General features: G+C 72.2%; 186 protein-coding genes and 1 tRNA gene (1 of these 187 running past the window's edge). 105 read left to right on the plus strand and 82 right to left on the minus strand.

From position 1 onward, the window contains the following. The first annotated feature begins 213 nt into the window (after positions 1–213). Both ACLQ2N_RS03830 and ACLQ2N_RS03835 read left to right on the plus strand, forming a co-directional pair. A complete protein-coding gene (locus tag ACLQ2N_RS03830) occupies positions 214–792 on the plus strand; it encodes a TetR/AcrR family transcriptional regulator (protein WP_425809005.1) in 579 nt (192 codons plus the stop codon). Positions 793–829: 37 nt separating this feature from the next. After that, complete coding sequence (locus ACLQ2N_RS03835; RefSeq protein ID WP_425809007.1) at positions 830–2,017, plus strand: GDSL-type esterase/lipase family protein; 1,188 nt, start codon at positions 830–832, stop codon at positions 2,015–2,017. Between the two features lie 49 nt (positions 2,018–2,066). Here ACLQ2N_RS03835 and ACLQ2N_RS03840 read toward each other — a convergent pair whose 3' ends face one another. The 3 genes from ACLQ2N_RS03840 to xylB form a co-directional block, all read right to left on the minus strand. Next, positions 2,067–2,900 (minus strand): hypothetical protein, encoded by an 834-nt coding sequence (locus ACLQ2N_RS03840; protein WP_425809009.1) that lies wholly within the window; start codon positions 2,898–2,900, stop codon positions 2,067–2,069. Continuing rightward, positions 2,900–4,168, minus strand: coding sequence for a VWA domain-containing protein (locus tag ACLQ2N_RS03845; RefSeq protein ID WP_425809011.1), 1,269 nt, complete (start codon positions 4,166–4,168; stop codon positions 2,900–2,902). Before ACLQ2N_RS03845 ends, ACLQ2N_RS03840 begins: the two co-directional genes overlap by 1 nt. A gap of 84 nt (positions 4,169–4,252) precedes the next feature. Next, complete coding sequence (gene xylB / locus ACLQ2N_RS03850) at positions 4,253–5,743, minus strand: xylulokinase (protein WP_425809013.1); 1,491 nt, start codon at positions 5,741–5,743, stop codon at positions 4,253–4,255. A gap of 229 nt (positions 5,744–5,972) precedes the next feature. On the opposite strand from xylB, the gene xylA reads away from it, so the two are divergent. Further along, positions 5,973–7,142 (plus strand): xylose isomerase, encoded by a 1,170-nt coding sequence (gene xylA / locus ACLQ2N_RS03855; RefSeq protein ID WP_164398374.1) that lies wholly within the window; start codon positions 5,973–5,975, stop codon positions 7,140–7,142. Between the two features lie 81 nt (positions 7,143–7,223). Here the strand turns inward: xylA and ACLQ2N_RS03860 are convergent, their stop codons facing one another. From ACLQ2N_RS03860 to ACLQ2N_RS03875, 4 genes are all read right to left on the minus strand, one after another. Continuing rightward, positions 7,224–8,465: an ROK family protein gene (locus ACLQ2N_RS03860; protein WP_425809015.1), complete on the minus strand. Its 1,242-nt coding sequence runs from the start codon at positions 8,463–8,465 to the stop codon at positions 7,224–7,226. Between the two features lie 89 nt (positions 8,466–8,554). Continuing rightward, complete coding sequence (locus tag ACLQ2N_RS03865; protein WP_425809017.1) at positions 8,555–9,205, minus strand: DUF305 domain-containing protein; 651 nt, start codon at positions 9,203–9,205, stop codon at positions 8,555–8,557. Beyond that, a complete protein-coding gene (locus ACLQ2N_RS03870) occupies positions 9,202–9,882 on the minus strand; it encodes a DUF3105 domain-containing protein (RefSeq protein ID WP_425809019.1) in 681 nt (226 codons plus the stop codon). Before ACLQ2N_RS03870 ends, ACLQ2N_RS03865 begins: the two co-directional genes overlap by 4 nt. 92 nt (positions 9,883–9,974) lie before the next feature. Continuing rightward, positions 9,975–10,394, minus strand: a complete 420-nt coding sequence (locus tag ACLQ2N_RS03875; protein WP_425809021.1) for a hypothetical protein — start codon at positions 10,392–10,394, stop codon at positions 9,975–9,977. A 116-nt stretch (positions 10,395–10,510) separates the two neighbouring features. Here ACLQ2N_RS03875 and ACLQ2N_RS03880 point away from each other — a divergent pair, with 116 nt between their 5' ends. After that, entirely contained in the window at positions 10,511–11,353 is an 843-nt protein-coding gene (locus ACLQ2N_RS03880) for a phospholipid scramblase-related protein (protein ID WP_425809023.1), read from the plus strand. 69 nt (positions 11,354–11,422) lie between these two features. On the opposite strand, the gene ACLQ2N_RS03885 is transcribed toward ACLQ2N_RS03880, so the two are convergent. Beyond that, on the minus strand, positions 11,423–12,187 hold the full coding sequence (locus ACLQ2N_RS03885; protein ID WP_425809025.1) for a VOC family protein: 765 nt from the start codon (positions 12,185–12,187) through the stop codon (positions 11,423–11,425). A 106-nt stretch (positions 12,188–12,293) separates the two neighbouring features. Here ACLQ2N_RS03885 and ACLQ2N_RS03890 point away from each other — a divergent pair, with 106 nt between their 5' ends. The 8 genes from ACLQ2N_RS03890 (at position 12,294) to ACLQ2N_RS03925 (ending at position 20,924) form a co-directional block, all read left to right on the plus strand. Then, positions 12,294–13,973 (plus strand): FUSC family protein, encoded by a 1,680-nt coding sequence (locus tag ACLQ2N_RS03890; protein WP_425809027.1) that lies wholly within the window; start codon positions 12,294–12,296, stop codon positions 13,971–13,973. Next, entirely contained in the window at positions 13,970–14,476 is a 507-nt protein-coding gene (locus ACLQ2N_RS03895; protein ID WP_425809029.1) for a MarR family winged helix-turn-helix transcriptional regulator, read from the plus strand. The genes ACLQ2N_RS03890 and ACLQ2N_RS03895 overlap by 4 nt, the downstream gene beginning before the upstream one ends. 344 nt (positions 14,477–14,820) lie before the next feature. After that, complete coding sequence (locus ACLQ2N_RS03900; protein WP_425809031.1) at positions 14,821–16,440, plus strand: sensor histidine kinase; 1,620 nt, start codon at positions 14,821–14,823, stop codon at positions 16,438–16,440. Then, entirely contained in the window at positions 16,437–16,844 is a 408-nt protein-coding gene (locus ACLQ2N_RS03905) for a roadblock/LC7 domain-containing protein (protein ID WP_018100234.1), read from the plus strand. Before ACLQ2N_RS03900 ends, ACLQ2N_RS03905 begins: the two co-directional genes overlap by 4 nt. Then, positions 16,841–17,212 carry a DUF742 domain-containing protein gene (locus ACLQ2N_RS03910; RefSeq protein ID WP_018100233.1) on the plus strand — a complete coding sequence of 124 codons (372 nt, stop codon included), beginning with the start codon at positions 16,841–16,843 and terminating at the stop codon, positions 17,210–17,212. The genes ACLQ2N_RS03905 and ACLQ2N_RS03910 overlap by 4 nt, the downstream gene beginning before the upstream one ends. After that, the gene (locus ACLQ2N_RS03915; RefSeq protein ID WP_425809034.1) at positions 17,193–17,807 is read left to right on the plus strand and encodes a GTP-binding protein; all 615 of its coding nucleotides are present in this window, start codon (positions 17,193–17,195) and stop codon (positions 17,805–17,807) included. Before ACLQ2N_RS03910 ends, ACLQ2N_RS03915 begins: the two co-directional genes overlap by 20 nt. 86 nt (positions 17,808–17,893) lie before the next feature. Next, positions 17,894–19,435, plus strand: coding sequence for a cytochrome P450 (locus ACLQ2N_RS03920; protein ID WP_425809036.1), 1,542 nt, complete (start codon positions 17,894–17,896; stop codon positions 19,433–19,435). Positions 19,436–19,571: 136 nt separating this feature from the next. Further along, positions 19,572–20,924: a 6-phospho-beta-glucosidase gene (locus tag ACLQ2N_RS03925; RefSeq protein ID WP_425809038.1), complete on the plus strand. Its 1,353-nt coding sequence runs from the start codon at positions 19,572–19,574 to the stop codon at positions 20,922–20,924. Here the strand turns inward: ACLQ2N_RS03925 and ACLQ2N_RS03930 are convergent. The 3 genes from ACLQ2N_RS03930 to ACLQ2N_RS03940 all read right to left on the minus strand — a co-directional run bounded on the left by ACLQ2N_RS03930 (position 20,919) and on the right by ACLQ2N_RS03940 (position 25,320). Beyond that, positions 20,919–24,299 (minus strand): DUF4132 domain-containing protein, encoded by a 3,381-nt coding sequence (locus ACLQ2N_RS03930; RefSeq protein WP_425809040.1) that lies wholly within the window; start codon positions 24,297–24,299, stop codon positions 20,919–20,921. The genes ACLQ2N_RS03925 and ACLQ2N_RS03930 overlap by 6 nt on opposite strands. Positions 24,300–24,424: 125 nt before the next feature. Further along, positions 24,425–24,868 carry a hypothetical protein gene (locus tag ACLQ2N_RS03935; RefSeq protein ID WP_425809042.1) on the minus strand — a complete coding sequence of 148 codons (444 nt, stop codon included), beginning with the start codon at positions 24,866–24,868 and terminating at the stop codon, positions 24,425–24,427. Beyond that, a complete protein-coding gene (locus tag ACLQ2N_RS03940) occupies positions 24,862–25,320 on the minus strand; it encodes an ATP-binding protein (RefSeq protein WP_425809044.1) in 459 nt (152 codons plus the stop codon). The genes ACLQ2N_RS03935 and ACLQ2N_RS03940 overlap by 7 nt, the downstream gene beginning before the upstream one ends. 205 nt (positions 25,321–25,525) lie before the next feature. Between ACLQ2N_RS03940 and ACLQ2N_RS03945 the strand changes: the two genes are divergently transcribed. Genes ACLQ2N_RS03945 through ACLQ2N_RS03955 form a run of 3 tightly spaced genes read left to right on the plus strand, consistent with a single transcriptional unit; the run spans position 25,526 to position 27,122 of the window. After that, positions 25,526–26,386 carry a helix-turn-helix domain-containing protein gene (locus ACLQ2N_RS03945; RefSeq protein ID WP_425809046.1) on the plus strand — a complete coding sequence of 287 codons (861 nt, stop codon included), beginning with the start codon at positions 25,526–25,528 and terminating at the stop codon, positions 26,384–26,386. Continuing rightward, positions 26,386–26,622: a DUF397 domain-containing protein gene (locus ACLQ2N_RS03950; RefSeq protein WP_425809048.1), complete on the plus strand. Its 237-nt coding sequence runs from the start codon at positions 26,386–26,388 to the stop codon at positions 26,620–26,622. The genes ACLQ2N_RS03945 and ACLQ2N_RS03950 overlap by 1 nt, the downstream gene beginning before the upstream one ends. 44 nt (positions 26,623–26,666) lie before the next feature. Continuing rightward, positions 26,667–27,122, plus strand: coding sequence for a YchJ family protein (locus ACLQ2N_RS03955; RefSeq protein ID WP_425809050.1), 456 nt, complete (start codon positions 26,667–26,669; stop codon positions 27,120–27,122). 20 nt (positions 27,123–27,142) lie between these two features. Here the strand turns inward: ACLQ2N_RS03955 and ACLQ2N_RS03960 are convergent, their stop codons facing one another. From ACLQ2N_RS03960 to ACLQ2N_RS03985, 6 genes are all read right to left on the minus strand, one after another. Further along, positions 27,143–29,215 (minus strand): MDR family MFS transporter, encoded by a 2,073-nt coding sequence (locus ACLQ2N_RS03960; RefSeq protein WP_425809052.1) that lies wholly within the window; start codon positions 29,213–29,215, stop codon positions 27,143–27,145. A 111-nt stretch (positions 29,216–29,326) separates the two neighbouring features. Continuing rightward, positions 29,327–30,154 (minus strand): hypothetical protein, encoded by an 828-nt coding sequence (locus tag ACLQ2N_RS03965; protein WP_425809054.1) that lies wholly within the window; start codon positions 30,152–30,154, stop codon positions 29,327–29,329. A gap of 82 nt (positions 30,155–30,236) precedes the next feature. Continuing rightward, the gene (locus ACLQ2N_RS03970; RefSeq protein ID WP_425809056.1) at positions 30,237–31,451 is read right to left on the minus strand and encodes an acyl-CoA dehydrogenase family protein; all 1,215 of its coding nucleotides are present in this window, start codon (positions 31,449–31,451) and stop codon (positions 30,237–30,239) included. Positions 31,452–31,455: 4 nt separating this feature from the next. Continuing rightward, positions 31,456–31,929 carry an SCP2 sterol-binding domain-containing protein gene (locus ACLQ2N_RS03975; RefSeq protein ID WP_425809058.1) on the minus strand — a complete coding sequence of 158 codons (474 nt, stop codon included), beginning with the start codon at positions 31,927–31,929 and terminating at the stop codon, positions 31,456–31,458. Positions 31,930–32,021: 92 nt separating this feature from the next. Next, positions 32,022–32,285: a hypothetical protein gene (locus ACLQ2N_RS03980; protein WP_132901570.1), complete on the minus strand. Its 264-nt coding sequence runs from the start codon at positions 32,283–32,285 to the stop codon at positions 32,022–32,024. Positions 32,286–32,502: 217 nt separating this feature from the next. Then, on the minus strand, positions 32,503–33,717 hold the full coding sequence (locus ACLQ2N_RS03985) for a helix-turn-helix domain-containing protein (RefSeq protein ID WP_073965746.1): 1,215 nt from the start codon (positions 33,715–33,717) through the stop codon (positions 32,503–32,505). A 765-nt stretch (positions 33,718–34,482) separates the two neighbouring features. Here ACLQ2N_RS03985 and ACLQ2N_RS03990 point away from each other — a divergent pair. The 3 genes from ACLQ2N_RS03990 (at position 34,483) to ACLQ2N_RS04000 (ending at position 37,411) form a co-directional block, all read left to right on the plus strand. After that, positions 34,483–35,100, plus strand: coding sequence for a hypothetical protein (locus ACLQ2N_RS03990; protein WP_425809061.1), 618 nt, complete (start codon positions 34,483–34,485; stop codon positions 35,098–35,100). Between the two features lie 112 nt (positions 35,101–35,212). Continuing rightward, positions 35,213–35,827 (plus strand): hypothetical protein, encoded by a 615-nt coding sequence (locus tag ACLQ2N_RS03995; protein ID WP_425809063.1) that lies wholly within the window; start codon positions 35,213–35,215, stop codon positions 35,825–35,827. Between the two features lie 117 nt (positions 35,828–35,944). After that, a complete protein-coding gene (locus tag ACLQ2N_RS04000) occupies positions 35,945–37,411 on the plus strand; it encodes a DUF6801 domain-containing protein (protein ID WP_425809065.1) in 1,467 nt (488 codons plus the stop codon). 81 nt (positions 37,412–37,492) lie between these two features. Here ACLQ2N_RS04000 and ACLQ2N_RS04005 read toward each other — a convergent pair whose 3' ends face one another. Next, positions 37,493–38,425 (minus strand): hypothetical protein, encoded by a 933-nt coding sequence (locus tag ACLQ2N_RS04005; protein WP_425809067.1) that lies wholly within the window; start codon positions 38,423–38,425, stop codon positions 37,493–37,495. A gap of 769 nt (positions 38,426–39,194) precedes the next feature. Between ACLQ2N_RS04005 and ACLQ2N_RS04010 the strand changes: the two genes are divergently transcribed. From ACLQ2N_RS04010 to ACLQ2N_RS04075, 14 genes are all read left to right on the plus strand, one after another. Next, complete coding sequence (locus tag ACLQ2N_RS04010) at positions 39,195–40,190, plus strand: ABC transporter ATP-binding protein (RefSeq protein WP_425809069.1); 996 nt, start codon at positions 39,195–39,197, stop codon at positions 40,188–40,190. Further along, entirely contained in the window at positions 40,187–41,047 is an 861-nt protein-coding gene (locus ACLQ2N_RS04015; RefSeq protein ID WP_425809071.1) for an ABC transporter permease, read from the plus strand. Before ACLQ2N_RS04010 ends, ACLQ2N_RS04015 begins: the two co-directional genes overlap by 4 nt. A gap of 3 nt (positions 41,048–41,050) precedes the next feature. Next, entirely contained in the window at positions 41,051–41,854 is an 804-nt protein-coding gene (locus tag ACLQ2N_RS04020; RefSeq protein WP_026171148.1) for an MlaE family ABC transporter permease, read from the plus strand. Next, on the plus strand, positions 41,854–43,158 hold the full coding sequence (locus tag ACLQ2N_RS04025) for an MCE family protein (protein ID WP_425809074.1): 1,305 nt from the start codon (positions 41,854–41,856) through the stop codon (positions 43,156–43,158). Before ACLQ2N_RS04020 ends, ACLQ2N_RS04025 begins: the two co-directional genes overlap by 1 nt. Beyond that, positions 43,155–44,186, plus strand: coding sequence for an MCE family protein (locus ACLQ2N_RS04030; protein WP_425809076.1), 1,032 nt, complete (start codon positions 43,155–43,157; stop codon positions 44,184–44,186). Before ACLQ2N_RS04025 ends, ACLQ2N_RS04030 begins: the two co-directional genes overlap by 4 nt. Then, positions 44,183–45,199, plus strand: a complete 1,017-nt coding sequence (locus ACLQ2N_RS04035) for an MCE family protein (RefSeq protein WP_425809078.1) — start codon at positions 44,183–44,185, stop codon at positions 45,197–45,199. Before ACLQ2N_RS04030 ends, ACLQ2N_RS04035 begins: the two co-directional genes overlap by 4 nt. A gap of 1 nt (position 45,200) precedes the next feature. Then, positions 45,201–46,340, plus strand: coding sequence for an MCE family protein (locus ACLQ2N_RS04040; RefSeq protein WP_425809080.1), 1,140 nt, complete (start codon positions 45,201–45,203; stop codon positions 46,338–46,340). Then, positions 46,337–47,509 carry an MCE family protein gene (locus ACLQ2N_RS04045; protein ID WP_425809082.1) on the plus strand — a complete coding sequence of 391 codons (1,173 nt, stop codon included), beginning with the start codon at positions 46,337–46,339 and terminating at the stop codon, positions 47,507–47,509. The genes ACLQ2N_RS04040 and ACLQ2N_RS04045 overlap by 4 nt, the downstream gene beginning before the upstream one ends. Continuing rightward, a complete protein-coding gene (locus ACLQ2N_RS04050) occupies positions 47,506–48,768 on the plus strand; it encodes an MCE family protein (RefSeq protein WP_425809084.1) in 1,263 nt (420 codons plus the stop codon). The genes ACLQ2N_RS04045 and ACLQ2N_RS04050 overlap by 4 nt, the downstream gene beginning before the upstream one ends. Continuing rightward, positions 48,765–49,286, plus strand: a complete 522-nt coding sequence (locus ACLQ2N_RS04055; protein WP_425809086.1) for a hypothetical protein — start codon at positions 48,765–48,767, stop codon at positions 49,284–49,286. The genes ACLQ2N_RS04050 and ACLQ2N_RS04055 overlap by 4 nt, the downstream gene beginning before the upstream one ends. Further along, positions 49,283–49,861: a hypothetical protein gene (locus ACLQ2N_RS04060; RefSeq protein WP_425809088.1), complete on the plus strand. Its 579-nt coding sequence runs from the start codon at positions 49,283–49,285 to the stop codon at positions 49,859–49,861. Before ACLQ2N_RS04055 ends, ACLQ2N_RS04060 begins: the two co-directional genes overlap by 4 nt. 74 nt (positions 49,862–49,935) lie before the next feature. Beyond that, on the plus strand, positions 49,936–50,466 hold the full coding sequence (locus ACLQ2N_RS04065) for a hypothetical protein (RefSeq protein ID WP_425809090.1): 531 nt from the start codon (positions 49,936–49,938) through the stop codon (positions 50,464–50,466). Positions 50,467–50,499: 33 nt separating this feature from the next. Continuing rightward, positions 50,500–51,228, plus strand: coding sequence for a hypothetical protein (locus ACLQ2N_RS04070; protein WP_425809092.1), 729 nt, complete (start codon positions 50,500–50,502; stop codon positions 51,226–51,228). A gap of 20 nt (positions 51,229–51,248) precedes the next feature. Beyond that, positions 51,249–52,454: a lytic murein transglycosylase gene (locus ACLQ2N_RS04075; protein ID WP_425809094.1), complete on the plus strand. Its 1,206-nt coding sequence runs from the start codon at positions 51,249–51,251 to the stop codon at positions 52,452–52,454. A gap of 214 nt (positions 52,455–52,668) precedes the next feature. Here the strand turns inward: ACLQ2N_RS04075 and ACLQ2N_RS04080 are convergent, their stop codons facing one another. Further along, positions 52,669–53,733: an ATP-dependent DNA ligase gene (locus ACLQ2N_RS04080; RefSeq protein ID WP_425809096.1), complete on the minus strand. Its 1,065-nt coding sequence runs from the start codon at positions 53,731–53,733 to the stop codon at positions 52,669–52,671. Between the two features lie 97 nt (positions 53,734–53,830). On the opposite strand from ACLQ2N_RS04080, the gene ligD reads away from it, so the two are divergent. The 3 genes from ligD (at position 53,831) to ACLQ2N_RS04095 (ending at position 57,008) form a co-directional block, all read left to right on the plus strand. Next, positions 53,831–54,841: a non-homologous end-joining DNA ligase gene (gene ligD / locus ACLQ2N_RS04085; protein ID WP_425810187.1), complete on the plus strand. Its 1,011-nt coding sequence runs from the start codon at positions 53,831–53,833 to the stop codon at positions 54,839–54,841. After that, positions 54,838–55,911: an ABC transporter permease gene (locus ACLQ2N_RS04090; RefSeq protein ID WP_425809098.1), complete on the plus strand. Its 1,074-nt coding sequence runs from the start codon at positions 54,838–54,840 to the stop codon at positions 55,909–55,911. The genes ligD and ACLQ2N_RS04090 overlap by 4 nt, the downstream gene beginning before the upstream one ends. A 146-nt stretch (positions 55,912–56,057) precedes the next feature. Beyond that, the gene (locus ACLQ2N_RS04095) at positions 56,058–57,008 is read left to right on the plus strand and encodes a multicopper oxidase domain-containing protein (RefSeq protein WP_425809100.1); all 951 of its coding nucleotides are present in this window, start codon (positions 56,058–56,060) and stop codon (positions 57,006–57,008) included. A 5-nt stretch (positions 57,009–57,013) separates the two neighbouring features. On the opposite strand, the gene ACLQ2N_RS04100 is transcribed toward ACLQ2N_RS04095, so the two are convergent. Beyond that, positions 57,014–59,188: a DEAD/DEAH box helicase gene (locus tag ACLQ2N_RS04100; RefSeq protein WP_425809102.1), complete on the minus strand. Its 2,175-nt coding sequence runs from the start codon at positions 59,186–59,188 to the stop codon at positions 57,014–57,016. A gap of 146 nt (positions 59,189–59,334) precedes the next feature. Between ACLQ2N_RS04100 and ACLQ2N_RS04105 the strand changes: the two genes are divergently transcribed. Beyond that, on the plus strand, positions 59,335–59,589 hold the full coding sequence (locus ACLQ2N_RS04105) for a WhiB family transcriptional regulator (RefSeq protein ID WP_018100193.1): 255 nt from the start codon (positions 59,335–59,337) through the stop codon (positions 59,587–59,589). Positions 59,590–59,686: 97 nt separating this feature from the next. Continuing rightward, the gene (locus ACLQ2N_RS04110) at positions 59,687–61,273 is read left to right on the plus strand and encodes a GMC family oxidoreductase (RefSeq protein WP_425809104.1); all 1,587 of its coding nucleotides are present in this window, start codon (positions 59,687–59,689) and stop codon (positions 61,271–61,273) included. A gap of 26 nt (positions 61,274–61,299) precedes the next feature. Here ACLQ2N_RS04110 and ACLQ2N_RS04115 read toward each other — a convergent pair whose 3' ends face one another. After that, on the minus strand, positions 61,300–62,217 hold the full coding sequence (locus tag ACLQ2N_RS04115; protein WP_425810189.1) for a chitosanase: 918 nt from the start codon (positions 62,215–62,217) through the stop codon (positions 61,300–61,302). A gap of 72 nt (positions 62,218–62,289) precedes the next feature. Between ACLQ2N_RS04115 and ACLQ2N_RS04120 the strand changes: the two genes are divergently transcribed. After that, the gene (locus ACLQ2N_RS04120; RefSeq protein WP_425809106.1) at positions 62,290–65,664 is read left to right on the plus strand and encodes a hypothetical protein; all 3,375 of its coding nucleotides are present in this window, start codon (positions 62,290–62,292) and stop codon (positions 65,662–65,664) included. Between the two features lie 37 nt (positions 65,665–65,701). On the opposite strand, the gene ACLQ2N_RS04125 is transcribed toward ACLQ2N_RS04120, so the two are convergent. From ACLQ2N_RS04125 to ACLQ2N_RS04140, 4 genes are all read right to left on the minus strand, one after another. Further along, positions 65,702–66,670: an acyl-ACP desaturase gene (locus ACLQ2N_RS04125; protein WP_425809108.1), complete on the minus strand. Its 969-nt coding sequence runs from the start codon at positions 66,668–66,670 to the stop codon at positions 65,702–65,704. A gap of 176 nt (positions 66,671–66,846) precedes the next feature. After that, complete coding sequence (locus ACLQ2N_RS04130; protein ID WP_425809110.1) at positions 66,847–68,478, minus strand: ABC-F family ATP-binding cassette domain-containing protein; 1,632 nt, start codon at positions 68,476–68,478, stop codon at positions 66,847–66,849. A gap of 314 nt (positions 68,479–68,792) precedes the next feature. After that, positions 68,793–69,206 (minus strand): SsgA family sporulation/cell division regulator, encoded by a 414-nt coding sequence (locus ACLQ2N_RS04135; protein WP_425809112.1) that lies wholly within the window; start codon positions 69,204–69,206, stop codon positions 68,793–68,795. 161 nt (positions 69,207–69,367) lie between these two features. Beyond that, entirely contained in the window at positions 69,368–69,661 is a 294-nt protein-coding gene (locus ACLQ2N_RS04140; protein ID WP_425809114.1) for a YciI family protein, read from the minus strand. A gap of 60 nt (positions 69,662–69,721) precedes the next feature. Between ACLQ2N_RS04140 and ACLQ2N_RS04145 the strand changes: the two genes are divergently transcribed. Then, a complete protein-coding gene (locus tag ACLQ2N_RS04145) occupies positions 69,722–70,399 on the plus strand; it encodes an endonuclease V (RefSeq protein ID WP_425810191.1) in 678 nt (225 codons plus the stop codon). An 18-nt stretch (positions 70,400–70,417) separates the two neighbouring features. On the opposite strand, the gene ACLQ2N_RS04150 is transcribed toward ACLQ2N_RS04145, so the two are convergent. Further along, on the minus strand, positions 70,418–71,608 hold the full coding sequence (locus ACLQ2N_RS04150) for a saccharopine dehydrogenase family protein (RefSeq protein WP_425809116.1): 1,191 nt from the start codon (positions 71,606–71,608) through the stop codon (positions 70,418–70,420). 213 nt (positions 71,609–71,821) lie between these two features. On the opposite strand from ACLQ2N_RS04150, the gene ACLQ2N_RS04155 reads away from it, so the two are divergent. The 4 genes from ACLQ2N_RS04155 to ACLQ2N_RS04170 are packed head-to-tail and all read left to right on the plus strand — an operon-like array spanning position 71,822 to position 77,618. Then, positions 71,822–72,973 (plus strand): CaiB/BaiF CoA transferase family protein, encoded by a 1,152-nt coding sequence (locus ACLQ2N_RS04155; RefSeq protein WP_425809118.1) that lies wholly within the window; start codon positions 71,822–71,824, stop codon positions 72,971–72,973. Beyond that, a complete protein-coding gene (locus ACLQ2N_RS04160; protein ID WP_425809120.1) occupies positions 72,973–74,115 on the plus strand; it encodes an acyl-CoA dehydrogenase family protein in 1,143 nt (380 codons plus the stop codon). The genes ACLQ2N_RS04155 and ACLQ2N_RS04160 overlap by 1 nt, the downstream gene beginning before the upstream one ends. 50 nt (positions 74,116–74,165) lie before the next feature. Next, positions 74,166–75,380 (plus strand): acetyl-CoA C-acetyltransferase, encoded by a 1,215-nt coding sequence (locus ACLQ2N_RS04165; RefSeq protein ID WP_425809122.1) that lies wholly within the window; start codon positions 74,166–74,168, stop codon positions 75,378–75,380. Positions 75,381–75,410: 30 nt separating this feature from the next. Beyond that, complete coding sequence (locus ACLQ2N_RS04170; protein ID WP_425809124.1) at positions 75,411–77,618, plus strand: 3-hydroxyacyl-CoA dehydrogenase NAD-binding domain-containing protein; 2,208 nt, start codon at positions 75,411–75,413, stop codon at positions 77,616–77,618. Between the two features lie 55 nt (positions 77,619–77,673). Here ACLQ2N_RS04170 and ACLQ2N_RS04175 read toward each other — a convergent pair whose 3' ends face one another. Next, positions 77,674–78,405, minus strand: coding sequence for a MerR family transcriptional regulator (locus ACLQ2N_RS04175; protein WP_425809126.1), 732 nt, complete (start codon positions 78,403–78,405; stop codon positions 77,674–77,676). 156 nt (positions 78,406–78,561) lie between these two features. Here ACLQ2N_RS04175 and ACLQ2N_RS04180 point away from each other — a divergent pair, with 156 nt between their 5' ends. Next, positions 78,562–79,374 carry a tetratricopeptide repeat protein gene (locus ACLQ2N_RS04180; RefSeq protein ID WP_425809128.1) on the plus strand — a complete coding sequence of 271 codons (813 nt, stop codon included), beginning with the start codon at positions 78,562–78,564 and terminating at the stop codon, positions 79,372–79,374. 128 nt (positions 79,375–79,502) lie between these two features. Further along, the gene (locus ACLQ2N_RS04185; RefSeq protein WP_425809130.1) at positions 79,503–80,399 is read left to right on the plus strand and encodes an oxygenase MpaB family protein; all 897 of its coding nucleotides are present in this window, start codon (positions 79,503–79,505) and stop codon (positions 80,397–80,399) included. Here the strand turns inward: ACLQ2N_RS04185 and ACLQ2N_RS04190 are convergent. Beyond that, positions 80,362–81,402, minus strand: coding sequence for a LacI family DNA-binding transcriptional regulator (locus tag ACLQ2N_RS04190; RefSeq protein ID WP_425809132.1), 1,041 nt, complete (start codon positions 81,400–81,402; stop codon positions 80,362–80,364). The genes ACLQ2N_RS04185 and ACLQ2N_RS04190 overlap by 38 nt on opposite strands. 179 nt (positions 81,403–81,581) lie before the next feature. On the opposite strand from ACLQ2N_RS04190, the gene ACLQ2N_RS04195 reads away from it, so the two are divergent. Together ACLQ2N_RS04195 and ACLQ2N_RS04200 are read left to right on the plus strand one after the other, a co-directional pair. After that, entirely contained in the window at positions 81,582–82,907 is a 1,326-nt protein-coding gene (locus ACLQ2N_RS04195) for a M14 family metallopeptidase (RefSeq protein ID WP_425809134.1), read from the plus strand. A gap of 74 nt (positions 82,908–82,981) precedes the next feature. Further along, on the plus strand, positions 82,982–84,727 hold the full coding sequence (locus ACLQ2N_RS04200; RefSeq protein ID WP_425809136.1) for a BCCT family transporter: 1,746 nt from the start codon (positions 82,982–82,984) through the stop codon (positions 84,725–84,727). Positions 84,728–84,763: 36 nt separating this feature from the next. Here ACLQ2N_RS04200 and ACLQ2N_RS04205 read toward each other — a convergent pair whose 3' ends face one another. Further along, on the minus strand, positions 84,764–85,687 hold the full coding sequence (locus tag ACLQ2N_RS04205; protein WP_425810193.1) for an FAD-dependent oxidoreductase: 924 nt from the start codon (positions 85,685–85,687) through the stop codon (positions 84,764–84,766). 96 nt (positions 85,688–85,783) lie between these two features. Between ACLQ2N_RS04205 and ACLQ2N_RS04210 the strand changes: the two genes are divergently transcribed. From ACLQ2N_RS04210 to ACLQ2N_RS04220, 3 genes are all read left to right on the plus strand, one after another. Beyond that, positions 85,784–87,421 (plus strand): ABC-F family ATP-binding cassette domain-containing protein, encoded by a 1,638-nt coding sequence (locus tag ACLQ2N_RS04210; RefSeq protein WP_425809138.1) that lies wholly within the window; start codon positions 85,784–85,786, stop codon positions 87,419–87,421. 111 nt (positions 87,422–87,532) lie between these two features. Continuing rightward, positions 87,533–88,204 carry a GntR family transcriptional regulator gene (locus ACLQ2N_RS04215; protein ID WP_425809140.1) on the plus strand — a complete coding sequence of 224 codons (672 nt, stop codon included), beginning with the start codon at positions 87,533–87,535 and terminating at the stop codon, positions 88,202–88,204. Between the two features lie 48 nt (positions 88,205–88,252). After that, entirely contained in the window at positions 88,253–89,470 is a 1,218-nt protein-coding gene (locus ACLQ2N_RS04220; protein ID WP_425809142.1) for an amidohydrolase, read from the plus strand. Positions 89,471–89,832: 362 nt separating this feature from the next. On the opposite strand, the gene ACLQ2N_RS04225 is transcribed toward ACLQ2N_RS04220, so the two are convergent. Both ACLQ2N_RS04225 and ACLQ2N_RS04230 read right to left on the minus strand, forming a co-directional pair. Beyond that, positions 89,833–92,214 (minus strand): Tex family protein, encoded by a 2,382-nt coding sequence (locus ACLQ2N_RS04225; RefSeq protein WP_425809144.1) that lies wholly within the window; start codon positions 92,212–92,214, stop codon positions 89,833–89,835. A 153-nt stretch (positions 92,215–92,367) separates the two neighbouring features. Beyond that, positions 92,368–93,225: an SCO6745 family protein gene (locus ACLQ2N_RS04230; protein ID WP_425809146.1), complete on the minus strand. Its 858-nt coding sequence runs from the start codon at positions 93,223–93,225 to the stop codon at positions 92,368–92,370. Between the two features lie 134 nt (positions 93,226–93,359). Here ACLQ2N_RS04230 and ACLQ2N_RS04235 point away from each other — a divergent pair, with 134 nt between their 5' ends. Continuing rightward, positions 93,360–94,319 carry a GlxA family transcriptional regulator gene (locus ACLQ2N_RS04235; protein WP_425809148.1) on the plus strand — a complete coding sequence of 320 codons (960 nt, stop codon included), beginning with the start codon at positions 93,360–93,362 and terminating at the stop codon, positions 94,317–94,319. 26 nt (positions 94,320–94,345) lie between these two features. Further along, a complete protein-coding gene (locus tag ACLQ2N_RS04240; protein WP_425809150.1) occupies positions 94,346–94,981 on the plus strand; it encodes a DJ-1/PfpI family protein in 636 nt (211 codons plus the stop codon). Here the strand turns inward: ACLQ2N_RS04240 and ACLQ2N_RS04245 are convergent. Then, on the minus strand, positions 94,968–95,729 hold the full coding sequence (locus tag ACLQ2N_RS04245; protein ID WP_425809152.1) for an enoyl-CoA hydratase/isomerase family protein: 762 nt from the start codon (positions 95,727–95,729) through the stop codon (positions 94,968–94,970). The two genes, ACLQ2N_RS04240 and ACLQ2N_RS04245, sit on opposite strands and share 14 nt — an antisense overlap. Before the next feature lie 78 nt (positions 95,730–95,807). Between ACLQ2N_RS04245 and ACLQ2N_RS04250 the strand changes: the two genes are divergently transcribed. Beyond that, positions 95,808–96,443 (plus strand): HdeD family acid-resistance protein, encoded by a 636-nt coding sequence (locus tag ACLQ2N_RS04250; protein WP_425809154.1) that lies wholly within the window; start codon positions 95,808–95,810, stop codon positions 96,441–96,443. Positions 96,444–96,576: 133 nt separating this feature from the next. Beyond that, complete coding sequence (locus ACLQ2N_RS04255) at positions 96,577–97,032, plus strand: ATP-binding protein (RefSeq protein ID WP_425809156.1); 456 nt, start codon at positions 96,577–96,579, stop codon at positions 97,030–97,032. A gap of 13 nt (positions 97,033–97,045) precedes the next feature. Here ACLQ2N_RS04255 and idi read toward each other — a convergent pair whose 3' ends face one another. Together idi and ACLQ2N_RS04265 are read right to left on the minus strand one after the other, a co-directional pair. Beyond that, on the minus strand, positions 97,046–97,639 hold the full coding sequence (gene idi, locus ACLQ2N_RS04260; protein WP_425809158.1) for an isopentenyl-diphosphate Delta-isomerase: 594 nt from the start codon (positions 97,637–97,639) through the stop codon (positions 97,046–97,048). A gap of 157 nt (positions 97,640–97,796) precedes the next feature. Next, positions 97,797–98,735, minus strand: coding sequence for a cation diffusion facilitator family transporter (locus ACLQ2N_RS04265; RefSeq protein WP_425809160.1), 939 nt, complete (start codon positions 98,733–98,735; stop codon positions 97,797–97,799). Positions 98,736–99,144: 409 nt separating this feature from the next. On the opposite strand from ACLQ2N_RS04265, the gene ACLQ2N_RS04270 reads away from it, so the two are divergent. From ACLQ2N_RS04270 to ACLQ2N_RS04320, 11 genes are all read left to right on the plus strand, one after another. Next, positions 99,145–100,923 carry a DUF5941 domain-containing protein gene (locus tag ACLQ2N_RS04270; RefSeq protein WP_425810195.1) on the plus strand — a complete coding sequence of 593 codons (1,779 nt, stop codon included), beginning with the start codon at positions 99,145–99,147 and terminating at the stop codon, positions 100,921–100,923. Then, entirely contained in the window at positions 100,920–101,657 is a 738-nt protein-coding gene (locus ACLQ2N_RS04275; RefSeq protein ID WP_425809162.1) for a sugar phosphate nucleotidyltransferase, read from the plus strand. Before ACLQ2N_RS04270 ends, ACLQ2N_RS04275 begins: the two co-directional genes overlap by 4 nt. Further along, entirely contained in the window at positions 101,645–102,706 is a 1,062-nt protein-coding gene (locus ACLQ2N_RS04280; protein ID WP_425809164.1) for an iron-containing alcohol dehydrogenase family protein, read from the plus strand. The genes ACLQ2N_RS04275 and ACLQ2N_RS04280 overlap by 13 nt, the downstream gene beginning before the upstream one ends. Next, positions 102,684–103,463, plus strand: coding sequence for a CDP-alcohol phosphatidyltransferase family protein (locus ACLQ2N_RS04285; RefSeq protein ID WP_073965688.1), 780 nt, complete (start codon positions 102,684–102,686; stop codon positions 103,461–103,463). The genes ACLQ2N_RS04280 and ACLQ2N_RS04285 overlap by 23 nt, the downstream gene beginning before the upstream one ends. Before the next feature lie 8 nt (positions 103,464–103,471). After that, the gene (locus tag ACLQ2N_RS04290) at positions 103,472–104,344 is read left to right on the plus strand and encodes a glycosyltransferase family 2 protein (RefSeq protein ID WP_018520227.1); all 873 of its coding nucleotides are present in this window, start codon (positions 103,472–103,474) and stop codon (positions 104,342–104,344) included. 106 nt (positions 104,345–104,450) lie between these two features. Further along, on the plus strand, positions 104,451–105,380 hold the full coding sequence (locus ACLQ2N_RS04295) for an ABC transporter permease (RefSeq protein WP_425809166.1): 930 nt from the start codon (positions 104,451–104,453) through the stop codon (positions 105,378–105,380). Further along, positions 105,373–106,158 carry an ABC transporter ATP-binding protein gene (locus ACLQ2N_RS04300; RefSeq protein WP_425809168.1) on the plus strand — a complete coding sequence of 262 codons (786 nt, stop codon included), beginning with the start codon at positions 105,373–105,375 and terminating at the stop codon, positions 106,156–106,158. The genes ACLQ2N_RS04295 and ACLQ2N_RS04300 overlap by 8 nt, the downstream gene beginning before the upstream one ends. 440 nt (positions 106,159–106,598) lie before the next feature. Then, positions 106,599–107,519, plus strand: a complete 921-nt coding sequence (gene hpnC, locus ACLQ2N_RS04305) for a squalene synthase HpnC (RefSeq protein ID WP_425809170.1) — start codon at positions 106,599–106,601, stop codon at positions 107,517–107,519. Positions 107,520–107,548: 29 nt separating this feature from the next. Continuing rightward, complete coding sequence (gene hpnD / locus ACLQ2N_RS04310) at positions 107,549–108,469, plus strand: presqualene diphosphate synthase HpnD (protein ID WP_425810197.1); 921 nt, start codon at positions 107,549–107,551, stop codon at positions 108,467–108,469. 119 nt (positions 108,470–108,588) lie between these two features. Further along, the gene (gene hpnE, locus ACLQ2N_RS04315; protein WP_425809172.1) at positions 108,589–110,007 is read left to right on the plus strand and encodes a hydroxysqualene dehydroxylase HpnE; all 1,419 of its coding nucleotides are present in this window, start codon (positions 108,589–108,591) and stop codon (positions 110,005–110,007) included. Continuing rightward, entirely contained in the window at positions 110,004–111,107 is a 1,104-nt protein-coding gene (locus ACLQ2N_RS04320; protein WP_425809174.1) for a polyprenyl synthetase family protein, read from the plus strand. Before hpnE ends, ACLQ2N_RS04320 begins: the two co-directional genes overlap by 4 nt. 94 nt (positions 111,108–111,201) lie before the next feature. Here the strand turns inward: ACLQ2N_RS04320 and yicI are convergent, their stop codons facing one another. After that, positions 111,202–113,481, minus strand: a complete 2,280-nt coding sequence (gene yicI / locus ACLQ2N_RS04325; RefSeq protein WP_425809176.1) for an alpha-xylosidase — start codon at positions 113,479–113,481, stop codon at positions 111,202–111,204. A gap of 52 nt (positions 113,482–113,533) precedes the next feature. Then, positions 113,534–116,398 carry a glycoside hydrolase family 3 C-terminal domain-containing protein gene (locus tag ACLQ2N_RS04330; protein WP_425809177.1) on the minus strand — a complete coding sequence of 955 codons (2,865 nt, stop codon included), beginning with the start codon at positions 116,396–116,398 and terminating at the stop codon, positions 113,534–113,536. A 523-nt stretch (positions 116,399–116,921) separates the two neighbouring features. Between ACLQ2N_RS04330 and ACLQ2N_RS04335 the strand changes: the two genes are divergently transcribed. The 6 genes from ACLQ2N_RS04335 (at position 116,922) to ACLQ2N_RS04360 (ending at position 125,650) form a co-directional block, all read left to right on the plus strand. After that, entirely contained in the window at positions 116,922–118,529 is a 1,608-nt protein-coding gene (locus ACLQ2N_RS04335) for an extracellular solute-binding protein (RefSeq protein ID WP_425810198.1), read from the plus strand. 82 nt (positions 118,530–118,611) lie between these two features. After that, entirely contained in the window at positions 118,612–119,688 is a 1,077-nt protein-coding gene (locus ACLQ2N_RS04340; RefSeq protein ID WP_425809179.1) for an ABC transporter permease, read from the plus strand. Next, positions 119,685–120,647 carry a carbohydrate ABC transporter permease gene (locus ACLQ2N_RS04345; protein ID WP_425809181.1) on the plus strand — a complete coding sequence of 321 codons (963 nt, stop codon included), beginning with the start codon at positions 119,685–119,687 and terminating at the stop codon, positions 120,645–120,647. Before ACLQ2N_RS04340 ends, ACLQ2N_RS04345 begins: the two co-directional genes overlap by 4 nt. Positions 120,648–120,699: 52 nt before the next feature. Then, entirely contained in the window at positions 120,700–122,676 is a 1,977-nt protein-coding gene (locus tag ACLQ2N_RS04350) for a beta-galactosidase (protein ID WP_425809184.1), read from the plus strand. Next, on the plus strand, positions 122,673–124,910 hold the full coding sequence (locus ACLQ2N_RS04355; RefSeq protein WP_425809186.1) for a glycosyl hydrolase family 95 catalytic domain-containing protein: 2,238 nt from the start codon (positions 122,673–122,675) through the stop codon (positions 124,908–124,910). Before ACLQ2N_RS04350 ends, ACLQ2N_RS04355 begins: the two co-directional genes overlap by 4 nt. Before the next feature lie 32 nt (positions 124,911–124,942). After that, positions 124,943–125,650, plus strand: a complete 708-nt coding sequence (locus ACLQ2N_RS04360) for a glycoside hydrolase family 12 protein (RefSeq protein WP_425809188.1) — start codon at positions 124,943–124,945, stop codon at positions 125,648–125,650. A 47-nt stretch (positions 125,651–125,697) separates the two neighbouring features. Here the strand turns inward: ACLQ2N_RS04360 and ACLQ2N_RS04365 are convergent, their stop codons facing one another. The 3 genes from ACLQ2N_RS04365 to ACLQ2N_RS04375 all read right to left on the minus strand — a co-directional run bounded on the left by ACLQ2N_RS04365 (position 125,698) and on the right by ACLQ2N_RS04375 (position 132,380). Then, on the minus strand, positions 125,698–126,705 hold the full coding sequence (locus ACLQ2N_RS04365) for a LacI family DNA-binding transcriptional regulator (protein ID WP_425809190.1): 1,008 nt from the start codon (positions 126,703–126,705) through the stop codon (positions 125,698–125,700). Between the two features lie 296 nt (positions 126,706–127,001). Next, positions 127,002–129,068 carry a phosphocholine-specific phospholipase C gene (locus ACLQ2N_RS04370; protein WP_425809192.1) on the minus strand — a complete coding sequence of 689 codons (2,067 nt, stop codon included), beginning with the start codon at positions 129,066–129,068 and terminating at the stop codon, positions 127,002–127,004. Positions 129,069–129,224: 156 nt separating this feature from the next. Then, a complete protein-coding gene (locus ACLQ2N_RS04375; protein WP_425809194.1) occupies positions 129,225–132,380 on the minus strand; it encodes an Eco57I restriction-modification methylase domain-containing protein in 3,156 nt (1,051 codons plus the stop codon). A 174-nt stretch (positions 132,381–132,554) separates the two neighbouring features. Here ACLQ2N_RS04375 and ACLQ2N_RS04380 point away from each other — a divergent pair, with 174 nt between their 5' ends. The 5 genes from ACLQ2N_RS04380 to ACLQ2N_RS04400 all read left to right on the plus strand — a co-directional run bounded on the left by ACLQ2N_RS04380 (position 132,555) and on the right by ACLQ2N_RS04400 (position 138,252). Then, on the plus strand, positions 132,555–134,291 hold the full coding sequence (locus ACLQ2N_RS04380; protein ID WP_425809196.1) for an AAA family ATPase: 1,737 nt from the start codon (positions 132,555–132,557) through the stop codon (positions 134,289–134,291). Positions 134,292–134,312: 21 nt separating this feature from the next. Then, the gene (locus ACLQ2N_RS04385; protein WP_425809198.1) at positions 134,313–135,041 is read left to right on the plus strand and encodes a response regulator transcription factor; all 729 of its coding nucleotides are present in this window, start codon (positions 134,313–134,315) and stop codon (positions 135,039–135,041) included. Further along, on the plus strand, positions 135,025–137,088 hold the full coding sequence (locus ACLQ2N_RS04390; protein WP_425809200.1) for an ATP-binding protein: 2,064 nt from the start codon (positions 135,025–135,027) through the stop codon (positions 137,086–137,088). The genes ACLQ2N_RS04385 and ACLQ2N_RS04390 overlap by 17 nt, the downstream gene beginning before the upstream one ends. A gap of 104 nt (positions 137,089–137,192) precedes the next feature. After that, positions 137,193–137,561, plus strand: coding sequence for a sortase-dependent protein (locus tag ACLQ2N_RS04395; RefSeq protein WP_425809202.1), 369 nt, complete (start codon positions 137,193–137,195; stop codon positions 137,559–137,561). An 88-nt stretch (positions 137,562–137,649) separates the two neighbouring features. Then, a complete protein-coding gene (locus ACLQ2N_RS04400; RefSeq protein ID WP_425809204.1) occupies positions 137,650–138,252 on the plus strand; it encodes a class F sortase in 603 nt (200 codons plus the stop codon). Positions 138,253–138,265: 13 nt separating this feature from the next. On the opposite strand, the gene ACLQ2N_RS04405 is transcribed toward ACLQ2N_RS04400, so the two are convergent. Both ACLQ2N_RS04405 and ACLQ2N_RS04410 read right to left on the minus strand, forming a co-directional pair. Continuing rightward, a complete protein-coding gene (locus tag ACLQ2N_RS04405; protein WP_425809206.1) occupies positions 138,266–138,847 on the minus strand; it encodes a hypothetical protein in 582 nt (193 codons plus the stop codon). 83 nt (positions 138,848–138,930) lie between these two features. Next, entirely contained in the window at positions 138,931–140,157 is a 1,227-nt protein-coding gene (locus tag ACLQ2N_RS04410; protein ID WP_425809208.1) for a DNA sulfur modification protein DndB, read from the minus strand. A 164-nt stretch (positions 140,158–140,321) separates the two neighbouring features. Between ACLQ2N_RS04410 and ACLQ2N_RS04415 the strand changes: the two genes are divergently transcribed. The 4 genes from ACLQ2N_RS04415 to ACLQ2N_RS04430 all read left to right on the plus strand — a co-directional run bounded on the left by ACLQ2N_RS04415 (position 140,322) and on the right by ACLQ2N_RS04430 (position 149,173). Continuing rightward, positions 140,322–142,478 carry an N-6 DNA methylase gene (locus tag ACLQ2N_RS04415; protein ID WP_425809210.1) on the plus strand — a complete coding sequence of 719 codons (2,157 nt, stop codon included), beginning with the start codon at positions 140,322–140,324 and terminating at the stop codon, positions 142,476–142,478. An 85-nt stretch (positions 142,479–142,563) separates the two neighbouring features. After that, the gene (locus tag ACLQ2N_RS04420) at positions 142,564–144,681 is read left to right on the plus strand and encodes a type I restriction-modification system subunit M (RefSeq protein ID WP_425809212.1); all 2,118 of its coding nucleotides are present in this window, start codon (positions 142,564–142,566) and stop codon (positions 144,679–144,681) included. Further along, positions 144,678–145,991, plus strand: a complete 1,314-nt coding sequence (locus ACLQ2N_RS04425) for a restriction endonuclease subunit S (protein WP_425809214.1) — start codon at positions 144,678–144,680, stop codon at positions 145,989–145,991. The genes ACLQ2N_RS04420 and ACLQ2N_RS04425 overlap by 4 nt, the downstream gene beginning before the upstream one ends. Continuing rightward, positions 145,988–149,173, plus strand: a complete 3,186-nt coding sequence (locus tag ACLQ2N_RS04430) for a type I restriction endonuclease subunit R (RefSeq protein ID WP_425809216.1) — start codon at positions 145,988–145,990, stop codon at positions 149,171–149,173. Before ACLQ2N_RS04425 ends, ACLQ2N_RS04430 begins: the two co-directional genes overlap by 4 nt. A 76-nt stretch (positions 149,174–149,249) precedes the next feature. Here the strand turns inward: ACLQ2N_RS04430 and ACLQ2N_RS04435 are convergent, their stop codons facing one another. Further along, positions 149,250–149,453 carry a DUF397 domain-containing protein gene (locus ACLQ2N_RS04435; RefSeq protein ID WP_425809218.1) on the minus strand — a complete coding sequence of 68 codons (204 nt, stop codon included), beginning with the start codon at positions 149,451–149,453 and terminating at the stop codon, positions 149,250–149,252. Continuing rightward, positions 149,450–150,328: a helix-turn-helix domain-containing protein gene (locus ACLQ2N_RS04440; RefSeq protein WP_425809220.1), complete on the minus strand. Its 879-nt coding sequence runs from the start codon at positions 150,326–150,328 to the stop codon at positions 149,450–149,452. The genes ACLQ2N_RS04435 and ACLQ2N_RS04440 overlap by 4 nt, the downstream gene beginning before the upstream one ends. Before the next feature lie 434 nt (positions 150,329–150,762). Here ACLQ2N_RS04440 and ACLQ2N_RS04445 point away from each other — a divergent pair, with 434 nt between their 5' ends. Further along, positions 150,763–151,137, plus strand: coding sequence for a hypothetical protein (locus tag ACLQ2N_RS04445; RefSeq protein WP_425809222.1), 375 nt, complete (start codon positions 150,763–150,765; stop codon positions 151,135–151,137). Positions 151,138–151,409: 272 nt separating this feature from the next. Here the strand turns inward: ACLQ2N_RS04445 and ACLQ2N_RS04450 are convergent, their stop codons facing one another. Next, entirely contained in the window at positions 151,410–153,548 is a 2,139-nt protein-coding gene (locus ACLQ2N_RS04450; RefSeq protein ID WP_425809224.1) for an AIPR family protein, read from the minus strand. A 744-nt stretch (positions 153,549–154,292) separates the two neighbouring features. Between ACLQ2N_RS04450 and ACLQ2N_RS04455 the strand changes: the two genes are divergently transcribed. The 3 genes from ACLQ2N_RS04455 (at position 154,293) to ACLQ2N_RS04465 (ending at position 158,750) form a co-directional block, all read left to right on the plus strand. After that, entirely contained in the window at positions 154,293–154,448 is a 156-nt protein-coding gene (locus ACLQ2N_RS04455; protein WP_425809226.1) for a hypothetical protein, read from the plus strand. Positions 154,449–155,024: 576 nt separating this feature from the next. Then, on the plus strand, positions 155,025–156,548 hold the full coding sequence (locus tag ACLQ2N_RS04460) for a serine/threonine-protein kinase (protein WP_425810199.1): 1,524 nt from the start codon (positions 155,025–155,027) through the stop codon (positions 156,546–156,548). Between the two features lie 54 nt (positions 156,549–156,602). Beyond that, positions 156,603–158,750 carry a UvrD-helicase domain-containing protein gene (locus tag ACLQ2N_RS04465; protein WP_425809228.1) on the plus strand — a complete coding sequence of 716 codons (2,148 nt, stop codon included), beginning with the start codon at positions 156,603–156,605 and terminating at the stop codon, positions 158,748–158,750. A 34-nt stretch (positions 158,751–158,784) separates the two neighbouring features. Here ACLQ2N_RS04465 and ACLQ2N_RS04470 read toward each other — a convergent pair whose 3' ends face one another. After that, on the minus strand, positions 158,785–159,606 hold the full coding sequence (locus ACLQ2N_RS04470; RefSeq protein WP_425810200.1) for an RNA methyltransferase: 822 nt from the start codon (positions 159,604–159,606) through the stop codon (positions 158,785–158,787). Positions 159,607–159,716: 110 nt separating this feature from the next. Continuing rightward, positions 159,717–159,801, minus strand: a tRNA-Leu gene (locus ACLQ2N_RS04475). A gap of 257 nt (positions 159,802–160,058) precedes the next feature. Here ACLQ2N_RS04475 and ACLQ2N_RS04480 point away from each other — a divergent pair. Beyond that, entirely contained in the window at positions 160,059–161,363 is a 1,305-nt protein-coding gene (locus tag ACLQ2N_RS04480; RefSeq protein ID WP_425809230.1) for a DUF2254 domain-containing protein, read from the plus strand. Between the two features lie 25 nt (positions 161,364–161,388). Here ACLQ2N_RS04480 and ACLQ2N_RS04485 read toward each other — a convergent pair whose 3' ends face one another. The 7 genes from ACLQ2N_RS04485 to ACLQ2N_RS04515 form a co-directional block, all read right to left on the minus strand. After that, on the minus strand, positions 161,389–162,393 hold the full coding sequence (locus ACLQ2N_RS04485) for a sugar phosphate isomerase/epimerase family protein (protein WP_425809232.1): 1,005 nt from the start codon (positions 162,391–162,393) through the stop codon (positions 161,389–161,391). Between the two features lie 14 nt (positions 162,394–162,407). Then, positions 162,408–163,622, minus strand: coding sequence for a Gfo/Idh/MocA family protein (locus ACLQ2N_RS04490; RefSeq protein ID WP_425809234.1), 1,215 nt, complete (start codon positions 163,620–163,622; stop codon positions 162,408–162,410). Between the two features lie 49 nt (positions 163,623–163,671). Next, positions 163,672–164,712 carry a substrate-binding domain-containing protein gene (locus tag ACLQ2N_RS04495; RefSeq protein WP_425809236.1) on the minus strand — a complete coding sequence of 347 codons (1,041 nt, stop codon included), beginning with the start codon at positions 164,710–164,712 and terminating at the stop codon, positions 163,672–163,674. A 52-nt stretch (positions 164,713–164,764) separates the two neighbouring features. Beyond that, complete coding sequence (locus ACLQ2N_RS04500; RefSeq protein ID WP_425809238.1) at positions 164,765–165,799, minus strand: ABC transporter permease; 1,035 nt, start codon at positions 165,797–165,799, stop codon at positions 164,765–164,767. Next, positions 165,796–167,322 (minus strand): sugar ABC transporter ATP-binding protein, encoded by a 1,527-nt coding sequence (locus ACLQ2N_RS04505; protein WP_425809240.1) that lies wholly within the window; start codon positions 167,320–167,322, stop codon positions 165,796–165,798. The genes ACLQ2N_RS04500 and ACLQ2N_RS04505 overlap by 4 nt, the downstream gene beginning before the upstream one ends. A 65-nt stretch (positions 167,323–167,387) precedes the next feature. Next, on the minus strand, positions 167,388–168,569 hold the full coding sequence (locus ACLQ2N_RS04510) for an ROK family protein (RefSeq protein WP_425809242.1): 1,182 nt from the start codon (positions 168,567–168,569) through the stop codon (positions 167,388–167,390). A gap of 147 nt (positions 168,570–168,716) precedes the next feature. Continuing rightward, entirely contained in the window at positions 168,717–169,667 is a 951-nt protein-coding gene (locus ACLQ2N_RS04515) for a beta-ketoacyl-ACP synthase III (protein ID WP_425809244.1), read from the minus strand. 248 nt (positions 169,668–169,915) lie between these two features. Between ACLQ2N_RS04515 and fdhD the strand changes: the two genes are divergently transcribed. Next, positions 169,916–170,752 (plus strand): formate dehydrogenase accessory sulfurtransferase FdhD, encoded by an 837-nt coding sequence (gene fdhD / locus ACLQ2N_RS04520; protein WP_425809246.1) that lies wholly within the window; start codon positions 169,916–169,918, stop codon positions 170,750–170,752. A gap of 162 nt (positions 170,753–170,914) precedes the next feature. Here the strand turns inward: fdhD and ACLQ2N_RS04525 are convergent, their stop codons facing one another. Next, positions 170,915–171,928, minus strand: coding sequence for a bile acid:sodium symporter family protein (locus ACLQ2N_RS04525; protein WP_425810201.1), 1,014 nt, complete (start codon positions 171,926–171,928; stop codon positions 170,915–170,917). A 457-nt stretch (positions 171,929–172,385) separates the two neighbouring features. Between ACLQ2N_RS04525 and ACLQ2N_RS04530 the strand changes: the two genes are divergently transcribed. Continuing rightward, entirely contained in the window at positions 172,386–174,185 is a 1,800-nt protein-coding gene (locus ACLQ2N_RS04530) for an AMP-dependent synthetase/ligase (RefSeq protein ID WP_425809248.1), read from the plus strand. A 91-nt stretch (positions 174,186–174,276) separates the two neighbouring features. Then, positions 174,277–175,113, plus strand: coding sequence for an aldo/keto reductase (locus ACLQ2N_RS04535; protein ID WP_425809250.1), 837 nt, complete (start codon positions 174,277–174,279; stop codon positions 175,111–175,113). 75 nt (positions 175,114–175,188) lie between these two features. Here ACLQ2N_RS04535 and ACLQ2N_RS04540 read toward each other — a convergent pair whose 3' ends face one another. Further along, entirely contained in the window at positions 175,189–176,121 is a 933-nt protein-coding gene (locus ACLQ2N_RS04540; protein WP_425809252.1) for a class I SAM-dependent methyltransferase, read from the minus strand. Between the two features lie 78 nt (positions 176,122–176,199). Beyond that, complete coding sequence (locus ACLQ2N_RS04545; protein ID WP_425809254.1) at positions 176,200–176,940, minus strand: class I SAM-dependent methyltransferase; 741 nt, start codon at positions 176,938–176,940, stop codon at positions 176,200–176,202. Between the two features lie 94 nt (positions 176,941–177,034). Between ACLQ2N_RS04545 and ACLQ2N_RS04550 the strand changes: the two genes are divergently transcribed. Beyond that, entirely contained in the window at positions 177,035–177,997 is a 963-nt protein-coding gene (locus tag ACLQ2N_RS04550) for a LysR substrate-binding domain-containing protein (protein ID WP_425809256.1), read from the plus strand. A 4-nt stretch (positions 177,998–178,001) separates the two neighbouring features. On the opposite strand, the gene ACLQ2N_RS04555 is transcribed toward ACLQ2N_RS04550, so the two are convergent. Further along, positions 178,002–178,307, minus strand: a complete 306-nt coding sequence (locus tag ACLQ2N_RS04555) for a 4a-hydroxytetrahydrobiopterin dehydratase (RefSeq protein WP_425809258.1) — start codon at positions 178,305–178,307, stop codon at positions 178,002–178,004. A 63-nt stretch (positions 178,308–178,370) separates the two neighbouring features. Between ACLQ2N_RS04555 and ACLQ2N_RS04560 the strand changes: the two genes are divergently transcribed. Then, complete coding sequence (locus ACLQ2N_RS04560; RefSeq protein ID WP_425809260.1) at positions 178,371–179,180, plus strand: helix-turn-helix domain-containing protein; 810 nt, start codon at positions 178,371–178,373, stop codon at positions 179,178–179,180. A gap of 51 nt (positions 179,181–179,231) precedes the next feature. Here the strand turns inward: ACLQ2N_RS04560 and secD are convergent, their stop codons facing one another. From secD to ligA, 3 genes are all read right to left on the minus strand, one after another. Further along, on the minus strand, positions 179,232–181,523 hold the full coding sequence (gene secD / locus ACLQ2N_RS04565; protein ID WP_425809262.1) for a protein translocase subunit SecD: 2,292 nt from the start codon (positions 181,521–181,523) through the stop codon (positions 179,232–179,234). Between the two features lie 613 nt (positions 181,524–182,136). Continuing rightward, entirely contained in the window at positions 182,137–182,949 is an 813-nt protein-coding gene (locus ACLQ2N_RS04570; RefSeq protein WP_425809264.1) for a rod shape-determining protein, read from the minus strand. A 163-nt stretch (positions 182,950–183,112) separates the two neighbouring features. After that, the gene (ligA, locus tag ACLQ2N_RS04575; protein ID WP_425809266.1) at positions 183,113–185,212 is read right to left on the minus strand and encodes an NAD-dependent DNA ligase LigA; all 2,100 of its coding nucleotides are present in this window, start codon (positions 185,210–185,212) and stop codon (positions 183,113–183,115) included. Between the two features lie 291 nt (positions 185,213–185,503). Between ligA and ACLQ2N_RS04580 the strand changes: the two genes are divergently transcribed. From ACLQ2N_RS04580 to ACLQ2N_RS04590, 3 genes are all read left to right on the plus strand, one after another. After that, positions 185,504–186,439, plus strand: coding sequence for a DUF1996 domain-containing protein (locus ACLQ2N_RS04580; RefSeq protein ID WP_425809268.1), 936 nt, complete (start codon positions 185,504–185,506; stop codon positions 186,437–186,439). A gap of 69 nt (positions 186,440–186,508) precedes the next feature. After that, entirely contained in the window at positions 186,509–187,084 is a 576-nt protein-coding gene (locus ACLQ2N_RS04585; protein ID WP_425809270.1) for a DUF305 domain-containing protein, read from the plus strand. A 74-nt stretch (positions 187,085–187,158) separates the two neighbouring features. After that, the gene (locus ACLQ2N_RS04590) at positions 187,159–188,211 is read left to right on the plus strand and encodes a LacI family DNA-binding transcriptional regulator (protein WP_425809272.1); all 1,053 of its coding nucleotides are present in this window, start codon (positions 187,159–187,161) and stop codon (positions 188,209–188,211) included. Here the strand turns inward: ACLQ2N_RS04590 and ACLQ2N_RS04595 are convergent, their stop codons facing one another. Continuing rightward, a complete protein-coding gene (locus ACLQ2N_RS04595) occupies positions 188,212–190,302 on the minus strand; it encodes an alkaline phosphatase family protein (protein WP_425809274.1) in 2,091 nt (696 codons plus the stop codon). It lies immediately after the preceding gene. 83 nt (positions 190,303–190,385) lie between these two features. Next, positions 190,386–190,790 (minus strand): hypothetical protein, encoded by a 405-nt coding sequence (locus ACLQ2N_RS04600; protein ID WP_425809276.1) that lies wholly within the window; start codon positions 190,788–190,790, stop codon positions 190,386–190,388. 226 nt (positions 190,791–191,016) lie between these two features. Here ACLQ2N_RS04600 and ACLQ2N_RS04605 point away from each other — a divergent pair, with 226 nt between their 5' ends. Both ACLQ2N_RS04605 and ACLQ2N_RS04610 read left to right on the plus strand, forming a co-directional pair. Beyond that, the gene (locus ACLQ2N_RS04605; RefSeq protein ID WP_425809278.1) at positions 191,017–191,799 is read left to right on the plus strand and encodes an MBL fold metallo-hydrolase; all 783 of its coding nucleotides are present in this window, start codon (positions 191,017–191,019) and stop codon (positions 191,797–191,799) included. Continuing rightward, positions 191,796–192,422 carry a DedA family protein gene (locus ACLQ2N_RS04610; protein WP_425809280.1) on the plus strand — a complete coding sequence of 209 codons (627 nt, stop codon included), beginning with the start codon at positions 191,796–191,798 and terminating at the stop codon, positions 192,420–192,422. Before ACLQ2N_RS04605 ends, ACLQ2N_RS04610 begins: the two co-directional genes overlap by 4 nt. Here ACLQ2N_RS04610 and ACLQ2N_RS04615 read toward each other — a convergent pair. The 3 genes from ACLQ2N_RS04615 to ACLQ2N_RS04625 form a co-directional block, all read right to left on the minus strand. Then, positions 192,370–193,461, minus strand: a complete 1,092-nt coding sequence (locus ACLQ2N_RS04615) for an MBL fold metallo-hydrolase (protein WP_425809282.1) — start codon at positions 193,459–193,461, stop codon at positions 192,370–192,372. The two genes, ACLQ2N_RS04610 and ACLQ2N_RS04615, sit on opposite strands and share 53 nt — an antisense overlap. A 36-nt stretch (positions 193,462–193,497) precedes the next feature. Further along, positions 193,498–194,748: an aminotransferase class I/II-fold pyridoxal phosphate-dependent enzyme gene (locus ACLQ2N_RS04620; protein ID WP_425809284.1), complete on the minus strand. Its 1,251-nt coding sequence runs from the start codon at positions 194,746–194,748 to the stop codon at positions 193,498–193,500. 99 nt (positions 194,749–194,847) lie between these two features. After that, a complete protein-coding gene (locus ACLQ2N_RS04625) occupies positions 194,848–195,621 on the minus strand; it encodes an IclR family transcriptional regulator (RefSeq protein WP_425810203.1) in 774 nt (257 codons plus the stop codon). A gap of 115 nt (positions 195,622–195,736) precedes the next feature. Here ACLQ2N_RS04625 and ACLQ2N_RS04630 point away from each other — a divergent pair, with 115 nt between their 5' ends. The 3 genes from ACLQ2N_RS04630 to ACLQ2N_RS04640 all read left to right on the plus strand — a co-directional run bounded on the left by ACLQ2N_RS04630 (position 195,737) and on the right by ACLQ2N_RS04640 (position 198,628). Next, the gene (locus ACLQ2N_RS04630) at positions 195,737–197,233 is read left to right on the plus strand and encodes a bifunctional phosphatase PAP2/diacylglycerol kinase family protein (RefSeq protein WP_425809286.1); all 1,497 of its coding nucleotides are present in this window, start codon (positions 195,737–195,739) and stop codon (positions 197,231–197,233) included. Between the two features lie 174 nt (positions 197,234–197,407). Further along, on the plus strand, positions 197,408–198,217 hold the full coding sequence (locus tag ACLQ2N_RS04635; protein ID WP_425809288.1) for a methyltransferase domain-containing protein: 810 nt from the start codon (positions 197,408–197,410) through the stop codon (positions 198,215–198,217). Between the two features lie 57 nt (positions 198,218–198,274). After that, positions 198,275–198,628, plus strand: a complete 354-nt coding sequence (locus tag ACLQ2N_RS04640) for a VOC family protein (protein ID WP_425809290.1) — start codon at positions 198,275–198,277, stop codon at positions 198,626–198,628. Here the strand turns inward: ACLQ2N_RS04640 and ACLQ2N_RS04645 are convergent. Next, a complete protein-coding gene (locus ACLQ2N_RS04645) occupies positions 198,625–199,161 on the minus strand; it encodes an AAA family ATPase (protein ID WP_425809292.1) in 537 nt (178 codons plus the stop codon). The two genes, ACLQ2N_RS04640 and ACLQ2N_RS04645, sit on opposite strands and share 4 nt — an antisense overlap. After that, on the minus strand, positions 199,158–201,146 hold the full coding sequence (locus ACLQ2N_RS04650) for a DUF5107 domain-containing protein (RefSeq protein WP_425809294.1): 1,989 nt from the start codon (positions 201,144–201,146) through the stop codon (positions 199,158–199,160). The genes ACLQ2N_RS04645 and ACLQ2N_RS04650 overlap by 4 nt, the downstream gene beginning before the upstream one ends. Before the next feature lie 206 nt (positions 201,147–201,352). On the opposite strand from ACLQ2N_RS04650, the gene ACLQ2N_RS04655 reads away from it, so the two are divergent. Further along, positions 201,353–201,688 (plus strand): DUF6204 family protein, encoded by a 336-nt coding sequence (locus ACLQ2N_RS04655; RefSeq protein WP_425809296.1) that lies wholly within the window; start codon positions 201,353–201,355, stop codon positions 201,686–201,688. A gap of 46 nt (positions 201,689–201,734) precedes the next feature. Here ACLQ2N_RS04655 and ACLQ2N_RS04660 read toward each other — a convergent pair whose 3' ends face one another. Together ACLQ2N_RS04660 and ACLQ2N_RS04665 are read right to left on the minus strand one after the other, a co-directional pair. Further along, positions 201,735–202,760, minus strand: coding sequence for a LacI family DNA-binding transcriptional regulator (locus tag ACLQ2N_RS04660; protein WP_425809298.1), 1,026 nt, complete (start codon positions 202,758–202,760; stop codon positions 201,735–201,737). Then, positions 202,757–205,156 (minus strand): glycoside hydrolase family 2 protein, encoded by a 2,400-nt coding sequence (locus ACLQ2N_RS04665; RefSeq protein ID WP_425809300.1) that lies wholly within the window; start codon positions 205,154–205,156, stop codon positions 202,757–202,759. Before ACLQ2N_RS04665 ends, ACLQ2N_RS04660 begins: the two co-directional genes overlap by 4 nt. 269 nt (positions 205,157–205,425) lie before the next feature. Between ACLQ2N_RS04665 and ACLQ2N_RS04670 the strand changes: the two genes are divergently transcribed. The 3 genes from ACLQ2N_RS04670 to ACLQ2N_RS04680 all read left to right on the plus strand — a co-directional run bounded on the left by ACLQ2N_RS04670 (position 205,426) and on the right by ACLQ2N_RS04680 (position 208,705). Continuing rightward, the gene (locus tag ACLQ2N_RS04670) at positions 205,426–206,748 is read left to right on the plus strand and encodes an ABC transporter substrate-binding protein (protein ID WP_425809302.1); all 1,323 of its coding nucleotides are present in this window, start codon (positions 205,426–205,428) and stop codon (positions 206,746–206,748) included. Positions 206,749–206,834: 86 nt separating this feature from the next. Beyond that, on the plus strand, positions 206,835–207,806 hold the full coding sequence (locus ACLQ2N_RS04675) for a carbohydrate ABC transporter permease (RefSeq protein WP_425809304.1): 972 nt from the start codon (positions 206,835–206,837) through the stop codon (positions 207,804–207,806). Continuing rightward, entirely contained in the window at positions 207,803–208,705 is a 903-nt protein-coding gene (locus ACLQ2N_RS04680) for a carbohydrate ABC transporter permease (RefSeq protein WP_425809306.1), read from the plus strand. The genes ACLQ2N_RS04675 and ACLQ2N_RS04680 overlap by 4 nt, the downstream gene beginning before the upstream one ends. A 285-nt stretch (positions 208,706–208,990) precedes the next feature. Here the strand turns inward: ACLQ2N_RS04680 and manA are convergent, their stop codons facing one another. Together manA and ACLQ2N_RS04690 are read right to left on the minus strand one after the other, a co-directional pair. Continuing rightward, positions 208,991–210,226 (minus strand): mannose-6-phosphate isomerase, class I, encoded by a 1,236-nt coding sequence (manA, locus tag ACLQ2N_RS04685; protein WP_425809308.1) that lies wholly within the window; start codon positions 210,224–210,226, stop codon positions 208,991–208,993. 52 nt (positions 210,227–210,278) lie between these two features. Continuing rightward, positions 210,279–211,238 carry an ROK family protein gene (locus ACLQ2N_RS04690; RefSeq protein WP_425809310.1) on the minus strand — a complete coding sequence of 320 codons (960 nt, stop codon included), beginning with the start codon at positions 211,236–211,238 and terminating at the stop codon, positions 210,279–210,281. A gap of 499 nt (positions 211,239–211,737) precedes the next feature. On the opposite strand from ACLQ2N_RS04690, the gene ACLQ2N_RS04695 reads away from it, so the two are divergent. Together ACLQ2N_RS04695 and ACLQ2N_RS04700 are read left to right on the plus strand one after the other, a co-directional pair. Further along, a complete protein-coding gene (locus ACLQ2N_RS04695) occupies positions 211,738–213,027 on the plus strand; it encodes a cellulase family glycosylhydrolase (protein WP_425809312.1) in 1,290 nt (429 codons plus the stop codon). 145 nt (positions 213,028–213,172) lie between these two features. After that, positions 213,173–215,041: a transketolase gene (locus tag ACLQ2N_RS04700; protein WP_425809314.1), complete on the plus strand. Its 1,869-nt coding sequence runs from the start codon at positions 213,173–213,175 to the stop codon at positions 215,039–215,041. Between the two features lie 25 nt (positions 215,042–215,066). On the opposite strand, the gene ACLQ2N_RS04705 is transcribed toward ACLQ2N_RS04700, so the two are convergent. The 7 genes from ACLQ2N_RS04705 to ACLQ2N_RS04735 form a co-directional block, all read right to left on the minus strand. After that, entirely contained in the window at positions 215,067–215,624 is a 558-nt protein-coding gene (locus tag ACLQ2N_RS04705; RefSeq protein ID WP_425809316.1) for a GNAT family N-acetyltransferase, read from the minus strand. A 68-nt stretch (positions 215,625–215,692) separates the two neighbouring features. Continuing rightward, positions 215,693–215,932, minus strand: a complete 240-nt coding sequence (locus ACLQ2N_RS04710) for a DUF1049 domain-containing protein (protein WP_425809318.1) — start codon at positions 215,930–215,932, stop codon at positions 215,693–215,695. Between the two features lie 119 nt (positions 215,933–216,051). Continuing rightward, positions 216,052–216,996, minus strand: coding sequence for a S66 peptidase family protein (locus ACLQ2N_RS04715; RefSeq protein WP_425809319.1), 945 nt, complete (start codon positions 216,994–216,996; stop codon positions 216,052–216,054). Then, the gene (locus tag ACLQ2N_RS04720) at positions 216,993–218,981 is read right to left on the minus strand and encodes a prolyl oligopeptidase family serine peptidase (RefSeq protein ID WP_425809321.1); all 1,989 of its coding nucleotides are present in this window, start codon (positions 218,979–218,981) and stop codon (positions 216,993–216,995) included. Before ACLQ2N_RS04720 ends, ACLQ2N_RS04715 begins: the two co-directional genes overlap by 4 nt. A 24-nt stretch (positions 218,982–219,005) precedes the next feature. Beyond that, a complete protein-coding gene (locus ACLQ2N_RS04725; RefSeq protein ID WP_425809323.1) occupies positions 219,006–220,349 on the minus strand; it encodes a M20/M25/M40 family metallo-hydrolase in 1,344 nt (447 codons plus the stop codon). Next, positions 220,342–221,175 (minus strand): M55 family metallopeptidase, encoded by an 834-nt coding sequence (locus tag ACLQ2N_RS04730; protein ID WP_425809325.1) that lies wholly within the window; start codon positions 221,173–221,175, stop codon positions 220,342–220,344. Before ACLQ2N_RS04730 ends, ACLQ2N_RS04725 begins: the two co-directional genes overlap by 8 nt. 170 nt (positions 221,176–221,345) lie before the next feature. After that, entirely contained in the window at positions 221,346–222,347 is a 1,002-nt protein-coding gene (locus tag ACLQ2N_RS04735) for an aldo/keto reductase (protein ID WP_361022204.1), read from the minus strand. 120 nt (positions 222,348–222,467) lie between these two features. Between ACLQ2N_RS04735 and ACLQ2N_RS04740 the strand changes: the two genes are divergently transcribed. Next, positions 222,468–223,358 carry a LysR family transcriptional regulator gene (locus ACLQ2N_RS04740; RefSeq protein WP_425809327.1) on the plus strand — a complete coding sequence of 297 codons (891 nt, stop codon included), beginning with the start codon at positions 222,468–222,470 and terminating at the stop codon, positions 223,356–223,358. Positions 223,359–223,390: 32 nt separating this feature from the next. Here the strand turns inward: ACLQ2N_RS04740 and ACLQ2N_RS04745 are convergent, their stop codons facing one another. The 4 genes from ACLQ2N_RS04745 to ACLQ2N_RS04760 all read right to left on the minus strand — a co-directional run. After that, positions 223,391–224,110 carry a class I SAM-dependent methyltransferase gene (locus ACLQ2N_RS04745; RefSeq protein WP_425809329.1) on the minus strand — a complete coding sequence of 240 codons (720 nt, stop codon included), beginning with the start codon at positions 224,108–224,110 and terminating at the stop codon, positions 223,391–223,393. A gap of 97 nt (positions 224,111–224,207) precedes the next feature. Then, entirely contained in the window at positions 224,208–226,649 is a 2,442-nt protein-coding gene (locus ACLQ2N_RS04750; protein ID WP_425809331.1) for a SpoIIE family protein phosphatase, read from the minus strand. 163 nt (positions 226,650–226,812) lie between these two features. Then, on the minus strand, positions 226,813–229,275 hold the full coding sequence (locus ACLQ2N_RS04755) for an MFS transporter (RefSeq protein WP_425809333.1): 2,463 nt from the start codon (positions 229,273–229,275) through the stop codon (positions 226,813–226,815). A gap of 185 nt (positions 229,276–229,460) precedes the next feature. After that, positions 229,461–229,799, minus strand: partial view of an SRPBCC family protein gene (locus tag ACLQ2N_RS04760; RefSeq protein WP_018100341.1) — the 3' portion only. It continues 105 nt past the right edge of the window; the window shows 339 of its 444 coding nt (coding positions 106–444); its start codon lies beyond the right edge, outside the window — the gene reads right to left on this strand; its stop codon occupies positions 229,461–229,463.

Raw genomic sequence — 229,799 nt, forward strand, 5'->3', positions numbered from 1 at the left:
GGGGGGCGGGGGGGGGGGGGGGGGGGGGGGGGGGGCGCGCGGGGGGGGGGGGGGGGGGCCCCCCCCCCCCCCCCGGGGGGGGGGGGGGGGGGGGGGGGGGGGGGGGGGGGGGCCCCCCCCCCCCCCCGCTCCACGTCTGCCTTGCACCCCTCCCCGTTTGCCTAAAACCATTAGGTACGCGCATGATGGCCGTCCCCGGACGAGGAGGCGACCATGGTGCGCGCGGGTCTGACCGCCGAACGCCTGACCAGGGCGGGCGCCGAGCTGGCGGACGAGGCCGGCTTCGACCGGGTGACCGTCTCGGCGCTCGCCCGGCGGTTCGACGTCAAGGTCGCGAGCCTGTACTCGCACCTGAAGAACTCCCACGATCTGAAGACCCGGATCGCCCTCCTCGCCATCGAGGAGATGGCCGACCGGGGCGCCGCCGCGCTCGCCGGACGGGCCGGCAAGGACGCGCTGAGCGCCTTCGGCGGTGTGTACCGGGACTACGCCCGCGAGCACCCCGGCCGTTACGCGGCGGCCCAGATGAAGCTGGACCCCGAAGCGGCGGCCGCGAGTGCCGGCCGGCGGCACTCGGTGATGACCCGGGCCATCCTGCGCGGCTACGACCTGACCGAGCCGGACCAGACGCACGCCGTACGGCTCCTGGGCAGCGTGTTCCACGGGTTCGTCAGCCTGGAGGCCCAGGGCGGGTTCAGCCACAGCGCCCCGGACTCGCAGGAGTCCTGGTCCCGCACCCTGGACGCGCTGGACGCCCTCCTGCGCAACTGGCCCCCGCCGGGGCAGGCGTAACACCGCCCGACCGCACCCCGCGACCTCAGGTGGAGCCATGAGCACCGACACGCCCGCACCCCTCCCGTTCACCACCCCCGTCACCCCGGCCCTGCTGCGCGGCGCGCTCGACGTGGAGCGCACCGACGCCGGGCTGCTCCCGCACCGGCTGCCCGCCGCCGCCCGCGCCCAGGCCCCGGACGGCCAGATCGCCCTGGCGGAGGCCCAGTCCTCCGGCGTACGGCTGGTCTTCCGGACCCGGGCCACGGTGGTCGAGCTGGAGGCGCGGCGCACGCGCACCGTCTACCAGGGCGTCCCGCCGAGGCCCGGCGGGCTGTACGACCTGCTGGTGGACGGCGTCCTCGCGGGGCAGGGCCGGGCGAGCGGCGGCAACGCCCTCGATGTCGACATGGCGACCGGGGTGACGCGCTTTCGGGCCGGACCGGTCGGGTGCGTACGGTTCGACGGGCTCGCGGACCGCGAGAAGGACGTCGAGGTCTGGCTGCCATACAGCGAGCGCACCGAGGTCGTCGCCCTGCGCACCGACGCGCCCGTCACAGCCGCCCCGGCCTCCGGCCGCAAGGTGTGGCTGCACCACGGGAGTTCGATCAGCCACGGCTCCGACGCCGCGAGCCCCACCACGACCTGGCCCGCGCGTGCGGCGCTGCTCGGTGGCGTCGAGCTGGTCAATCTGGGCCTGGGCGGCGGCGCTCTGCTCGACCCGTTCACGGCCCGCGCGATGCGGGACACCCCCGCGGACCTGATCAGCGTCAAGATCGGCATCAACCTCGTCAACGCCGACGTGATGCGCGTACGCGCCTTCGCCCCGGCGGTGCACGGCTTCCTCGACACCGTCCGCGAGGGCCACCCGGACATCCCGCTCCTGGTGGTCTCACCCCTGCTGTGTCCCATCCACGAGGACACTCCGGGCCCCAGCGTCCCCGATGTCGGCCGCCTCGGCGAGGGCCGGGTCCGCTTCGCGGCGATGGGCGACCCGGAGGGCCGCGCCACCGGCAAGCTGACGCTCCGCGTCATCCGCGACGAACTGGCCCGCCTGGTGGAGCAGCGGTGCGCGGACGACCCGCACCTGCACTACCTGGACGGCCGCGAGCTGTACGGCGAGGCGGACGCGGACGAGCTTCCCCTCCCCGACGCCCTCCACCCGGACGCCGCCACCCACCTCCGTATGGGGGACCGTTTCGCCGCGATGGCCTTCGGGGCGGAGGGGGCGTTCGCTGCCCTGTGAACGCGCCGGGGCCGGGAGGGCCCGCGCCCGCCCGGCCCCGGCACTCCCGTCAGGCGCCCGGCGGCACGTGGGACGGGCGGCCCCGGCCCCGGGTCACGGTGTAACCGAAGACGCCCGCCAGCGCGGCGAGCACGCCGCCGCCGGCTGTCCAGAGCCAGCGGCTGGTCCACCAGCCGGAGGACCAGCCGTCCTCGGGCTCACCGGCGAGCGCGGCCGGTTCGGCGGAGGCGTCCGTGCCGTCGTCCGACGCCTGCTCGGCCGAGGAGACCCCCGGGACCAGCGGCTTCGACAGGCTGCCGTCCACGTCGGCGGACCCGCCCTGGTCCTTCGAGTTCACCTCGACCTCGGTGCGTACCGGAAGCCCGAGGTCGGCCTGGGCCAGGTCCACGACCGTGAGGCGCACGTAGTAGCTGCCCGGCAGCGGGTCGTTGGCCCACGGCTCCGCGCCGGCCCGGACGGTACGCAGCACGCAGGTCAGCTCGACCGTGGCGGCGTCGGCCGCGGCGGTGCCGGTCTGTTTGCCGTACATGCACGCCTGGCGGCGGCGCAGCCCGTCGTACACGTCGACCTGCCAGGTCTGCGCCCCGTGCCGGGCGGCGCTCTCGGGCAGGGTGACCTTCGCCGTCACCGTGGCGCGCTGCCCGGCGTCGGCCGGGAAGACCCAGTACAGGTAGTCGCCGGTGGCGGCTCCGGCGGTGGCGGTCTCGCCCTGCTGGATCGCCGTGGCGGTACGGAAGGTGGTGCCGGCCTCCGTGGGACCGGAGGCGTCACCGGAAGCGCTCGGGCTCGGCGACGCGTCGTCGGCCGCGGCGGCCGACGCCCCGGTGAGCAGGGTCAGGCCGGTCAGCAGCGCGCCCGCGAGCACACGTCTCGTACGGGACATCAGCGGGTCCTCCAGACAGCGATGCGCCAGCGCGAGATCCAGCCGAAGAGCAGACCCACGATCAGGCCGGTCAGGGTGAGCAGGCCCAGCAGCCACCAGCCGTGGCCCAGGCCGAACGCGGCGACGTCCGCCGCCTCGTCGGGCCCGTCCACCACGTCGACGGTCAGCTCGAGCGGCATGCCGGGGGCGGTCTTCACCGAGGCCGGGGCCGAGAACGAGTTGCTGACCTGGAGGCACACGGTCTCCGCGGCCGGCTTGTTGTCGTCCTCCTGTCCGGCCTTGGGGTAGCGCAGCCCGGACGAGATGGCGTCGGTGCGCCCCGTCCCGGACTCGGAGCCCCGGACGATCTCGCGGCCGTGCGTGGTCAGCGCGCGCAGCAGCATCCCGTAGTCGTTGTTGACGGCGCGGTCGGCGAACACGCTGACGGAGGCGCGCAGTTCCTGACCCGGCAGCAGCTCGACCTTGTACCAGCGGTGCTCGGCGAACTTCTCGCGGTCGGTGTAGAGGCCCGGCTTGAGCACGGGCGCGTCCGTGCAGCTGTCGGCGCCCTTCGTAACGACCGGGGTGACCACGGGCTCCGCCGCGCGGTCCACCAACTGCTTCACGCGGCCCGACAGTTCGTCGGTGTGCTGGACGGCCGTGTACGTGCCGCCGGTGGCCTCCGCGATGCAGGTCAGCTGCTGGCGGATCTTCGCGTTGGGCACCAGGCCCAGCGTGTCGATGACCAGGTGGATGCCGCGCGCCGCGATGTCGCGGGCGACCTCGCACGGGTCGAGCGGGCCGCAGGTGTCCTCGCCGTCGCTGATCAGCACGATCCGGCGGGTGGAGTCGCCGCCCTCCAGGTCGTCGGCGGCGCCCAGTAGCGCGGGACCGATCGGGGTCCAGCCGGTGGGGGCGAGCGTGGCGACGGCGGTCTTCGCCTCGGTGCGGTCCAGCGGCCCGACCGGGTACAGCTGCGTGGTGTCCTTGCAGCCCACCTTGCGGTCGTCGCCCGGATAGTCGGCGCCGAGGGTGCGGATGCCGAGCTGCACCTGCTCCGGCACGGCGTCCAGGACCTCGTTGAACGCCTGCTTCGCCGCGCTCATCCGGGACTGGCCGTCGATGTCGCGGGTCCGCATGGAACCGCTGACGTCGAGGACCAGCTCGACCTTGGGGGAGGCTTGCGTGGGGGTTTCGTCGGCCGACGCGGGCAGCGCCGAGCCGAGCCCGGCGGTCAGGGTGGCGAGCAGGATGCCCACCCCGACCGTCAGCCTTCTTCTTATGATCATCGCCGGATACTAGTGAACATCAGTTCGCTATCCAAAACGGCTGGTTGCCGCTGTGCGCCCGCACGGCGGCAACCTGATGGCCAGTCAGGCGGGGCGGTCTCCGCCGAGCAGCGGACCCGCCGCCCGCTCCAATACGGAGCTGACCCGCTCCCACGCCGTCAGATCCCGCTCCACCGCCTCCAGGAGCAGGTCGTCACCGGTCTCCCAGCCGGCGGCGACCGCGACCGGGTCCGCCCCCGTCGCCGCCGAAGCGGCGAGTGCCGCCGCCCCGAGGGCCACCAGCTCACCGGCGCCCGGCACGATCACCGGCCGCCCGGACAGCCGCCGTACGGTCTCCACCCACACCCGCCCCTGCGCGCCCCCGCCGATCAGGCGCAGCGGCCGGCCCGCCACCTCGGGGTCCGCCGGGTCGAGACCGCAGGCCCGCGACAGCTCGTCGAGCGCCCGCAGCACGGTCACCACCGCGCCCTCGTAGGCGGCGCCGAGCAGTTGCTGCGGGGTCGTGTCGTGGCGCAGTCCGGTGAGGAGGCCGGCGGCCGTGGGCAGGTCCGGGGTGCGCTCGCCGTCCAGGTAGGGCAGCAGGACCGCCTCGCCGCCGGGCACCGCGTCATTGCGGTCCAGGCCGAGCAGGGCCGCCACCTTGTCCACGGCGAGCGTGCAGTTGAGGGTGCAGGCCAGCGGCAGATACGTACCGTCCGCCGCCGCGAACCCGGAGAGCGCGGCCGACGCGGGCCTGGTCCGGGACGCCGCGAAGACCGTGCCCGAGGTGCCCAGGCTCAGCACCGGGTGGTCCAGGAGTCCGCCGCCGCCCAGGCCGAGCCCGACGGCGGCGCTCATGTTGTCCCCGGTGCCCGCCGCGACGGCGATCCCGGCGGGCAGGCCCAGCGCTTCGGCGGCGGTGTCCGTCAGCGAACCGATCCGGGCCCCGCCGCTCGGCGCCACCTCCGGGAGCAGCGCCGGGTCGAGGCCGATGAGCGCGAGGAGCTCGGGGTCGTAGGCGCCGGTCGCGGTGGAGTACCAGCAGGTGCCCGAGGCGTCGCCCGGGTCGGTGACGGCCCGCCCGGACAGCCGCTCGGTCAGGAAGTCGTGGGGCAGGCGCACCGCGGCGGCGGCCTCGGCGGTCTCCGGTTCGTTCTCCCGCAGCCACTGCCACTTGGACGCGGTCATCGCGGCCACCGGAACGGAGCCGGTGCGCGCGGTCCAGGCGTCCGGGCCGCCGAGCGCGGCGGTGAGGGCTGCGGCCTGCGGGGCGGACCGGGTGTCGTTCCACAGCAGGGCCGGGCGCAGCGGGCGGCCCTCGGCGTCCAGGACGACCAGGCCGTGCTGCTGGCCGGCGACCGCGATGCCCACCACGTCCGTCGCGGCGATCCCGGACTCCTTCAGTCCGGCGGCGACCGCGTCGCGCAGGGCCTGCCACCAGACCTCGGGGTCGCTCTCGCGCGCACCGGCCTCGCCGGTGACCACGTGCGGGGCGCGGCCGACGGCGAGCAGCCGGCCGGTGGCGGTGTCGGTGAACGCCGCCTTGGTGGACTGGGTGGAGCTGTCCACACCGATGACGACGGTATGCGGCGGCATGGCTGACCTCATTCGCTGATGTATTTGATCGTACGCAAAACAAATTACGTGATCGAACCCGTCCGGAACAGGCCCCGTCGCGGGTTCGCGGCAGTGGCGCGGGAACGTCTCCGCTCCCGGGGCTTTACGTCGCACGGGCTGTCCGTGCATGATTAGTCATGACAGTGAACAAATTGAGGTTCGGCCGCCCGACCGGCTGCGGACCCACGGCCCCGAAGGCGGCACCACCATGACGGAACGCTTCGCACCGACCCCCGAGGACAAGTTCACCTTCGGCCTGTGGACCGTGGGCTGGCAGGGCCGCGACCCCTTCGGTGACGCGACGCGCACCGCGATCGACCCGGTCGACTCCGTCCAGCGCCTGGCCGAGCTGGGCGCGTACGGCGTGACCTTCCACGACGACGACCTGATCCCCTTCGGCTCCTCGGACACCGAGCGCGAGGGCATCGTCAAGCGCTTCCGCCAGGCGCTCGACGCGGCCGGCCTCGTCGTCCCGATGGCCACGACGAACCTCTTCACGCACCCCGTCTTCAAGGACGGCGCCTTCACCGCCAACGACCGGGACGTCCGTCGCTACGCCCTGCGCAAGACCATGCGCAACATCGACCTGGCCGTCGAGCTGGGCGCCACCACCTACGTCGCCTGGGGCGGCCGGGAGGGCTCCGAGTCCGGCGCGGCCAAGGACATCCGCGTCGCGCTCGACCGCATGAAGGAAGCCTTCGACCTCCTGGGCGACTACGTCACCGAGCAGGGCTACGACCTCAAGTTCGCCATCGAGCCCAAGCCGAACGAGCCGCGCGGCGACATCCTCCTCCCCACCATCGGCCACGCCCTCGCCTTCATCGAGCGCCTGGAGCGCCCCGAGATGGTCGGCGTCAACCCCGAGGTCGGCCACGAGCAGATGGCCGGGCTGAACTTCCCGCACGGCATCGCGCAGGCCCTGTGGGCGGGCAAGCTCTTCCACATCGACCTCAATGGCCAGTCCGGCATCAAGTACGACCAGGACCTCCGCTTCGGCGCCGGCGACCTGCGCCAGGCGTTCTGGCTGGTCGACCTCCTGGAGAACTCCGACTACGCCGGCCCGCGCCACTTCGACTTCAAGCCGCCGCGCACCGAGGACTACGACGGCGTCTGGGCCTCCGCCGCCGGCTGCATGCGCAACTACCTCATCCTCAAGGAGCGCGCCGCCGCCTTCCGCGCCGACCCGGCCGTCCAGGACGCCCTGCGCGCCTCCCGCCTGGACGAGCTGGCCCAGCGCACCGCCGAGGACGGCGTGGCCGGCCTGCTCGCCGACCGCTCCGCGTTCGAGGAGTTCGACGTGGACGCGGCGGCCGAGCGCGGCATGGCGTTCGAGGCCCTGGACCAGCTGGCGATGGACCACCTGCTCGGCGTCCGCTGACACGACGGGTGAAGGGAGAGGGGCGGACGCGCGACGCGTCCGCCCCTCTGCCTTGCCTCTGTACGTCTGCTTCTGTACGTCTCAGGCCATCGCCGGACGCGCGTACGCCACCGGGTCGGCCAGCACATCGGTCATCACCAGCGCCGCCGCGCCCCGCGCCGCGTCGCCCGCGACCGACGACGCGCGCAGCCGGCCCCCGCCGGGCGCCCAGAGCCCGGACACCACCCGGCCCGTCAGCTCCTCGTCGGCCGGTGCCGCCAGCCACGGCATCAGGTTCCGGTAGATCCCGCCGAGGACCACCGCGTCCGGGTCCAGCAGATTGACCGCGCCCGACAGCACCCGCCCCAGCATCCGCCCGGCCTCCGCGACCGCGCCGACCGCCCGCTCGTCGCCCGCCCGCACCCGCTTCTCCAGCTCGGCGACCCCGAGCCCGCCGCCCGTGTCGACCCCGGCCGCCCGCAGCAGCGCCGCCTGTCCCGCGTACTGCTCCAGGCAGCCGCGCGAACCGCACCGGCACTGCGGACCGCTCGGGTCCACCACCACATGGCCGATCTCCCCGGCGAAGCCGTTCGCCCCGCGCAGCAGCTCGCCGTCGATGACCAGCGCACCGCCCACGCCGATCTCGCCGGTCAGGTAGAGGAAGCTGCGGATGCGCTCCAGGCCGCCGAACCACAGCTCGGCCAGGGCCGCCAGATTCGCCTCGTTCTCCGAGCGGACCGGGAGCTCCTGGTGGCCCGGGTGCTCGGCGGTCAGCGCGGCGGCGAACAGCTCCTCGGCCGGGACCTGGTTCCAGCCCAGGTTCGGCGCCTGGCGCACCGCGCCGCCCGAGACCAGGCCCGGCAGCGCCAGGGCCACGCCGACCGGGTACAGCTCCTGCTCCCGCGCCGAGTCCAGGGTGCGCGCGGCGATCCGGGCCGCCCGCGCCAGCACCTCGGCGGGCGGGGTGCCCCGGTTGTCCAGGTGCTCGGTGAGGCGGACCCGGCCGGTGCCGGCCAGGTCGACCACGCACACCGACACGTAGTCGATGTTGACCTCGACCCCGAGCCCGGCCGGACCCGTGCGGGCCGTCTTGAGGGCGGTGCCGGGGCGGCCGGCCTGCCCGCTGAACGTCTTGCCGGACTCGGTCAGGAACCCGGTTTCGAGCAGCTGCTCGACCAGCGAGGACACGGCGGCCCGGGTCAGCCCCACGCGCGCGGCGACACCGGCCCGGGTCGCCTCGCCCTCGCCCTCGTCGCGGACGGCCCGCAGGACGAGGCTCAGGTTGCTGCGCCGGACGGTGTCCTTGTCGGCCTTGGGCCCCAGCGGCGTGAGGTTGCTCTTCATGTCGGACCCGAGCCTATGCGATTCCGTACGCCAGTACGGTCGCGATCCGGGCAAACCGGGCCCCGCGCGACGGCGGGACCCGGTTCGTCTCAGGAGGTGGACGCCCCGCGCTCCTTGAGCATGTCCGCCATGAGCGCGATCTCCGACTTCTGGGCCAGTGCCATGCCCGACGCCAGGTTCTTGATCTCCTTCGTACCCGCTGCCGAGGCCGCCGCCTGCGCCATCTCCGCGCCGGCCTTGTGGTGCGCGGTCATCAGCTTCAGGAACAGGATCTCGGCGTCCCTGCCCTTGGCCGCCCGCAGCTTGTCGAGTTCGGCGTCGGTGGCCATGCCGGGCATCAGCGCGCCGTCACCACGCGGGGTGAAGGTGTGCCCCATCCACGCCATGGGCGGCCCGGGGGAGCTCTTCGCCCGGCCCCACATCTCCAGCCAGCCGAGCAGCATGCCGCGCTGGTTGGCCTGGGTGTTGATGATGTCGAACGCCAGCCGCCGCACCGCCTCGTCCGAGGTGCGGTCCCGGACGATGAACGCCATCTCGACCGCCTGCTGGTGGTGGACCGCCATATCGCGTGCGAACCCCACATCGGCCGAGGACTCGGCCGGAGCGGAGGCGGAAGCCGCAGCCGCGGGCGCCGACGTCGAAGGGCGTACGAAGGTCAGCGCGATCAGGGCGAGCGCCAGCAGCAGCACCGCCCCGCCGGCCAGCACCAGGGGCCGCGAGGTGCGCGGGGCGGCCGTCACTTGGCGATCCCGCCGGTGCAGGCGGCACCCGGCTCAGGCGTCTGCGGCCCCTGCACGTACTTGGTGAAGAACTGCGCGACACGGGCGTCGGTGGCGCTCTTGACCGTGAGCTGCTTCCCCCAGGCGCTGAGCATCAGCGGCGCCGCCTGGTCCTCGACCGGGCTCATCAGCGAGTACGGCGTGGACGCCACCCGCTCGTTCAGCTTCTCGATGTCGGCGGGCTTCGCCTTGCTGGTGTACGTGACCCACACCGCGCCGTGCTCCAGCGAGTGGACGGCGTTCTCCTTCGGTATCGACTGGGTGTACACGTCACCGTCGCAGTTCATCCACACCGGGTTGTGGTCACCGCCCACCGGCGGGTTCATCGGGTAGTCGACCGTCTTCTCCACATGGTTCTGCGTGAGCTTGTCCCAGCTCTTCTCGCCCGTGACGGGCGAGGTCTTGGCCTGGGCCTCGGCCTTGTCCTGCTCATCGGCCGCGTTCATCAGATAACCGCCCCCGACGACGAGGCCGGCGACCACCAGTACGCCGACGGAGAGCGTGATGATCCGGGAGCGGCGCTCACGGGCCCGCTCCTGACGGCGGGCCTCCTCCAGCTTGGCGCGGCGGGCGGTGGCGGGGTTGTTCTGTCTGCCGGTGTTCTGCTTGACGGTGTTCTGCTTGTCGGCGGAAGCCATGACGGGTCCTTCGGTTCATAGGGTCGTAAGACGGACTGCGTACGGCAGGGGGAGCCGCCGCACCCGGGGGGTGCGGGGCGTCCCCGGCCGTCCTAGGTCCGCTGAACCTGAAGGCGCAGGGGGTCGACCTCGCCGACCGCGTCGTCGGAGGGGCCCCGGATCGTCTCGCCGCCGGTCAGGGCGCGGTGCGGGAGAAGCGCCACGGCCGTCGAGGGGACCGCCGCCGGGCCCGGCTGGGCGGGCAGCACGACGGGCGCCGAATGCTGCGAGGCGTCGTGGCAGGAATCACCCACGCCCCGGTCGCCGGGGGCGTCGGCCACCACGACCCGGACCACCGTGAGGTCGGTCAGCGTCGCGAGGGCCGAGGCGGGGGCGAACTCGGGGGAGGAGTGGGGGCGTACGGACTGGGGCGCGCAGCACGAGACGAGCGCGACCAGGACGAACAGCCAGGCGAGCGCAACCGGCGCACCGGTGCCGCGCAGCCGCTCCGCCCCCTCGCTCACCCTGCTCATCCCGCACATCGTACGCGGCGCGTTGAAGATTCAAGCAAGGTGCGGGAGGAAGCGGTGAACCTGTGGATCCGCGGGCGAGAGGATCGATTTCGGCCATGGCGAGATAGTGTGCCCCGGTGACCACGCACTCGAACGTATCTGCGGGCTGGTATCCCGATCCGCACGGCGCCCCTCAGCTGCTGCGCTACTGGGACGGTTCCCAGTGGACGGAGCACACCCACCCGGCGGGCGACCAGGCCCAGGCCCCCGCGCAGCCGCAGCAGCAGGCCCAGGTGCCGCAGCCGCAGGCGGCGCCGCAGCAGCCCGCGGCCGTCCCCCAGCAGGCAGGCCCGCAGCACCCGCAGGGCGGCGCCCCCGGTGGCTCGCTCTTCACCCAGCAGGTGCTGGTCGTGAACCAGAAGGCCAAGCTGATCGAGCTGACGAACGAGTACAGCGTCTTCGACCAGCACGGTAACACCGTCGGCTCGGTCGTCCAGGTCGGCCAGGGCGCCCTGCGCAAGGTGCTGCGGTTCCTGACCAGCATCGACCAGTACCTGACCCATCGCCTCGAGATCCGCGACGCGTACGGCCGGCCGCAGCTGCTGCTGACCCGCCCCGCGAAGTTCATCAAGTCCCGGGTCGTCGTGGAGCGCCCCGACGGTCAGCCGGTCGGCGAGATCGTCCAGCAGAACGCCATCGGCAAGATCAACTTCGCGATCATGGCCGGCGGACAGCAGATCGGCGCGATCAAGGCCGAGAACTGGCGCGCCTGGAACTTCGCGATCGTCGACCACAACGACCAGGAGATCGCCCGGATCACCAAGACCTGGGAAGGGCTCGCGAAGACGCTGTTCACGACGGCGGACAACTACGTCCTCCAGATCCACTACCAGCTGCCCGAGCCGCTGCTGAGCCTCGTGGTCGCGACGGCCCTGACCGTGGACACCGCCCTCAAGCAGGACGCCCGCGGCCTGGGCTGAGCCCCGGAACCGCCCGCGCTCCCCGTACGGCTCGTGCGGGGAGCGCAGCCGGTTCCGCGTGTCGCCGCCCTACTCCACGTCGGGGGCCCGGTAGACGCCGAACGCGGCGCCCTGCGGGTCCCGGACGACGGCCACCCTCGGCCCGTAGGGGATGTCCGTGGGCGGCAGCAGCAGCTCACCGCCCGCGTCCCGCGCGGCGGCGGCCGTCGCGTCGACGTCCTTGGACGAGAAGTACGGCAGCCAGTGCGGCGGCACCTCCGGCGGGAACGTCCCGTCCATCGTCAGCAGACCGCCGAAGTCCTCCCCGCCGACGCCCCACTGCGGGTACGACTCCGAGGCGCGCACGGACCAGCCGAACACCTCGGCGTAGAAGGCGAGGGCCTCTTCCCGCTCCCGGGTGAGCAGCTCCGCCCAGCCGAGCGCGCCGGGCGCGTTGAACAGGTCGGCCCCGGCGAACCCGCGCCCCTGCCAGAGTGAGAACACCGCACCCGCCGGGTCCGCCACCACGGCGAACCTGCCCTGGTCGAAGATGTCCATCGGGCCGGTCAGCAGCGAGCCGCCCGCCGCCGTCACCCTCGCGACCGCCGCGTCCGCGTCGTCGGCGGCGAACGAGACCGTCCAGGCCGGCGGCCGGCCGGGCTGGTAGAGCGGGCTCAGCGCGGCGACCCGGGACTCCCCGAGACGGGCGAGCGTGTAGCCGCCCGCCTCCTCGCGCGGATCGGTCGCGCAGCGCCATCCGAACACGGCCGCGTAGAACGTCTTGGCCGCCGGTACGTCGAGGGTGCTCAGCTCGATCCAGCAGGGACCGCCGGGCACCGGTGCGGTGAGCTTCATGCGGGAAACGCTAGGGCCGCGCGCCCCGCCCAGCCATCCGAGCGGCCGCACGGCAGCGGTTTCGATCGAGGTGTTTTACTTGTGTAATACCTGTTAAAGTATCTGGGTGAGTGATACAACCATCGAGTCCCGTCGGCCCGCCGTCCGCAAGCTCCCGCTGACCGGTCCGCTGCGCCTGGCGCGGCCGTCCGACATGTGGTTCAAGCCCGCCACCAGCGTCGTCGTGGCCACCGCGATACCCAACCTGGTGCTCCTCGCCCTCGGCCGCCTCGACCTGGTGATGTACACGATGGCCGGCTCGCTCTGCGCGCTGTACGGCCACAACCTCCCGTACGCCCGGCGCGCCCGCACCGTCGCCGGGGTCGTCCTCGGCATGACCGCCGGCCTCGGCGCCGCCCTCGTCGTCGCCTCGCTCACCGGATCGGCCGCCGTCCTCATCGCCGTGGGCGCGCTCCTGGCCGCCGGGCAGAAGCTGCTCTGCGACGCGACCCGGATCGGGCCGCCGGGGCCGGTGATCTTCACGTTCGTGAGCTCCGCCGCCCTGTTCGTCCCGCAGACGCTCGCCCAGGTCCCCGGCCACCTCGCCCTGACTCTCGGCGCGGGTGCCGTCGCCTGGCTCGTCGCCGTCGTCGCCCCCGCGCTCGTCCGCCGCGACGGCCCCGAACGGCGCGCCACCGCCCGGGCCCTGAGCGCCGCCGCCGCGCACGCCGCCGACCCCGGCCACACCACCCGCCGCGCCGCCGTCGCCGCCGTGCACGCCGCCTGGCAGACCCTCCTCGCCGCCGGCCGCCCCACCCCGGTGCGCCGCGCCCTCGAACGCCTCGTCGTCCACGCCGAGACCTCGGTCCTCGCGGGCACCCCCGACCCCGCCGACGCCGGCCGGCTCCGCGAGTGGGCCCGGCTCACCCGCGCCCGGGGCCCCGTGCCCGCCCCGCCCCCCGCCCCCGGCACCGGCGCCGAACTCTTCGGCCTCGACGCCGAACGCACCGCCCTGGCCGGCCGCCCGTTCCACGCGCTGCTGCGCCGTATCGCCCCCGGCTCCCCGCTGCTCCCGGTCGCCGCCCGCACGCTCGTCGGCTGCGCCCTGGCCGGGTACGTCTGCTCGGCCGTGGGCGTCGGCCGCCCCTACTGGGCGATCGTCACCGCCGCCTCCCTCTACCAGGCCAACGTCACGCTCTCCTGGAACCGCACGCTCCAGCGCACCCTCGGCAACCTCATCGGCGTCCTGGTCTTCGCCGCTGTCCTCCCGGCCGCCCGGACCGCCCCGCTCGCCCTCATCGGCTTCTGCCTCCTCTTCGCCTTCTCGGCCGAGGCGCTGATCACCCGCAACTACTGGCTCGGCTCCGTCGCCGTGACCCCGATGGCCCTCCTCGTCCTGGAGTACGCGGGCAGCCATCCGGCCGGTGAGCTGATCGGCGACCGGCTCCTGGACACCGTGATCGGCGCCGCCGTCGGCTTCCTCGCGGCCGTCCTGGTCACCAACCGCCGCGCCACCGGCCGCGTCGAGCGCGCGCTGGCCGACGCCGAACGCGCCCGTGCCCACGCCGTGCAGGCCCTCGCCGCGCCCGGAACCGCGCCCGCCGCCCTGGACGCCGCCCGCCGCCGGCTCACCGGCACCCTGGTCGAACTGCGCGAGGCGGACGACACCGCGGCCGGCGAGTGGTGGCAGCCGGCCCTGCCCCGGGAGGCGGTGCTCGCCGCCGAGCAGGCCGGACACCGTACGCTCGCGGCGACAGCGAAACGGCAGGGGCTGTTCGTCCCCGCCCAGGAGAACGGAGCGGTGTGACCGACGACATCGTCGCCTCGGTGGTCCGGCAGTGGCAGGCCGTGAACCCGGAACTGGACACCGGGCCCATGGAGCTCATCGGCCGGATCAACCGCTGCTCCGCACTGCTCCAGCAGGCCGAGGACGCCCCGCTGCGGGGGGCCGGCCTGACCCGCGCGGAGTTCGACCTGCTCGGAGCCGTACGCCGGACCGACCGCGAGCTGACCCCCGGTGAACTGGCCCGGGAGACCTTCTCCTCCGGGGCCGCCGTCACCAAGCGGCTGCGGGTTCTCCAGGAGCGCGGCCTGATCGCCCGGCGCGGCGACGAGCGCGACCGCAGAGTCGCCTACGTCCGGCTCACCGACGAGGGCCGTGACCTGGTCGACGGGCTGCTGCCCCGGCAGCTGGCGTACGAACGCGCGGTGCTCTCCGGTCTCGACGCCGAGTCCCGTGACCGGCTCAGCGCTCAGCTCAGCGAGCTCCTGGTGCAACTGGAGGGGCGCATCGGCGGCGCCCGCCGCTGACCCCACGCGGGCGCGCGGCACCGGCGTGCCCGGCCCGGCACCACTCGTACGGGCACCTTCGTTCATATGTGCCCATCTCTCGCCCTGTGGGCCGATTCTTCCTTATTCCTCCGCCCCGTGACTCCCCGCACACGCTCGGAGGCGGTGCGTGCGAAAACTCGTGAGCGTACTACCGCGGGAGCGCTCGCGCAGGGGGTTGGAGGAATGTGCGAAAGCGCTGATTCGATCTGACTAAGCTCACGCGCAGTGAAGCCGAGTTGAGGTGAATTCGCGCGCTTGTTCTCTTCGTTCACGCAAGCGCCGAATCTCCGGAATACATCCCGAATCAACCGCCAGAGGTTCAGATGGCCCGTGTTGAATCACCGCCGGCCGGCCGGGAAGCCCCCGTCGCCCGCGCCCTGTTGCTTCCCGTCGTCGTGATGGCGGGGGCAACCACCGCCGCGGCGGCGCTGGTTGCCGAGCCCGCGCGGATACCAGTCGTCTGGTGCGGAGCGTTCGCCACCGTCGTGGTCGCCGCGCTCGCCGTGGAGATCGCCCGGCGCGGCCGGACGATCCGCCGCCGAAGCACCGAGTACCAACAGCGCGTCTCCGCCCTCGAACGGCGCATCGCCGAGCACGACGAAGAGACCGTCCGCATCAGCAAGGAGCTGCTGCCCTCCGCCATCCACCGCCTGCGCGTGGGCAATTCGCCCGACGAGGTGCTGCGCGACGTGGTGGACTCCGACCCGGTCTACCGCCACCTGCCCGACTCCCTGCGCTCCCTCGTCTACACGGTGCTCGACATCGTCGACAACGAGGAGGCGACCCGGGACTCCGCGCAGCGCGCCTTCGTCAACGTCGCCCGCCGCGTCCAGGCGATCGTCCACCGGCAGGCCAGTGAGCTGCGGGAGATGGAGGAGCACCACGGGCGCAACCCCGATGTCTTCGACGACCTGCTCCGCATCGACCACGGCACCGCGCTGATCGGCCGCCTCGCCGACTCCATCGCGGTCCTCGGCGGCGCCCGGCCCAGCCGCCAGTGGCCCAAGCCCGTCCCGCTGTTCAGCGTGTTGCGCGGCGCCATGTCGCGGATCCTGGAGTACCCGCGCGTCGACCTGCACTCGATCGCCAAGGTCGCCATCATCGGCACCGCGGTCGAACCGCTCATCCACGCCTGCGCCGAACTCCTCGACAACGCCACCCGCTACTCGCCCCCGCAGACCCGGGTGCACGTCACCGCGGTCGAGGTGCAGACCGGCATCGCCATCGAGATCGAGGACGGCGGCGTCAGCCTCAGCGAGGAGGCCCGCGCCCGTGCCGAGAACATGCTCGCCAGGGCGCAGGCCGGGTCCAGCATGAACGACCTCGGCGAGTCCCCGCGCCTCGGCATGGCCGTCGTCGGCCGCCTCGCCCGGATGTACGACCTCCAGGTCTCGCTGCGCCAGTCCGCGTACGGCGGCGTACGCGCCGTGCTCATCGTGCCCCGCGCCATGATCACCACCGGCCCGGCCCCCGGCATCGCCCACGGCATCGGCGCCACCTCCCGGCCCACCAGCGACATCGACCTCGACGACATGAAGCACGTCGTGCCGCCCCGCGGCAAGCGCCGCAAGCCCAGCCCCGTCGCCGCGCGCCCCGCGACCGGCCCCGTGGTCTCCGACCCCCGCCCGGCCGCCCCGGTCATCCCGGCCGCCGCCATGCAGGACGACGCGCCCGTCGTGACCGAGTGGACCGCCGGCGGACTCCCGCAGCGCCGCAGCCGCGGCCGCGCCCCGCTCGGCTCGCACAACCTCCCCGCACAGGCCGCCGACCCCACCGCCGGCCGCACCAACGGCCACGGCTACGGCCCCGGACAGGGCAACAGCAAGGAACCGCCCCCCGGCATCTGGCTGGAGGCGTTCACCAAGGCCGCCAACGGCGTGCCACAGGAACCCAGGGCCGGCGAAGACTCTGACGACGCGTGGGACAAGGGAGATCAGCGGTGATCCAGCAACGGGGCAACATGGACTGGATGCTCAAGGAACTCGCCGACGACGTCCCGGACATCCACCAGATCGTCGTGCTCTCCGCCGACGGACTGCGCATCGCCCAGCACGGCGGCGACCCCGACGTCGCCGACCGGCTCGCGGCGGCCTGCGCCGGCCTCCAGAGCCTGGCGGCGGCCGTCGCCTCCGAGATCCCGTACAGCGACGGCCGGATGAGGCTCGTCGTCATCGAGGTCACCGGCGGTTTCTTCTACCTGATGGCCGCGGGGGCCGGCGCCTACCTCGCGGTGCTCGCGGGTGAGACGGTGGACGCCGGGCACGTCGGGGCGCGGATGCGCGACATGGTCGTCCGCATCGGCGGACATCTCACGAGCCCGCCCCGCCACGACGGGCAGGCCGGATGAACTCTCCCCGACGAGAACGCCGCAAGGCCGACCCGGCGCTGAGCGATCCGGAGAGGCTCTACGTCATCACCGGCGATCCCGACGGCAGCGAGCGGGCAGCGCTCGACCTGGTCACGATGATTGTCTCGAAGTCGGAGCCGTCACCGACGGTCCAGCCCGAGCAGGCCGTGATCCTCCGGCTCTGCCAGGCACCGTTATCCGTCGCCGAACTCTCCGCCTACCTCAGCCTGCCGTTCAGCGTGGTGACCTCACTCCTCACCGAACTCCTCGCCACCGGTCTGATCGAATCGCGCGCGCCGATCGTGCGCGCGACCCTCCCGGACCGTTCCCTCCTCGAAGCGGTGATGCATGGACTTCAGAAACTCTGACACGATCACGGGCCCCCGCAGCGAGGACGTCCTGCCCACCACGGCCACCGCCGCGGTGAAGGTCGTGATCGTCGGAGGGTTCGGGGTCGGCAAGACGACCATGGTCGGCTCGGTCAGCGAGATCCGGCCGCTGACCACCGAAGAGACGATGACGCAGGCCGGCGTCGGCGTGGACGACAACTTCGGCGTGGAGAGCAAGACCGCCACCACCGTCGCCATGGACTTCGGCCGGATCAGCATCAGCGAGGAGCTGATCCTCTACCTCTTCGGCACCCCCGGCCAGGAACGCTTCTGGTTCCTCTGGAACGGCCTGTTCGAGGGCGCCCTCGGCGCCGTGGTCCTCATCGACACCCGCCGGCTCGAAACCAGCTTCGACGTCATCGGGCGCCTGGAGGAGCGCGGGGTGCCGTTCGTCGTCGCCATCAACACCTTCCCCGACGCTCCGAAGTACCCCGTCGAGGCGCTGCGCGGCGCCCTGGACCTCTCGGAAGAGGTCCCGATAATCGACTGCGACGCCCGGCTGCGCGGCTCCAGCCGCGATGTGCTGATGACCCTGATGCGCTATCTGCACCGCATCGCCCTCCCGCTCGGCTGACCCGCGCACCCTTCCCGAACCCGTTCCGCGCGTCCCCACCGCGCCCCCGACCGTCCGGCCCCCGAGGCCGGACCCCTGGAGCGATCGTGACAACCCCCTTCCCCTACGAGCACGGCCCGGTCCCGCCCCCCGAGTGCCCGGCCCACGGCCTGGGCGTCGGGCCCGGCGGTCTGCGCCGGCTCTACGGACCCGAGGCCGAACAGGACCCGCAGGGCCTGTACGAGAAACTGCGCGCCGAACACGGCACGGTGGCCCCCGTCCTGCTGCACGGCGACGTGCCTGCCTGGCTCGTCCTCGGCCACAGCGAGAACCTGCACATGACCCGTACGCCCTCGCAGTTCTCCCGCGACTCGCGCCGCTGGCGGGCCCTTCAGGACGGCAGCGTCGCCCCCGACCACCCGCTGGCGCCGATCTTCACGTGGCAGCCGATCTGCGTCTTCGCCGACGGTGCCACCCACGAACGCCAGCGCGGCGCCGTCACCGACTCCATGGCCCGCATCGACACGCGCGGCGTGCGGCGCCACGTCAACCGGTACAGCAACCGGCTGGTCAACGGCTTCTGCCGGGAAGGCCGCACCGACCTGGTCGCCGAGTTCGCCGAACGGCTGCCCATGATGGTCATGTGCGCCATCCTCGGCATGCCGGAGGAGTACAACGACCGCATGGTCGAGGCGGCCCGCGACATGATCAAGGGCACCGCGACCGCCGTCCAGAGCAACGCCTACGTGGTCGGCGTGCTCACCCGCCTGGTCGAGCGCCGCCGCCGCGAACCGGCCGACGACTTCGCGACCTGGCTGGTCGAGCACCCCGCGAACATGAACGACCAGGAGGTCGCCGAGCATCTGCGGCTCATCCTGATCGCGTCCTACGAGGCCACCGCCAACCTGATCGCCAACGTCCTGCGCATGGTGCTCACCGACCCGCGCTTCCGGGCCCGGCTCAGCGGCGGCCACATGACGGTCCCCGAGGCGGTCGAGCAGACCCTGTGGGACGAGCCGCCGTTCACCGCGGTCTTCGGCCGCTGGGCCGTCGGCGACACCGAACTGGGCGGGAAGCACATCAAGGCCGGCGACGCCCTGATCGTCGGCATCGCGCCGGCCAACACCGACCCCGTGGTCCGCCCCGACCTGACCGCCAACATGGAGGGCAACCGCTCCCACCTGGCGTTCAGCGGCGGCCCCCACGAGTGCCCCGGACAGGACATCGGCCGCGCCATCGCGGACGTCGGCGTGGACGCCCTCCTCATGCGGCTGCCCGACCTCGAACTCGCGGTGGACGAGAAGGAGCTGAGCTGGGTCGGCAACTTCATGAGCCGTCATCTGGTCGAGCTCCCCGCCGAATTCGCCCCCCGCTCCCCGCAGGACGACCGGGAGCCGCCGTCCATGGGCCGGCCCAACGCGGCCCGCCAGGACTGGGAGGTCCAGTCCGCCGTACGCCACACCGCCCCGACCCCCGTCCGCGCCCCCCTGGACGGGGCCCACGCGCCGTCGTCCGCCGCCCCGGCCGGCGCGACCGCGACGGTCGACGGATCGGCGGAGGCGCTGTCCGGCCGGGTCCCGCGCCAGCGCAAGCCCGGCGGACCCGCCCGGCTCTGGCGCGTCGTGACCCGCTGGTGGAGCGGCGACTGAGGTCCGCGCGACGACACGGCGGCCCGGTGGCGGGCGGGCGGATCCGACGCCCCCGCCACCGGGCCGCCCCGCGCCGGGCCCGGCGGGCCCGGAGATCCGCCGGACGCCCCGTGGGCGCCACGTACCATGCGGAAGCGTGAAGCTGACAATTCTGGGCGGCGGCGGATTCCGGGTTCCACTGGTGTACGGGGCGCTGCTCGCCGACCACGCCGAGGGCCGGGTCACGGCCGTCACCCTCTACGACACGGACGGCGACCGGCTCACCGCGGTGGCCCGGGTCCTCGCCGAGCAGGCCGGATCCATCCCGGACGCGCCCGCCGTCCGCGCCACGACCGACCTGGACGAGGCCCTGCGCGGCGCCGACTTCGTCTTCTCGGCGATCCGGGTCGGCGGCCTCGCGGGCCGGGCCGCCGATGAACGCGTCGCGCTCGACGAGGGCGTCCTCGGCCAGGAGACGGTCGGCGCGGGCGGCATCGCGTACGGGTTGCGCACCGTCCCGGTCGCCGTCGACCTGGCGCGGCGCATCGCCCGGCTCGCCCCGGACGCCTGGGTCATCAACTTCACCAACCCCGCCGGGCTCGTGACCGAGGCGATGTCCCGACACCTGGGCGACCGCGTCATCGGCATCTGCGACTCGCCGGTGGGCCTCGGCCGCCGCATCGCCCGTGTCCTCGGCGCCGACCCGGACCTGGCCCGGGTGGACTACGTCGGCCTCAACCACCTGGGCTGGGTGCGCGGGCTGTACGTCGACGGCCGTGACGAACTCCCGCGCCTGCTGGCCGACCCCGGGCTACTGGGCTCCTTCGAGGAGGGCCGGCTGTTCGGCGCCGGCTGGCTGCGCTCGCTGGGCGCGATCCCCAACGAGTACCTGCACTACTACTACTTCAACCGGGAGGCCGTCCGCGCCTACCAGGAGGCCGTGCAGACCCGTGGCGCCTTCCTGCGCGAGCAGCAGGAGGGCTTCTACGGCCGGATGAAGGACCCGGCGACCCCCGCCCTGGCCACCTGGGACCGCACCCGCGCGGAGCGGGAGGCGACCTACATGTCGGAGAACCGGGACGTCGCCGGGGCCGGGGAGCGCGAGGAGAGCGACCTGGAATCCGGCGGCTACGAGCAGGTCGCCCTCGCGCTCATGCGGGCGATCGCCCGTGACGAGCGGACCACCCTGATCCTCAACGTCCGCAACAGGTCCACCCTTGCGGTCCTGGACGCGGACGCCGTGATCGAGGTCCCCTGCCTGGTCGACGCCAACGGCGCCCGCCCCGTCTCCGTCGACCCCCTGCCGTACCACGCGGTCGGCCTGGTCACCTCCGTGAAGGCCGTGGAGCGCGCGGTCCTGGAGGCCGCGGCGAGCGGATCGCGCGCGGACGCGGTCCGGGCCTTCGCCCTGCACCCCCTGGTCGACTCGGTCTCCGTGGCCCACCGCCTGGTGGACGGCTATGTGAAGGCGCACCCGGGGCTGGCGTATCTCGGTGCCGTGCGGTCATGACACCGCGTCCTCGGTGAGCGCGGTCAGGTCAGCCAGCAGCTCGGAGGCGGTCACCGTGTCCAGTCCGCCGAACCGCAGGTCGTGGGCGCGGCTGTGCCAGTAGTCGTCCGGTTCGACGTCGAGCCAGACGGTCTCCAGGGTCTGCTCCGGGTAGGTGTCGACCGCGCCGATCGCGATACCCCCGTCCAGGGCGATCACCAGGTGGCAATCGTCTCCCAGCCGCTTGGAGATCCAGCGCTCCACGCCGTTGTCCTCCGGATTCCCGCGCTGCCAGCCGTCCCGCTCCAGACCGAGGACCTTGCCCGTGGGCACCTTGAACCCCTCGAAGCGCCCCAGACGGTGGCCGGCGGCCTCCTCCTCGGTCAGGGCGTACACCGGGCGCCCGAGCTGCGGGAACGGCTGCACGATCCCGTGGTCCGCGAACACCTCCGACCAGGCGGTCACCGCCTCGCCCAGCCGCAACGGGTGGGGCAGCCGCACGACAGCCCCCTCGGCCAGGTCGAACGCGTCGCCCCCGACGCCGGCGAAGGTGCGGTCCTCCGCCACCCGGAACGCCGTGGTCACCCCGTCCGCCTCGCTCAGCCACACCAGCCGGCGAGCCAGGTGCCCCACCAGGGGATGGCCGACGAACAGCTCGGTGAACTCCCGCGCCGTCCACGAGCGGTCCGCCAGCATGGCCGCCTCCAGCCGGCGGACCTGGTCGGAGGCGAGCGCCCGGACCTCCTTCTTCAGGGCCATGAAGCGCTTGCGCTCGGCCGGGGCGAGCTCCGGGTCGTCCTTCGCCCCGGGCTTCGGCAGGTCCTTGCGGAACGTGCCGTCGCCGTCCTGGACGTAGGGCCGCAACTGCTCGTCGAAGCCCACGGTGAACGTCCGGCCGCCGTAGTCCACGACCGTGGAGCCGTCCGAGTCGAGACCGAGGTCGGGCACCAGCCGGTCCGAGAGCTGTTCGCCCGTCAGGCCGAGCCCTGCCGCCACCTCGGCGATCTTCTCCGTGGCCCGCATCTTCAGGGCCTTGAACTTCACGCGCTGCGCGATGCCGTGCAGCTGGAGCAGCGCCACGTCGCTGCCGATCGCCGCCAGGACGTCCAGCCCCTCCACCGCCCGGTGATGGGCGTTCTCGCCGGGCCAGGCGCGGATCACCGGGGTCAGCCGGCGCACCGTCCCGTCGTCGCCCAGCAGACCGAGGGCGTGCAGCGCCCACGCCTCCTTGGCGGGCAGCAGCGCGGCGCGCCACTGCTCGAAGAGCGCCCAGGCGAAGTCCGCCGCCGAGGCCGCGTCCACGATTTCGAGCGCGTCGGCGAGCCCCGGGTACGGCTCGCCCGGCCTGGACAGGGCGAGCATGGTCAGCAGATGGCGGACGGACGCCTCCGGCAGCGCCCGGCCCGAGGCGACCGCGATCTGCGGCAGCAGCGCGGGGTCCGCCCACTGCGGCAGCTCCGGCATGACGGCGGGCAGCGCCCGCTCCAGCGGATCGGCGGCCAGCAGCCCGGCCACCGCGTCCGCCGCCTTCTCGCCGTACCCCTCGGCGGCCTCGCGCACCACCGCGTCGCCGTGCAGTCCGGCGATCAGCAGCAGTGCCTGCTCGGCGGCGCGCCGGGCGGCCCCGGCCCTGCCGAGCGCGTCCGGCACGAGCAGCGGCGCCGCCCGCACGCCGTGCCGCTCGAACCACGCGTGGGCCACGGCTGCCGTGGACTTGAGGCGCACCGCCCAGTCGGCCATGAGCCGGGCGACCCGCGCGTCGACGTACGGCATCAGCAGCGGGGCGAGTGAGCTGGGCCGGCGCGGCACGACGCGCAGCAGCAGGGGCAGGGCCCCGAGGCCGAAGCGGGCGGCGACCGGCTTCAGCGTGTCCGCGGCCTCCCACACATCGGTCGGGTCCCAGGTGTCGAGCAGGGGCGCGACCCGGTCCTTCGGCCCGTGGACGTAGACCCAGGCGGGGCGCAGGTCCGTCGAGCCGAGCCCGTAGCGCAGCGAGTCGAGCGTCTGCTCCCAGTCCTCCACCGCCTCGCGCCGGGTGTACCGGCTGCTGGTGGCCGCCCACTTCTCCCGCTCACCGGCCTGCCACAGCGCGGCCTTCCCCGCGTCCGGCGTAAGGCCGGTGACGGTCCGGGGCCGCGCCGCCGTCCGCCGCCGGGTCCACGGCGGTGCGGTGAGCACGGTCGGCAGGGCGTCGGAGGGCGCGTCCGCGATGCGGCCGCTCGGATTCAGCAAGGGCTCCACGATTGCCGCGAGGCCGTCGTCCAGTGTCGGCAGCATGCGCTCCACGAGGGTGCGGTGCTGGGCGAGGTGCGTGCGCAGCAGGACGGACGGGGAAGCCGCGGGGAACTCCGCCCGGTCCCGGGCGTCCGCGGCGAGCAGCCGCAGCGCACGGGCCGGGTAGCGGTCCATGGCGTCCAGGAAGGCCGGGCGGACCTGCTTGTTGTCGGAGTGGGCGAGCAGGGCGCCGAAGGCGTCGTCGGTGGGGAACTCGACAAGCGCTTCGGCCAGCTTCTTCATCCCGTCCGCGGAGAAGTGCCCCCGCTCCAGCTCCTTGGTGAGCATGGGCACGATGGCCGTTCCGATGCCCTCGGCGGCTGTGGCGATCACGGCGGGGGTCCGGTCGAATCCGAAGGTGTGCGTGTAGAGCGCCGCCTGCTCCGGTGCGTCGAGCGTGCAGAAGACCAGGGAGAGGAGCCCGGCGTCGAGCTCGCCGGTCGTCTCGGGGTCGGCGCACAGGTCCGCGACCCAGTCGGACTCGCTCGGTGCCAGATAGGCCGTGATGATCTTCCGCCGCGGGTCGGTGCGGCGCGTGGCGAGCGCGTCGACGGTGGCCCGGTACGTCTCGTCGTCCGCGGCGGCGAGCAGGGCCCGTACCCGGTCGGCGGCGATCCGGCCGTAGTGTCCTGATCTGATCTCCTGAGCCTCGGACGCCGCCTCCAGCCAGGCGCCGTAGCGGCGCGTCCCGCTCTGCATGTAGTGCGGCCGGATCATGAACAGCTCCACCGCGGCGCGGGCGGCGAACGGCAGCCCGTGCCGCCGCACCCAGCTGTCCGCCCACGCGCTTCCCGGAGGCGCGTACATTCCCACCATGTGCGCCACCGCCGCCGCTCCGACGGGCGAGGGCTCCCCGTTCAGATGCCGGCGGACCTCGGCGACCAGGAAGGCGTCGCTGCGCGGCGCGTCCAGATACTCCTGGATCCACGCCCGTTCCTCGGCCGTCCGCTCGTCGACCGCGCGCAGCAGCTTGCGGTCCGCCGGAACCGGCGCGGGGACGACACCCCCGCGCCGGGGATGGACCAGGCCCCGCCAGCTGTCCGGAAGGACGAACGTGTCCTCGTCCGTCCCGGTCTCCTCGAACTGCGACGCACCGCCCTCGAAAGGCTCCACAGCACGCACCGGCCCGCCCCCTCACACCCGTTGACCCCGTTTCGCACGGGTCCCGATCAGTGGTTCCACCGTAGGGCCGACCACTGACAACGCAGGGTGACCGGGGCGGGGAGAGGCCGGGGGAGCGGTCCGGATCAGGGAGCGGAGACGGCCGGGGGGCCGTACGCCTGGGTCCACGACGGTGTCACGCCCGTCACCTGGCAGACCATCAGGAACAGCGGGATGGGCGGGGTGTAGGGCGTGCGGCTGTCGGGCTGATGGATGAGCCGGGGCCGTACCGCGGGCACACACGCCCCGCGCGCGTACGCCACCTGCTCGGGCCAGTCGAGGTCGAGGTCGGAGCCGGCCGGGACGATCCACCACCAGCGCTCGGCGTCCGCGAAGACGCAGCCGGTGCGCGGCAGGTGGGACATCAGGCGGAAGCCGTGGCGTGCGGGCACCCCGACCGCGTCGCAGCCGAGGCTCGCCGAGAGGGTCGTGGGCAGCGGCAGCTGGATCCGGCCGCTGTTGCCGGGGGAGCCGACGGGCTCGCGGGAACGGCGGTGTGCGAGGAAGTGGTTCATGGCGTTCTTCAGCATGAGTGCTCCGAGCCGTGCGGCAGTTCCGCCCAGACGATGCGGCCCGAGCCGTCCCCGGCGTCGCGCGAGCCCCAGGCGCGGGCCAGCGAGTCGACGAGCAGCAGGCCGCGTCCGTGCTCGTCGTCCGCGCCTCTGCCGAGGCGTGGTCCGTCCGGCTGGTGCCCCTGGTCCTGCACGGAGAGGCGCAGCCGGCCGTCGAGGCACCGCAGTTCGCACAGGACCCGCGCGCTGCCGGTGTGCACCACCGCGTTGGTGACCAGTTCGGAGACGATCAGGACCGCGGAGTCGAGGGTGTCGCCGCCCGTGCGCCACTCGCCGAGCCGGGTCTTCGTCAGGCGCCGGGCGACGGCGACCGATTCGGGACGCGCGCGCAGCGCGAAGCAGTATCGGAGCGCTTCGGTCCCCGGGCCGGTCTCCGCGAGCCGAGGGATGAGCGCACTGCCAGGTGCCACGACCGAATCCTCACAGTGGGGGCTGCGTCACGCTTCGCGATCTTCGAAAAGGCCGCGGGCGCGACAGGTCAACTGGTTTCGTCCCCCAACTCTCCCCCTGTCGTGAACACTTGGCAAGGGGCACTCTGGAAATTCCAGAGTGGCTGTGTCCATGGCGGCGACCACATGGCACACTGCACGCATACAGCGCAGGGGGAGGTCTGAAGTGAGCGAACCGCGGTCCGCCCCGACCGTGGGCCAGGTCGTTCTCGGCAAGCGGCTGCAGGATCTGCGGGAGCGTGCCGGTATGAGCCGGGACCAGGCCGCCAAGGTGCTGCACGTCGCCCCGGCGACCGTTCGCAGGATGGAGACCGCCGAGGTCGCCCTCAAGATCCTCTACGTGCAGGCGCTCCTCAGGGCGTACGGGATCTCGGACGCCGAGACGGACGCCTTCGTGGAGCTCGCGGAGGAGGCCAACCGACCCGGCTGGTGGCAGCGGTTCCACGACGTCCTGCCGGACTGGTTCTCCATGTACGTCAGCCTGGAGGGCGCCGCGAGCCTGCTGCGCGTCTACGAGCCCCACTTCGTGTCCGGACTCCTCCAGACCGAGGACTACGCGCGCAGCGTGATGCGCACCGGGGCCGTGGGCCGGGTCAGGACCGAGGACATCGAGCGCCATGTGGCGCTGCGGATGGAGCGGCAGGCCCTGCTGACCAAGCCGGACGCCCCGCGCCTGTGGGTGGTGATGGACGAGACCGTCCTGCGCCGCCCGGTCGGCAGCGCCGACATCATGCGCGCGCAGGTGGACAAGCTCCTCGAAGCGACGTCGATGCCCAACGTGACGTTGCAGATCGCGGAGTTCTCCACCGGTCACCACCCGGGGACGTACGGGCCGTTCGTGCTGTTCCGTTTCGCCGTGCCCGAACTGCCCGACATGGTCTACAGCGAATATCTGACCGGGGCCGTCTACTTCGACGCGCGCCCGGAGGTGGCCTCCTATCTCGAGGTCATGGACCGCATGGCGGCCCAGGCCGCGACGGCACAACGCACGAAGGAACTCCTCCGGGACTTCCGCAAGGAGCTGTGATGACACCCATATACAACGGCATGCCGGCCGCTGACCTCGGCTCCGAAGGCTGGACCAAGCCATGGAGCGGCGGCAACGGCGGTACCTGCGTCGAGGCCATGAAACTGGCCGACGGGAGAATCGCCATGCGCCAGTCCGCGGATCCCGACGGTCCGGCCCTCATCTACACCCCCCACGAGATCGCCGCGTTCATCCAGGGCGCCAAGGCCGGTCAGGCAGACTTCCTGCTGACCTGAGCCGCACGTCGGGGCCGCGCGCCCGCGCACGCCACAATGGACCCATGTCCCGACGCACCTCCCGCTCCCGGCGCCCGTCCGCCGCGAGCCCTCGTACCGCCCCCGCTCCCGAGACCAGCGCGGCTTCGCCGTGCCCCTGCGGGCTGCCCGCCGCCTACGCCCAGTGCTGCGGCCGGCTGCACGCGGGGGCCCCGGCCGCCACCTGCGAGGCGCTGATGCGGTCGCGGTACGCCGCCTTCGTCGTCCGGGACGCCGGGTATCTGCTGCGCACCTGGCACCCGGACCACCGCCCCGACGTCCTCGACCTCGACCGCGGGCAGCGCTGGCAGGGCCTGGAGGTCCTGGAGACCACCGAGGGCAGCGCCTTCCACGCCACCGGGACCGTCACCTTCCGCGCCCACTACACGGTGGGCGGGCGGCCCGATTCCCTGCACGAGAAGAGCCGCTTCGTACGGCACGGCGGCGCCTGGGTCTACGAGACCGCCGTCTTCGCGGACTGAGGCGCCGGGGGTGCACGGGCTCAGACCGGCGCGCCCGCCGGGGCGACCGGCGCCAGCTCCTGCGTCAGGTCCTCCGCGAGCAGCCGCTTCGCGATCACGTCGACCGCGGCGCGCAGCCGGGCGTCGTCCGGGCGGCCGCCGTCCTCGCCCAGCTGGTCGTTGAGCCAGCGGGCCCAGGCGTCCGTGAGGGTCCGCGCCTCGCGGGCGCCGGCCGCGGTGTGCTGGAAGAGGTGGCCGTCCCCGGTGAGGAAGCCCTCCTCGATCATGCGGTCGAACACCGGCACCAGGACCTCCGGCGGGATCCGGTGCCGGGACGCGATCAGCCGGAGCCCCGCGTGGCCGACCATCCGGGTGAACAGCTCGACCTGCATCACCGCCCAGGCGCCCGCCATGTCCAGCCGGGTGTCCGACTCCGCGACGATCCGCCGCGCCGTCTCCGGGTCCACCCGCCGCAGCACCTTGGCCACCGAGAACTCGAGCAGTTGGGCCGAGTCCTGGGTGTTCGGCGAGGCGAAGCCCTCACCCATGTCCGTCGAGCCCGCCCGCACGGTGTCGCGCAGCTTCACCTGCTTGAGGAACAGCGCGACGACGAACCCGAGCAGCGCCACGGGCACCGTCCACAGGAACACCGTGTGCAGGGTGTCCGCGTACGCCTGGGCCAGGGGCTCCGACTGGGCGGCGGGCAGCGCGTGCAGCCCCTCCGGGCTCTGCGACGCCTTCGCCAGCACGGCCGGGTCGCCGCCCGCCCGGGCGGCCTCGGTGATCCCGTCCTTGAGGTGCGGGCCGAGGGCGTTCGCGTAGATGGTCCCGAAGACGGCGGTGCCGAAGGAGCTGCCCAGCGTACGGAAGAAGGTGACGCCCGACGTCGCCGTGCCCAGGTCCGCGTAGTCCACGGTGTTCTGCACGGCGATCGTCAGGACCTGCATGGAGAGCCCGATGCCGATGCCGAGCACCAGCATGTACAGCGACTCGAGCCAGACCCCGCTGTCCGGGCCCATCCGGGAGAGCAGGAACAGACCGGCCGCCATGACCAGCGAGCCGATGATGGGGAAGATCCGGTAGCGGCCGGTCTTGCTGACCACGTTGCCGCTGAAGATGGACGCGGCGAGCAGGCCGACGACCATCGGCAGCGTCCGCACGCCCGACAGGGTCGCCGAGTCGCCGTCCACGTACTGGAGGTACGTCGGCAGGAAGATCATCGCGCCGAGCATGGCGAACCCGACGATGAAGCTGAGGATCGAGCAGACCGTGAAGACCGGGTTGCCGAAGAGCCGCATCGGCAGCATCGGTTCCTTCGCCCGGAACTCGACCAGGCAGAACAGCGCGAGCGCCGCGATCCCGAGGACGAACAGGCCGATGATGACGCCGGAGCCCCAGGCGTACTCGTTGCCGCCCCAGCTGGTGGCCAGGATCAGGGCGCTGGCCCCGACGGTGACCATCGCGATGCCCAGGTAGTCGATGACCGGCCGCCCGGCCGCCTTCACGGACGGGATCGTACGGGCGGCCGCGATGACCACCACGATCGCGATCGGCACATTGACGTAGAACGCCCAGCGCCACGTCAGATGGTCGGTGAACAGCCCCCCGAGCAGCGGTCCGATCACCGTCGACACGCCGAAGACGGCACCGATCGCGCCCTGGTACTTGCCCCGGTCCCGCAACGGGATGACGTCGGCGATGAGCGCCATGGAGGTGACCATCAGACCGCCGGCGCCGATGCCCTGGAGGCCGCGCCAGACGATGAGCAGCGTCATGTTCGTCGCGAGTCCGCAGAGGAACGAACCGGTGATGAAGATGACGGCGGACAGCTGGAAGACGATCTTCCGCCCGAACAGGTCGCCGAACTTGCCGACCAGCACCGTCGCCACCGTCTCCGCGAGGAGATAGGCGGTGACCACCCACGACATGTGCGCGGCGCCCCCGAGGTCCGAGACGATCGTCGGCAGCGCGGTGCCCACGATCGTCTGGTCCAGGGCGGCCAGCAGGATGCCCAGCACGATCGTGGCGAAGACGATGTTGCGGCGGCGTGGGTCGAGCACGGGCGGCGCGGCTGCACTCTGCGCGGCGGGGGCGGTCTCGCTGGCAGTGGTCACCTTTGCACCCTCACATCGCGTCGTGTCACCCGCATGCGGGGAACGCCCGGACGTGTGGGGCCTCTCGTTCGGATCAGCCCGCGAGCCCGGCGTGGTCCGAACGAGAGGCCCCTAAGCGAGCAGATCCCGCAGCGAGACCGTCATGCGGGCGGCGAATGCCTCCCGTACGGGAGCGGCTACCCGGTCCAGCGAGAGATACGGGTTGAGGTCTTCCAGTTCTACGAGGAGCAGGCCGCCGTCCGCCGTCCGGCAGGCGTCGACCCGCTGGATGCCGTGGTCCAGCGTGTTCCACTCCACGAAGGACCGGGCGAACGCCAGGTCCGCCGCGCTCGGCTCGTACGGCTCAAGGACCCACCGCCGCTCCGGGTCCGGGGCGTGCAGCGCGTACTGGAAGTCGTGGTCCACGTAAGAGAAGGACACCTCGTAGCGGAAGTCGATCCGGGGCTGGACGAGCAGCGTGCCGTCGGCGCCCGGATCGAGCTCGGGCGTCGTCACGAAGCGCAGGCCCACCGAGTCCGCGCCCAGCTTCGGCTTGACGACATAGCCCTCGGCGTCCGGCAGCAGCCCGAGGTCCGCCGCCCGGTCAACGGTGGGTATGACCGGGTATCCGGCCCGGCTCAGGTCCACGAGGTACTGCTTGCCCGCCATGTCACCGCGCCCGGTCAGCGGGTTGTAGACCCGGGTGCCCAGCTCCGAGGCCCGCGCCCGGAACGCGTCGTACGCCTCCTGGTAGTGCAGGACCGGGCCGCTGTTGCGCACGACGACGGCGTCGAAGCCGTCCAGCAGGGCGGCGGCGTCGCGCGGGTGGCAGAGCGCGAGGTCGAAGTCCTCGCGGAGACGCGCCGTCAGGCGGATGTCCTCGTCGCAGTAGCGCCGGCCGCGCGCCTCGTAGGCGAGGTCGGTGACGAAGAGGACGGACGGGCGCGGGACGGCGGGCATGACGTTTCCCCCGGGGGCGGCGGTGGTACGGACCCGCCCATCCTCGCTGGCCCGGTCCCGGACCCGCCCGCCGCCCCCGTCCTCAGCGGATGTGCCGTCCCGAGATCGCCCGTGCGATGACCAGGCGCTGGATCTCGCTGGTCCCCTCGAAGATCGTGTAGATCTTGGCGTCCCGGTACATCCGCTCCACCGGGTGCTCCCGGCTGTAGCCGGCGCCGCCCAGGATCTGGACGGCCTTCTCCGTGGCGGCCACCGCGAGTTCGCCCGCGCGCAGCTTGGACATCGAGCCCTGACCGGCGTCGAAGGCGCGGTCGTTGCGGGCCATCCACGCGGCCTGCCAGATCAGCAGCCGTACGGCCTCGATCTCGGTACGCAGGTCGGCCAGCGCGAACGCGATCGACTGGTTCTCGATGACCGGCCGCCCGAACGCCTCGCGCTCACCGGCGTACTCCAGCGCGTACTCGTACGCGGCCCGCGCGATGCCCAGCGCCTGGGCGCCGACCGTGGGCCGGCTGACCTCGAAGGTGGCCATCGCGGCCTGCCCCTTGGCGGTGGAGCCCTCGCGGGCGCGGGCCAGGCGGGCGTCCAGCTTCTCCTTGCCGCCGAGCAGGCAGTGCCCCGGCACCCGTACGTCGTCCAGGAAGACGTCCGCCGTGTGCGAGGCGCGCAGCCCCAGCTTCTTGATGGTGCGGCCCGCCGCCAGGCCCTTCGTGCCGGGCGGCACGATGAACGCGGCCTGCCCGCGCGCCCCGAGCGCCGGGTCCACCGAAGCGACGACGACATGGACCTCGGCGATGCCGCCGTTGGTGATCCACGCCTTCTGGCCGGAGATCACCCACTCGTCCTTCGCCTCGTCGTACCGGGCCCTCGTGGTCATCGCGGAGACGTCGGAGCCGGCCTGCGGTTCGGACACGCAGAACGCCGCGACCTTCGGGTCGTCCTCGTCGCCGTAGCACTGCGGGACCCACTCGGCGAGCTGGTCCGGGGTGCCGGAGGCGAAGATCCCGGCGACGGCGAGCGAGGTGCCGAACAGGGCCATGCCGATGCCGGCGTCGCCCCAGAACAGCTCCTCGTTGGCTATCTGGAGGGAGAGCCCCGACGGGTCGCCGTACATGTCGGCCAGCGACTCGAACCCGTAGAGGCCGATCCGGGCGGCCTCCTGGATGACCGGCCAGGGCGTCTCCTCGCGGGCGTCCCACTCGGCCGCCGCCGGACGCACCACCTGGGCGGCGAAGCCGTGCACCCAGTTCCGCAGGTCCTGCTGCTCCTCGGTGAGGGCGAGGGAGAAGTAGCTCATCGGCTCACGCCTTCGGGATGTCGAAGTAGTGCGTGAGGCCCGAGGCCAGACCGACGTCACCCGCCACCTTCAGCTTGCGCATCATGAACATGGTGATCGGGTTGCCGTTGCCGGAGACCAGCTTCAGGAACTCCGCGTCCGCCATGACCAGCGTCGTACGCGGCTCCGCGTCCGAGCGGCCCTCGCTGACGGTGCAGGTGCCGTCCGCGATCGAGGTCTCGTAGACCACCTCGGGGTCACCGGTGATCTTCCAGCGGATCAGCGCCGTGAGTGCCCCGGCCGCCTCCGGGCGGAACTGCTGCTTCATCCGGCCGAAGACCTCGCCGAGCACGCGGGTCCGCAGCTCCCCGTGCATGATCTCGGCGAGCTGCTTGGCGGACAGTCCTTTCACGATCCGCGCGAACTCCTCGGGGGAGACGGCCGCGAAGTCGAGGGCGGCCAGTTCGTCGGTGACCTTGCCGCTGCTGTTGTCGGCCACGCCAGTTCCTTACTCTGGAGTAAACTTACTTTTGAGTAAGGTAAGGGTGCAGCGGTCTCTCCGCAAGGTGCGGTGCGGGGCGTTTTGCGGGGTCACCAGGCGGAACCGGGGCGCACCACCAGGCGGGGGTGATGAGCGGCGAGCACCTTGTTGGCGCGGGCCAGCTCGGACAGGGCCAGTTCGCGGTCGGCCTGGTCCTCGATGCCCAGCCGGGGCCCGCGGAACCTGCGGACCTCGCGCGCGGCGCAGTCGGCGTCGAACTCGGCCTGGAGGATGTGCGCGGGGGTGCAGGCGCCGATGAGCGCGGCGATGCGGTCCGGGATCGGGACGGGGACGAGCAGGTGTGAGGCGGTCATGGGGGGTTCCCTCTCGATGGTGGCCAGGAGGTCGGGCGTCGGACCGCCGGGTGGGCGGACCGACTCCACTCCATATAACGAGACGCAGTTCCTGGTTTCTCGTTGAGTACGTCTCCGTGTGGCAACCGTTTGGGAATGACCGGCTATTTCCCCTTACCAGCAAGTAGGTTGACTTCGCGTGAAGTGCTCGTCGGGCCGAAGGTGCGTCGCGCGCTGTTCAGATGGGTGTGTCGTTGCTGCGGGCGCGCAGCTGCATGGCGCGGAGCACGGTCTCCGTCGAGAACCGCGCCTCCGGATCGACCAGTTGATCGCCGAAGATCGATTCCAGATTGCGCATCCGGTAGCGGACGGTCTGGGGGTGTACGTCGAGCAGCTCGCCCATCTGGGCCGCCGTGCCCCGGGTGTCGAGCCAGATCCGCAGTGTCTCGATGAGCCGTTCGCGCCGGTTGGCGCTGATGTTGGCCATCGGGGCGAGTTCGCGGCGCGCGAGCTGGTCGAGGAGGACCGGGTCGGAGAGCAGCCACAGGGTGATGAGGTGGTCGTCGCAGAGGATGGCCGGCGCGTCGTCGATGACGCCCGCGTCCACGAGCTCCAGGACCCGTCGGGCCCAGCGGATCGAGTCGGAGGCCAGTGACGAGGGGACGGTCAGGCCGATGGCGGCCCGGACGCCCGGCAGCGCGTGTTCCAGCATGCGTCTTCGCATGTCGTCGAAGGGCCCCGGGATCAGTAAGTGCGGCTGCGGGTCGGTGAAGTCGACGAGTACGTCGCGGTCGATCGCCAGCCGGTCCAGATCGGGGGACGGGCGCACGGCCACGAGCGTCACCTCGTCCGGCAGCGTCCAGCCGGTCTGCTCGCACAGCTCCGCGATGGCCACCCGCGGCACCGGCCGCCCGGCGAGGATCAGGTGGAGGAGCCGGCGCCGCAGGGTGTCCGTGTGGTCGTCGGAGGCCGACCTCACCTCCAAGTACCCCTCGCGCGACAGGGCTTCCAGCTCGTCCACGTAACTGAACAGCGCGTCCGCGAACGTCAGCATCATGGTGGGGGAGAGGTTGTAGCGCCTGCCGATCTTCTTGGCCCGGCGCAGGGCCACGCGGGCGCCCAGCCGGTACGCCCCCTGCAACTGGTCCAGGCTGCGCCCCTCGTACGCCTCGAACCGGCCGAACCTGCGGCACATCTCGTCGCGCAGGGCGGAGGGCGCGGCCGGTTCGGCGACCTGGTCCACGAACACGGAGATGCTCTGCTCGACGCCGACCCGGATGCCCTGGCCGTACGGCCCGTCGAGGAGCCGCGCGTACTCGGGGTAGGCGCGGGTGACCTCAAGGCCGATCTCCTTGATGAGGCTGGGCAGTTCGGGCCGCACGATCGTGGCGAACTCCTGCGGCAGCGGACCCAGCGGCTCGCCCAGCTCCGAGGGTTGCGCGACTCCCGGCATACCGTGACCCCTTCTTGCTCTTCGGCGCCCGATGGGGGGTGGCGGACGGGAGAGCGCTCCCATCCGTCCTCAGGTGCGTACCAACGTCGGCTGCCGAAGATAGTCCACGTATGTGGCTCTGAACACAGGCAGGACAAGACGAAATGTATGGGCCATGTATCGGCTGTTTTCGGCCACCGCTTCGGGGGTGCCCGCACTCGGGGCCGGCTCGCGGATCGCTCGTCCGGTGCTGATGCGGGAGCCCGTATTCCGAAAATGCGACGGTGGTTCCTACGTGTGATCCCGCCTCCGCGGGCCATTTCCCTCTCGCTATTGGCGGTGCATTCCACTGGGGTGGCGGGGGGAAGTCAAGTGGGTGGCGCGGCACCCGGCGCGCCGGGTGCCGCTGGTGAGGAGGGTCTTGAAGCAGGACTGTGACGTGGGGCGTTGAGCGGCAGAGGAGGGCGGACCGTCACCGGATGAGCAGGATCGGACGGACCGTATCCAAGGGAATTGCTCACTTCTCGATAAAAAATCGGCGGACCGTACTCGTCCCGCAAGTAAATTATGAGAGAGAGCGATGATTGTGGAGATTATTTGTTCCAGCGTGTTGCGGAGTGACATTACTCGCCCGTAGCGTCATCGCCGAACGCAAGAGGTCGAGCAGTCCGTCAGGCCGGACTGTCACATTCCTGTCTCGTGACCCCCCGCTCCGGGAGCGCCGCTCACCCGGCCGGAAGTGGCCCCCCGGTGTAGGTCACACACCCTCGAAGGGAACCGGATTCCGTGAACACCCTTGCACGTAGAGCCGCCATCATCGCCACCGCCGCCGGCGCCGCCCTCGGTATGGCTGCCACCTCGGCGTCCGCCGGCGCCACGGCCTCGTGGTCGGCGACCCCGAACGGGGCGTACACCGCCAGCGCGACCAGCCCCACGCTGACCGTCCCCGCCGCGACCCTGTCGTGTGCCTCCTCCAGCGTGACCGCGGGCAACGTCGCCGCGACCAGCGCCACGGGAGCCAACATGGCGACCATCGGCACGATCGGCTTCACCAGCTGCTCGGTCGGTGGCATCACCTTCACCGTCTCCATGACCGCGACGCCGTGGACGATCAACGTCACCGGGGTGGACCCCTCCAACGCCAACCGGGTCAAGGGCAACGTCACCGGTATCTCGGCCCACATCACCGGCTTCGGCTGCGTCGCCGACTTCAAGGGCAAGGCCTACGGGTACTACGACAACAGCACCGGCAGGCTGGTCATCGACGGCTCGGGCACGGAGCTGAAGGCGTCCAACGCCAACTGCCTCGGCCTGATCAACAACGGCGACGTGGCCTCCTTCAAGGCCTCGTACCTCGTCAAGGTGACCTCGACGGGCACCTCGCCGAAGATCACGACGCCGTAAGGACCCAGTAGTGCACGGGTACGGGCCGGCCGCGAAGCCTCTTCGCGGCCGGCCCGGCCTTCTCGTTGGGGGCGTCGCGGACGCGGCGCCATGACCTTGAGGACGTGAGTTCGTGAACACTCCGGCACGACGATTCGCCGTGGTGGCCGCCGTTTTCGCTGCTGCCTTCGGGCCGGTGGCCTCCTCGGCCTCGGCCGCCACGACGGGCTCGTGGAGCGTGACGCCCGCGGGGGCGTATACGGCCCATGCTGTCTATCCGACATGGACCATTCCAGCTGCGACCATTGCGTGCGATTCATTGGACGTGACTGCTGGAAAACTCGAAGCGACCGTCGTGACCGGCGGCAGGATGGGCACGATCGATGCCATCACCACCCACAACTGTCAGTTCGGCTTCGGTGAGGTTGTGACGACGAGCGCCACGCCGTGGGCCATCAACCTCGTGGGGCAGAACCCTTCGCATGCGAACTGGGTGGACGTCAGGATCAGCGAGGTCTCGGCCCACTGGGACGGGTTCGGTTGCGTCGCCGACTTCAAGGGAACGCTCCACGGGCACTACGAGAACGACACCGGCAAGCTCGTCATCGGTGACAAATCCGGTGACCTGCTCGCCTCCAACGCGAACTGCCTGGGGCTCGTCAACAACGGCGACGTCGTCGCGCTCAAGGCATCGTTGCGCATGGCCATGGCGTCGACCGGCAAGGCACCGGTGATCAGGGTCCTGTAGGGCGCAACGCACCGGCGTGGGCCGACCGCGCCACCGCAGCTGTACTACCGATCGCACCCCGTGGAGGACAGGCCCGATATGCACACTGAGATACCCGTGACCCGTGCGGGGCGTTCCGTGAGGGTCGCCTCCGTCGCCGGTCTCGCCCTGCTCGCCGGGCTGCTGTCCGGAGGGGGCTCGGCCGCCGACGAGAGCACCGGGCCCGTCAGCCTCGCCGCCGCCTGTGGAACCGAGGACAGCGGCACGCCGAACGTGGCGGCCACGGTAGGCGTGGCGGTGGACGTCCCGGCGACCGGCGAGGTCGACCGCCCGGTACAGCCGGGGCCCGTGACGCTCACCGTCACCCTCCCGCGGGCGGATCTCGCGAGGCTGGTGCCGGAAGGCACCGAGGCGTTCGTGAGCCGGGCGGCGCTCAAGGTGAAGGTCGCCCAGAACGGGGAGTCGACCGAGGCCCCGTGGGAGCTGTATGCGCCGAGCACCCGCCTTCCCGCCGACGGTGACGTATCCCTCGTCCACTCCGGTGAGGTCCCCTACGTGACGCTCGGAGCCGCGGGCGATGTCGACTTCTCCGTCGAGGAGTTGACGATCGAGCTGCGGTCCGCCACAGCCGGGCCCGAGAAGACCGCACCGCCTCTGACCACGGTGACGTGCCGGCTGAAGGAGGGCGAGAACGGACATATCGCGACCACGCGTGTGACCGACGGCAGCGGCACCGAGCCGTCGGGCACCCCTGAGACGTCCACCCCTCCGGCGGGTGGCTCCGGCCGGGCGGAGGAGAAGGACATCGCGGTGGAACCGGCGGCCGCCGAGGACGACGAGGACCCCGACTACTGTCCTGTCGAACCGCCGGTGGGGGTGGAGGACGGGAGCGAGGCACCACAGCCTCCGCCGGGCGATGCGCCACGTGTCGTGGAGAACACGGATCCGCAGTTCGCCTGTGCCAACGTGGTGGGCCTGGCCAATGTTGAGAAGCTGAACGGAGCCATGATCATCAATGATCCGGCCCATCCCGCCCTCATCAGTGTGAAGCCGGCGACGCGCATCACCATCCGAGGGTTCGATGCGGTGGGCGGGTATTACATCCGCTTCGATTCCCTCGCGAAAATCGACCTTCCGGATGCCGATTCCACCTTTCTCGCCTTCGGCTTCCAGCCGGTGACGGCGAAGGTGTCCTTCGAGGCCGGACCGATGACCATCTCCTTTGGAAACGTCGGTGATACGGTATTTTCTACGGCCTACTTCAAGCAGTCCCTCCGCCTCCACGACGTCAAAATCAACGGCACGCCCTTGGATGTAGGAAGCGACTGCAGGACAGAGAAGCCGTTCAAGGTGGTACTGAATGGCGGGGCAGCGTATACGAATGTCGGCGTGGGCGGCCGTCTGGACGGCGAGGTCACCATCCCGCCCTTCACCGGATGCGGCACGGGCGGCGAGAACCTGAATCCGCTGTTCACCGCTGCGATCTCGGGCCCTGGGAACCGGATCGTCATGGATCAGGCTTCGACCTGCATTCCGACCAACCCCGAGGCTTCCTACTGCCCACCCCCTCCGGCGGAACTGCCCGGCACGAAGCCCAAGCCGTAGCCCACCGCCCGGCCGGCGCACCGCGAAGGGGCCACCTCCACGGAGGAGGTGGCCCCTTCGGGGCTCCGGTCGCCCGGACGGCTACCGCGCCGCCGAGTGCCAGTACTGGGACATGACCTTGCCCGCGTTCGGGGCGATGTCACCCGGGGCGCCCATCGCCGCAACGTCGGTCTGCGCGTTGTTCAGTGTGACGCTGTTCTTGCCCGCGGCCGCCGGCAGGCCCGTCTTCAGGTTGACCGCCCAGTTCAACGAGCCGAGCAGGCCGCAGCCGTTGGTGCCGGGGACCGCGTACGTCGTATCGGTCTGGGTGGCGCCCTGGAGGCTGAGCCGGCTCATCGGGCCGTTCGGATCCGGGGTTCCGTCACCGGCGAAGTTCTCGCTGGTGACGGCCGGCTGGGTCAGGTTCTGCGGCTTCAGCAGGATCGGGTTCGAGGCGGAGCCGATGTAGCACTTGTCGCCGAGGAGCGGGTTCTGCAGGTGGATGCGGACCGGGAGGGTGATGATCGGCTTGCCGGTGGTCGCGCCCGCCAGGAGCTGGAAGCCGGTCGGGGTGTTGACCGACTCGAGGGTCGCCGTCACCCGGTTCAGATTGACGTCGGTGAGCGTGTTGCAGATGCCCGTGACCACGGGGACGTCGCTGGGGCACATCAGGCCGAGCAGACCGCCCGGCACCTTCGCGGAGTCCGCGACGAGTGCTCCCTCCTTCGGGGAGACCACGGTCGAGACGGCGCCCGGGTGGTTGACCACGCCGATCTGGAGGTCGCTGGCGCCGAAGGGCACCACGGTGTTGCCCAGCTTGATGGAGCCGCTCTCCGAGTGCGAGGTGACGCAGATGGCGATGTCCGTCGCCCCGTCGGCCGCCAGCATGGCCGGGTCGTCCACCGGGCAGCGGCTGAAGGGCGCCCAGTCGCCGTTCAGTGTGGTGGCGGCCGTGGCCGACCCGATGGAGGCGACGGCGGCGAGCGCGGTGAAGGAGGCCAGCAGCCCCACACGTACCCGGTTCGAGGTTCTCATGTCTTCCCCTTGTTTCCGATGTGCGCAGCGAATTGAGCACGGAATGTGGAATGCGGGTGCCGGGACGCGTCGGACGGGGCCGGAACGAAATCCCATTCACCGAGCCGTGAGGTTACTGGCGGGAAACACCGGGACACAATGGCGCCGTATGAGATTCTATGGACGGGACGTGTATCTCCGTCAGGGATGAGTACGGGATCCGGCCTTCTTGTCACTTCGTGCGCAGGCCCTCGCGTGTGCCGCGGTGACGCCGGCCGGCCGGATATGCGGAATCTCAGCCGCCGTTTGTGTATTCGAGCCGGTCCTGGGTGCTTCTCGATGCGCTGTGCGGCGTACGGCCCCCGTCGGCCGGCCCCGGAACTTGTCACCCGGAGACAGTTTTTCCGGCCGACCTGCTCAGTCGATGAGAAAGAACCGACCCCTTCGCGCTCTCGCGCGAAAACTTGATGACCTGGTATTGCGGCCCAGGTTACCCACCCGTAGCGTCGCCTCCGTCAGCAACTCCTCCGGCGCGTCCGGAGATTGCCCACCCGTCGGCAGGGAGCCCGGATGCTTGTCCGGCCCCCTGGGCCGCGGGGTTCCGGCCTGCACCGACGGACGGCAGTGCGCAGTACTTCACAAGATCGGAAACGGAATTTGTCATCCGATGACAAACAGGCCGGATCTTTGCGAATGGGCTGTTCAAGGGCTTGTCCTGGCGGTGCCGGTGAACTTAACGTGCGCCCTTCGGCGCACTTCTGTCACATCGTGAGCGCATGCAGGAGGTGGGATGGGAATCGAAGTAGTGGTCGAAGGGCTCACCAAGTCTTTCGGCAAGCAGAACATCTGGCAGGATGTGTCGCTCACGCTTCCCGCAGGCGAGGTCAGTGTCATGCTCGGCCCGTCCGGGACGGGAAAGACGGTGTTCCTCAAATCCATCATCGGCCTCCTCAAACCTGAACGCGGGCGCGTTCTCGTCAATGGCGTCGACATGGTGAACGGCTCCGAGCGGGACATCATGGAGACCCGCAAGCTCTTCGGGCTCATGTTCCAGGACGGCGCCCTTTTCGGCTCGATGTCGCTGTTCGACAACATCGCGTTCCCGCTCCGGGAGCACACCCGTAAAAAGGAATCCGAGATCCGCCGCATCGTCATGGAGCGGATCGACGTCGTGGGCCTCCTGGGCGCGGAGAACAAGCTCCCCGGTGAGATATCCGGCGGGATGCGCAAGCGCGCCGGCCTCGCCCGCGCCCTCGTCCTGGACCCGCAGATCATCCTCTGCGACGAACCGGACTCCGGCCTCGACCCGGTCCGCACCGCGTACATCTCCCAGCTCCTCGTGGACCTCAACGCGCAGATCGACGCGACGATGCTCATCGTCACCCACAACCTCGACATCGCCTCCACCGTGCCGGACAACATGGGGATGCTGTTCTGCCGCAACCTCGTCACCTTCGGGCCCCGCGAGGTGCTGCTCACCAGCGATCTGCCCGTCGTGAACCAGTTCCTCGCCGGCCGCTGCGAGGGGCCGATCGGCATGTCCGAGGAGAAGGACGCCGCCACCCTCGCCGCCGAGGAGTTGAACGGTTACGGCCAGGGCATCAGCTCGGCCAACGCCCCGCGCACCGTCGTCCCCCAGCTGGAGCCCTCCCCGGGCCTGCCGGTGCGCCAGGGCGCCCTGCGCCGCCGGGAACGCGTCATGTCGATGCTCGGCGAACTGCCGGACGCCGCCCGCACCGCCATCCTCAACAGCTACAGCCCGGCCGTGGGCGGTGGACGCCGGTGACCGCGCCCATGCCCGTACGGCCCCCCGGCGAACCGGAGCCGGTGGACCGCGCCCCGGAGCCCGCGAAGGCGCCCGAGGCCCCGCGCCCCAGCAAGCTCGCCGCGCCCCTGCGCGAGACCGGGCGGCTGTTCGCGCTCGCCGCAACCGTGACCCGGGAGACCTTCCGACGGCCCTTCCAGGTGCGGGAGTTCATCGAACAGTTCTGGTTCGTCGCCAGCGTGACCATCCTGCCCGCCGCCCTCGTCTCCATCCCGTTCGGCGCGGTCATCGCCCTCCAGGTCGGCTCGCTCACCCAGCAACTCGGCGCCCAGTCCTTCACCGGCGGCGCCAGCGTCCTCGCCGTCATCCAGCAGGCCAGCCCGATCATCGTGGCCCTGCTGGTCTCCGGGGCCGCCGGGTCGGCGATCTGCGCCGACCTCGGCTCGCGCAAGATCCGCGAGGAGCTGGACGCCATGGAGGTCATGGGCGTCTCGCCCGTACAGCGCCTGGTCGTCCCGCGCGTGCTCGCCACCATGCTCGTCGCCGTCCTGCTCAACGGCCTCGTCTCCGTCGTCGGCACCCTCGGCGGCTACTTCTTCAACGTAATCCTGCAGCACGGCACCCCGGGCGCGTACCTCTCCAGCTTCTCCGCCCTCGCCCAGCTGCCCGACCTCTACGTCAGCGAGGTCAAGGCACTGATCTTCGGCTTCATCGCCGGCATCGTCGCCGCCTACCGCGGCCTCAACCCGCGCGGCGGCCCGAAGGGGGTGGGCGACGCGGTCAACCAGTCCGTCGTCATCACCTTCATGCTGCTGTTCTTCGTGAACATGGTCCTCACGGCGATCTACCTGCAGATCGTCCCCGCGAAGGGGAGCTGACCCATGTCAATGCTCGGCTGGCTCGACAGATCCGGTGACCAGCTCACCTTCTACGTGAGGGCACTGATCTGGATTCCGCGCACCCTGCGCCGCTACCTCAAGGAGGTCCAGCGCCTCCTGGCCGAGGTCGCCTTCGGCAGCGGCGGACTCGGCGTCGTCGGCGGCACCATCGGCGTCATGATCGCGATGACCCTGGCCACCGGCACGGTCGTCGGACTCCAGGGCTACGCGGCCCTCAACCAGATCGGCACCGCCGCCTTCACCGGCTTCATCTCCGCGTACTTCAACACCCGCGAGATCGCCCCGCTCGTCGCCGGACTCGCCCTCTCCGCGACCGTCGGCGCCGGCTTCACCGCGCAGCTCGGCGCCATGCGCATCAACGAGGAGGTGGACGGCCTCGAATCGATGGGCGTGCGCTCGATGCCCTACCTCGTCACCACGCGCATCATCGCCGGGGTCGTCGCGATCATCCCGCTGTACGCGATCGGGCTGCTCTCCTCGTACGTCGCGTCCCGCTACGTCACCGTCCTGTTCAACGGACAGTCCGCAGGCACGTACGACCACTACTTCAATCTCTTCCTGTCGCCGGCGGACGTGCTCCTGTCGGTGCTCAAGGTGCTGATCTTCAGCGTGATGGTGATCCTCGCCCACTGCTACTACGGCTTCCACGCCACCGGCGGCCCCGCCGGGGTCGGGGTGGCCGTCGGCCGGTCCGTGCGGAACGCGATCGTGCTGATCAGCGTCACCGACTTCTTCCTCTCGCTCGCCATCTGGGGCGCCACGACGACGGTGAAGGTGGCCGGCTGATGACCTCACGCGCCGCCCGGGCCACTGCCCGAAGAACCGCCGGAGTCGCCCTCTTCCTCGTGCCCGCCGTCCTCATCTGGGTATCGGTCTCGGTGTACGAGAAGGACTTCACGCATGACGCGACCGTCACCGTGCACACGTCGAGCGTCGGCAACGAGATGCACGAGAACGCCGACGTCAAGCTGCGGGGCGTGGTCGTCGGCCAGGTCCGGAACATCTCGGCCGACGGCGACGGGGCCCGGCTCACCCTCGCGATCAAGCCGGACAAGCTGGACCGCATCCCGGCCGATGTCTCCGCCCAGATGCTGCCCACCACCCTCTTCGGGGAACGGTTCGTCGCCCTCGTCCCGCCCCCCGTGCCCTCGGCGAAGACCCTCGGCGCGGGCGACGTCATCCCGCAGGACCGGTCCAGCAACGCCATCGAGCTGGAAGAGGTCCTCGACAACGTCCTGCCGCTGCTCACCGCCGTGAAGCCGGAGAAGCTGTCCGCCACCCTCAACGCGGTCTCCACCGCGCTGGAGGGCCGGGGCGAGAAGCTGGGCGACACCCTCGTGAAGCTCGACGCCCACCTCCAGAAGTTCAACCCCCAACTCCCCACGCTCAACGAGGACATCAAGGAACTCGTCAAGGTGAGCCGGCTCTACGCGGACTCCGCCCCCGACGTCCTGGACGCCCTCACCGACTTCACCACCACCAGCGGCACCCTCGCCGAACAGCAGGCGAACCTCGCGAACGTGTACGGCTCCACCACCGCCTCCGCCCGCGACGTCACCGCCTTCCTCCAGCGGAACAAGGACAACCTCATCCGCCTCGCCGCCAGCGGCAGGCCCACCCTGGAGACCCTGGCGACGTACTCCTCGGAGTTCCCCTGCACCCTGCGCACCGTGGCCAACTTCATCCCGGCCATGGACAAGGCGCTCGGCAAGGGCACCGGCGAGCCCGGGCTGCACGTGACCCTCAAGACCGTGCCGTCCAAGGGGAAGTACGTCGCGGGCAAGGACACCCCGGTCTACAACGCGACCGGTGGACCGCACTGCTACTCCATCCCGTACGTCGGCCGGACCGTGCCGACCGCCGACGCCAGGACCGCCGCCGACACCGCCCGGACGGACCCGGACCCGGCCACGCCGGTCGAGGTCCCCGCGGCCGACCCGTCGCTCGGCATGCCCAACTCGCCGCAGGAGAGCCGCCTCGTCAACGAGCTGGTCGCTCCCTCACTGAAAGTCCGGCCGCAGGCCCTGCCCGAGTGGAGCAGCGTGCTCATCGGCCCGGCCTTCCGCGGTGTGGAGGTGAAGCTCAAGTGAAGCGCCGTTCCCTCGCGGGACCGCTCGCGAAATCGATCGTGTTCATCGTGGTGACGAGCCTGGCCACGACGGTCCTGGCCCTGTCCATCGCCAACACCGGGGTGGGCGAGACCCGTTCGTACAAGGCCCGGTTCGCCGACGCCACCGGACTCATCGTCGGGGACAGCGTCCGCGTCGCCGGAGTGAAGGTCGGCCAGGTCGAATCGATCAGGGTCGCCGACCGCCGGGTCGCCGAGGTCCGCTTCAGCGTCCGCAAGAGCAAGAAGCTCCCGGCCTCGGTCACCGCGTCGATCAAATACCTCAACATGGTCGGACAGCGCTACATCGACCTCGACCAGGGCGCGGGCCCCGTCGGTGAGAGCTTCGCCCCGGGCGCCACCATCCCGCTGTCGCGCACCACCCCGGCGCTCGACCTCACCCAGCTCTTCAACGGCTTCCAGCCCCTCTTCGAAGGGCTCTCGCCGCCCGACGTCAACGAGCTGGCCGGCTCCATCGTCCAGGTGCTCCAGGGCGAGGGCGGCACCGTCGACTCCATCCTCCAGCACGTCGGCTCGCTGACCGGCACGGTCGCCGCCAAGGACAAGGTGATCGGCGAGGTGATCAAGAACCTCAACTCGGTCCTGAAGACCGTCAACGACCGGGAAGCCGGCTTCAACGACCTGGTCGACACGCTCCAGGCCCTCGTCACCGGCTTCGCGGGCGACCGCAAACCCCTCGGCGAGGCCGTCACCGCGATGGGCGCCCTGACCACGGTCACCGCGGACCTCTTCGAGGACGGCCGGGGGCCCCTCAAGGACGACATCAAGCAGCTCGGCCGGCTCTCCGGGAACCTGGCCGACAACACCCCGAAGATCGAGAACTTCCTCCGGAAGACCCCGGCCAAGATGGAGGCCGTCAGCCGCCTCACCTCGTACGGCTCCTGGCTCAACCTCTACCTCTGCGAGGCCAGGGTCAGCGGCGTGACGACGAGCGACGGCAGCACCCCGCCGACCGGCATCGAGATCACCCAGCCGAGGTGCCTGTCATGATCAAGCCGATACGCCACCGCAACCCCGTCGCCGTCGGCATCGTGGGCCTGCTCCTGCTCGGCCTCATCGGATTCGGCGCCTACCGGGCCGACTCGCTCCCCTTCATCGGCGGCGGCACCACCTACAGCGCCGACTTCACCGAGTCCGCCGGACTCGGCGAGGGCGACGAGGTCCGTATCGCCGGCGTCAAGGTCGGCAAGGTCACCGGGGTCTCCCTGGACGGCGCCAAGGTGAAAGTCACCTTCAAGGTCGAGGACGCCTGGATCGGCAACGCCAGCACCGTCGGCATCGCCATCAAGACGCTCCTCGGCGAGAAGTACCTCGCCGTCGACCCGCTCGGCGACTCCCCGCAGGACCCGGACGAGCGCATCACGGCCTCCCGCACCACCTCCCCGTACGACGTCACGCAGGCGTTCAACGGACTGGGCGAGACCATCGGCGAGATCGACACCGAACAGCTCGCCAAGAGCTTCGAGACGATCTCCGCCACCTTCAAGGACTCCCCGCCCGACGTGAAGAGCGCCGCCCAGGGACTCTCCGCACTCTCGAAGACCGTCTCCGCACGCGACGCCCAGCTCGCCACGCTGCTCAAGGGCAGCAAGAAGCTCACCAAGACCCTCGCCAACAAGAAGAGCGGCTTCGAAACCCTCCTGGACGACGGCAACCTGCTCCTGGGCGAGATCCAGGCCCGCCGCGACTCCATCCACCTGCTGCTCACCGGCACCCGCGACCTGGGCACCCAGCTCACCGGTCTCGTCTCCGACAACAACAAGCAGCTGAAGCCGACCCTCAAGGCGCTCGGCCGGGTCACCGCGGTGCTCAAGAAGAACCGCAAGAGCCTCGACCAGGTGCTCGCGCTCGCGGGCTCCTACAACCGGCTCGTCGGCAACACCCTCGGCAACGGCCGCTGGTTCGACAACTACGTCTGCGGGGTCGTCCCGAAGAACTACCTGCCCGCGAACACACCCCCGGCGACCGGCTGCATGCCGCCGAAGCAGGAAGGCGGGCGCTGAGATGAGACTCACCCGCGTCATCGGCATCGGCGCCGGCCTCGTCGTCGTGGCCGTCGCCGCCACCTCCGGGGTCTCGGCCCTGGAGGAGCGGGGCGGCACCACCGTCACCGCCTACTTCGACCAGGTCACCGGCGTCTACGCCGGTTCCGACCTGCGCATACTCGGCGTACGCGTCGGCCGCGTCGAATCCGTCGAACCGCGCGGCAAGGACGTCAAGGTCGTCCTGCACATCGACAAGGGCGTCCAGGTCCCCAAGGACGCGCACGCCGTGGTCGTCGCCCCCAGCCTGGTCGCCGACCGGTACGTCCAGCTGGCCCCCGCCTACACCGGGGGAGCGGCCATGGAGGACGGCGCCCAGCTGCCCGCCGCCAACAACGCGGTCCCGGTGGAGGTCGACCAGCTCTACGCGTCCATCACCGAACTGTCCACCGCGCTCGGCCCCGACGGGGCGAACGCCGAAGGTGCCTTCGCCGGGCTCCTGGACACCGGGGCCAAGAACCTCAAGGGCAACGGCAAGGACATCGGCGACTCCATCGAGCAGTTCGGCAAGGCCACCAAGACCCTGGACAAGTCGAGCGGCAACCTCTTCGACACGCTGTCCTACCTCCAGACCTTCACCACCATGCTCAAGGACAACGACGGCAACGTCCGCGCCGCCGAGAAACAGCTGGACTCGGTCACCGGCTTCCTCGCCGACGACAAGAAGAACCTCGGCGCCGCACTCAAGGAACTCGGCACCGCGCTCGGCCAGGTGAAGACCTTTATCAAGGACAACCGGGGCGAGCTCAAGAAGAACGTGGACGCCCTCGTGCCGATCACCCAGGCCCTCGTCGACCAGCGCGCCTCGCTGGCCGAGTCGATGGACGTCCTGCCGCTCGCGGCGGGCAACGTGCTCAACGCCTACGACCCCGAGCACCGCACGCTCAACGGCCGGACCAACCTCAACGAACTCAGCATGGGCGGCCCGCTCGTCGAACCCTCCCTCGCCCTCCAGGGACTCTCCCCGGTGGACGCCGAACGGCAACGGGCGCTTCCCGCGCTGCCGCTCCCGGCCGTGGGCACGGTCTACGGCACCCCGAAGGACGCCAAGGACGCCAAGGACGCCAAGGACGCCAAGGACACGAAGGGGGCGGACCGATGAACCGGCGACCGCGCAGACCCGCCGCCCTCGGCACCGCGGGGGGACCGGCACTCGTCGCGCTCGGCCTCTGCTGCACCCTCCTCGTCACCGGATGCGGAGCCCCGCACTTCTCCGGCATCGAGGACCTGCCGCTCCCCGGCGGGGCCGACCTCGGCGACCACCCCTACGAGATCACCGCGGACTTCGGGGACGTGCTCAGCCTCTCCCCGCAGTCCTCGGTCAAGGTCAACGACGTCGCGGTCGGCCGGGTCACCAAGATCTCGCTGGCGCCCGACGGCTGGCAGGCCCGGGTCACCATGAAGGTGAACGGGAAGATCGACCTGCCCGCCAACGCCTACGCCCACCTGGAGCAGTCCAGCCTGCTCGGCGAGAAGTACATCCAGCTCACGCCGCCCGCCCAGGGCAAGGAGCAGGGCACCCTCGCCGACGGCGACCGCATCCCGCTCACCCGTACCAACCGCAACCCCGAGGTCGAAGAGGTCTTCGGCGCCCTGTCCATGCTCCTCAACGGCGGCGGCGTCCAGCAGCTCAAGACCATCACCACCGAACTCAACAAGGCCCTGAGCGGGCAGGAACCCCAGGTCACGTCCATGCTCCACCGGGTCGACAAGCTCGTCACCAACCTGGACGACCACCGCGGCGACATCACCGCCGCGCTCGACGGTGTCAACCGGCTCTCCAGCACCCTCGCCGGCCGCAAGCAGCAGGTCGGCACGGTCCTCACCAAGCTCAGCCCCGGCATGAAGGTCCTGGAGAAGCAGCGCGGCTCGCTCATGACGATGCTGCGCTCCCTGGACACCCTCTCCGACGTCGCCGTCACCACCATCAACCGGAGCAAGGCGGACACCATCGCCGATCTCAAGGCCCTCGCCCCGACCCTGCGTGCCCTCGCCGACTCCGGGAACGACCTGCCCGACTCCCTCCAGGTGCTGCTCACCTACCCGTTCACCGACGAGGTGCTGCGCGGCGTGAAGGGCGACTACCTCAACGTGTACCTGGACCTGACGGCCGAACCCGGCACCCAGATCATCCCCGCCTACGACCCCGACGCGGAGACCCCGCCCGCTCAGGGCCAGGCGGTCGCCGGCGCCGGACTGCCGCTGCCCCTTCCCGCGACCTCGGCACCGACGACGAGCCGGCCCACGAATGCGAAGGGGAGCAACCGATGATCACCCTCGCCATCCGGCTCAAGAACATCGCCTTCCTCATCATCTCCGTGCTGGTGCTGGCCTACCTCGGTGTGCGCTACGCCGACCTCGGCCATTACGTCGGCATGCGCGACTACTACACGGTCAAGATGCAACTCCCGCGCACCGGCGGCCTCTTCACGCACTCCAACGTCACCTACCGAGGGGTCTCGGTCGGCCGGGTCGGGCCCATCGAACTCACCGACGACGGTGTCGAGGCCGAGCTGCGGATCAACAAGTCCGCGCCCCGCATCCCCGACGACCTCAAGGCGGTCGTGGCCAACCTCTCCGCCGTCGGCGAGCAGTACGTCGACCTGCGGCCGACCCGCACCGAGGGCCCCTACCTCGCGAACGGCTCGGTCATCGACGAGGCCGCGGCCTCCGTCCCGGCGCCCGTGACCAACGTGCTCACCAGCGTCAACGACCTCACCTCCTCGGTCGACCTGGAGTCCCTGCGCACCGTCGTGGACGAGTTCGGCACCGCGTTCAGCGGGCGCGGCGACGACCTCCAGGTCCTCCTGGACACCGGCAGCGCGTTCGTGGACGCCGCCGACGACGCGCTGCCCGTCAACACCCGGCTGATGGAGGACGGCAGGACCGTCCTGCGCACCCAGGTCGAACAGGGCGAAGCGCTCAAGGGGTTCGCCTCCGGGGCCAAGGAACTGGCCGCCCAGCTCAAGGGGTCCGACACCGACCTGCGCAAGCTGATCGCCGCCGCCCCCGACGCGACGAACCAGATCAGCGGACTGCTCCGGGACGTCGAACCCGGCTTCGGGGTCGTCGTCGCCAACCTCCTCACCACCTCCGACGTCGCCGTCACCCGCCAGCGCGGCCTGGAGGAACTGCTCGTGAAGCTCCCCGCCGTCGCGGCCGCCGGGGCCAGCGCGGTGGACGAGGACGGCGCCCGGTTCGGCATGTCGGTCACCTTCTTCGAGCCGCTGCCCTGCACCGCCGGCTACGAGGGCACGACCTACCGCAACGGCCTCGACCTCTCACCCGCCCCCGCCCTGAACACCAAGGCCCGCTGCGCCGCCTCGCCCGGCACCGGCATCGGCGTCCGGGGCAGCGCCAACGCCCCGACCGGCGGCCCGCTCCCCGAACCGGCGAAGGCCGGGGCCCTCCTCCTCGGGGACACCGAGGAGGACCGGCTGCCCGGAGTGCTCGGCGCCGCGACCGACGCGGCCCCGGAGGCCCGGGGCATGGCCGGGCTGCTCGGCCTGGGACAGGAGGACGGCGAGTGAACCCCCGTACGCGAAGCCTCGGCGGCTGGGCCGTCCTGCTGATCGCGGCCCTCGTCTGCGCCCTGGGCGGCTGGTCGTACGCCCAGGCGTGCGGCGACGACGACCTGGCCTACGCCAAGAGCCGGGACGCGGCCCTCGCGGACGGGCGCCAGGCGCTGGCCCGGCTCAACACGCTGGACGGCAAGGACGCGGCGAGCGTGGACGCGGGCCTGGCCGGCTGGTTGGAGTCCGCCACGGGCCCGTTGTACGACCAGCTGAAGCGGACCCGGAAGAAGGACGCCGCCGACCTCAAGGCGTCCGGCGCCACCGCGCGCGGCAAGGTCACCGACGCCGCGCTCACGGAGCTGGACGAGCGGACCGGCACCGCGCTGATGATCGCGACCGTCGACGTCGAGGTCACCCCTCGCACCGGCAAGGCGGGCACCGAGCGCAAACGCTTCGAGGCCACGCTCGCCCGGACCGGGGACGGCTGGAAGATCAAGGCGCTCACGGCGCTCGGCATAGGGAGCGGCGCATGAACACGGACGTCGAGGAGAAGCCGGAGGCGGCCGTCGAGCCGCCCGAGGACACCGAGGAGACCGGCACCCGCCCGGCCCGCCGGTGGCCGCGCGCCCTCGCCGGAGTCCTGGTCGTCGCCCTGCTCGCCGCCGGGGCCGTGATGTACGTGGCGGGGAGGCAGCTGCGGGACACGCCCGCCACGTCCAACCGGGCGCTGACCGACAGCGCGGCCACCGCCCAGGTGGCCGGCGAGGTCACCCACGCCCTCGGCAAGGTCTTCTCGTACAGCCCCGAAGGCACCGCCGCCACCAAGGCGTCCGCGCAGAAGCTGCTCGCGGGCAAGGCGCTCCAGCAGTACGCGGCGCTGTTCGGCCAGGTCGAGAAGCAGTCGGCCGACCAGAAGCTCACGCTCACCACCCGTGTCGTGCGCGCCGGCGTGACCAGGCTGACGCCCGACAGCGCACACCTGCTCGTCTTCCTCGACCAGGTCTACGAGCGCAAGGGCAAGGCGGCGAGCAAGGCGGCCGCACAGCTCTCCGTCACGGCCCGACTGCGCGAAGGGCGTTGGACGATCGTGGAGATCACCTCCCGGTAGCCGCGAGAGGCACCACCGCACCACCGAGCACGGACAGCACAGCACGGCGGGACCGCCGGCAGGGAGAGGCAGCGATGGCACGGGTAGCGATGACGAGGAATCCGCTGGTGACGGCGGCGATCGTGCTGACGGTCGCGGCGGCCGGGGCCGCGGGCTGGGGCGGGGTGTCCCGGTACCGGGCGGCGCACGACAGCTCGGCCGCGTACGCCCAGACCCGCGACGAGGTCCTGGCGGCGGGGGAGCAGGCCGTGCAGAACATGAACACGCTCGACCACGCGCAGCTGGAGCGGGGGCTCGACAGCTGGGAGGACTCCACCACCGGGGATCTGCACCGGCAACTGGTCGACGGGCGGGCCGGGTTCGTGAAGCAGATCCAGGAGGCGAAGACCGTCAGCACCGCCAAGGTGCTGGCCGGCGCGGTCACCGAGCTGGACGACCGGGCCGGGAAGGCCGGGGTCATGGTGGCGCTCCGGGTGACCGTGACCGCGCCGAAGGGCAAGCCCGCGGTGAAGGAGAGCCGGATGCTCGGCCAGCTCACCCGCACCCCCGACGGGTGGAAGCTCAGCGCGCTCGGCCAGGCGCCCGTCGGCAACACCGCCGGCTGACACCCCCGCCCCCGCACCGAGAGGAACCCGGACATGTCGACCACCCGTCACCTGGTCAACCGCCAGCGCCGCCTGGCCACGGTCGCCGCCGCCGAACGCGCCGCGACGGCCGCCCCGCCCCGCCCCCGCACCGGGCGCGGGCCGGACCTGGAGAAGCCGGACGCCACGCCGGACGAGGCGGTTCCGGAGAGCGAGGAGGACGAAGGGGAGGCCGGGCAGGAGCCGGAGACGGCCACCGCGCGCCGTCGGCCGCGCCCGAGCCTGCCCGCCGTCCTCTTCGTTCTCACCCTGATCCTCGGCGCCGTCGCCGCCTGGGCGTTCACCTCGGCGGCGAGCCTGCGCGACGACCCCAGCCGGCAGAACACGGCCCTGACCGACATCAGCCGCACCAGCGAGGTGAAGGGCCAGATCACCGAGGCCGTCGGCGCGGTCTTCTCGTACGACTACGCCTCACCCGCCAAGTCCGAGGCGGCGGTGACGAGATATCTGACCGGCAAGGCGGTCCAGCAGCACGCGGACATGCTCGCCGAGGTCCGGGCGCAGGCGCCGAAGCAGAAGCTGGTCCTCACCACGACCGTCACCGACAGCGGCGTGGAGATGCTCGACGGCGACCGGGCCCGGCTGCTGATCTACGCCGACCAGCGCAACACCCGTACCGGCAAGTCCGAGGAGACCACGTACGCCGCCGCCATGTTCAGCGTGGACGCGGTCCGCAAGGGCGGCAGCTGGCGGATCTCCGCGATCGACACGTTCACCCGGTGACCCCACGGAGGAAGGCACGCATGAGGTTCAACGGCACCATGCGCCGAGGACTCGGCAGCACCGCCGCGGCCGTCGCCGCGATGGCCGCGCTCACGGCGTCCCAGGCACCCCAGCTCGCCGCGCACGAGGCGACCCCGAAGCACCGCCAGAAGACGGACGACGTCGTCTGGTCGGAGGTTCCCAACGACGACTCGTACCACACCGAACTCCCGCCGCTGAAGAGCCCGGACCCGCCGAAGAAGGGTGAGAAGCAGAGCCCCGAGGCCAAGCAGTCGTGGGCCGAGGCGGGCATCCCGGCCACCGTGCTCGCCGCCTACCGCAAGGCCGAGGCGACGATGGGACGCGGCGACCCCGGCTGCCGGCTGCCCTGGCAGTTACTGGCGGCGATCGGCAAGGTGGAGTCCGGGCACGCGGCCGGCGGCCGGGTCGACGAGAAGGGCACGACCGTCTCGCCGATCCTCGGCCCCGTCCTCAACGGCGCCGGGTTCGCCGACATCCCGGACAGCGACGGCGGCGCCTACGACGGGGACGCGACATACGACCGTGCGGTCGGCCCGATGCAGTTCATCCCGTCCACCTGGGCGCACTGGGGCCGGGACGGCAACGGCGACGGGCGCCGGGACCCGAACAACGTGTACGACGCGGCGCTCGCTGCCGGGGCCTACCTGTGCGCCGGGACGCGCGATCTGTCGGTCTCGTCCGACATGAACCGGGCGATCCTCAGCTACAACCACTCGGAAACCTATCTGCGTACGGTGCTGTCCTGGCTGGAGTTCTACCGCAAGGGCACCCACCCGGTCACCGACGGCACGGGGCCCATCCCCAGGAGCCCCGGTGCCGGCAGTCCCAGCAAGCCGGAGCACCCCGTGGGCGGAGGGTCGGATCCCGAAGACGGCGACGGCGGCGGCATCGAGGTCGGCCCGCAGCCCAGCACCCGCCCGACCACACCCGGCACCCACGACCCCGACCCAAGCACCACGCCCGATCCGGACCCGACGGACACCACCGGTCCCTCGCCCGACCCCACGGACACCGGCTCCACCACCCCGGACCCGAGCACCACCCCCGACCCGGACCCGACCACGGCGAAGCCGGACCCGGGCTGCACGACCGCCCCGGCGCCCGACCCGACCGACACCACCGAGCCCACCGGCTCGCCCTCGCCCGACCCGACGAAGACCGACGAACCCTGCACCAGCCCCACCCTGCCGCCCACGGCGGACTAGGGCCTGTCTGACCATTCCCGTCTGCCGGGCGGCGTCATGCAAGCACTCTCGCCGCACCGGCCCCAGACCCCAGTACATCCAGTACAGGGGTCTGGGGCCGGCACGCCGAGAGCACGCACCTGACGCCGCCCTGCCCGTCCTCCGGGCGGACGACGGGAATGGTCAGACACGCCCCAGGGCCTGGCCGGGGCGGCGGCACGGTGTTCCGGAGGGCTCAGCCGCCGCCCGCCAGCACCTGGGCGAGGTCGTAGCGCACGACCTCCTCCAACTGCGCGTACGTGCAGCTGTCCGGCGTACGGTCGGGCCGCCAGCGGCGCCACTGGGCCGTGTGCCGGAAGCGGTCGCCCTCCATGTGGTCGTACGCCACCTCGCAGACCCGCTCCGGCCGCAGCGGCACCCAGGACATGTCCTTCTTCCCGGACCAGCGGCTCGGGGCGCCGGGCAGCCGGGCACCCGTGTGCGCCTCCGCCTCGGCCCAGGCACGCCACGGGTGGTCGTCGGCGTCGGTCAGCAGGGGTTCCAGCTCGGTGACGAGCTCCGCGCGGCGCTTCATGGGGAAGGCCGCGCACACCCCGACGTGCTGGAGCGCGCCGCTGTCGTCGTACAGGCCGAGCAGCAGTGAGCCGACGACCGGGCCGCTCTTGTGGAAGCGGTAGCCGGCCACCACGCAGTCGGCGGTGCGCTCGTGCTTGATCTTGTACATGGCCCGGACGTCCGGCCGGTACGGCGCGTCGAGCGGCTTCGCTACGACCCCGTCGAGCCCCGCCCCCTCGTACTGCTCGAACCACTCCCCGGCGCGGGCCGGGTCGGTCGTGGAGGGGGCCAGGTACACCGGCGCCGACGCCCCGGCGAGCGCCACCTCCAGGACCGTGCGCCGGTCCGCCTGCGGCGCGTCCAGGAGCGACTCGTCGCCCAGTGCCAGCAGGTCGAAGGCGATCAGCGCGGCCGGGGTCCGCTCGGCCAGTAGCCGCACCCGCGACTCGGCGGGGTGGATGCGCTCGCTGAGCCGGTCGAAGTCGAGCCGCCCGCCGTGCGCGACGACGATCTCACCGTCCACCACACAGCGTTCCGGCAGATTGTCCCGGACGGCGGTGACCACCTCGGGGAAGTAACGGGTGAGCGGCCTGCCGGTCCGGCTGCCGATCACCACCTCGTCACCGTCCCGGTGCACGATCGCCCGGAAGCCGTCCCACTTCGCCTCGTACTGCATGCCCGGCGGGATCTTCTTCACGGACTTGGCGAGCATCGGCTTCACGGGCGGCATCACCGGCAGGTCCATGGACCGATTGTGGACCGTACGGCGACCGGAGTCTCCCGATATGCGGCATATGTGTGCCCGGCCTACCGTGGCCGACATGGCAGCAGCGGGCACAGCGGTGGAGCTGGACGCGGCCGGGCGGGCGGTCCGGCTGTCCCATCCGGACAAGGTCTACTTCCCGGAGAAGGGCTACACGAAGAGGGACGTCGCCGAGTACTTCCTCGCGGTCGGCCCCGGCATCCTGCGCGCCCTGCGCAACCGGCCCACCACCCTGCAGCGGTTCGTGGACGGCGTCGAGGGCGAGTTCTTCTACCAGAAGCGCGCCCCCAAGAACCTCCCCGACTGGATCCCGACCACCGAGATCGCCTTCCCGAGCGGGCGGTCCGCCCGGGAGATGTGTCCCACCGAGGTGGCCGCCGTCCTCTGGGCCGCGAACCTCGGCACCCTGACCTTCCATCCCTGGCCGGTCCGGGGCGGGGACACCGACCACCCCGACGAACTGCGCATCGACCTGGACCCGCAGCCCGGCACCGGTTACGCCGACGCGGTCCGCGCCGCCCATGAGCTGCGCGGCGTCCTGGAGGAGCACGGGCTGCGCGGCTGGCCCAAGACGTCCGGCGGGCGCGGCATCCACGTCTTCGTGCCCATCGAACCGCGCTGGACGTTCACCGAGGTGCGGCGCGCCGCCATCGCGGTCGGGCGCGAGCTGGAGAGCCGGATGCCGGACCGGGTGACCACCGCCTGGTGGAAGGAGGAGCGCGGCGAGCGGATCTTCGTCGACTACAACCAGACCGCCCGCGACCGCACCATCGCCTCCGCCTACTCCGTACGTCCCTTCCCGCACGCCCCGGTCTCCGCCCCGCTGCGCTGGGCGGAGCTGGACGACGCCGAACCCCGCGACTTCGACCTCCGCACCATGCCCGTGCGGTACGCGGAACACGGCGACGTGCACGCCGACATGGACCAGGAGGCGTTCCGGCTGGACTCGCTGCTCGAACTGGCCGACCGCCATGCGAGCGACGGCGGGCCCGGCGACCTGCCCTACCCGCCCGAGTACCCGAAGATGCCCGGCGAGCCGAAGCGCGTGCAGCCGAGCCGCGCCCGCCGCGACCAGGGTGACGAGACGTGAGCGAACCGCAAGCCGGTGCGGAGCATGGGGCGCACGGCCGGCCGCTGACCCGGAGCCAGAAGTGGCAGGGGTTCAAGGAGTCCCCGTACTTCCCGGCGATCGTCCTGCTGTTCATCCTCTCGGCCGCCGCCGGGCTCTTCGCCGGCTCCTACACGTACGCCATGGCCAACCCGACGCCGCACCGGGTCCCCACCGCCGTGGTCAGCGAGCCGGACACCTCGCGCGGCCGGGAGTTCGTCGCCGGGATGGACAAGGCTCTCGACGCCTCCCTGGCCATCCGCGTCTATCCGACGGCGGCCGCCGCGCGCGAGGCCCTGGATGAGCAGAAGGTCTTCGCCATCGTGCGGTCCGGCGCCCGGGGCGTCTCCCTGGACGTGGCCGCGGCCTCCGGGGCGGCGGTCGCCCAACTGCTCGCCGAGTCCGCCGTGAAGGTGGGCGACGCGCTGGACATCCCGGTGGCCGTGCAGGACGTCAAACCGCTCCAGAAGGGCGACCCGCGCGGGCTCGCGCTCTTCTACATCTCGCTCGCCGCGGTGATCATCGGCTTCGTGGGCGCCATCCAGCTCAGCGTGCACGCCCGGGCGCTGATCCCGGCGGAACGGATCGGCTTCACGATCCTGTACTCGCTCCTGGGGGCCTTCGCCATCGCCGCCGTGGTCGACTGGCTGCTGGGGGCGGTGGACCTGCCCTTCGTCGAGTCCTGGCTGATCCTCGCGTTCACGATGTTCACCTCGGGCATGGTCTTCACCATGTTCAACACCCTGATCGGCCGCTGGGCGATGCTGCCCACCTGGGGCGTCATGGTGCTCCTGGGCAACCCGTCCTCGGGCGGAGCCGTCTCCTGGCCGCTGCTGCCCTCGCTCCTCGGGCACATCGGACGCTGGCTGCCCCCGGGCGCCTCCGTCAACGCCCAGCACACCGCCGTCTACTACCAGGGCCACCAGCGCGTCTTCCCCTACCTGGTCCTCGCGGCCTGGGCACTCGTCTCGTGCACCGTCTTCTGGGTGTGGCGCCACCGCCACCCCGGCGGGCGCCCGCACATGCCGCAGCACGCGGCGACGGCCGGCTGATCAGACAGACGTATTCCGCGACTCGCCCACCCGGCTTGACGGCCCGGAGGCGGACTTCTCCTTACTGTGGGTAAGCGATTTTCCGGGCCTCGTGACGGCCCGTCGCCACATCCTCGGCAGCACCCGTCAGCAGTGGGGAGTTCGACATGGACCGCAGAAGTTTCAGCCGGCGGATGCTGATGGGCGGCGGGGTCGCGGCGGCCGCGGGGGTGACATCGTTGTCCCTTCCGGCGCCCGGCGCCGCCGCACTGCCCCGCCGGCTCCGCCGGGCGCCCGCCGGGGGAGTGGTCCGGCACATCCGCATGTACGTGGAGAAGCTGCCGGACGGGCGGATGGGCTACGGGCTGGAGAAGGGCAAGGCCACCGTGCCCGGCCCGCTCATCGAGCTCAACGAGGGCGACACCCTGCACATCGAGTTCGTCAACACCCTGGACGTGCCGGCCGGGCTCCACGCGCACGGCGTCGACTACGACATCGCCAGCGACGGCACCCGGATGAACCACAGCACCGTCGAACCCGGTGCCACCCGCACGTACACCTGGCGCACCCACACCCCCGGCCCGCGCCGCGACGGCACCTGGCAGCCGGGCAGCGCGGGCTACTGGCACTACCACGACCACGCCGTCGGCTCCGACCACGGCACCGGCGGCATCCGCAACGGGCTCTACGGACCGCTGGTCGTCCGGCGCCGGGGCGACATCCTGCCGGACAAGACGATCGCGATCGTCTTCAACGGCATGTCGATCAACAACACCCCGGCCGGTGAGAGCCCGGACTTCACGACCACGCTCGGCGACCGGCTCGAAGTCGTCATGATCACGCACGGCGACTTCTACCACACCTTCCACATGCACGGTCATCGCTGGGCGGACAACCGTACGGGCATGCTCACCGGGCCCGGCGACCCGAGCCGGGTGGTCGACACGAAGATCGTCGGCCCGGCGGACTCCTTCGGCTTCCAGGTGATCGCGGGCGAACACGTAGGTGCCGGCGCCTGGATGTACCACTGCCACGTCCAGAGCCACGCCGACCGGGGGATGGGCGGCATGCTGCTCGTCGCCGACCGGGACGGCACCGTCCCCGGACACGACGGGTAGGTCCTTCAGCCGTCCGTCGGCGCGGCGAGGCGCCGCTGCTCCTCCTCGACGATCCGGCGGGCCAGTTCGCCCTCCGAGACGTCGACCGCGTCCGGCGTCGTCTCGGCGACATCGCTGCGCCGTGCGTACGCGTCGAACAGGCGCTCCTTGCGGGCCAGGATGTCCAGCATGCGCTGGTCGACGCTGTCCGCGGAGAGCAGCCGGTGCACCCGCACCGTCCGTATCTGGCCCATCCGGTGCACCCGCGCCACGGCCTGGTGCTCCGTCGTCGGCTTGATCTGCGGTTCGCACAGGATGACGACGGACGCGGCCTGCATGTTCAGCCCGACCCCGCCCGCCTGGATCTGGCTCAGCAGCACCGCGTGACCGTCCGCCGCCGTGAACGCGTCGACCAGCCCCTGGCGCCGGGCCGCCGGCACGCTTCCCGACAGCGGTCCGTGCACCCCGTCACCGAGTGCCCCGCGCACCGTCTCCAGGACCTCGCGGAAGTACGAGAACACCACGACCTTCAGACCGTTGCCCGCCGCCTCCGCGACCAGTTCGCACAGCCGGTTCAGCTTGGCGGAGGTCTCCGGCCGGGCGTACGCCGCCCGGCGCATCCGCATGAAGTGCCCGGCGGCCACCGCCTCCCGGTACGCCGGCAGGTCGCCCTCGCTGAACCCCACCCACTCGTCCACCTGGACGACAGCGGGCAGTTCGGCGAGGACGTCCTCCTGATTGCGCCGCAGATAGGCGGGGGCCACGGCGCGGCGGAACGCTCGCGAGCCCGCCGCGCCGTGGCCGGCGCCGACCGTGGGGGCCAGCTCGGGCCGGAGCCGGCGGACGAGGCTGCGGAACTCCTCCACCCGGTTCTCCATCGGGGTGCCCGTCAGGAACAGCACCCGGTCCGTGCCCTCCGACCACCCGGAGACCGCGCGCGAACGGCGGGTCTCCGGGTTCTTCACGTAGTGCGCCTCGTCCACCACGAGCATCCCGGGCCGCACCCCGCTCCCGGCGGCGTCCGGCAGCGAGTGCAGCGCGTCGAAGGTGGTCAGCGCGACCCCGCCGGACTCCCGCCACTCCGCGAACGCCTCGCACCGCTCGGGACCGTGCACCGGCACCGCGCGCAGGGTGGACCTGGCCCGGACCTCCCGTGTCCAGTTGATGAGGACGCTCGCCGGGCAGACCACCAGGAAATGGGTCTCCCCGTGCGCCGCGAGGTGCGCCAGGGCGGCGATGGCCTGGACGGTCTTGCCGAGCCCCATCTCGTCGCCGAGGATCACCCGCTTCTGGACGAGTGCGAACCGGGCACCGAATGACTGGTAGCCGCGCAGGGAGACCCGCAGCAGGGCGTCGTCCAGCCGCAGCCCACGCACCCGGCCGGCCATCCCCGACGGCAGGAACCCCTCGGCCGCGTCCCGGTCGGGCCCCGAGCCGGAGAGCTCAGCGAGCAGGCTGTAGTACTCGGCGGACCGCAGCTCGAAGTCGACCCAGGCGGCGGCCGGGGACCCCGGCTCCCGCAGCAGATCGGCCGACACCTGGGCGAACAGCGGCGGCAGCCCCCGCTCCACGGCGTCGGCGACGGCCGCCCGCACCCCGGCCACGGCCTCGCGCACCCGGGCCCGCGACCGCCGTCCGGCGAACAGCATCCGCAGCCGCCCCCGCGCCGGACCGGCCGTCGCCAGCAGCGGCTCCAGGCGTCCGGCCAGCGCACGCGCCCCGGCCACCGCCCGCCGCGCGTCCGGGCCCGCCTCCACCAGCCCGTACACCGCGCCGAGCAGCGCGGTCACGGCCTCGTTGCGGTCGTCCACGTCCATGCGCACGGCGACGGTGTCCCGCACCGCGTGCGCGATCCCGCCCGCCGCCGCCAAGGCCTGGTCGGCCGTCTGCGCGCCGACACCGGGGATCTGGCGGAGCTCGTAGCGGCCGGCGCCGTACACCTGGCCGACCGTGGTGAAGCCCGCCTGCTCGAGCGCGCCGAGGCGCAGCCGGCCACTGGTGACGTCCTTCAGCCGGGAGACGGGGATGGCGGCGAGTTCGGCGCGCACGAGGGCGTCGAGCAGGGGGTCCAGGCACGTCCGGACGGCGGAGACGGCCCGGGTGTGGTCGGCGAGGACCCCGCGCGCCGCGTCCAGCAGGCCGTCGGCGTGGACGAGCGCCTCCCGGGCGGCCCGCCCGACCCGTGCCCCGCCCTCGGTCATGTGCGTTCCTCTGTCTCCGCGACCGCGCAGCCATCCGCGCACGGCGGCCCTCATCGTCCCACGCGGCGCCGGCGCTCCGGCCGGACGCGGGCCCCATTGACGCGGCGTTGATCAGTCGTTTATCGCGGCACGGCACTGTGGCCGTCATGCTGATCAACACCGCGACCGACCCCGCCTTCTCCTGGCAGGAGACAGCACTGTGCGCCCAGGCGGGCCCCGAGTTCTTCTTCCCGGCCCCGGGCAGCTCCACCCGGGAGGCCAAGCAGCTCTGCAACGCCTGCGAGGGGCGGCAGGCGTGCCTGGAGTACGCCCTCGACAACGACGAGCGCTTCGGCGTCTGGGGCGGCCTGTCCGAGAAGGAGCGGGAGCGACTGCGCAGAGTTGGCCGCGAGCGGGCCTGAAACGCCGCTGTACGTGCGAGACTTCGGCCTCCACCGTCTCCGTGCGCGGACCCTGTGCCCGTGACGGAGCCCGCGTCGACCTGGAGGAGAAGCCGAGTTGAGCGAGTACGACTACGTCGTCGTCGGGGCGGGTTCGGCCGGCTGCGTGCTGGCCGCGCGGCTGTCCGAGGACCCCACCGTGCGGGTCGCGCTGGTCGAGTCGGGCGGACCCGACCGCAAGCAGGAGATCCGCGTCCCGGCCGCCTTCCCGCAGCTGTTCAAGACCCCGTTCGACTGGGACTTCAGCACGGTGGCACAGCCGGCGCTCGGTGGCCGTGAACTGTTCTGGCCGCGCGGCCACACCCTGGGCGGCTCCTCCTCGATCAACGCCATGATGTGGGTACGCGGCCACCGCGACGACTACGACGCGTGGGCCGGGGCCGCCGGGCCGGACTGGGGCCACGACGCGATCGTGCCCTACTTCCGGCGCGCCGAGCGCTGGTCCGGTCCGGCCGGCGGGGGCACGGTGTACGGCACCGGGGGGCCGCTGCACATCGCGCCGCCCCGCAGCCCGTCCCCGCTGACCGCCGACTTCGTCACCGCCTGCCGCGAGGACGGCCTGACGTTCCTGCCCGAACTGAACGCGCCCGACCACAGCGGGGTCGCCCTCACCCCCGTCAACCAGCGGCGCGGGCGGCGCTGGAGCGCGGCCGACGGCTACCTCAAGCCGGCCGCCCGGCGCGCCAATCTGGACGTCCTCACGCACACCCGCGTCCGCGCCCTCGCCTTCGACGGCGACCGGGCCACCGGAGTGGAGACCGAGGTCTCCGGCACGCTCACCGCCCGCCGCGAGGTGATCCTCAGCGCCGGCGCCATCGGCTCCCCGCACCTGCTGCTGCGCTCGGGCATCGGCGACCCCGGCGAACTGCGCCGCGCGGGCATCGAGGTCCGCGCCGCGTCACCGGACGTCGGCCGCAACCTCCAGGACCACCTGTCCTTCGCGTTCACCCTGCGCTGCCCGCGCCCGGTCACCATGACGGGCGCCGACACCCCGGCGAACATCGCCCGCTACCTGCTCACCGGACGCGGACCGCTCAGCTCCAACCTGGCCGAGGCCGTCGCCTTCGTACGCAGCGCCTGCGCACCGTCCGCCCCGGACCTGGAACTGATCTTCGCCCCCGCCCCGTTCATCGACCACGGACTGACCCCGCCCACCGAACACGGCGTCACGATCGGAGTGGTCCTGCTCCAGCCCGAGAGCACCGGCCGCATCACCCTGGACACGGACCACCCGGACCCCCGCTCCGCCCTCCGCATCGACCCGGGCTATCTCGCGTCCGGCACCGATCTGCGGCGCATGATGGACGGCGTCCGCCACGCGGAACGCCTTTTCGCCCACACGGCTCTCGCCGCGCACACCTCGACGCCCATGGGCCACTACCCGGGGGAGGTGGACGACGACCGCCTGGCCGAGGCGATCAGGACCGGGGCGGAAACCCTCTACCACCCCGTCGGCACCTGCCGGATGGGCCAGGACCCCGGATCGGTCACCGACCCCCGGCTCCGGGTGCGCGGTGTCCGGGGTCTGCGCGTGGTCGACGCCTCGGTCATGCCGCGCATCACCCGGGGGCACACCCACGCCCCCACGGTCGCCATCGCCGAGAAGGCCGCCGAACTGATCAGACAGGACGCCCGCGCCCAGTGAGCGTGGGGAGCCGCCGCGGGCCGGGATCACGACGGGATGCGGAACGTCTCGCCGTACATCTTCCAGGTCAGCGGCGGCTCCAGGTCCAGGTTCCCGTCCTCCAGGAAGACGCGCTGCGCGGTGTCGATGCGCGAGGTGTCGTGCTGCTGGTTCTTCTTCGACTTCATCACGGCCCGCGCGGTGTCCAGGAAGATGTCCAGGTACGCCGACTCGTCACCGCCCTCCGCGACCGTGTCCGCCTCGGCCAGCGCCGCCTGCCGGATGCCGTAGAAGGAGTCCGCCTCGTGCCCGGGGCCCTGGAGGACCATGGTGTCGAAGTAGATGAACTGGCCCAGCGTGCCCAGGCCGTCCAGCTTCGCCAGGCGCACCGCCGGCTCGAAGTACTGCTTGTCGCGCACCTCCTCCTGCGCCGTGCGGAACGCCGGATCCTCCGCCGCCTTCTTCCACGCCCCCGTGAACCCCGGGTCCAGGCCCTCGTGCGACCCGGTCCCGTCGACCTTGCGCAGGGCGGGAAGGTACGGGGCGAGCGGGTTGTCCGGGTGGTCCTTCGTGAACGCCTCGACGAACGCCAGCATGTCGTGCGTACCGGAGCAGAACCCGACGAGACCGGCGGCGTAACCGGTGCCGTCGCCGCTGTCCTCGATCGTCGCGTACTGCGTGCGCCAGTCCAGCGTCGAGCCCTCCGCGCTGGCCAGCAGCTCCCACGCGATCTCACGCATCCGCGGCGCGGCGAGCCCGGCCGGTGCCCGCTCGACGCGCTTGCTCATCTCCGCGCGCTCCTCGTCGTCCGCCGCCGCGAACGGGTCCGGGTTCACCGGCCCGGAGGCCGACGCCTCGGCGGCCTTCGGCGAGTCCGTGGGCAGCCCGGCGTCGTCGCCGCCGGGGTTGAGGACGAGGGCGACCGCAATCGCCAGCGGCGCCCCGATGAGAACGAAGCGGGTCACAGGTTTCACCGGCACAGCGTACGGTCCCCGCCCGCCCCCGGGCGGCACACCCCCGCACGGCAGAATCGCCCCATGACCGATGCCCTGCTGAAGGTTCTCGATCCGCTTCCGTACCCCCGGCGCATGCGCGAACTCGCCGCCCGGGCACGCGTTCTGTCCGCTTCGGGGGAATTGCGCCGCGTGCTGGACGAACTCGACGGCGGCGGCCCGTACGAGCGGGGCATCGCCGTCGTCGTGGCGGCCGTCGGCGGCGACGCGGAGTGGATCAGCGCGCACCTCGCCGACCCGGACCCCTTCGTGCAGGGCCACGCCCTGCGGGTCGCCCGGAGCCTCGGCGTCCCCGACGAGGCGTACGAACGGGCCCTGGACGACCTGCCCCGCGCCGCGCGCCGCCGCCTGCTGCGGGCGGTCGTCCACGACCGGCGCACCGACCTCGCCGCCCGGCTCCTCGAACGGGTGCGCGCCGACTGGGGCGACGCCGAGGCCGCCGTGCTGCTGCCCGGCTGCCCCGCCGGCACCGTGGCCCGGCTGCTGCCCGAGCTGCTGTACGCCGTACGCGGCTGGAGCGCTCTGGGACGCCGCCACCCCGGCCCCCTCCTGGACGCCGTCGAACGTCAGCTCGCCGAACTGCCCGAGCCGCAGCGCCCGGAGTGGTGGCAGCGGTACGCCCCCGGGCTCGCCGCCGCCGTCACCGCCCGGCCCGCCCGTGTCCTCGAACTGCTCGACCGCTTCGGCCCGGCCACCCTCCCGTATCCCCTGGCCCGCCGCCTCGGCGCCCTCGCCGCCGCCGACCCGGCCCGGACCGCCCGGCTGCTCCTGCGCCCGGAGACCCGGCCGATGCTGGAGCGCGGCGCGCGCGGGGTGCCCGACGGCGTCCTGTTCCGCCTGGCCCGCACCGCGCCCGAAGGGCTCGTCGTGGAGCTCGGCCGGGCCATGGCCCAGGACTCGGCCGGCCTCGCCCGCCTCCTCACCGCCCTCCCGCCCGGCCGGCGCACCGCCCTGCACGCCTCGGTCACCGCCGGACGCGGCCCCGGCGGCCCCGCCGTCGACGCGGACCTCCTCGACGCACTGCCCCGCAGCGGCGTCGCCGACGAGGCGCGCCGCATGGCCGCCAGGGCCGCCGAACGCGGCGAGGACTGGCACACCGTGCTGCTCGCCGAGTCCTACCTCCCGGCCGCCGAGGTCTGGGACCGGCTGCTCGCCGCGACCCGCCGGCCCGCCGCCGCCGACCGGGCCCTCGCCTGGCCCCTGCTCGTCCGCAACGCCGGGCGCACCGGCGCGCCCGGGCCCGTCGCCGTACTCCTGGACGACATGGCCAGGCTCCGCAACGAACAGGACCCCGTCCGCTCGGCCGCCCTCCTCGCCCTGGCGGGCGTCCCCGCCGGACTGTTCACCGAGGCCATGGAACCGGCCCTGGACCGGATCTCGGCCGACGCCGTCGAGGCCCGCGACTCCTCCTACGCCACCCGGCACGCCCTGAGCACCCTCGCCGTGCGGTTGCTGCGCGAACACGCCGCCACCGGCCGCCGCGCCCCAGGCCGGGGCCTGGTCAGCTGGTCGCTGCGCACCCTGGTCCGGATCTCCGGCAACACCGGCGGCGCCGACCTCGGACGGCTCGACCGCGCCCTGCGCAGGGGCCAGGAGCACGACGTGTTCGAGGCCCTGCGGCCCTGGCTGGAGGCGGGCGCCGAGAAGAGCGACTACGGGCTCGCGTTCGCGCTCGTCCGGGCGCTGGGCCGCCGGGCGGCCGGGCTGCCCGAGCTCCAGGACCTGCTGTGGCAGGCGATCCGCTTCGGTTCGGTCACCACCGCGCGGACCGCCGTCCGGCTCTGGCTGGAGCCGGACGCGGACCGGGGCGAGCGCGTCGAACGGCTGCTCGCGCTCGACCCCTCGGCCGGCACCCTGCCCGAGGCGCTGGCGGTCCTCACCCGCACCCGCACCGACCTCCTCGACCCGTACCTCGCCACCCCGCCGCCGCACGGCCGCTTCCTCACCCCCGGCCGCCCCTGGACCGTCCACCCCGGGCCCGAGATCCGCCGCTGGGTACCCCGCCAGCACCACGCGGCCGAACGCGCCCTGCGCCACGCGGCGCGCGACGGAAAGCTGCCGCTCCACGGGCGGGCGCGCGCCGTCGCCGCCCTGGCCCGCATCCCCGGGACCGGCGCCGCGTCGCTGGGGGAGTGGACCGGCTCCGACGACATCGTGCTCGCCGAGGCCGCGCTCACCGCGCTCGGCCACACCGACCGCGCCCCCGAGGTGCTGCCGACCCTGCTCGCCCACACCGGGGACGACCGGGCCCGGGTCGCCGTCTTCGCGGCCGGCCGCGCCTCACAGAACGTCCGCCCCTCCGTCCTCGCCCCGATGCTCCGCGCCCGGCTGGCCCCCGGCACCGGCAAGGTCACCAGCCGCAAGGAGGCCGTCCGGCTCGCCGTGGCCCGGCTGCCCCGGGAGACCGCCGCCGACCTGGTCACCGAGGGGTACGAAGCCCCCGAGCAGCACCCGGACGTCCGGGCCGCCTGCGTGGCCGGGGCCATCGCCCTGCTCGGCGACGCGCGGATGTGGCGGCTGCTCGCGGACGCCGCCGCCGGGCCCGCCGTGCTGCGCACCGCCGTCCTGCGCGTGCGGCCCATGGACCTGCCGGGTGCGCACCGCACCGGCTACGCGCGCCTGGTGCGGGAGGTGTGCGGTACGGACGACGAGGAGCTGGCCGCCGCCGCCCATGCCGTGGTGGCCCGCTGGATACCGTGGGAGCCGGGGATCTGCGAGGTGCTGGCCGCCGCCACGACGGACCTGGCGCGCCGCCGCTCCTGGCGCTCGGCCGCCGACGCGCTGGCCGGTGCGGCGCCCGCCGCCTCCGGGGAGGCCGCACGGGCTCTGATGGGAGCGCTGGGCACGCTCACGGACTCCGTCGCCATGGACGACGCGGGCAGCGACCGCGACCGGCCCGAGCGGCAGCGTGCCGTGCACCTGGTGAACCGCCTCGCCTCGACGGCCGGGGCGCGCGCCGACGCGACCCTGCGGTCCGTCCTCGCCGCCGCCGGCGACCGCCTGGCCCGCCACCGCGACTACGTACCGCAGGCCGCCGAGCTGCTGACCGGGGCGGTGGACCCGGAGAGCGGCGCGGACGCGCTGCACGCCGCGCTGGACCGCATCGCCCTGCTGGTCACCGGCCGGCCCGTGCTCGCCGCCCGCATCGCGCTCCTGTACGCCACGCACCACGGGGTCCCCCGGGGCGAGGACGGGGCGGCGACGCTGCTCGCGGTGGCGGGCCGGCTCGCCGAGGACGGCGGCCTCGCGCACGGCCTGCTGGCGGTGCGGCTGGTCGCGGCCGGCGGGCGGCACACGGGCTGGACCGGACCGTGGCGGACCCAGCTGCGGCTGCTGCGGCGCCACCCGGAAACGGAGGTGCGCGACGCGGCCTACGCGGAGGTGACGGTCCGGGAGTGAGCGGGCTCCCGGACCGCCACCTGCGCGCGGTCAGACCCTAGCCGCGGGCGGCCATCCGGGCCTTCCGGGCGGCCAGCTTCTCGTCGAACTTCGCGGCCTCGGTGTCCAGGCCGTGCATGTACAGGCCCAGCTCCTCCTGCGCCTTCAGGCCGTCCGGGCCCAGGCCGTCGATCTCGAGCACCTTGAGATAGCGCAGCACCGGCTGGATGACGTCGTCGTGGTGGATACGCATGTTGTAGATCTCACCGATCGCCATCTGCGCGGCGGCCCGCTCGAAGCCGGGCATGCCGTGGCCGGGCATCCGGAAGTTCACGACGACGTCGCGCACCGACTGCATGGTCAGGTCCGGGGCCAGCTGGAAAGCCGCGCCCAGCAGGTTGCGGTAGAACACCATGTGCAGGTTCTCGTCGGTCGCGATGCGCGCCAGCATGCGGTCGCAGACCGGGTCGCCCGACTGGTGCCCGGTGTTGCGGTGCGAGACGCGGGTGGCCAGCTCCTGGAAGGCCACGTAGGCCACGGAGTGCAGCATCGAGTGCCGGTTGTCGGACTCGAAGCCCTCCGCCATGTGCGCCATCCGGAACTGCTCCAGCTTGTCCGGGTCGACGGCGCGCGAGGTGAGCAGGTAGTCCCGCATCACGATGCCGTGCCGGCCCTCCTCGGCCGTCCAGCGGTGCACCCAGGTGCCCCAGGCGCCGTCGCGGCCGAAGAGCGTGGCGATCTCGTGGTGGTAGCTGGGGAGGTTGTCCTCGGTGAGGAGGTTGACCACGAGGGCGATCTTGCCGATGTCGGTGACCTTGGACTGGTCGGCCTGCCACGCCTCACCGTCCTCGAAGATGCCGGGGAAGTTGCGCCCGTCGGAGAAGGGGACGTACTCGTGCGGCATCCAGTCCTTGGCGACCTTGAGATGCCGGTCGAGTTCCTTCTCGACCACCTCTTCCAGTGCGAACAGGAGGTGGGCATCGGTCCACGCCTGTGAACTGCCGAGATGGGGAGAAGTAAGGGTCACGGGGGCTCCTGGGGACGGGAGGAATGGCTACCTACGGCTTCGTAGGTTACGAGACCGTAGGTTAAAGCGGCGGTAAGGCTCTGGCCAAGCCCGAATGGGCGAGCGTCGCTCACTCTGCGTGTCCAGAGGCCGAAGGGGGTGCGCACCGGCCCGGCGCACACCCCCGTGTTCCCGCGTCAGAGCCCGGCACGCACCTCCTCGGCCGAGGTGTCCCGCAGTTCGCCGTCGAGCAGCAGCCAGCGGGTGATCTCCAGCGATTCCAGGAACGGCACGTCGTGACTGGCCACGACGAGTGCCCCCTCGTACGCCTCCAGCGCCTCGGTCAGCCGCCGTACGCTCGCCAGGTCGAGGTTGTTCGTCGGCTCGTCCAGCATCAGCAGCCGGGGCGCCGGCTCGGCCAGCAGCAGCGCGGCCAGCGCCGCCCGGAACCGCTCCCCGCCCGACAGGGTCCCCGCGGCCCGGTCCGCCCGCGCACCCCGGAAGAGGAAGTGCGCGAGCCTCGCCCTGATGTGGTTGTTGGTCGCGTCCGGGGCGAACCGCGCCACGTTCTCCACCACGCTCAGCCCGTCCTCCAGCACGTCGAGCCGCTGGGGCAGGAAGCGCAGCGGGACGTCGGTCACCGCTTCCCCGGACACCGGGGCCAGTTCCCCGGCGAGCGTACGGAGCAGCGTGGTCTTGCCCGCCCCGTTGCGCCCCACCAGCGCGATGCGCTCCGGACCGCGCACCTCGTACTGCCCCCGAACCCGTGCCCCGTACGCGAGTTCCAGATCGCGCAGGACCAGCACGCCCCGGCCCGGATGGACCCGGGTGCGCGGCAGCTCGACCCGGATCTCGTCGTCGTCGCGGACCAGATCGACGGCTTCGTCGAGGCGCTCCTTCGCCTCGGCCAGCCGCTCCGCGTGCATGATCCGGTGCTTGCCCGCCGACTCCTGCGCGGCACGCTTGCGCGCTCCCATGACAATCTTGGGCTCGCGCTTCTGCTCGTTCATCTTCTGCCCGTACCGCTTGCGCCGGGCCAGTTTCACCTGGGCCTCGGCCAGTTCGCGCTTCTGCCGCTTCATGTCGGCCTCGGCGACGCGCACCATGCGCTCGGCCGCATCCTGCTCGACGGCCAGCGCCTCCTCGTACGCGGAGAGGTTGCCGCCGTACCAGGTGACGGTGGAGTCCCGCAGGTCGGCGATCCGGTCGACCCGGTCCAGGAGTTCCCGGTCGTGGCTGACGACGACGAGCACCCCGTGCCAGGCGTCGACCGCCGCGTACAGCCGCTGCCTGGCGTACACGTCCAGGTTGTTGGTCGGCTCGTCGAGCAGCAGTACGTCGGGCCGGGCCAGCAGTAGCGCGGCCAGCCGCAGCAGCACGCACTCACCGCCCGACATCTCGCCGATCGTGCGGTCGAGCCCGATATGGCCGAGGCCCAGCCCGTCGAGGGTGGCCCGGGCCCGCTCCTCGACGTCCCAGTCGTCGCCCACGGCCGCGAAGTGCTCCTCGCCGACCTCACCGGACTCGATGGCGTGCAGCGCCGCGCGGACCGCGTCGATCCCGAGCGCGGCGTCGACGCGCAACTCCGTGTCCAGGACCAGGTTCTGCGGCAGGTAGCCCACGTCGCCGGAGACGCTGATCCGGCCCTCGGTGGGTGCGAGTTCCCCGGCGAGCAGCCGCAGCAGGGTCGATTTTCCGGCCCCGTTGAGGCCGATGAGTCCCGTGCGGCCGGGGCCCACGGAGAGATGGAGGCCGTCCAGGGCCCGGCCGCCGTCGGGCCAGATCAGGGAGAGGGCGGAACAGGTGATGTGGGCGGTGGGGGTAGACATGAGGAATCTCCCGGTTGCGAGGAAGGACAGGGCAACGGGGCGAGACACCGGCCACTGGCGTTCGACGCATTCCGGCGGGATTTCCGGCATTGCGCGGGGAAGGCCCTGGTCGCGGAGGACGGCTCGGAGAGCTGAGGTCGCACTCGGGCGCGCGGACACGGCAAAGGCCGGTCATGGTACGCGACACGGTGTCTCGGGACCTCAGACCTTCAACGGCCTGCTCCAATCGGCGACGACAAGGACACCGAGAACGTTAAGCGGGGCCCGCGGAGGGAGCAAACGGATTAACGGCCCCGCGCAAGCGGGTCGCGGACTCAGCAGGGACCGAACAGATCGGTCAGGTTCCGGTCCAGGTCGAGGAACCGGTGCTCGTGGCCGCGGGGCACCAGCTCCTCGGCCCGCCGCAGGAACCGCCGCAGGTCCGCGGTGCGCACGTGCACCATCGCGATCCCCTCGGCGGCGTGGAACTCCAGCACCGTACGGTCGTAGCCGAACGGCCTGACCCGGACGTCCCCGAGTCCGGACGGGACCTCCATCCCGGCGGCGAGCAGGTCCCGGGAGAACTGCCAGGACACCTCCGTGCCTTCCAGCGTCGCCGGCGCCGGGAACGCCATGCGTACGGCGAAGGGGTCCGACCGGTCGTAGCTCAGGACGGCGGGCAGCGTCTCCATCTGCGGCGCGGACGCCACCATGCGGGCCTGTACGGACTGTTCGATGACCGTGGACACGAACCTGCTCCCTCTCGCGACCGGACGAACGGTTCCCGGCACCCGTAGAGACGACGGAAGCCGCCGATCCGTGCACCGGGAGGCGGCGTGAGCTGTATCACCGCACACCGCTCTCTGTTCACCTGCCCCGTTCCGGCCGGAGCACCCCGGCGGGCCGCATTTCAGAGCCGCTGGCGGTACGGGGCGAGCGCGTCCGAGGTCTTGGTGGCGATGAACTCGGTGATCCGGTACGCGCAGACGCCCTCGACCACGAACGGGTCGGTCGCCGCCAGCCGTTCGATCGCCGCCCGGTCGTCCCCGACCGCGAGGATCACCCCGCCGTCCCGGGGGTTCTTGCGACCGGATGCGATGAACACCCCGCTCTCGTACTGCTGGTCGAGCCAGACGACGTGCGCGTTCAGCAGGGCGTCGACGCGGTCCAGCGGGGCGGTGTAGGACAGCTCCAGTACGAACATGTGCCCAGGCTATCGGCCGGGTGGGCCCGTAGGGTGGGCGCCATCATGACAGCGCTTCAGATGCCTTCCGACGCCGCCGGGGCCCGTGCCCTCCAGGACGCCCTGCGCGGCCGGGTGATCCTCGACGAGCCCGGTCCGCCGCCGGGGACCGGCCGGGTGACCGGGGTCGACGTCGCCTACGACGACGAGCGCGACATCGTGGCGGCGGCGGCCGTCGTGCTCGACGGCGCGACGCTGGAGCTGGTGGAGGAGGCCACCGCGGTCGGCCGGGTCAGCTTCCCGTACGTCCCGGGGCTGCTGGCCTTCCGCGAGATCCCGACCGTCCTCGCCGCCCTGGAGAAGCTGGCCGCTGACCCCGGGCTCGTCGTCTGCGACGGGTACGGCAGGGCCCACCCCCGCCGCTTCGGCCTCGCGAGCCACCTCGGCGTCCTCACCGGCCTCCCGGTCATCGGCGTCGCCAAGAACCCGTTCACCTTCACCTACGAGCCGCCCGGTCCGGAGCGCGGGGACCAGTCGCCGCTGCTGGACGGGGCGGAGGAGGTCGGCCGGGCCGTGCGCACCCGGGCCGGCACCAAGCCGGTCTACGTCTCGGTCGGGCACCGCACCGGTCTGGACAACGCCGTCGCGCACACCCTCGCGCTCGCCCGGGACTTCCGGCAGCCGGAGACGACGCGCAGGGCGGACGCCCTGTGCCGCAGGGCCCTGCGCGAGGCGACCGCCGGAGGGCCGGCCGCCTGAGGAGGCGGCCGCGACCGCTCAGCGCGCCGCCGCCACCCGGAACCGCAGCCCGGCCGAGACCAGCCGGTCCAGCAGCGCGTCGCCCATCGCGGCAGCCGTCGTGACCTGCCCCGAGGTGGCCGGCAGCTCGTCCAGCGCCAGGCACAGCGCGGACTCCGCGAGCATCTTCGCCGTCTCGTCGTACCCCGGATCGCCGCCCGACACCTCCGTGAACACCCGCCGCCCGCCGCCCTCGCCGACGAACCGCACGGTGAACCAGCTGCGCCGCCTGCGCTCCGCGTCCGGACCGGCACCGGACTCGTAGCGCCCCATCAGCCACTCCCGCGCGGCCGGCACCTGCGCGGCACCGAGCAGCACGCCGAGCGCGGCGGTGCCGCCGAGGGCCACGGGGAGGCGCTTGACCGAGGCGTAGTGGCGGTAGCGGAAGTCGGGGCCGTAGCGGGGCAGCGCCTTCGCCGAGCGGGCGACGACCCGCGCGTCGAGCGTCGGCAGCGGAAGCGCCCAGGTGCCCGTCTCCGGGCTGAAGCGGGGTCGGCCGAGCGGGGCGTGCACGCGGCGGCCGGCCGCCCGGGGTTCGTACAGACGGCGTTCACTCGCGGCGCGCGCCGTCTGGGCGCCCCGGCCCATCGCGGTGAGCGCCGAGGCGAACGTACCGCCGGAGAAGACGGCGTTGCTGCGGACGAAGCCGTCGATGCGCAGCGGCACGTCCTCGGGCAGCTGCCGCACCGTGAAGTAGGCGCCGAGGTCGTGCGGCACGGAGTCGAAGCCGCAGGCGTGCACGATGCGGGCGCCGGTCTCCCGGGCCCGGGCGTCGTGCGCCACGTACATCCGGTCCACGAACTCCGGTTCGCCCGTCAGGTCCGTGTAGTCCGTCCCCGCCTCCGCGCAGGCGGCGACCAGCTGCTCGCCGTACCAGACGTAGGGGCCGACGGTCGTGGCCACCACGTGCGTGGACTCGGCGAGTTCGCGCAGCGAACCGGCGTCGGCCGCGTCCGCCGTCAGCAGTGGAAGGTCCGCGCAGCGCGGATCGAGGGCGGCCAGCCGGGTGCGCAGCTTCTCCAGCTTGGCGCGGTCGCGCCCGGCGAGGGCCCAGCGGCAGCCGTCGGGGGCGTGCCGGGCCAGATACTCGGCGGTGAGCGCGCCCACGAAGCCGGTGGCGCCGAAGAGGACTACGTCATAGGGGCGTGCGGGCCCGTTCTGCCTGTTCACGAAAGCCTCCACGGAGGACGGCGCCGGACGGAGCGAGCAGAGGTTAGCGCGGCCGCCGTGGCGGTGTGCGGGCGGGAGGGGGTCATGGGGGAGTATCCATGAGTATCCGCGAGAAGAACTAAGCGCTTGCTCGGCCCAGGGGGTTGTGCGGAGCGCGGCACGTTCTTAGCATCATCGATGTTACATCAGTTGTGTCATACCGCTGGGGGCTCGATGGCGACACCAGGGAACGGCCCGCGCGGCCCACTCGACGGCCTGCGGGTGGTGGAGCTCGCCGGCATCGGCCCCGGCCCTTTCGCCGCGATGCTCCTGGCCGACCTGGGCGCCGACGTGGTGCGCGTCGACCGCCCCGGCGGCGCCGGACTCGGCATCGACCCGGCCCGCGACCTCACCAACCGCAACAAGCGCTCCGTGCTCGTCGACCTCAAGGCCCCGGACGGCCCGGACACCGTCCTGGACCTGGCCGCACGCGCCGACGTCCTCATCGAGGGCTACCGGCCGGGCGTCGCGGAGCGCCTCGGCGTGGGCCCCGAAGCCTGCCTGGCCCGGAACCCGAAACTGGTCTACGGGCGGATGACGGGCTGGGGCCAGGACGGGCCGCTCGCCGAGCGCGCCGGGCACGACATCGCGTACATCGCGCCCACCGGCACCCTCTCCGTGATCGGCCGGCCGGACGAGCCGCCCACCGTCCCTGCCAACCTGCTCGGCGACTACGCGGGCGGCTCGCTCTACCTCGTGGTCGGCATCCTCGCCGCCCTCCAGCACGCCCGCACTCCCGGCGGCACCGGACAGGTGGTCGACGCGGCGATCGTGGACGGCGCCGCCCACCTCGCCACGATGATCCACGGCATGCTCGCGGCCGGCGGCTGGCAGGACCGGCGCGGCGCCAACCTGCTGGACGGCGGCTGCCCGTTCTACGGCTCGTACGAGACCGCCGACGGGCAGTACATGGCGGTGGGCCCGCTGGAGCAGCGGTTCTACGACGAGTTCGTCGAGCTCCTCGGCATCGCGGAGACCGCCCCGGACCGCAACGACCTGGCCCGCTGGGACGAGCTGCGCGGCGCCGTCGCGGACCGGTTCCGCACCCGTACCCGCGCCGAGTGGACCGAGGTCTTCGACGGGTCGGACGCCTGCGTCGCGCCCGTCCTCTCGCTCCGCGAGGCCCCGCACCATCCCCACCTCGCCGCCCGCGCCACCTTCGTGGAGCACGGCGGACTCACCCAGCCCGCGCCCGCGCCCCGCTTCTCGGCCACGCCCACGTCCGTACGCAGCGGACCCGTCCTGCCGGGCGCGGACACCGAAGCCGTCGCCGCCGACTGGGACGTGCCCGGCCTGCGGACCACCCGGAAGGACACCACTCCCTGATGCAGCGGCAGATCTTCACCGAAGAGCACGACGCCTTCCGCGAGACCGTGCGCACCTTCCTCGCCAAGGAGGTCCTTCCGCACTACGAGCAGTGGGAGAAGGACGGCATCGTCTCCCGCGAGGCGTGGAGCGCCGCCGGGCGGCAGGGCCTCCTCGGCCTCGCCGTTCCCGAGGAGTACGGGGGCGGCGGCACCACCGACTTCCGCTACAGCGCGGTGCTGGCCGAGGAGTTCACCCGGGCCGGCACGCCCGGAATCGCGCTCGGGCTGCACAACGACATCATCGGTCCGTACCTCACCGGCCTCGCCACCGACGAGCAGAAGCGGCGCTGGCTGCCCGGCTTCTGCAGCGGCGAGACCATCACCGCCATCGCCATGACCGAACCCGGCGCCGGCTCCGACCTCCAGGGCATCCGCACCACCGCCGAGGACAGGGGCGACCACTGGCTGCTCAACGGCTCCAAGACGTTCATCTCCAACGGCATCCTCGCCGACCTGGTGGTCGTCGTCGCGAAGACCACCCCGGAGGGCGGCGCCAAGGGCCTCTCGCTGATCGTGGTCGAGCGCGGCGCGGAGGGCTTCGAGCGGGGCCGCAACCTCGACAAGATCGGCCAGAAGGCGCAGGACACGGCCGAGCTGTTCTTCAACGACGTGCGCGTCCCCAAGGAGAACCTGCTCGGCGAGCGCGACGGCGCCTTCATCCACCTGATGACCAACCTCGCCCAGGAGCGCATGGGCATAGCCGTCGCCGGGATCGCCGCCGCCGAACACCTCCTGGAGATCACCACCGCGTACGTCAAGGAGCGCGAGGCGTTCGGCCGGCCGCTCTCCAAGCTCCAGCACATCCGCTTCGAGATCGCGGAGATGGCCACCGAGTGCGCCGTCACCCGGGCCTTCCTCGACCGCTGCATCGTGGACCACTCCGACGGCACCCTCGACGCGGTGCACGCCTCGATGGCGAAGTGGTGGGCGACTGAACTGCAGAAGCGCGTCGCCGACCGCTGCCTCCAACTGCACGGCGGGTACGGCTACATGAGCGAGTACCCGGTGGCCCGGGCGTTCACCGACGGCCGCATCCAGACCATCTACGGCGGCACGACCGAGATCATGAAGGAGATCATCGGCCGCTCGCTGCTCGCCTGACTCCGGCTCCTGAACCACGCCCGCGCCACCACCCCCGAAAGGCAGCTGTCTTGAGTACCGAAGCGTTCGTCTACGACGCGATCCGCACCCCGCGCGGCCGCGGCAAGGCCAACGGGGCCCTGCACGGCACCAAGCCCATCGATCTCGTCGTCGGCCTGATCCACGAGATCCGAAACCGCTTCCCCGGCCTGGACCCGGCCGCCGTCGACGACATCGTCCTCGGCGTGGTCAGCCCGCTCGGCGACCAGGGCTCCGACATCGCCCGGATCGCCGCCATCGCGGCCGGACTGCCCGACACCGTGGCCGGCGTCCAGGAGAACCGCTTCTGCGCCTCGGGCCTCGAAGCCGTCAACCTGGCCGCCGCCAAGGTGCGTTCGGGCTGGGAGGACCTGATCCTCGCGGGCGGTGTCGAGTCGATGTCCCGGGTGCCGATGGGCTCCGACGGCGGCGCCTGGGCGATGGACCCGATGACCAACTTCGAGACCGGCTTCGCCCCGCAGGGCATCGGCGCCGACCTCATCGCCACCATCGAGGGCTTCTCCCGCCGCGATGTGGACGAGTACGCCGCGCTCTCCCAGGAGCGGGCCGCCGAGGCGTGGAAGGACAACCGCTTCGCGCGGTCCGTCGTCCCCGTCAAGGACCGCAACGGCCTCGTCGTCCTCGACCACGACGAGCACATGCGCCCCGGCACCACCGCCGACTCGCTCGCCGCGCTCAAGCCCTCCTTCGCGACGATCGGCGAGATGGGCGGCTTCGACGCGGTGGCGCTCCAGAAGTACCACTGGGTGGAGAAGATCGACCACGTCCACCACGCGGGCAACTCCTCCGGCATCGTGGACGGCGCCTCCCTCGTGGCCATCGGCAACCAGCAGATCGGGGAGCGCTACGGCCTCACCCCGCGCGCCCGTATCGTCTCCGCCGCCGTCTCCGGCTCCGAGCCCACCATCATGCTCACCGGTCCCGCCCCCGCCACCCGCAAGGCGCTCGCCAAGGCCGGGCTGACCATCGACGACATCGACCTCATCGAGATCAACGAAGCCTTCGCCGGAGTCGTCCTGCGCTTCGTCCGGGACATGGGCGTCTCCCTCGACAAGGTCAACGTCAACGGCGGCGCCATCGCGCTCGGCCACCCGCTGGGCGCCACCGGCGCCATGATCCTCGGCACCCTCATCGACGAGCTGGAGCGCCGGGACAAGCGCTACGGCCTCGCCACGCTGTGCGTGGGCGGCGGCATGGGCATCGCCACCGTCATCGAGCGTCTCTGACCGTCCCCTTCCTACGGAGAAGACACACCCATGACCGAGAGCACGACCATCCGCTGGGAACAGGACGAGACCGGCGTCGTCACCCTCGTCCTGGACGATCCCCACCAGTCCGCCAACACGATGAACCAGGCGTTCAAGGACTCCATCGCGGCCGTCGCCGACCGCGCCGAGGCCGAGAAGGACTCCATCCGGGGCATCATCTACACCTCCGCCAAGAAGACCTTCTTCGCCGGTGGCGACCTCAAGGAAATGATCAGGATCGGTCCTTCGAGCGCGCAGCTCGCGTTCGACACCGGAACCGCCATCAAGAACTCGCTGCGCCGCATCGAGACCCTCGGCAAGCCCGTCGTCGCCGCCATCAACGGCGCCGCGCTCGGCGGCGGTTACGAGATCGCGCTCGCCGCCCACCACCGCATCGCCCTGGACGCGCCCGGCTCCCGCATCGGCCTGCCCGAGGTCACCCTCGGCCTGCTCCCCGCGGGCGGCGGCGTCACCCGCACCGTACGCCTCATGGGCATCGCGGACGCCCTCCTCAAGGTCCTCCTCCAGGGCACCCAGTACACCCCGCGCCGCGCGCTGGAGAACGGCCTCGTCCACGAGGTCGCCGCCACGCCCGAGGAGATGCTGGACAAGGCCCGCGCCTTCATCGACGCCCACCCCGAGTCCCAGCAGCCCTGGGACGTCAAGGGCTACAGGATCCCCGGCGGCACCCCCTCGCACCCGAAGTTCGCCGCGAACCTCCCGGCCTTCCCGTCGAACCTGAAGAAGCAGATCGCCGGGGCGCCCATGCCCGCGCCGCGCAACATCCTCGCCGCAGCCGTCGAGGGCTCCCAGGTCGACTTCGAGACCGCCCTGACCATCGAGGCCCGGTACTTCACCGAGCTGGTCACCGGCCAGGTCTCCAAGAACATGATCCAGGCGTTCTTCTTCGACCTCCAGGCCGTCAACTCGGGCGCCAGCCGCCCCAAGGGCATCGAGGAGCGCCAGGTCCGCAAGGTCGCCGTCCTCGGCGCCGGCATGATGGGCGCGGGCATCGCGTACTCCTGCGCCAAGGCCGGCATCGACGTCGTCCTCAAGGACGTCTCCGCCGAGGCCGCCGCCAAGGGCAAGGCGTACAGCGAGAAGCTGCTCGACAAGGCGCTGTCCCGCGGCCGTACCACCGAGGCGCAGCGCGACGAGCTGCTGGCCCGGATCACCCCGACCGCCGAGGTCGCCGACCTCGCGGGCTGCGACGCCGTGATCGAGGCCGTCTTCGAGGACACCGCCCTCAAGCACAAGGTGTTCCAGGAGATCCAGGACGTCGTCGAGCCCGACGCGCTGCTCTGCTCCAACACCTCCACCCTCCCGATCACCGTGCTCGCCGAAGGCGTCTCGCGCCCCGTCGACTTCATCGGGCTGCACTTCTTCTCGCCGGTCGACAAGATGCCGCTGGTCGAGATCATCAAGGGCGAGAAGACCGGTGACGAGGCGCTGGCCCGCGCGTTCGACCTGGTCCGCCGGATCAGGAAGACCCCGGTCGTAGTGAACGACTCGCGCGGCTTCTTCACCTCGCGCGTCATCGGCCGGTTCATCAACGAGGGCGTCGCCATGGTCGGCGAGGGCGTCGAGCCCGCCTCCGTCGAGCAGGCCGCCGCGCAGGCCGGCTACCCGGCCAAGGTGCTCTCCCTGATGGACGAACTGACCCTCACCCTGCCGCGCAAGATCCGCAACGAGACCCGCAAGGCCGTCGAGGAGGCGGGCGGCACCTGGCCCGGCCACCCGGCGGACGACGTGATCGACCGGATGGTGGACGAGTTCGGCCGCCCCGGCCGCAGCGGCGGGGCGGGCTTCTACGAGTACGACGAGACGGGCAGGCGCACCCGCCTGTGGCCGGGCCTGCGCGAGCATTTCGGGGGTTCCGGGGGTCGCTCCCCGGACGGACGCAGCACGCGACCCGGGACGGACATCTCCTTCACCGACATGCAGGAGCGGATGCTCTTCTCCGAGGCGCTGGACAGCGTCCGCTGCCTGGAGGAGAACGTCCTGATCACCGTCGCCGACGCCAACATCGGCTCCATCATGGGCATCGGCTTCCCGCCGTGGACCGGCGGCGTGCTCCAGTACATCAACGGCTACGAGGGCGGCCTGCCCGGCTTCGTGGCCCGCGCCCGGGAACTCGCCGAGCGCTACGGGGACCGCTTCCTGCCGCCCGCGCTGCTGGTGGAGAAGGCGGAGAGGGGCGAGACCTTCCACGACTGACCCGCCGCGCCGGGTGCCGTACCGCCGTTCCCGGGCGGTACGGCACCCGATGCGTTCACTCGGCGGTGAACGCCGCCCGCAGCTCCTCCTTCAACGACCGCTGGAACGCGGTCACCAGGGCCTGGAGCACCATCGGCTGCATGTGCGCGGACAGCGACTTCATCACCTTGACGTGCTCGGGGTCCGCCTCCCGCTCCCGGTACGGACTCCACACCTCGTCCCGGAAGAGCCGGGTCAGCTCCTGCGCGGCGGACCGGGTGTGCTCCATCAGGACCGTACGGGCGGCGAGGATCGTCTCGTGCGCGATCGGCACGTCGAGCAGCTCCACACCGAGCCGCAGCAGCCCCGGGTCCACCCGGAAGACCCCGTCCTCGGGCGCCGACCGCTCCAGCACCCCCATCGCGGCCAGCCGGTCGAGGTCCTGGTCCCCGAGCGGCCGCCCGGCCCGCCGCTCCAGCTCGGCCCGCGAGGCGTCCTCCGCCGAGTCCGGCGCCCAGGACGCGACGAGCGCCCGGTGGATGGCCAGATCGTGGGCGCTCAGATCGGGCGGCAACTGCTCCAGGTAGCGTTCGATCGCGGCGAGCGTCATGCCCTGGTGCTGAAGCTCCTCGATGAGCGCCAGCCGCGACAGGTGGTCGTGCCCGTAGTGCCCGACCCGGCGCGGTCCGATCACCGGGGGCGGCAGCAGCCCCCGGGTGCTGTAGAACCGCACCGTCCGCACGGTCACCCCGGCGCGAGCCGCCAGCTCGTCGACGGTGAGCTTCGGCTCCTCGGCCTCGGTCGCCATGTCCGCTCCTCGTATCCGGTGCTGCGCCCCACTCGGTGCAACAGTATTGCTGTCTCACCACTGATGTGAAAGCGCCGGAACCTACGACCAGTCACCGCCGCCTCGGTGGAGCCCCCCGTCGCCGGCCCCAGGGCGGGCTCTCCCTATGCTCCGGGCATGAAATTCTTCCGGTCGCGCGGCACAGGTACGAAGCCGTCCCCCGCCACCCGGGCCGCCGAGCTGTATCGGGCCGGGCGCTACGCCGAGGCGGAGACGCAGGCGCGCGCCGTGGCCCGGTCGCGGCCGCGCGACAGGGAAGAGCTGCTGGGGGCGCTGACCGTGGTCGCCGTCTCGACCGGCGCCCAGGGCCGCCACGCCGAGGCCCTGACCGCGTACGACGAGGCATTGTCGGTCTCCCGCAGGCTCTTCGGACCCGGTCACTGGCAGACGCTGAAACTGCGGTCCGACCGCGCGCAACAACTGGCCTCGCTGGGCCGGCACGCCGAGTGCGAGGCGGAGAGCGAGGCCGTCGTCCGGGCCGCGGCAGGCAACACGCATCCGGAGACGCGGCGCGTGGCGGCGGCCGCCACCAACGGAGTCGTCTTCGCCCTCAACGCACAGGGCCGCCACGCGAAGGCCGAGACGCTGGCCCGCGACGCGCTGGCGCAGCTGCGCGAACCGCACCGCATCCGCCTGGTGCTGCAGATCGGCCTGGCCCGCAGTCTGAACGGCCAGGCACGCTACGGGGAAGCGCTCGCCGAGTCCGCGACCGCCGACGCGTTCCACCGCGCCCTGCCCGAGGGGCAACGCGGCCCGGAGGCGGGGGCCGTGGACCTGGTCGCCGCCACCGCCCTGCTGGGACTGGGGCGCGTTGCGGAGGCCCGGACCCGGGCCTCCGCCGCCCACGACACCTGCCTGACCTCCTTCGGACCGGACCACCGCCGCACCGTGGAGGCCCGCGAGCTGCTGGACCGCTTCGACACCGCCTGAGCGGGTGCCCCGGCCGCACTCGTGGCCCGGCAGGGCCGGCGGCCTCGCCCGCTGCGCACGGCCGCATACTGGATCACGCGGGCCCGGCCGCTTCGGTCCGGCGCCCACCGAGCCGCCGGGAGCACCGCATGAGCAGCAGCAACGACCCCGCGCCACCCCCGCCCGGTGGCGTGCTGTGGAGCCTGTCCGGCGATGTGCGGGCCCTGCTGATGCTGCCCGCCGCCCTCACCCTCCAGGTCGCCCACCCCGCCGTCGGGGCGGGCGTGGACGAGCACTCCGTGTTTCGCACGGACCCCTGGGGGCGCGGCGAGCGCTCCCTCAGCTCGCTCCAGCTCTGGGTGTACGGAGGTGAGGAAGCCGCCGAGGAGGGGCGCAGGCTCCGCCGCCTGCACCGCACCATCCAGGGCACCGACACCCGGGGCCGCCCCTACCACGCCCTGACCCCGGCCAACTACGCCTGGGTGCACGCCACCGGCTACCCCGTCTACCGGCACGCCGCCCGCTATCTGCTGCGCCCGCTCAGCCGCGAGCAGGAGCGCGCGCTGTACGCGGAATGGCTCCAGGTGGGACGGGTGCTCGGCATCCAGGACCGGGACATGCCGCAGACCATCGAGGAGTTCTGGCCGTACTACCGCGCCATGCTGGCCGACGAGATCGAGAAGACCCCCGTCGTCGCGGAACTCGTCGCCACCGACACCGCCGTCCCGCCGCCGGACCGGGGCCCCTGGGCGCTGCGGCTGCTGCTCGGGGCGCTGTGGCCGGTGCTGCTCCCGCCGCTCGCCCGGTTCCGCTCCTTCCTGACCGTCGGGCTGATGCCGGCCGATGCCCGCGAGGCCATCGGCCTGGAGTGGACCGACGCGCAGGAACGCGCCCTGCGGCGGTTCTGCGCGGTGCTCCGGCTCGTCGTCCCCGTCCTGCCGGAGCGCCTGCGCTACCTGCCCCGGGCCCGCCGCGCCCGGGCGGCGTACCGGGCCCGCACGCGCGGGCTCAGGCCGAGGCGCGGCGGACCAGCCGCGTCGGGGTGATCACCGACTCCGGCCCCGCGCCCCCGCCCTCCAGCCGCTCCATCAGCAGCCGGACCATCAACCGGCCCATGCCCACGACATCCTGACGTATCGTCGTCAGCGGCGGATCCGTCGCCTCGGCGACCGACTCCATGTCGTCGAAGCCCACCAGCGCCACCTCCTGCGGCACCCGCCGCCCCCGCTCCCGCAGCACCCGCAGCGCACCCGACGCCATCAGGTCGTTCGCCGCGAACACCGCGTCCAGGTCCGGCCGCCGCGCCAGCAGCTCGGCCATGGCCCGCGCACCGCCCTCCACCGTGAAGTCGCCGTCCGCGAGCAGCGCGGGATCGGCCTGCGGCAGGATGTCCCCGTAGCCGTCGATCCGGTCGAGCGCCGAGGTCTGGTCGCGCGGGCCGGCGATGTGCGCGATGTGCCGGCGGCCGAGCCCGGCCAGATGCCGTACGGCCTCCCGGGCACCGCCCCGGTTGTCGCAGTCCACGAAGGGCACCGCGTCGGTCGGCGCACCCGGCCGCCCGGGCCGGCCGCCGTAGACGGCCGGGACGCGGAAACGCCGGATGGCGGCGGGGAGTTCGTCGTCGGTGTGCAGGGAGAAGGCCAGCACCCCGTCGACATGGCCCCCGCCCAGATAACGGCTGACCCGCTCGAAGTCTCCCCGGCCCTCCACCAGCAGCAGCACCAACTGTGCGTCGTGCGCATTCAGTTCGCGGCTGATGCCCCGGATGTGCTGGGAGAAGAACGGGTCGGAGAAGATGCGCACCTCGGGCTCGTCGATGATCACGGCCACCGCCCCGTTCCGCCGGGTCACCAGGGTCCGCGCCGCATGGTTCGGGATGTAACCCAGCTCCTCGACCGCCTTGCGCACCTGGTCCACGAGCGGCTGCCGGACGCCTGCGCCCCCGTTCACCACCCGCGAGGCCGTCGCCCGCGAGACTCCGGCACGGGCCGCCACCGCTTCCAGCGTGGGGCGCGCGTGGAGCGGGGCATCGGGGGACGGACCGGGCACGGGACGCTCCTCTGTGGCACAGCGGGGCCGGCCGGTCGGCCGGCCCCGCCAGCCTAGGCGTATTGCCCTGTCCGGCGAGGGCCGGGCCGGTCCCGACGGCCGGAGCGGTCTGCCCGTTTCATGAAACGAACCGTGCACGGGTCTGTCGCGGGCCGCCGCGCCGCAGGTACCTTCCGGCCATGCCGATCGCGCCGACGGCCGGGGGACGGCGGCTGCCCCGGCGCGGCCGTGCCCGCGATCTCGCCCTGGCGGTCGTCTCCGCCGCCCTGACCGTCCCCCTGCTCAGCGTCCCCTCCGACGCCGCCCGCACCACCGCGCCCCGCACCGGCTTCGAGGTCTCCGGCGGAGCGCGGTGGACCGGGCAGTCCGAGGAGGCGTCCCTGCTCGCGGGCCTCGCCCGGAGCGGCGACCGGGTCTCCGTGCGGCGGATCGGCACCACGGCCCGGGGCCGCCCCCTGCGCCTCGTCCGCATCGGCAGCGCCGGCCCCGACGCGCTCACCGTGCTCCTGGTCTGCGGCCAGCACGGCGACGAACCGGCAGCGCGGGAGGCGTGCCTGAGCACGGTCCGGGACCTCGCGTACGCCACCGACGCGCGCACCCGCGCCCTCCTCGCCCGGACCGAGATCCTGGTCGTCCCCACCGCCAACCCCGACGGCCTCGCGGCGGGGACCCGGGCCAACGGCGACGGCGTGGACATCAACCGGGACCACCTCGCCCTGCGCGGCGCGGAGGCCCGGGCCGTCGCCGCCGTGCTGCGCGACCACGAGCCCGAGGTGATCGAGGACGTGCACGAGTACGCCGCGACCGCGCCGTACTACGACGAGGACCTGCTCGTGCTGTGGCCCCGCAACCCCAACACCGAGGAGTGGTTGCACGACGAGGCGCGCGCCCTGGCCCTGGACCGGGTGCGGCCCGCCGCCGAGAAGGCCGGCTTCGACACCGGTGTCTACGGCGTCTGGACCGACCCGGCCACCGGCCGCCCGGTCAAGCGGAGCGCGGGCGACGGCCAGGAGCGCCTCCTGCGCAACATCGCCGGCCTCACCCACGCGGTCGGACTGCTGACCGAATCCCGCACGGACGCGCTCTCCGCCGAGGAGCGCGCCGACCCCGCCCTCAACGCCCGCCGCCGCGTGACCTCCCAACTCGTGGCTCTCGACGCGCTCTTCCGGTACGCGGACGAGCAGCGCGCGAGCATCGCCGCCGCGACCGCCGCCTCCCGCGCGGCGGGGGCCGCCGACCGGGGGCCCGTGTTCCTCGCGGGCTCGGACGAGGGGGTCCCGGAGCCGGGTGACACCCTCACCGACCCGCCGTGCGGCTACCGCCTCACGAAGGAGCAGTTCGCGGGCGTCCGCGACGAACTCGCGCTGCACGCCGTCACCTCCCGCCCCGACGGTGACGGGGTCTACGTGCCCCTGCGGCAGCCCGCCCGGAAGCTGATTCCGCTCCTGCTGGACGGACGGGCCGCATATCACCTCACAAACGGTCAACCCGATACCGCTTGTTGATCCCGAAAGATGCACTTTGGGTGTGGTACTGCCTACGGAGAGCTTTTTGTCGGCTTCCGTGAAAGGTGCCATTCGTGTCGCAGGACGATCAGAGAACGGGCGGCAGAGGGGACGTGCCGGTGACGGCCGACCTCCCCGGAGAACCGGGCCACGGCCGGCGCCCCGTCACCGACCGGGTGGTGTTCGGTGTCACGGCCGGCCTCACCCTGGCCTTCGTCATCTGGGGGGCCACCGCCACCGACTCGCTGGAGGACGTCTCCGACAAGGCCCTCAACGGCCTCATCCACAACGGCGGTTGGGCGTTCATGCTGGCCGCGTCCGGATTCGTGGTCTTCGCCCTGTGGCTCGCTGTCAGCCGGTACGGAAACATCACCCTCGGCCAGGAGGACGAGGAGCCGGAGTTCCGCACGGTCTCCTGGGTCGCGATGATGTTCAGCGCCGGCATGGGCATCGGTCTGATGTTCTACGGGGTCAGCGAGCCGCTCGCCCACTTCACCGACCCGCCGCCCGGCACCCGCCCCGCCGACGCGGCCGAGGCGATGCAGACGGCCATGGCCACCACCCTGTTCCACTGGACGCTGCACCCGTGGGCGATCTACGCGGTCGTCGGCCTCGGTATCGCGTACAGCACGTTCCGGCGCCGCAGGCGGCAGACGATCAGCGCCGTCTTCGAGCCGCTGATCGGTCCCCGCCACGCCCACGGCGGCCTCGGCCGGTTCATCGACATCCTGGCCATCTTCGCGACCCTCTTCGGCTCGGCCGCCTCGCTGGGTCTCGGAGCCCTTCAGATCGGCAGCGGCTTCCACGAGCTGAACTGGAAGGAGAAGACCGGCACCGGACTGCTCGTCCTGATCATCGCCGTGCTGACCGTCGCGTTCATCGCCTCGGCCGTCTCCGGGGTGGAGAAGGGCATCCAGTGGCTGTCCAACATCAACATGGTCCTCGCCCTGATCCTGGCCGTGTTCGTGTTCATCGCGGGCCCCACGATCATCGTGCTCGACCTCATTCCGACCTCGATCGCCTCCTACTTCGGCGACCTCCCGCAACTCGCCGGCCGTACGGAGGCCACCGGTGAGGGCGAGGTGGCCGACTGGCTCGGCAGCTGGACCGTCTTCTACTGGGCCTGGTGGATCTCGTGGACGCCCTTCGTGGGCATGTTCATCGCCCGTATCAGCAAGGGCCGGACCATCCGCCAGTTCATCGGCGGCGTCATCCTGGTGCCCAGCACCGTGAGCCTGATCTGGTTCGCCATCTTCGGCGGCACCGCCATCAAGCTCCAGGAGGGCGGCAAGCTCGGGGGCGCCGACACCCAGGAGGCGCAGCTCTTCGGCGTGCTCCAGCAGTTCCCTGTCGCCACGCTGATGAGCATCCTGGTGATGGTGCTCGTCGGCATCTTCTTCGTCTCCGGCGCGGACGCCGCGTCCATCGTGATGGGCACCCTCTCCCAGAAGGGCATCCTCGAACCCGCCAAGTGGGTCGTCATCTTCTGGGGCGTCGTCACCGGCGCGGTCGCCGCCATCATGCTGCTCATCGGCAACGGCAAGGGCGACGCCCTGGCGGGCCTCCAGAACCTGACCATCCTGGTCGCGGCCCCGTTCACCATCGTCATGCTCGGCATGTGCGTGGCCCTGATGCGCGACCTGCGCCAGGACCCCCTGATCGTGCGCCGCGAGTTCGGCGTCGAGGCCGTGGAATCGGCGGTCATCGAGGGCCACGCCAAGTACGACGGCGACTTCGAGATCCGCATCGGCCCGGGCGGCAGCCAGATCACCACGGAACGCCACGACCGCGACCGCCCGGGAGGCTCCACCCCGGCCTGAGGAGCCCGCCGGGGGCGGCCCGCCGGCCCCGGCCCCTCACCCCACCAACAGCGCCGCCTCCCGCGCGCAGCCCAGTGCCACCGTCACGCCCGCGCCCCCGTGCCCGTAGTTGTGCACCAGCCGGCCGCCCCCGGCCAGGGGCTCCGCCTCGATGCGGACTCCCGCGTCCCGGGCCGGGCGGAGGCCCACCCGGTGGCCGATGACCTTCGCGTGGGCGATCTCCGGACGCACCCGGGCGCAGCGGGCCACGATCTCCTCCGCCGTACGGGGATCGGGTGCCGCGGTCCAGTCGTCGGCCGTCGCCGTGCCGCCGAGCACCAGCCGGCCCGGCTGCGGGAAGAAGTACGTGGTCTCGCTCGACGCCGGGTCCGCCTCCGTGAACCACTCCCGTATCCCCGGGTTCTCCACCAGCACCAACTGCCCGCGCACCGGGCGCACCCCGGCATCCGGGACCAGGTCGCGGGCGCCGAGCCCGGCGCAGTTGACCACCGTCCCCGCCTCCGCGGCGGCCTCGGCGAACGAGGTGACCGTGCGGCGCTCGACCGCACCCCCGGCCGCCCGTACCCGGTCCTCCAGCCACGCCAGGTGCGCCGGCATGTCGATCAGCGGCAGCCGGCACCGCAGACCCCCGGCCGTCTCCACAGCGTCCCCCAGCTCCCCGGCCCACGCCCCGAGGTTCGCCAGGCGCTCGCCCCGGTGGAGCCCTTCGACCAGGCGTACGCCGGTCTCCTCCGGGCGCAGGGCCAGCTCCTCGTACCACCGCAGCGCGGCCAGCGACCAGTCGCCGACGCGGTCCAGCGGCTCGATGCGGTAGGGCCACCACAGGGCGCCCGCCACGGCCGAGGTCGTGTCGCCGGCCGGCTCCCGGGACCACACCCGCACCCGGTGGCCCCGCTCGGCCAGCACCTTCGCCGTGGTCAGCCCGCTGACCCCGCCGCCCACCACGATCACGTCCGCCACCACTGCCGCCTCCCGGTCCTCGTACCTGCCCCGGACCCTAGGCGGCCTCCCGCGCGCCCGGCGGAGCGCCCCCGGCCGATTAGGATCTGCACCCTGATGACTGCCACTCTCGTCGCCAAGGATCTCGCCGCCGGACACGGCGACCGCACGCTGTTCGCCGGGCTCGACCTCGTGGTCGCCCCCGGTGACGTGATCGGTCTCGTCGGAGTCAACGGCGCCGGAAAATCGTCCCTGCTCCGGCTGCTTGCCGGTCTCGACCAGCCGGAGGAGGGCGAGCTGCGGCTCTCCCCGCCCACCGCCACCGTCGGCCACCTGCCCCAGGAGCCCGAGCGGCGCCCCGGCGAGACCGTACGGGAGTTCCTGGCCCGCCGGACCGGCGTCGCCGAGGCCCAGGCCGCCATGGACGCCGCCACGGAGGCCCTGGTCGAGGGGGCTCCCGGGGCGGACGACGCGTACTCCGAGTCCCTGGAGCGCTGGCTCGCCCTCGGCGGCGCGGACCTGGACGAGCGGGCCGAGGAGACCGCCGCCGAACTCGGCCTCACCGTCGGCCTCGACCTGCCGATGACCGCGCTCTCCGGCGGCCAGGCGGCCCGCGCCGGACTCGCCTCGCTCCTGCTGTCGCGCTACGACGTCTTCCTGCTCGACGAGCCCACCAACGACCTGGACCTGGACGGCCTGGAACGCCTGGAGAAGTACGTCTCCGGGCTGCGCTCCGGCACCGTCGTCATCAGCCACGACCGCGAGTTCCTGATGCGCACGGTCACCAAGGTCCTCGAACTCGACCTGGCCCAGCAGCAGATCAACCTGTACGGCGGTGGCTACGCGGCCTACCTGGAGGAGCGCGAGCGGGCCCGGCTCCACGCCCGCGAGGAGTACGAGGAGTACGCCGGCAAGCGCTCGGCGCTGGAGAGCCGCGCCCTGATGCAGCGCTCCTGGATGGACAAGGGCGTCAAGAACGCCCGTCGCAAGGCCACCGACTCCGACAAGATCGGCCGTAAGTTCCGCAGCGAGTCCAGCGAGAAGCAGGCCGCCAAGGCCCGGCAGACGCAGCGCATGATCGAACGGCTCGACGTGGTGGACGAGCCGCGCAAGGAGTGGGAACTGCGGATGGAGATCGCCTCCGCGCCCCGCTCCGGCTCGGTCGTCGCCACCCTCCGCGAGGCCCGCGTCCTGCGCGGCGACTTCGTGTTCGGCCCCGCGTCGCTCCAGATCGACTGGGCGGACCGGGTCGCCATCACCGGCGCCAACGGCTCCGGAAAGTCGACCCTGCTGGCCGCGCTCCTGGGCCGCCTCCCGCTGGACTCTGGGCACGCGAGCCTGGGCTCCGGCGTGGTCGTCGGCGAGGTGGACCAGGCGCGCAAGCTGTTCCACGGCTCGGAGACGCTCCTCGAGGCGTTCTGCGCGGCGGTCCCGGAGACGGAGCCCGCGGACGTACGCACGCTGCTCGCCAAGTTCGGTCTGCGCGCCGACCACGTGATGCGCCCGGCGACCACCCTCTCACCGGGGGAGCGCACCCGTGCGGCGCTCGCCCTGCTCCAGGGCCGGGGCGTCAATCTCCTGGTGCTGGACGAGCCCACGAACCATCTGGACCTTCCGGCGATCGAACAGCTGGAGACGGCGCTCGACTCGTACACCGGAACCCTGCTCCTGGTGACGCACGACCGCCGGATGCTGGAGGCGGTGCGCACGACGCGCCGGATCGAGGTGGCGGAGGGTCGCGTCACGGAGGCCTGACCCCCGTTTGGCATACCAAAGGGCGAGTGGGGATGGTTCACTCCCTAGTTTTCCCTTAAGCGGTTACGCGACCGTAGCCTTTGGCATACCAAGTGCTACGGTCCTGTGGTGATGACTCAAGCGAGCGACGACGCCGGAGCCTCGCACGCCGACCGTGCCGAGCGGACGATCCGCGCGGGCATCCTCTCCGGCGCGCACCCGCCGGGCTCACGGCTGCGCGAACGCGAGCTCTCCGAGAGCCTGGGCGTCTCGCGCATCCCGGTCCGCGAGGCGCTCACCCGGCTGACCGGCGAGGGCCTGGTCGTCATGTCCCCGCGCCGGGGCGCCTCCGTACGCGACCTCTCGCTGCGGGACGTCGCCGAACTCTTCGACCTCCGCCTCAGCCTGGAGGTCTTCGCCGCCCGCCGGGCCGCCGAAGCGTGTGCGGCCGGGGGAGACGAGGAGGCGTTGCGGGCGGCGATGGAGGCGGCGGAGGCCGCCACCGCGCGGGGCGACGCGGCGGAGATCCCGGCGGCCAACACCGCCCTGCACGCGGAGATCGTCGCGATGACCGGCAACCGGCTGCTCCGGGACGCGCTGCAGCCCTCGCTCGGACTGGTCCAGTGGCTGTTCAGCCTCACCGGAGGCCGCGACCCGCACGTCCAGTGCGCCGAGCACCGGGACATCTGCGCGGCGATCCACGCGGGCAAGCCGGACCTGGCCGCGGCACTCGCGTACGCGCACATCGAACGGGGGAGGGAGCCGTCCCTGACGGCGTTGGCGGGAGTCCTCCCGCCCGAGTGAGAGCACCCCCTCCTCCACCACCACACACCCGCACAGGAGAAGCGCCACATGCTGATCAGCGACGTCCGTCCGTGGGGCGGAGAGCCCAGTGACCTCACCGTCGAGGACGGGGTGATCACCGCGATCACCGCGCACGACCCGGCCCGCGCGACCACACAGGACACGGTGGCCGGGCGTGGACGGCTCGCCCTGCCGTCGCTCTCGGATGTCCACTGCCACCTGGACTCCACGCGCCTGGGCCTGCCGTTCCGCCCGCACACGGGCGCCCCCGGCGTCTGGGGCATGATGATGAACGACCGCGAGCACTGGCGCGAGGACGAGTGGGACGTCGCCCGCCGGGCCACGTACACCCTGGGCCGCATGATCGAGCGCGGCACCACCCGCGTGCGGAGTTACGCGCAGATCGACGCGGACTGCGGCCTTGAGCGGTTCGAGGGCGTCCTCGCGGCGAAGGAGGCGCACGCCGGGCGGTGCGAGGTCGAGATCATGGCGTTCCCGCAGGCCGGCCTCCTCCGCGAGAAGGGCGTACCGGAACTGATGGACCGGGCCCTGTCCTCCGGCGCCGCCGTGGTCGGCGGCATCGACCCGTGCACCCTGGACCGCGACCCCGTACGCCACCTCGACATCCTCTTCGGCCTCGCCGAGCGCCACCACGCGCCGGTCGACATCCACCTCCACGAGCCGGGCGCCCTCGGCGTGTTCAGCGTCGACCTGATCCTGGAGCGCGTGCGCGCCCTGGACATGGCCGGCCGGGTGACGATCTCGCACGCCTACGACCTGGGCTCGGTGAACGAGGCGACGACGCGCCGCCTGATCGAGGAGTTCGCCGAACTGGACATCGCGATGGCGACCGTGGCACCCGCCCGGCACCACTCCCTGCCCCTGGCCGACCTGACCGCCGCGGGCGTCCGGGTGGGCCTGGGCGAGGACGGCCAGCGCGACTTCTGGTCCCCGTACGGCAACGGCGACATGCTGGACCGCACCTGGCAGCTGGCCTTCACGAACGGCTACCGCGCGGACGCCCTGATCGAACACTGCGTGGCCGTGGCCACCATGGGCGGCGCCTCGATCCTCCGGAACGGCCCCGCCCGCCTGACCTCCACTGCGGACCGCCCGGGCGTGACGGTGGGCGCGAGGGCGGACCTGCTCCTGCTGGAGGGCGAGACGGTGACATCGGCGGTGATGGACCGCCCCGAGGACCGCACGGTGCTGCACGAGGGCCGCGTGGTCGCGGACGGCCTGATCCTCAGCCCCGCCGGCGTCTGAAGCGCGGGGCCCGGGGCACAGCCCCGAATCCACCCCGCCGCAGGATTTCAGCTCCTCGGGCGCTTGAGGAGCGGGGCCGGGGGCAGGGCCCCGAAACCGCCCCGCCGCAGGATCCAGCCCCGCCGGCGTTTGAGGAGCGGGGCCGGGGGCGGAGCCCCGAATCCACCCCGCCGCAGGATTTCAGCTCCTCGGGCGCTTGAGGAGCGGGGCCGGGGGCAGGGCCCCGAAACCGCCCCGCCGCACGATCCAGCCCCGCCGGCGTTTGAGGCGCGGGGCCCGGGGCGGAGCCCCGGTTACGGGAAGGGGCGGGGTGGGGAACAAGCCCGCCGCAGGCGCACCCCACCCGCACCCCGCCCCGCCCCCTACTCGCCCTTCAACAACCCCGCCCGCCGCAACGCGTCAGCCATCGCCCCGTCACCGCTCGAAGCGGCCGAAGGCCGCCCCGCACCGCGCGACGACGACCCGCCACCGCGGCCTCCACCCCCGCCTCCCTGCCGAGGCCGAGGCGGCCGCCCACCCCGCTCACCCCCCGACGAAGCACCGCGGCCACCGGCCGCCCCCGCACCGGCCCCCGCCTCGTCGTCCAACCGCAAGGTCAACGAGATCCGCTTCCGCGGGATGTCGACCTCCCTCACCTTCACCCGCACCACATCCCCCGGCTTCACCACATCCCGGGGGTCCTTCACGAACGACCGCGACATCGCCGACACGTGCACCAGCCCGTCCTGATGCACCCCGATGTCCACGAACGCCCCGAACGCGGCGACGTTCGTCACGACGCCCTCCAGCACCATCCCGGACTCCAGGTCGCCGATCTTCTCGACGCCCTCCTTGAAGGTGGCGGTCTTGAAGGCGGGGCGCGGGTCGCGGCCCGGCTTCTCCAGCTCCTTGAGGATGTCGCTCACCGTCGGCAGCCCGAACTTCTCGGACACGAAGTCGTCGGCCCGCAACGACCGCAGCACCCCCGTGTTGCCGATCAGCGCGGCCACGTCCCCGCCGGTCTTCTTCACCATCGCCCGCACCACCGGATACGCCTCCGGGTGCACGCTCGACGCGTCGAGCGGGTCGTCGCCGCGGATCCGGAGGAAGCCCGCGCACTGCTCGTACGCCTTCGGACCCAGCCGGGCCACGTCCTTCAGGCTCCGGCGGGACCGGAACGGCCCGTTCGCGTCGCGGTGCGCCACGATGTTCTCGGCGAGCCCCGAGCCGATGCCGGAGACCCGGGAGAGCAGTGGCGCGGACGCGGTGTTGACGTCGACGCCGACACCGTTCACGCAGTCCTCGACGACCGCGTCCAGCGAGCGCGAGAGCTTCACCTCGGACAGGTCGTGCTGGTACTGCCCGACACCGATCGACTTGGGGTCGATCTTCACCAGCTCGGCCAGCGGGTCCTGGAGCCGCCGCGCGATCGAGACCGCACCGCGCAACGACACGTCCATGTCGGGGAGTTCCTGCGAGGCGAACGCCGAGGCCGAGTACACGGAGGCGCCCGCCTCCGAGACCATCACCTTGGTCAGCTTCAGCTCCGGATGCCTCGCGCACAGCTCACCGGCCAGCTTGTCCGTCTCCCGGGACGCCGTGCCGTTGCCGATGGCGATCAGCTCGACCCGGTGCTCCCGGGCCAGCCGCTCCAGCGTGGCGAGCGACTGGTCCCACTTGTTGGCCGGAACGTGCGGGTGGATGACGTCGGTCGCGACGACCTTGCCGGTCGCGTCCACCACGGCGACCTTCACCCCGGTACGGAAACCGGGGTCGAGCCCCAGCGTGGCCCGCGTCCCGGCCGGCGCGGCGAGCAGCAGATCGCGCAGGTTCGACGCGAAGACGCGTACCGCCTCGTCCTCCGCCGCCGTACGCAGCCGCAGCCGCAGGTCGATGCCGAGGTGCACCAGGATCCGGGTCCGCCAGGCCCACCGCACCGTGTCGGCCAGCCACTTGTCGCCGGGGCGCCCCCGGTCGTTCACGCCGAAGCGCCGGGCGACCATGTTCTCGTACGAGGACGGACCGGGGGCCTCGGACGGCTCCTCCGGCTCCAGGACCAGGTCGAGCACGTCCTCCTTCTCGCCCCGGAGCATCGCGAGGACCCGGTGCGAGGGCAGTGCGGTGAACGGCTCGGCGAAGTCGAAGTAGTCCGCGAACTTGGCACCCGCCTCCTCCTTGCCGTCCCGCACCCGGGCCACCAGCCGCCCGCGCGTCCACATGCGCTCGCGCAGCTCGCCGATGAGGTCGGCGTCCTCCGAGAAGCGCTCGGTCAGGATGGCGCGGGCGCCCTCCAGCGCCGCCGCCGGGTCCGCCACGCCCTTGTCCGCGTCCACGTAGGCCGCCGCGGCGGCGAGCGGATCGACCGACGGGTCGTCGAGCAGGCCGGAGGCGAGCGGTTCGAGACCGGCCTCCCGGGCGATCTGCGCCTTCGTCCGCCGCTTCGGCTTGAAGGGGAGGTAGATGTCCTCCAGGCGCGCCTTCGTGTCGGCGGCCCGGATCCGAGCCTCCAGCGCCTCGTCCAGCTTGCCCTGCTCCCGTACGGATTCGAGGACCGCCGTCCGGCGCTCCTCCAGCTCCCGCAGATACCGCAGCCGTTCCTCGAGCGTGCGCAGCTGCGCGTCGTCGAGCATCTCGGTCGCTTCCTTGCGGTAGCGCGCGATGAACGGCACGGTGGACCCGCCGTCGAGCAGCTCGACGGCCGCCCTCACCTGCCGCTCGCGTACGCCGAGCTCCTCGGCGATCCTGCCTTCGATGGACGTCGTCACGGTTCTACCGACTCGCCTTCTCCTGCTGGCTGTGCTGGTCGGGCCCCGGGCCGCCGCGGGGGCGGTCCCGGAGTCACACGTCCTGCATTGTGCCGGGTGGCCGGGTGCCGTGTCGCCCGGCCACCCCAGGGAGCGGTCCGCGGTTTCAGAGGGTCAGCCCGTCGCGCTCGCCGGGAAGGCGCCCGCCGCCGCGGCCGTGGCGAGGAAGCCGCGCCCCAGCTCGGTCAGCCGGGCCACGCCCGGTCCGCCCAGGTGCTCGTACGGGCCCAGGTCCATCCGGTCCGTGGTCTCCTCCAGCTCCGTGCGCAGTGCGGCGCCCTCCTCGGTCAGCTCGCCCTCCGCCGTGAGCAGCCCGCGCCACCGCAGCCGCTCCGACGCGTCCTCCCAGTCGGTGCGCCGCCAGCCCCGGCTGGACAGAAGCCAGCGGATCGCCATGCCCTTCCCGGTCGCGGTGTGGCTGACCAGCGCTTCGAGCGGGTCGAGCTCGGCGGTGAGGAGCGCGGCGAGATGGGCGTCGCCCCGGTGCTCGCGGAGCAGCGCCGCCGCGTGCCAGTACGCCAGGTGCGGTTCGTCGGGCACCGGCAGGCCGGCGTGCGCCGCGTACAGCGGCCGGGCGTGCCGGGTGCAGCCCTCCGTGGCGCGCAGGGCGAGCTGCGCGGCCTCGGCCATCTCGGGGGAGGCGATGATCTCCTCGCCGAGCAGCCGGCGCAGTGTCGCGTCGGCGGCGCGCAGCCGCGCGTCCAGGACCCTCGCGGGCGAGGCGATGTCCCAGACCGCGGGCACGTGCCGGGCCACGAGCGCGTGGTTGAAGTTGTAGAAGGTCGCGGTCACGGTCTCCGCCCCCACCGCGCCCATCGCCGCGGCGCGGGTGGCGAAGTAGGCGGCGATGGGGTCGTCTATCCCGATCCCGCCGAGCTCCTTGCCGAGATCGGGGGAGAAGTAGAGCGACGAGTGCAGCGGGTTCAGGGCGTTGTGGCAACGCCGCCCGGCGCGGGGCGGGAGAGTACTCATACCCGCACGTTACCGACTGGTCGGTACGGGCCGGAACCCCCTGGCCCCCGTGAGCTGCGCCGCAGCCGGCCGTGGCAGGAAAGGTGGGGAACCCGTCATTGCCGCCATCCCGGGGGCCGCCCAGGATGGCGGACATGAAGCAGCGATCCGTGCTCGTCGTCCTCTTCGACGGCATCCAGAGCCTCGACGTCACCGGCCCCATGGAGGTCTTCGCCGGGGCGTCGCTCTCCCCGGACATCTCGTACGAGCTGCGCACCGCCTCGCTGGACGGCGCCCCGGTCCGCACGTCGTGCGGCCTCACCCTGGTCCCCGACGGCAGCCTCGCCGACGCGCCGGCGCCTCACACCCTCCTCGTCCCCGGCGGCGGAGGCACCCGTGCCCCCGACCCCGCGCTCGTCCACTGGCTGCGCGCGCACGGTCCGCTGCCGGAGCGGCTGGTCTCCGTGTGCAGCGGGGCGCTGCTGCTCGCGGCGGCCGGACAGCTGGACGGGCACCGTGCGACGACGCACTGGAACGTCTGCGAGAAGCTGGCCCGCGAGCACCCGGCCGTCGAGGTCGACCCCGATCCGATCTTCGTACGGGACGGCAGGCTCGCCACCTCCGCCGGGGTCACCGCGGGCATCGACCTCGCGCTGGCCCTGGTCGAGGAGGACCACGGACGGGACGTCGCCCTGACGGTCGCCCGGCATCTGGTCGTCTTCCTGCGCAGGCCGGGCGGCCAGTCCCAGTTCAGCGCCCAGCTCAGCGCCCAGACGGCGCGCCGGGAACCACTGCGCGAGGTGCAGCACTGGATCACCGAGCACCCCGCCGCCGACCTCTCCGTCGAGGCCCTGGCCGTCCGGGCCCGCCTCTCGCCCCGCCACTTCGCCCGCGCCTTCCAGGCCGAGACGGGGACCACGCCCGGCCGGTACGTCGACCGGGTCCGCCTCGAACACGCCCGCCGGCTCCTGGAGGACACCACCGACGGGGTCGCCGGGATCGCCCGCAGCTGCGGCTACGGCACTCCGGAGGCGATGCGCCGGGCCTTCGTCAAGGCGCTCGGCGCGGGCCCGGCCGAATACCGCCGCCGCTTCGGCACCACCCACCACTCCTGACCCACCCGAGAAACAGGGGAGCCCCCATGCAGATCGCCATCGTCCTCTTCGACCGCTTCACCGCACTGGACGCCGTCGGAACCTACGAGATCCTGTCCCGCACCCCGGGCGCCGAGACGGTCTTCGTCGCCGAGCGGGCGGGTGCCGTACGCAACGACAACGACAGCCTCGACCTGGTCGCGCACCGGACGTTCGACGAGGTCCCCGCCCCCGACCTGGTGATCGTCCCCGGCGGTCCCGGCCAGCACCACCAGATGGGGAACGAGAACCTGCTCGGCTGGCTGCGCCGTGTGGACGGGACCACCACCTGGACGACCTCCGTCTGCAGCGGATCGCTGCTGCTGGCGGCCGCGGGGCTCCTGAAGGGGCGGCGCGCCACCTCGCACTGGCTGGCGCTCGACCAGCTCAGGGACCACGGGGCCGAGCCCACCGGCGAACGCGTGGTCTTCGACGGCAAGTACGTCACCGCGGCCGGTGTCTCGTCCGGCATCGACATGGGCCTCACCCTGCTCGGCCGCATCGCCGGCGACCGCACCGCGCAGGCCGTACAGCTCCTGACGGAGTACGACCCCCAGCCGCCCTACGACGCCGGATCGCCGGACAAGGCTCCGGCCGGCCTCGTCGAGGAGTGGCGGGGCCGGAGCCGCTTCATCCTGCGGTAGGCGCCCAGGTGAAGCGGGGCGCGCGGCGTTCCAGGAAGGCCGCGACGCCCTCCGCGGTGTCGCCGCAGCCCCGTGCCTGCCCGGCCCAGTGCTCGTCCCGGTCCTCGCGCCCGGCCGCGAACTCCTTGGCGGCGGCCTGGGTCAGCCGGGACCGGGACACCAGGGTGCGTGCGTAGGCGGCGACCCGCTCGTCCAGCCCGTCGGCCGGCAGCACCTCGTCCACCAGGCCCGTCCGCAGTGCCCGCTCCGTGTCGATCAGCTCACCGGAGAACAGCAGGTGCTTGGCCGTCGCGGGCCCCGTGAGGGCGACCAGCCGGCGGGTGGACGACGCGGGGTAGACGATCCCCAGCTTGGCCGGGGTCACCCCGAACAGGGCCCCCTCCGCCGCGAAGCGCAGATCACAGGCGGCGGCGAGCTGGCTCCCGCCGCCCACGCAGTAGCCGCGCACCGCCGCGAGCGTCGGCAGCGGGAACCCGGCCAGCGCCTCCTCGGCCGCCACGGCCAGGCTCTGCGGATCGCTCCCGGGGTCCCGGAGCGAGGAGATGTCGGCGCCTGCGCAGAAGGTGTCGCCCGCGCCCGTCAGGACCAGGGCGCCGACGGAGGAATCGCCCGCCAGTTCGTCGAGCAGGACCGGCAGGGCCTCCCACATCGCGGCCGTCATCGCGTTGCGCTTGGCGGGGTTGCTGATGACGACGGTGGCGACTCCGTCCGCGACGGTGTGCGCCAACCGGGGTTCCGTACGGTCCATGGCCGGATGCTATCCGCGGTGTTCGAACCTACGATCAGCAAGGGGGCGCGAAACAGGCACGCACCCGAGGAGCCCCACGTGGACGGTCCCGAACACGAAGGCAGGAAGCTCCACCGCAGTTTCAGCGGTCTGGCCCTGCTCGGCATCCTGCTCGTCGTCGCCGGCCTGGTCGGGCTCGTCTACACCGGCGTCGCGACGCTCACCTCGATGATCCTCTTCGGCTGGCTGCTGCTCGTCGGCGGTCTGGTCGGACTGCTGCACGCCATCCAGTCGCGCGGTACCAGCTACTTCTGGCTGGGCGTCGTGGTGGCCGCGCTCAACATCGCCGCCGGGCTCGTCGTCATCCGCCATCCGCACGGCACCGCCGAGGCGCTGACCATGTTCGCCGCGCTGCTCTTCCTGACCGGCGGGGTCTTCCGGCTCGTCGGCAGCGTCGTGGTGCGCGGACCGCAGTTCGGGTGGACCCTGCTCCAAGGCGCGTTCGGGCTGCTCCTCGGCCTGCTCGTCCTCTTCGACTGGCCGCACAGCAGCCTCTACGTCCTCGGCTGCTTCTTCTCGCTGGCCCTGCTCTTCGACGGGCTCGGGCTCATCGCCTTCGGTATCGGCGGCCGGCGGATCGTCTCGATGGTCTCCGAGCAGATGACGTCAGGAGCGGACAAGGGAGAAGGAACGGACCCGCTCACCCCGGAAGGTCAGAAGCGGTCTGAAAACTGACACTCTCGCGCGAATGAAGTCGAGTTCGCTCAATAGGAATCGACTTCTGTTCAGTAGCACGGACCGGAGCAACCTCGCCCGCCACCCTGTACTCGACGTGAAGTCACTACGAGTGGAGAGCGGGTACCGGACTATGGAGAGCCGCGGGAGTGTCCCCGCCCGGCCCGTGCCGTACGAAGGGGTCTGGCGGTTCACCGCCCCGGCCTCGGACGTCTCCGTACCCCAGGCCCGGCACGCCGTGCGTGATCTGCTGAAGCGCCAGAACGTGCCGATCGAGGACGACATCACCCAGGGCCTGCTGCTCATCGTCTCCGAGCTGGTCACCAACGCCGTCAAGCACGCGGCGCTGCTCTCGCCCGAGCTCGCCGTGGAGGTCGCCGTGGGCGCGGACTGGGTCAGGGTGTCCGTCGAGGACAACCACCCGTACCGCCCGACCGCGCTGGAGACCGACTACGCGCAGACCGGCGGCCGGGGCCTGCTGCTGGTCCGCGAGATCACCCGGGAAGCGGGCGGCACCTGCGACGTCGAGCACACCGCGGGCGGCGGCAAGGTAATCTGGGCGGCCCTGCCGCTGAGCACCGCCCTCTGACCTCTCCGCGGACCTACCAGCCGGCGCCGTCCCCGGTCAGCTCGCGGATCGCCGGGCGCGCGGCGTCCAGCACGGTCATGAACCACGCGGAGAACGGCTCACGGCCGTGCCGCTCGGCCAGCTCCGCCGCCGTCACGAAGGCCGTCCCGCCGACCTCCTCCGGATCGGGCCGCGGCCGCTCCTGCGCAAGCCCCACGAAGAGGTGGTTGAACTCCTGCTCCACCAGGCCCGACGCCGGGTCCGGGTGGTTGTAGCGGACGGTGCCCGCCTCGGCCAGCAGCGAGGGCGAGATCCCCAGCTCCTCGTGCGTACGCCGGGCGGCGGCGGCGAACGGCGCCTCACCCGGGTAGGGGTGGCCGCAGCACGTGTTGGACCAGACACCGGGGGAGTGGTACTTGCCCAGGGCGCGCTGCTGGAGCAGCAGACGGCCCTGCTCGTCGAAGAGGAACACGGAGAACGCGCGGTGCAGCCGGCCGGGCGCCTGATGGGCGGAGAGCTTCTCCGCCGTGCCGATGGTGGTGCCGTTCTCGTCGACCAGTTCGAGCATGATCGCTTCCGCTGTGCCGTTCGACGAGGTGTTCGCCGCGGTGACTGGTGTGGTCGGCATACCCATCCTTCGCTGTGGTCCCGGCCCCGTGCAGCCGGTCCCGTCGAGTCTGCTCAAGTCTGCCGTACAAAAGCGGCTTGTCCGTACTCGAGGGCCTGGCATGTCCGCCCGCACACGTCCGCGAAACCCTACACCTCGGGCCGCGTCGGCCCGGGGCTCAGCGGCAGAGCCTCGCCTCGTGCTCCGCGTGCCCGCTGGGCTCCAGCTGGAAGGTGCAGTGCTCCACGTCGAAGTGGTCGCCGAGGCAGCCCTGGAGCTCGTGCAGCAGCTTCTCGTGACCGATCGAGTCGAGCAGGTCCTGCTGCACCACCACATGGGCCGAAAGCACCGGCATTCCCGAGGTGATCGTCCAGGCGTGCAGATCGTGGACGTCCAGCACGCCGGGCAGCGCCGTGATGTGGTCGCGCACCTCGCCCATGTCGACGCCCGGCGGCGCCGCCTCCAGGAGCACGTTCAGCGTCTCGCGCAGCAACCGCACCGTACGCGGGACGATCATGAGCCCGATGATCAGCGAGGCGACGGGGTCCGCCGCCTGCCATCCGGTCGCCATGACGATGCCCGCCGAGAGCAGCACGGTCACCGAGCCCAGCGTGTCCGCCAGTACCTCCAGATAGGCGCCGCGCACATTGAGGCTGTCCTGCTGCCCGCGCGTCAGCAGCGACAGCGACACCGCGTTCGCGACGAGACCCACCAGGGCGAAGGCGATCGTGAGCCCGCCCCGGGTCTGGGCCGGGTCGATGAAGCGCTGCACGGCCTCGACGAGCAGGTAACCGCCCACCCCGAGCAGCAGGCAGCAGTTGGCCAGGGCGGCCAGGATCTCCGCCCGGGCATAGCCGAAGGTGCGGTTCGGGCCGGCCGGCCGGTTGGCGAAATGGATCGCCAGCAGCGCCAGCCCCAGCCCCAGGGCGTCGGTCGCCATGTGGGCCGCGTCGGCGATCAGCGCCAGCGAGCCGGACAGCACGCCGCCGACGACCTCCATGACCGTCACGGCCAGAGTGATGCAGAGCGCGATGCGCAACCGCCCCTTGTGCGCGGCGGCCGCCGTGCCGGTGAGGGCCGGCCCGTGCGCGTGTCCGTGATCGTGCCCTGCCCCCATGGGGACGCCTCCCGGTCGTCTCGCTGACCCGGGCTTCCGGCCCGGGCCCTGCCAGTCAACTACGGGTGGGGGGTATCGGGCAACACGGCACTGAACACCGTTGTCATTGGCTCTGACCTGCGGAAACGTCTGCAGGTCAGAGCCCTGGCGCGGTGAGGAGCCACCCGGTTTTGTCAGGCGGGGCGGCCATCGACGATGATGATCGCGGGCGGAGCGCGTGGTCCGGCCCCGCCCGGAACGGGGCGCGAACGGGCAGTGAACTCGCGCTTCCGTTCATCCGATAGCCTCTGCCGACATGCCGCCGGCCGCTTCTGGCCGCACTGTCGCGTGCCGATCCGTGTCAGCACCCAAGGAGTGAGTTCGTCTGTCGACCGCCATTCTCACAGGTGCTCCGCTGCCCGGATCCTCGCTGGAGGACGATCTGCGGTCGCTGGGCTTCGACGTCCGGACAGCCGCCGACGTCACCGAAGCGGCCGCCCTGCTGGCCGCCGTCCCGGCAGCCCACCGCATCGCCCTGGTCGACCCCCGGTTCGTCGGCCACCGCCACGCCCTGCGGCTCGCCCTGACCGACCCCCGCTTCCCGGCGGCGGCCGTGCCCGGCGCCCTCACCGCACAGGCCGAGGCGCGTCCCGCCCTGGTCGGCGCCCTGCGCGCCACCACCGACGCGATCGGCGCCGGACAGCCCACGAGCGGCACCGCCACGGTCACCGACCGCACGGTGCCCGGCCGGCTCGCGGCGGCCATGGAGGCCGAGGGCACCCAGGTGCAGCGCCCCGAACTGGGCTCGCTCGTCGCCACCGTGCCCACCGACGAGACCGCCCGCGCCGCCGCCCGCTCGGACGTCGAGGCCGTGGACGACGAGGCGGTCCGGCTGCGCAGCGCGGTGAAGGCCCGCGACGGCTTCTTCACCACCCACTTCATCAGCCCGTACTCGCGCTACATCGCCCGCTGGTGCGCGCGCCGGGGGCTCACCCCGAACCAGGTCACCACCGCGTCCCTGCTCACCGCGCTGATAGCGGCCGGCTGCGCGGCCACCGGCACCCGGGGCGGGTACGTCGCGGCGGGCATCCTGCTGCTGTTCTCCTTCGTCCTGGACTGCACCGACGGGCAGCTCGCCCGCTACTCGCTCCAGTACTCCACGATGGGCGCCTGGCTGGACGCCACCTTCGACCGCGCCAAGGAGTACGCCTACTACGCGGGCCTCGCCCTCGGCGCGGCGCGCGGCGGCGACGACGTCTGGGCGCTGGCGCTCGGCGCGATGGTCCTCCAGTCCTGCCGCCACGTCATCGACTTCTCGTTCAACGAGGCCAACCACGACGCGGTGGCGAACAGCAGCCCCACGGCCGCCCTCTCCGACAAGCTCGACAGTGTCGGCTGGACGGTCTGGCTGCGGCGCATGATCGTGCTCCCGATCGGTGAGCGCTGGGCGATGATCGCCGTGCTCACCGCGGCCACCACCCCGCGCATCGTCTTCTACGCCCTGCTCGTCGGCTGCGCCTTCGCCGCCTGCTACACCACCGCGGGCCGCCTCCTGCGTTCCCTGACCCGCAAGGCCCGGCGCACCGACCGCGCCGCCCAGGCCCTCGCCGACCTCGCGGACTCCGGCCCGGTCGCCCAGCTGATCGCCGCCCGGGGCCCGAAGGCCGGCGGCGCCTGGACCGCCCCCGTGGTCGCCCTCGTCGGCACGGGGGCGCTGATCGCCGCCGCGCTCCAGCAGCCCTTCGGCAGCCGCCAGACGATCATCGCCGCCGCGTTCTACGCGATCTGCGCCGGCATAGCCGTGGCCCGCCCCCTCAAGGGCGCCCTCGACTGGCTCGTGCCCCCGGTCTTCCGGGCCGCCGAGTACTGCACGGTCCTGATCCTGGCCGCCCGCAGCGACATCGACGGGGCGCTCCCCGCGGCCTTCGGACTGGTCTCGGCCGTCGCCTACCATCACTACGACACGGTGTACCGCATCCGGGGCGGCACCGGCGCCCCGCCCCAGTGGCTGGTGCGGACGATCGGCGGACACGAGGGCCGGACCCTGGTCGTGGCCGTGCTCGCCGCCGCACTCACCGGGGCCTCCGGCTTCACGACGGCGCTCACCGTGCTCGCCGCGGCCGTGGCAGTGATCGTGCTGGTGGAGTCCATCCGCTTCTGGGTGTCCTCCGGGGCGCCCGCCGTTCACGACGAAGGAGAACCCGCATGATCGGCCTCGTACTGGCAGCCGGCGCAGGACGGCGCCTGCGCCCCTACACCGACACGCTGCCCAAGGCGCTCGTGCCGGTGGACGGCGACAGGACGGTCCTGGACCTCACGCTGGCCAACTTCGCCGGGATCGGGCTCACCGAGGTCGCGATCGTCGTCGGCTACCGCAAGGAGGCCGTCTACGCCCGCAAGGAGGAGCTGGAGGCCACGTACGGCCTGAAGCTCACCCTCGTGGACAACGACAAGGCCGAGGAGTGGAACAACGCCTACTCCCTGTGGTGCGCCCGTGACGTGCTGAAGCGCGGTGTGCTCCTCGCCAACGGCGACACCGTCCACCCGGTCTCCGTCGAGAAGACGCTGCTGGCCGCCCGCGGCGACGGCAGGAAGATCATCCTCGCCCTCGACACCGTGAAGAACCTCGCCGACGAGGAGATGAAGGTCGTCGCCGAGGACGGCGAGGGCGTGCGCCGGATCACCAAGCTGATGGACCCGGCCGAGGCCACCGGTGAGTACATCGGCGTCACCCTCATCGAGGCCGAGGCGGCCGAGGAGCTGGCCGACGCGCTGAAGGCCACCTTCGAGCGCGACCCGGACCTCTACTACGAGGACGGCTACCAGGAGCTCGTCAACCGCGGCTTCACCGTGGACGTAGCTCCCATCGGTGACGTGAGCTGGGTCGAGATCGACAACCACGACGACCTCGCGAAGGGACGGGAGATCGCGTGCCGGTACTGACCCGACTCATCCCGTCCCCGGTCTTCGTCGACATCAGCCGGGGTGCCATGCACGACCTGGCCGGCCTCCTCGCCGACCAGCGGATCTCCGCCTCCGGCAAGCTCGCCATCGCGATCAGCGGCGGCTCCGGGCTGGCCCTGCGCGAGAAGCTGGCCCCGGCCCTGCCGGGCGCCGACTGGTACTGCGTCGCCGGCGGCAACATCGACGCCGCGGTGCAGCTGGCCGACGACATCAAGGGCAAGCGCTACGACGCCGTGGTCGGCCTCGGCGGCGGCAAGATCATCGACGTGGCGAAGTACGCCGCGGCCCGGGTCGGCCTGCCGCTGGTCTCGGTCGCCACGAACCTCGCCCACGACGGCCTCTGCTCGCCCGTCGCCACCCTGGACAACGACAACGGCCGGGGCTCCTACGGCGTCCCCATGCCCATCGCCATGGTGATCGACCTGTCGGTGATCCGTACCGCCCCCGACCGTTTCGTACGGTCCGGTATCGGCGACGCGATCTCCAACATCTCCGCCATCGCCGACTGGGAGCTCTCGCACCAGGTCAACGGCGAGCAGATCGACGGGCTCGCCGCCGCCATGGCCCGTACCGCCGGCGAAGCCGTCCTGCGCCACCCCGGCACCGTCGCCGACGACGAGTTCCTCACCGTCCTCGCCGAGTCGCTGGTGCTCTCCGGCATCGCCATCTCGATCAGCGGCGACACCCGGCCCTCGTCCGGTGCCTGCCACGAGATCAGCCACGCGTTCGACCTGCTCTTCCCGAAGCGGGCCGCCAGCCACGGCGAGCAGGTCGGCCTCGGTGCCGCCTTCGCCATGCACCTGCGCGGCGCCGTGGACGAGTCGGGCCTCTTCGCCGACGTCCTGCGCAGGCACGGCCTGCCGGTCACGCCCGGGGAGATCGGCTTCACCGCCGACGAATTCGTCCAGGCCGTCGAGTACGCCCCCCAGACCCGCCCGGGCCGCTTCACGGTCCTGGAACACCTCAGCCTCTCCACCGACCAGATCAGGGACGCGTACGCCGACTATGCCAAGACCATCAGTAGCTGAACTCCGCCCGGTCGTTCACCCGCCGGGCGTCAAGGACCGGCGCAGCGGTGAACACTGGGCGGGCCGGATATACATGCGCGAGGTCTCCCTGCGCATCGACCGGTACCTGGTGAACACCAAGGTCACGCCCAACCAGCTGACCTACCTGATGACGCTGGCCGGTGTGCTGGCCGCTCCCGCGCTGCTCGTCCCGGGCATCTGGGGCGCGGTGCTCGGCGTCGTGATGGTCCAGCTCTACCTGCTGCTCGACTGCGTGGACGGCGAGATCGCGCGCTGGAAGAAGCAGTTCTCGCTCGGCGGCGTCTACCTGGACCGGGTCGGCGCCTACCTGTGCGACGCGGCCGTGCTCGTCGGCTTCGGCCTGCGCGCCGCGGACCTGTGGGGCACCGGCCGCATCGACTGGCTGTGGGCCTTCCTCGGCACGCTCGCCGCGCTCGGCGCGATCCTGATCAAGGCCGAGACGGACCTGGTCGGCGTCGCCCGCCACCAGGGCGGGCTGCCGCCGGTCAAGGAGTCCGCCTCCGAGCCCCGCTCCTCCGGCATGGCTTTTGCCCGCCGGGCCGCGGGCGCGCTCAAGTTCCACCGGCTCATCCTGTGCGTCGAGGCGTCCCTGGTCATCCTGGTCGCGGCCGTCCTGGACGAGGTGCGGGACGACTTCTTCTTCAGCCGTCTCGCGGTCGCGGTCCTGGCGGGCATCGCCCTGCTCCAGACCCTCCTGCACCTCGTGTCGGTCCTGGCGTCGAGCAGGCTGAAGTGAGTACACCCATGAAACTCGGCGCGGTCATCATCACCATGGGCAACCGCCCGGCCGAGCTGCGCGCCCTGCTCGATTCGGTCGCCGCCCAGGAGGGCGACCGGATCGAGGTGGTCGTCGTCGGCAACGGCTCGCCCGTCCCCGACGTCCCCCCGGGCGTCCGCACCGTCGAGCTGCCCGAGAACCTCGGCATCCCCGGCGGCCGGAACGTCGGCATCGAGGCGTTCGGGCCCTCCGGCGCCGACGTGGACGCCCTGCTCTTCCTGGACGACGACGGGCTGCTGCCCCTCACCGACACCGCGGAACTGTGCCGGAAGGCGTTCGCCGACGACCCCCGGCTCGGCATCATCAGCTTCCGCATCGCGGACCCGGAGACCGGGGTCACCCAGCGCCGGCACGTGCCGAGGCTGCGCGCGGCCGACCCGATGCGCTCGTCCCGCGTGACCACCTTCCTGGGCGGTGCCAACGCGGTGCGCACCCGGGTGCTGGCCGAGGTCGGCCCGCTGCCCGGCGACTTCTTCTACGCGCACGAGGAGACGGACCTCGCCTGGCGGGCGCTGGACGCCGGCTGGCTGATCGACTACCGCGCGGACATGGTGCTGCACCACCCCACCACGGCCCCGTCCCGCCATGCCGTCTACCACCGCATGGTGGCCCGCAACCGGGTCTGGCTGGCCCGGCGCAACCTCCCCGCGCCCCTCGTCCCGGTGTACCTCGGGGTGTGGATGCTGCTGACCCTGCTGCGCAGGCCGTCCGGCGAGGCGCTCAAGGCGTGGTTCGGCGGCTTCCGGGAGGGCTGGCGGACTCCCTGCGGACCGCGCCGCCCCATGAAGTGGCGTACGGTGTGGCGACTGACCAGGCTGGGCCGCCCTCCGGTCATCTGAGAGGCTCCCCTCTGGGAGCATGAGGCGTATTTTTCTTGTCGGGACCTGTCCGCCCTGAGCCGCGCCCGCGACTGGCTGCGCATTTCGAATACGAGAGTTTCTTCTGGTGAGTGACACAACCCATGGTGGGGCGGTTGCGGTGAGCAGCCCGCCATCAGCCGACGACGGTCTGAGCGCGGCCGAGCTGGCCGCGAAGTACGGCCTTGCGGTCAGCGGTGCCCGGCCCGGACTCCTCGAGTACGTGCGCCAGCTCCAGGGGCGGCGCCATTTCATCCTGGCGTTCTCCCGGGCCAAGCTGACCGCCCAGTACAGCCAGGCGAAGCTGGGCCAGCTGTGGCAGGTGGCGACCCCGCTCCTGAACGCGGCGGTCTACTTCCTCATCTTCGGGCTGATCCTCGGCACGAAGAAGGGGATACCGCAGGAGGTCTTCATCCCGTTCCTGGTGACCGGGGTGTTCGTCTTCACCTTCACGCAGAGCTCCGTGATGGCCGGCGTGCGCGCGATCTCCGGGAACCTCGGCCTGGTCAGGGCCCTGCACTTCCCGCGTGCCTCGCTGCCCATCTCCTTCTCGCTCCAGCAGCTCCAGCAGCTGCTGTACTCGATGATCGTGCTGGTCGCGGTCACGGTCGGATTCGGCAGTTACCCCCGGCTCTCCTGGCTGCTGGTGATCCCCGCCCTCGTGATGCAGTTCTTCTTCAACACCGGACTGGCGCTCGCCATGGCCAGGATGGGCGCCAAGACCCCCGACCTGGCACAGCTGATGCCGTTCGTCATGCGGACCTGGATGTACGCCTCCGGGGTCATGTTCTCCATCCCGGTGATGCTCGCGGACAAGCCGGCCTGGATCACCGACGTGCTCCAGTACAACCCGGCGGCCATCTACATGGACCTGGTCAGGTTCGCCCTGATCGACGGATACGGCTCCGAGAACCTGCCGGACCACGTCTGGGCGGTCGCCCTCGCCTGGTCGATCGCGGTGGGCATCGTGGGCTTCGTGTACTTCTGGAAGGCAGAGGAACGGTACGGCCGTGGCTGACGACAACACCGCGGGGCGCGTCCCCACCGTGATCGCCGACGACGTGCACATCGTGTACCGGGTCAACGGCGGCGGCGGTGGCAAGGGCAGCGCCACCGCCGCACTGAGCCGGATCATGCGCCGCGAGAAGGGCGAGGCGCGCGGGGTGCGCAAGGTGCACGCCGTGCGCGGAGTGACCTTCACCGCTTACCGGGGCGAGGCGATCGGGCTCATCGGGACGAACGGCTCCGGCAAGTCGACGCTGCTCCGCGCCATCGCGGGACTCCTGCCGACGGAGAGCGGCAGCGTCTACACGGACGGTCAGCCCTCGCTGCTCGGCGTCAACGCCGCGCTGATGAGCGATCTGACCGGCGAGCGCAACGTGGTGCTCGGCGGCCTCGCGATGGGCATGAGCCGCGAGGAGATCCGCGAGCGCTACGAGGACATCGTGGAGTTCTCCGGCATCAACGACAAGGGCGACTTCATCACCCTGCCGATGCGCACGTACTCCTCCGGCATGGCCGCCCGCCTCCGCTTCTCCATCGCGGCCGCCAAGAACCACGACGTCCTCATGATCGACGAGGCGCTGGCGACCGGTGACCGCAAGTTCCAGATCCGCTCCGAGGCGCGGATCCGGGAGTTGCGCAAGGAGGCCGGGACGGTCTTTCTGGTCAGCCACAGCAACAAGTCGATCCGGGACACCTGCAACCGGGTGCTGTGGCTGGAGAAGGGCGAGCTCCTGATGGACGGGCCGACCGAGGAGGTCCTGCGGGCCTATGAACGGGAGACCGGCAAGTAGGACGCCCCGCGTCGCACGGCACACGGCCTCCGCCGGACCTCTCCGGCGGAGGCCGTGCCATGTCCGCAACCTGGAGCGGAGTCCGTACATCCGCGCCTCGTCGTACGGCTGCCGTCGCGATCTCCTACCGCCGGATGACGTGAACGCGCCCCGGCGGGGGGAAAGTTGACGCGGGCCCCGGGGCCGGTGCCGCGCGGCCCGGACCCCGGCGTTTGGATGAGCGTTGTACGACGTAAGCTGTACCGGTGCTGATTCGCCGCAACTGGGGCGATACCGCCTGGGGGGACGGTCGGGAGCCGTCCTCGGCACTCGGAACGGCGGGCGGCGTGTCCGGAATGGGGTATTTTGGGTCAGCAGTGTAGAACGGGAGTTGTGACGGCTATGACGGAAGATCTCCCGCTCCGAGGTGCTCACGCCGTCCCCGCGCAGGGCGGTCCGCAGTGACCCGTACCCGGCAGACGCGGCCCGATACCACCGCATCCGGAACCCTCGGCAAGGCAGCCCACGAGAACTTTCCGGTCGCCCCCTTCTTCCTGCCGCGCGCCTGGCGCGACGACCTGATGGCCGTCTACGGCTTCGCCCGGCTCGTGGACGACATCGGCGACGGCGACCTCGCCCCCGGCGGCGCCGACGCGACACACCTCGGCCTCGACCCGGCTCGGAGCGACGACAGGCTCGCGATGCTCGACGCGCTCGAGAGCGACCTGCGCCGCGTCTTCGCGACCACCGGTGAGACCCCGCACCACCCGCTGATGCGGGCGCTCCGCCCGACCGCCCGGCGCCGCGCGCTCACCCCCGAACCCTTCATCGGTCTCATCGAGGCCAACCGGCAGGACCAGAAGGTGCGCCGCTACGGCACGTACGAGGAACTCCTCGCCTACTGCGAGCTCTCCGCCAACCCCGTCGGCCGCCTCGTCCTCCAGCTCACCGGCACCGCGAGCCCCGAACGGCTGCGCCGCTCCGACGCCGTGTGCACCGCACTGCAGATCGTGGAGCACCTGCAGGACGTCGCCGAGGACCTCGGCCGCGACCGCATCTACCTTCCGGCCGAGGACATGGCCAGGTTCCACGTCGGCGAGACCGACCTCGCGGCGCCCACCGCGAACGCGTCGGTCCGCTCCCTGATCGCGTACGAAGCGGAACGCGCCCGGGATCTGCTGAATGAAGGCACCCCGCTGGTGGGTAGCGTCCACGGCAGGCTCAGGCTGCTTCTCGCCGGATTCGTGGGAGGAGGACGCGCCGCCCTCACCGCGATCGCGGCCGCCGGATTCGACGTACTGCCCGGACCACCCGGACCCACCAAGCCCAGCCTGCTGCGCGAAGTGGGAGTTGTCTTGCGAAAAGCGCGTAGAGAGGGGTGAGCCGGACCGTGGAGGGACAGACGACGTACATGTCGGCACCGGTGCAGGCCGCATACAGTTACTGCGAGGCGGTCACCGGACAGCAGGCGCGTAACTTCGCATACGGCATCAGGCTGCTGCCGGCCGAGAAGCGGCAGGCCATGTCGGCCCTGTACGCCTTCTCCCGTCGCGTGGACGACATCGGTGACGGCGAACTGGAGCCGGACACCAAGCGCGTCCGCCTGGAGAGCACCCGCACCCTGCTCGACCGCGTCCGCGCCGGCGAGGTCGAGGAGGACGACACCGACCCGGTCGCCGTCGCGCTCGCCGACGCCGCCCGCAGGTTCCCGCTGCCGCTCGAAGGGCTCGACGAGCTCATCGACGGCGTCCTGATGGACGTGGACGGCGCCGTCTACGAGACCTGGGACGACCTCAAGGTCTACTGCCGGTGCGTCGCGGGCGCCATCGGGCGCCTCAGCCTCGGCGTGTTCGGTACGGAGCCGGGCGCCCCCGGCGCCGAGCGCGCCCCCGAGTACGCCGACACGCTCGGCCTGGCCCTCCAGCTGACGAACATCCTGCGCGACGTCCGCGAGGACGCGGGCAACGGCCGCACCTACCTGCCTGCCGACGACCTCGCCAAGTTCGGCTGTTCCGCGGGCTTCCAGCGGGCCACCCCGCCGCCCGGTTCGGACTTCGCGGGCCTCGTCCACTTCGAGGTCCGGCGCGCCCGCGCCCTGTTCGCCGAGGGCTACCGGCTGCTGCCGATGCTCGACCGGCGCAGCGGCGCCTGCGTGGCGGCCATGGCCGGCATCTACCGCAGGCTCCTCGACCGCATCGAGCGCGACCCCGAGGCGGTGCTGCGCGGCCGGGTCTCGCTCCCGGGACACGAGAAGGCGTACGTCGCGGTGCGCGGCCTGTCCGGTCTCGACGCCCGGCACATCTCGCGGCGCACGGCCCGAGGGCGTGTCTGAATGCGCCTCAGGTACATCTCGCGCACCATGTGCATCACGGAAGAACGCGGCGGACGGCGGGCAACCCCCGGCCGGGCGGCCGCGTCCCTGTCTGGGCAGGACCGATCCGAGCAGGGCCGATGGGCGAACAGCCGGCGAGAGGGGGACGCGTGAACGACGACGAACTGCGCCGTTCCCGCGCGGTCGTGATCGGCGGCGGACTCGCCGGTGTGACCGCGGCGCTCCGCCTGGCCGACGCCGGGCTTGACGTGACCCTGCTCGAAGGGCGGCCCCGGCTCGGCGGGCTCGCCTTCTCCTTCCGCCGGGGCGAGCTGACCGTCGACAACGGCCAGCACGTCTACCTGCGCTGCTGCACGGCCTACCGCTGGTTCCTCGACCGGGTCGACGGCGCCCGCCTGGCACCGCTGCAAAACCGTTTGGACGTGCCCGTTCTGGACGTCGGGCGACCCGCGGGCCCCCGGCTCGGACGGCTGCGCCGCAACGCGCTCCCGGTCCCGCTGCACCTCGCCGCCGGCCTCGCCGGCTATCCGCACCTGTCGCTCGCCGAACGCGCCGGCGTCGCCCGCGCCGCGCTCGCCCTCGGCCGGCTCGACCCGGACGACCCCGCCCTGGATGCCGTGGACTTCGGCAGCTGGCTCGCCCGCCACGGCCAGTCGCCGCGCACCATCGAGGCGCTGTGGGACCTCGTCGGCGTCGCCACCCTCAACGCCACCGCCCCCAACGCCTCGCTCGGGCTGGCCGCGAAGGTCTTCAAGACCGGGCTGCTCTCCGAACCCGGCGCGGCCGACATCGGCTGGGCCGCCGTACCGCTCGGGGACATCCACGACACGATGAGCCGCAAGGCCCTGGACTCCGCCGGCGTCCGCGTCGAACTGCGCACCAAGGCCCACGGCCTCGCCCGCACCGAGGACGGGCACTGGGTGGTGGACACCGGCGCCGAACGGATCGAGGCGGACACGGTCGTCCTGGCCGTACCGCAGCGCGAGACCCACGCCCTGCTGCCCGAGGGCGCGCTCGACGCACCGGACAGGCTCCTGGAGATCGGTACGTCCCCGATCCTCAACGTCCATGTCGTCTACGACCGCAAGGTGCTGAGGCGGCCCTTCTTCGCCGCGCTCGGCTCCCCGGTCCAGTGGGTCTTCGACCGCACCGAGGCGTCCGGCCTCACCGGACCCGGGCAGTACCTCGCGGTCTCCCAGTCCGCGGCCGGCGACGAGATCGACCTGCCCGTCGCCGAGCTGCGCGCCCGCTACCTGCCCGAACTGGAACGGCTGCTGCCCGCCGCCCGAGGCGCCGGCATCCGGGACTTCTTCGTCACCCGCGAGCGCACCGCGACCTTCGCGCCCGCGCCCGGCGTCGGCCTGCTGCGCCCCGGCACGCTCACCCGCGCCCCCGGACTCTTTCTGGCAGGCGCCTGGACCGCCACCGGCTGGCCCGCCACGATGGAGGGCGCGGTCCGCAGTGGTGCGAGTGCCGCGGACGCCGCGCTCCTGGCGCTCGGCCGCCCCCATGAACATCCGCTGCAGGAGGCGGCATGAGCAGTACCACCGGAACAAGAGGAGAGTCAGTGACCCCGGCGAATCCGGCTTCCGACACCGTGGCGGACACCACGGACGTCACCGCGCTTCTGGAGCGCGGACGGGCCCTTTCCGCGCCGGTGCTCCGGGCCGCCGTCGACCGGCTCGCACCGCCCATGGACACCGTGGCCGCGTATCACTTCGGCTGGATCGACGCCCAGGGCAGGCCCGCCGACGGCGACGGCGGCAAGGCCGTCCGCCCGGCACTGGCCCTGCTGTCCGCCGAGGCGGCCGGAGCCGCGGCCGAGGCCGGCATCCCCGGCGCGGTGGCCGTCGAGCTCGTGCACAACTTCTCGCTGCTGCACGACGACCTGATGGACGGCGACGAGCAGCGGCGCCACCGCGACACCGTATGGAAGGTGCACGGCCCCGCCCAGGCCATCCTGGTCGGCGACGCCCTGTTCGCCCTGGCCTACGACATACTGCTGGAACTCGGCACGGCCGAGGCGGGCCGCGCGGCCCGGCGGCTGACCTCGGCGACCCGCAAGCTCATCGACGGGCAGGCCCAGGACATCTCCTACGAGCACCGCGAGAGCGTCACCGTCGAGGAGTGCCTGGAGATGGAGGGCAACAAGACCGGCGCCCTCCTCGCCTGCGCCTGCTCCATCGGCGCGGTGCTCGGCGGCGCCGACGACCGCACGGCCGACGTCCTGGAGGCGTACGGCCACCACCTCGGGCTCGCCTTCCAGGCCGTCGACGACCTCCTCGGCATCTGGGGCGACCCCGAGTCCACCGGCAAGCAGACCTGGAGCGATCTGCGCCAGCGCAAGAAGTCCCTGCCGGTCGTCGCCGCGCTCGCCGCGGGCGGGCCGGCCTCCGAGCGCCTCGGCGAACTGCTCGCCGCCGACGCCAAGAGCAGCGACTTCGACAGCTTCTCCGAGGAGGAGTTCGCCGCCCGTGCGGCGCTCATCGAGGAGGCGGGCGGTCGTGAGTGGACCGCCCAGGAGGCGCGTCGACAGCATGCGGTCGCCATAGAGGTGCTGCACGGTGTCGACATGCCGGAACCCGTGCGGGCGCAGCTCACAGCGCTCGCGGACTTCGTCGTCGTACGAAAGAGATGATCACCATCTGGTCCATATGACTCGCAGTCGCGGGGGGGGGGCCCCCCCCCCCCCCCCCCCCCCGCCGCCCCGCCGCCCCGCCGGTGTGCGGGTGTCAGCCGGCCGGCACCGAGACGGTGCCCGTCCCCTCCGCCGCCGCCCCCGTCGCCTCGGCCACCACGCGGTACGGGCGGTCGATGCGCTCGGGGGTCACCGTGAGGGTGTCCCCGTCGCGCGCCACCCGGAAGGTGGCGGCGGTGGCGCCCGTGTGGTCCGGCACCGTCACCGTCGTACCGGCCCCTGCCGCGCCGCCCCCGAAGACGCGCAGCGTGAGCCCGTCCAGCCAGTCGCCGTCCGGCCGCTGGTCGTCGCCGCCCCAGGGCAGGACGGCGCCGGGGCGGACGAGGACCGGGAGGCTGTCGAAGCCGTGGGTCTCGTGGCGCCAGACGGGTCCGGTGACGGTCTCGCCGGTGAGCAGATGGGTCCAGGTGCCCTCGGGGACGTAGTACTCGACCTGCCCGTCCTCCGTGAAGACCGGGGCGACCAGCAGGTCGGGGCCGAGCATGTACTGCCGGTCCAGGGTGCGGGTGGCCGGGTCGTCCGGGAATTCGAGGAGCATGGGCCGCATCACCGGGACGCCGGTGCGGTGGGCGGTGGCGGCGGCGCCGTACAGGTACGGCATGAGCCGGTGCTTGAGGAGGGTGAACTCCCGGGCGACGTCCACCGCTTCCTCGCCGAACTCCCACGGCACCCGGTAGGAGACGTTGCCGTGCAGCCGGCTGTGCGAGGAGAGCAGGCCGAAGGCGAGCCAGCGCTTGAAGACCGCCGGGTCCGGGGTGCCCTCGAAGCCGCCGATGTCGTGGCTCCAGAAGCCGAAGCCGGAGAGCGAGAGGGACAGGCCGCCGCGCAGGGACTCGGCCATCGCCGTGAACGAGGCGAAGCAGTCGCCGCCCCAGTGCACGGGGAACTGCTGGCCGCCGGCCGTGGCGGAGCGGGCGAAGAGGACCGCCTCGCCGTGGCCGCGCTCCTTCTCCAGGAGCTCGAAGACGGTCTGGTTGTAGATCTGCGCGTAGTAGTTGTGCATCCGCTCGGGGTCCGAGCCGTCGTGCCAGACGACATCGGTGGGGATGCGCTCGCCGAAGTCCGTCTTGAAGCAGTCGACGCCCTGGTCGAGCAGCAGCCGCAGTTTGCCGGTGTACCACTCGCGCGCGGCGGGGCTGGTGAAGTCGACCAGGGCCATGCCGGGCTGCCACAGGTCCCACTGCCAGACGTCGCCGTTGGGGCGCCGGACCAGGTGGCCGAGTTCGGCACCTTCCGCGAACAGCGCCGACTTCTGGGCGATGTAGGGGTTGATCCACATGCTGATCCGCAGTCCGCGCTCCTTGAGCCGGGCGAGCATGCCCTCCGGGTCGGGGAAGACGTCCGGGTCCCAGAGGAAGTCCGACCACTGGTACTCGCGCATCCAGAAGCAGTCGAAGTGGAAGACGGAGAGCGGGATGTCGCGTTCCGCCATGCCGTCCACGAACGAGGTCACGGTCTCCTCGTCGTACGCGGTGCAGAAGGAAGTCGTCAGCCACAGGCCGAACGACCAGGCCGGGGGCAGGGCCGGGCGGCCGGTGAGCGCGGTGTAGCGGGCCAGTACCTCCTTGGGGGTGGGTCCGGCGACGACGTAGTACTCCAGCGACTGGTCCTCGACGCTGAACTGCACCTGCCCCACCGACTCGGAGCCGACCTCGAAGGACACCTTGCCGGGGTGGTTGACGAAGACGCCGTAGCCGCGCGAGGAGAGGTAGAACGGGATGTTCTTGTAGGCCAGTTCGCTGCTGGTGCCGCCGTCCGCCTGCCAGATGTCGACGCTCTGGCCGTTCTTCACGTACGGGGTGAAGCGCTCGCCGAGCCCGTAGACGTTCTCCCCGACGTCCAGGGCGAGCTGGGCGAACATGTGGTGGGCGCCGTCGGAAGTGGTGGCGAAGGCGGTGCCCTTGGTGTCGGCACCGGTCAGGCGGCGCCCTTCGGCATCGGCGAAGGTGAGGCCGAAGGGCCCGTCGGCGTCCATGCGCAGCGTCAGCGGTCCGCTGGTGAGTTCGGTGACTCCGCCGTCCTGGCGGGTGCGGGCGCCGGAGCCCGCCGGGTCGAGCCCGGGGAAGGCGAAGTCCGGGCCGCGGCGGGCCTTTCCGGCGTGGTGCGTGATGCGGACGCCGATGATCCCCTCGGCCGGGGAGAAGCAGTCGGCGGTGATGAGCGGGGTGTTGAGGGTGTCGCCGCGCTCGGCCACCGGTTTCACCGCCGCGTAGGCGGTGAACCGGTCGGCGCTGACGCGCAGATCGCGGATTTCGGTCGCGTAGGAGGCGCGTACGCCCTCACGCATGAGCCAGAAGCCGTCGGTGAACTTCATGCGGACTCCTTGCCGGGGGCAATGGGAGGGGGATCGGGGAGGCTGCGGCGCTTCACGCGCCCGCCCCGGTGAAGCCGAGACGGGCCAGCCGGACCGTGCCGCGCAGGGCGACGCGCAGGTCGCCGACGCCGGAGGCGGTCAGTCCGGTGTGCAGGGTGCGGTAGTCGTACGGTCCGTCGGTGGCGGGCACCGGGACGGTGACGGTGGAGCCGTCGACGGTGATCAGGACGGCCCCCTCGCCCGAGGCGAGAACCTCGACGCCGCTCGTGGCGGCGCCGAAGTCGCACCGGCGGTAGAGGAGTTCGTTGGACTCGCCGGTGGCGGTGACCGCATCGCCGTCCGTCTTCGCCCGGTCCACGATCGCGGTGCCCAGCTGCTCGTCGTAGTCGGCCGCCTCCAGATTACGGTCCAGGACCGGGCGCGGCCCGGCCGGTTCGCCGTCGACGGTGACGACCGTGAGGCACCGGATGTCCGCACTGGAGGCACCCGCCTGGATCTCGTAGGCGCCGGGCTCGACGGTCCAGCGGCCGTGCGCCACGTCCCAGTGGCCCAGCTCCTCCACCGGCACGGTGAACGCGACGCGCTCCGCCGCCCCGGGGGCCAGGTGCAGCCTGCGGTGCCCGGCGAGTTGGCGCAGCGGCCGGGGTACGGACGGGGCCACGGCCCGTACGTACAGCTGGGCGACCTCGTCGGAGGCGGCGGGGCCGGTGTTGGTGACGTTCAGCGAGACGCGCAGCACGTCGCCCTCGCGGACGGCGGTCAGGTCGCTGTACGTGAAGTCGCTGTAGGTGAGCCCGTGCCCGAAGGGGAAGAGCGGGGTGCCGTCGTAGTAGAGGTAGGTCTGCCGTGAGCCGATGATGTCGTAGTCCAGGAGGCCGGGCAGCTCCGCGTCGGAGGCGTACCAGGTCTGCGGGAGCCGGCCGGCCGGGGAGACGTCGCCGGCGAGCACGCGGGCGAGCGCGGTGCCCGCCGCCTGGCCGCCGTGCGCGGTCCACAGCAGCGCGGGCAGCGTGGCGGCGGCGTCGGCGAGGGCGTACGGGTAGGCGGAGGTGACCGCCAGGACGGTGCGCGGGTTGGCGGCGTGGGCGGCGCGCCAGAGGCGTTCCTGCTGGGCGGGCAGGTCGAGGGTGGCGCGGTCCTCGGTCTCGCGGCCGTTGATGTGCGGGTCGTTGCCGACGACCACGACCACGGTGCCGGCGGCGGCTGCCGCGCGGGCGACGGCGTCCTCGCCGCGCTCGGTCACCTCCGTCTCGAAGACGGTCCCCGGGGCTCCGGGATTCTCCTCGTCCGGGGCGGCAACCTTTACGCCGTCGGCGGCGACTGAGACATACCCACCCGTTCCGATGTGCAGAAGGCGGTGACCGCCGGCATGCCCTTCCACCGCCTCCCACCGGAAGGTCTCCTGGACGACCCAGCCGCCCGGCTCGTCCGCGGAGGCGCGTACATACCCGTCCTCGGCGACCGAGAGGTAGCGGCCGTCCGGCTCCCGCAGGGTGATCACACCGCCGCCCCAGTCCACGAGCGCCAGCTCGGACGGGGTGTCGGCGCAGGTCAGCGGCGGGAGATCGGTGCGTCCCGCGAGCAGTGCCGGGTCCAGGGCGCCCTCCGCGCCGCGCGCCGCGTCCCCGGCCGGGTCCGCCTCGGGGATGTGCAGCCAGCCGTCCGCGCACTTGATGCGGACCAGGTCGGCGCCCTCGGCGTGGATCACCCGGTCGGCGCCGAAGCGCTCGCGGAGCCCGTCGAGCGGGGTCGAGCGGTGGATCAGGGTGCCGCTGTACCAGTCGAGCTTGCAGGCGTCCGCGAGGAGTCCGACGACGGCGACGGTCCGGCCGGCGTCCGGGTCGAGCGGCAGCAGCCCGTCGTTCTTGAGGAGCACGACCGCCTGCTCGGCGGCCTCCAGGGCGAGCGCCCGGTGCTCCTCGGTGTCGAGGGCGTCGGTGTCCGCGTAGGGGTCGGTCTCGGGGTCGAACTCGCCGAGGGCGAAGCGCATGTGGAGCAGGCGGCGGACGGCGGTGTCGACGTCGTGCTCGTCGATGAGGCCGCGCTTCAGGGCGCCCTGGATGCGGCCGGTCATGACGGAGGAGTCCTGGCCGTGGTCGGTGAAGCTGTCGACGCCGGCGCGCAGGGCGGCGGCGGTCGCCTCCTCGTGGGTGTCGAAGTAGTGCTCGGAGTCGACCAGGTTGCTCGGCGCTCCGGCGTCGGAGCAGACGGCGAGGGGCTGTTCGGTCCAGCTGCGCAGGTGCTGGGAGAGCAGCGGCGACACATGGTTGGGGCGGCCGTTGACCAGGTTGTACGCGGGCATCACCCCGGCCACCGCGCCCGCCCGGACCGCGTCGCGGAAGGCCCTGAGGTCGTATTCGTGCAGCACCCTCGGGCGGACCGACGAGGACGAGGTGTCGCGGTCGGTCTCGTTGTTGTGGGCGAGCCAGTGCTTGAGGACGGGAGCGGTGCGCCAGTAGTGCGGGTGGTCGCCGCGCAGGCCCCGGGTGTAGGCGACCGCGATGGCCGAGGTGAGCCCGGCGTCCTCGCTGTACCCCTCCTCGCCGCGCCCCCAGAGCGGGTGGCGCAGCAGGTTGACGGTGGGGGCCCAGACGTTGAGCCCGACCCGGTCGTCGTGGGCGCGCTTGGTGCGGACCTCGTCGCCGACGGCCGCGCCGACGCGGCGGACCAGATCCTCGTTCCAGGTGGCGCCGAGGCCGACGGCCTGCGGGAAGACCGTGGCCTGCCCCATCCAGGCGACGCCGTGCAGGGCCTCCTGGCCGGTGCGGAAGGCGGCGAGCCCGAGCCGGTCGACCGCCGGGGCGAACTGGTGCAGCATCGCGACGCGCTCGTCGGGGGTCAGCCGCCGGAGCAGGTCGTCGACGCGTTCCGCGAAGGGCAGTCGCGGATCGCGGTAGGGCTGCGGTTGTTCCGTCACGTGCGGGTCCTTCGTCAAAGGTGGGAGGTATGGCGGTGCCGGCGCGTCGTGCGGGCCAGTGAGCAGCCTCGGACGATCTTTCGAAGCGCTTCGATGCTCGACGCCCAACCCGGCGCATGTCAAGGGTCGATGACGGACCTCGGCTTCCGGTTCTCCCTCCCCGCCTCGGGAAACGGTTCGGAAACGCATCGGAGGATTCCGGCAACGAAGTCTTGTGCGACACAGACCCTTCACTTAACCTCGCTGCAACATCGAAGCGCTTCGACATAGCTTCGATGGGGCGCCCGGCGCCCTTGATTTCCCGGGACGGCGACTCCTTCAGCCGCCGCCCAGTTGAACCGCTTCACCTGGGGCCGGTGACACCGGCTCAGCCAGTAACGCTCCACCTCAGACACAGGAACCGAACGGCGGTCGCCCCGCCGCGTGTCGTCCTGGTGCGCCTCGAAGGGTTGACGCAATGACGCCGAATTCCTCCCCCTCCGCCTCGTCCCCGAGCCGGAGAAGCTTCCTCGCCACGGGCGCGGTGGCGGCCGTCGCCGTGGCCGGCGGGGTGCCGCTGCTCGCCGCCTGCGGCGGTTCCGGTTCCGGTTCCGGGAGCAAGGAGGGCACGACCACGGGCAAGGCCCTCAAGAAGGTCGTGCCGAGCTACGTGCCGCTGAACCTGGTCCAGCCCGACGTCCCCGGCGTCAACGGGTCGAGCCCCGGCTTCACCAAGCTCCCCGACCCGCTGGTGGTCTCGGTCAAGTCGGTGCCGGGCAAGGGCTCGAAGTTCCGGGTCATGACCCCGCTGTGGGGCACGGTCCCGAAGAAGAACAACCCGTACTACACGGCCGTGAACAAGGCGGTCGGCGCGACGCTCGACTTCGACCCGCAGGACGGCAACACGTACCAGGACAAGATCGGCGCGGTTCTCGCCGGTTCGGACATCCCGGACGTCATGACGATCCCCGGCTGGAACATGCAGGGGCAGATCCGCAACGCCATCACCGCCAAGTTCGCCGACCTCTCCCCGTATCTCGCGGGCGACGCCGTCAAGAAGTACCCCAACCTGGCCAACATCCCGACCGGCGCCTGGCAGTACTCGGTCTTCGGCGGCAAGCTGCGCGGCCTGCCCATGCCGACACCGATCATCGGGAACGCGATCTTCTACCGCAAGGACCTGATCGGCTCCGGTGCCGTTCCGGCGAGCTCGGACGACCTGCTGGCCTTCGGCAAGGAGTACACCTCCCCCAAGAAGAAGGTGTGGGCCTTCGACGATCTGTGGGTCTGCATACAGATGATCTACGGTCTGCTTCCGGACGCACCGCACTACTGGCGGGTGGAGGACGGCAAGCTGGTCCACAAGATCGAGACGCAGGAGTACCGGGAGGCGCTGGCCTTCGCCCGCAAGCTCCACGACAACGGGTACGTCCACCCGGACGCCGAGGCCGGGAAGGACGCCGACTCCAAGATCCGTTTCACCAGCGGCCGTTCGGTCATGTACAACGACGGCACCGGCGGCTGGAAGGGCATGGTCACCGAGCAGGCGGCCGTCAACCCGAAGTTCGACATGCAGGCGCTGGACTTCTTCAGCCCCGACGGCGGCAAGCCGACCCTGTGGCAGTCCGACCCCGCGGGCATCTTCACCTTCCTCAGCAAGAAGCTCCCCAAGGCGAAGATCGAGGAGTTCCTCGCCATCGCCGACTACGCGGCCGCGCCGTTCGGCACCGAGGAGTTCATGCTCACCAACTACGGCGTGAAGGGCACCCACTACACGATCAAGGACGGGTCCCCGACGTACACCCCGCAGGGTGTCGAGGAGGCGCAGCCCTCCACGTTCCTGTTCGTGGCCTCCCCGCCCACCTCCATCGCCTACCCGGACCAGCCGCAGCTGGCCAAGGACTACGCCGGCTGGATGGCGCGCCAGGCGCCGAACATCAAGAAGCCCCTCTTCTTCGGCATGCAGGTGGTCGAACCGCAGCGCTACGCCTCCCTGTACACCCCGTTCGACGACCTCCAGAAGGACATCCGCCGGGGACGCAAGAAGGTCAGCGACGTCGAGGACGCGGTGAACACCTGGAAGAAGAGCGGCGGCGACAAGCTGCGCGACTGGTACCAGGACATTCTCGACAAGAACGGCTCCGGCAACTGACGCGTACGTACGAGAACGAAGGGGCCGCCGGGCACACGCAGCCCGGCGGCCGGGGTCAGGAGCACGACATGGGGAGCACAGGGTGAAGGCACGGGCCACGGTCACGGCCGACCCGGGCGGCACCGCCGGCGGGGCGAGCGCCCCGGCCGCCGGGAGCGGCACCGGGGACGGTGACGGCGAGGAGACGAGGAGCGCGGGCAGGTCGCGGGCCGGGGGCGTCCGCGGACCCCGGAAGGAACAGGGCGGTATCACCTGGCGCCAGCGGCTGCGGCGGGACCGCACGCTGATCCTGATGACGATGCCGGCCATCGCGCTGCTGCTGATCTTCAACTACGTCCCGCTGCTCGGGAACATCGTGGCCTTCCAGGACTACGACGTCTACGACCTGGGCATCACGGGCAGCCCGTTCGTCGGGTTCGACAACTTCACCCGGATCTTCGAGGACTACCGCTTCTGGGAAGTCCTCGTGAACACGCTGGTCATCTTCGTGACCCAGCTGGTCCTGTTCTTCCCCATCCCGATCGCCATCGCGCTCCTGCTCAACACGATCATGAGCGCGCGGGTCCGGGCCTGGGTCCAGGCGGTCGTCTATCTGCCGCACTTCTTCTCCTGGGTGCTCGTCGTCACCGTCTTCCAGCAGATGTTCGGCGGCGCGGGACTGGTCGCCCAGTGGCTGCGCGAGCACGGCCACGAGGGCTTCGACCTCATGACCGACCCCGGGTTCTTCAAGTTCCTGGTCAGCGCGCAGGCCGTGTGGAAGGACGCCGGCTGGGGCGTCATCGTCTTCCTGGCCGCGCTCGCCGCCGTCAACACCGATCTGTACGAGGCCGCGGCCGTGGACGGGGCCGGCCGCTGGCGCCGCATGTGGCACGTCACGCTGCCCGCGCTGCGCCCGGTCATCGCCCTGCTGCTCGTCCTGCGGGTGGGCAGCGCGCTCAACCTCGACTTCGAGCAGATCCTGCTCCAGCGCGACCAGGTGGGCGCGGGAGCCTCGGAAATCCTGGACACCTACATCTGGTGGACGGGCATCAAGACCGGCGACTTCGGCTACGCCGCCGCCGCCGGCATCTTCAAGGGACTGTTCAGCGTCGCCATGGTGCTGGGTGCCAACAAGGTCGCCCACATGCTGGGCGAGCAGGGGGTGTACTCCAAGAAATGACAACTCTCCTGGACCAGCGAGCGGAGCCGGCGCCCCGCACCGAGACACGCCTCCAGCGCGCTCTGCGCATCGAACCGCGTCCCGTGTGGGAGGAGGAGCCGACGAAGGCCGGCCTCGCCTTCAAGGGCTTCGGGCTCGTCGCGATCTGCGCGGTCATCATCATCCCGATCTGGGTGGTCCTGGTGACCAGCCTCTCCGACACCAAGACCATCAACGACGCGGGCGGCCTGGTCGTCTGGCCCAAGCACATCACGTTCGTCGCGTACAAGGAGCTGCTGAGCGGGGGCGCGGTGACCCGAGCCGCCGCCGTCAGCGTCGGCCTCACCGTCGTCGGCACGGCCGTCAGCATGGTCGTCTCGATCCTCTGCGCGTACGGGCTCAGCCGCCGCGACTCGTACGCGCACCGGCCCCTGCTCATGACGCTGATGGCGACCATGTTCTTCGGCGCCGGACTCATCCCGACGTATCTGCTGGTCACCGGCATCGGGCTGAGCAACAGCTACTGGTCGATGATCCTGCCCAGCGCGATCAGCGTGTTCAACGTGCTGGTGCTGCGCGGCTTCTTCATGGACACCGCGCCCGAACTCATCGACGCGGCCCGCATCGACGGGGCCGGCGAGTGGCGCATCCTGCTCCAGATCATCATGCCGCTGTCGCGTGCGGTGATCGCCGTGATCTCGCTGTTCTACGCGGTCGGTTACTGGAGCCAGTGGTTCAACGCGATGCTCTACATCCAGGACAGCGACAAGTACCCCCTGCAGATGATCCTGCGGCAGCTGGTCCTCCAGCACCAGGTGCCGCCGGGCGCGATGGGCGCGGCCGTGAGCAACGGGCAGATCAACAGCCTCGCCGTGCAGATGGCGGTGATGATCCTCGCGCTGATCCCGGTCGCGGTGCTGTCGCCGTTCGTCCAGAAGCACTTCCAGAAGGGCATGCTCACCGGCGCCGTGAAGGGCTGACCCGCCACTCCTCCCCCGCTGACCCCCCCACCCCAGGAGAACCGGAGACGCCATGCCGTCCCTGCGCGACGCGGCCCGTGGCCGCATCCTCTTCGGAGGCGACTACAACCCCGAGCAGTGGCCCGAGGAGGTGTGGGAGGACGACGTCCGGCTGATGAAGGAGGCCGGGGTCAACTCCGTCACGCTCGGCGTCTTCTCCTGGGCGAAGATCGAACCCCGCCCCGGCGCCCGCGAGTTCGACTGGCTGGACCGGCTGATGGACCTGATGCACGCCCACGGCATCGGCGTCGTGCTCGCGACGCCGACCGCGTCCCCGCCGCCCTGGATGGGGGCGCGCCACCCGGAGACCCTGCCGCGCGCGGAGGACGGGTCCGTCGTCTGGTACGGCTCGCGCCAGCAGTTCTGCCCCAGCTCGCCGGTCTACCGCCGTTACGCCGCCGCGCTCACCGAGGACCTGGCCGCGCGGTACGCGGAGCACCCGGCGCTCACCGTGTGGCACATCAACAACGAGTACTGCACGCACTGCTGGTGCGACGAGACGGCGGGCCATTTCCGCCGCTGGCTGCGCGACCGGTACGGGTCGCTCGACGCGCTCAACGAGGCGTGGGGCACGGCCTTCTGGAGCCAGCGCTACGACGCGTGGACGGAGATCCTGCCGCCGCGCAAGGCGCAGTACATGAGGAACCCCACCCAGGTACTGGACTTCAAGCGCTTCACGTCCGACGCGCTCATGGAGTGCTTCACGGCCGAGCGTGACATCGTCGCCCGGCACACCCCGCACATCCCGGTGACGACGAACTTCATGCCGCTGTGGTCCGGCCAGGACGCCTGGGCCTGGTCGGCCGAGGAGGACATCGTCTCGGTCGACGTCTATCCGGACCCGCGTGACCCGTGGGGCGGCCAGTACAACGCCATGCTCGCCGACATGACGCGCTCGCAGGCCGCCGGCCCGTGGATGCTGATGGAGCAGGCGGCCGGCGCGGTGAACTGGCGGGGCGTCAACCATCCGAAGCCGGAGGGGCTGAACCGGCTCTGGTCGCTCCAGTCGGTGGCGCGCGGTGCCGACGCGATCTGCTACTTCCAGTGGCGGCAGTCCCGGCAGGGCTCCGAGAAGTTCCACTCCGGGATGCTCGGCCACGCCGGTGAGCGGGGCCGCGCCTTCCGCGAGACCCGGCAGCTGGGCGGCGAACTCGCCGCGATCGGCTCCTCCGTGTCCGGGACCGGCGTAACCGCCGAGGTCGCCGTCCTGCACGACTGGGACGCCTGGTGGGCGGGCGCCCAGGAAGGGGGCCCGTCCGCGCTCCTCGACTACGCGGAGGTGATCCGGCGCTGGCACCGTGCCCTGTGGGAGAACGGCACGCCCACGGACTTCGCCCGCCCCGACGCCGACCTGAGCCGCTACAAGGCGGTCCTCGTCCCGCACCTCTACCTGCTCGACGACACGGCGATCGACAACCTCGTGGCGTACGCACAGGGCGGCGGGCACCTGGTGTGCGGGTTCTTCAGCGGCGTCGCGGACGTGGACGACCGCGTCCGGCCGGGCGGCATGGACGCCCGCCTGCGCGAGCTGTTCGGGATCGCCATCCTGCACGAGTGGTGGCCGCTGGACGCGGACGAGGCCGTGGAGTGCGACGGATTCCGGGGCACCCTCTGGTCCGAGGAGCTGGAGGCGGCCGAGGGCACCGAGGTCCTGGCCGCCTACCGCGACGGCGAGCTCGCCGGGCTGCCCGCCGTGCTGCGCCGGGGCGGCGCGGTCTACGTGTCCACGCTCCCCGAGCCCCCGGCGCTGCGGGCCCTGCTGGCCGACGTGGTCCGGGATGCCGGGGTGGAGCCGGTCCTCGCCGGGCTGCCCGAAGGGGTGGAGGCGGTGCGCCGGGGCGAGCTGCTGTTCCTGCTGCACCACCGCCGCGAGATGGTCACCGTCACCGTGCCCGGCGTCCACGTGGATCTGCTCACCGGGCGAGCGGTGACGGACCGGATCGCGCTCGGCCGCTACGGCGTCGCGGTGCTGCGGAGATCCGCGCCGTGACCGGGCGCACGGACATCGACTCCACCTGGGAGCCGCGCCCCGCCGCCCGTTGGGAGGACGCCTTCCTCGGCGGCAACGGCCGGCACGGCGCCATGGTGTACGGCGACCCCGCCGACGACCGCGTGATCGTCAACCACCACACCCTGGTCCGGCCCAACGGCAGTCAGCACGTCCGGCCGCCCGAGCTCGCGGACCGGCTGGACCGGCTCCAGAGCGCGCTGCTCGCCGGGGAGACCCGGGCCGCGGAACACTTCGGCGCGGGCCGGCCGCTGGTGTGGGTGCAGCCCTTCCACCCGGCCTTCCAGACGCGCGTCCGGCCGGTGCCCGGGAACGCCGCCGACCCGGCCGCGGCCTATCGCAGGTCGGTCGACTTCGCCACGGGTGAGATCACCGCCGGCTGCGAGTCGTGGCGCAGCCGGGTCTTCGTCTCGCGCGCCGACGACGTGATCGTCCAGTACGTCACGGGGCCGGGGCTGGCCGTGGATGTGACGCTCGACCACGCCCTGCCGGGCGCCCCGCCCCGGCTGGCCGTCGGCCGGAGCACCGTGCTCACCCCGGACGGGGCCAGGCTCACGCTGCGCGCGGGCTACCCCGACAGCGACCTCGCGTACACCGGCGCGACGGTGCTCCGCACGGAGGGCGGACGCGTCTCGGTGGCGGGCGAGGGCGTCCGCGTCGAGGGGGCGAGGAGCCTGCTGCTGCTGACCCGGGTGCGCCGGCACGCGGGCCACCTGGACCTGGCGGCGGAGTGCGCCGCGCTGCCCGGTGACGGCTACGACGCGCTGCTGGCCCGGCACGTGGCGCTGCACCGGCCGGCCTTCGGGCGGGCGGCGCTCACCCTGGACGCGGACCCGGCCGAACGGGCGCTGCCCGGCTCCGAGCTGGTGCGCCGGCCGGACAGCCCGGCCCTGCTGGAGCGGCTGTGCGCGGCGGGCCGCTACCACCTGCTGTCCGCGTCCGGGGCCCTGCCGCCCCGGCTGACCGGGCTCTGGACGGGTGACTGGGACACCGCCTGGTCGGGGGCGTTCACGACGAACGCCAACCTGAACCTCCAGATCGCCTCGGCCGCGGCGGCGGCGCTGCCCGAGGTGTCCGAGGCCCATGCGTCGCTGGTGTACGGGCAGCTCGCGGACTGGCGGGACAACGCCCGGGCGATCTTCGGAGCGCGCGGCATCGTGGCCCCGTCGCACACGGACGGCGAGTCCGGGCACACCCGCCACTACCAGCGCGCCTACCCGCTGCACCTGTGGACGGCGGGCGCCGACTGGCTGCTGGAGCCGCTGGTCGAGCACGCGGAGACGACGGGGGCCGAGGACCCCCGGCTGACCGGCGCACTGCACGAGACGGCCCTGTTCTACGAGGACTTCCTCACCCGGACCGGCCCCGACGGGCGGGTGGCCGTCGTGCCCTCGTACTCGCCGGAGAACCGTCCGGCCAACGCGAGCTGGGGCACGGTCGACGCGACGATGGACCTCGCGGCGGCCCGCCACGCGCTCACCGCCTCGGCCGCCCGCTCCCCCGACGGTGCGACCGCCGAGCGCCGCCGGGCGCTGGCGGACCGGCTCGCCGACTACCGGATCAACGAGGACGGCGCCCTCGCCGAGTGGGCGTGGCCGGGGCTGGCGGAGACGTATGACCACCGCCACCTCAGCCACCTGTACCCGGTGTGGCCGCTGGACGCGATCAACCCCTACGACACACCCGGGCTGGCCGCCGCCGCGCACCGGGCGCTCGAACTGCGGGGCGCGGAGAACGACTCGGCCCACGGCCATCTGCACCACGCCCTGATCGCGACCCGGCTGCGGGACCGGACCCGAGCCTCGGCGGCGGTCCGCTCGGTGCTGGCGGGCGACTTCTTCCACGACTCGCTGATGAGCGCGCACTACCCGGGTCGCGATGTGTACAACGCGGACGCGGCGCACGCCCTGCCCGCGGCCGTGATCGAGTCACTGGTCCAGTCGGCCCCGCACCGCCTGGTCCTGCTTCCCGCACCGCTCGCGGGCTGCCCGGCCGGTGAACTGCGCGGAGTGCGTACGCGGTTCGGGGCGACCGTGGACCTGCGCTGGTCGGCGGACGGCTCCGCGACGGCGGTGCTGCGCCCGGACCGGGATGCCCGCGTCGACGTCCGTACGGGCGACGGGCACACCCTCACCGAAGCCTCCGCCGGCTCCCCCTCGGCTCCTCTGGAGCTGACGGCCGGCGTGGACCGCGTCCTGGAACTCCGGCCGCGGTAGCACTTCCCCCCACCCACCATGGAAGGACGACCATGGCACAACGCACTCTCAGCAGGCTGGCCCTGACCCCGGCGGTGGCGCTGGCGGCCCTCGTCGGCTTCGCCGCCGCCCCCGCCCAGGCGGCCGTCTGGTCCTCGTCGGACCAGTGGGGCACGTACACCACCTCCGACGACTACATCCTCTACAACAACATCTGGGGCTCCGGCGCGGGCGCCCAGTCCATCTGGGCCAACTCCTCGTCGAACTGGGGCGTCTGGGCGGACCACCCGAACACCGGCGGCATCAAGTCGTACCCGAACGCCAAGAAGGTGGTGAACAAGCCGATCGGCTCGCTGTCGTCGCTCACCAGCACGTACAACGTCACCGTCCCGTCGTCCGGCGCGTACAACACCTCGTACGACATCTGGGACAGCGACTACGACTATGAGGTCATGCTTTGGGTCAACTACAACGGCGCCGTGGGCCCGTTGGGCACCTCGCAGGGCAATGTGACGCTGGGTGGGCACACCTGGACCGTCTACAAGGGCGACAACGGATCCAACCAGGTGTTCTCGTTCCTGCGGACCTCGGACTCCACCTCGGGGACGGTGAACATCCTGCCGATCCTGAAATGGATCAAGGACACCAAGGGCTGGTGGGGCGACGAGACCATCGGTGACGTCCAGTTCGGCTACGAGATCACCTCGTCGGCCGGCGGGCTCGACTTCCGCACGAACGCGTTCGGCGTCTCGGCGAGCTGACCCGCGCAGCTGAGGAGCCGGCCCCCGCGCGGGGGCCGGCTCACGCGTCACACCGGGGCCGGGCCGGTGCTCTCACGCAGCGTCAGTTCCGGCGCGAGCAGCTCGACTTCGTCGGTGCCCCGGCCGGTCAGTTTGGCGACGACGTGCTCGACGGAGCGGCGGCCCATCTCCTGGGCCGGTATGGCGACGGAGGTCAGCCGCACCGACGCCTGCGTGGCCACCTGCTCGGGGCAGATCGCCACCACCGACACGTCCTCGGGCACGGCGCGGCCCTGCTGGCGCAGCAGGTTGAGCAGGGGCTCGACGGCCGCCTCGTTCTGCACGATGAAGCCGGTGGTGCCGGGGCGCTCGTCGAATATCCGGGACAGGGTCTGGGCCATCGCCGCGTACCCGCCCTCGCAGGGCCGGTGCAGGATGCGCACGCCGGTCTCCTGCGCCTTGGCGCGTACGCCGTCGACGGTCCGCTCGGCGAATCCGGTGTGGCGCTCGTAGACCGCGGCGGCCTCGCCGATGACGGCGATCTCGCGGTGCCCGAGGCCGGCCAGGTGCTCCACGCAGAGGGCTCCGGTCGCCTCGAAGTCGAGGTCCACGCAGGTCAGTCCCGTGGTGTCGGCGGGCAGGCCGATGAGCACGGCGGCCCGGTCGGTCTCGCGCAGCAGGGGCAGCCGCTCGTCGTGCAGTTCGACGTCCATCAGGATCATCGCGTCGGCCAGCGAGCTGCCGGCGATCCGCCGCACCGCCGCGGGCCCCTCCTCGCCGGTGAGGAGCAGGACGTCGTAGCCGTGGGTGCGGGCGGTGGTGGCGACCGCGATGGCGATCTCCATCATCACGGGCACGTACATGTCGGTGCGCAGCGGCACCATCAGCGCGATGATGTTCGACCGGCTGCTGGCGAGCGCCCGGGCCCCGGCGTTGGGATGGTAGCCGAGCTGCTGGATGCTGCGCTCGACACGCTCGCGGGTGGCGACGGAGATGGAGCGCTTCCCGCTGAGGACGTAGCTCACCGTGCTCGCGGAGACTCCGGCGTGCTGCGCGACCTCGGCCAGGGTGACCATGCGGCTCTCCCTCACCGGTCAGATGTGGCGAAGCGCTTCGACTCCGCTCTCCCCGCCCGTGACGCGGAGAGACAGCGCGAGCCTAGCCCTGCCATGACGGCATGTCCAGACCACTGTCGAAGCGCTTCGATACCTCTGTGCGCGTCGGCTACCGCAACGATATGCCCGCCGCCCCTCGCCCCGTCACACCGGCTCAACTGCCGAGCAGAACGGGAAGGGAATCCAGCGCGCCAGGACGGTCGTTCACGATCAATCCCGGACCGTGGACGGTCGCCCCGGCCGGTCCGCGCGGAGTCTCACCCGGTGCGCAGCCCCGGATCGCTCACCCCGGGCGCGCCCGTCTCGACGTGCCCGGCGAAGCGCCGCAGGAAGGTGGCGTCCGCGTCGCTCGTGACGGTGACGTCGTACCAGTACTTGCTGCGGCGCAGGTCGAGCGAATGACTCACGGTCTGCCCCGGTCGCACGGTGACCGTCCGCACCTCTCCCCCGTACGCGGCGGCACTGCGCAGGGTCAGCCGGACGGTGCCGGTTCCGGTGTGGGTGAGCGTGAGTGCGAGGTTGCCGGTCGCCGCGTCGTGCCGGGCCGTCACCTCGGGTCCGGCGGTCCTGCCCGGGCTGCGGAATGAGCGCAGGAAGCCGTTCGGGCCGTGCACGGTGAGGTCGGTGACGCCCTGGGAGTACGCGGTGTTCCAGGAGTCCGCGACCGTGGCGCCCGCGTGCGTGGTGTAGGTCCAGGGCCCGTCCGTGCGGTTGCCGGAGGTGACGAGGAACTGCGCGCCGGCCGCCGGTCCCCCGCCGAAGGTGAGCCGGAAGGTGCCGGTGGCCGGGTCGGCCGCGCCGTCCGCCAGGGGCGCGTAGGGCAGCGGGCGGGTGGGCCGCGAGCCGCGCTCCTGTTTCGGCACCGCTCCGGTGGCGGGCGGGACGGGCCTGTAGTCGGGGTGCCGGTCGCCGTCCGGGGGCTCGTAGGCGGCGGTGGAGGGCAGTTCGGGCGGGGAGGCGTCCGTGCGCCGGAAGTCGAAGGCGGAGGTCAGGTCGCCGCAGACGGCCCGCCGCCAGGGCGAGATGTTCGGCTCGTGCACCCCGAAGCGCCGCTCCATGAACCGGATGACGGAGGTGTGGTCGAAGACCTCCGAGCAGGCGTAGCCGCCGGTGCTCCACGGCGACACCACGGTCATCGGCACCCGCTGGCCGAGCCCGTAAGGACCCGCCGCGTACCGCAGGTCGCCCGGGAAGTAGTCGGCGGCGGTCTCCACGGTGGACAGGCCCTGCGCGGGCCCGGACGGCACGTACGGCGGGACCACGTGGTCGAAGAACCCGTCGTTCTCGTCGTACGTGATGAACAGGGCGGTGCGGCCCCAGACCTCCGGGTCCGACGTCAGTGCGTCCAGGACCTGCGCGATGTACCAGGCGCCGTAGTTCGCGGGCCAGTTGGGGTGCTCGCTGTACGCCTCGGGCGCCACGATCCAGGACACCGAGGGCAGCGTGCCGGCCCTGATGTCGGCCTTCAGGTCGTCCAGCAGACCGCCCCCGTTCTTCAGGTCGCTGCCGGTACGGGCCTTGTCGTACAGGGCGTCGCCGGGCCGGGCGTCCCGGTAGGAGTCGAAGTACAGCAGCGAATTGTCGCCGTATGTGCCGCGGTACGCGTCCCCGATCCAGCCCCAGGACCCGGCGGCGTCCAGGCCGTCGCCGATGTCCTGGTACACCTTCCACGACACACCGGCCTCTTCCAGGCGCTCCGGGTAGGTCGTCCAGCCGTACCCCCGCTCGTCGTTGCCCAGCTCGGGCCCGCCGCCGGCGCCGTCGTTGCCGGTGTAACCGCTCCACAGGTAGTAGCGGTTGGGGTCGGTCGAGCCGATGAACGAGCAGTGATAGGCGTCGCAGACGGTGAAGGCGTCGGCGAGCGCGTAGTGGAACGGGATGTCGTCCCGGGTGAGGTGGGCCATCGTGGTCGCCGTCTTGGCGGGCACCCACTGGTCGTAGGCCCCCTTGTTGAACGCCCGGTGCCCGCCCGCCCAGTCGTGGTTCAGGTCCTGGAGGAACTGCATCCCGAGGGCGTCGGCCGGCGGCCGGAACGGCAGCACCTCTTGGCCGGCCGCGTCCGTCTGGTGCCAGACCGGCTTGCCGCTGGGCAGGGTGACCGGGCGCGGGTCGCCGTAGCCGCGTACGCCCTTCATCGTCCCGAAGTAGTGGTCGAAGGAACGGTTCTCCTGCATCAGGACGACGATGTGCTCGACGTCCTCGATGGTGCCCGTACGCCCCCGTGCGGGCAGGGACGCGGCACGGGCGATGCTGCTCGACAGGGCGGTGAGGGCGACGGAGCCCCCGGCGAGCTTCAGGAGCCGGCGGCGGTCGATTTCTGCCATGGGTGGATGCCTTCGCGGTGGGGGGACATGGGGGAAAGCGACTGGAGTGTTCCAGACCCGCCGGTCTCCGCGTAAGGCTCTTGCCATGTGCACGGAGTGACGCCGGGCGGAACAGTCGGCGAACCTACCCAGCTGGGCCGGGTCCATTCCCCGCGCCTACCGCGACACGCTCGCGGAGATCGCGCGCGATGCCGCAACCGCTGCCCCATGAGCCACGTCCGACCGGGACGGAGGCGCGGAGCACCGGTGCCGGGGCCCTTCGCCCGGCGGCGGGACGAGCGGTGAGGTGTACGTGCCGCCCGTCACGAGGCCCGCGTCGGCCATGCGGTCGTACGCGGCCAGGATGAGGTCCCTGGTGCGGTATCCGCCGTACCGGGCCTCGTCCTTGCGCCGGACGATGGGGAAGGTGTCCAGGATGTACGCCGTGTCGGCGCGGCCGATTCCGTACAGGTGGAAGAAGAACGCGTCCAGTTCCGCCCGGATCCGGCTGCGGCGGTCCTCGTCCCAGCGGAACGGGCCGCGCGTGTCGCCCAGGTCAGCGGCGAAGGGGCTCATGTCGTGCGCGGTGCAGGTGAGTTCCAGGACGCGCGGGATCAGGAAGTCCGTGTGGCGGCGGACGGTCTCCGGGGGCAGGACGGGCAGTTGGCGGATGTGGAAGAAGTTGAGGTTGAGTCCTGCGGCCTTCTGGCGGGTGACGTAGTCGTAGACGAAGGAGTTGAAGTGGGCCACCAGGGCGGCGCTGTCGCGTGAGCTCCTGGTGTGCAGCAGGAAGACGGAGTCGCCGATCGCCGCCGGGGGCAGGATCGCGGCGATCATGGTGCGCTGGTTGGTGGGGCTGCTGATACGGAGGAAGGCGAGACGGCCGGGCGGGGTGCCGGGCGGTGTCTCGGCGCGGTCCACCCAGTTGCCGGGGAGGGCCAGGCGGGACGCGGAGGCCCAGGCGTCGGCCGTCAGATAGGCGGGCTGGTTCTGGCGTTTGACGGCGGTGGCGCTCTTGACCACGTCGGCCGCGCGGTGGTTGTAGGCGTCGACCATCTTGGCCTCGTACAGCGGGAGCATGACCCGCTCGCCGTTGACGTAGTGGTTCCCGGCCGCCTGCCAGCCGGTGGCCGTCAGCTCCTCGCGGGTGCGGAAGCGGTGCGAGTCGTTGGCCATGTGGAACATGGTGCCGAAGGTGACGCCCCACGGGTTGCCCGCCGGGGCGCCCTCCTCGATCAGGACGGGGAGACGCGCGTAGATGCCGAGGGTGATCTCGGCGTCGCGGCGGGTCCGGAAGACCGGGCAGGTGCCCGTGTTGGGGTTGAGGAGCGTGATCTCCTGGGGCGTGAGCGCGAACACCCGCCCCTCGTCGGCAAGTTCGGCCGGGTCGCGAAGGAAGAAGGCGAACCTGGCGGCGGGTTCGCGCAGGGCCCGGCCGGTCAGGGACAGGATGCTGAACTTGAACGAGCGGTGGACGTCGGGGAAGACGGGCGCGGCGTTCTCGAAGTCGTACAGGGCGGCGAGCGTGCCCCGGTCGACCAGGTCCTTGAAGTAGAAGCGGGTCGTCGCGTCCGTGGCGATGCCCGTCGGCACGATCATGCCCATCCGGCCGCGAGGGCCGGTCAGCGCACGGCCCGCCTCGGCGAACACGGCGTACGTGTTGATGTCACCGCGCCCGGTCAGTGGGTACCGTCCGCCGTTGCGCAGGAAGTGGCTCGTCCCCTCCGCCGTGCGCTTGGCCGCCTCGAACGCGGTGTGCAGGGCGGTGCGGTCGGGGTCCTCCTTCAGCGCGGCGATCAGGCGTTTGCGGGCGGCGGCGGTCTTCGCGGCGGCGATCTCCGCGTCGTGCTGGGCGAAGAACTCCTGCTCCTGGAGCTTGATGCGCTCCCAGGGCGGATTGCCCAGGACGCAGTCGAAGCCGCCGGTGCCGTCCGCGCCGAAGACCTCGGGGAACTCCAGGTGCCAGTGGAAGAACCGGTACCGGTCCCGCAGCCGCGCGATCTCCTCGTGGGTCGGCCGGGGCGCGCGCCGCAGGTCGCGGAGGACCGCGTCGGTCACCGCCGGCGGGGCATCCGCCGTCCTGCGCCAGAGGAACGCCGCGCACCAGGCGTCGGCGGCGTCGCGCCCCGGTGCGACGGCCCGGCCGCCCGAGGCCCTCCGCTCGGCCCTGTTCCGCTTCCTCAGGGCCCCGGCGTGCGCGCGGTCGTCGCCCGCGAGCGGGGCGAACGCCGCGTCGGGGACGCCGCCCTGCAGCAGGTCCGGCACCGCGCCGATCAGGGCGTTGCCGTGCTTGACGCGGTCGTCGAGGAAGGTGAGCGGCCGGCCGGGCTCCGGGGCCTCCAGCCACAGGGCCATCCTGGTCAGTTCGACGGCCATGGGGTCCAGGTCCACGCCGTGCACGCAGTGGGCGACGACCTCGTGGAGCACGTCGCGGGGCGGCTCGGCCGCGCGTCCGCGCACGGCCTCGGCGCGCCGGGCGATGCGGCGGGCCGCCGCCACCAGGAAGTGGCCGGAGCCGCAGGCCGGGTCGCAGACGGTGAGGGCGAGCAGCTCCCGGGCGGCGGCCTCGCCCGGGTCGGCGGCGCCCGCTGCCTCGCCCCGTGCGACGGCGGCGTCGAGGACCGGGTCGAGGGTGGCGTCGAGCAGGCACTCCACCAGGGCGGCCGGGGTGTAGTAGGAGCCCGACGTCTTACGGGCGTTGCCGGGGACCCCGACCAGCGCGAAGGCGCGGTCCGCCGCGTCGATCCGGGGGACGAGTTGGAGGAGCGATTCGTGGACGGACCCCAGTTCCTCCGCCTCCAGGCGGCCGAAGTCGACCGTGCGGGCGCGCCGCGTACCCGGGTCCGGGGCCTCGGACAACTGGCGTACCGCGGTGAGCAGGTCCTCGTCGGACAGGGCCAGGCCGTGCAGCGGGGCGTCGGCCTCCGTGGCGGTGAAGATGCCGCCGAGCCCGGGCAGGCCGAGGCCGGGGTCCCCGTCCGGTGCGCCGAGGGCGTCGAGGACGGCGCGCAGCGCCGCGTACGGATTCCCGTGCTCCGCGGCGCCGCGCGCGCGGGCGCGCAGGCGGGCCGTGGCGAAGTGCGTCGCGTAGCGGGCCCTGGCGCGGGCCGTCGCTTCCGGGAACAGCAGGACGCCGCGGTCCTCGGTGACGAAGAGGAAGAGGAGCCGGAAGACGAGGCGCAGCAGGGCGTGGTGCAGGGCGGGGGCGTCCGCGTGCGCGCGCAGCGCCGTGTTGGCGGGGTGGCGCAGGAAGCCGGTGCCGAGGGTGGTGAGCGCGGCGCGCACCCCTGGGCACAGCCGGTCCGGGGTCCGGCTGCTGGGGACGGCGGGCATCAGGCGGACTTCCCGGCGGTGACGGTGGGGAGCGGAGACGGCGACCGGAATCGTATCCGAGGCGGTCGGCGTGCGGGGGCCGCTCGCCCGGTGTTGGCTATCCTGACGACCGTTGCGGATGTGATCACGGGGGGCCGCGGGCGGGGACGGCGCGCCGGGCGAGGGGAGAGTCACGTGCAGGGTGCCGCGAGCCGGGGGTCGGCCAGGAAGGCCGAGCAGGCGTGGAACCAGGGGATGGCTCTCATGCGGCAGGGGGACGGCGCGGGGGCCGCCGCGCAGTTCGCGCTCGCCACGCGGCACGACCCGACGGCCGCTGACGCCTGGCTGGGCCTGCATGTGACCGGCACGGACCAGAAGGCGGCGCTGGACGGGCTGCTGCGCTCCTCGGCGCAGTTCGGGGCGCTGCGCTCGAAGTACCACTCGCCGTTCCGGTCCACCTTCCAGATCGGTCACTACGTCACCTTCCGGCTGGAGAACTCCCGCGACCTGTGGCTGGCGGCCATGTCGGCGTTCCTGGACGACCGGCGGCTGGACGAGGCGTGGAAGGGGCTCTCCACGGCACTGCTGGACTGCGACGAGACCCGGTTCGTCTGCACCCGGTACGCGTTCCTGAAGGAGGACTGGCCGCTCGTCCTGAGGTACGCGCCCGGGATCGGTGACGCGTTCCTGCGCGACGAGGCGCAGTTGTACGTGGGCTGCTCGCTGTTCGCCCAGGGGGTGTGCCACGAGTCGCTCAACGTGCTGTCCGCGCTGCCGGGCAAGCTCGAACGGGGCAGCAGGTTCGACGCCGAGGTGAAGTACTTCATGGGGCGGTCGCTGGAGGCGCTGGGCCGCGAGGAGGAGGCGCTGCAGCGGTACCAGTACGCCTTCCGGTGCGCGCCCGACCTGCTCGACGTGGAGTCGCGCGCCCGGGCCCGCCCGGCGAGCAAGCCCGCCCCGGCGCCCGCGTCCCCGGTCGCGGCCACGGCGGGCGGGGGTCCGTCCGCGACCGGTTCCGGCGGAGGAGGCGAGGGCGGGCTGTCGGCCGAGGACCGGGCCCGGGTGCTCGCCGAGGCGCAGCGGGCCCTCGACGCCATGATCGGGTTGCAGCCGGTGAAGCGCCAGGTGCTCACGCTGATCGCGCAGTTGCGGATGTCCGCGCTGCGCGAGGAGCAGGGTCTGCCCGGCGGGGCCCGTCCCCGGCACTTCGTCTTCGCGGGGCCGCCCGGCACCGGCAAGACGACCGTGGCCCGCATCATCGGCCAGGTGTTCGCCGGGCTCGGGCTGCTGAGTTCGGGGCACGTGGTGGAGGCCCAACGCGCCGACCTGGTCGGCCAGCACCTGGGGTCGACGGCCCTCAAGACCAACGCGGTCATCGACTCGGCGCTGAACGGGGTGCTGTTCATCGACGAGGCGTACTCGCTCGACATCACCGGGCTCAACGGCGGCGACGCCTTCGGCAAGGAGGCGGTCCAGGTCCTGCTGAAGCGGGCCGAGGACGACCGGGACCGGCTCGTCGTCGTACTCGCCGGATACCGGGACGAGATGTCGGCGCTGCTCGCCACCAACCCCGGACTGGTCTCCCGGTTCAACACCCGCGTCGACTTCCCCTCGTACTCCGCCGGGGAACTGGTCCGGATCGCCCGGGCCGTGCTGGCCTCGCAGGGCGACGAACCGGACGCGGGCGCGCTCGATGTCCTCGCATCGCTGTGCACGGCGATCGTGGACGGCGGCAAGGCCGATCTGGTGGGCAACGCCCGCTTCGCTCGCGAACTGTGCGCGAAGGCGTCCGCGCAGCGCGATCTGCGGCTGTACTCCGCGCACACCGGATCCACGCCGACCCGGCAGGAGATGGTCACCGTCCTCGCCCGGGACATCGTCGCCGCGCACGACGAGCTGATGGAGGCGCACCGCGACGCGGAGGAGGCGTAGGACCTGTCTACGATCGATCGCGTGTGCGCACATGTGATCGTTGCCGAGGACGACGAGAACCAGGCCGAACTCCTCCGCCGTTACCTCGAACGGGAGGGCCACCGGGTGACCGTCGCCCCCGACGGCCTGGCGGCTCTCGAAGCGGTCCGGCAGCGCGAACCCGATCTACTGGTCCTCGACGTGATGATGCCCCGGGCCGACGGCCTGGACGTCGTACGCGTGCTGCGCGCGGAGCACCGGGAGCTGCCGGTGCTGATGCTCACCGCCCGCACCACGGAGGACGATCTGCTGCTCGGCCTCGACCTGGGCGCCGACGACTACATGACCAAGCCGTACAGCCCGCGCGAGCTGATGGCCCGGGTGCGTACGCTGCTGCGCCGCAGCCGGCGGGGCACAGGCGGCGAACCGGAGGATGCCGGGGTGCTGCGGGTGGGGGCGCTGGTCGTCGATCCGGTCCGGCACGTCGTGTCGGTGGAGGGGCGGGCCGTGGAGTGCACCCCGGGCGAGTTCCGGATCCTGGCCGCGCTCGCCGCCGAGCCGGACCGGGTGTTCTCCCGGCAGCAGCTGCTGGGCGAACTCCACGGTTTCGACCGCTATATCAGTGACCGGACCGTCGACGTGCACGTGATGAACCTGCGCAAGAAGATCGAACCGGCACCGCGCCGGCCCGTCCGGCTGCTCACCGTCTTCGGTGTCGGCTACAAGCTGACGGACCCGGCGAAGGCGGCGACCCGTGCGGCGACTTCGTAGCCCGGGGCGTCCGGGAGCGGGCGGCGCGCGGCGGCGCGTGCCGCTGCGCAAGAGCCTGTTCGCGCGGCTGCTGGCGGTCTCCGCCCTGGTCGCGGCCTGTTCGGTGGCGGCGACCGCCTGGCTCGCCGTGCAGACGACCTCGGGCGCGATCCGCCAGGAGCAGGGACAGAACCTGGCCGCCGACGCCCGGATCTACCACCGTCTGCTCGGTTACGCGGCGGCTCATCCGACCTGGGTCGGCGTCGGGGCCACGGTGCGCGAGCTGGCCGAGCAGTCCGGGCGGCGGATCGCGCTGACGACCCAGGCCCGCGCCCCGCTGGCGGACTCGGCGGCCCCGGGCGCGGCGGCGCTCCCGGCCCAGGCGTCGGCGGTGGTCGATCCGCTGTCCGTGGACACCGCGCTGTCGGCGGGCGCCGGGGCGACCGGTACCACCACGGACCGGGTCGACCCGCGCGCGGTGGGTCCGTTCCGGCTGCCCGCGGCGGAACGGACCCGGCTGCGCAGGACCGCCGACCGGGGCGTGGCCTGCCTGGGCGACTTCGGGATCGCCGCCGATGTGGTGGCCGGTGCGAGCGGCCGCCCGCTGATCCAGGTGGTCGGCGGCAACGACCCCGACCGCGTCCGGGGCACCGGCTGCGCCGTGGACGCGCTGGACACCCCGACGGCCACGGAGCGGAAGGCGCTGAAGGCGCTCAACCAGCTGGCCGACGCCTGTCTGGAGCGCCAGGGCCGCGACGGCGTCCACCTCAGGCTGGGCCTGTCCTGGGGCCAGGCGGCCGAGCCCGGACCGGCGGAGGCGGTGCCGGTGCCCGCGGCTCCGACGGCCACGATGCCGCCGACCGTCATGCCGGGCGCGGCGCCGACGGAGGCACCCCGCGAGGAGCCGAGCGCCGTGCCCAGCGCGGTGCCCGGCCCGGGCGACGAGCGGGCGGCCGCCACCGGTGCGGACGACCGGGCCGTCGCCTCCTGCGTGGGCACGGCGCGCCGGGAGCAGCTGAGTTCGTACGTGGCCTCGCCCGCCCTGCTGTTCATCGGCGACCCGGGCGGCGCGACCGTGCCCGGTTTCGACCTCTCACCGGCGAACACGGCGCGGATCGCGGGCACTGCGGCCCTGGTGCTGGCCCTGACCGTGGGCGCGTCCGTGCTCGTCGGCGCCCGTCTCGTACGCCCGCTGCGGGCGCTGACGGGGGCCGCCCAGCGGATGCGGGACGGGGAGGACACCGCGCCGGTGGTGGTCGCCGCGGACAACGAGATCGGCCGGCTCGCCGCCACGTTCAACGACATGTCCGCCCACCGCGCCCGCCTGGAGGCGCAGCGCAGGGCCATGGTCAGCGATGTCGCCCACGAACTGCGCACCCCGCTCAGCAACATCCGGGGCTGGCTGGAGGCGGCGCAGGACGGGGTGGCCGACCCGGACCCGGAGTTCATCGCCTTCCTGCACACCGAGGCGGTCCAGCTCCAGCACATCATCGACGACCTCCAGGACCTGGCGCAGGCCGACGCGGGCGCGCTGCGGCTGCACCCCGAACCGGTGGACGTGCCGGAGCTGTTGGGGCAGGTCGCCGCCGCGCACCAGGCCCGGGCCGACGCGGCGGGCGTCGCGCTGGGCGTCCGGCCGCCGGACCGCCCGCTGCCACCGCCGCTGACGGCCGACCCGGTCCGGCTGCGGCAGGCGGTGGGCAACCTGGTGTCGAACGCGGTACGTCACACCCCGGCGGGCGGGGTGGTCACGCTGAGGGCGTACGGCTCCGAGGACGGGGACGCGGTGCTGGTGGACGTCGCCGACACGGGCAGCGGCCTCCCGGCCGAGGACCTGGTCCGCGTCTTCGACCGGTTCTGGCGCGGCGAGAAGTCCCGGTCCCGGCGCACGGGGGGCAGCGGGCTGGGGCTGGCGATCGTGCGGAAGCTGGCGGAGGCGCACGGCGGTACGGCCACGGCGGTGAGCACCCCCGGTGAGGGCTCGGTGTTCACGCTCCGCTTTCCGGCCGGCGGCCCTGCGGCGTCCCGTGTCACCGACGGCCCTGATGCGATGAACACAACGATCTGACAGCTTCCTCACAACGTGGCGCGAGCCTGTCCGCATGCCTCGCGCCGCGGTGCGCATCCGCACCGCGGCTGCCCCTGAGGCGCATCCGGAACGGAGCTCTGCCCATGCCCCTGCGCACCACCTTGCGTCCCGCCCTCCTCGCCGCCGTCGCGGCCGGTGCGGTCTGCGTACCGGCCACCGCGGCCTTCGCCGACTCCTCGGCCACCCCCTCGCCCGCGCCGACCGAGCGGTCCGCCGAGCCGACCGTGGCGCCGTCGGCCGAACCGTCCGCCGTGCCCTCGGTGGAGTCGACCGAGGCGCCTTCGGCGGTGCCCTCCGAGGCGCCGCGCGGCGGCGTCGCGGCCGGTGAGCGGCCCGCCGGTTCCCCGGGCGGCGGCACGACCGCCCTCGCGGGCTCCGCGGCAGCCGCGCTGCTGCTGGGCGGCGCCGGGACGGTGGTCGTCCGCCGCCGCACCGCCCGCCGCGACGGCTGACCCGCCCCGCACCCGATGAGCCGCAGTGGCGCCGCCCTTCCGACCGGGCGGCGCCACTGCCGTACGTACGACCCTGGAGCCCCGACCCATGCCCCGCACCACCCTTGCGCTCACCGCCGCCCTGACCCTCGCCGCGCTCGCCGCCCTGACCGGCTGCTCCGGCGACCCCGCCCCGCAGCCCTCGAAGGCCCCCGCGTCGGCGGCGGCCCCCGAAGCACCCGCCCCCACCGACACCGACACCGACACCGCCCAGCCGCCCACCCACCTCTCCATCCCGTCCCTGGGCGTGGACAGCGACATCATGCGGCTCGGCCTCAACCCGGACCGCACGGTCGAGGTCCCGCCGGCCGACCAGGGCATGACGACCGGCTGGTACACGGGCAGCGCCGTGCCCGGCGAACCCGGTGCTGCGGTGCTCATCGGCCACAACGACACCCGCTTCGGCCGGGCCGTCTTCCACGCCCTGAAGAAGATCGCCAAGGGCGCGGAGATCGTGGTCCGGGACACCCGGGGGAAGGACGTCCGCTTCGAGGTGACCGCCCGCGAGACCGTGCGCAAGAACGCCTTCCCGACAGCCCGCGTCTACGGCCGCACCACGGAACGGGCCCTGCGCCTGATCACCTGCGACGGCGCCTTCGACGCGGCCGGACACCCGGTGGACAACCTGATCGTGTACGCGAAGCGGAAGTGACGGGCGTGACCGCTCAGCCGGTCCGCTTCCACTCCGCGCACCGGTTCGTCTTGAAGTACTCACCCTTGTTGAGCGTCACCCGGCCCGGTCCGGTGAGGTTGTTGTTGGCGATGATGGAATCGAACTCCCCACTCGCGTCCTTGGCCCGCTCCCAGTAGCAGCCGATGGAGCCGTCGGCTCCGGCCGTCTTGTACGTACCCGCCGCGATGTCCTCGCCGACCAGGTACTCGCCGTCGCCGCTGAAGCTCGTGGCCGGCCCGGGAGCCTCGGTCTTCTTCGGCGGCTTGGGCTTGGCCGTCACCGTCTTGGTGACGGTCGGCGCGGGCCGGGCCCTGGCCGCGCCGGTCACGGTCACCGTCGGGCCCGGGTTCGCCTTGGCCTCCGTCTTTTCGGTGTCCGATCCGCCGCTCGCTCCGATGCCCACTCCGAGGAACAGCGCCACGAGGGCGGCCGCCCCATGGGTCAGCCACGCCTTGGCGGGCGAGGACTTGCGGGGCGGCTGCGGGACGGGCGGGACTGCCGCGCCGTACCAGCCACCCGGCTGCGGGCCGGAAGCCGGGGAAGGGCCCGGGGTCTGGAAGTCGGGTGTGTTCATGGCGTACTCCAGTCACTCATGGGTCGTTGAGCACATGCACGGATGTGCTCGTAGTGAGGTGGGCGAGCAACGAAAAAGAAGGGCTACTGCCCGCGGATCCGACGCCCCGCCTCAGTGCCCGGGTAGAGCAGCGCGTCCGCGACCCGGCCTCCGGAGTCCTTCACGCCGCCGCTGAAGTTGAGGCGCCCGGCAGCGCCTGCCTTCGCCGCCACACCGTCCCAGTAGCGGGCCTCGCGCTCCCAGTGGATGTCTCCGAGGAGCCGGTCAAGCGCGTCACCGCTCATCGCGTGCGCGGGGTCGGCCCACGGAGCGGTGTGGTGTACGGCGATACCGAGGCCGGCCAGTACGGCGGGTGCGGTGAGTGCGCTGCGGGACAGGAAGTGTGCGCTGTGCCCGGCGATCAGGCGGGCCAGCACCGGCACCACGTACTGCTCCACCTGCTCGGCGGTCGTCCCCGTGGGCAGTTCGTCCTCGTGCACGGTCTCGGCCGACCGGGAGAGACCGCCCTTGCCGTAGACCGCCGTGATGACCAGCGCCCGAAGCGCGGACAGGGTGACGACCTCGGGATCGGTCTTGCCGACCTGCCGCTTGGACGCGTTGACGAATTTGGTGAAGGGGACGAGCCGGCCGTCGATGTCCACCTTCACTGCCTCCGCGACGCGGTGGGCGAGGCGAGTGGCGAAGTCGCGCTGGTCCATGGACATCGCCAGGTTCTTGGCGACGGCCACGCCCTGCACGTTGCGGTCGTAGAAGATCTGACGGGCATCGGCGACGCTGAGGTCCACGTACAGCTCGAAGGGCACGCGCACCTGGGCGAGTTCGCCATACGTCAGCCCGTAGTGCTCGGGGTCGTCGTAGAGCTCGTGCCACGCCGTCGTCTGCGTCTCGCCGTCGATGGCGACGACCGAGGTGCCCGGTGCGATGGTGAGCGTCCGCAGTCCGGTGCCGGGGAGCAGTTCGTCGCTGAGCGCGGCGAGCGGACCGGCGTGCCAGAAGGTCACCGGCGGCGTGGACCAGCCGGAACCGAGTTCCCCCTTGACCCCGTCGGCGATGTACTCCGCGTAGGAGCCGACGTTCTTCCCCTTCTGCGTGGACTTCAGCGCCCGCTGCACGAGCGCCCGCAGTTCGGCGTGGCGCCGCACAGCACCCGAGGCGGCCTTCAGCGTCTTGGTGTCCTCTTCGCGACGGGGCGACGGGACGAGCTGGACGAGCGCGGCCACGGACATGGTCCCGATGACGGCGTCCGTCCGAAACGGCATGACGGTGAGCTGGGTCCCCTCGATGACTGCGGTCGGCATGGTGATGGTCATGGCGATGCTTCCCCCCACGGGTGATTGAACGCCTGCCAGGCATTTTCACCTGGAAGCAAATACAGAGAACCAGAGCAGTGAAAGCATTGTCAATCACTTCCATGGGTTTGACGGTTGGTGTAGCTTGTGAGCTGTTCACTACCGAGAGGCTCAGGACTCCCGCCATGCCACAGCCATCCGCCCAGGTGACCGCCGCCGAGATCTCCCGCATTGCAGGAGTGACGCGCGCCACGGTCAGCAACTGGCGTCGCAGGCACGACGACTTCCCGGCCCCTTCGGGGGGCACCGACTCCAGCCCCCTGTACGACCTCCTCGACGTACGGACTTGGCTCGGCGCCCGCGGCTATGCGGCGACGGCCGACCCGGCAGAGGAACTCCGCACCGCGCTGCGCCTGCACCAGGCGGCCGGCGGCCCTGCCGGTGTCCTGCTCCCGCTGGTACTGGCGGTCGCCCAGTGCTCGCCCGAGGAACGCGCGGCGCTCGCCGACGTGTCCGACCCGAGCCTGATCGTCCGCGCCGAGGGGGCGGCGGCCGATGTCGCGGATCTCGTCCCCGGGGCGGAGGCCGTGCGCTTCGCCGGGGAGGACATCGACGTGCTGCGAGCGCTGTTGCGCTGCGTACAGGACGACAGCACCGGCGAGGCCGCGCTGGCCGTACTGGCGGAACGCGAGCTGGAGGACAGCGCGATCGGGGGCACGTACCGGACCCCCGATCCCCTCGCGGATCTCATGGCCCGACTCGTCCCGGGTCCGTGCGGGCGAGTACTCGACCCGGCGTGCGGCAGCGGATCGCTGCTCGCGGCGGCGGCGCGGCTCGGTGCGGGGGCGCTGTACGGCCAGGACGTCGTTACGGTGCAGGCGCAGCGCAGCGCGGTGAGCCTGATGCTCGCCGCGCCCGAGGCAGACATCGAGGTGCGCGTCGGCGACAGTCTCCGCGCCGACGCCTTCACCGACCTCACCGTCGACGCCGTCCTGTCCAATCCGCCGTACGGTGACCGCGACTGGGGCCACGACGAGCTGGCGTACGACTCGCGCTGGGCGTACGGCGTCCCGCCGCGCGCCGAGTCCGAGCTCGCGTGGATGCAGCACGCGTTGGCCCATCTGGTGCCGGGCGGCCACGCCGTCATGCTCCTGCCGCCGGCCACCGCGTCCCGCGCCTCGGGCCGTCGGGTGCGCATGGATCTCGTACGCAGCGGAGCGGTCCGCGCGGTGATCGCGCTACCGCCGGGGGCAGCGGCACCCCTCCACGTGGGACTCCAGATCTGGGTGCTGCAACGCCCCGAACCTGCCGGCCCGGAGCGGAAGACGATCCTCTTCATCGACACCGCCGAGACGGCGGGCAATCGGGCATCCGCGGGGTCGGCGTCCGGTACGCGCGGGGCCCGATCCGCCGTGGACTGGCCGTCGCTCACGGTGGCCGCCATGGGCCAGTGGTCGGCGTTCACCGAGAACCCGGACGTGTTCGCGGACGAGCCGGGAACGGCGCGGGCGGTGCCGGTGGTCGACCTTCTGGACGACCTCGTCGACCTCACGCCCGCCCGCCATGTCCGCGCCTCCCGCACGGACATCGCCCCGGCCGACCTGGCCCGCGAGACGGAGGAGGTGCGCCGCCGGCTGGTCGCCGGCGCCGCGTCGCTCGGCGAGGCGGCGCGCTACACCGACTGGGGCGCGGCCGGCCCGACACCCCGCGAGTGGCGCACGGCCACCGCGGCGGACCTGGCACGAGGCGGTGCGCTGACGTTGCTGCGTACAGCGCCGGAGACACGGGAGGGGGCGGGCGACGCGTCGTCGGCCACGATGCCCGTGCTCACCGGCCAGGACATCGCCCGGGGCACGGCCCCGTCCGGCGAACCGGGCAGCCTGCGGGCGGACATGGCACCGCTGGTCGCGACCGGCGATGTCCTCGTCCGGGCGGTCGCCGGGGGCAACGGTGCGATGGCCCGCGTGGCGGACGAGCGGGACGCGGGCGCGCTGCTCGGCCCTCAGGTCCACCTGTTCCGTCCGGACCCGGCCCGGCTCGACGCGTGGTTCCTGGCCGGGTTCCTGGGCTCGGCGGAGAACATCGCCGCCGCCTCGACGGGCAGCACCGTCGTACACGTCAGCCCGGGCCGGCTCCGGGTGCCGCTGCTCCCGCTGGAGGAGCAGCGCCGGTACGGCGAGGCGTTCCGCCGCGTGCACACGCTGCGCGCGGAGGCGGCGCGCGCCACGGAGCTGGCCGACGAAACGGCCCGGCTGCTGGCGGGCGGCCTCACGGGCGGCGGCCTGATCCCGTCGCCGCCTCCGGCCGAGGGCGACAGGACGTCGGGCGTCGGATCGGCCTGAACCAGCACCACGCCCTTCACGTAACCACCACACTTGGCCATACCCGCTCCGGCAGAGCGGGGTCGACAGGGAACCGGGGAACGACTTGAACAGCAGCAAGCACACGGAGCTGGCGAACCACGCCTGGTCCGTCGCCGACCTTCTGCGCGGCGATTACAGGCAGTCGGACTACGGGAAGGTGATCCTTCCGTTCCTGGTGCTGCGCCGACTCGAATGCGTCCTGGAGCCGACCCGGGACAAGGTCACGGAGACAGCGGCCCGTTTCGAGGGCCAGGACATCGACACGGACCACTTCCTGCGCCGGGCCTCGGGCCACTCCTTCTACAACACGAGCAGCCTGACCCTGAAGAAGATTGCCGGCGACGCGAGCAACGCGGCCGCGAACCTTCAGGTGTACATCGGGGGCTTCTCCCCCAACGCCCGCGAGGTCATGGAGAAGTACGAGTTCGCCCAGCAGATCCGCAAGCTGGACGGCGCGAACCTGCTCTACCAGGTCATCGGCAAGTTCACGGACCTGGACCTGCGCCCGGAGACCGTGCCCAACCACAACATGGGCTACATCTTCGAGGAGTTGATCCGCCGCTTCTCCGAGCAGTCGAACGAGACCGCGGGTGAGCACTTCACCCCGCGCGAAGTCATCAAGCTCATGGTCAACCTGCTGATCGCCCCGGACGGCGACGCGCTCAGCGTTCCTGGTGTCGTACGCACAGTCATGGACCCGGCCTGCGGTACGGGCGGCATGCTCAGCGCGGCCGAGGACCACATCAAGGCGTACAACGAGGACGCCACGGTCGAGGTGTACGGCCAGGAGCTCAACCCGGAGTCCTGGGCGATCTGCCGGTCCGACCTGATGATCAAGGAGCAGGACCCGGAGAACATCGCCTTCGGCAACTCCTTCTCGGACGACGGCCACGCGCGGGAGACATTCGACTACCTGCTGGCGAACCCGCCGTTCGGCGTGGAGTGGAAGAAGGTCAAGGACGACGTCGAGCGCGAGCACAACACCCTCGGCGACTCCGGCCGCTTCGGCGCGGGCCTCCCCCGCATCAACGACGGCTCGCTCCTCTTCCTCCAGCACATGATCTCGAAGATGAAGCCGGTGGACGTCAACGGCGGGGGCGGCTCGCGCATCGCGATCGTCTTCAACGGATCGCCTCTCTTCACGGGTGCGGCCGGCTCCGGCGAGTCGGAGATCCGTCGCTGGATTCTGGAGAACGACTGGCTGGAGGCGATCGTCGCCCTGCCCGACCAGCTCTTCTACAACACCGGCATCTCCACGTACTTCTGGATCCTGACCAACCGCAAGGACGCCCGGCACAAGGGCAAGGTGGTGCTCCTCGACGCGCGCGACCAGTGGGTCAAGATGCGGAAGTCGCTCGGCGACAAGCGCAAGGAACTGGGCGACGGCACGGGCAGCAAGCCGAACCACATCGGTGACATCACCCGCCTGTACGGGGAGGCGGTGGACGCGGCGGCCGACCCGGAGCACGCGATGCACGCCAAGGTGAAGGTCTTCGACAACACGGCCTTCGGCTACCAGCGCATCACGGTGGAACGCCCGCTGAAGCTGCGCTTCGAGCTGACGGAGGAGACGCTGGCCGCGCTGCTCGCGTCGAAGCCGGTGCAGAAGTGGGCGGAGGAGCGCTTCCTGCCGCGCGAGCCGGAGCTGGCCGCGAAGGCGAAGGCCCGGCGGAAGCTGACGGAGGACGAGGAGGCCCAGTTCCGGAAGCTGGCCGATGCGGAGGTGGCGGTGCTCGGGGAGGCGTTGAGCCCGCTGCTGGGCTCGGAGTGGGCTACCAAGTCGGAGGCGCAGGTGGCGGTGCGCAGCGCTATGGCGGAGGCCGGCGTGCCGGGGCCGACGGGGGCGCCGTTCGCGAAGGCGTTTCGGGATGCGGTGGGGGTGCGGGACGCGGAGGGCGAGGTGCAGCTTCTGAAGGGCGGCGCGACGGAGCCGGATGCGGAGCTGCGGGACTACGAGAACGTGCCGCTGGGCGAGGACGTGGAGGAGTACCTGAAGCGGGAGGTACACCCGCACGTGCCGGACGCGTGGATCGACCACACGAAGACGAAGGTGGGGTACGAGATCCCGTTCACGCGGTACTTCTACGTGTACGAGCCGCCGCGGCCGTTGGCGGAGATCGACGCGGAGCTGAAGGCGCTTGAGGCGGAGATCCAGGCCCTGCTGGGCGAGGTGACGGAATGAGTCAGAGCAACATTGCACCATGGCTCGCCGAATCGCGATGGGCGACAGTGCCAATTCGCCTCGTGGCTCGCCTGGGGTCTGGACACACCCCCAGCCGTAGCAAGCCAGAGTACTGGACGGACTGCACCAAGCCTTGGATCACCCTGGCCGATGTCTGGCAACTGCGAAGCGGCCATACCGATGTGATCACGGAGACAAAGGAGAAGATTAGCCAACTCGGGTTGGCGAATTCTTCCGCAGTTCTCCACCCGGCTCAAACCGTAATTCTTTCACGCACTGCATCCGTCGGATTCTCAGCCATTATGGGTAGCGAAATGGCAACGAGCCAAGATTTCGCTACATGGACATGCGGGCCAAAATTGGACCCCCGGTACCTGCTGCACGCCCTGCGCGGAATGGCTCCAGATTTGAAACGAGTCGCCACAGGATCCACTCACAAAACCATCTACATGCCGGACATTGAGCAGCTGCGGGTTCCCCTGCCGCCAGTGAGCGAGCAGCGACGCATCGCCAACTTCCTCGACGCCGAGACCGCCCGCATGTTCGAGCTCACCACCGCGCTCCATCGCTTCGAGCAGGACGTTCGAGAGCGAGAACGCGCAGTCCTTGCACACGTACTGAATTTGGACGTACGAGAGACTCAGAGCGAATTGCCCTCAGGTTGGCAATGGACACCCCTCATGCACCTCACCGATCAACTTCGGCAGATCATGTACGGCATTGTACTGCCGGGTCCCAACGTGCCTGACGGGGTACCGATCGTAAAGGGAGGGGATGTTGCCGCCAACCGCCTTTCGCCTGAGAGCCTGAATCGGACGACCCGGCAGATCGAGTCTTCATACGAAAGGTCACGGCTCATCGGCGGCGACTTGGTGATCGCTATTCGCGGAAGCGTTGGAGAGATCGCCGTCGTGCCGGATGAGTTGACTGGGGCAAACCTCACGCAAGATGCTGCACGTATCTCCGTCGGACCGACCACTAATCGCAGCTGGCTGCGTTTGGCACTCGAATCTCCTCTAGTCGTTCACCAAATTCAACGGCGCATCACAGGTGCAACAATCAGAGGGATCAACATTTGGGACCTCAAGCGAGTGTTGGTCCCAACACCCAAGCCGGCCATGCAAAAGGCGCTGGCTCAAGAGGCTGGCAGTGCCATCGCAACACACGAAGCGCTGCGAACCCGAGTGACTCAGCACCGGAAATTGGTAGCCGAACGCCGCCAAGCCCTCATCACCGCAGCAGTAACCGGCCAGTTCGACGTGTCCACCGCCAGCGGCCGCAACGTCACGGACGGAGTCCCTACCGTATGAGCCCCATACACAGCGAGTCCGCCTTCGGGGACGCCATCGTCGCGGCCATGACCGAGCGCGGCTGGCGCGAGGCGCGGCCCGAGGATTATCAGGCGGACCTCGGCCTGGACACCAACGAGCTGTACACCTTCCTCGGCGAAAGCCAGCCCCGCGAGTGGGCCGAACTCCTCGCCGTCTACGGCAAGGACCCAAACGCCGCCCAGCGCGGCTTCGCCCAGCGCCTCGACAAGGCGATCAGCGAGGACGGTCTCCTCAACGTTCTCCGGAACGGCGTCAAGGACCGGGGCGTCCGCCTCCGCGTGGCCTATTTCAAGCCGAACCTCGTCGCCGACGAGTCCGTGCTCGACGGCTACCGCGCCAACCGGCTCACCGTCGTACGCGAACTCGTCTACGCGACCAAGCAGGCCGACTGGGGCAACAAGCTCGACCTGACGCTCTTCCTCAACGGCATCCCCGTCGCCACCGCCGAGCTGAAGAACCCGCTCACCCGGCAGGGCGTCGAGCACGCGAAGGAGCAGTACCGCACCGACCGCGACCCTACCGAGCTGATCTTCACCCGGCGGGTCATCGCCAACTTCGCCGTGGACCCGGACCTCGTCTTCGTCGCCACCCAGCTCCGGGGCAAGAACACCCGTTTCCTGCCCTTCAACACCGGCTCCAACGGCGCCGGCCTCCCCGGCGGCGCCGGAAACCCGGCCCCCACCGCGTACGGCACGTACGCCACCTCCTACCTGTGGGAGCAGGTCTGGGCGCGGGACAACTGGCTGGACCTGCTCCAGCGTTACGTGCACCAGCAGAAGACGAAGACCCCCGGCGGCGGGATGACCAAGTCGACGATCTTCCCGCGCTTCCACCAGTGGGACGTCGTCAAGAGGCTGACCGCGCACGCCTCCTTCCACGGCGTGGGCCAGAACTATCTGGTGATGGCCTCCGCGGGCTCCGGCAAGTCGAACACCATCGGCTGGCTCGCCCACCGGCTGAGCGACCTGCACGCCGACACGGACCCCCGCGCGCTCGACCCCGACGCCCTCGCGGCCGGCCGGATCAAGCCGGGTTCACCCGTGTTCGACAAGGTCATCGTCATCACGGACCGCCGCAACCTCGACGCCCAGCTCCGCGAGACGGTCGGCAGCTTCTCGCAGACCGAGGGCCTGGTCGTGAAGGTGGACGAGAAGCACGGGGCGAAGAGCGAACAGCTCGCCCGCGCTCTGTCCCGCGACACCGGCAAGATCGTCACAGTCACCCTGCACTCGTTCCCCGCGCTCATCGACTACATCGAGCGCAACCCGACGGAGATCAAGGGCACCAACTTCGCGATCGTCATCGACGAGGCCCATTCCTCTCAGTCCGGCGACGCCTCCACGGCTGTCAAGGCCGCGCTGCGGGAACTCGGTCTGGATGCGGACTCCGAGGACAAGGGCGCGAGCACCGCAACCGTGTACGAGAAGCTGAAGCAGAAGGCCGCCGAGCGCTCGAAGGCCGCCAACCTCTCCTACTTCGCGTTCACCGCCACTCCGAAGGCGAAGACGCTCGAACTCTTCGGCACGGAGGACACCGTGGACGGGAAGGCGGTCTACCGCCCGTTCCACACGTACTCCATGCGCCAGGCCATCGAGGAAGGCTTCATCCTCGACCCGCTGCGGAACTACGTCACGTACAACACGTACTGGAAGCTGGTGAACGGCAACCCGGACGAGCGCGAGGTGGACCCCTCGAAGGCCAACGGCCTCCTCGCCCGGTTCGCGCTCACCCACGAGTCCACCGTCTCCCAGCACGCCCAGGTGATCGTCGAGCACTTCGTGACGCACTCCCGGGGCCGGCTCGGCGGACGCGCCAAGTCCATGGTGGTCACGGCCTCGCGCAGGTCCGCCGTGGACATGGCCCGGGCGATCCGGAGCTACATCCAGGACCGGGACTACCACACCAAGTACCCGGACCTGGGCGTGCTGGTGGCGTTCTCCGGCTCGCTGAAGGTCGATGGTGACAAGGAGGAGACCACCGAGTCCAAGGAGAACGGCGGCATCGCGGAAAGCGCGCTGCCGAAGGCGTTCGCGTACACCCGGGCCGACGACAAGACGGTCGGCGCAGGCGGACGGGGGCAGCAGGAGTACAAGATCCTGGTGGTCGCCGAGAAGTACCAGACGGGCTTCGACCAGCCGCTGTTGACCACTATGTACGTCAACAAGAAGCTCACCGGCATCTCGGCCGTCCAGACGCTCTCCCGTCTCAACCGCACCGCCGACCGCAAGACGCAGGCCGACTTGGCGGTCCTGGACTTCGCGAACGACGCCGAGGACATCCAGGAGGCCTTCCGGCCGTACTTCGAGGAGGCGAACACCCTTCCCTCCGACCCGAACCTGCTCTACACCGCGCAGAGCCGGGTCATGTCGGCACCGATCATCGCCGAGTCCGAGATGGACGAGTTCGCCGCCGCGTACTTCGCTGCGAAGGAGAAGGCGGCCGGCTCGCAGGCGAAGTGGGAGAAGCTGCACGCCGAGCTCTACCGGCTGCTCTCCCCCGCCGTCGCCCGCTTCACCCCGCTGCTGGAGAGCGAGGAGGACGACGACGTCGAGACGGCTGAGGACTTCCGCGCGAACCTCAACGACTACGTACGGAAGTACGGCTTCCTTGCGCAGATCGTCCCCTACCGCGACGCGGAGTTGGAGCGGCTGCACCTCTACGGCCGCTACCTTCTCAACCGGCTCCCCCGCCGGGCGGACGGCGGTGTCGACGTAGGCGAGATCGACCTCAGCCACCTCCGCGTGGAGAAGACCGGCGAGTACAACGTGTCGCTCTCCCCCGATGGGCCGGCCGAGTTGCCCGGCTTCGGGGACGGTTCGGGCGGTGCGGCCGAGCCGGAGAAGTCGCTGCTCTCGGAGCTGATCGAGGCGTTCAACGCCAAGTTCGGTACGGAGTTCACCGAGGACGACGTCCGCGCACCGTTCAAGAAGACGACCGAGGACCCGAAGGTCCGGGCCGCCGCGGTCGTCAACGACGAGGCGAACTTCGGCAAGGTCTTCGACCGCGCCTTCGCCGACAACATGGCCGACCACATCGAGACGACCGCCGGCATAGGGCGCCAGTACTTCGGTCCCGACAAGAGCTTCCGCTCCAGCCTGGACCGCAGCGCCCGCCGGGCGGCGTGGCGGATGATCCGCCGCGACGAGGGTGTGGACGAGTAGTCCGCCTGTGCGTACGGGAGGGCCCCGCAGCGTCGCCGGCTCGGCTCGCTGCGGGGCCCTCCCTCGTCGCTGCGGCTCAGCTCGTGACGAGCCCCACGAATCCCGCCCACGCCGCTGGTGCGACGGTCAGGACTGGGCCGCCGGCTTGCTTGGAGTCGCGGATATGCACCCGGGCTGCGGCAGCCGCGACCTCCACGCACTCACCGCCGCCCCCGCTGCTGTAGCTGCTCTTGAACCAAGCAGTCTCCGGCACGGATTGCAGGGTGTGCTGTGCGCTCATGCTTCTCCCATCAGTTGCACGATCAGCGCCGATGACTCGCTCGGCGTCAACGCCTGTGCTCGGAGAATGCCATATCGCGCTTCGAGCTCGCGAACCTTGCGAACGTCGGTGTAGAGCCGACTGTCGTCCTGGACCTCGGTATACGCGATGCGGTGCCCCTTGTCCGTGTCGAGCAGCGTGAACGGCCCGCCGAGGCCCGCATGGTCCTCACGGTCCATGGGCATGACTTGGATCTCCACGTTCCGAAGCTGTCCCACCAAAAGGATCTGCTCCAAAGCACCACGCATGGTCTCCCGCCCTCCGATGGGTCGCCGGAGCACGGATTCCTCCACCACGAAGCTCATCAACGGAGCAGGCTTGCGATCGAAGATCTCCTGCCGCAGCAATCGCGCCTCCAAGCGCTGCTCGATCACCTCGTCGTCCAGCAGCGGCCGTTGCATCTGGAAGACGGCTCTCGCGTATTCGGCGGTCTGGAGCAGCCCAGGTACAGCACTGACCGCGTAGACGTTGATAGCCGTCGCGCGCGCCTCAAGCTCAGCCATGTCCCGGAAGAACGCCGGGTACTGCGCCCGCACGACCTCGTCCTTCAGCGTCAGCAACAGGCCCCCGGCGTCCACCACCGCGTCCGCGTCGTCGATGAAGGCCGGCTGCGGAATACGTCGCCCCTGCTCGAACGAGGCGATCGACTGCGCGGAGTACCCCACCCGCTTGCCGAACTCCGTCCGGTCCAGCCCAGCCCGCACGCGTAACAGCTTCAGCTGACGCCCGAAGGCGACGGCCACCCCGTTCTCCGGCCCGCTCCCCGCCCGCTTCCCCGTCTGCGGTGCCCCACCCACCTCAGCATCTGGCTCCGTCCCCGTCTCGTCCAGCGCCATCACCACCACCGCCTATCCCACGTACGTACATACACGCCCACACCGGCTCCCATTCGGGACACCGTCACCCGCGATCGCGCCGCTGCATCGCAGCGCCCTCCTTGGCGCGCCCCGCTCGGGCACCGTAAACACTCACTGAACCGCCTGCACCGCGTTCGCAGGCCGTTCCCACCAAAGAGTCTCCGTCGCGGAACGGGCGGCAGGCCTGCCAGGTCGACGGAGACTTCCCCAGGGAAGTCGGCCAGGGGCTGCTGTCACGCTTGCCGACCTACGGGCTTGAGGGCACCATTCAGTACGTCCTGACGCGCACCTGCCACGTTTAGATTCCCTGTGGGACGGTCCCTGACAGCTGCCCGTCCGCGCTCCCGCCGCGTACGCGGACAGGGTGGTGCAGCCAGCCGACCCCCCACAGGAACGCGGCAAGAAGGAGTGACATGAGGCTCACACCGAAACTCTCGTGGGTCACCGCCACGGTCGTCGCGGTGATCGCCGGCGCGCCCACCGCAGCAAGCGCACTGGGCCCCCAGGCCTCTCAGCTGGTCGACGGCGTGATCACGACAGCCGGCAGCACCTGCACCTGCACCTGGACCGACGCCACCGCCAGCGCGGACCCGCCCACAGCCCTGACCATCAACCGCTCCACCCTCAACAACAGCGTGAGCTGCAGCGGCGACGCGAGCGCCACGCTCAACAACAGCCCGACACTCACCTTCGACGACGCGGCGGGCACAGCGGCCTCCGACCTCATCGACATAGCGGTGAAGCAGAGCATCATCTCCTGCAGCTACCAGGCCAAGGGCGTCGAGTGAACCCGCGACGGCTCCACCCGCACCTACCTTGACGAGGTGTTCACCGCGTCAAAAAGCTCCGGCAGCTTCATCTGCCCGGGCTCGATCACCGCCGACCCCGGCTCCGCCTCCCTGAGCTTCCACTGACCGCTGCACCCCCGGGCGCAGCGCCGCCCTCGCGCCGCCGCCGGCAGGGGTCCGCCCGGCAGCGGCGCTCACGTGTTCGTTTCACTTCCGAGGGCATCAGCAACGGGCCCCACAAGCCCGTCGCCCACGGCGTGAGTGGCCTCCGCTCACTCCTGCTCAGCCTGTTCGTCCAACAACACGCGCGCCATGTCCGAGAGGGTCAGGCTCTCTCCCTCGATGGTCCACCGCGCAGGCCCCTGGACGGCCACGGGAGCGTCCTCCCAGCCGGCGAGTTCGTACATGTGCAGGACGAGGCGCGTAGGCGAGTAGGCGCGGTTGTCCACCGCCCACAGGAGACATTTCGAACGGTCGTTGACCCAGATCGCCACAGTCCGCCGAGGGTCCTGGGCAAGCCACGGTTCAAGTGCCTTGGTCTCAGGCTTGTTTCCCAGTCGAAGACGCAAGGGGGTGCCGTCGGCGATCCTTCGATGATCCACGAGCGTGGGTACCGCGTTGGGCCGGCGGCTCTTCCGCTGGACCGCGCTGGAGGGCCGGTACTCCCCGGGTAGATCCGGAATGACGCCTGCACGCTTCGCGTCACGGAGCACCAAGGCCGCGAGCAGCTTGCAACGAGCCACATCCGTCAAAGTGCCACTCAGGAACGATGTCGGCCCGAACTCACTGTCGATGTGGTGAATCACCCACGACAGCACCCGAGTGGTCAGCTCAGGAACCTCCGCGAGGACCGTGTCCCAGTCGAAGTCGGGATCGTCGATCCGGTCCTGCTCGATGAGCTGGAAGACGAGATGCGTGATCAGCAGGTCACCTCGCTGGGCGACATCGGCCGCACGCTTCTGGTATTTCTTGCGCTCCTCATTGAGAGCCGCTCCTACAGCGCGGTGAACCAGCACCGACCGCCAGATCTGGAAGGCGCTCGGCCGCTCCCCGAACAGCCGCGGATACGCGCCGCCGCTCCCTCGCTCCCACAGCAGGTCGGTGTCCCGCTTTGCCCGCACAGTAAGTTCGGTGCCGTGGTGCGCACAGGCAAGGGCAGTCGCGGCATGGACCATCGAGCACCCTTCCTCGGGCGCGGGGTCCGACTCGCCTCGCTTGTACACGTAGGACTTCTGCAGCGACAGGGCGAAGTCTTCCCGGATCATCGCCTGGACTTCGTCCAAGGCGATGAAATCCCGTTGCTCCACGTGGTTCTGGGTATTGGTGGTCTCCGTGATGCGCCTCGCGAAATCCGGCATGTTCTCGTCGACGACGATGACCTTCACCGTGACCTCGGCGTCGTCGACCGCCTCAGGGGATGACTGCATGGCCCTGTGCGCCGCACTGACGGTCTGTGCTCCGTTGACCACGCTGACGCCGCTGAGCCGTAGATGCACCGGCTCGTCAGGCCTGCGCCGTCCAGGCCAGTCCTCCTCCAAGCCGTCGCACAGCACAGTCACACCGTTGTTGAAGAGCCAGAAGTTCTCCGGTTCCTTCGCGAGTGTGCTGATCATGCCAGAGTTGACCCGCGTGGCGCCCAGGCTCTGCCGCAGGTTCTGGGTGTACAGGCGGTCCTCGTGCTCCCCGAACCACTCAGCGATGTTGCTGGCCGGGACAGTACCCTGGTAGGCGACAAGAGGGGTATTCCGCTTGAGCCAGTTCGTCATCCGGACGGTGACACGCACCGGCTCGGGAGCTAGGTCCTCCTGGACCTGCCGCAACACGTGCGCTGCGTTGACCACTCGGTAGTCCAGGACGGGGCCGAGCCCGTTGAACTCCTTCTTGGCGTCCTCGAGGACGCTGATCACCTCATCGCTGAGAACCCCCGTGCCCATCACGGCGATCACCAGAGTGACCTTCAGCCGGGCGTCATGCATCGCGGAGTTCACGCGGGCCGCGATCGGTTCGAGGCGGTCGTTGAAACGGTCGTAGCTGCGTTGCTCGATGAGGCGAAGACCGTGTATGAACTTGTGGGCCGCGTCAGTGTTGAACTTGCCCTTGCCCTCGTCACTCCACTTCGCCTGTACGAGCCAGACCTCCTGCGTGCCCTCGGTCACCGCCACGCCGTCGATGCCCTGGTCAAGCTCCCCGTCGATGACCGACAGGCCAGCGGTCTTGTGGTCGCATCCGGTGACGACCCGGACCGCCGCAGCCGTCAGCGCGCGGGACAGGAAGCGCTGCTCGTAGCCGTTCCGGTCGTACCTCTTCAGGTCTTCGTCGTAGATGAGACCGACATACTGCTCCAGCAACGCGGTCCGGATCTGGTGTCGCCGGATCGGAGTCGTAGCATTCCTGCGTTCCGCATCGTCCATGTCTTACCCCCAGAACCGCCCGGCCGTGTTGTTCACACATAGTAGTGACTTCACTGCACTACTCGGAATGGACCCAAGCATCGGGAGACAACCCTCACCCTGGGCCCTCATCCCTCGACACATGCCGAACACCAGCCACGGCGGAAGCGGGCCGAGGACACACCAGGCGAGGACTGGCATTCCGGGATGACGTCAGTGCCGCCTCGGTTCCCGTCGCATCCGATCCGCGGCGTACGAATGCTGCGTCAGAAGCACAACTGTGTGCCGCAATTCGCGGAGATCGGGGCGCAGATGAATTTACCGGGGCACGGAACCACGATCGCCACTCGGGTGGTCCTGCGGCGCGCCCGAGTCGATACATTCGGCTATCACGAAGTGGCGTTCAGCATCGCGGGCCACCTCGTCACCCGTGAGACGTCGGACCATGCGGAGCAGGGTCAGCGAGTGGGTCGGCGTGAGATCCTGCCGCCAAGGGCCACGCTTCACCGTGGCGTCAGGCCAACGCCCCTCCTACTCTCTTGGTCCGGCAGCGCGCATGAGTCGCAGGCCCAGCCGAACTGCCATGCAGCGAGTTCATGCCGCATGTACGCGTGACCGCCGCTCCGCAGAATCCCGCGTCTTCCGATCGCCCTTGCCACAAGGCCTGTCGCCCGCGCGTACAGCCCCGCGCCTTCCGCGTACAACCGCTGCGCGACCGCGCGTCACCCATGGCAACCATGAGCGACGACGCGAAAGCGTAGGGGCATGACCAGTAACCCACCCCTCCCCGTCCGCCCTCTCCGGCACGGCGCGGCCGCCCACCCCCGCTTCCCCTGCCGCCACTTCGAGATGCGTCTCAGCTCCACGCCCCGCAGCTGCCAGCTCGCCCGTCGGCTGGCCGGGGAACGACTCGACTCCTAGGGTGCCCCGTACGGCAGTGCCACGCACGACGCAATGACACTGGTCGTCGCCGAACTGAGCGCGAACGCCGTGCGCCACGGTCACGTGCCGGGGTGGGACTTCCGGCTGCGGCCGGCCGCCGAGGGGACCGCGCTGCGCGTCGAGGTCACCGAGACCCGCGGCGAGCGGATGCCCGTGCGGCCGGCCTCCGTGGGCCGGGCTCAGTGGAGACCAAGGCGTAGAAGGAGACGGGGGCAGGGGGCTGCTCCTGGTGGCTTCGCTGGCAGATCGCTGGGGCTGGTCCGCGCACGGACGGACCCGGCAAGACGGTCTGGGCCGTGGTGGAGGTGCCTGCCGTGTAAAACACAGCCCTGTGACCGGAAAGCAACGTTGCGCGATCACCGGTCCGGCCTCGGCTGGACCGGTGATCGTCCTTCCGGAGAGACTTGCCCCGACGTTGCCGGAGCCGGGACCGTACGCGTGTGCCGTACATGCCCGGCCCCGCACCCGCACGTACGCACACCCGGGGGACATGTGCCGCAGCAGCAGTCGATCGCCGGTCGGTACGAGCTCCTCGAACCGCTCGCCAACGGCGGCATGGGGGACGTGTGGCGGGGCTTCGACACGGTGCTGGACCGGCCCGTCGCCGTGAAGCGGATCAGGCCGCAGGCCGTGGCCGACTCGCCGGAGCTGGCCGAGGAGTTCGCCAAGCGGTTCCGCCGGGAGGCGCGCATCACCGCGCGGATCCAGCACCCCGGTGTGCCGCAGGTCTACGACGCGGTGCTCGACGACAGCCACGACCGGCTGTTCCTCGTGATGGAGCTGGTGGACGGCATGCCGCTGTCCGCCTGCATCCACCCGGACCATCCGCTCCCGGTCAGCTGGGCGGTAGCCGTGGCGGCGCAGGTCGCCACCGTTCTGTCGCACGCACACGAGGTTCCGGTCATCCACCGCGACCTGAAGCCGGGCAACATCCTGGTCGCACGTGACGGGACGGTGAAGGTCCTCGACTTCGGGATCGCCGCCATACTGCGGACCGATGTCACCAAGCTGACCGCGACCGGCAGCCCCGTCGGCACGTACCAATACATGGCGCCGGAGCAGGTGCGCGGCGGGCGTATCTCGCCGCAGACCGATCTCTACGCACTCGGGTGCGTGCTGCACGAACTGCTCAGCGGCCGTGTGCTGTTCAGCGCGGACAGCGAGTACCTGGTGATGTACCAGCATGTGAACGCGGCTCCCACCCCGCTGCGCGTGCTGCGCCCGGAGGTGCCGCAGGCCCTGGAGGAGCTCGTCCTCCAGCTGCTGCTGAAGTCGCCGGAGGCACGGCCGGCCGATGTGCAGGAGGTGTACGAGCGGCTGCGGCCGTTTCTGCCGGCACCGGGCGACACACACGCACCGGAAGCCGGCGGACCGGCGGGCGTGCCCGACCCGACAAGGATCTTCCGCGATCCGTACGCCCCGCGGGCGCGGGCCGGAAGCGGGCGCGCCACCGCGCCGACGACCGCCGCGCCGGCTCCCGTCGCCGTGCCGGTGCCTGCGCAGCTGCGCCAGGAGATCGAGGCGGCGTTCGCTCACTCGGGCGCACTGCTGGAGGAGGAGCGGTTCGCTCAGGCGGCGGAGGTGCTCGGCGAGATCATCGACCCCGCTGCCCGCGTCCTTGGCGCCGAGAGCACATGGGTGCTGGCGCTACGGAAGAACCGGGCGGCGATCCAGCTCCTCGGCGGGGACTACCGGGCGGCGCTGCCCGAGTTCGATGCGCTGGCCGACGCGTACGCGCGTACCGACGGGCCGACCGGGGCCTCGGCGCGTGCCTGTCGCGCCCAGGCCGCCCGCTGCCGCGCGGAACTCGGTCGGGCCACCGACGCGCTCGCCGAACTGCGCACCCTCCTGGCCGTCGTACGGTCCGTCGACAGCGACCTGAGCGAGGAGGCGGTCGAGCTGCGCCGAGACATCGGGATGCTGCTGCTCGCGCAGGGACAGGCGGCCGAGGCGGACCGGATTCTGCGACCGCTGTACGAGGACCTGTGCGTGGTCTTCGGGTCCGAGGACGAGATGAGTGAGGAGGTGGCCGAGGCACTTGCCCTGATCGGCCTGGGGCTCGACGGGCCTGCCGCCTGACCCATCCACCACCCACCCGGACCACCCCATCCCTCCTCCCCGGAAAGTACGACCATGCCGCATCTCGCATTCGACATCGGTTTCTGCGCCCAGCTCGGCAAGCTGCAAGGCAGCGTGAAACAGGGGGTGTTCGACGCGTGGGAGAAATTCGAGCGGCTCACTCTGGACCAGCTGTTCAAGGACCCCGGGCTGAAGCTGGAATCGCTGAAGCGAGCGCGGGACCCCCACATCCGGACCATCAGGATCGATCAGGCCACGCGAGGCGTCGTACTCGCCCCAGACAGCGGGGACACGTACGTGTTGCTGCGCGTAATGCCGCACGACAAGGCGATCGACTGGGCCGTCAAGCAGAGGGCGAGCATCAACACGGTCACCCGTGCCGTCGAGGTGCGGGACATCGCGATGCTCGACGAGCTCACGCCCGCGTACGAGCGGATCGCCGTCGATTCCGACCGCCGGCTCTTCTCGAAGGTGTCCGACGGGGACATGGCGGCGCTCGGCATCGACGAGACGACGCTCCGCCAGGCGCGGGCGCTGACCGACGCCGAGCAGTTGGAGGTCTTCGCACCGTACTTCCCGCAGGACCAGCGTGAGGTACTCGAATACCTCGCCGCCGGATTCACCGTGGAGGAGGTGTGGCGGGACGTCGTCTCCGTCGCGCTCGCCGCCTCGCCCGGGGACGACGCACCCGTGGACACCGAGGACTTCGCGACCGCCATCCGCCGTACCCGTACCCGCATCGCGCACGTCACCGGTTCGGAGGAGCTGCGGGACATCCTCGACAAGCCGTTCGCCGCCTGGCGGGTCTTCCTCCACCCGTCACAGCACAAGGTCGCCTACCGGGCCTCGTACTCCGGTCCCGCTCAGGTCACCGGGGGTCCCGGTACGGGCAAGACCGTCGTCGCACTGCACCGTGTCCGCCATCTGCTGCGGTACCTGAGGGACGGGGAGCGCATCCTCCTCACCACGTACACCAACGCACTGGTGGGCGCCCTGAGGGCGGGGCTGGCCACCCTGGTCGAGGACGAGGCGCTGCGGGACCGGGTCGACATCATGACCGTGGACGCGTTCGCGGGGCGGGTCCTGTCCACCTCGCGGCGGCCGCTGCGCGGCGGTGAGGAGGAGACACGGTGGGCCCAGGCGGCGAAGGCGACCGGGTTCACCGGCAGCGTGCAGTTCCTGAGCCAGGAGTACCGGCACGTGGTCCTGGCGCAGAATCTGCGGACCGAGCAGGAGTACGTGGGCTGTGAGCGTCGCGGCCGCGGGAGCAAGTTCCCCACGTCGGCCCGTCCGCTCGTATGGCGCACGGTGGAGGAGTTCACCGAACGGCTCGCCTCGGACGGGTTGCGCACCTACCTGGGCACGTGTGCGGAGGCCGCCGACCTGCTGGCGGCCCAGGGGCCCCGGTACCGGCACGTGGTGATCGATGAGGCGCAGGATCTGCACCCCGCCCAGTGGCGCCTGCTGCGGGCGGCGGCCCCGCAGCGCCCGGACGACCTGTTCATCGCCGGGGACCCGCACCAGCGGATCTACGACTCCAAGGTGTCGCTGAAGTCCGTCGGGATCAAGGTCGCGGGCCGGTCGGCGAAGATGCGCAAGAACTACCGCTCCACGCACGAGATCCTGAGCTGGTCCACCGCACTCCTCGTGGGACGGCCCTTCGAGCAGCTCGCGGACGACGCCGACAACGAGACATTGCTCGGATACCGCTCGGCTTTGCACGGCAAGGGGCCCGAGGTCTGCGCGGCGGCCACCGAGGAGGCGGAGCTGGACGCCCTGCTCACGCGTGTCCGGGGCTGGGTCGACAGCGGAATCGCGCCGGGAGACATCGGTGTGACGGCCCGCTTCAACAAGAACTGCGACAAGGCCGTGGACCGGCTCCGGGCGGCGGGAATCCTGGCGACGAGGCTGCGGGGCGACGGCCCCTCCGCGCCGGACGCCGTGCAGGTGGGCACGATGCATGCGTTCAAAGGGCTGGAGTTCCGTTGCGTCGCGGTCATCGGGGTGAGCGAGGGCGCGCTGCCGTACCCCCGGGCCGTGACACCGGTTGATGTGGATCCCGTACAGCACGCCTCGGACCTCATGGCGGAGCGTTGTCTGCTGTTCGTCGCCTGCACGCGGGCGCGGGACGGGCTGTACGTGTCCTGGTCGGGCGCACCGAGCGCGTTCCTGGTGGAGGCGGGGCTGGGGCAGAGCGGGTAGCGGCGCGGTCGGGTGGTGGTGGGAGGGGGTCCCTTCAGCCCCGCGCCTTCGCCAGCCGCTGCCGCCGCGCCTCGTACAGGACGATCGACGCCGCGTTCGAGGCGTTGAGGGAGCTGGCCGAGCCCGTCATCGGGATGCTGACGACGTGGTCGCAGCGCTCGCGCCAGGCGTTGCTCAGGCCCGCCGTCTCGTTGCCGATGAGGAGCAGGACGGGCTGAGTGAGGTCGAACTCCGAGGCGTCGCACTCGCCGTCCTCGTCGGTGCCGACGACGACCACCGGGTGACCCCGGTCGCGCTCGGCGTCCAGCCAGTCGCCGACCTCGCGGTGGGAGGGGGTGCGGACGACGGGGAGGGCGAAGAAGGAGCCGGTCGTCGCGCGGACGGCCTTCGGGTCGTACGGGTCGGCCGCGTGCCCCGTCACGATGAGCCCGCGGGCGCCGAAGGCGTCGGCGGAGCGGACGATGCTGCCGATGTTGCCGGGCTGCGTCGGGCGGTCGAAGACGAGGCCGAGGAAGTCCTCGTCGACCCGGAGGCGGGTCAGGTCGTCCGGCTCCATCGCGACCACGGCCAGGACCTCGGGGGCGCCCTCGGCCTTCTCGCTCAGCTCCGCGAGCAGGTCGGGGGCCATGGCGATGCGTTCCGTGGTGATCCCGCGCACCAGTTCCTCCGCCCAGCGGGAGAGCGGGCGGCTCGCGTCGTACAGGAGGGAGCGGATGGTCCAGCCGTGCTCGACGGCCATGGTGATCGGCCGGACGCCCTGGACGATGAACTCGCCGGCGCGTCCGCGCTTGGTCCGGTTGGTGAGCAGCGTCTGGAACTGCTGAAAGCGGGCGTTGCGGGTCGTGATCCGCTGCACAGCCACCGGGGGTCCTCCATGGGGTGATCGGCCGCTCCGGCGGCGGCGCGGGGCCGTCCCGGAAACCAGAAATTCCCACGGTTCGCGATGAACCGTGGGAACTGGATGAGTGTCCGAGGGGGGACTTGAACCCCCACGCCCGATAAAGGGCACTAGCACCTCAAGCTAGCGCGTCTGCCATTCCGCCACCCGGACCAGGTGATCCGCCCCGGTTTCCCGCGGCGACAAAGAAAACAATACCAGGGGTTTGGGGTGCCTTTCACCTGGATAGCGGGTGGCCCACCGAGGAACATTGCGCTGGTCAGTGCGGTGCGGGCGGCTCCGGGGAGTGTTTCGGCCCGGGGCCGCGCGCCGCCCGTACGGACCGTCGCCGCGCGCGTACGGAACGTGCCGCCGGAGGGTCGGCGGCTCGTTCCGCCGGTGGCCGCGCGGGGCGGGATACTTTCGCCTGCATGAGTGATCGAGGATCCCGTCCTCCCCGCGCGCTGTCGCCGCTGCGCGAGCACCTGCGCGAGACCTTCTGGTTCGCCCCGGCCCTGACGCTGGTCTGCGCGTGCGTGCTGTGGTTCGCCGCGGCGGCGCTGGACGAGCGGATCGTCTCGTACCTGCGCGAGGAGCAGGCGTACGACGAGATCCAGGACCTGGTGAAGGTCGCCGAGGACACCAAGCAGATCGTCGTCACGGTCAGCTCGGCGATGATGACCTTCATCGGTGTGGTGTTCAGCATCTCGCTGGTCGCGGTGCAGATGGCGAGCGGCCAGCTCACGCCCCGGGTGGTGCGGATCTTCGTACGGAGCCGGATCAGCAAGCTGACGCTGTCGGTGTTTCTCGCGACGTTCGTGTTCTCGCTGCTGGTCCTCAGCTCGTACGAGAGCGAGACCGACCCGCGCCGGGTCACCTCGCTGCCGTTCGTGCAGAGCGTGCTGACCGCCCTGCTCGTCGGGCTGAGCCTGCTCCTCTTCATCGCGTACGTGAGCTCCACGCTGCGCCTGATGCAGATCGGGCCCGTCCTCGACCACATCACCCGGGACACCTTCCGGGTGCTGGGCCGGATGCCCGCCGGCCGCCCGGACGGGCAGCCGCTGCCCGAGGAGACCGGGCAGATCCTGCACGAGGGACGGGCCGGGGTGCTCCGCGATGTCAACGTGGCCCGGCTGGTCCGGGCCGCCCGGCGCCAGGGCGTGGTGCTGCGGCTGATCCCCCGGCTCGGGGACTTCGTGGTGCCGGGGACGCCGGTGCTCGCCGTGCACGGCGGGGCGGCGCCGGCCCGGCACACCCTGCGGTACACGGTGTCGGTGGGCGTCGAGCGCACCCTGCACCAGGATCTGGCGTTCGGGCTGCGCCAACTGTCGGACATCGCGCTGCGGGCGCTGTCCCCCGCGGTGAACGACCCGACGACGGCCGTGCAGTGCCTGGACCGGATCGTGCAGTTCCTGGCGGCGGTGGTGCGGCTGCCGCTGGGCACCGTGCACCACCGCGACCGCAAGGGCGCGGTGCGGCTGGTGCAGGAGGTGCCGGGCTGGGAGGACCTGGTGGACCTGGGCTTCGAGGAGGTGCGCCGGTGTGCGGCGGGCGCCCCTCAGGTGACGCGGCGGCTGCTCGCCGGCATCGACGACCTGGTGCCGCTGGCCGGGCCGGACCGGCGGGGGCCGCTCGTCCGGCACCGCACGCTCCTCGTCCAGGCGGTGGAGCACGCGGTGCCGGACACCGATGAGCGTGAGTTCTCGCTGCTGCCCGACCGGCAGGGCATCGGCTGAGCGGTCCCCGAGGCCCTGCCGTTCCTCAGTCCTTGCCGCCGAACGCCGCGTCGAAGGACGCGCTCGGCGGGTCGAAGTCGTACCGCTTCAGGGTCGCCAGCGCCTCCGGGGCGCCCGCCAGCCGGTCCATGCCCGCGTCCTCCCACTCCACCGACACGGGGCCCTCGTAGCCGATGGACCGCAGCATCCGGAAGACGTCCTCCCAGGGCACGTCACCGTGACCGGCCGAGACGAAGTCCCAGCCCCGGCGGGGGTCGCCCCAGGGCAGATGGGAGCCGAGGCGGCCGTTGCGGCCGTCGAGGCGTTTGCGGGCCTCCTTGCAGTCCACGTGGTAGATCCGGTCCCGGAAGTCGTACAGGAAGCCGACCGGGTCCAGGTCCTGCCAGACGAAGTGGCTCGGGTCGAAGTTCAGGCCGAAGGCAGGCCGGTGGTCCACCGCTTCCAGGGCGCGGTGCGTGGTCCAGTAGTCGTACGCGATCTCGCTGGGGTGCACCTCGTGGGCGAAGCGCACGCCCTCCGCGTCGAAGACGTCCAGGACCGGGTTCCAGCGCTCCGCGAAGTCCTCGTAGCCGCGCTCGATCATGTGCGGCGGGACCGGCGGGAACATCGCGACCAGGTGCCAGATCGACGAGCCGGTGAAGCCGATGACGGTGTCCACGCCGAAGGCGGCCGCCGCCCGCGCGGTGTCCGCCATCTCGGCGGCGGCCCGGCGGCGCACCCCCTCCGGCTCGCCGTCGCCCCAGATGCGGGCGGGCAGGATGCCCTGGTGGCGTTCGTCGATGGGGTGGTCGCAGACGGCCTGGCCCACCAGGTGGTTGGAGACCGCCCAGCACTTCAGGCCGTACGTGTCGAGCAGGGCCCGGCGGCCGTCCAGGTACGCCGGGTCGGCGAGGGCCTTGTCCACCTCGAAGTGGTCGCCCCAGCAGGCGAGTTCGAGGCCGTCGTAGCCGAAGTCGCGGGCACGCCGGCAGACCTCCTCCAGCGGGAGGTCGGCCCACTGGCCGGTGAAGAGGGTGAAGGAACGGGGCATGGGGACGGGACCTCCTAGAGGGTTACGGGGGTGAGGGCGGAGTTCTTCGCGGCGCTCTCCTCCACCGCGGCCAGCACCCGCTGCACCTGGAGGCCGTCCGCGAAGGACGGCACGGACGGGGCGCCTCCTGCGGCGATGGCGCACACCACGTCCCGGGCCTGGTGGACGAAGGTGTGCTCGTAGCCGAGGGTGTGGCCCGGCGGCCACCACGCCTCCAGGTACGGGTGCTCGGGCTCGGTGACGAGGACGCGGCGGAAACCGGCCGTGGCGGCGGGTTCGGTGTGGTCGTGGAAGGACAGTTCGTTGAGGCGTTCCAGGTCGAAGGCGAGCGAGCCGCGCTCGCCGTTGATCTCCAGGCGCAGGGCGTTCTTGCGGCCGGCCGCCATCCGGGTCACCTCGAAGGACGCCAGGGCGCCGGAGGGGAACCGGCCGGTGAAGACGGCGGCGTCGTCCACGGTGACCGGGCCGGTGTCCCCGGCCGCCGCCCCGCCGCCGAGCCCTCCGGACGGCCCGGCGGACCGGGGGCGTTCGCGTACGAAGGTCTCGGTCAGCGCCGACACCGCGGCCAGCGGCTCCCCCGCGAGGTGCTGCGCGAGGTCCACCACGTGGGCCCCGAGGTCGCCGAGCGCGCCGGAGCCCGCGCGGTCCTTGTCGAGGCGCCAGGTGAGCGGGGAGGCGGGGTCGGTCAGCCAGTCCTGGAGGTAGACGGCGCGCACGTGGCGCAGGGTGCCGAGGCGGCCGTCGGCGATGATCCGGCGGGCGTGGGCGAGGGCGGGCACCCGGCGGTAGTTGAAGCCCACGAAGGCCGACCGGCCCCGGGCGGCGGCGCGCTCGGCCGCCGCCGTCATGGCCTCCGCCTCGGCCACGGTGTTGGCGAGCGGCTTCTCGCAGAGGACGTGCTTGCCGGCCTCCAGGGCGGCGACGGCGATCTCCGCGTGACTGTCGCCGGGGGTGCAGATGTCGACCAGGTGCACGTCGTCGCGGGCGATCAGGGCGCGCCAGTCGGTCTCGGCGGCGGCCCAGCCGTGCCGGTCGGCCGCGGCCTCGACGGCGGTGCGGTCGCGTCCGCAGACCGCGGCGAGCACCGGCCGCATCGGCAGGTCGAAGACGTGTCCGGCGGTGCGCCAGCCCTGTGAGTGGGCGGCTCCCATGAACGCGTATCCGACCATGCCGATCCCGAGCGTCGGCGGCGCTGCCGTCTCCTGCTGCGTCTGATCCCTCTGGGCCATCCGGGGCCTCCTCCTCGTCGGTGGTGCGGCACGTACGGGTGCGGGGCGGTCAGTTGAAGCCCGTCGGCAGGTACTGGTCGACGTTGTCCTTGGTGACGACGGCGGAGTACAGGGTGAGGCTGGTGGGGATCTCCAGTTCGGAGAGGCCGGAGACGCCCTTGGACTGGCCGAGGGCCCGGGCCAGGTCGATGGCGGATGCGGCCATGGTCGGCGGGTAGAGGACGGTGGCCTTCAGGACGCTGTCACCGGCCTTGATGGCGTCCATGGCGGACTTGGCGCCCGCGCCGCCGACCATCAGGAACTCGTCGCGGCCGGCCTGCTTGATCGCGAGGAGGGCGCCCACGCCCTGGTCGTCGTCGTGATTCCAGAGGGCGTCGAACTTCTTCTGCGCCTGGAGGAGCTGCGCCATCTTCGCCTGGCCCGACTCCACGGTGAAATCGGCTGCCTGACGGGCCACCAGTTCGATGTTGGGGTAGTTCTTCAGCGCGTCGGAGAAGCCCTTGCTGCGCTGCTTGGTGAGTTCCAGGTTGTCGATCCCGGCGAGCTCGACCACCTTGGCGTTCTTCTTGTCCTTGAGCTGTTCGCCGATGTAGGTGCCGGCGTTGAGGCCCATGCCGTAGTTGTCGCCGCCCACCCAGCAGCGGTACGCCTGCGGCGATGCGAAGATCCGGTCCAGGTTGATGACGGGGATGCCCGCCCGCATGGCCTCCAGGCCGACCTGGGTGAGGGCTTTGCCGTCGGCGGGCAGGACGACCAGGACGTCGACCTTCTTGTTGATGAGGGTCTTGACCTGGCCGATCTGGGCGGCGGTGTCGTTGGAGCCCTCGGTGGTCTCCAGGGTGACTTCGGAGTACTTCTTCGCCCGGGACCTGGCGTTCTCGTTGATGGCGTTGAGCCAGCCGTGGTCGGCCTGGGGTCCGGCGAAGCCGATGGTGACGGGCTTGCCCGGCTTGTCGTCGGCGGCGGGCGCCCCGCTCTGCGCGGGCGCGTCCTTCTCCTTGGGGTCGTTGCTGGTGCAGGCGGTGAGGAGGGCGCCGGCGGAGACGGCTGCGGTGCCGAACAGGAGCCCTCTGCGACTGGTTTGCGGCATGGCTGTGGAACCCTTCATCCGGTGGGTGGGTGCGGGAGGTGGCCGGGGCGGGTCAGGTCTCGGTACGGGTGGTGCGGCTCTGGGCGAGGACGGCGGCGACGATGATCGCGCCCTTGGCGATCTGCTGGACGTCGCTCTGGAGGTTGTTGAGCGCGAAGATGTTGGTGATCGTGGTGAAGATCAGGACGCCGAGGACGGAGCCGGTGATCGTGCCGCGTCCGCCGCTGAGGAGGGTGCCGCCGATGATCGCGGCGGCGATGGCGTCGAGTTCGTAGAGGTTGCCGGCGGTGTTCTGACCGGAGCCGGACAGGATGATCAGCATGAAGGCCGCGACGCCGCAGCACAGCCCGGACAGCAGGTAGAGGTAGAGCCGCTGCCGGCGGACGTCGATGCCGGCGAGCCGGGCCGCTTCCGCGTTGCCGCCGATGGCGACGGTGCGGCGGCCGAAGGTCGTACGGTTCAGCAGCAGCCAGCCGGCGACGGTGACCGCGGCGAAGATCAGGACGAGCGGCGGGATGCCCAGGAGGTAGGAGTCCGGGAGCCCCAGGTCCAGGACCGCGTCGACGGTGACGATCTGGGTCTTACCGTCGGTGATCATGAGGGCGACCCCGCGCGCCGAGGCGAGCATCGCCAGCGTCGCGATGAACGGCACCACCCTCCCGTACGCGATGAGCACCCCGTTGACCAGACCGGCGCCGAGGCCGACGAGCACGGCGGTGAACAGGATGCCCGCGAGCCCGTACTCCTGGGTGGCGACGGTGCTCGCCCAGACGGAGGCCAGGGCGACCATGGCGCCGACCGAGAGGTCGATGCCGCCCGAGGTGATGACGAAGGTCACGCCGACGGTGACGACACCGATCACCGACGCCTGGGTCAGGATGAGTTGGAGGTTCTTGGTGTCCAGGAAGGCGTCGGGCTCGGTGAATCCGCCGACGGCCACCAGCACGGCGAGGATGCCGAGCAGGGACAGGGTGTGCAGGTCCAGGCGCAGCCCGAGGGCGCGCGGGGCTCCGCTCTTCTTCAGGGTCACGGGGGCGGGGCCCTGGTCCGGCCCGCTCTGCCGCGCCGTGGGTACGGGGTGGGTCATGACGTCGGGCTCCCTTCCATCACGAGGTCGAGTACGCGGTGCTCGTCCAGGTCCGTGGCGTCGGCGGTGTGCACCACACGGCCTTCGCGCAGGACGAGCACGCGGTCGGCGAGGCCCAGGACTTCGGGCACTTCGCTGGAGACGAGCAGGACGGCCAGCCCTTCACCGGCCAGCCGGCGGATCACGGCGTAGAGCTCGGCGCGGGCGCCGACGTCGACGCCGCGGGTCGGTTCGTCCAGCAGCAGCACCCGGCAGCCGCGCAGCAGCCAGCGGGCCAGGACCGCTTTCTGCTGGTTGCCGCCGGAGAGGGTGCGGACGGGGATGTCCGGGTTGTCGGGGTGCAGCGAGAGGGTCCGGGTGGCCTCCCCCGCCGCCCTGCGCTCTGCGATGCGGTTCAGCCAGCCGGCCCTGGAGTAGCGGGACATGGTGGACAGCGAGACGTTCCGGGTGACGGATTCGAGCATCAGCAGGGCCTGGGCCTTGCGCTCCTCGGGGGCGAGGCCGATGCCGGCGGCGACGGCGGAGCGCACGCTCCCGGGCCGCAGCGCCTTCCCGTCCACGGTGACCCGTCCGGCGGTGGCCCGGCGGGCGCCGTAGACCGTCTCCAGGATCTCCGAGCGCCCGGACCCGACGAGCCCGGCGAGGCCGACGATCTCCCCGGGCCGGACCTCCAGGTCGACCGGGGCGAACTCCCCTTCTCTGCAGAGCCCTTCGACGGTGAGTACGGGGGTGGCGTCGGCACGCCCGGCCGGTGGCGGGGTGCGGGGCGGGAAGACGTACTCCACCTTGCGGCCCGTCATCAGGGCCACGATGTCGTGCGTCGGGGTGGTCTCGGCGGGCAGCCCGGAGGCGACGGCCCGGCCGTCCTTGAGCACCGTCACCCGGTCGCCGATGCGGCGGATCTCCTCCAGGCGGTGCGAGATGTAGACGACGGCGACGCCGTCGGCGGTGAGCGAGGCGATGACCCGGAAGAGGTTGCCGACCTCGTCGGGGTCCAGCGCGGCGGACGGCTCGTCCATCACGATGAGCCGTACGTCGTGCGAGAGCGCCCGGGCCATGGACACGATCTGCTGCTGGGCCGCGGAGAGTTCGCCGACCGGGCGGGCCGCGTCGATCTCCGGGTGGCCGAGGCGGGCCAGCAGGGCGGCGGCCTCGGCGCGGGCGCGGCGGGAGCGGACGACGAAGCCGGCGCTGGTGAACTCGTGGCCCAGGAAGACGTTCTCGGCGACCGACAGGCCCCGGACCAGGTCGAGTTCCTGGTAGATCGTGGCGATGCCGAGGCGCATCGCCGCCATCGGCGACTTGAGTTCGGCGGGGGCGCCGCACCAGGTGATCGCGCCTTCGTCGGGCTGGTGGGCGCCGGCCAGGACCTTGATGAGGGTGGACTTGCCGGCCCCGTTCTGGCCGAGGAGGCAGTGCACTTCGCCGGCCTGGACCTCCAGGTCGACGCCGTCGAGGGCGCGGACACCGGGGAAGTACTTGGTGATGCCGGACATGGTGAGCAGCGGTGGTTGCGGAGCCATGACGAATCCCCTCGCTGGACGAGGTGCGGGTGTGTGGGGCCGGCCGCCCGGGCGGGCCGGGCGGGTCAGGCGGGTGAGAAGAGGTGGTCGCTGATGAGCCTGGCCGCGCCGGTGACTCCGGCGGCGGGTCCCAGCTCGCCCAGGACGATCGGCAGGTTGCCGGTGGCCAGCGGCAGGGAGCGCCGGTAGACCTGGGTCCGGACGGCGGCCAGCAGGGTGTGGCCGAGTCCGGTCACCCCGCCGCCGATCACCACCAGGGCGGGGTTGAAGAAGCTGACGAGGCCCGCGATGACCTGGCCGACGCGGTTGCCGCCCTCGCGGATCAGGAGGAGGGAGGCGGCGTCCCCGGCGGCCGCGGCGGCGGCCACGTCCGCGGCGGTGAGGCGGCCGGACGCGTCGAGCCGGGCCGCGAGTTCCCCGGACCGTCCGGCGCGGGCCGCGTCCTCGGCGTCGCGGGCCAGGGCGGCGCCGCTGAAGTGGGCTTCCAGGCAGCCCCGGTTGCCGCAGGCGCAGAGCCGGCCGCCGGGTTCGACCTGGATGTGCCCGATGTCGCCGGCGCTGCCCGTCGCGCCCCGGTGGACGGTGCCGCCGACGACGATGCCGCAGCCGATGCCCGTACCGATCTTGACGCAGAGGAAGTCGCCCACGGAACGGGCGACGCCTGCCTGCTGCTCCCCCAGGGCCATCAGGTTCACGTCGTTGTCGACCATGACCGGGCAGCTCAGCTCCTGGCTGAGTGCCTCGCGGACCGGGAAGCCGTCCCAGCCGGGCATGATCGGGGGCGCGACGGGGACGCCCTCGGGGAAGCGGACCGGTCCGGGGACGCCGATCCCGGCGCCGTCGAAGCTGTCGGCGAGCCCGGAGTCCCGGAGCTTCGCCGCCATGGACAGCACCTGCTCGAAGACCGCGACGGGCCCTTCGCGTACGTCCATGGGGTGGTTGAGGTGGCCCAGGACCTCCAGCTCCGCGTTGGTGACCGCCACGTCGACGGAGGTGGCGCCGATGTCGACGCCGAGGAAGCGCAGGTGCGGGGCGAGCCGGATGTTGTGCGAGCGGCGTCCGCCCCGGGAGGCGGCGAGCCCGTCGGCGACGACGAGTCCGGTCTCCAGCAGCCGGTCGACCTCGACGGCCAGCTTGGACCGGGAGAGGTCGACCTGATCGCCCAGCTTCGCCCGGGAGTTGGGCCCACCGTCGCGCAACAGCCGGAGCAGTCGCGCCTGGTGGGCGTTCGCGGGTCGTGCCGTCATACGTCTCACGCGCCCCTCCCGCCTCGTCGGCCTGTCCGTCGGGCTTGGGAGGGGAACGTAGCAGCGGTTGCCGGGGCTGGGAAGAAGTCGCGCGGAAATCCGGCGGACTTTCTCCACTCCGAGGACAAAGCCCGGGCGGCCCGCGGCTCACGGGCAGCTGATCACCTGTCCCGCGTAGCTGAGGTTGCCGCCGAAGCCGAAGAGGAGGACCGGGGCGCCGCTGGGGATCTCGCCCCGTTCGACCAGCTTGGACAGGGCCATGGGGATGGAGGCGGCGGAGGTGTTGCCGGAGTCGATCACGTCGCGCGCGACGACGGCGTTGACCGCGCCGATCTTCCGGGCGACGGGCTCGATGATCCGCAGGTTGGCCTGGTGCAGGACGACCGCGGCCAGGTCCTCGGGGGTCAGGCCCGCCTTCTCGCACACCTTGCGGGCGATGGGAGGCAGCTGGGTGGTGGCCCAGCGGTAGACGGACTGGCCCTCCTGCGCGAAGCGCGGCGGCGTCCCCTCGATGCGGACCGCGTCCCCCATGCCGGGGACCGACCCCCACAGCACCGGCCCGATGCCGGGGCGCCCGCCCTCCGCCGGGTCGGCGACGACGACGGCCGCGCCGGCGCCGTCCCCCATCAGCACACAGCTGGAACGATCCGTCCAGTCGACGATGTCGCCCATCTTGTCGGCGCCGATGACCAGGGCCCGGGTGGCGGCCCCGGCCCGCAGCGCGTGGTCGGCGGTGGCGAGGGCGTGGGTGAAGCCGGAGCAGACCACGTTGATGTCCATGACCGCGGGCGCCTCCATGCCCAGGCGGGCGGCGACCCGGGCCGACATGCTCGGCGAACGGTCGATGGCGGTGGAGGTGGCGACCAGCACCAGATCGATGTCGGACGCCTGGAGACCGGCCGAGGCGAGGGCCTTGGCGGCCGCGTGCGCGGCCAGCTCGTCCACCGGCTCGTCGGGGCCGCCGATGTGGCGGGTCCTGATGCCGACGCGGCTGGTGATCCACTCGTCACTGGTGTCGACCATGGCCGCCAGGTCCTGGTTGGTGAGCACCTTGGCGGGCTGGTAGTGGCCGAGCGCCACGACACGTGAGCCGGTCATAAACAAAGGTCCCCTCGCTCCATCTGTCAGGAACCAACCAGTCTTGGTCGCTACCGCCCGGTACGGGGGCAGGTGATCCCACAGGAATACCGGCTCCGGCTTGGAGGGCTCGACACCAGCCGCCGGTGGCCCGGGACCGGTCCCTCCGGTTGCGGCGCCGCGCAGGCGGTGCAGGACAATGGCAGCGTCGGGGCACACCGCCGGTGCGCCCCCCAGCCTTCACGCACAGAAAATCGGGTCCAACGGTCATGGGACGGGTCACCGAGCGCCGCCGCACCATCCGCATCCGGGACGGGGCCGTCTCCACCCGCCCCGACACCCTCGTCGCCGAGGAGCCTCTGGAGATCCGGCTGAACGGGAAGCCGCTCGCCATCACCATGCGCACCCCTGGCGACGACTTCGCGCTGGCGGCGGGCTTCCTGGTCAGCGAGGGCGTGATCGGCGACCGGGCCGATGTGCGGTCGATCGTGTACTGCGCGGGCGCGACCGCGGAGGGGGTCAACACGTACAACGTGGTGGACGTCGGGCTCGCGACGGGCGTCGAGGTCCCCGACATCACCCTGGAGCGCAACGTCTACACCACGTCGTCCTGCGGGCTGTGCGGCAAGGCCAGCCTGGACGCCGTCCGCACCACGACCCGGCACCCCGTCGCCGATGCTCCCCCGCTGCTGCTGGAGCCCGCGCTGCTGGCCGGGCTCCCGGACCGGCTGCGGGCGGCCCAGCGGGTCTTCGACCGGACCGGGGGCCTGCACGCGGCGGCGCTCTTCTCGGAGGCCGGGGAGCTGATGGACGTACGGGAGGACGTCGGGCGGCACAACGCGGTCGACAAGCTGGTCGGCCGGGCGCTGACGGACGGGCGGCTGCCGCTGTCCCGGTCGATCCTGCTGGTGTCGGGGCGGGCCTCCTTCGAGCTGGCGCAGAAGGCGGTGATGGCCGGCATACCCGTGCTGGCGGCCGTCTCGGCGCCCTCGTCCCTCGCCGTCGACCTGGCGGCCGAGACGGGCCTGACCCTGGTCGGCTTCCTGCGGGGGCCCTCGATGAACGTGTACGCGGGAGAGCACCGCATCGCGCTGGACGCGGGCTAGGGGCCTGTCCGGCGAATCATGGCCGGGGCCGCGACGCCTTGCACGGCACCTCGCCGCGTTGCCGAAACACCCGGATAGCTCCGCTATCAGGCCGTTTCGGCGCCTTGCGATGCACCGCACCAGACGCCGCGCCCTGTCCGACCCTGATCCGCCGGACAGGCCCTAACCCACCCGCACCGCCGCCTCCGGCGACACGGCGTCCTGGCCGTCGCGGGCGCGCCGCCTGGCGATCACCGCGCAGACCATCAGCTGCATCTGGTGGAAGAGCATCAGCGGCAGCACCGCCAGGCTCGCCTGCGCGCCGAAGAGGACGCTGGCCATGGGCAGCCCGGAGGCCAGACTCTTCTTGGACCCGGCGAACTGGATCGCGACGCGGTCGGCCCGGCCGAAGCCGAGGCGCTTCGCGCCGTACCAGCTCAGAGTGAGCATCAGCGCGAGCAGGACCGCCTCGGCGGCGAGGAGCGCGCCGAGCCGGGCCGGGGTGACCTGGTGCCAGATGCCGGCGACCATGCCCTCGCTGAACGCGGTGTAGACGACGAGCAGGATCGAGCCCCGGTCGACCAGACCGAGGGCCTTGCGGTGCCGGGCGACGAAGCCCCCGATACGGCGGCGCAGCAGCTGGCCCGCCGCGAACGGCAGCAGCAGCTGGATGCCGATCTTCAACAGGGCGTCACCGGAGAACCCGCCCCCGCTGCCGCCGAGCAGCGCGGCGGCGAGGAGCGGAGTGAGGAAGATCCCGGCGATCGAGGAGAAGGAGCCCGCGCAGATCGCGGCGGGCACGTTGCCCCGGGCGATCGAGGTGAAGGCGATCGAGGACTGGATGGTCGAGGGGACGAGACACAGGAAGAGGAAGCCGCTCTGCAGCTGCGGCGACAGGACGTACGGCACGAGGCCCGCGCTCGCCAGGCCCAGGAGCGGGAAGACGACGAAGGTGCAGGCCAGCACCGTGAGGTGGAGCCGCCAGTGGCGCAGGCCGTCCAGCGCCTCGGCCGCGGACAGGCGCGCCCCGTACAGGAAGAACAGGAGCGCGACCGCGCCCGTGGAGGCGCCGCCGGCCACCTCGGCGGCCGGGCCCGAGGCCGGCAGCAGTGCCGCGAGGACGACGGTGCCGATCAGCGCCGCTATGTACGGGTCGACCGGCAGCCGGGACGGCGGCTGCGGGATGCGGCGGCTCAGGTGTTTCACGTGTTCTTCCGTTCGGGTCGTGTCGTGCCCGGGCCCATCCTGCGCGCGGGGGGCCGCGAACGGGAAATGCGCGCGTCGCACTGTTACCGCCGTCACGTCGGCGTGAGCAGGCATGACGGGGTTCGGGGCCGGGGAGAATGCACGGAACGCGACGGCCCGCCGGGGGGCGTTCCCACCGGACCGGCCATACCGGTACACAGCCCCCCACACCCGCAGTGATCGTGGCGTACAGATTCGGTGGAGATTCCCGTGCGAGCCGCTTACCCCGCGGTCCCAAGCGCGCCCGAGCCTTGCCCATCTGGCCGGATTTCGGCCCCTGACCAGTGCAGATACCACGCGGTACCGACCGTCCCGGGCACTCCCGCGCCGACGCCCCTTGGGGTAGCGTCGCGGCGCTGTGCGGAGCACCACAAGGAGCAGGTCATTGCGCGAGTTCACTGTCCCACCCATGGCGGCCGCGCCCCTCGTGGGCGGCCTCGCCGATGTGGTGTTCGACCATGCCGACGAAGACCCTCACCGGGTCGCGCTCGGCCGGAAGGACGCGGACGGGAACTGGCAGGATGTGACATCGGCCGTGTTCCGCGACGAGGTGCTGGCGCTGGCCAAGGGGCTGATCGCACACGGGGTGCGGTTCGGTGACCGGGTCGCCCTGATGTCGCGTACGCGCTACGAGTGGACCCTGTTCGACTTCGCGCTGTGGGCGGTGGGCGCCCAGTCGGTGCCGGTCTATCCGACGTCCTCCGCCGAGCAGGTGCTGTGGATGCTGCACGACGCCGAGGTGTCGGCGGTGATGGTGGAGCACGAGGACCACGCGATGACGGTGGCCTCGGTCATCGACCGGCTGCCGCAGCTGAAGCGGCTGTGGCAGCTGGACGCCGGTGCGGTGGCGGAGCTGGTGGAGGCGGGTGCGCACGTCGAGGACGAGGTGGTGCACCGGCACCGGCGGGCGGTGACCCCGGAGTCGGTGGCGACCGTCATCTACACCTCGGGCACCACGGGCCGCCCCAAGGGCTGCGTCCTCACGCACGCCAACTTCATGTTCGAGGCGGACACCATGGCCTCGCGCTGGGAGCCGGTCTTCCACTCCAGACCGGGCGACGAGGCGGTGACGCTGCTCTTCCTGCCGCTGGCGCACGTCTTCGGGCGGATGGTGGAGGTCACCGCGATCCGGGGCCGGGTCAAGCTGGGACACCAGCCGGAGCTGTCCGCGAAGGCCCTGATGCCGGACCTGGTCTCGTTCCGGCCGACGTTCATCCTGGCGGTGCCGTACATCTTCGAGAAGGTCTTCAACGCGGCGCGGCGCAAGGCGGAGGCGGAGGGCAGGGCGGGGCCGTTCGACAAGGCCGTCGACATCGCGGTGAAGTACGCGGAGGCGATGGAGGCCCGGGCCTTCGGCACCGGCCCCGGTCCCTCGGCCGGGCTGCGGATGCAGCACCAGTTCTTCGACAAGGTCGTGTACAAGAAGGTCCGCGAGGCGATGGGCGGCCGCATCCGGCACGCCATGTCGGGCGGCTCGGGCATGGAGCGCCGGCTCGGGCTGTTCTTCGCGGGCGCCGGGGTGACGGTGTACGAGGGGTACGGGCTGACCGAGACGACGGCGGCGGCCACCGCCAATCCGCCGGAGCGCACCCGGTACGGCACGGTCGGGCAGCCGATCCCCGGCAGCACGGTGCACATCGCGGAGGACGGCGAGGTGTGGGTGCACGGGGCCCATGTCTTCGGCGGGTACCTCGGCGACCCGAAGGCGACCGACGCGGTGCTCAACGACGGCTGGCTGGCCACCGGGGACCTGGGGGCGCTGGACGAGGACGGCTATCTGACGATCACCGGGCGGAAGAAGGAGATCCTGGTGACGTCCGGCGGCAAGAGCGTGTCGCCGGCCGCCCTGGAGGAGCGGGTGCGGGCGCATCCGCTGGTGGCGCAGTGCATCGTCGTCGGCAACGACCGGCCCTATGTGGCGGCGCTGGTCACCGTCGACCAGGAGGCCGTGGAGCACTGGCTGACGATGCAGGGCCGCATGTCGCTGTCGCCGGGCGAGCTGGTGCGCGACCCGGATCTGGAGATGGAGGTGCGCCGGGCGGTGGTGGCGGCGAACACCGCGGTCTCGCAGGCGGAGTCCATCCGTACGTTCCGCATCCTGGCGCACCAGTTCAGCGAGCAGCACGGGCTGCTCACGCCGTCGCTGAAGCTGAAGCGCAAGGCGATCGAGGCGGCGTACGAGGCCGAGGTGGACGCGCTGTACCGCTGAGCGCGGAACGGATCGCCGCGCCGGGAATGCGCGGGCCTCCTTGATCGTTGACCCTGGGAGTCCCACCCCTCAACGTTAGGATCCTCAGCTCGTGAGCCAGGTCCCCTCCCTCACCCTCAACAACGGCGTCGAGATGCCCCAGCTCGGGTTCGGAGTTTGGCAGGTGCCGGACGACGAGGCGACGAAGGCGGTCACCACCGCCATCGAGTCCGGGTACCGCAGCATCGACACCGCCGCGATCTACCAGAACGAGACGGGCACGGGCAAGGCCATCGCCGCCTCCGGTGTCGCCCGCGACGAGCTGTTCGTGACCACCAAGCTGTGGAACACCGAGCAGGGGTACGACTCGACGCTCCGCGCCTTCGACGCCTCGCTGGAGAAGCTGGGCCTCGACTACGTCGACCTGTACCTGATCCACTGGCCGGTGCCGGCCAAGGACGCGTACGTCGACACCTACCGGGCGTTCGAGAAGATCTACGCCGACGGCCGCGCGAAGGCCATCGGCGTGTCGAACTTCCTCCCGGAGCACCTGGAGCGGCTGCTCGGTGAGACCTCCGTGGTGCCGGTGCTCAACCAGATCGAGCTGCACCCGCAGCTCCAGCAGGCCGAGTCGCGGGCCCTGCACGCCAAGCACGGCATCCTCACCGAGGCGTGGTCGCCGCTCGGCTCCGGCAAGGGCCTCCTGGAGGTCCCGACGGTCGTCGCGGTCGCCCGCAAGCACAACCGCACGCCCGCCCAGGTGGTGCTCCGCTGGCACCTCCAGACGGGCAATGTGGTGATCCCGAAGTCCGTGACGCCGTCGCGGATCGCGGAGAACATCGACGTGTTCGACTTCGAGCTGGACGCGGACGACCTGGCCGCGTTCGCGGCGCTGGACGAGGGCAAGCGCCTCGGCCCGAACCCGGGCGAGTTCAACGCCGGCGCCTGACCGCCACGGGCCTACGGAACCGCCGCCCCGCTCCTTCCCGGGCGAGGCGGCGGTTTCGTGTGGGACGGGGGCGGTTCAGGCGTCGCGCCGGCCCAGGTGGAGGGTGCGGGCCAGGAGCAGGAAGACGTCCGGGCGGCGGTGCAGGGAGGCCGGGTCCTCGGGGTCGAGGAGCCGGTCGAGCACGGCGTTGTCGTCGGCGTCGAGGTGGTCGCCCAGCCCGTCGCGGCGGCGGGTGAAGTCCGCGACGACCTGTTCCCGGGCCGCGTCGCCGAGGGGCGCGGGCAGGTCGAGCAGGAAGCTGCGGGTGCCCTGCGGGGTGAGCCCGGCGGCCTCGAACAGGGCCGCCCAGTTCTCGACCTCGCGCCGGGCATCGGGCAGCTCCGCGCGCATCTCCTGGAAGAGCTCCGCCTCTGCGGCCTCCATCCGGGCCTCGATGCCGGGCCTGCCGAAGCCCAGGTCGCGCGGGAGCTGCCGGGCCTGGAGCCCGCCCTCGACCAGGGCGACGGTGCCGCCGGGACGCAGCAGCCCGCCGAATCCGGCGAGCACGGCGCGCTGGTCGCCCATGTGGTGCAGGGTGTTGCCCGCCCAGATCAGGTCGGCCTCGCCCAGGGTGGAGAGCTCGTCGGGGAGGGTGGCGTGCAGGGTGGTGACGCGGTCGTCCAGCCCGAGCCGCCGCGCCCGGTCGCGGGTGCGGTCGAGGAGGGCGGGGGTGCCGTCGACGGCGACGACCTCGGCGTCCGGGAAGACCTCGGCGAGCAGGCAGGCGACCACCCCGGGTCCGGCGCCGACGTCGAGGACCCGGCGGGCCTCCGGGGCGGTGGGCAGGGCGGCGATCCAGCGGGCCGCCTCGGTGTACTGCGCGCTGCTGAGCTCGGCGTTGCGCTCCAGGAGCGGGGCCATGACGTCCCAGTCGGGTTCGGACCCGCCGTGGTGCCCGTGCGCGGAGGGCTCGTGGTGCAGGCTCTGGTGGCCGTCGTGGTGGTGGCCGTGGCCGGAGTGGTTGCTCATGGCACCAGGGTCACCACGCGCCACCGCTGAGGCAAACATGCTTGCCGTTCCGGCAAGCCGCCGGGGGCGGTGGGCCGGCTACCTGCGCCGGAAGGCCAGCAGCCGGTATTCCGGGTCGGTCCGCTTGCGGTCCTGGTCCGGCAGGGCGGCCAGGCTCCGGGCGAGCTGTTCGGCGGCGTCCCCCGGCAGGACCAGGCGGGAGATGTAGTAGCCCCGCCGGACCCCGCGTGCCGCGCTCACCGGTGACCGGCCCTGCCCGTGTCCGGTGAAGAACGCATCGCCCGCCACGTCGAGGCCGCCCTCCGCCGCATGGGCGACGACCAGGTCCGTACCGTCGGCCGGGGTCGGCGCCGGCCAGGGGGCGAACACCTCGTCGATGTCGCTGCCCACGTCGTGCGCGGCGTCCTTGTCGACGGTGGTGACGAACACCCCGCCCGGCCGCAGCACCCGCGCGGCCTCCGCCACCACCGCCCGGACCGCGCCCTCTTCGCGCAGCAGATGCAGCAGCCAGACGGCCGTGACCGCGTCCACCGCCGCGTCGGGCAGGGGCAGCCGGCGGGCGTCCGCGAGCACGACGGCGCCGACGCGCTGCCGGGCGACGGCGGCCATGCCGGGCGCGGCGTCGGAGCCGGTCACCCGCAGCCCGGGGCGCCCGGCGGCGATCCTTCTGGTGACCAGTCCCGTACCGCAGCCGATGTCCAGCAGGGAGCGCGCCGTGTCCGGGACCAGGCCGAGCACGGCGGCGGCCGCCGCCTCGGCGCGCGGCAGCCCGCCACGTGTGTCGTCGTAGACCGTGGCCTCTTGGTTGTAATCCAGCATCGGGAGGGGACTCTAGTGCCGCCTCCGGGCGCAAACCAGAGGTCTGAACCAACGACGTATTGCCGTGCGGCCACGGGGGCCATAACGTGCGGTGATGGAGCTGGAGTTGCGCCATCTGCGAACCGTACGTGCCATCGCCGACACGGGCAGCCTGACCAAGGCCGCCACCGCCCTGGGCCTCGCACAGCCCGCCCTCAGCGCACAGCTGCGGCGGATCGAGAAGGCGCTCGGCGGCCCGCTGTTCGACCGCGACCACACGGGCGCGCGGGCGACGCCGCTGGGCGAACTGGTGCTGGAGCGTGCCCGGATCGTGCTGCCCGCCGTCAGTGAACTGCAGGAGGAGGCCGTCCGGTTCGCCAACGCGATGGGGTCCATGGAGCGGTTCCGGCTGGGCGGCACGCACGGCCCGCTCCTCGGGGGCCTCGTGGACCGGCTGGCGGCCGCACACCCGGCGGCTGCGGTGTCCACGTACACCTCCTGGTCGGTGGCCGAGATCGCCTCGCAACTGGTGGACGGGCGGCTCGACTTCGCGCTGATCGGGACTTGCGGCGAGAGCGCCCCGCCGGAGCCGGACCGGCTGGAGTGGCAGGTCATCGGGGTCGATCCGGTCTTCGTGATGCTGCCCGAGACCCACCCGCTGGCCGCCCGGGGCGAATTGGAGCTGTCCGAGCTGGCGGACGAGTGCTGGGCGGATGTGCCGGGCGACGGCTGCTTCGCCGACTGCTTCGTGGCGGCGTGCGCGCGGGCGGGGTTCCGCCCGGTGTCGGTGTACGAGACGGACACCTCGTCCGTCGTCCATCTCGTCCAGGTGGGGCGCGCGGTGGGGCTGTGCCGGGCGACGTTCCCGCCGACGCCGGGGATCGTGACACGTCCGGTCGCCGGGGCGCCGCTCAGCTGGCGCCACCTGCTGGGCCGGCACCCCCGCTCGGCCGCCGCGGCGGCGGCGGCCGCGGCGGTGAGCGGGCACACGCGGGCGGCGTACGCCCAGGCGGTGGAGCGCAGCGAGAGCTACACGCGCTGGCTCGCCACGCACCCCGGGTTCGGCGCCGCGGCGTGAGCGGCTACTCCGCCCTGTGGCCGGGCGCCACCGCCGCGACCCTGGCGGCGAGGCCGAGGTCCTTCTCGGTGACCTTGCCGCCCGCGTCGTGCGAGTTCACGGAGAGGGCGACGGTGTTGTAGCCCAGCGTCAGGTCGCTGTGGTGGTTCAGCTCGTCCTGGATCGCGGCGACGTGCATCGCGAGGGCTGCGGCGGCGAAGTGCGAGGGCAGCCGGTAGGTACGGGTGATCCGGTCCCCCTCCAGCGCCCAGCCGGGCAGCTCGCGCAGCCGGTCCTCGATCTCGTTCAGCGGCAGCGGTGCGGCGGGCATGGGGCGGCTCCCTCACTGGTGGTCGATGCCGGTCGGCGGTGCCGGTGACGTTACGGTCTCTGTATGACAACTGTCGCGCTCGACACGGGGGTAGGGCCGCTGCTGCGCAGTTGGCGGGAGCGGCGCCGGATCAGTCAGCTGGAGCTCGCGCTGCGGGCCGGCTCCTCGGCCCGGCACATCTCGTTCATCGAAACGGGGCGTTCGCGCCCCAGCGAGGAGATGGTGCTGCGGCTCGCCGAACACCTGGACGTGCCGGTCCGGGAGCGCAACGCCCTGCTGGTGGTGGCGGGTTACGCCCCGCACTACGCGGAGACCGCGCTCGACGACCCGGCGATGGGGGCGCTGCGGGACGGCCTGGACCGGCTGCTGCGGGGCTACGAGCCGTATCCGGCGTTCGTCGTGGACGGGACGTACACCGTGGTGGCGGCCAATCAGGGGATGACCCGGCTGCTCGACGGCGTGCCGGAACACCTGCTGGCGCCGCCGCTGAACGCGATGCGGCTCACCCTGCACCCGGAGGGCCTGGCCCCGCGCATCCGGAACCTGCGCGCGTGGCGGGCGGACCTGCTGGCCCAGATGGAGCGCCAGATCGCGCTGGTCCGTTCGCCGGAGCTGCGCGCGCTGTACGAGGAGGTCGCGGGGTACCCGCTGCCGGCGGGCCCGGACGGGCACGAGGACTGGCAGCCGCCTTCATCGTCGGTGCCGTTCGCCCTGCCGCTGGTCATCGAGCACGACGGGCATGTGCTGTCCTTCGTCGCCTCGATCGCCACGTTCAACACGCCGATGGACGTGACGGTGGCGGAGCTGGCCATCGAGACGCTGTTGCCGGCCGACGCGGACACCGCCGCGTATCTGCGCTCGCCGGTGCTCTGAGGGCGGACCGGGCCCGTGTCCGCCGGTTTCGGTGACACGGGCCCGTCCGCGTTACACCCGCGCCCCGTTGTCGTGCGGGTCGCGGCGTCCGGTGCCCTGCCGGGCGCGCGGGGCCCGGGTGCGGGCGGGCGGCGGCGCCTTGCTGGTGCGTTCCAGCAGCAGGGCGGCCGGTACGGCGGTCATCACCGACGAGTACATACCGACGACGACGCCGATCAGCAGGGCGAGCGCGAAGTCCTCCAGCGAGTCACCGCCGAGTAGGGCGAGGGCGGTGAGGATGAACAGGGCGCCCATCCCGGTGTTCACCGTCCGGGGCACGGTCTGCAGGACTGCCCGGTTCGCCACGTCCGCGAGGAGTTTGCGGCGGGCCTTCGCCCACAGCTCCCGGACCCGGTCGAAGACCACGACGGAGTCGTTGACGGAGTACCCGATGACGGTGAGGAGCGCCGCCAGGAAGATGCCGTCGACGGTGCGCCCCAGCCAGGCGAACGTCCCGACCAGGATGATCACGTCGTGCACGAGCGCCCCGACCGAGGCGACGGCGAACGTCCAGCGGAACCGGACCGCCAGGTAGGCCAGCTGCACGAGCACGGCGATGGCCAGGGCGATCAGGGCGTTGCGCCGCAGTTCGTCGCCGAGACTGGGGCCGATCAGCTCGTCGCGGACCTTGGTGGCCTCGCCGCCCTCGGCGGCCAGCGCTGCCCGCACCGCGTGTTCGCCGTCGTTGTCGAGCTCCCCGGCGCGCACGGAGATGTCGCCCGCGCCGGCCGTGGTGACCTCCGCGTCCCCGAACCCGGCGCCCGCGAGGGCGGTGCGCGCGGTCTCGACGTCCACCGGGCGGCTGGTGGAGTACTCGACGAGCCGGCCGCCGGTGAACTCGACGCCGAGGTTCACCCCGCGTACCACGATGCCCGCGACGGCCACCGCGATCAGGACGGCGGAGACCGTCAGCCAGCGGCGCGGGAAGCGCATGGGCTGCGGGTCGCGCCGGGTCAGCCAGGTCCGCACCCGGCCCGGGATCGCGATGCCGTTGACCCCCCGGTAGTCCGCGACGAACCGCGAGCGGGCGGCGATCTCGGTGAGGGCGCGGGCGATGACGAGCGCGGAGAACATGGATGCCAGAACGCCGATGGCGAGCGTGACGCCGAACCCCTTGACCGGTCCGGAGCCGAGGAAGAACAGCAGCCCGGCCGCGATGAGCGTCGTCACGTTGGAGTCGGCGACGGCGCTCCAGGCACCCTTGAACCCGGCGGCGAGCGAAGCCCGCAGGCTCTTCCCGGGCCGCCCCGCGTACTCCTCCCTGGCCCGCTCGAAGACCAGTACGTTGGCGTCGACGGCCATGCCGATCGCCAGCACGAAACCGGCGAGCCCTGGCAGGGTCAGCGTCACACCGAGGGCGACGAGGGCCGCGTACGAGATCACCCCGTAGGCCGCGAGCGCCACGGCGGCGAGGGCGCCGAAGAGGCGGTAGACGACGATGACGAACAGGGCGGTGGCCGCCGCGCCGATCAGGGCGGCCCGCGCGCCGGCGTCGATCGCGGCGGCGCCGAGCGTCGGGCCGACCGTCCGCTGCTCCACGATCTCGACGGGCACGGGCAGCGCGCCGCCCTCGATCAGCAGGGCGAGTTCGCGGGCCTCGTCCGCGCTGAACGAGCCGGTGATCTGCGTGGAGCCGGAGGGCAGGCCCGTGCCGCAGGAAACCGTCGGCGAGACCTGCGGCGAGGAGATCACCCGCTTGTCGAGCACGATGGCGACCCGGCGCCGCTCGTCCTGCACCGGGTGGCAGGCCGCCTCCCCGGTCAGCCGGGTCCAGTCCCGGCCGGCGCCCTTGTGGAAGTCGAGCGACACGGTCCAGCCGGCGCCCTGCTGGGCGTCGAACGACGCGGACGCCTCCTTGACCCCGGCGCCGGAGAGCGCGGCGGGGCCGAGGGCGAGTTCGCGGCCCTGTTCGTCGGGCAGGGTCAGCCCCTTGCCGTCCTTGCCGGTTCCGCCGGGGCCCTGGACGGCGTGGAAGGTGAGCCGGGCGGTCTTGCCGATGACATCGGCGGCCTTGCGCGGGTCCTGGACGTCCGGGAGCTCCACGATGATCCGGTCCTCACCGGACCGGGTGAGGACCGGCTCCGTCACCCCGAGCGAGTCGATGCGCCGGCGCAGCACCTCCAGGGTGCGGTCGGTGCTCTCGCGGTCGGCCTTCGCGGTTTCGGAGTCCTCGGCCTGGAGCACCATGCGGGTGCCGCCCTGGAGGTCGAGGCCGAGTCTGGGGGACATGGTCAGCGTGATGAACACGGAGACGAGCAGCACGGCCGCAGCCAGAACCGCCCGCACCGTGGTGGCGCGCGTCATTGCGGGTTTCCTCCGAGGGGGCGCCGGGCAGGCCCCCACCCCGGTCAGGACGGCGGGAACGGCACGGCGTTGATGGGTCGCGGGACCGCACAGCGGTCCCCGGGCGGGACAGAACACCCAGGAGGCCCGCGCACGCCGGGCAGCGCCACGCGCGGGCGCTGCACGGCGGAGGCGGGGGTGGCAGGGGCGGACCAGGGGACGGACCGCGGAAGCGGGGCCCGCGCGGGGCACGGGACGAGCCCGCCGGGGCCCGGCGGGGGCAGTTGGTGGGCGGTACGGGGATGCTCGGCGGCGGCCCACGGGGTGGTGTCCTGGCCCCGGTCGGCGGTGGCGGGCGGCGGAACGGCCGAGGCGGCCGGGGCGGTCCAGGGAGCGGTGGCCGGGGCGGTCCGGGGTGCCCCGGCCACCGCGGCCGTCCCGGAGGAGCGCTCGGCGGTCGCCTCCCGTACGGGGAGGACGGGGGCGGTTGTCGCGGGAAGGGCCGCCGTCGCGTGTACGGGGAGGCCGGCCCCGGCCGCCGCGGGCGCGCCGCCGACGAGGGCGAGCACCGCGAGGAGCAGGGCGACGAGACAGTGCCGCGCGGCGGACGGGCGCCCCGGGAGCGGGAGCGGGATCACCGGGGGCGGACGGGCAGGGCGGGCGCCGCGGCGTGGCGGAGGAGGGAGCTGAGGACCAGTCCGGCTCCGCGGACGACCGTGGTCGCCGGGTCGTCCGTGCGCCGGACCGGGACGCCGAGGCGGACCGCTATCCGGTTGGTGACGTCCGGCCGCAGCGCACCGCCTCCGGCGAGCAGCGGGCCCCTGCGCAGGGCGCCGAGCAGCGCGCCGTGCGGGTCCTGCCGCCACATGGCCATGACCATGTCCAGGACGGCACGGACGGCGGCGGTGGGCGGTTCGCCCGGGTCCAGGTCGCTGAGCCCGGTCTCGGCGAGCCGTGCGTCGCGCACCAGGCCGTCCACGAGCAGGGTCGCCTCGGTCAGCTCGGCGCCGATGTCGAGGACGAGGAGCGGGCCGCCGTCCCCCGGACCGGCGCACGCCGCTGCGGCTCGGGCGCTGTCCAGGACGATGACGTCCGAGGGGCCGAGCGCGCGGAGCAGGTCGCGGGCGGCGGCCCGGTGCCCGGGGCCGGCGAGCACGGGGTGGCTGAGGACGATGACCGCGTCCTCACGGTGCTCCCCCAGGGTCCGGTCGCAGATGCGGGCCAGCATCCGGCCGCACGCGTCCGGGTCCACGATGCGGCCCCGCCGGACGGGACGGCCGGGGCCGTAGTCACCGGCGCCGTGGACGGTGTCCGTGAGGACGCCCTGGCCGGGGACCCAGGCCCGGGTGCGGGAGCTGCCGAGATCGAGGGCGAGCCCCCGGGTGGCACCCCGGTAGTTCCGGTGGCCGGAGCGGTCGTGCCGCCGTCCGTCGCGCAGAGAACGCATCGCCCCTCACCCCCGGCGCGCAGCCGCGGCCGTACACACACCCAGTGACCCGCTGATCGCGAGGCATGGCCGAGCCCTCACTATGCAATAGGGAGGCAAAGAAAGCCACTCCCAGGCAAAATCGAAGGGACGCCGCCAGGCCCGCCCACCACGCGCGTCACGCCTACGCGTCGACCGGCAGGAACTCGGCGATCAGCTCCGCGAACTCCTCCGGCGTCGCGATCCGCACTCCGAGGCCCTCGGCCTTGGTCCGTTTGGAGCCCGCCTTCTCACCGGCCACCAGCAACGTCGTGCGCTGGGAGACGCTGGAGGAGGACTTGCCGCCGGCCCGCTCGACCAGCTCGTTCATCTGGTTGCGCGACAGCTTCTCCAACGCGCCCGTCATGGCCCCGGTGACCACCACGGTCATTCCGGCCAGCGGAGCGCCCTCGGCTCCGACTGCCGTCTCCTCGTCGGCCTCCTCGCCCGGCGGGGGCGGCGGCGTCGCGCCCGGTTCGGTCATGTTCAGCCCGGCGGCGACCAGCTTGTCGATGAGCGGGGCGAGCCCGGCCAGCTCCGCGACGACGCCGGCCGCCTTCTCCTTGCCGATGCCGTCGACGCGCTGCAACTCCTCCTCGTCGGCGGCCCGGATCCGGTCCATCTCCGCGAAGTACCGGGCGATCCGGCGGGACATGGAGCGCCCGGTGCCGCGCACGCCGAGGGCGCAGAAGACCCGGGAGAGCGGCTGCGAGCGCGCCGCGTCGATCGCGGCCAGCAGATTGTCGGTGCTGGTCTCCCCCATCCGGTCGAGCGTGAGCAGCTGTTCGCGTTCCAGCATGAACAGGTCGGCGAAGTCGGTGACGAGTCCGGCGTCGACCAGCTGGACGACCCGGGTCGTGCCGAGCCCTTCGATGTCGAGCTGGTCGCGCCCGGCGGCGTACGAGACGGAGGCGACGATCCGGCAGTCGCGGCCCCGCACACAGCGCCAGCGCTGCTCGCTGCTGTCGATCGCCGAACCGCACTGGGGACACGCCTCGGGGAAGACGACGGGCTGTTCGTCCCCGGTGCGCAGCTGGGCGACGGGCGCCTCGATGCGCGGGATGATGTCGCCCGCCTTGTAGACCATCACGTGGTCGCCGATGCGCAGGTCCCGGCGGGTGATGTCGGCCGGGTTGTGCAACGTGGCGTAGCTGACGGTCGAGCCGTCGATCTCGACGGGTTCCAGCACGGCGCGCGGGGCGATGATGCCGGTGCGGCCCACGTTCCACTCGACGCCGAGGAGGCGGGTGACCTTCTCGACGGCGGGCAGCTTGTAGGCGATGGCCCAGCGCGGGGCCCGGGAGCCGGAACCGGCTTCGCGCTGGTCGGCGGCCAGGTCCGCCTTGACGACGATGCCGTCGATGCCGAACGGCAACGCGGCGCGCAGAGCGGCGACTTCCTCGATCCGGGCCTGGACCTCCTCCACGGTGGCGGCGGTGCGCGGCGCGACCTCCGTGTCCGCGGCGGTGTGCACGCCGAGCTCCGCGACCCGGGCGAGCACCTGACTGTGCGGCAGCTCGGTCAGCTCGGCGGCCAGGGCGCCGGAGTCGGGCAGCGGCAGGGCGCCGTAGGCAAAGAACGTCATCTCCACCGTGTACGCACGGTCCTTGGCGCGCAGGGTGCCCGCGGCGCCGTTGCGCGCGTTGGCGAAGGGGGCGCCGCCGTGCTCGGTGCGGAGCGTGTTCGCCTGCTCGAACTGCTCGGTGGTCATCAGGATCTCGCCGCGTATCTCGATCGTGACCGGCTCCACGAGCCGCGCGGGGAGCCCGACGACGGTCCCTATCGCGTGGGAGACGTCCTCACCGGCGGTCCCGTCGCCCCGGGTGATCAGCCGTTCCAGACGGCCCTCGTGGTACCGGGCGGCGACCGCGAGCCCGTCGAGCTTCGGCTCGACGCTCCACGCGGTGACGGGCCGTCCGATCCGGCGCTCCAGGGACGCGGTCCAGGTGGCGAACTGCTCGACCGAGAAGACGTTGTCGAGGGAGAGCATCGGCACGGTGTGCGGCACGTCCCCGACGGCCGCGCCGCCCGCCACCTTGCCGGTCGGCGAGGCGGGCAGCACCTCCTGCGGATGCTCCCGCTCGTACGCGGCGATGCCGCGCGCCAGGCGGTCGTAGGCGTCGTCGTCGAGCGTGCTCTCGCCCGTGGCGTAGTACGCGGCGGCGGCCTGGGCGGCCTCCTCGACGGCGGCGGCGTAGGAGGCATGGTCGGCGAGCACGACTGCTGAGTTCGTCATGCCCTCCATCCTGCCGCCCACCACTGACAACGCCCCTGCCGAAGAGGTCGGGAGAGGCCAGGAGAGCGCTCTCCCAGGCCCGGCGCCAGGGGTTTTGGTCAACGAATGTCCGAGAGAGCGCTCTCCTCGCCTTCACAACCCGAACCGCCCCCGCAACACCCGGAATCGAAGGTTCGTCAGCTGCATTGACATGCCCTCAACACGCTCTTACGTTCCCTGACAGAGAGCGCTCTCTCACTCTGATCATGTCGCTCATGATCAGGGCACATCCCCCCACCACTTCCCCCGAACAGGAGTGCCGTGCTCTTCTTCCGTCAACGACGCAGCGGCGAGGACAGCCACCGCAGAATCCCATCGCCCCGGCGGTACCGCACGGCGGCGCTCGCCGCCGCCGCGCTCGCCCTGACCCTCCTTCAGGCCTCCACCGGCAGCGCGTCCGCCGGCGCGCCGGCCCCCGCCCCCAAGGCGGCCGCCGACGTGGTCCGGGTGGCCGAGTTCCTCGCCGAGTGCCCGTACACCCACCGGGCGCCCGACGACCCGATCGTCTTCCCGGGCCTGCCCGGCGCCTCGCACATGCACAGCTTCTTCGGCAACGACTCCACGAACGGCCACTCCGACCTGGCCTCGCTGGAGAAGGCCCGGAGCACCTGCTCACCCGACATCGACCTGTCGTCGTACTGGGTACCGACCCTGTACGACGGGGACAAGGAGGTGGAGCCCACCGGCACCACGTTCTACTACCTGGGCGAGGGCGTCCGGGACGACGTCATCCGGCAGATCCAGCCCTTCCCCCGGGGTCTGAGGATCGTCGCGGGCAACGCCAAGGCGACCGGGCCGGACGACAACACGATCTCGCGCTGGTCGTGTCTGCACCACGGCGAGGTCAACCCGTCGCACGACTTCGTCAACTGCCCGTCCGACGCGATGCTGGAGTCGTACCTCGACTTCCCGCAGTGCTGGAACGGCAAGGACCTCGACTCGCCCGACCACAAGAGCCACATGTCGTACCCGGTCAACGGCGAGTGCCCGGCCACCCACCCGGTGCCGGTGCCCAAGCTCCGCCAGGTGCTGCGGTACCCGGTCAACGGTGACCCGTCCAGGTTCCGGCTGGCGTCCGGTCCCGGCTACACGATGCACGGCGACTTCTTCAACGTGTGGCCCGAGGCCGAACTGGCACAGCGCGTACGCGACTGCATCAACGCCATCATCAAGTGCGGGGCCGACGGCACCCCCTGACGCACACCCGTCCCCACCCGCCCGTCCGGGGCCCCGCGCCCCGGACGGGCCCTCCCCGAGGGAGCCCCGATGAAAGCGGCCCGCAGCGCGGCGGCGCTCACCCTGCTGCTCCTCCCTCTGGCCGGCTGCGGCTCCCCGGCGGCCGGGCCGAAGAGCACTCCCCCGCCCGCCCCGTCCGCCACCGGCGCCCCCGCCGATCCGACCGACGCCGCCTGGGCGCAGCTCATGACCCCGATGAACGAGTCGGCCGTGGCGCTCCTGTCGCTCGCCGCCGACCGCTCCGGCGACACCGCCGTACGCCGCTGGGCGGCCGGTCTGCGGACCTCGCAGACCGGTGAACTGGCCCGGCTGCGCCCGCTGCTGGCCCGGATGGGGCTCCCGGACACCAATGTGCACGAGGGCCACCACATGCCCGGCATGGTGACGGCCGACGACCTGGCACGGGCCCGCACGCTGAAGGGCGCGGCCTTCGACCGCTTTCTGGTGGACCGGATCGGCGGCCATCTGCGCCAGACCGCCCAGGTGTCGCGCTCCGAGACCGGGGCCGGCACCCGGCCGGACGCCAAGCGGCTCGCTGCCGCCCTGGTCTCCGCCCGCCGGGCCGAGATCGCCCGGCTGCCCGCCCCGTCCGGCGTTCCCGGCTGACGAGCGGGTCAACGTAACACCAAGGCAACCATGGCCGTTGCTCCACCGGTCGTACCACCCGGTATAAAGACTGCATGCCTGCCGACGCGTCGCCGCCCGCCCGTCCCGTGACCTTGGAGGACGTCGCCGGGGTGGCCGGGGTGTCACGGGCGACGGTGTCCCGGGTGATCAACGGGGCGACCACGGTGGACCCGGCGCTGCGGCGGACGGTGGAGGCGGCGGTGGACGCCACCGGTTACGTGCCCAACCGTGCGGCCCGGTCGCTGGTGACCCGGCGCACCGACTCGATCGCGCTGGTCGTCTCGGAGCGGGAGCGGCGCACCGTGCCCGAGCCGTTCGTCGGCCGGATGTTCTCCGATCCGTACTTCGGGCGGGTGGTGACCGGTCTCCTGGAGGTGCTGCGCCCGGCGGGCATCCAGCTGGTCCTGATGCTGGCCGACGACCAGGAGTCCCGCGACCAGCTCCTTTCGTACCTGCGCCACGGGCACGTCGACGGGGTGGTGCTGATCTCCTCGCACGCGGACGACCCGCTGCCCGGGCTGCTGCACGACACCCGGCTGCCCGCCGTGCTCGCCGGGCAGCCCCGCAGGCCGACGCCGCTCACCTATGTCGAGGCGGACCAGCGGGCCGGGGCGCGGCTGGCCGCCGACCATCTCGCCGCGCTGGGCCGCCGCCGCATCGGCACGGTGTCGGGCCCGCAGGACATGCCGGCCGGTCAGGCGCGGCTCGCCGGGTTCCTGGACGCGGCCGCGGCGCACGGCATCTCGGATGTGGTGACCGCCGAGGGCGACTTCACCCATGCCGGGGGCGCGGCGGCGATGCGGCGGCTGCTGGCGGAGCGGCCGGACCTGGACGCGGTGTTCATCGCGTCGGACCTGATGGCGCTCGGGGCCCTACCGGTGCTGCTGCGGGCCGGTAAAGAGGTCCCGGACGACGTCGCGCTCGTCGGGTTCGACGACAGCAGCGCGGCGCTCGCCTGTGATCCGCCGCTGACGACGGTCCGGCAGCCGGTGGAGGAGATGTCGGCGGAGATGGCCCGGCTGCTGCTCAAGCAAATCGGCAAGCCGGTGGACCCGCCGCCTTCGGTGATCTTCCACCCGACCCTCGTACGGCGGCAGTCGGCCTGATCAGGCGCGGCCGGGCTCCTCCTCGGAGGTCACCGGCACCTGGGGCCCGGACGCCTCCTGGAGCCAGCGCCGGAGGACCCGGTGCACGGCCTCGGCGCCGACGAGTTCGTCCGGACGCTTCCCGTCCTCGCCGGTGACGGCGTCCAGCGGGTCGGTCAGGGTGCGCGGCCACAGCAGGAACGGACGGGACTGGTCGCCGCCCAGGCCACCGTGCGAGCCGATCTGCTCCTCGAAGGCGTGCACGGTGCCGGTGGCGGGGTCGTACATGGAGTTGACCATCACGTCGGCGACGTGCGGGAAGGTGTCCGTCCGCCGGATCGCGTCCGCGGCGCCGGGACCGTACACGGCCAGCGGACCCTCTCCGTCGGCCAGCTCCGCCAGGGGCACCCGTACGCCGTCGCGGGCCAGCACCACCGAGCCGTGGCGTTCGCTGCGGACGAGCAGGAAGCCGATGCCGGGGTGGTTGGCGAGCGTGGAGAGCAGCGCGGGGTGGCGGCGCTCCAGCTGCTCCTGGGAGGCGCGGCCCTCGATGTCCGGGAAGGAGATGAGCCCGAGGTTGCCGGAGGCGAGGACTATCGGGTCGGAGGGTTTCGCGACGTGTTCCTCCTGGCCCCCGGCGACCGGCCGGTGCAACGCGATCCGGACCGCGTCGCGGGCCTCTGAGGCGCTGCGGGTGCGCTGGGCGCGCCGGGGCACGGGCAGTCCGCTGCCCGCCCGGACGAGGTCCTTGAGGGTCAGCCCGTACACCCCGGCGAAGGTGTCCCCGGGGCTCTGGCCGTGGTCGGAGAGCAGCACGATCCGGTAGGTGCGGGGCGCCTGCTCGGCGACCTTGGCGATCAGGGCGAGCGCCCGGTCCAGGCGGGCGAGCACCTTCTCCGCGTCGCGGCTGCGCGGTCCGGAGTGGTGCGCCACCTCGTCGTACGCGACGAGGTCGGCGTAGACGGCGGTCCGGCCGGCGAACATGTCGCCGATGACGGCCGCGACCACCACATCGCGTTCGACCACGGTCGCGAAGGCGCGGATGAAGGGGTACAGGCCGCCGCGCTTGATGCGGGGCGTCTCCTTGCGGAGGCGGGAGCGGGTCGACTGGGCGATCTCCCGGCAGACCTCGGCGGCGAAGGAGCCGGCGGTGCGGACGGCGTTGGCCGGGTCGGAGAAGTACGCGAAGTACCCGGCCCGGGAGCGGCGGCCCTTGCCGAGTCGGGCGGCCATCGAGAGGACGAGCGCGAGCTGGACGGCGCCGCCGCTGAAGAGGTTGCCCCGGCTGGCGCCGTCGAGGGTGAGCAGTCCGCCGTCCCGGGTGCGGGTGATGGCGCGGCGCTGGAGTTCCAGGGCGCTCGCGGGCTTGCTGGAGACCATGACGAGGCCGGTCTCCTTCTCGTACCAGCGGAAGGCGGGGACGTCGTGGTTGGTGCCGTGCAGGATGCCGAGCTGGCTGGCACCGGTCTGGCTGGACCAGTCGGTGCGCCAGGGCATGAGCCGGTGTCCTTCCGGCTCGGCCAGCCAGTGGGCGACGGTCGGCATGACACCCCCGGCGGCCGCCGCGACGAGGGCGTCATGGCCGACCCCGTCGAGCTGGATGAAGACGGTGCCCGGCGGGCCCCCGCGCGCGTCGCCCGTGCCGGTGCGCCGGCGGCGCCGGTCGGCGAGGCGGGAGAGGCGGCGGCGGTAGGCGTTGTCGTCGCGTACGGCGAGGGCGGTGGAGGTCGCGGAGGCGACGGCGGACATCACGGCCGCGACGGCGACCGCGGTCTCCGGGGCGGCGGCGCCGCGGCCGTCCGGGATGAGCCGCAGCGCGATCAGCAGCAGTGAGCCGTTGAGGAAGAAGACGAGCGCGCCGAGGACGAGGGCCGGGACGATGAGCAGGGCCCGTACCAGCACGGGCCACACCAGCGCGGAGAGCAGCCCGAAGGCGCCCGCGCCCCAGGCCGCGGTGAAGGCCGTCTTGGTGATGCTGTCGCCGTCGGCGGACTGGAGCCTGAAGTCGGGGAGGATGCCGGCGAGCGCGAGCATGGTGAGCGTCGAGACGGCCCAGACCGCGATCACGCGCATCAGCGCGGCGCCGGTCCGCCGCCATCGTCCGTCGCCCACGCCGTCGTCACCTCACGTCCGGGCCCTGCCGTTCCGGGCCCCGTCCCAGGATTTCACAGCGGGCCGGACGGCCCTGCGGCCGGTCAGCAGCCGTCGTATCCGGCGGTCGGCATCGAGAGGCGGCGGTGCACGCCGGCCTTGCCGTCGGCGGTGTAGGACGGCTCGGCGAGCCCCGCGATCTCCAGGCGTACGCCGCGCCTCTCGCACTCGGCGGTGAATTCCGGCACCGAGGCGAGGGCGCGGGCGAGGACCCGGTCGCAGGGGGCGACGAACAGCTCCACCTCGCCGCTCTCGATGTCGGACCAGAGCGCCGGATGGTCGGGGCGCAGACCGTAGAGGCGCAGCTGCCGGGTGACGACATAGCCCTGGTCGGCGGCCCAGCGGGCGCACATGGCGTGCTGGCCCCGGGTGTCCACGAGGAAGGGATCGCTGTCCAGTTCCTCCAGCGGCGTCAGGCTGGCGATGGCCGCCACGCGTACGTCCCCCATGGCCCGTCTTTCTCCCCGTGCTCGTCGTTCTCCGACCCTATGCGCCCGTACGAGCAGGCCGAGGGAGCGTTCCGGGGCGGTGAGGGGGCGCACGGGGGCACGTGTCCCGGCCGGTGATCCACGGGTGCGCCGGGGTGCGCGGGCCGCTCGGGTACGACTGGCCGTAGGCTCGTCCGGGCAGGTGTGGAGGGGTCCGAAGGGTCCGGTGAGCAGGAGGAGGCGTCGCGTGCCGGTGGAGATCACCTGGTGGGGTCATGCCACGTGCACGATCGAGGACTCCGGGGTCCGCTTCCTCACCGATCCGCTGTTCGTACGGCGCTTCGCGCATCTGCGGCGACGCCGCGGGGAGCTGCCGGGTCCGGACGCGGCCGTGGCCGATGTGGTCCTCATCTCTCATCTGCACTCCGACCATCTCCACCTGCCGTCGCTGGCGCGCGTCGCCCCGGGGGCGCGGGTGGTCGTGCCGCGCGGTTCGGTGCGGTCGGTACCGGGGCTGCGGCTGCTGCGCCGGGCGCGCGGTCTGCGGATCACCGAGGTGGTCGCGGGCGACGAGGTGACGGTGGGCGGGGTGCGGGTCCGGGCGGTCCCGGCGCTGCACGACGGCCGGCGCCTGCCGCTGGGTCCGCACCGCTCGCCGGCGCTCGGTTACGTGGTGGAGGGCGCGGCGCGTACGTACTTCGCCGGGGACACCGGGCTCTTCGAGGACATGGCGCGGGCGGTCGGCCCGGTGGACGTGGCGCTGCTCCCGGTGGGCGGCTGGGGTCCGTACCTGGGTCACGGTCACCTGGACGCGGGGCGGGCGGCCCAGGCGCTGACCCGGCTGCGGCCGCGCGCGGCGGTGCCGGTGCACTACGGCACGTACTGGCCGATCGGGATGGACGGGGTCCGGCCGCACGAGTTCCACGCGCCGGGCGAGGAGTTCGTGCGCAAGGCGGCGCTGGTGGCGCCGGAGGTCGCGGTGCACCGGCTGGCGCATGGCGAGCGGGTGCGGCCGGAGGGCCGCGCGTGATCGAGTTCCTGCGCCAGACGGCGCAGCTGCCCGCCGAGTCGACGCGGCAGGCGGTCGGCTATCCGTCGCTCTTCCTGCTGGTGGCGCTGGGCGCGCTGGTGCCGGTGGTGCCGACGGGCGCGCTGGTGAGTTCGGCGGCCGTGGTGGCGTTCCACCAGTCGTCGCCGTTCTCGCTGCTGGTGGTGTTCGCGGTGGCGTCGGCGGCGGCGTTCCTGGGAGACATGTCCCTGTACTGGCTGGGGCAGCGGGGGGTGCGGTCCAAGAACGGGTCGCGGTGGCTGCGGACGATCCGTGACCGGGCGGCGCCGGAACGCCTTGAGCAGGCGCAGCACAAACTGGACGAGCACGGGGCGACGGTCCTGGTGCTGTCCCGGCTGGTGCCGGCCGGGCGGATACCGGTGATGCTGGCCTGCCTGCTGGGCCGGATGGAGCTGCGGCGGTTCGCCCGGGGCGATGTGCCGGCGTGTCTGGCGTGGGCGGCGACGTACCAGCTGATCGGCATCCTGGGCGGTTCGCTGTTCCCCGAGCCGTGGCAGGGGGTGGTCGCGGCGGTGGGCCTGACGCTGCTGATCAGCGGGGCGCCCGCGGTGTGGCGCCGGACGCGGGCGTGGTGGGCGCGGTGACGCCGGACGGCCGGGGCGGCAGCAGGCGGGAGCCGCCGATGGGCAGGTCCCAGAGCCGGTCGCGGGGGTGTCCGGCGCGCTGCCAGGCGGTCCGCAGCCGGGTGAGCGGTTCGAGGACCGGTTCGGCGGACAGCAGGAAGGTCGCCCAGTGCATCGGGGCCATCGCGTGGGCGCCGAGGTCTTCGTACGCCTGCACGGCCTCCTCCGGGTCGGTGTGGACGTCGCCGAGCCACCAGCGGGGCTCGTACGCGCCGATCGGCAGCAGGGCGAGGTCGATGCCCGGGTGGCGGCGGCCGATCTCGGCGAACCAGTGGCCGTATCCGGTGTCGCCGGCGAAGTAGATCCGGCTCCCGTGCCCCGCGCCGGTGGTGTCCTGGATGACCCAGCCGCCCCACAGCGAGCGGCAGGTGTCGGTGAGGGTGCGCCGGGACCAGTGGTGGGCGGGCACGAAGTCGAAGCGGACGCCGTCCAGTTCGGCGTGTTCCCACCAGTCGAGTTCGGTGACGTTGCCGAAGCCCCGGCGGCGGCACCACTGGCCGAGTCCGGCCGGGACGAACAGCGGGGTGTGCCGGGGCAGCCGGCGCAGGGTGGGGGCGTCCAGGTGGTCGTAGTGGTTGTGGCTGATGACGACCGCGTCGACGGGCGGCAGGTCCTCCCAGCGGACCCCGACGGGCGTGATCCGGGCCGGGGTACCGAGGATGCGGCGGGACCAGACGGGGTCGGCGAGGACGGTGAGGCCACCGGTGCGGATGATCCAGCTGGCGTGCCCGGCCCAGGTGACGGACGCGGCGCCTGCGGGGACGGGCGGCAGGGGCTCGGGGGCGTACGGCAGCCGGTGGATGTGGCGCAGGCCCTCCGCGTTGGGCCGGATGGCGTGCTCGCGGGCCAGCCGGGACATGCCCCGGACGCCGGGGAGCGGGGCGGTGAGCCGGTCGGCGAAGGTGCGGGGCCAGGTGCGCACCTCGCCGAGCGGGCGCGGGGTGACGACTTCGCCGCAGGACACAGGGGGTGCGACCGGGGTCTCGGTCTGGTCGGTCATGGAGGCTCCCGTCCAGGAGGGCGCCGGCGGGGTGGGTCAGCGCGGAGCGTCGAGGGCTGCTCGGAAAATGCTCAGCGCTGCCGCGATGTGCGGCAATTCGAGCGGGTCCGGGGCGGTGAGCGCCTCGGCCTGCCGCTCCGGGTCCGTGCCGAGGAGCGAGCCGGTGCCCAGGCGGACCCGGAGCGCGCCGAGTTCGTCGCCGAAGCGGTGGCCGCCGGGGGCGGGGGTGCCGAGCCGGGCGGACAGGAACTCCTCCAGTTCGAGCGAGTCGGTGACGCCCCGGGCGGCGAGCCGGGAGCGGAGCGGGCCGAGGTCCGCGTAGAGGTGGCGGCCGGCCTGCGGGGGCCGGGCGAGGGCGCCCCAGCCGAGGACGGCGCGGTGCGCCTCGGCGGCGAGCCGGGCGTGCAGGGCCGCGGAGCGCCGGGCGCGTCCGGTCACGGCGTCCGGTTCGCGCAGGGCGTGGGCGGCGGCCGCCGCGACCGGCCCGGCGACGGAGGCGCCGAGCGCGGTGAGGACGTCGAGCGTATGGGCGTGGCGGGCGGCGGAGCGGGCGGTGTCCGGGAACCGGGCGACGGCGACCGGCCAGGCGGCGGGGGCCAGCGCGCCGTACAGTCCGGAGACCACCGTCACGTCGTCGGGGCACATCTCGGCGGGGCTGACCAGGACCGTGTCGTGCGGGCGGTGCACGGTGTCGCGCCAGGTCTCGTCGCTGACGATGTGCAGCCCCTCGTCCACGGCGGCCTCGCACGCCTCGCGCACGAGTTCCGGCGGGGCGACGGTGGCGGTGGGGTCGTCGGCCACCGAGAGCAGCAGCAGCCTGGGCCGGCCGCCCTCGGCGCGCACCCTGCGTACGGTTTCGAGGAGGGCGTACGGGTCGGGCACGCCGCCGCACTCGGCGGGCGTGGGCACCTGGTAGGCGGGCCGGCCGAGCAGCCTGGCCTGCGGTATCCAGGAGGCGGGGCACGGGCGCGGCAGCAGCACGTCGCCTCCGTGCGCGGCGATCAGGGCGAGGAGCAGCGGCGCGGTGCCGGGGGCCGCCGCGACGCGCTCGGGGCCGCCGCGCAGTCCGCGCCGGTCCCAGTAGGCGCAGGCGGCCTCGCGCAGAGCGGCCGATCCGCCGGCGGGTTCGGGAGCGGCGCGGTCTGCGGCGGAGGCCAGCACCTCGGCCAGTTCCGGCAGCACGGGCAGTCCCGGCCACGGGGCCGGCGGCCCGTACCGTACGGGGCCCCGGTCCTCCCGGACCGTGTCCGTGCCGCGCTCGTGCCGCCCGGTCCGCTCCCGGCCCATCGGGCCTCCTTCGCCGCCGCCCGCCACTTCGCCCAGCCGTTCGCCCTCCGGACCTTTATACGAGGGAACGGGGCCGGGCGCCCGGTGGCCGGGACCGGCTCAGGCGCGGATCCGGTCGTGTCCGAGGCGGCCCGACAGCTCGTCGGCGCCTTCGACGGCGAGGGCGGCGAGTTCCCGCTCGCGCTCCTCGGTCCAGCGGATCATCGGGACCGAGACGGAGAGCGCGGCGACGACCCGCCCGGACCGGTCGTGCACGGGGGCGGCGACACAGCTGACTCCCGGGTCGGACTCCTGGTGCTCCGTGGCCACACCCCGTTCCCGTACGGCGTCGAGCGCGGCCCGCAGCTCGCGCTCGCCGGTGAGGGTGTGCGGGGTCAGGGCGGCCGGTTCCAGGCCGTCGAGCCGGGCGTCGAGCTCCTGGGCGGGCAGCGAGGCCAGGAGCATCTTCCCGGCGGACGTGCAGTGGGCGGGCAGCCGGTGGCCGGCCGCGGACACCGTGCGGACGGCGTGGGTGGAGTCGGCCTGGGCCACGCAGACGGTGTCGGTGCCGTCCAGGATCGCCACGTGCACGGACTCGCCGCACCGCTCGGCGACGCGCCGGGCGACCTGGCGCCCCTCGGCGGCGAGGTCGAGCTGGTCGGCGTACCGGCTGCCGAGCTGGTAGGTGCGCACGCCCAGCCGGTAGCGTCCGGGCCGGTCGGGTTCCGTGACCAGGTACGACCGGGCGGCGAGCGTGGTGAGCAGCTCGTGGACGGTGGTGCGGGGCAGCTGGAGCTTGCGGGTCACCTCGGGGGCGGACAGCGTGCCGTCGCCCTGGAGGAAGAGTTCGAGCACGTCGAGCGCCCGGGTCACCGCGGGGACGAGTCGCCCCATGGCCGTGCACCCCCTCTCCTGTCCGGCGTCCAGGCCGGTGACCGGTATGACGATCACAGGCTACCTTCGGCGTGGCCGCTGGTTCGGGGCGGCGATGCGGGGTATCCGCTGTCGCATGTCGTCAGCGAGCAATGCTTCCGTCCCGTCCCGGATCGCCGGGCTGCGCGACCGGTTCCACCGGCGCGATCTCGCCGTGTTCCAGAATCTGGCCCAACGGCACTGGCCGGCCGCGAACCCGGTGCTGCCCCGCCTGAGCCGCAGCGCCAATCACGGGCTCCTGTGGTTCGGGGCCGCGGCGGGCATGGCCGCCTTCGGGGGCAGTGCCCGGGCCCGGCGGGCCGCGCTGCGGGGCATCGCCTCGCTCGCGGTGGCGGCGGCCGCGATCAACACGGTGGGCAAGGGGGCGGTCCGCAGGGACCGGCCGGTCCTGGACGCCGTGCCGGTGATACGGCGGCTGAAGCGGCAGCCGGTGACCACGTCGTTCCCGTCCGGGCACGCGGCGTCGGCGGCCGCGTTCGCCACCGGGGTCGCGCTGGAGTCGCGGGGCTGGGGGGCGGTCGTCGCGCCCGTCGCGCTGTCCGTGGCGGCGTCCCGCGTGTACACCGGAGTGCACTACCCGAGCGATGTGCTGGCGGGCGCGGCGCTCGGCGTGGGTGCGGCGTTCGCTCTGCGCGGGGTGATACCGACCAGGGGCCAGCTGCCCGCGCCGGGCAGACCCCCGGCCGACGCGCCCGCCCTGCCCGGGGGCCGGGGCCTGGTGGTGGTCGCCAACCAGGAGTCGGGGACGGCGACCGCGACGGCCTCGCTGATCAGGAGCGCGCTGCCGGAGGCGGAGATCGTGGAGTGCCCGCCCGGCCGGCTCGCCTCGGAGCTGGCGCAGGCGGCGGACCGGTGCACGGCGCTGGGCGTGTGCGGCGGGGACGGCACGGTCAACCTGGCGGCGTCCGTGGCGGTGGAGCACGAGGTGCCGCTCGCGGTGTTCCCGGGCGGGACCCTCAACCACTTCGCGTACGACCTGGGCATCGAGACCGTCGCCGACGCCTGCTCCGCGCTCGTGGCCGGCAGCGCGGTGCGGGCGGACCTGGGCCGGTTCCGGCCGGGGCCGGACGGCACCGACGGCTACTTCCTGAACGCCTTCAGCCTGGGCGTGTATCCGGAGCTGGTGCGGATGCGGGAGCGCTGGTCGCCCCGGATCGGCGGCTGGCCGGCGGGCGTACTCGCGGCCTTGCACGTCCTGCGCGGCGAGCGCCCCCTGGAGGCCGAACTCCAGGGCCGGTGCCGCCCGTTGTGGCTGCTGTTCATCGGCAACGGGCTGTTCCAGCGGGTGGGCCCGGCGCCCGGGCGGCGGCACAACCTCGCCGACGGACTGCTGGACGTCCGCGTGGTGCACGGCGGCCGGACGCCCGGGCTGAGGCTCCTCGCGGCGGCGGTCGCGGGCCCGCTGACCCGCTCCCCCATGCATGCGGCGGTGCGGCGGCAGCGGGTGCGGGTCTCGGGCCTGAAGCCGGGGACACCGTATGCGTACGACGGTGAAGTGGCGCACAGCGAGAAGGAGTTGATGATCGACAAGCTGCCGGAGGCGCTGACGGTGTACTGCCCGCGGCCGGTGTAGCGAGACCGGTCAAAAGGCGGACGAGGGGCGGTCGACGGGGAGTCGGCCGCCCTTTGGCGCGCCCGACAGCCGTCCACATAGCAAGATACCCATCTCATTATTCGGCGAATGGCTCTACGGTGGTCCTACCGATCAGCGCTTTCGCGGTCGCGTTTCGAGAAAGGATGCACGGCCATGTCGAAGGAGACCGCCGTCTACACCCACGGCCACCACGAGTCGGTGCTGCGCTCGCACCGGTGGCGCACCGCCGCCAACTCCGCCGCCTACCTCGTCGGCGAACTGCGCCCGGGCCTGGACGTGCTGGACGTCGGCTGCGGCCCGGGCACCATCACCGCGGACCTGGCCGCACTGGTCGCGCCCGGCCGGGTGACCGCCGTCGACACCACGGAGGACATCTTGGCCCAGGCGGCCGAGGCCGCCGCCGAACGCCGCCTGGAGAACGTGGAGTTCGCCATCGCGGACGTCCACGCCCTGGACTACCCGGACGACTCCTTCGACGTGGTCCACGCCCATCAGGTGCTCCAGCACGTCGGAGACCCGGTCCAGGCGCTGTGTGAGATGCGCCGGGTGTGCCGCCCCGGGGGCGTCGTCGCGGCGCGCGACAGCGACTACGCGGCGATGACCTGGTTCCCCGAGTCGCCGGGCATGGACCGCTGGGCGGACCTGTACGGCCGGGTGGCCCGCTCCAACGGCGGTGAGCCGGACGCCGGACGCCGGCTGCTGTCCTGGGCACGGCGGGCCGGGTTCACCGACATCACACCCACGGCGGGCTCGTGGTGCTACGCGACGCCGGAGAACCGGGCCTGGTGGAGCGGGCTGTGGGCCGACCGTACCGTCGCATCGGCGTACGCGAAGCGCGCGGTGGACGGCGGGCACGCCACGGCGGAGCAGCTGGCGGAGATCGCCGAGGCGTGGCGCGAGTGGGGCGCGCAGGACGACGGCTGGTTCATGGTGCCGCACGGCGAGGTGCTGTGCCGCGCCTGAGCGCGGCCGGGGCCGAAGGGATCACATGGCGGCGGGCGGCCAACTAACCTGGCCGCCATGGAGATCCTGGGAACCACGCTGCGTATCTGCGTCGACGACCTGGAGGGCGCGGTGGCCTTCTACGAGCAGCTGACCGGCGCTCGGGCCCTCCGCTTCGAGCGCGGCGGGGTGTCCGTCGCCGCGATCGGCTGCTTCCTGCTGATGAGCGGCCCCGAATCGGAGCTGGAGATCCTGCGCAAGGTCACCGCGACCATCGCCGTGAAGAATGTGGACGAGGCCCACGCGTCCCTGACCCGGGTCGGTGCCCGGATCATCGCCGGCCCGGTGCCGACCCCGGTCGGCCGCAACCTCATCGCGGTGCATCCGGACGGCTCGGTCTTCGAGTACGTCGACCGCAACCTGCCGGTCTAGCCAAGACCCGTCCGCTCCAGCACCAGGGCGGCGAGCTCTGCGGTGGGCAGCTCGCCGTCCAGCACCACGGTGTCCTCCCGCAGACTGCCCACCGCCGCCACGCATTCGGCGATCCGTGCCTTCCCCCAGCGCCGCGCCGCCTCGTCGCGCTCCGGATCGCCGGGCATCAGCACCCGGTCGTGCAACCGCTGTTCGAGTACGGGCGCGGAGACGTCGAGGAAGAAGTGGTGGACCGGGACGCCCGCCTTCTCCAGGGCCCCGAAGATCTCGTCGGCGTACTGTCGGCGGACCACGGTCATCGGCGCGAGGACCGGCCGCCCGTACTCCTCGGCCAGCCCCTGGGCCAGCGAGGCCACCTGCCTGCGCCACAGCGGGATGTTCTGGAAGTCGCCGCCCGGCACCTCCACGATCTCGCGCAGCAGGAAGCCGACGTGCTCCGGGTCGAAGACGAGGGCGTCCGGCAGCCTGCGGTGCAGCTCGGTGACCAGAGTCGTCTTGCCGCTGCCGAAGGCCCCGTTGATCCAGATGATCATGTCGTGCTTTCTCCTGCCCGGGCGGGCGGGCGCATCCGGAAGTCGTACGCGTCGGGCAGCGGTTCGTCCGTGAGCCGGTGCCACACCTCCTCGAGGATCTCCGCGCCCTCGCGCAGGTCGGCGACCTCGAAGCCCGCGTCGAACACGGCCTTCGCGGCGTCGGGCCGGCCCTCCGCGATCAGCAGCCGGGCTTCCAGCAGCCGGAACCGGCCGCGCGCCCGGACCTCCGGGGGCAGCCCTTGCCACACCGTGCGGGCGGCCTCGGTGCGCCCCGCCGCGAGGAGCGCCTCGATCGCCTCCCGGCCCAGCGCGGCGGTGGCCGCGGTCCACGCCCCGTCGCTGTCGCGGCGCTCCGCGCACACCCCGTCGAACGCCTCCGCGTAATACTCGGCGGCCAGTTCGCGCTGGCCGCTCACCAGGGCGGCGACGGCCAGGCAGCGCAGCAGCGGCCAGCGGGAGGCGGCCGTGGCCAGACCGCGTTCCCAGCTGCGGACCGCCTGGGCGCGGTCGTCGGCGTGCCACTGCGCGATGCCGAGGTGGTATTCGGTGTGCGGTTCGGCGGGGGCCGTCTCCAGCATGTCGCGCCAGTGCCGGGAGACCAGGGTGGGCCCGGGGACCGTCCCGTCCGGGCCGGGGAACGTGCCCTGGTCCAGCAGTTCGAGCCAGGGGGCCTGCTCCTCACCCAGCGTGTCCTCGCCGAACGGCGTGCCGGGCAGCTTGTACCGGCCGCGTCGCACCTCCAGGGCGCCCCAGCCGGACCCGCCGGCGAGGCGTTCGCCCGGTTCGGTGTCGGCGTGGGCGCGCCAAGCGGTGTACGCGGCGTCCACATCGGCGCGCGGCAGGGCGTCCGCGAGCCGCCGCTCGGTCTCGGCGCGGGCCGCCGCCCAGTCGTCGCCGTGCACGACGGAGGGGTCGGCGGCGAGCGGCCCGTACGACTCCAGCCAGCTGAACTCGCCGCCCGGTTCCAGCGGGACGTGTTCCAGCTGGGTGCGGGCCAGCCCTGCCTGGATCTCCGCGTAGCCGCCGGTGCCGGGCTCGGTGAGCCATTCCTGCCAGCGCCGCCCGCCGCGCCCGCTGCCCCAGAGGAACAGTTTGCGGCCCCGCAGCAGATCGGTGGAGGTCTGGACGAGTCCGCGGCCCTGCTCGTCCAGGGCGGCGATCCAGCGGCGGGCGCCGTCGGGCACCTCGTAGAAGTAGTCGGCGGGGTACTCGCCGCGCAGCGGGTAGGTGCGGTCGGTGCCACCGCTCTCGGGGACCGGGACCCGGGTCAGGGCGCGCTCGTACCCGAAGTGCCACGCCTCGTCGGCCGGGGCGATCACCCGGGTGCCCGCGTCCTCGGGGACGGCGGTGTTGGACCACCAGTAGACGGGCGCGGGCTGCTCGTGCGGGTTGCGTATCCGTACGCCGACGTGCAGGAACGCGGAGTCGGCGGGCAGCCACAGGTCGACCTGGAACGGCAGGTCGCGCAGCCGCTCCCACTCCCAGAGCCGGACCATCTCGCCGCCGTCGGGCGCCGGGACGAGCGCCGCGTGCACCGGGGCGCAGGAGAGCGTGGTGTGCCCGGTGGCGCCGATGTTCCACTCGATGCCGCCGGAGAACCAGGCGCCGTTGAGCGCGAAGTCGGCGGGCTGGAGGACCGGGTTGGCGTAGACGAGGTCGCGGCCGGACGGCTTGTGCACGAGGGAGTGGATACGGCCTCCGAGTCCGGGCAGCACGGTGACGCGCAGGTGCTCGTTCTCGATGACGATCGCGTCGAGGTCCGTGGGGGTGCGCTCGCGCCCGTAACCGTCGAGCAGGCGGACGGGCAGGACGGTGGTCAGGGGCGCGTGGCCGAGCTGGCGGGCCATGTCGCGGGGAAGCCCGGCCCGGTCCCGGTCGTCGATGACGTGGGTCTCGTCCAGCGGCCGCAGGGCCGGCAGCGGGTTCTCCGGCCCGGTCGCCGCCGCGGGCAGGGTCAGGACGGCACGTCGTACGGTGGTGGCCAAGGCAACCTCGCTCCCTCGCGCGGGCCGCCACAGGTCCGGGCGCCCCCCGATGACCATGGAACACGCCGGTCGCCGCCCGGACAAGGGGTGTCTTGCCGACCGGAGCCGACCCCCGCAGCGCCCGGAATTCCGTTTCCGTCCCGCTCCCGTCCCCCGTACGCTCCCACCGGACACGTACGCGGCAGCCGAGAGGAACAGCGGAACAGATGAGTACGCAGCACACGTACCGGGTGATCGTGCGCGGCACGTGGCAGGACCTGACGGACGCGGCGCGCGAGCGGCTGCTGGCCGAGGTCGAGGAGCACGGGCTGGCCGCGATGCAGTTCACCGAGGAGGGGTCGCTCACCTACGACCGGGTCCTCAAGCACTTCAGCTTCCGCTATGTGGTCGTCTCGGACGCCGAGGACGGCGAGGAGATGGCCGGCGCGATCGCCGAGGACCGGGCGCTGACGACACTGCGCGAGGCGGGCTACGGGCACGGGGAGCTGCGGTCCACGGCGACGGACATGGACACGATGAAGATCAACTACAAGCGGCGGTGACGCGGGGCCGCGCGACCGGGAGGACCGGGCGCGCGGCGCACCGCTGCTACTGGGGCGCCGGCGCCGTGGAGCCCCGGGGTGTCAGGGACGGGGTCGGCACCTGGAGGGAACCGCTGTGCTTCCCCTCCGTCAGGGCGAACAGGGTGCGGGCCACCTCGGCGCCGAAGTGATGGACGTCGTGGCTCATCGCCGACAGGGTGGGATGGGTGATCCGGCAGAGCTGGGAGTCGTCCCATGCCAGCAGTGACACGTCGTCCGGGACGACGAACCCCATCTCCGCCGCGACACCGGCCCCCGCCACCGCCATGATGTCGTTGTCGTAGACGATCGCGGTCGGCCGGTGGCTCGCCAGCAGCAGGGAGCGCGTCGCCCGGGCGCCTTCCCGCTCATCGAAGCCCGTCGCGATCTGGGTCCCCTGTTCCAGCCCGAGTTCCCTGACCGTGGCGTCGAACGCCTGCGTCCGGATCGCGCTGTGCCCGAATCCCGCGGGACCGCCGACCCGTGCCAGTCGCCGGTGTCCGAGAGCGGCCAGATAGCGGACGGCCTCCGCCGTCGCCGTGGCGTCGTCGGTCCACACCGCGGGGAACGAGCCGGTGAGCGACGGATGGCCGACGGCGACCGCCGGCAGCCCGATGGCCTCCAGCGCCGGGACGCGCGGGTCGTCGGCCCGGAAGTCGACGAGGACCGCGCCGGCGATGGTCTGGCTGCGCCACCAGGTCCGGTACAGCTCGATCTCCTCGTCGACATCACGCACCAGGCGCAGGAGCAGGGAGCAGGACCGTTCGGCGAGCACGGCCTCGATGCCCGAGATGAAGTCCATGTAGAAGGGCTCCAGGCCGAGCAGACGGGCCGGGCGGCACAGCACGAGACCGATGATGTCGGCACGCCGGCCGGAGAGGCTGCGCGCCGTCTGGTTGGGCGCCCAGCCCAGCTCCCGGGCCGCGGCGAAGATGCGCTCCCGGGTCGCGTCCGACACCCCGGGCTTCTGGTTGAACGCCAGGGAGACCGCACCCTTGGAGACGCCCGCCCGGGCTGCGACATCCTTGATGGTCACGCGGACCGGAGCGCTCACCGCTCGCCCACGCAGAACAAGGCCCCCCGGACGTCGTCGGCGGTGACGTCGCCGCACCCGTCGACCCGGATGCGGACCTGCTCCCCGGCCAGCAGTGTGGTGAGGCCCCGGTCGGCCGTGGCGCCGGGGGCGAGCCGGTCCGCCTGCAGGAGAAGATCCCTGATGAGTGTGTGTGCTATGACCACCACGTGGACGTTACCACTGCCGTCCGGACCGGGCTCCACAACGATGTCGAACGCCGGCCGCTGGTAGGCGAACTCCTTGTCGGGAACGGGGAAGAAGGTGGCCCGCAGTCCGTCGGCGTCGGCGACGAGGAACTCCTTGGTGCTGAGCCCGGCGGGCGCCAGCCCGGCAGGGACGGGGAGCCGGACGACGGAACGGGCGGCGACCGTTACTTCCTGCATGCCGCGGCTGGTGGTCGCCCCGTCGGCCTCGATGCGGCGCAGTGCCACCTCCGTGCGCCAAGGCGTCGCCGACTGGTTGACCACGGCGAGCACCGGTCCCCGGTCACCGGGTTGCAGGGTCAGCAGGCGGTCCGCGTAGACCCGGCGGAGCTCGTGGTGGAGCGGCTTGAGGCGGCCGTCCCCGTCGACGGCGGCCCAGGAGCTGACCGGCCAGCAGTCGTTGAGCTGCCAGACCACGGTGCCGGCGCAGACCGGCCAGTGGGAGCGCCAGTGCTCGATGCCGGCGGCGACGGCACGGGCCTGCACGACCTGGGTCAGATAGTGCCAGCGGTCGAAGTCGTCGTCGGGCAGGGTGAAGTGGCGGGCGACTCCGCGGTCCAGCTTGCCGTTTCCGTCCTCGGCCTTCTGGTGGTGAAGCATTCCGGGCGAGTCGGGCGCGAGAACCTCGCCGGGGAGGGCGCGCCGGAGCGTGGCCATCGCGGGCGGGGCCTGCCAGCCGAACTCGGAGACGAACCGGGGGACGTTCGCCCGGTACTCGGCGTAGTCCTGGCGGTTCCACACCTCCCATGAGTGGTAGGTGCCGTGGGCCGGGTCGTTGGGGTGGTGGTTCCACGACCCCGACCAGGGGCTGCCGGCGCAGTAGGCGCGGGTGGGATCGAGTTCGGCCACGACGCGGGGCAGCAGCCCCAGGTAGTAGCCCTCACCCCAGGAGTCACCGGCGAGTCCGGGCTCCCAGTTCCAGTCGCGGAAGCCCCAGAGGTTCTCGTTGTTCCCGTTCCACAGGACCAGACTGGCGTGCGGCATGAGCCGGACAACGTTGTCACGCGCCTCGGCCTCGACCTCACCCCGCAAGGGCTGCTCCTCGGGATACGCGGCGCAGGCGAAAAGGAAGTCCTGCCAGACCATCAGCCCCAGCTCGTCGCAGGCGTCGTAGAACGCCTCGTCCTCGTAGATGCCGCCGCCCCAGATGCGCACCAGGTCGACGTTGGCGTCGGCCGCCTGCCGCAGCCGGGTTCGGTAGCGCTCGGGGGTGATGCGCGAGGGGAACACGTCGTCCGGGATCCAGTTGACGCCCCGGGCGAAGACGCGCTCGCCGTTGACGACGAGGGTGAAGCCGGTGCCGTGCTCGTCCGGGGTGCGGTCCAGCTCGACGGTGCGGAAGCCGATGCGCCGCTGCCAGGTGTCCAGCGCACCCCCCTCGTCGTACAGGGTGACCTCCAGCTCGTAGAGAGGCTGCTCCCCGTAACCGCGCGGCCACCAGAGCCGGGGCCGGTCGACCGTCAGCCGTACCACGGCCTCGTCCCCCTCGAAGCGGACCTCCGCCTCCTCACCTGCCACCGCGGCCCGCGCCCGCAGCCCGGCGGCGGCCCCGGACTCCGTGCGTTCCACCTGAAGCCTCACCTCCACGGCCCCCCGGTCCCCGTCGACGGTGACGAGGGGGCGGACGGTGGCGAGACGGGCGGTCGACCAGTGCTCCAGGCGTACGGGCCGCCAGATGCCGGCCGTGACGAGCGTCGGCCCCCAGTCCCAGCCGAAGCTGCAGGCCATCTTCCGTATGTACTGGAACGGCTCGGGATACACGTTGGGCCGGTCGCCGGTGATCGCCCGTACGGATTCGGCCTCCTCGTACGCGGAGGCGAAGCGCACCTCCAACTGCCCGTTCAGGCCAGTGGCGTCGAACCGGTACGTGCGGTGCATGTTCCGGGTGGCTCCGAGGTCCCGGCCGGCGAAGGTGATCCGCGCGGCGGTGTCGAGGCCTTCGAAGACCAGGTCGGTGCGCTCGTGGGCACTTTCGTGGGAGACGTCGGTGACGTACGCCCAGTCGCGTCGGCCGACCCAGGCGACCTCGGTCTCGTTCCGTTCGAGGAAGGGGTCCGGGATGAGGCCCGCGGCAAGCAGGTCCGTGTGGACACAGCCGGGGACCCGGGCGGGCAGCAGCGCCTCGTCATGGCGCAGATTCCAGCCTTCGGCAAGCGGGGTGATGTCCTTCATGGTGCGGCTCCAATCGGCCCAGGTGCGCGCGCTGACAGATGTTCGACGCCGCACAACCTAACCCGCCGATGGATCACTGTCCATAAACCGGTCTAGTTACGGGACGGCAACACGCTCGCCTCGTCGCACGCTCTCCACCTGCGACAACGCAAAACGTGGTAACGATTCCGCATCGTAGAGGAAACAAACGCTTTACCGGTTCACCCCCGCCCTGCCATAGTGCCGACATCCGGCGCAGACCCGAGCCGCCGTCCGAAGGAGTTGGGCACATGGGGAAGACCAGGACACTCACAGGTGCGTTTCTGGCCATCGCGACACTGACCGCCACGGGTTGCAGTGGCAGCGGTACGCCGTCGACCGAGACGGCCTCCGCCCCGGCGGACGCGAGCAAGGCGAGCGGCACCATCACGGTCCTGACGCAGCGGACGGACCTGATCAAGAGCGGGGCCATGAAGGCTTACGCGGCGGAGTTCAACAAGGTCTACCCCAAGATCAAGGTGAAGTTCGAGGGCCTCACCGATTACGAGGGCGAAGTCAAGATCCGTATGAACACGGACAAATACGGTGACGTACTGATGATCCCGGCAGCGGTCGCCAAGAACGACTACCCCAAGTTCTTCGCGCCGCTGGGGTCGTCCATCGAGATGGCGGACAAGTACCGCTTCAGCGACAAGTCGGAGGTCAACGGCAAGACCTACGGCATCGCTCAGTTCGGTACGGCCAACGGCTTCGTCTACAACAAGGCCCTCTGGAAGAAGGCCGGCATCACCGCCTGGCCGGACTCTCCGCAGGAGTTCATCGCGGACCTCAAGGCGGTCAAGGCGAAGACCGGATCGACTCCCTACTACACCAACTTCAAGGACGGCTGGCCGCTGGTCCAGTGGTCCGCCAACATCGGCTCCGTCAGCTGCGACAAGGAGGCCAACAACAAGCTGGCGGGCGCCGTCTCACCCTGGAAGGCGGGCAGCGAACTCGGAGTGATCGACAACCTGCTCTTCGACATCGTCAAGGACGGGCTCTCGGAGAAGGACCCCAGCACCACCAACTGGGAAGCGTCCAAGAGCAAGCTCGCCAAGGGTGAGATCGGCTCCATGATGGTCGGTTCCTGGGCGATCACACAGATGCGCGACGCCGCCGAGAAGGCCGGCAAGAGCCCCGACGACATCGGCTACATGCCCGTCCCCGTCCAACAGGACGAAGGGCAGCAGTGCGCGACGCTCGTCTCGGACTACCAGCAGGCCGTCAACATCCACTCGGACCACAAGGAAGCGGCCCGGGCCTGGATCGACTGGTTCACGGAGAAGTCCGGCTACTCCGCCAAGGAAGGGGCCGTCCCCACCCTGAAGTCGGCCCCCATGCCCGACACCCTCAAGGAATTCGTTGACAACGATGTCATGTTCGTCGAACGCTCGGAGCGCAAGACGGGCACGGTGAACGACATCGACAACGCCGCCGAGATCGGCCTCAACAAGCCCGACTACCGGCAGAAGCTGATCGACATCGCCCGCGGGGCGCAGAAGGGCAGCACCGAAAGCTACTTCGGCGAGCTGAACAAGAAGTGGAACGACGCCGCGAAGACCGCCGGTTCCTGACCCGGCGCGGGTCCCGGCCGCGGAGGACCGGCCGGGGCCCGTCCCGCGCACACCGCATGACCGACGCGGACGACGAAAGGCCCGACATGACCGAGACGACCGAGGCGGTGAGCGTGAAAACGCCCCGCGCGACGCCCCAGCGGCGCGGCACCTCCCCCACGGGCAGCAGCCCCCGCCAGCGCAGGCCCCGGGGCCGGTCGCTCCGCCGCGCGACGCCGTGGCTGTTCCTGGTGGCGCCGCTGGCCCTGCTGATCACGTTCACCTACGTGCCGGTGGGCAACATGCTCTACTACAGCTTCACGGACTGGGACGGGATCAGCCCGGACCGGAACTTCACGGGCATGGACAACTACGTCCAGATCTTCACGCGGCCCGAGCTCTTCCGGGTCTTCTTCGTGAGCTTCTACTACCTCGCGGCGTCCGCGGTCCAGATCGTGATCGCGCTGTACTTCGCCACGGTGCTCAGCTTCGACCTGCGGTTCCGCAACCTGTTCAAGGGACTGCTCTTCTTCCCCTACCTCATCAACGGCGTCGCCATCGGGTTCGTCTTCCTGTACTTCTTCCAGGACGGCGGCACCCTGGACACGGTGCTGTCCTGGTTCGGCCAGAGCCCCGACCACGCGTGGCTGGGCGACCCCGCCTCTGCCAACACGTCACTCGCCGGCGTCTCGGTGTGGCGTTTCACGGGCCTCAACTTCGTCCTGTTCCTCGGCGCGATCCAGTCCATTCCCGGGGAGCTGTACGAGGCCGCCCAGCTCGACGGGGCGAACAGGTGGGAGCAGTTCCGGCACATCATCGCTCCGAGCATCCGGCCCGTGCTGAGCCTGAGCGTCATCCTCGCGATCTCCGGATCACTCGCGGTGTTCGAGATTCCCTGGATCATGACCGGGGGCGCGACCGGCACCTCCACGTTCGTCATCCAGACCGTGAAGCTCGCGTTCCAGTTCAACAAGACCGGGCTGGCATCGGCGGCCGCCGTGGTGCTGCTGCTGATCATTCTGCTGATCACCTGGATCCAGCGCCGGCTCGTGCCCGACGAAAAGGTGGACCTCGTATGACCACGGCCCCGCAGACCGCTGCCCCGAAGACCGCGGGCCGCGCCCGCACCGCACCCGGCCGGCCACGAGCCCGCAGGCGCGCCCGGATCGGCCAGTCGCTCGTCTACCTGTCGCTCGTCGTCGCCTCGCTGGTGGTGGTCCTCCCGCTCGCCGTCGTCTTCCTCACCTCGCTGAAGACCTCCTCGGAGGCCACCGACGGCGGAGCCCTGTCGCTCCCGGGCGACTGGCTGAACTTCGACAACTACGCGACCGCGTTCTCCGACGGCCAGATGCTGACGGCTTTCGGCAACACCGCGTTCATCCTGCTGTTCTCCATCACCGGCACCGTGCTGATCGGCTCGATGACGGCCTACGCCATCGACCGGTTCCACTTCCGGGCGAAGAAGCTCGTGATGGCGCTCTTCCTGATCGCCACCCTCGTGCCCGGGGTCACCACGCAGGTCGCGACCTTCCAGGTCGTCAACAGCTTCGGCCTGTTCGACACCCGCTGGGCCCCGATCCTGCTGTACATGGGCACGGACATCGTCTCGATCTACATCTTCCTGCAGTTCATCCGCGGCATCCCCGTATCCCTGGACGAGGCCGCGCGGCTGGACGGGGCGAACTCGTTCACGATCTACCGGAAGATCATCTTCCCGCTGCTCAAGCCGGCGATCGCGACCGTGGTGATCATCAAGGGGATCACCGTCTACAACGACTTCTACATCCCCTTCCTCTACATGCCCTCACCGGAGCTCGGCACGGTCTCCACCGCACTGTTCCGCTTCAAGGGTCCGTTCGGAGCACACTGGGAGAACATCTCCGCAGGGGCCGTCCTCGTCATCATCCCGACGCTGATCGCCTTCCTCTTCCTCCAGCGCTACATCTACAACGGCTTCGCCCAGGGCGCGACGAAGTAGCGGTCCGCACACCCGAACCCGGCCGGCACCGACCTCCGAAGAGGGTCGGTGCACTGCCGTACCCCGCAGAGACGGAAAGTCCGGGTGTCCGAGGGCGCACCCCTGACCCGGTTCACGCACTCGCCGGCCCAGCGGCGGAAGGCCGCTGAGCCGGCGAGTGCTTATCGTCCTTGTCGCCCGCTGCCGAGCACGATGTGATGTGACGCCCGCCCCCTTCCTCACCGATTCGCGTAAATCGGGAAAGGAGAGGGAGACTCTTGGCACCTCTGCACGAAACCGGTCAAGTCACGAGGCTGCCGAATACGGGTGAATCGGTGCATCGCCGCAGGCCTGTGGAGCGCCCGTGTCGACGGTGGCCCGGTACAGCTCCCCGTCCCCCTCGACCGCCACCCGCTCCCCCGCCGGCGCGTACGCCGAGCCGCCCGGACCAAGTGGGACGACACCCCGCGGACCGCTCAGGCGCACCCGGCCGCGCGTGCAGACGAGGATGTGCGGAGCTGTCGCGTCCAGGACCACAGCCGGGCCGCCCTCCGCCACCCGGACGCGCGAGAGCCGGAAGTCGTCCACCGGCGCCGGGTACACCTCCTCCGGCCCGTCCGGAACCGGCCTCACGACGCGCACGGGCGGCGCGTCGAACCGCACGACACGCAGGAGTTCCGCGGTGTCCACGTGCTTGGCCGTCAGACCGCAGCGCAGCACATTGTCCGAAGCGGCCATGATCTCGACCGCCAGCCCGCGCACATAGGCATGGGGCACACCGGCCCCGAGGAACAGCCCCTCGCCGGGTGCCAGCCGGACGGGCCGCAGCATCAGCGCGGCGAGCAGCCCGGGGTCTCCCGGGTGCGCCCGCGCCACGCGGTCGTAGAGAGCGAAGTCCTTCCGGTGGGGACCGTCCGACCGCGCCTCGCGCGCGACCGCCTCGGCCACCGCCGCGACGAGGGCCTGGGAGGGCGCGAGAAACGCGGAGAACACCGCCCGCAGCGCCTCCTCCTCGGGGTGCGTACGCAAGGCCACGCAGTGCGGGTCCAGTCCGGCGACCCGGAGCGCGGAGAGCAGCTCGGCGCATTCCCGGGGCGTCCGGAAGCCGCACAGCCCCTCGAACTTCCCGAGGGCGACGACCATCTCCGGTTTGTGGTTGTCGTCGCGGTAGTTGCGGTGCGGGGCGTCGAGCGGGACGGCGGCGGCGTTCTCGATCCGGAAGCCGACCGCGGCCTGGGCCAGGTCGGGGTGGACCTGGAGCGAGAGGGGCGCGACCGCCGCGAGCAGCTTGAGGAGGAACGGCAGCCGGGGGCCGAAGCGCCGGAGCACCGCATCGCCCAGCTCGGCGGCCGGCGCGGCCTCGATCACGGCGTCGAGCGGCAGGTCCCCCTCCGGGCGCCGGACCAGTGAGGGGGCGCCGGGGTGCGCCCCCATCCACAGCTCCGCCTGCGGCCGGCCGTCCGGGGCGACCCCCAGCAGGCCGGGCAGGGCCGTGGTGGAGCCCCAGGCGTAGGGGCGCACGGTGTTGACGAGTGGTTCCACGTGTACTTCCTTACGGGTCCGGCAGGCGTCGCCGTGCCCGGATTCGGGGCGATCAGGGGTGCATGGCCGGTACGGGCCCGATGGCCGGCGCCGACGCGGCGACGGCCGCGGCGCCGACGAGCCCGGCGTCCAGCGCCAGACCGGCGGGCACCACGGCGATGTCCCGTACGAAGTCGAGTACGGCGTAGTCGGCCAAGCGGCGCCGCAGCGGGGCGAACAGGACCTCGCCCGCCTGGGCCACCCCGCCCCCGATGACCACACGGTCCAGCTCCACGAGCGCAGCCGTCGCGGCGATCGCGGCGGCCAGCGCCTGCGCGGCGCGCTCGTAGGCCGAGCGCGCCCGGTCGTCGCCGCCCCGGGCGGCCTCGGCGACCGCCGCAGCGGTGGGCGCCACGCCGGGCGGCGCGGTCCAGCCGAGGGCACGGGCACGGGCCGCGATGGCCGTCCCGCTGGCGAAGGTCTCCACACAGCCCGGCGCTCCGCAGGGGCAGCGGGGGCCGTCGAGATCGACCGTGATGTGGCCGATGTGCCCGGCGTTGCCCGTACGGCCGCCGTGGACCCTGCCGTCCAGGACCAGACCGCCTCCGACGCCCGTGGAGACCACCATGCACAGGGCGTTGGCGACACCGCGTGCGGCGCCGAGCCAGTGCTCCGCGGCGGTCATGGCCACGGCGTCCCCGACGAGGACGGGCGTGACCCCCGCCGGGGTCGCCGGATGGCTGCGGACGAGCTCGACCAGCGGGAACTCCCGCCATGCCGGGATGTTCACCGGGCTGACGGTGCCACGGGCCGTGTCGACCGGCCCCGCGCTGGCGATCCCGAGGCATGTGACACCGGCCCACGCCGGATGGGCCGCGAGTTCGTCCTGTACGGCCGCGACGGCGGCGGCCAGCTCCTCGGCGGGCCGCCGGGCGGGGGTGGGCCGCTGCGCCCGCGCGAGCAGGCGTCCGCTCCCGTCGACGAGGGCCCCGGCGATCTTGGTCCCGCCTATGTCGAATGCTCCGTACACCATTACCTGTTCCGCCCTTCCGCGCGGGACGCACATCGCCCCCAGTCGTACTCTGCCCCGGACCTGACAACGTTGTCTAGCCCTGTCATTTTAGTTGAGCAATGTTTTAGTAAATTACCTCCCTTCCGGCCACCCGAAGTGCGCCCCGGAATGCACCTCCAGCAGCCTGGATATCGTCCGCCTGCTTATCCGGAAGGAAGCCGCGGATGAAATACGGGTGACACGTCTATTGACATGAATGGAACATCCAGTGCCTCATATGAGTGCACCGCCGGGCCGACGCCAGACACTGCGCGGCGGCCCCTGATTCCCTTTGGCAGAGCCAGGTTGACCACCCGTCAGTCCTGCGCCCGGCCACACCCTCGGCCGCCGCCCCGACCACCCGGCACCCGCCCGTCACCGAGTTCCCCACGCCTCCTGACAACGTTGTCCTCGACGTGGGTGCGCCGGACCACGTCGAGCGGCCGCGGACGTCCCACCCATGCCCCCTTGAGGAGAGCCCATGAAGAAACCACCCGGAAGCTCCCTGCTCGCGACCGTCACGGCCCTGGCCGTCGGAGTGGCCGGCACCCTGTTGTCCGTCCTCGGTCCCGCCGTCGCCGCACAGGCCGCCGGCACCGGCCTCCACGTCAGCGACGGACGGCTGCACGAGGCCAACGGCAACGAGTTCGTGATGCGCGGCGTCAACCACGCGTACGCCTGGTATCCGGAGCAGACCACCGCCATCTCCGACATCGCCGCCAAGGGAGCCAACACGGTCCGCGTCGTACTGGGCACCGGCGACCGCTGGACGAAGACCACCACGTCGCAGGTGTCCTCGCTCATCGCGCAGTGCAAGGCCGCGAAGGTCATCTGCGTGCTGGAGGCGCACGACACCACCGGCTACGGCGAGGACTCGGCCGCCACCTCGCTGGACAGGGCGGCCGACTACTGGATCGGCGTCAAGAGCGCGCTGGTGGGCCAGGAGGACTACGTCGTCGTCAACATCGGCAACGAACCGTTCGGCAACACCGGCTACACCGGGTGGACCTCGGCCACCAAGAACGCCATCGGCAAGCTGCGCAACGCCGGACTGCGGCACGCCCTGATGGTGGACGCTCCGAACTGGGGCCAGGACTGGTCCGGCACCATGCGGGACAACGCCGCTTCGGTCTTCGCCTCCGACCCGGACCGCAACACCGTCTTCTCCATCCACATGTACGGGGTGTACGACACGGCCACCGAAGTGCGGGACTACCTGAACCACTTCGTGGACAACGGGCTCCCCGTCGTCGTGGGCGAGTTCGGCAACGCGCACAGCGACGGAAACCCCGACGAGGACGCCATCATGGCCACCGCCCAGGCGCTGCGAGTCGGCTACATCGGCTGGTCGTGGAGCGGCAACGGCGGCGGGGTCGAGTACCTCGACCTCGTCAACGGTTTCAATCCGGACTCGCTGACCGGCTGGGGCGACCGTCTCTTCAACGGCAGCAACGGCATCGCCGCCACCTCCGTCCGCGCCACGGTCTACGGCAGCGGTTCGAGCGGCGGCGACGGGGGCACGGGCACGGCCCCGAACGGATACCCGTACTGCGCCGCCGCCTCCTCCGACCCCGACGGCGACGGCTGGGGCTGGGAGAACAACCGCTCCTGCGTCGTACGGGGCAGCGCACCGGACACGGGTGCCGGCACGGGCACGGCTCCCAACGGATACCCGTACTGCACCGCCGCCTCCTCCGACCCCGACGGCGACGGCTGGGGCTGGGAGAACAACCGCTCCTGCGTCGTACGGGGCAGCCGGGCCGACGCCTGACGGACGGGGCCTGCCGGCCGGCGCGCGGGCGTCGGCCGGCAGGCCCCACAGCGCAAACGAGGGCAACCTGCCCCGGGAAGGTGATGGACCGCCCGGATTCGGGAACCCGTTCCGTCGTCCCGCCCTCACGCGAAAGGTCCGGCCCATGACCAGCGAACAGACCAGCACGCTCGGCCCCGACAGCGATCTCACCGAGGTCTTCGAGCTCGCCCAGCAGCTGCGGGTGGACTCGGTGCGCGCCAGCACTTCGGCGGGGTCCGGGCACCCCACGTCCAGCCTGTCGGCGGCCGATCTGATGGCGGTCCTCATGACCCGGCATCTGCGGTACGACTGGGACGCGCCCGAGAATCCGGCCGGTGACCACCTGGTCTTCTCCAAGGGCCACGCCTCGCCGCTCCTCTACGCCATGTTCAAGGCCGCCGGTGCCGTCACCGACGAGGAGCTGATGACGACGTACCGCCGCTTCGGCCACCGGCTCCAGGGCCACCCCACGCCCGCGCTGCCCTGGGTGGACGTGGCGACCGGCTCGCTGGGCCAGGGCATCGCCTACGGTGTGGGCATCGCGCTCGCCGGGCGGGACCTGGAGAAGCAGCCGTACCGGGTGTGGGTGCTGTGCGGGGACAGCGAGATGGCCGAGGGGTCCGTCTGGGAGGCCCTGGACAAGGCCGGTCAGCACCGGCTGGGCAACTTCACCGCGATCATCGACGTCAACCGCCTCGGCCAGTCCGGCCCCACCGAGCTGGGGTGGGACACCGGCACCTACGCGCGCCGCGTCGAGGCGTTCGGCTGCCGGGCCCTCGTGGTCGACGGCCACGACCTGGCCGAGGTCGACCGGGCCCTGAAGACGGCGGCGGACGGCAGCGCCCCCACCGTGATCGTCGCGAAGACCGTCAAGGGGCGCGGGGTGAGCGAGGTCGCCGACAAGGAGGGCTGGCACGGCAAGCCGCTCCCCGACGACCTGGCCGAGCGCGCGGTCGAGGAGCTGGGCGGCGTCCGCGACCTGCGGGTGGAGGGCCCCCGGCCGCCGAAGGCCGCCCCCGCCGCGAAGCGCACCGGCGGATCCGTGGAGCTGCCGCGCTTCGAGAAGGGGGACGAGGTCGCCACCCGGGTCGCCTTCGGCAAGGCGCTGGTGGCCCTCGGGGTACGGCCCGAGGTCGTCGCCCTGGACGCCGAGGTCGGCAACTCCACGCACTCGGAGGACTTCAAGAAGGCGTACCCGGACCGCTTCTTCCAGACATACATCGCGGAGCAGCAGATGGTCGCCGAGGCAGTCGGCATGGCCGTGCGCGGCTTCCGCCCGTACGCGACGACGTTCGCGGCGTTCCTCACCCGGGCACACGACTTCATCCGCATGGCGGCCGTCTCGGAGATCACGATGGCGCTCTGCGGGACGCACAGCGGGGTGGAGATCGGCGCGGACGGACCCTCGCAGATGGGCGTCGAGGACCTGGCGATGATGCGCGCGGTGCGCGGTTCGACCGTGCTCTACCCGAGCGACGCGACCTCGGCCGCCGCCCTGACCGTGGCCATGGCGGACATCGACGGGATCTCGTACCTGCGCACCACGCGCGGCGCCTACCCCGTGCTGTACGGGGGCGAGGAGACGTTCCCCGTGGGCGGCTCGAAGACCCTGCGCCACGGCGACGACGACCAGGTCACCCTGGTCAGTGCCGGGGTCACACTGCACGAGTGCCTGGCCGCCGCCGATCTGCTGGCCGAGGACGGCGTACGGGCCCGGGTCATCGACCTGTACTCGGTCAAGCCGCTCGACGCCGAGGCGCTGGCTCGCGCGGCCCGCGAGACCGGGGCCCTGGTCGTGGTGGAGGACCACCACCCGGAGGGCGGCATCGGCGAGGCGGTGCTGTCGTCGCTCGCGGAGTCCGGCAGCCACCCGGGCTTCGTCCACCTCGCGGGGAGCGACCTCCCCGGGTCCGGCACCACGGCGGAGCTGCTCGACGCGGCGGGGATCTCGCGCACGCACATCGCGGACGCGGCGCGGAGCCTGGTCCAGTAGGGCGGTGCTCAAGCAGGGCGGTGCGTCAAGCAGGGCGGCGCATCTCCGCGGTGATCGCCCAGCGTTCGTGGTCGCGCCAGGCGCCGTCGATGTACAGGAAGTCCGGCGAGTAGCCCTCCAGCCGGAATCCCGCCCCGCGCACGAGCGCGATCGATCCCTCGTTGTCCGGCTGGATGTTGGCTTCGAGGCGGTGCAGGGCGAGCGGGCCGAAGGCGTGGTCCAGGACGAGGCCCAGCCCCTCGCCCATGAGGCCGCGCCCGGCCGCGTGCGCGAAGGCGCCGTAGCCGAGGGCGCCGCAGCGGAAGGCTCCGGCGACGATGTTGTTGATGTTGATGAACCCGGCGATCGCGCCCGCCCCGCCCGCCGCGTCCCGTTCGCAGACGAGGAACCCGGCTCGCGTCGGGTCCTCGATGAGCGCCCCCGCGTAGCCGGCGTACGTCTCGGGCGTGGTGGGCGGGAACAGCCAGGGCCGGTGCAGAGCGGTGCTCTCCCGGGCCCGGGCGGTGAACTCCTCGGCGTCGCCCGGGGTGAAGGGGCGGATCGCCGTGCGCGGTCCCTCGGCGAGGTAGCGGGTGTCGGACATCGTCCCAGCCTAGAACGGCCGCGCGGGCAGGGCCTGTGCACCCTGCCCGCACGGCCGTCGCCGCGCTTCTACTTGGACCGCCTCCGGAAGACATAGGCGCCGCACGCCATGCCCGCCAGGAACATCACGACCAGCCATACGTAGAGCGGCGCCGTCACCAGCGGGACGATGAGGCGGACCTCGACGTCCTCGGTGTTCTCGGCGATGAACACGATCGACAGGACCGCGATCACGAGGACCAGGATGCGGGCCGGGGTGAAGGCCCCGCTGCCGCCCTTCCCGCTGCTCGACACGTCCTTCGGGCTCATGAGCAGCCCCTTTCCCGGCCCTGGTACGGCCGTCGCCCGGGCTCCAGGATGGCCCCGCCCCCGTCCCCGCGGGCGGAGATGTTCGGCCGTCCGGGTGACGGGGCCGGGACATCGGCAGGTCAGAGCAGTGCGGGCACCTCGGCCGTGAGGGTCGCCGGGCCGCCGTCCGCCGGGGCGTCGAGCACCGCCGGCACCCCGAGCGGGACGGTGAGCCCGGTGGGCCCGTGCCCGAAGCCCAGCTCCTCCACGACCGGGACGCCCAGCGCACCCAGCCGGTCCGCGAGCACCGCCCGCACCCGCTCGTACGGCCCGCACCCCGCCCAGGACCCGCAGGCCACCCCGGCGACCCCGTCGAGCGCCCCGGCCCGCAGCAGCTGGGTGAGGATGCGGTCCAGGCCGTACGGGTCCTCCGTGGTGTCCTCGATGACGAGCAGCCCGCCCCGGGCCGAGCGACGGGCGTGCGGGGTGCCCAGGTCGGCGGCGAGCAGGCTCACGCAGCCGCCGTAGGTGATGCCGCGCGCCCGTCCCGGAACCAGCGCCCGCGCCTCCTCCAGGCCCAGCGTCAGCTGCGTCCCCGGCTCGAAGAGCGTGGCCCGCAGGGACTCCTGGGTGCGCGGGTCCTTGAGGAAGGTCTCGGTCCCCGCCATCGGCCCGTGCAGGGTGGCGAACCCGGTCCGCAGCGCGAACGCCTCGTGGAGCACGGTGACATCGCTGTAGCCGACGAAGACCTTGGGCCCGGCCGCGCGCACCGCCGCCCAGTCCACCAGGTCGACCATGCGGTGCGCCCCGTACCCGCCGCGCGCGCAGATCACCGCGTCCACGGCCGGGTCGCACCACGCGTCCTGAAGGTCCCGGGCCCGTGCCTCGTCCGTACCGGCGAGGTAGTCCAGGTCGCGGTGGACGTCCAGCACGTGGGGCATCGGCACGGGGTCGAGGCCCCAGCCGCGCAGGATGTCCAGGCCGGGTTCCAGCCGGTCGGCGGGGACGGGGCCGCTCGGCGAGACCACGGCGACCCTGGCCCCGGGGCGCAGCCGGGCGGGCCGGGCCAGCAGGGTGAGGGTCACCGCTTCAGCTCCAGGACGGCCACATCGGGCCGGTCGAAGCCGAACACCTGGGCGTACAGGGAGAGTTCGGACTCCAGCGCGTCGATCATCGTGCCGGCGCGGCGGAAGCCGTGGCCCTCGCCCGGGTAGGTGCGGTACGCGTGCGGGATGCCTCGCCCCTCGACGGCGGCGAGGAAGCGCTCGCACTGCACGGGCGGGCAGATGGGGTCGTCCTCGCCCTGGAGCAGCAGGAACGGCACGGTGAGCCGGTCGGTGCGGCCGACCGGGGAGCGTTCCCGGTAGCGCTCGGGGACCTCGGCGAGCGGGCCGACCAGCGATTCCAGGTACTGGGACTCGAAGTCGTGGGTCTCGTCGGTGCCCCAGCCGGCGAGGTCGAGGATCGGGTAGATGATCGTCCCGCAGGCGTAGACCTCGGTGCCGGTCAGCGAGGCGGCGCTGGTCCAGCCGCCGGCGCTGCCGCCCCGGATGGCGAGCCGGTCCGGGTCGGCGGTGCCCTCGGCGGCCAGCGTCGCGGCGACGGCGGCGCAGTCCTCGACGTCCACGACGCCCCACTGCTCACGCAGCCGGTTGCGGTACTCGCGGCCGTATCCGGCGGAGCCCCCGTAGTTGACCTCGGCGACGCCGATGCCACGTGAGGTGAAGTAGGCGATCTCCAGGTCGAGGACGAGCGCCGCGTGCCCGGTGGGGCCGCCGTGGGCCCACACCACGTAGGGCGGCAGCTCACCTTCGGGTCCGGTGCGTCCGGGGTTGCGCGGCGGGTAGATCTGGGCGTGGATCTCGCGTCCGCCGGGCCCGGTGAAGGTGCGCAGGACGGGTTCCGGGTAGTACGCGGGGTCGACCGCGTCCTCGTGCGGGGTGCCGATGACCCGGGTGTGCCCGGTGGCGGTGTCCAGCTCCACGATCTCGTAGCCGCTGTGCGGGCTCGCGGCGACGCCGGTGACACGGGAGCCGCGCACGGTGAGGGTCGGCACCCACTCGGTCCACGGACCGGCGATGTCGACCAGGTCGCAGGTCTCCGGGTCGAGTAGGCCGAGGGTGGTGGTGCCCTTGCCGTGGAGAACGGCGATCAGCCCGTTCTCCAGGGCGCGGAACCAGACGAGCCCGATCTTCCACAGCGGGCCGGCGAACTCCTCCTCGCGCGGGCACAGTTCCCGGGTGTCGCCGGTGTCCGGGTCGAGCAGGCACAGGTTCCACCAGCCGGTGCGGTCGCTCGCCAGGAGCAGCCGCCCGTCGGCGGTCCACTGGACCTGGGGCACGGATTCCTCGGGACCGCCGGCGACGGCCCGGGCGCCTTGGAAGGTGCCGTCGTCGCCGATGTCCGCGACCAGCACTTCGGTGCCGTCCCAGGGCATGCGCGGGTGGTCCCAGCCGATCCAGGCGGCGCGCCGCCCGTCGGGCGACACCTCGGGGCCGGTGACGAACCGGTGGCGGCCGTCGCTGATCTCGCGTACGGCGGACCGGTCGCCGGCCGCCGATCCGTCCAGGGGAACGGCGGCGAGGACCCGGCGCAGCTGGGTGGGCGCCTCGCCGGTGAACTCCTCCAGGACGCACCACACCTCGCCGGCCGCGCCCCGGCCGGGGTGGAGGCGCGGGTCCACCCAGCGCATGCCGCCGCCGACGGCGGAGACGGGGGTGAGCGGCCACGGTTCGCGGTCGCCGTCGGGCTCGTACGCGTAGAGCCGCTGGTCGGCGAAGTGGACGAAGACGACCAGGGGGCCGCCCTCCGCCCGCTCGGTGCCGGCCCAGGGCTGTCCGCCGTACTCGATGACTCGGCTGCGGACGTCCCAGGGGGCGGGCAGTTCGGTGGTGGTGCCGTCGGCGGTGCGGCGGACCAGGGCGCGCCGGCCGGCTTCGGCGGGGCGCGGTGCGGTCCACCACAGTTCGTCGCCGACCGCTCCGGTGTACTCGGGCCGCCCGTCGTGGGAAGCGGCCAGTGCGGCGTCGATCGGTGAGGGCCAGCTGCCGTAGGGCTGTGCGGATGACATCGGTGTCGGTCTCCCCCGAGTGGGTCAGGCGGTGCGCAGGTAGTGGTCCAGGACCCGGACGCCGAAGTGCAGCGCGTCGACGGGGACGCGCTCGTCCACGCCGTGGAAGAGGGCCTGGTAGTCGAAGCCGACGGGCAGCTTCAGCGGCGAGAAGCCGTAGCCGGTGATGCCGAGCCGGGAGAACTGCTTGGCGTCGGTGCCGCCGGACATGCAGTAGGGCACGACGTGCCCGTCCGGGTCGAACCGCTCGATGGCGGCGCGCAGTCTGCCGTACGTGGGTGAGTCGACCGGGGCCTGGAGGGCGACCTCGCGGTGGTGGAACTCCCAGTCGACGGAGGGGCCGGTGAGCCGGTCCATCGTGGCGTGGAACTCCTCGTCGCCGCCGGGGACGGTCCGGCCGTCGATGTAGGCGGTGGCGTGGCCCGGGATGACGTTGACCTTGTAGCCGGCCTCCAGCATCGTCGGGTTGGAGCTGTTGCGGACGGTCGGGGCGACGAGCGCCGCGGCCGGTCCGAGCTTGCCGAGGAGTTCGTCGACGTCGAAGCCGGGGGCGTCGAGGTCGGGGTGGATGCCGTGGAGCGCGGCGATCTCGGTGAGCGCGGCGCGGACCGTGGGGGTGAGCCGGACGGGCCACTCGTGCTCGCCGATGCGGGCGACGGCGGCGGCGAGCTCGCTGACGGCGTTGGCGCGGTTGACCTTGGAGCCGTGGCCGGCCTTGCCGTGGGCGGTGAGCTTCAGCCAGCCGGTGCCGCGTTCGCCGGCCGCGATGGGGTACAGCGGCAGGTTCGGCCCGGCGTGGAAGGTGAACGCGCCGGACTCGCTGATGCCCTCCGTGCAGCCGTCGAACAGGGCGGCGTGCCGGTCGGCGAGGAAGCCGGAGCCGTCATCGGCGCTCGCCTCCTCGTCGGCGGTGTAGGCGATGACGATGTCCCGGCGGGGGCGGATGCCGGCCCGGGCCCAGAACCGGACGACGGCCAGGACCATCGCGTCCATGTTCTTCATGTCGATGGCCCCGCGCCCCCACACGCTCCCGTCGCGGACCTCGCCGGAGAAGGGGTGCACGGTCCAGTCGGCGGCCTCGGCCGGCACCACGTCGAGGTGGCCGTGGACCAGGAGGGCGGGGGCGGACGGGTCGGTGCCGGGAATCCGGGCGACCACGTTGGTGCGGCCGGGGGTGCGTTCCAGGAGAGCGGGTTCCAGGCCGGTGGCGGCCAGGCGCTCGGCGACGTACTCGGCGGCGGGGCGTTCGCGGCAGTCGCCGTCGCCCCGGTTGGTGGTGTCGATGCGGATCAGTTCGGAGGTGAACGTCACCGATTCGTCGAGCGCCAGGGCGTCGACGGAGTCCCGGGGGGCGGTCGCCTCAGCCATACTGCTCCTCCACGGCGGCCGAGACGATCGTCGTCACCGCCTTGAACGTGCGGATACCTTCGTACATCGTCGCGCTGGTGTAGGAGACCCGCCTCTCGCCGCTCGGCGCCGCACCGGGTACGACGGTGGCCGCGGCGGCCAGGTGCTCGGCGTCGAATTCCAGCTCCACGGTGAACGGGCCGCCCTCCACCGGGGTGTACCGGCCGGCCAGGGGGACGGCCCGGGCGGCGGCCGCCCGGATGTCGGCGGCGGTACGGGCGGGGGTGCGGCAGACGGCGGCGTACCGCGACACGTAGTCCTTGACCGCCACCTTCGCGGCGTCGGGGGCGTACCCCTCGGCGTCCACGCAGGTCAGGTCGTCGCCGGTGACGAGGACGACGGGGACGCCGTACTCGGCGGCGACATGGGCGTTGAGCAGGCCCTCGCTGGCCCTCACGCCGTTCAGCCAGACCCCGGTGATGGAGTTGGCGAGGTAGGTGTGGGCGAGGACGCCCTCCGTACCGGCCCCGGTGTGGTAGCCGACGAAGGCGACCGCGTCGACGTCGCCGTGCTGGATGCCCTCGACCATGCTGAGCGACTTGTGCTTGCCGGTGAGCATCTGGACGCGGTCGTCCAGTCTCTCCAGGAGCAGGTTGCGCATGGACCAGTGGGCCTCGTTGATCAGCACCTCGTCCGCTCCCCCGTCGTAGAAGCCGAGGGCGGCGGCGTTGACGTCGGAGGTGAACAGGGAGCGGCACCGCTCCCACTGCGGCGTGCCGGGCAGCACGTCGGCCGGCCAGGTCACGCCGGTGGCGCCTTCCATGTCGGCGCTGACGAGGATCTTCATGCGGCCACACGGTACGCGCCGATGAACGCCCAGGCCAGGGGTGCCGAGCACGCCACAGGTCCAATCCATTGGCACCCCCGGCGGCCGGTGCGGGCCGCCGGGGGCGGGCCCTGGCGTCACCTTCCCGTCGTCGCCCGGCAGACGGGAATGTGACGACAGGGCCCGGGTCGTCAGCCGCGCTTGGCGCCCTTCAGCAGCTTCTCGATGCGGGCGAGTTCCTTGTCGGTGAAGTCCAGGTTCCGGACCGTCTCGACGTTGTTCTCCAGCTGCGCGACGCTGCTCGCGCCGACCACGGCGGAGGTGACGCGCCCGCCGCGCAGCACCCAGGCCAGGGCCAGCTGGGCGAGCGACTGGCCGCGTGCGGCGGCGAGTTCGTTGAGCTCGCGCAGCCGGGACACCAGGTCCGGGGTGACCGCCTCGGCCGACAGGAACGGGCTGCTGCCGGCGGCGCGGGAGCCCTCCGGGATGCCGTTGAGGTAGCGGTCGGAGAGGATGCCCTGTTCCAGCGGCGAGTACGCGATGGAGCCGACGCCCAGCTCGTCCAGGGCGGTGAGCAGGCCGTCCTCGGGCCGGCGGTCGAGCATCGAGTAGCGCGGCTGGTGGATGAGGAGCGGGGTGCCGAGGTCCTTCAGGATGCGGGCGGCCTCGCGGGTCTGCTCGGGTGAGTAGTTGGAGACGCCGACGTAGAGCGCCTTGCCCTGGCGGACCGCCGCGTCGAGCGCGCCCATGGTCTCTTCGAGCGGGGTCTCGGGGTCGGGCCGGTGCGAGTAGAAGATGTCGACGTAGTCGAGGCCGAGCCGGGTGAGGCTCTGGTCCAGCGAGGCGAGCAGGTTCTTGCGCGAGCCCCACTCGCCGTACGGGCCGTCCCACATCAGGTAGCCGGCCTTGGTGGAGACGATGATCTCGTCCCGGTGGGCGGCGAAGTCCGTGGCGAGTGCCTTGCCCATCGCGGTCTCGGCGGAGCCGGGCGGCGGGCCGTAGTTGTTGGCCAGGTCGAAGTGGGTGATGCCGAGGTCGAAGGCCCGGCGCAGGATCTCGCCCTGGGTCTGCGGTGTCCGGTCCCCGCCGAAGTTGTGCCACAGGCCGAGCGAGAGGGCGGGCAGCTTCAGGCCGCTGCGTCCGGTGCGCCGGTAGGGCATGTTCGCGTAGCGGTCGGCGGACGGGATGTACATGCGGGCTCCATCGAAGAGGTGTTCCGGCCATGACCGGCAGGACACACCAAGGCTGGCTCACTTGGATCCAGTAGTCCAACAGGAGATTCCGCTTGGATTCAGGGCCTAGAGTTCTCAATCATGGAGTTGCGCCAGCTGGAACACTTCGTGGCCGTCGCCGAGGAACGGCACTTCACCCGCGCGGCGGAGCGGGTCGCCGTCTCGCAGTCCGGCCTGTCCGCCTCCGTGCGGGCGCTGGAGCAGGAGCTGCGGACTCCGCTGTTCAGCCGGACGACGCGCAGCGTACGGCTGACCGAGGCGGGGCGCGCCCTGCTGGTCGAGGCGGAGCGCACCCTGGCCGGGGTGCGGGCCGCGAAGGAGGCCGTCGACGCGGTACGGGGGCTGCTGCGCGGGAGTCTGTCGGTGGGCGTGGAGCAGTGCGTGGCCGGGCTGCGGCTGCCCCAGCTGCTCGCCGCCTTCCACCGTGCCCACCCGCACATGGAGATCCGGCTGCGCCAGGAGGGCACGGCGAAGCTGGTGGACGGGGTGGCGGGCGGCCGGCTCGACATCGCGTTCGCCGCGACGGTGGACCCGGACGGCTGGCGCGGGGAGCTGGTCCCGCTGGCCCGGGAGCCCATGGTGCTGCTGTGCGCGCCGGGCCACCGGCTGGCGGCGGCGGACCGGGCGGGCTGGGCGGAGCTGGCCGGTGAGCCGTTCATCGACTTCCACCCGGACTTCGGTCCGCGCCGCGCGGCCGACGCGGCGTTCACGGCGGCCGGGATCCGGCGCACGGTGGCCCTGGAGGTGACCGACGTGCACAGCCTGCTGGAGCTGGTGCACGAGCAGCTGGGCATCGCGCTCGTGCCGCACCACTTCTCCCGCAAGCCCGAGGCACGCGGACTCGTCGCGGTGCGGCCCGAGGGCGCCGGCGAGGCGTACTACGAGAGTGCCGTGGTGCTCCCCGGGGCACGGGCGCTCAGCCCGGGCGCGCGGGCCCTGATGGCGCTGCTCCGGGACGGGGCGGGGAGCTGAGCCGGGGGGCCGCACGCGCGCCCGGCCCGGGGTCAGCCCGCGGCCAGCACGAACCACCTCGCCGGAAGGTCGATCCGGGTGCCGTCGGGGAGGTTCTCGGTCTGCGGCAGGACCGTGTCGCCGCTGTCCAGGACGGTCAGCCCGGCCGCCGCCAGCAGCTCAGGGACCTCCTCGTCGGTGGCGCTCGCCGGTTTCAGCCCGTGGGCGAAGACCCGGCGCAGCTTCGGGCCCGGACCGCCCGGGCCCTGCGCGGCGCGTTGCAGGACGTCCTTGGAGGCGGGGGTCAGTTCGGCGACGAAGGCCCGGCCGCGTGCGCCGAGGAGTGTGGCGACGGCGGCGGCGACGGCCGGGCGGGCCTCGGGGTCGCTCTGGTGGATCACCGCCCGCATGTACACGTTCGTGTCCCCGATGCGCTCGTGCAGGGAGCGCACGGCGTCGGCGTCGGTGAGGTCGAGCCTCTCGTACGCCGCTGTCTCCCCGGGGTCCGCCTTCCGGGCGTGCTCGATCGCCGCGTACGAGAGGTCCACGCCGAGCGCGCGGGGGAAGAGGGTGGCGAGGTGGCGGGTCTGCGTGCCGTTGCCGCAGCCGAGGTCCACGACGGGCAGGGTGACGTCGGCGTGCGGCAGGAGCAGCCGGCTGTGCGGCACGGCGCTCAGATCCGGTCCGGCGTCCCAGATGGCCTCGCCGGGTTCGTCCGACGTGGCCGCCCAGTACCCTTCCCACGCCTCGCGGTATTGCTGTGACACACCCATGCGTACTCCCAAGTCCCGTGGTGCAGGCTCATATTGCTCAGCCAGGGACTACTGCCCAGAGGTTCCCGGGGGCAAGGGTGCGGACGCGACCTCCTTGTCAGTGACGGCGGTGGGACCGGGGGCGTGGGAGGCGGGACAGGGCCTGCTCGAACCAGACGGTCTTGCCGCGCGCGGTACCGCTGGTGCCCCACTCCCTGGCGAGACCGCTCACCACCATGAGGCCCCGGCCGAATTCATCGCTGTCGGTGACGCCGAGGAGCGAGGCGGGGGCCGGCTCGTCGTCGCTGACCTCGCACAGCAGCGCGTCCGTGCGAACCAGCCGGAGGCCGATGTGGTGGGTGCGGCCGTGCTTGAAGGCGTTGGTGACCAGTTCGCTGACCATCAGCTCGGCCGCCTCCACCGCGTCGGGCAGCTCCCAGTCGAGGAGTTGGCCGCGCACGAGGCGGCGGGCCCGGGACACCTCGCGCGGGTCGAGGGCGAGCTGCCACTCGGCGACGTCCTCGTCCGCGATGCCGTTGAGCCGGGCCATCAGCAGGGCGACGTCGTCCTTGCGGCCACCGCCGGTGTTCAGGGCGCGGATGATGGTGTCGCAGGCGTCGTCCATCGAAGCGGCGGGGTGGGCGGCGGAGGCGCAGAGCGCGGCGAGCCCGGCCCCGATGTCCTGACCGCGCACCTCGACCAGCCCGTCCGTGCACAGGACGAGCCGGTCCCCGGGGCGGACCCGCACGGTGGCGGTCTCGAAGGCGACCCCGCCGACACCGATGGGCGCCCCGGTCGGCAGGTCGAGCAGTTCGGCCCGGCCGTCCTCGGCACGGACCAGCACGGGCGGGATGTGACCGGCGTTGGCGATCTGGAGTTCGCCCGCGATCGGGTCGTAGACCGCGTACAGGCAGGTCGCGAGGTACTGCTCGCCGAGGCGCTGGGCCAGGTCGTCCAGGTTGCGCAGGAGCTGGGCGGGCTCCATCTCCATGGTGGCCATGGTCAGCACCGCGGTCCGCAACTGGCCCATCATCGCGGCCGAGTTGAGCCCGTGGCCCATGACGTCGCCGACCACCAGCGCGGTGCGCGAGCCGGGGAGCTTCACCGAATCGAACCAGTCGCCGCCGATCCGCCCGAGCCGGGTGCCCGGCAGATAGCGGGTCGCGATGTCGCAGCCGGCCATGCGGGGCTCGACCTTGGGCAGCATGCTGTCCTGGAGCGTCTCCGCGACGTTCTCCTGGTATGTGTACATGCGGGCGTTGTCCAGGACGAGCCCGGCCCGCGCGGCGAGTTCGGCGCCCGTGGTGCGGTCCATGTCGTCGAAGGGCTCGCGGCCCGGGCGGCGCATCAGGACCATGAAGCCGAGGACCACGTCACGGGCCTTGAGCGGCACGATGAGCAGCGAGCGGTGCGTGATCAGGGGGCGCAGGTCGCGCTTCTCGAACTCGCCGGAGATCCGGTTGCTCAGCTCCTCGCTCACATAGGGCACGATGACGGGCTCGCCGGTGACCATGCACTGGAAGAACGGGGTGTGCTCGGGGAAGGCGATGGCCTCGCCGACGGGCACGGTGTCGTCCCAGCGGCCCGGTTCGTCGTTGTGCTCGACCCAGACGCGGTGCCAGACGGTGGTGACGTCGGGAGGGCCGTCGGGGAAGCCCTCACCGGCGAGGACGGCGGCGCGCAGATGCGTACCGGCGAAGTCGGTGAAGCGGGGGACGGCGGCGCTGGTGACCTCGCGGATGGTGCGTTCCAGGTCGAGGGACGTGCCGATGCGGCCGCTCACCTCGTTGAGGAATTCCAGCCGTTCGCGGACCGCGGCGTACTCGAGGTCCAACTCGGGCCGGGGCACGGCCTGCGGCGGGGCCACCGCCGCCTCCTCGCCGTACCGCTCCTCCCGCACCGACGGCCCTCCGGCACGCTTCGGCACGCCCCAGTCCGGGGTGACGGGGATGCGCTCGTGGTGGCTGAACTCCAGAACCGGGTAGCCGAGTTCGAGGACCTGGGCGACGATCCCGGTCGCCTCCTGGACGCTCATGTTCGGCAGGATCTCGGGCAGCCGGGCGGACAGCTCGGGGTGGCCGGGGAAGTCGGTGTGCAGGGCGAAGCCCGGGGCGACGGTCCGGGCCGGACCGCCCTCGCCCTCCTCCGCGCCGCGCAAATGCGCGCAGTCGGCGGCGAGCACCAGCAGCCGGGCCGGTCCGGGGCCGGCGAGCGGGTAGGCCCACCAGAGCACGTCGATCCGGCCGCGCCCTGGCTCGTCGAGGCGGGCCCGGCCCGAAGCCGGGTAGGGGAAGTCCCCGCTGAGCGAGCTGTCGAGCGCGGGGCCCTCGCCGTACTCCGCGGGTGCGCCGTCCACGCCCAGCACACCGGACACCGGCAGGAGTTCACCGGCGGGGCAGCCGACCGCGTCCTCGCGGGGGATGCCGAAGAGCCTTCTCGCCCCGGTCGACCAGTGCGAGACGAGCCCCTCCGCGTCGACCACGGCCACGGCGAGCGGCACGCGGCCCGCCGTGCCGTCACCCGGCAGTGGTGTCCTCTGCGGCGGCACACCGAGGTCCATGAGGGGAAGGCTCCTTCCTCACCGCGGCATTCCGCGGCGCGTGACTCCACGGTACGGGGATCCGGCCGGCGTCCGCGGGTCATCGGCCGAATCCCCCACGGGGGTGGTGCGCCCCGCGCACTCGGGGCGCACCGGGCGCACCGGCTCGCCGTGCCTGGGGAGTTCAGTCCTCGTGGCCCAGCTGGAGGTCGCGCTCGGTGCGTCCGCCGCCCGCGACCTGGAGGACCGTGGCGACGGGGGGGTAGCCGGCCGCGATCACGGTGTACTCGCCGGTGGACAGGTCCACGAAGCGGAACGCCCCGTCCGGCCCGGTGGTCACGGTGTCCACGACGTTGCCCGCCGCGTCCAGGAGCGTGACCCGGGCGTCCTCGACGGGCCGCCCGGCGGTTGCCCGGACGATCCCGCGCAGTACCGCACCGCCGGCCAGCTCGATGTCCTGCCGGGTCTCGCGGGCCGCCTGCACGCTGACCGGCAGCGCGGCGGGCCGGAAGGCCGGGGCGGAGGCGGCGAGGGTGTACTCGCCGGCGACCAGCTCCGAGATCACGTAGCCGCCCTCGCGGCCGCTGCGCGTGGAGGCGACGACCTCGCCGCGCACGTCGGTCAGCGTGACGGCCGCGTCCCGCACGGGGACCCCGTCCGCCGTGACGACGGTGCCGGCGAGCCGTCCGGCGCCGCCGAGCACCACGTCCAGCTCGACCGGGCGTTCGCCGACGGTGACGCTGACGGCCTGCGGCTGGTGGCCTCCGGCGGCGGCGATCAGGACGTACGAGCCGGCGCCCGGCACGCTGAGGGCGTACCGCCCCTCGTCGCCGCTGGCGCCCCGGCCGACCTGCTGGCCCTGGACGTCGATGAGGGTGAGGGCGGCGCGCGGCACCTTCGTACCGTCGGAGTGCTGGACGGTGCCCGAGACGGGGACGCCGGAGAGGTAGCCGGCGGACGGGCCTGCCGGGTCGGTGCGGGCGGAGGGGATCGGGGTGTATTCGGTGGTGGCTTCGGGTCCTGCGGTGGTTTCGGGGCTGTGGGACACCAGCGGTTTCTCCTTGAGGAAGAAGGCGAAGAACAGGCCGAGCACGAGGACCGGCACGAGGTAGAGGAAGATCCGGGGCATCGCGTCGGCGTACGCCTGGATGTACGCGTCCCGCAGCGCGGGCTCCATCGCGTGGACCAGCTGCGGGCTGATCGACTCCGGGTCGGGAAGGTCCGCCCCGGAGGGCAGCCGGACGGCGAGCGCGTCGGCGAGCCGTCCGGCGAACAGGGTGCCGAAGACGGCGGCGCCGACGCTGCCGCCGATCTGCCGGAAGTAGTTGTTGGCGCTGGTGGCGGTCCCCAGGTCGGCGGGGCGCACCGAGTTCTGCACGGCGAGGACGAGGACCGGCATGATCAGCCCGATCCCGAGACCGAGGACCGCCTGCGCGATGCTGTATTCGAGGCGCGGGGTGTCGGTCTCCAGCCGGGACAGCAGCCACATGCCCACCGCCGAGACCGCGCTTCCCGCGATCGGGTAGACGCGGTAGCGCCCGGTGCGGGAGATGAGCTGGCCCGAGATCACGGAGGCGCCGACGATGCCGCCCATCATGGGGAGCATCAGCAGCCCGGACTCGGTGGCGGTGGCCCCGTCGACCATCTGGAGGAAGGTGGGCAGATAGCTGGCCGCGCCGAACAGCGCCACGCCGACGACGGCGCCGACCAGGGCGGTCACGTTGAAGATCGAGTCGCGGAACAGCCGGAGCGGGATGACGGGTTCGGCGGCGCGGCGCTCCACGAGGAGGAACAGCAGAGTCGTTCCGGCAGCTCCGGCGCCCAGTCCCAGGATGGTGCCCGAACCCCAGGCGTATTCCGTGCCGCCCCAGCTGGTCAGCAGCACCAGGCAGGTGGAGGCGGCGGCGAGGAGGGCGGCGCCCAGGATGTCGAGCCGGGGGCGGACGGTGGGCCGGGGGAGCTTGAGGACGACGGTGATCACGGCGAGGGTGATCAGGCCGAACGGCACGTTGATGTAGAAGCACCAGCGCCAGGAGGCGTGGTCCGTGAAGAAGCCGCCGAGCAGCGGTCCTGCCACCGAGGCGAGACCGAAGGCGGCACCGATGAGGCCCATGAACCGGCCGCGCTCGCGGGGCGGGACCACGTCCGCGATGATCGCCTGCACGCCGATCATCAGGCCGCCGCCGCCGATGCCCTGGAGCGCCCGGAAGGCGATGAGCTGGTCCATGGTGCGGGACCAGCCGGCCAGCGCGGAGCCGACGACGAAGACGACGATGGCGAACTGGAAGACGCTCTTGCGCCCGAAGAGGTCACCGAGCTTGCCGTAGATCGGGAGGCCGATGGTCGAGGCGAGCAGATAGGCGGTGACCGCCCAGGACATCTTCTCCAGGCCGTGCAGCTCGCCGACGATCTTCGGGAGCGCGGTGGCGACGATCATCTGGTCGAGCGCCGCGAGCAGGAGCGTGAGCATCAGCCCGACGAAGACCAGCCGGATGCGGCGGGGGTCCGCCGAGATGCCGTCGGACGTGTCGCCGGCGGCGGTCTCCGGCGCGACGGGGGGCGGCGGGGGCGGGGCGGGCGCGGGCGCCGCCTCGGCGCCCCCCGGGCCGCCCGGCTCGTCGTCCAACAGTGTGATGCCACCCACCACGTGCCGCTCCCCTCGTCGCGCTGCCGCACATTTCTCGCACCATGCGACAAGTGAGGGCAAACGCGACGGGGGGTGCTGACGGCGCACTCAGGGGGCGTATCCCCCGGTCGGAGGCACTACGGCGCACAACCGTCCCGCCGCAAAGACCACCCGAACCGGTGAGGCCGGGCGGTGCCGGCGCAGGGTCAGTTCTCCACCTCGGCGGCGAGGTTCGCCAGCAGCTCGTCGTAGATGCGGGCGAGGCCCTTCGGCGCGAACGTCTTCTCGAAGAAGCCGCCGATGCCCCCGGCACCGTTCCACACGGTCGTGACGACCGCCTTGGACCTGCCCTCGCCGGCGGGGGTGACGGTCCAGGTGGTGACCATCGAGGAGTTCCGGTCCTTCTCCACGAGCTGCCCATCGGTGGGCTCGGTGACCTCCAGGAGGCAGTCGCGCACCCGCTTGCTGGTGGCCTGCAGCTTCCAGTGCACGAGGGTGCCCTCGCCGTCGCCGCCCTCGCGCACCTCGTACTCGCTGTAGTGGGC

The organism is Streptomyces sp. DT224 (genome assembly GCF_049844595.1).
GTDB lineage: Bacteria > Actinomycetota > Actinomycetes > Streptomycetales > Streptomycetaceae > Streptomyces.

What these genes read in the sequence shown, in the direction of transcription:
- ACLQ2N_RS04740 (WP_425809327.1), top strand. Translation starts at nt 222,468, where the DNA reads ATGGAGTTGCGCCAGCTGGAACACTTCGTGGCCGTCGCCGAGGAACGG.
- ACLQ2N_RS04410 (WP_425809208.1), bottom strand. Translation starts at nt 140,157, where the DNA reads ATGACCATCACCATGCCGACCGCAGTCATCGAGGGGACCCAGCTCACC.
- ACLQ2N_RS04540 (WP_425809252.1), bottom strand. Translation starts at nt 176,121, where the DNA reads ATGAGCAACCACTCCGGCCACGGCCACCACCACGACGGCCACCAGAGC.
- ACLQ2N_RS04360 (WP_425809188.1), top strand. Translation starts at nt 124,943, where the DNA reads ATGGCACAACGCACTCTCAGCAGGCTGGCCCTGACCCCGGCGGTGGCG.
- ACLQ2N_RS04290 (WP_018520227.1), top strand. Translation starts at nt 103,472, where the DNA reads ATGAAACTCGGCGCGGTCATCATCACCATGGGCAACCGCCCGGCCGAG.
- ACLQ2N_RS03970 (WP_425809056.1), bottom strand. Translation starts at nt 31,451, where the DNA reads ATGAGCTACTTCTCCCTCGCCCTCACCGAGGAGCAGCAGGACCTGCGG.
- ACLQ2N_RS03845 (WP_425809011.1), bottom strand. Translation starts at nt 4,168, where the DNA reads ATGATCATAAGAAGAAGGCTGACGGTCGGGGTGGGCATCCTGCTCGCC.
- ACLQ2N_RS04095 (WP_425809100.1), top strand. Translation starts at nt 56,058, where the DNA reads ATGGACCGCAGAAGTTTCAGCCGGCGGATGCTGATGGGCGGCGGGGTC.
- ACLQ2N_RS04675 (WP_425809304.1), top strand. Translation starts at nt 206,835, where the DNA reads ATGACCGAGACGACCGAGGCGGTGAGCGTGAAAACGCCCCGCGCGACG.
- ACLQ2N_RS04620 (WP_425809284.1), bottom strand. Translation starts at nt 194,748, where the DNA reads ATGGGCCGGGAGCGGACCGGGCGGCACGAGCGCGGCACGGACACGGTC.
- ACLQ2N_RS03870 (WP_425809019.1), bottom strand. Translation starts at nt 9,882, where the DNA reads ATGGCTTCCGCCGACAAGCAGAACACCGTCAAGCAGAACACCGGCAGA.
- ACLQ2N_RS04065 (WP_425809090.1), top strand. Translation starts at nt 49,936, where the DNA reads ATGGCACGGGTAGCGATGACGAGGAATCCGCTGGTGACGGCGGCGATC.
- ACLQ2N_RS04320 (WP_425809174.1), top strand. Translation starts at nt 110,004, where the DNA reads ATGAGCAGTACCACCGGAACAAGAGGAGAGTCAGTGACCCCGGCGAAT.
- ACLQ2N_RS04710 (WP_425809318.1), bottom strand. Translation starts at nt 215,932, where the DNA reads ATGAGCCCGAAGGACGTGTCGAGCAGCGGGAAGGGCGGCAGCGGGGCC.
- hpnE (WP_425809172.1), top strand. Translation starts at nt 108,589, where the DNA reads ATGGGCGAACAGCCGGCGAGAGGGGGACGCGTGAACGACGACGAACTG.
- ACLQ2N_RS04490 (WP_425809234.1), bottom strand. Translation starts at nt 163,622, where the DNA reads ATGGCCCAGAGGGATCAGACGCAGCAGGAGACGGCAGCGCCGCCGACG.
- ACLQ2N_RS04025 (WP_425809074.1), top strand. Translation starts at nt 41,854, where the DNA reads ATGACCTCACGCGCCGCCCGGGCCACTGCCCGAAGAACCGCCGGAGTC.
- ACLQ2N_RS04625 (WP_425810203.1), bottom strand. Translation starts at nt 195,621, where the DNA reads ATGGGGCGACTCGTCCCCGCGGTGACCCGGGCGCTCGACGTGCTCGAA.
- secD (WP_425809262.1), bottom strand. Translation starts at nt 181,523, where the DNA reads ATGACGCGCGCCACCACGGTGCGGGCGGTTCTGGCTGCGGCCGTGCTG.
- ACLQ2N_RS04640 (WP_425809290.1), top strand. Translation starts at nt 198,275, where the DNA reads ATGGAGATCCTGGGAACCACGCTGCGTATCTGCGTCGACGACCTGGAG.
- ACLQ2N_RS04005 (WP_425809067.1), bottom strand. Translation starts at nt 38,425, where the DNA reads ATGAGAACCTCGAACCGGGTACGTGTGGGGCTGCTGGCCTCCTTCACC.
- ACLQ2N_RS03830 (WP_425809005.1), top strand. Translation starts at nt 214, where the DNA reads ATGGTGCGCGCGGGTCTGACCGCCGAACGCCTGACCAGGGCGGGCGCC.
- ACLQ2N_RS04485 (WP_425809232.1), bottom strand. Translation starts at nt 162,393, where the DNA reads ATGCCCCGTTCCTTCACCCTCTTCACCGGCCAGTGGGCCGACCTCCCG.
- ACLQ2N_RS04635 (WP_425809288.1), top strand. Translation starts at nt 197,408, where the DNA reads ATGTCGAAGGAGACCGCCGTCTACACCCACGGCCACCACGAGTCGGTG.
- ACLQ2N_RS03910 (WP_018100233.1), top strand. Translation starts at nt 16,841, where the DNA reads ATGAACTCTCCCCGACGAGAACGCCGCAAGGCCGACCCGGCGCTGAGC.
- ACLQ2N_RS04160 (WP_425809120.1), top strand. Translation starts at nt 72,973, where the DNA reads ATGCAGCGGCAGATCTTCACCGAAGAGCACGACGCCTTCCGCGAGACC.
- ACLQ2N_RS04215 (WP_425809140.1), top strand. Translation starts at nt 87,533, where the DNA reads ATGACTCAAGCGAGCGACGACGCCGGAGCCTCGCACGCCGACCGTGCC.
- ACLQ2N_RS04745 (WP_425809329.1), bottom strand. Translation starts at nt 224,110, where the DNA reads ATGGGTGTGTCACAGCAATACCGCGAGGCGTGGGAAGGGTACTGGGCG.
- ACLQ2N_RS04185 (WP_425809130.1), top strand. Translation starts at nt 79,503, where the DNA reads ATGAGCAGCAGCAACGACCCCGCGCCACCCCCGCCCGGTGGCGTGCTG.
- ACLQ2N_RS04695 (WP_425809312.1), top strand. Translation starts at nt 211,738, where the DNA reads ATGAAGAAACCACCCGGAAGCTCCCTGCTCGCGACCGTCACGGCCCTG.
- ACLQ2N_RS04510 (WP_425809242.1), bottom strand. Translation starts at nt 168,569, where the DNA reads ATGACGGCACGACCCGCGAACGCCCACCAGGCGCGACTGCTCCGGCTG.
- ACLQ2N_RS04045 (WP_425809082.1), top strand. Translation starts at nt 46,337, where the DNA reads ATGAACCGGCGACCGCGCAGACCCGCCGCCCTCGGCACCGCGGGGGGA.
- ACLQ2N_RS04680 (WP_425809306.1), top strand. Translation starts at nt 207,803, where the DNA reads ATGACCACGGCCCCGCAGACCGCTGCCCCGAAGACCGCGGGCCGCGCC.
- ACLQ2N_RS04720 (WP_425809321.1), bottom strand. Translation starts at nt 218,981, where the DNA reads ATGTCATCCGCACAGCCCTACGGCAGCTGGCCCTCACCGATCGACGCC.
- ACLQ2N_RS04725 (WP_425809323.1), bottom strand. Translation starts at nt 220,349, where the DNA reads ATGGCTGAGGCGACCGCCCCCCGGGACTCCGTCGACGCCCTGGCGCTC.
- ACLQ2N_RS03915 (WP_425809034.1), top strand. Translation starts at nt 17,193, where the DNA reads ATGGACTTCAGAAACTCTGACACGATCACGGGCCCCCGCAGCGAGGAC.
- ACLQ2N_RS04515 (WP_425809244.1), bottom strand. Translation starts at nt 169,667, where the DNA reads ATGACCGGCTCACGTGTCGTGGCGCTCGGCCACTACCAGCCCGCCAAG.
- ACLQ2N_RS03985 (WP_073965746.1), bottom strand. Translation starts at nt 33,717, where the DNA reads ATGCCGGGAGTCGCGCAACCCTCGGAGCTGGGCGAGCCGCTGGGTCCG.
- ACLQ2N_RS04375 (WP_425809194.1), bottom strand. Translation starts at nt 132,380, where the DNA reads ATGCCCGCCGTCCCCAGCAGCCGGACCCCGGACCGGCTGTGCCCAGGG.
- ACLQ2N_RS03875 (WP_425809021.1), bottom strand. Translation starts at nt 10,394, where the DNA reads ATGAGCAGGGTGAGCGAGGGGGCGGAGCGGCTGCGCGGCACCGGTGCG.
- ACLQ2N_RS04630 (WP_425809286.1), top strand. Translation starts at nt 195,737, where the DNA reads ATGTCGTCAGCGAGCAATGCTTCCGTCCCGTCCCGGATCGCCGGGCTG.
- ACLQ2N_RS04415 (WP_425809210.1), top strand. Translation starts at nt 140,322, where the DNA reads ATGCCACAGCCATCCGCCCAGGTGACCGCCGCCGAGATCTCCCGCATT.
- ACLQ2N_RS04155 (WP_425809118.1), top strand. Translation starts at nt 71,822, where the DNA reads ATGGCGACACCAGGGAACGGCCCGCGCGGCCCACTCGACGGCCTGCGG.
- ACLQ2N_RS04550 (WP_425809256.1), top strand. Translation starts at nt 177,035, where the DNA reads ATGGAGCTGGAGTTGCGCCATCTGCGAACCGTACGTGCCATCGCCGAC.
- ACLQ2N_RS04075 (WP_425809094.1), top strand. Translation starts at nt 51,249, where the DNA reads ATGAGGTTCAACGGCACCATGCGCCGAGGACTCGGCAGCACCGCCGCG.
- ACLQ2N_RS04460 (WP_425810199.1), top strand. Translation starts at nt 155,025, where the DNA reads ATGGGGGACGTGTGGCGGGGCTTCGACACGGTGCTGGACCGGCCCGTC.
- ACLQ2N_RS04430 (WP_425809216.1), top strand. Translation starts at nt 145,988, where the DNA reads ATGAGCCCCATACACAGCGAGTCCGCCTTCGGGGACGCCATCGTCGCG.
- ACLQ2N_RS04500 (WP_425809238.1), bottom strand. Translation starts at nt 165,799, where the DNA reads ATGACCCACCCCGTACCCACGGCGCGGCAGAGCGGGCCGGACCAGGGC.
- ACLQ2N_RS04530 (WP_425809248.1), top strand. Translation starts at nt 172,386, where the DNA reads ATGGCGGCCGCGCCCCTCGTGGGCGGCCTCGCCGATGTGGTGTTCGAC.
- ACLQ2N_RS04465 (WP_425809228.1), top strand. Translation starts at nt 156,603, where the DNA reads ATGCCGCATCTCGCATTCGACATCGGTTTCTGCGCCCAGCTCGGCAAG.
- ACLQ2N_RS04080 (WP_425809096.1), bottom strand. Translation starts at nt 53,733, where the DNA reads ATGGACCTGCCGGTGATGCCGCCCGTGAAGCCGATGCTCGCCAAGTCC.
- ACLQ2N_RS04060 (WP_425809088.1), top strand. Translation starts at nt 49,283, where the DNA reads ATGAACACGGACGTCGAGGAGAAGCCGGAGGCGGCCGTCGAGCCGCCC.
- ACLQ2N_RS04050 (WP_425809084.1), top strand. Translation starts at nt 47,506, where the DNA reads ATGATCACCCTCGCCATCCGGCTCAAGAACATCGCCTTCCTCATCATC.
- ACLQ2N_RS04245 (WP_425809152.1), bottom strand. Translation starts at nt 95,729, where the DNA reads ATGGACCGTACGGAACCCCGGTTGGCGCACACCGTCGCGGACGGAGTC.
- ACLQ2N_RS03965 (WP_425809054.1), bottom strand. Translation starts at nt 30,154, where the DNA reads ATGCCCGCCGTCCCGCGCCCGTCCGTCCTCTTCGTCACCGACCTCGCC.
- ACLQ2N_RS04145 (WP_425810191.1), top strand. Translation starts at nt 69,722, where the DNA reads ATGCCTTCCGACGCCGCCGGGGCCCGTGCCCTCCAGGACGCCCTGCGC.
- ACLQ2N_RS04130 (WP_425809110.1), bottom strand. Translation starts at nt 68,478, where the DNA reads ATGTCTACCCCCACCGCCCACATCACCTGTTCCGCCCTCTCCCTGATC.
- ACLQ2N_RS04455 (WP_425809226.1), top strand. Translation starts at nt 154,293, where the DNA reads ATGACCAGTAACCCACCCCTCCCCGTCCGCCCTCTCCGGCACGGCGCG.
- ACLQ2N_RS04365 (WP_425809190.1), bottom strand. Translation starts at nt 126,705, where the DNA reads ATGGTCACCCTGGCCGAGGTCGCGCAGCACGCCGGAGTCTCCGCGAGC.
- ACLQ2N_RS04615 (WP_425809282.1), bottom strand. Translation starts at nt 193,461, where the DNA reads ATGACCGACCAGACCGAGACCCCGGTCGCACCCCCTGTGTCCTGCGGC.
- ACLQ2N_RS03885 (WP_425809025.1), bottom strand. Translation starts at nt 12,187, where the DNA reads ATGAAGCTCACCGCACCGGTGCCCGGCGGTCCCTGCTGGATCGAGCTG.
- ACLQ2N_RS04570 (WP_425809264.1), bottom strand. Translation starts at nt 182,949, where the DNA reads ATGCGTTCTCTGCGCGACGGACGGCGGCACGACCGCTCCGGCCACCGG.
- ACLQ2N_RS04230 (WP_425809146.1), bottom strand. Translation starts at nt 93,225, where the DNA reads ATGAGTACTCTCCCGCCCCGCGCCGGGCGGCGTTGCCACAACGCCCTG.
- ACLQ2N_RS04590 (WP_425809272.1), top strand. Translation starts at nt 187,159, where the DNA reads ATGCCTGCCGACGCGTCGCCGCCCGCCCGTCCCGTGACCTTGGAGGAC.
- ACLQ2N_RS03950 (WP_425809048.1), top strand. Translation starts at nt 26,386, where the DNA reads ATGACACCCATATACAACGGCATGCCGGCCGCTGACCTCGGCTCCGAA.
- ACLQ2N_RS04235 (WP_425809148.1), top strand. Translation starts at nt 93,360, where the DNA reads ATGAAGCAGCGATCCGTGCTCGTCGTCCTCTTCGACGGCATCCAGAGC.
- ACLQ2N_RS04405 (WP_425809206.1), bottom strand. Translation starts at nt 138,847, where the DNA reads ATGAACACACCCGACTTCCAGACCCCGGGCCCTTCCCCGGCTTCCGGC.
- hpnD (WP_425810197.1), top strand. Translation starts at nt 107,549, where the DNA reads ATGTCGGCACCGGTGCAGGCCGCATACAGTTACTGCGAGGCGGTCACC.
- xylB (WP_425809013.1), bottom strand. Translation starts at nt 5,743, where the DNA reads ATGCCGCCGCATACCGTCGTCATCGGTGTGGACAGCTCCACCCAGTCC.
- ACLQ2N_RS04425 (WP_425809214.1), top strand. Translation starts at nt 144,678, where the DNA reads ATGAGTCAGAGCAACATTGCACCATGGCTCGCCGAATCGCGATGGGCG.
- ACLQ2N_RS04100 (WP_425809102.1), bottom strand. Translation starts at nt 59,188, where the DNA reads ATGACCGAGGGCGGGGCACGGGTCGGGCGGGCCGCCCGGGAGGCGCTC.
- ACLQ2N_RS04170 (WP_425809124.1), top strand. Translation starts at nt 75,411, where the DNA reads ATGACCGAGAGCACGACCATCCGCTGGGAACAGGACGAGACCGGCGTC.
- ACLQ2N_RS04010 (WP_425809069.1), top strand. Translation starts at nt 39,195, where the DNA reads ATGGGAATCGAAGTAGTGGTCGAAGGGCTCACCAAGTCTTTCGGCAAG.
- ACLQ2N_RS04435 (WP_425809218.1), bottom strand. Translation starts at nt 149,453, where the DNA reads ATGAGCGCACAGCACACCCTGCAATCCGTGCCGGAGACTGCTTGGTTC.
- ACLQ2N_RS04450 (WP_425809224.1), bottom strand. Translation starts at nt 153,548, where the DNA reads ATGGACGATGCGGAACGCAGGAATGCTACGACTCCGATCCGGCGACAC.
- ACLQ2N_RS04665 (WP_425809300.1), bottom strand. Translation starts at nt 205,156, where the DNA reads ATGAAGGACATCACCCCGCTTGCCGAAGGCTGGAATCTGCGCCATGAC.
- fdhD (WP_425809246.1), top strand. Translation starts at nt 169,916, where the DNA reads ATGGGACGGGTCACCGAGCGCCGCCGCACCATCCGCATCCGGGACGGG.
- ACLQ2N_RS04585 (WP_425809270.1), top strand. Translation starts at nt 186,509, where the DNA reads ATGAAAGCGGCCCGCAGCGCGGCGGCGCTCACCCTGCTGCTCCTCCCT.
- ACLQ2N_RS04120 (WP_425809106.1), top strand. Translation starts at nt 62,290, where the DNA reads ATGACCGATGCCCTGCTGAAGGTTCTCGATCCGCTTCCGTACCCCCGG.
- ACLQ2N_RS04645 (WP_425809292.1), bottom strand. Translation starts at nt 199,161, where the DNA reads ATGATCATCTGGATCAACGGGGCCTTCGGCAGCGGCAAGACGACTCTG.
- idi (WP_425809158.1), bottom strand. Translation starts at nt 97,639, where the DNA reads ATGCCGACCACACCAGTCACCGCGGCGAACACCTCGTCGAACGGCACA.
- ACLQ2N_RS04495 (WP_425809236.1), bottom strand. Translation starts at nt 164,712, where the DNA reads ATGCCGCAAACCAGTCGCAGAGGGCTCCTGTTCGGCACCGCAGCCGTC.
- ACLQ2N_RS04600 (WP_425809276.1), bottom strand. Translation starts at nt 190,790, where the DNA reads ATGGGGGACGTACGCGTGGCGGCCATCGCCAGCCTGACGCCGCTGGAG.
- ACLQ2N_RS04555 (WP_425809258.1), bottom strand. Translation starts at nt 178,307, where the DNA reads ATGCCCGCCGCACCGCTGCCGCTGAACGAGATCGAGGACCGGCTGCGC.
- ACLQ2N_RS04210 (WP_425809138.1), top strand. Translation starts at nt 85,784, where the DNA reads ATGACTGCCACTCTCGTCGCCAAGGATCTCGCCGCCGGACACGGCGAC.
- ACLQ2N_RS03835 (WP_425809007.1), top strand. Translation starts at nt 830, where the DNA reads ATGAGCACCGACACGCCCGCACCCCTCCCGTTCACCACCCCCGTCACC.
- ACLQ2N_RS04400 (WP_425809204.1), top strand. Translation starts at nt 137,650, where the DNA reads ATGCCCCGCACCACCCTTGCGCTCACCGCCGCCCTGACCCTCGCCGCG.
- ligA (WP_425809266.1), bottom strand. Translation starts at nt 185,212, where the DNA reads ATGGAGGGCATGACGAACTCAGCAGTCGTGCTCGCCGACCATGCCTCC.
- ACLQ2N_RS03900 (WP_425809031.1), top strand. Translation starts at nt 14,821, where the DNA reads ATGGCCCGTGTTGAATCACCGCCGGCCGGCCGGGAAGCCCCCGTCGCC.
- ACLQ2N_RS04180 (WP_425809128.1), top strand. Translation starts at nt 78,562, where the DNA reads ATGAAATTCTTCCGGTCGCGCGGCACAGGTACGAAGCCGTCCCCCGCC.
- ACLQ2N_RS04370 (WP_425809192.1), bottom strand. Translation starts at nt 129,068, where the DNA reads ATGGCAGAAATCGACCGCCGCCGGCTCCTGAAGCTCGCCGGGGGCTCC.
- ACLQ2N_RS04655 (WP_425809296.1), top strand. Translation starts at nt 201,353, where the DNA reads ATGAGTACGCAGCACACGTACCGGGTGATCGTGCGCGGCACGTGGCAG.
- ACLQ2N_RS04175 (WP_425809126.1), bottom strand. Translation starts at nt 78,405, where the DNA reads ATGGCGACCGAGGCCGAGGAGCCGAAGCTCACCGTCGACGAGCTGGCG.
- ACLQ2N_RS04195 (WP_425809134.1), top strand. Translation starts at nt 81,582, where the DNA reads ATGCCGATCGCGCCGACGGCCGGGGGACGGCGGCTGCCCCGGCGCGGC.
- ACLQ2N_RS04735 (WP_361022204.1), bottom strand. Translation starts at nt 222,347, where the DNA reads ATGTACATCCCGTCCGCCGACCGCTACGCGAACATGCCCTACCGGCGC.
- ACLQ2N_RS04040 (WP_425809080.1), top strand. Translation starts at nt 45,201, where the DNA reads ATGAGACTCACCCGCGTCATCGGCATCGGCGCCGGCCTCGTCGTCGTG.
- ACLQ2N_RS04035 (WP_425809078.1), top strand. Translation starts at nt 44,183, where the DNA reads ATGATCAAGCCGATACGCCACCGCAACCCCGTCGCCGTCGGCATCGTG.
- ACLQ2N_RS04480 (WP_425809230.1), top strand. Translation starts at nt 160,059, where the DNA reads ATGAGTGATCGAGGATCCCGTCCTCCCCGCGCGCTGTCGCCGCTGCGC.
- ACLQ2N_RS04255 (WP_425809156.1), top strand. Translation starts at nt 96,577, where the DNA reads ATGGAGAGCCGCGGGAGTGTCCCCGCCCGGCCCGTGCCGTACGAAGGG.
- ACLQ2N_RS03955 (WP_425809050.1), top strand. Translation starts at nt 26,667, where the DNA reads ATGTCCCGACGCACCTCCCGCTCCCGGCGCCCGTCCGCCGCGAGCCCT.
- ACLQ2N_RS04020 (WP_026171148.1), top strand. Translation starts at nt 41,051, where the DNA reads ATGTCAATGCTCGGCTGGCTCGACAGATCCGGTGACCAGCTCACCTTC.
- ACLQ2N_RS04545 (WP_425809254.1), bottom strand. Translation starts at nt 176,940, where the DNA reads ATGCTGGATTACAACCAAGAGGCCACGGTCTACGACGACACACGTGGC.
- ACLQ2N_RS03860 (WP_425809015.1), bottom strand. Translation starts at nt 8,465, where the DNA reads ATGAAGAGCAACCTCACGCCGCTGGGGCCCAAGGCCGACAAGGACACC.
- yicI (WP_425809176.1), bottom strand. Translation starts at nt 113,481, where the DNA reads ATGAAGTTCACCGACGGCTTCTGGCTCATGCGTGAGGGCGTACGCGCC.
- ACLQ2N_RS04690 (WP_425809310.1), bottom strand. Translation starts at nt 211,238, where the DNA reads ATGGTGTACGGAGCATTCGACATAGGCGGGACCAAGATCGCCGGGGCC.
- ACLQ2N_RS04445 (WP_425809222.1), top strand. Translation starts at nt 150,763, where the DNA reads ATGAGGCTCACACCGAAACTCTCGTGGGTCACCGCCACGGTCGTCGCG.
- xylA (WP_164398374.1), top strand. Translation starts at nt 5,973, where the DNA reads ATGACGGAACGCTTCGCACCGACCCCCGAGGACAAGTTCACCTTCGGC.
- ACLQ2N_RS04705 (WP_425809316.1), bottom strand. Translation starts at nt 215,624, where the DNA reads ATGTCCGACACCCGCTACCTCGCCGAGGGACCGCGCACGGCGATCCGC.
- ACLQ2N_RS04285 (WP_073965688.1), top strand. Translation starts at nt 102,684, where the DNA reads ATGCCAAGACCATCAGTAGCTGAACTCCGCCCGGTCGTTCACCCGCCG.
- ACLQ2N_RS04440 (WP_425809220.1), bottom strand. Translation starts at nt 150,328, where the DNA reads ATGGCGCTGGACGAGACGGGGACGGAGCCAGATGCTGAGGTGGGTGGG.
- ACLQ2N_RS04265 (WP_425809160.1), bottom strand. Translation starts at nt 98,735, where the DNA reads ATGGGGGCAGGGCACGATCACGGACACGCGCACGGGCCGGCCCTCACC.
- ACLQ2N_RS04275 (WP_425809162.1), top strand. Translation starts at nt 100,920, where the DNA reads ATGATCGGCCTCGTACTGGCAGCCGGCGCAGGACGGCGCCTGCGCCCC.
- ACLQ2N_RS04070 (WP_425809092.1), top strand. Translation starts at nt 50,500, where the DNA reads ATGTCGACCACCCGTCACCTGGTCAACCGCCAGCGCCGCCTGGCCACG.
- ACLQ2N_RS03840 (WP_425809009.1), bottom strand. Translation starts at nt 2,900, where the DNA reads ATGTCCCGTACGAGACGTGTGCTCGCGGGCGCGCTGCTGACCGGCCTG.
- ACLQ2N_RS04700 (WP_425809314.1), top strand. Translation starts at nt 213,173, where the DNA reads ATGACCAGCGAACAGACCAGCACGCTCGGCCCCGACAGCGATCTCACC.
- ACLQ2N_RS04140 (WP_425809114.1), bottom strand. Translation starts at nt 69,661, where the DNA reads ATGTTCGTACTGGAGCTGTCCTACACCGCCCCGCTGGACCGCGTCGAC.
- ACLQ2N_RS04505 (WP_425809240.1), bottom strand. Translation starts at nt 167,322, where the DNA reads ATGGCTCCGCAACCACCGCTGCTCACCATGTCCGGCATCACCAAGTAC.
- ACLQ2N_RS04670 (WP_425809302.1), top strand. Translation starts at nt 205,426, where the DNA reads ATGGGGAAGACCAGGACACTCACAGGTGCGTTTCTGGCCATCGCGACA.
- ACLQ2N_RS04395 (WP_425809202.1), top strand. Translation starts at nt 137,193, where the DNA reads ATGCCCCTGCGCACCACCTTGCGTCCCGCCCTCCTCGCCGCCGTCGCG.
- ACLQ2N_RS04220 (WP_425809142.1), top strand. Translation starts at nt 88,253, where the DNA reads ATGCTGATCAGCGACGTCCGTCCGTGGGGCGGAGAGCCCAGTGACCTC.
- ACLQ2N_RS04240 (WP_425809150.1), top strand. Translation starts at nt 94,346, where the DNA reads ATGCAGATCGCCATCGTCCTCTTCGACCGCTTCACCGCACTGGACGCC.
- ACLQ2N_RS04345 (WP_425809181.1), top strand. Translation starts at nt 119,685, where the DNA reads ATGACAACTCTCCTGGACCAGCGAGCGGAGCCGGCGCCCCGCACCGAG.
- ACLQ2N_RS03935 (WP_425809042.1), bottom strand. Translation starts at nt 24,868, where the DNA reads ATGCTGAAGAACGCCATGAACCACTTCCTCGCACACCGCCGTTCCCGC.
- ACLQ2N_RS04560 (WP_425809260.1), top strand. Translation starts at nt 178,371, where the DNA reads ATGACAACTGTCGCGCTCGACACGGGGGTAGGGCCGCTGCTGCGCAGT.
- ACLQ2N_RS03980 (WP_132901570.1), bottom strand. Translation starts at nt 32,285, where the DNA reads ATGACCGCCTCACACCTGCTCGTCCCCGTCCCGATCCCGGACCGCATC.
- ACLQ2N_RS04105 (WP_018100193.1), top strand. Translation starts at nt 59,335, where the DNA reads ATGCTGATCAACACCGCGACCGACCCCGCCTTCTCCTGGCAGGAGACA.
- ACLQ2N_RS04730 (WP_425809325.1), bottom strand. Translation starts at nt 221,175, where the DNA reads ATGAAGATCCTCGTCAGCGCCGACATGGAAGGCGCCACCGGCGTGACC.
- ACLQ2N_RS04350 (WP_425809184.1), top strand. Translation starts at nt 120,700, where the DNA reads ATGCCGTCCCTGCGCGACGCGGCCCGTGGCCGCATCCTCTTCGGAGGC.
- ACLQ2N_RS04750 (WP_425809331.1), bottom strand. Translation starts at nt 226,649, where the DNA reads ATGGACCTCGGTGTGCCGCCGCAGAGGACACCACTGCCGGGTGACGGC.